The organism is Mucilaginibacter galii, assembly GCF_014635825.1.
In the GTDB taxonomy this organism is placed as follows: Bacteria; Bacteroidota; Bacteroidia; order Sphingobacteriales; family Sphingobacteriaceae; genus Mucilaginibacter; species Mucilaginibacter galii.
In genome coordinates this window covers 115,087-345,772 of sequence record NZ_BMDO01000001.1, presented here as the reverse complement: position 1 = coordinate 345,772, position 230,686 = coordinate 115,087, and the positions used below count along the sequence as shown (strand labels likewise).

At 43.5% G+C, this 230,686-nt stretch carries 186 protein-coding genes (2 of these 186 running past the window's edge); 96 read left to right on the top strand and 90 right to left on the bottom strand.

Annotated elements, in window-relative coordinates; all coding sequences use genetic code 11:
• From IEV61_RS01500 to IEV61_RS01480, 5 genes are all read left to right on the top strand, one after another.
• On the top strand, nucleotides 1-322 hold the 3' end of the coding sequence (locus IEV61_RS01500; protein ID WP_188413128.1) for a TPM domain-containing protein. 767 nt of this gene lie to the left of the window's left edge; 322 of the gene's 1,089 nt are visible here — the last part of the coding sequence; the start codon falls outside the window, past its left edge; its stop codon occupies nucleotides 320-322.
• 269 nt (nucleotides 323-591) lie between these two features.
• Nucleotides 592-972 (top strand): methionine-R-sulfoxide reductase, encoded by a 381-nt coding sequence (locus tag IEV61_RS01495; protein ID WP_188413126.1) that lies wholly within the window; start codon nucleotides 592-594, stop codon nucleotides 970-972.
• Nucleotides 973-1,452: 480 nt separating this feature from the next.
• A complete protein-coding gene (locus tag IEV61_RS01490) occupies nucleotides 1,453-2,424 on the top strand; it encodes a ribonucleoside-diphosphate reductase small subunit (protein WP_188413124.1) in 972 nt (323 codons plus the stop codon).
• A 121-nt stretch (nucleotides 2,425-2,545) separates the two neighbouring features.
• Complete coding sequence (locus tag IEV61_RS01485) at nucleotides 2,546-4,924, top strand: ribonucleoside-diphosphate reductase subunit alpha (RefSeq protein WP_188413122.1); 2,379 nt, start codon at nucleotides 2,546-2,548, stop codon at nucleotides 4,922-4,924.
• A gap of 72 nt (nucleotides 4,925-4,996) precedes the next feature.
• Complete coding sequence (locus IEV61_RS01480) at nucleotides 4,997-5,206, top strand: cysteine-rich CWC family protein (RefSeq protein ID WP_188413119.1); 210 nt, start codon at nucleotides 4,997-4,999, stop codon at nucleotides 5,204-5,206.
• Nucleotides 5,207-5,454: 248 nt separating this feature from the next.
• Here IEV61_RS01480 and IEV61_RS01475 read toward each other — a convergent pair whose 3' ends face one another.
• From IEV61_RS01475 to IEV61_RS01430, 10 genes are all read right to left on the bottom strand, one after another.
• Nucleotides 5,455-6,054 carry a YdeI/OmpD-associated family protein gene (locus IEV61_RS01475; protein WP_188413117.1) on the bottom strand — a complete coding sequence of 200 codons (600 nt, stop codon included), beginning with the start codon at nucleotides 6,052-6,054 and terminating at the stop codon, nucleotides 5,455-5,457.
• An 854-nt stretch (nucleotides 6,055-6,908) separates the two neighbouring features.
• A complete protein-coding gene (gene rodA / locus IEV61_RS01470; protein WP_188413115.1) occupies nucleotides 6,909-8,171 on the bottom strand; it encodes a rod shape-determining protein RodA in 1,263 nt (420 codons plus the stop codon).
• Nucleotides 8,164-10,182, bottom strand: coding sequence for a penicillin-binding protein 2 (gene mrdA / locus IEV61_RS01465; protein WP_188413113.1), 2,019 nt, complete (start codon nucleotides 10,180-10,182; stop codon nucleotides 8,164-8,166). Before mrdA ends, rodA begins: the two co-directional genes overlap by 8 nt.
• The gene (locus IEV61_RS01460; protein ID WP_188413111.1) at nucleotides 10,183-10,698 is read right to left on the bottom strand and encodes a rod shape-determining protein MreD; all 516 of its coding nucleotides are present in this window, start codon (nucleotides 10,696-10,698) and stop codon (nucleotides 10,183-10,185) included.
• Nucleotides 10,691-11,527, bottom strand: coding sequence for a rod shape-determining protein MreC (mreC, locus tag IEV61_RS01455; RefSeq protein WP_188413108.1), 837 nt, complete (start codon nucleotides 11,525-11,527; stop codon nucleotides 10,691-10,693). The genes IEV61_RS01460 and mreC overlap by 8 nt, the downstream gene beginning before the upstream one ends.
• Before the next feature lie 100 nt (nucleotides 11,528-11,627).
• Entirely contained in the window at nucleotides 11,628-12,650 is a 1,023-nt protein-coding gene (locus tag IEV61_RS01450) for a rod shape-determining protein (RefSeq protein ID WP_188413107.1), read from the bottom strand.
• 153 nt (nucleotides 12,651-12,803) lie between these two features.
• On the bottom strand, nucleotides 12,804-14,345 hold the full coding sequence (gene purH, locus IEV61_RS01445; RefSeq protein WP_188413105.1) for a bifunctional phosphoribosylaminoimidazolecarboxamide formyltransferase/IMP cyclohydrolase: 1,542 nt from the start codon (nucleotides 14,343-14,345) through the stop codon (nucleotides 12,804-12,806).
• A 160-nt stretch (nucleotides 14,346-14,505) separates the two neighbouring features.
• Nucleotides 14,506-15,396, bottom strand: coding sequence for a hypothetical protein (locus IEV61_RS01440; RefSeq protein WP_188413103.1), 891 nt, complete (start codon nucleotides 15,394-15,396; stop codon nucleotides 14,506-14,508).
• 31 nt (nucleotides 15,397-15,427) lie between these two features.
• Complete coding sequence (gene purN / locus IEV61_RS01435) at nucleotides 15,428-16,006, bottom strand: phosphoribosylglycinamide formyltransferase (protein ID WP_188413101.1); 579 nt, start codon at nucleotides 16,004-16,006, stop codon at nucleotides 15,428-15,430.
• Nucleotides 16,007-16,062: 56 nt separating this feature from the next.
• On the bottom strand, nucleotides 16,063-16,572 hold the full coding sequence (locus tag IEV61_RS01430; RefSeq protein WP_188413099.1) for a hypothetical protein: 510 nt from the start codon (nucleotides 16,570-16,572) through the stop codon (nucleotides 16,063-16,065).
• A gap of 183 nt (nucleotides 16,573-16,755) precedes the next feature.
• On the opposite strand from IEV61_RS01430, the gene yiaK reads away from it, so the two are divergent.
• A complete protein-coding gene (yiaK, locus tag IEV61_RS01425; protein WP_188413097.1) occupies nucleotides 16,756-17,745 on the top strand; it encodes a 3-dehydro-L-gulonate 2-dehydrogenase in 990 nt (329 codons plus the stop codon).
• Nucleotides 17,746-17,872: 127 nt separating this feature from the next.
• Here the strand turns inward: yiaK and IEV61_RS01420 are convergent, their stop codons facing one another.
• Together IEV61_RS01420 and panB are read right to left on the bottom strand one after the other, a co-directional pair.
• Nucleotides 17,873-18,631 (bottom strand): RluA family pseudouridine synthase, encoded by a 759-nt coding sequence (locus IEV61_RS01420; protein ID WP_188413095.1) that lies wholly within the window; start codon nucleotides 18,629-18,631, stop codon nucleotides 17,873-17,875.
• A gap of 137 nt (nucleotides 18,632-18,768) precedes the next feature.
• A complete protein-coding gene (gene panB, locus IEV61_RS01415) occupies nucleotides 18,769-19,584 on the bottom strand; it encodes a 3-methyl-2-oxobutanoate hydroxymethyltransferase (protein ID WP_188413093.1) in 816 nt (271 codons plus the stop codon).
• A gap of 232 nt (nucleotides 19,585-19,816) precedes the next feature.
• Between panB and carA the strand changes: the two genes are divergently transcribed.
• The 3 genes from carA to IEV61_RS01400 all read left to right on the top strand — a co-directional run bounded on the left by carA (nucleotide 19,817) and on the right by IEV61_RS01400 (nucleotide 21,933).
• Nucleotides 19,817-20,917 (top strand): glutamine-hydrolyzing carbamoyl-phosphate synthase small subunit, encoded by a 1,101-nt coding sequence (gene carA, locus IEV61_RS01410; protein WP_188413091.1) that lies wholly within the window; start codon nucleotides 19,817-19,819, stop codon nucleotides 20,915-20,917.
• A gap of 254 nt (nucleotides 20,918-21,171) precedes the next feature.
• Nucleotides 21,172-21,588: a hypothetical protein gene (locus IEV61_RS01405; RefSeq protein WP_188413089.1), complete on the top strand. Its 417-nt coding sequence runs from the start codon at nucleotides 21,172-21,174 to the stop codon at nucleotides 21,586-21,588.
• A 129-nt stretch (nucleotides 21,589-21,717) separates the two neighbouring features.
• A complete protein-coding gene (locus IEV61_RS01400; RefSeq protein WP_188413087.1) occupies nucleotides 21,718-21,933 on the top strand; it encodes a hypervirulence associated TUDOR domain-containing protein in 216 nt (71 codons plus the stop codon).
• An 82-nt stretch (nucleotides 21,934-22,015) separates the two neighbouring features.
• Here IEV61_RS01400 and IEV61_RS01395 read toward each other — a convergent pair whose 3' ends face one another.
• Nucleotides 22,016-22,348: a hypothetical protein gene (locus IEV61_RS01395; RefSeq protein WP_188413086.1), complete on the bottom strand. Its 333-nt coding sequence runs from the start codon at nucleotides 22,346-22,348 to the stop codon at nucleotides 22,016-22,018.
• A 184-nt stretch (nucleotides 22,349-22,532) separates the two neighbouring features.
• Between IEV61_RS01395 and IEV61_RS01390 the strand changes: the two genes are divergently transcribed.
• From IEV61_RS01390 to IEV61_RS01370, 5 genes are all read left to right on the top strand, one after another.
• The gene (locus IEV61_RS01390; RefSeq protein WP_188413083.1) at nucleotides 22,533-23,201 is read left to right on the top strand and encodes an SH3 domain-containing protein; all 669 of its coding nucleotides are present in this window, start codon (nucleotides 22,533-22,535) and stop codon (nucleotides 23,199-23,201) included.
• A gap of 63 nt (nucleotides 23,202-23,264) precedes the next feature.
• Nucleotides 23,265-24,008 (top strand): 3-oxoacyl-[acyl-carrier-protein] reductase, encoded by a 744-nt coding sequence (gene fabG, locus IEV61_RS01385; protein ID WP_188413081.1) that lies wholly within the window; start codon nucleotides 23,265-23,267, stop codon nucleotides 24,006-24,008.
• A gap of 53 nt (nucleotides 24,009-24,061) precedes the next feature.
• A complete protein-coding gene (locus tag IEV61_RS01380; RefSeq protein ID WP_188413079.1) occupies nucleotides 24,062-24,316 on the top strand; it encodes a DUF3253 domain-containing protein in 255 nt (84 codons plus the stop codon).
• A 43-nt stretch (nucleotides 24,317-24,359) separates the two neighbouring features.
• Nucleotides 24,360-26,492: a vWA domain-containing protein gene (locus tag IEV61_RS01375; protein ID WP_188413077.1), complete on the top strand. Its 2,133-nt coding sequence runs from the start codon at nucleotides 24,360-24,362 to the stop codon at nucleotides 26,490-26,492.
• Complete coding sequence (locus IEV61_RS01370; protein WP_188413075.1) at nucleotides 26,492-27,082, top strand: trimeric intracellular cation channel family protein; 591 nt, start codon at nucleotides 26,492-26,494, stop codon at nucleotides 27,080-27,082. Before IEV61_RS01375 ends, IEV61_RS01370 begins: the two co-directional genes overlap by 1 nt.
• A gap of 70 nt (nucleotides 27,083-27,152) precedes the next feature.
• On the opposite strand, the gene dacB is transcribed toward IEV61_RS01370, so the two are convergent.
• Nucleotides 27,153-28,565, bottom strand: coding sequence for a D-alanyl-D-alanine carboxypeptidase/D-alanyl-D-alanine endopeptidase (gene dacB, locus IEV61_RS01365; protein WP_229746997.1), 1,413 nt, complete (start codon nucleotides 28,563-28,565; stop codon nucleotides 27,153-27,155).
• Nucleotides 28,537-30,015, bottom strand: a complete 1,479-nt coding sequence (locus IEV61_RS01360) for an APC family permease (RefSeq protein ID WP_188413073.1) — start codon at nucleotides 30,013-30,015, stop codon at nucleotides 28,537-28,539. Before IEV61_RS01360 ends, dacB begins: the two co-directional genes overlap by 29 nt.
• 554 nt (nucleotides 30,016-30,569) lie before the next feature.
• On the opposite strand from IEV61_RS01360, the gene IEV61_RS01355 reads away from it, so the two are divergent.
• The 3 genes from IEV61_RS01355 (at nucleotide 30,570) to IEV61_RS01345 (ending at nucleotide 34,005) form a co-directional block, all read left to right on the top strand.
• Nucleotides 30,570-32,099 carry an amino acid permease gene (locus tag IEV61_RS01355; RefSeq protein ID WP_188413071.1) on the top strand — a complete coding sequence of 510 codons (1,530 nt, stop codon included), beginning with the start codon at nucleotides 30,570-30,572 and terminating at the stop codon, nucleotides 32,097-32,099.
• Nucleotides 32,100-32,238: 139 nt separating this feature from the next.
• Complete coding sequence (locus IEV61_RS01350; RefSeq protein WP_188413069.1) at nucleotides 32,239-33,426, top strand: MFS transporter; 1,188 nt, start codon at nucleotides 32,239-32,241, stop codon at nucleotides 33,424-33,426.
• A gap of 3 nt (nucleotides 33,427-33,429) precedes the next feature.
• Entirely contained in the window at nucleotides 33,430-34,005 is a 576-nt protein-coding gene (locus IEV61_RS01345; RefSeq protein WP_188413067.1) for a MarC family protein, read from the top strand.
• Nucleotides 34,006-34,030: 25 nt separating this feature from the next.
• Here the strand turns inward: IEV61_RS01345 and IEV61_RS01340 are convergent, their stop codons facing one another.
• The 4 genes from IEV61_RS01340 to guaA are packed head-to-tail and all read right to left on the bottom strand — an operon-like array spanning nucleotide 34,031 to nucleotide 38,402.
• Nucleotides 34,031-34,423 carry a VanZ family protein gene (locus IEV61_RS01340; protein ID WP_188413065.1) on the bottom strand — a complete coding sequence of 131 codons (393 nt, stop codon included), beginning with the start codon at nucleotides 34,421-34,423 and terminating at the stop codon, nucleotides 34,031-34,033.
• 28 nt (nucleotides 34,424-34,451) lie between these two features.
• Complete coding sequence (locus IEV61_RS01335) at nucleotides 34,452-35,648, bottom strand: RsmB/NOP family class I SAM-dependent RNA methyltransferase (protein WP_188413063.1); 1,197 nt, start codon at nucleotides 35,646-35,648, stop codon at nucleotides 34,452-34,454.
• Nucleotides 35,645-36,916, bottom strand: a complete 1,272-nt coding sequence (locus tag IEV61_RS01330) for an ABC transporter substrate-binding protein (protein ID WP_188413061.1) — start codon at nucleotides 36,914-36,916, stop codon at nucleotides 35,645-35,647. The genes IEV61_RS01335 and IEV61_RS01330 overlap by 4 nt, the downstream gene beginning before the upstream one ends.
• Nucleotides 36,873-38,402, bottom strand: coding sequence for a glutamine-hydrolyzing GMP synthase (gene guaA / locus IEV61_RS01325; RefSeq protein WP_188413059.1), 1,530 nt, complete (start codon nucleotides 38,400-38,402; stop codon nucleotides 36,873-36,875). The genes IEV61_RS01330 and guaA overlap by 44 nt, the downstream gene beginning before the upstream one ends.
• A gap of 93 nt (nucleotides 38,403-38,495) precedes the next feature.
• On the opposite strand from guaA, the gene IEV61_RS01320 reads away from it, so the two are divergent.
• Nucleotides 38,496-39,101 (top strand): tetratricopeptide repeat protein, encoded by a 606-nt coding sequence (locus IEV61_RS01320; protein WP_188413056.1) that lies wholly within the window; start codon nucleotides 38,496-38,498, stop codon nucleotides 39,099-39,101.
• Between the two features lie 4 nt (nucleotides 39,102-39,105).
• Here the strand turns inward: IEV61_RS01320 and IEV61_RS01315 are convergent, their stop codons facing one another.
• On the bottom strand, nucleotides 39,106-40,059 hold the full coding sequence (locus IEV61_RS01315) for an MBL fold metallo-hydrolase (protein ID WP_188413054.1): 954 nt from the start codon (nucleotides 40,057-40,059) through the stop codon (nucleotides 39,106-39,108).
• An 87-nt stretch (nucleotides 40,060-40,146) separates the two neighbouring features.
• Here IEV61_RS01315 and IEV61_RS01310 point away from each other — a divergent pair, with 87 nt between their 5' ends.
• Nucleotides 40,147-40,443, top strand: coding sequence for a hypothetical protein (locus IEV61_RS01310; RefSeq protein WP_188413052.1), 297 nt, complete (start codon nucleotides 40,147-40,149; stop codon nucleotides 40,441-40,443).
• Here the strand turns inward: IEV61_RS01310 and IEV61_RS01305 are convergent.
• From IEV61_RS01305 to IEV61_RS01215, 19 genes are all read right to left on the bottom strand, one after another.
• Nucleotides 40,424-41,296: a hypothetical protein gene (locus IEV61_RS01305; protein WP_188413051.1), complete on the bottom strand. Its 873-nt coding sequence runs from the start codon at nucleotides 41,294-41,296 to the stop codon at nucleotides 40,424-40,426. The two genes, IEV61_RS01310 and IEV61_RS01305, sit on opposite strands and share 20 nt — an antisense overlap.
• A 28-nt stretch (nucleotides 41,297-41,324) precedes the next feature.
• Complete coding sequence (locus IEV61_RS01300; protein WP_188413049.1) at nucleotides 41,325-42,419, bottom strand: AI-2E family transporter; 1,095 nt, start codon at nucleotides 42,417-42,419, stop codon at nucleotides 41,325-41,327.
• A gap of 350 nt (nucleotides 42,420-42,769) precedes the next feature.
• Nucleotides 42,770-43,288, bottom strand: a complete 519-nt coding sequence (locus IEV61_RS01295; RefSeq protein WP_188413047.1) for a DUF2911 domain-containing protein — start codon at nucleotides 43,286-43,288, stop codon at nucleotides 42,770-42,772.
• Nucleotides 43,289-43,326: 38 nt separating this feature from the next.
• Nucleotides 43,327-45,402, bottom strand: coding sequence for a M48 family metallopeptidase (locus IEV61_RS01290; RefSeq protein ID WP_188413045.1), 2,076 nt, complete (start codon nucleotides 45,400-45,402; stop codon nucleotides 43,327-43,329).
• A gap of 40 nt (nucleotides 45,403-45,442) precedes the next feature.
• Complete coding sequence (locus tag IEV61_RS01285) at nucleotides 45,443-46,423, bottom strand: Gfo/Idh/MocA family protein (protein WP_188413043.1); 981 nt, start codon at nucleotides 46,421-46,423, stop codon at nucleotides 45,443-45,445.
• Nucleotides 46,423-47,421: an L-glyceraldehyde 3-phosphate reductase gene (gene mgrA, locus IEV61_RS01280; protein WP_188413041.1), complete on the bottom strand. Its 999-nt coding sequence runs from the start codon at nucleotides 47,419-47,421 to the stop codon at nucleotides 46,423-46,425. The genes IEV61_RS01285 and mgrA overlap by 1 nt, the downstream gene beginning before the upstream one ends.
• A 101-nt stretch (nucleotides 47,422-47,522) precedes the next feature.
• The gene (locus IEV61_RS01275; RefSeq protein WP_188413039.1) at nucleotides 47,523-48,821 is read right to left on the bottom strand and encodes a bifunctional folylpolyglutamate synthase/dihydrofolate synthase; all 1,299 of its coding nucleotides are present in this window, start codon (nucleotides 48,819-48,821) and stop codon (nucleotides 47,523-47,525) included.
• 208 nt (nucleotides 48,822-49,029) lie between these two features.
• Nucleotides 49,030-49,848 (bottom strand): energy transducer TonB, encoded by an 819-nt coding sequence (locus IEV61_RS01270; protein ID WP_188413037.1) that lies wholly within the window; start codon nucleotides 49,846-49,848, stop codon nucleotides 49,030-49,032.
• Between the two features lie 6 nt (nucleotides 49,849-49,854).
• A complete protein-coding gene (locus tag IEV61_RS01265; protein WP_188413036.1) occupies nucleotides 49,855-50,253 on the bottom strand; it encodes an ExbD/TolR family protein in 399 nt (132 codons plus the stop codon).
• On the bottom strand, nucleotides 50,253-50,969 hold the full coding sequence (locus IEV61_RS01260) for a MotA/TolQ/ExbB proton channel family protein (RefSeq protein ID WP_373867812.1): 717 nt from the start codon (nucleotides 50,967-50,969) through the stop codon (nucleotides 50,253-50,255). The genes IEV61_RS01265 and IEV61_RS01260 overlap by 1 nt, the downstream gene beginning before the upstream one ends.
• Nucleotides 50,966-52,297, bottom strand: coding sequence for an SPOR domain-containing protein (locus tag IEV61_RS01255; RefSeq protein ID WP_188413035.1), 1,332 nt, complete (start codon nucleotides 52,295-52,297; stop codon nucleotides 50,966-50,968). Before IEV61_RS01255 ends, IEV61_RS01260 begins: the two co-directional genes overlap by 4 nt.
• A gap of 43 nt (nucleotides 52,298-52,340) precedes the next feature.
• Entirely contained in the window at nucleotides 52,341-54,155 is a 1,815-nt protein-coding gene (locus IEV61_RS01250; RefSeq protein ID WP_188413034.1) for a TonB-dependent receptor, read from the bottom strand.
• Between the two features lie 20 nt (nucleotides 54,156-54,175).
• On the bottom strand, nucleotides 54,176-57,250 hold the full coding sequence (locus IEV61_RS01245; protein WP_188413033.1) for a tetratricopeptide repeat protein: 3,075 nt from the start codon (nucleotides 57,248-57,250) through the stop codon (nucleotides 54,176-54,178).
• Between the two features lie 182 nt (nucleotides 57,251-57,432).
• A complete protein-coding gene (locus IEV61_RS01240) occupies nucleotides 57,433-57,795 on the bottom strand; it encodes a response regulator (protein ID WP_229746996.1) in 363 nt (120 codons plus the stop codon).
• 458 nt (nucleotides 57,796-58,253) lie between these two features.
• The gene (locus tag IEV61_RS01235) at nucleotides 58,254-58,655 is read right to left on the bottom strand and encodes an RNA recognition motif domain-containing protein (RefSeq protein WP_188413032.1); all 402 of its coding nucleotides are present in this window, start codon (nucleotides 58,653-58,655) and stop codon (nucleotides 58,254-58,256) included.
• 81 nt (nucleotides 58,656-58,736) lie between these two features.
• Nucleotides 58,737-59,303, bottom strand: coding sequence for an L-threonylcarbamoyladenylate synthase (locus IEV61_RS01230; protein ID WP_188413030.1), 567 nt, complete (start codon nucleotides 59,301-59,303; stop codon nucleotides 58,737-58,739).
• A complete protein-coding gene (locus IEV61_RS01225; RefSeq protein WP_188413029.1) occupies nucleotides 59,296-60,423 on the bottom strand; it encodes a glycosyltransferase family 4 protein in 1,128 nt (375 codons plus the stop codon). Before IEV61_RS01225 ends, IEV61_RS01230 begins: the two co-directional genes overlap by 8 nt.
• Nucleotides 60,424-60,452: 29 nt before the next feature.
• Complete coding sequence (locus IEV61_RS01220) at nucleotides 60,453-60,845, bottom strand: four helix bundle protein (protein WP_188413028.1); 393 nt, start codon at nucleotides 60,843-60,845, stop codon at nucleotides 60,453-60,455.
• Nucleotides 60,846-60,892: 47 nt separating this feature from the next.
• Nucleotides 60,893-61,711, bottom strand: a complete 819-nt coding sequence (locus IEV61_RS01215; RefSeq protein ID WP_188413027.1) for a 2,3,4,5-tetrahydropyridine-2,6-dicarboxylate N-succinyltransferase — start codon at nucleotides 61,709-61,711, stop codon at nucleotides 60,893-60,895.
• A 90-nt stretch (nucleotides 61,712-61,801) separates the two neighbouring features.
• On the opposite strand from IEV61_RS01215, the gene IEV61_RS01210 reads away from it, so the two are divergent.
• From IEV61_RS01210 to IEV61_RS01200, 3 genes are read left to right on the top strand one after another with little or no spacing between them, the layout of a single operon-like run.
• Nucleotides 61,802-62,254 (top strand): hypothetical protein, encoded by a 453-nt coding sequence (locus IEV61_RS01210; RefSeq protein WP_188413026.1) that lies wholly within the window; start codon nucleotides 61,802-61,804, stop codon nucleotides 62,252-62,254.
• 46 nt (nucleotides 62,255-62,300) lie between these two features.
• Nucleotides 62,301-62,750 (top strand): RNA-binding S4 domain-containing protein, encoded by a 450-nt coding sequence (locus tag IEV61_RS01205; protein WP_188413024.1) that lies wholly within the window; start codon nucleotides 62,301-62,303, stop codon nucleotides 62,748-62,750.
• Entirely contained in the window at nucleotides 62,747-63,025 is a 279-nt protein-coding gene (locus tag IEV61_RS01200) for an Rdx family protein (protein WP_188413023.1), read from the top strand. The genes IEV61_RS01205 and IEV61_RS01200 overlap by 4 nt, the downstream gene beginning before the upstream one ends.
• Before the next feature lie 114 nt (nucleotides 63,026-63,139).
• On the opposite strand, the gene IEV61_RS01195 is transcribed toward IEV61_RS01200, so the two are convergent.
• Nucleotides 63,140-63,613, bottom strand: a complete 474-nt coding sequence (locus IEV61_RS01195) for a nucleoside deaminase (RefSeq protein ID WP_188413022.1) — start codon at nucleotides 63,611-63,613, stop codon at nucleotides 63,140-63,142.
• A gap of 149 nt (nucleotides 63,614-63,762) precedes the next feature.
• Entirely contained in the window at nucleotides 63,763-64,377 is a 615-nt protein-coding gene (locus tag IEV61_RS01190; protein WP_188413021.1) for an OmpH/Skp family outer membrane protein, read from the bottom strand.
• A gap of 152 nt (nucleotides 64,378-64,529) precedes the next feature.
• On the opposite strand from IEV61_RS01190, the gene gyrB reads away from it, so the two are divergent.
• From gyrB to IEV61_RS01160, 6 genes are all read left to right on the top strand, one after another.
• Nucleotides 64,530-66,488 carry a DNA topoisomerase (ATP-hydrolyzing) subunit B gene (gyrB, locus tag IEV61_RS01185; RefSeq protein ID WP_188413020.1) on the top strand — a complete coding sequence of 653 codons (1,959 nt, stop codon included), beginning with the start codon at nucleotides 64,530-64,532 and terminating at the stop codon, nucleotides 66,486-66,488.
• 390 nt (nucleotides 66,489-66,878) lie between these two features.
• Complete coding sequence (locus IEV61_RS01180; protein WP_188413018.1) at nucleotides 66,879-68,639, top strand: family 43 glycosylhydrolase; 1,761 nt, start codon at nucleotides 66,879-66,881, stop codon at nucleotides 68,637-68,639.
• A gap of 47 nt (nucleotides 68,640-68,686) precedes the next feature.
• A complete protein-coding gene (locus IEV61_RS01175; RefSeq protein ID WP_188413016.1) occupies nucleotides 68,687-70,747 on the top strand; it encodes an NPCBM/NEW2 domain-containing protein in 2,061 nt (686 codons plus the stop codon).
• Between the two features lie 23 nt (nucleotides 70,748-70,770).
• Complete coding sequence (locus IEV61_RS01170) at nucleotides 70,771-72,144, top strand: glycoside hydrolase family 43 protein (protein WP_188413014.1); 1,374 nt, start codon at nucleotides 70,771-70,773, stop codon at nucleotides 72,142-72,144.
• 62 nt (nucleotides 72,145-72,206) lie between these two features.
• Nucleotides 72,207-74,147: a glycoside hydrolase family 97 protein gene (locus tag IEV61_RS01165; protein ID WP_229746995.1), complete on the top strand. Its 1,941-nt coding sequence runs from the start codon at nucleotides 72,207-72,209 to the stop codon at nucleotides 74,145-74,147.
• Between the two features lie 23 nt (nucleotides 74,148-74,170).
• Nucleotides 74,171-76,780 (top strand): glycoside hydrolase family 31 protein, encoded by a 2,610-nt coding sequence (locus tag IEV61_RS01160; protein WP_188413012.1) that lies wholly within the window; start codon nucleotides 74,171-74,173, stop codon nucleotides 76,778-76,780.
• 335 nt (nucleotides 76,781-77,115) lie between these two features.
• Here IEV61_RS01160 and IEV61_RS01155 read toward each other — a convergent pair whose 3' ends face one another.
• On the bottom strand, nucleotides 77,116-78,021 hold the full coding sequence (locus tag IEV61_RS01155) for a poly(ethylene terephthalate) hydrolase family protein (protein ID WP_188413010.1): 906 nt from the start codon (nucleotides 78,019-78,021) through the stop codon (nucleotides 77,116-77,118).
• A 392-nt stretch (nucleotides 78,022-78,413) separates the two neighbouring features.
• On the opposite strand from IEV61_RS01155, the gene IEV61_RS01150 reads away from it, so the two are divergent.
• The 13 genes from IEV61_RS01150 to IEV61_RS01090 all read left to right on the top strand — a co-directional run bounded on the left by IEV61_RS01150 (nucleotide 78,414) and on the right by IEV61_RS01090 (nucleotide 101,258).
• On the top strand, nucleotides 78,414-82,451 hold the full coding sequence (locus IEV61_RS01150) for a hybrid sensor histidine kinase/response regulator transcription factor (RefSeq protein WP_188413008.1): 4,038 nt from the start codon (nucleotides 78,414-78,416) through the stop codon (nucleotides 82,449-82,451).
• A gap of 342 nt (nucleotides 82,452-82,793) precedes the next feature.
• Entirely contained in the window at nucleotides 82,794-83,999 is a 1,206-nt protein-coding gene (locus IEV61_RS01145) for a glycoside hydrolase family 88 protein (RefSeq protein WP_188413006.1), read from the top strand.
• Between the two features lie 11 nt (nucleotides 84,000-84,010).
• Nucleotides 84,011-85,243, top strand: a complete 1,233-nt coding sequence (locus IEV61_RS01140) for a DUF2264 domain-containing protein (RefSeq protein ID WP_188413004.1) — start codon at nucleotides 84,011-84,013, stop codon at nucleotides 85,241-85,243.
• An 8-nt stretch (nucleotides 85,244-85,251) separates the two neighbouring features.
• The gene (locus IEV61_RS01135) at nucleotides 85,252-86,364 is read left to right on the top strand and encodes a glycoside hydrolase family 43 protein (RefSeq protein WP_188413003.1); all 1,113 of its coding nucleotides are present in this window, start codon (nucleotides 85,252-85,254) and stop codon (nucleotides 86,362-86,364) included.
• A complete protein-coding gene (locus IEV61_RS01130; protein WP_188413001.1) occupies nucleotides 86,361-88,217 on the top strand; it encodes a glycoside hydrolase family 2 protein in 1,857 nt (618 codons plus the stop codon). Before IEV61_RS01135 ends, IEV61_RS01130 begins: the two co-directional genes overlap by 4 nt.
• 7 nt (nucleotides 88,218-88,224) lie before the next feature.
• On the top strand, nucleotides 88,225-90,054 hold the full coding sequence (locus IEV61_RS01125; protein WP_188413000.1) for a glycoside hydrolase family 35 protein: 1,830 nt from the start codon (nucleotides 88,225-88,227) through the stop codon (nucleotides 90,052-90,054).
• Between the two features lie 59 nt (nucleotides 90,055-90,113).
• A complete protein-coding gene (locus IEV61_RS01120; RefSeq protein WP_188412998.1) occupies nucleotides 90,114-90,953 on the top strand; it encodes a glycoside hydrolase family 16 protein in 840 nt (279 codons plus the stop codon).
• Between the two features lie 393 nt (nucleotides 90,954-91,346).
• Complete coding sequence (locus IEV61_RS01115) at nucleotides 91,347-94,364, top strand: SusC/RagA family TonB-linked outer membrane protein (protein WP_188412996.1); 3,018 nt, start codon at nucleotides 91,347-91,349, stop codon at nucleotides 94,362-94,364.
• Between the two features lie 11 nt (nucleotides 94,365-94,375).
• Complete coding sequence (locus IEV61_RS01110) at nucleotides 94,376-96,001, top strand: RagB/SusD family nutrient uptake outer membrane protein (protein WP_188412994.1); 1,626 nt, start codon at nucleotides 94,376-94,378, stop codon at nucleotides 95,999-96,001.
• Nucleotides 96,002-96,233: 232 nt separating this feature from the next.
• Nucleotides 96,234-96,455 carry a RagB/SusD family nutrient uptake outer membrane protein gene (locus IEV61_RS01105; protein ID WP_188412992.1) on the top strand — a complete coding sequence of 74 codons (222 nt, stop codon included), beginning with the start codon at nucleotides 96,234-96,236 and terminating at the stop codon, nucleotides 96,453-96,455.
• Between the two features lie 173 nt (nucleotides 96,456-96,628).
• Nucleotides 96,629-98,740, top strand: coding sequence for a DUF2264 domain-containing protein (locus IEV61_RS01100; protein WP_188412990.1), 2,112 nt, complete (start codon nucleotides 96,629-96,631; stop codon nucleotides 98,738-98,740).
• Between the two features lie 147 nt (nucleotides 98,741-98,887).
• Nucleotides 98,888-100,135, top strand: a complete 1,248-nt coding sequence (locus IEV61_RS01095; RefSeq protein WP_188412988.1) for a glycoside hydrolase family 28 protein — start codon at nucleotides 98,888-98,890, stop codon at nucleotides 100,133-100,135.
• Between the two features lie 478 nt (nucleotides 100,136-100,613).
• The gene (locus tag IEV61_RS01090; RefSeq protein ID WP_188412986.1) at nucleotides 100,614-101,258 is read left to right on the top strand and encodes a redoxin domain-containing protein; all 645 of its coding nucleotides are present in this window, start codon (nucleotides 100,614-100,616) and stop codon (nucleotides 101,256-101,258) included.
• 119 nt (nucleotides 101,259-101,377) lie between these two features.
• Here the strand turns inward: IEV61_RS01090 and bglX are convergent, their stop codons facing one another.
• From bglX to IEV61_RS01050, 8 genes are all read right to left on the bottom strand, one after another.
• A complete protein-coding gene (bglX, locus tag IEV61_RS01085; RefSeq protein ID WP_188412984.1) occupies nucleotides 101,378-103,678 on the bottom strand; it encodes a beta-glucosidase BglX in 2,301 nt (766 codons plus the stop codon).
• Between the two features lie 12 nt (nucleotides 103,679-103,690).
• Nucleotides 103,691-104,350 (bottom strand): GDSL-type esterase/lipase family protein, encoded by a 660-nt coding sequence (locus IEV61_RS01080; protein ID WP_229746994.1) that lies wholly within the window; start codon nucleotides 104,348-104,350, stop codon nucleotides 103,691-103,693.
• Nucleotides 104,350-106,074, bottom strand: coding sequence for a family 43 glycosylhydrolase (locus tag IEV61_RS01075; protein WP_188412981.1), 1,725 nt, complete (start codon nucleotides 106,072-106,074; stop codon nucleotides 104,350-104,352). The genes IEV61_RS01080 and IEV61_RS01075 overlap by 1 nt, the downstream gene beginning before the upstream one ends.
• Before the next feature lies 1 nt (nucleotide 106,075).
• Nucleotides 106,076-107,434, bottom strand: a complete 1,359-nt coding sequence (locus IEV61_RS01070; RefSeq protein WP_188412980.1) for a glucoamylase family protein — start codon at nucleotides 107,432-107,434, stop codon at nucleotides 106,076-106,078.
• Between the two features lie 116 nt (nucleotides 107,435-107,550).
• On the bottom strand, nucleotides 107,551-109,092 hold the full coding sequence (locus IEV61_RS01065; RefSeq protein WP_188412978.1) for a RagB/SusD family nutrient uptake outer membrane protein: 1,542 nt from the start codon (nucleotides 109,090-109,092) through the stop codon (nucleotides 107,551-107,553).
• A gap of 13 nt (nucleotides 109,093-109,105) precedes the next feature.
• Nucleotides 109,106-112,111, bottom strand: a complete 3,006-nt coding sequence (locus tag IEV61_RS01060) for a SusC/RagA family TonB-linked outer membrane protein (RefSeq protein ID WP_188412976.1) — start codon at nucleotides 112,109-112,111, stop codon at nucleotides 109,106-109,108.
• A 273-nt stretch (nucleotides 112,112-112,384) separates the two neighbouring features.
• Nucleotides 112,385-115,264: a ligand-binding sensor domain-containing protein gene (locus IEV61_RS01055; RefSeq protein WP_188412974.1), complete on the bottom strand. Its 2,880-nt coding sequence runs from the start codon at nucleotides 115,262-115,264 to the stop codon at nucleotides 112,385-112,387.
• Nucleotides 115,265-115,288: 24 nt separating this feature from the next.
• Nucleotides 115,289-116,125, bottom strand: coding sequence for a glycerophosphodiester phosphodiesterase family protein (locus IEV61_RS01050; RefSeq protein WP_188412972.1), 837 nt, complete (start codon nucleotides 116,123-116,125; stop codon nucleotides 115,289-115,291).
• A 335-nt stretch (nucleotides 116,126-116,460) separates the two neighbouring features.
• Between IEV61_RS01050 and IEV61_RS01045 the strand changes: the two genes are divergently transcribed.
• The 17 genes from IEV61_RS01045 to IEV61_RS00965 all read left to right on the top strand — a co-directional run bounded on the left by IEV61_RS01045 (nucleotide 116,461) and on the right by IEV61_RS00965 (nucleotide 145,966).
• On the top strand, nucleotides 116,461-117,618 hold the full coding sequence (locus tag IEV61_RS01045; RefSeq protein ID WP_188412970.1) for a hypothetical protein: 1,158 nt from the start codon (nucleotides 116,461-116,463) through the stop codon (nucleotides 117,616-117,618).
• 312 nt (nucleotides 117,619-117,930) lie between these two features.
• Nucleotides 117,931-121,125: a SusC/RagA family TonB-linked outer membrane protein gene (locus IEV61_RS01040; RefSeq protein ID WP_188412968.1), complete on the top strand. Its 3,195-nt coding sequence runs from the start codon at nucleotides 117,931-117,933 to the stop codon at nucleotides 121,123-121,125.
• 13 nt (nucleotides 121,126-121,138) lie between these two features.
• A complete protein-coding gene (locus IEV61_RS01035; RefSeq protein WP_188412966.1) occupies nucleotides 121,139-122,761 on the top strand; it encodes a RagB/SusD family nutrient uptake outer membrane protein in 1,623 nt (540 codons plus the stop codon).
• 14 nt (nucleotides 122,762-122,775) lie between these two features.
• Entirely contained in the window at nucleotides 122,776-124,038 is a 1,263-nt protein-coding gene (locus IEV61_RS01030) for an IPT/TIG domain-containing protein (protein ID WP_188412964.1), read from the top strand.
• 188 nt (nucleotides 124,039-124,226) lie between these two features.
• Complete coding sequence (locus IEV61_RS01025) at nucleotides 124,227-125,036, top strand: AraC family transcriptional regulator (protein ID WP_229746993.1); 810 nt, start codon at nucleotides 124,227-124,229, stop codon at nucleotides 125,034-125,036.
• Nucleotides 125,037-125,231: 195 nt separating this feature from the next.
• A complete protein-coding gene (locus IEV61_RS01020) occupies nucleotides 125,232-127,064 on the top strand; it encodes a sodium:solute symporter family protein (RefSeq protein WP_188412962.1) in 1,833 nt (610 codons plus the stop codon).
• Between the two features lie 8 nt (nucleotides 127,065-127,072).
• Nucleotides 127,073-128,260: a glycoside hydrolase family 130 protein gene (locus tag IEV61_RS01015; protein WP_188412960.1), complete on the top strand. Its 1,188-nt coding sequence runs from the start codon at nucleotides 127,073-127,075 to the stop codon at nucleotides 128,258-128,260.
• 6 nt (nucleotides 128,261-128,266) lie between these two features.
• Nucleotides 128,267-129,481, top strand: a complete 1,215-nt coding sequence (locus IEV61_RS01010) for an AGE family epimerase/isomerase (protein ID WP_188412958.1) — start codon at nucleotides 128,267-128,269, stop codon at nucleotides 129,479-129,481.
• Nucleotides 129,482-129,493: 12 nt separating this feature from the next.
• Entirely contained in the window at nucleotides 129,494-131,269 is a 1,776-nt protein-coding gene (locus IEV61_RS01005) for an alpha-L-arabinofuranosidase family protein (RefSeq protein WP_188412956.1), read from the top strand.
• Between the two features lie 8 nt (nucleotides 131,270-131,277).
• On the top strand, nucleotides 131,278-132,546 hold the full coding sequence (locus IEV61_RS01000; RefSeq protein WP_188412953.1) for a glycoside hydrolase family 27 protein: 1,269 nt from the start codon (nucleotides 131,278-131,280) through the stop codon (nucleotides 132,544-132,546).
• A 192-nt stretch (nucleotides 132,547-132,738) separates the two neighbouring features.
• Entirely contained in the window at nucleotides 132,739-133,872 is a 1,134-nt protein-coding gene (locus IEV61_RS00995) for a glycoside hydrolase family 26 protein (RefSeq protein ID WP_188412951.1), read from the top strand.
• Nucleotides 133,873-133,907: 35 nt separating this feature from the next.
• The gene (locus IEV61_RS00990) at nucleotides 133,908-134,945 is read left to right on the top strand and encodes an SGNH/GDSL hydrolase family protein (RefSeq protein ID WP_229746992.1); all 1,038 of its coding nucleotides are present in this window, start codon (nucleotides 133,908-133,910) and stop codon (nucleotides 134,943-134,945) included.
• A gap of 50 nt (nucleotides 134,946-134,995) precedes the next feature.
• On the top strand, nucleotides 134,996-137,278 hold the full coding sequence (locus IEV61_RS00985; RefSeq protein ID WP_188412950.1) for a glycoside hydrolase family 3 N-terminal domain-containing protein: 2,283 nt from the start codon (nucleotides 134,996-134,998) through the stop codon (nucleotides 137,276-137,278).
• Nucleotides 137,279-137,579: 301 nt separating this feature from the next.
• Nucleotides 137,580-138,335, top strand: a complete 756-nt coding sequence (locus IEV61_RS00980; RefSeq protein WP_229746991.1) for a 7-carboxy-7-deazaguanine synthase QueE — start codon at nucleotides 137,580-137,582, stop codon at nucleotides 138,333-138,335.
• Nucleotides 138,336-138,515: 180 nt separating this feature from the next.
• The gene (locus tag IEV61_RS00975; protein ID WP_188412947.1) at nucleotides 138,516-144,293 is read left to right on the top strand and encodes an alpha-2-macroglobulin family protein; all 5,778 of its coding nucleotides are present in this window, start codon (nucleotides 138,516-138,518) and stop codon (nucleotides 144,291-144,293) included.
• A 96-nt stretch (nucleotides 144,294-144,389) separates the two neighbouring features.
• Nucleotides 144,390-145,391 carry a bestrophin family protein gene (locus tag IEV61_RS00970; protein ID WP_188412946.1) on the top strand — a complete coding sequence of 334 codons (1,002 nt, stop codon included), beginning with the start codon at nucleotides 144,390-144,392 and terminating at the stop codon, nucleotides 145,389-145,391.
• Nucleotides 145,392-145,516: 125 nt separating this feature from the next.
• A complete protein-coding gene (locus IEV61_RS00965; protein ID WP_188412944.1) occupies nucleotides 145,517-145,966 on the top strand; it encodes a KTSC domain-containing protein in 450 nt (149 codons plus the stop codon).
• A gap of 227 nt (nucleotides 145,967-146,193) precedes the next feature.
• On the opposite strand, the gene IEV61_RS00960 is transcribed toward IEV61_RS00965, so the two are convergent.
• The 4 genes from IEV61_RS00960 to IEV61_RS00945 form a co-directional block, all read right to left on the bottom strand.
• Entirely contained in the window at nucleotides 146,194-146,781 is a 588-nt protein-coding gene (locus tag IEV61_RS00960) for a hypothetical protein (RefSeq protein WP_188412943.1), read from the bottom strand.
• A gap of 168 nt (nucleotides 146,782-146,949) precedes the next feature.
• A complete protein-coding gene (locus tag IEV61_RS00955; RefSeq protein WP_188412942.1) occupies nucleotides 146,950-147,588 on the bottom strand; it encodes a uridine kinase family protein in 639 nt (212 codons plus the stop codon).
• Nucleotides 147,581-148,486 carry a LysM peptidoglycan-binding domain-containing protein gene (locus IEV61_RS00950; protein ID WP_188412941.1) on the bottom strand — a complete coding sequence of 302 codons (906 nt, stop codon included), beginning with the start codon at nucleotides 148,484-148,486 and terminating at the stop codon, nucleotides 147,581-147,583. Before IEV61_RS00950 ends, IEV61_RS00955 begins: the two co-directional genes overlap by 8 nt.
• 15 nt (nucleotides 148,487-148,501) lie before the next feature.
• A complete protein-coding gene (locus tag IEV61_RS00945; protein ID WP_188412940.1) occupies nucleotides 148,502-149,260 on the bottom strand; it encodes a DUF4905 domain-containing protein in 759 nt (252 codons plus the stop codon).
• A 105-nt stretch (nucleotides 149,261-149,365) separates the two neighbouring features.
• Between IEV61_RS00945 and IEV61_RS00940 the strand changes: the two genes are divergently transcribed.
• On the top strand, nucleotides 149,366-149,845 hold the full coding sequence (locus IEV61_RS00940; RefSeq protein ID WP_188412939.1) for a Dps family protein: 480 nt from the start codon (nucleotides 149,366-149,368) through the stop codon (nucleotides 149,843-149,845).
• Between the two features lie 76 nt (nucleotides 149,846-149,921).
• Here IEV61_RS00940 and IEV61_RS00935 read toward each other — a convergent pair whose 3' ends face one another.
• Nucleotides 149,922-151,388, bottom strand: a complete 1,467-nt coding sequence (locus tag IEV61_RS00935; RefSeq protein WP_188412938.1) for an OmpP1/FadL family transporter — start codon at nucleotides 151,386-151,388, stop codon at nucleotides 149,922-149,924.
• 21 nt (nucleotides 151,389-151,409) lie between these two features.
• Entirely contained in the window at nucleotides 151,410-152,336 is a 927-nt protein-coding gene (locus IEV61_RS00930) for a hypothetical protein (RefSeq protein ID WP_188412937.1), read from the bottom strand.
• A gap of 107 nt (nucleotides 152,337-152,443) precedes the next feature.
• Between IEV61_RS00930 and proS the strand changes: the two genes are divergently transcribed.
• The 5 genes from proS to IEV61_RS00905 all read left to right on the top strand — a co-directional run bounded on the left by proS (nucleotide 152,444) and on the right by IEV61_RS00905 (nucleotide 157,092).
• Nucleotides 152,444-153,916 (top strand): proline--tRNA ligase, encoded by a 1,473-nt coding sequence (gene proS, locus IEV61_RS00925; protein ID WP_188412935.1) that lies wholly within the window; start codon nucleotides 152,444-152,446, stop codon nucleotides 153,914-153,916.
• A gap of 86 nt (nucleotides 153,917-154,002) precedes the next feature.
• A complete protein-coding gene (locus IEV61_RS00920) occupies nucleotides 154,003-155,142 on the top strand; it encodes a cystathionine gamma-synthase (protein WP_188412934.1) in 1,140 nt (379 codons plus the stop codon).
• 68 nt (nucleotides 155,143-155,210) lie between these two features.
• Complete coding sequence (locus IEV61_RS00915; protein ID WP_188412933.1) at nucleotides 155,211-155,735, top strand: hypothetical protein; 525 nt, start codon at nucleotides 155,211-155,213, stop codon at nucleotides 155,733-155,735.
• 58 nt (nucleotides 155,736-155,793) lie between these two features.
• Nucleotides 155,794-156,657, top strand: a complete 864-nt coding sequence (locus tag IEV61_RS00910; RefSeq protein WP_188412932.1) for a TIGR02757 family protein — start codon at nucleotides 155,794-155,796, stop codon at nucleotides 156,655-156,657.
• Between the two features lie 54 nt (nucleotides 156,658-156,711).
• Nucleotides 156,712-157,092, top strand: coding sequence for a DUF5655 domain-containing protein (locus IEV61_RS00905; RefSeq protein ID WP_188412931.1), 381 nt, complete (start codon nucleotides 156,712-156,714; stop codon nucleotides 157,090-157,092).
• Between the two features lie 12 nt (nucleotides 157,093-157,104).
• On the opposite strand, the gene IEV61_RS00900 is transcribed toward IEV61_RS00905, so the two are convergent.
• A complete protein-coding gene (locus IEV61_RS00900) occupies nucleotides 157,105-157,707 on the bottom strand; it encodes a CDP-alcohol phosphatidyltransferase family protein (RefSeq protein WP_188412930.1) in 603 nt (200 codons plus the stop codon).
• Nucleotides 157,708-157,793: 86 nt separating this feature from the next.
• On the opposite strand from IEV61_RS00900, the gene IEV61_RS00895 reads away from it, so the two are divergent.
• The gene (locus tag IEV61_RS00895) at nucleotides 157,794-158,750 is read left to right on the top strand and encodes a hypothetical protein (protein ID WP_188412928.1); all 957 of its coding nucleotides are present in this window, start codon (nucleotides 157,794-157,796) and stop codon (nucleotides 158,748-158,750) included.
• On the opposite strand, the gene IEV61_RS00890 is transcribed toward IEV61_RS00895, so the two are convergent.
• The 4 genes from IEV61_RS00890 to IEV61_RS00875 all read right to left on the bottom strand — a co-directional run bounded on the left by IEV61_RS00890 (nucleotide 158,743) and on the right by IEV61_RS00875 (nucleotide 161,386).
• A complete protein-coding gene (locus tag IEV61_RS00890) occupies nucleotides 158,743-159,351 on the bottom strand; it encodes a DUF1349 domain-containing protein (protein ID WP_229746990.1) in 609 nt (202 codons plus the stop codon). The two genes, IEV61_RS00895 and IEV61_RS00890, sit on opposite strands and share 8 nt — an antisense overlap.
• A 149-nt stretch (nucleotides 159,352-159,500) precedes the next feature.
• Complete coding sequence (locus tag IEV61_RS00885) at nucleotides 159,501-160,559, bottom strand: nucleoid-associated protein (protein ID WP_188412926.1); 1,059 nt, start codon at nucleotides 160,557-160,559, stop codon at nucleotides 159,501-159,503.
• Nucleotides 160,560-160,619: 60 nt separating this feature from the next.
• Nucleotides 160,620-160,982 carry a hypothetical protein gene (locus IEV61_RS00880; RefSeq protein ID WP_188412925.1) on the bottom strand — a complete coding sequence of 121 codons (363 nt, stop codon included), beginning with the start codon at nucleotides 160,980-160,982 and terminating at the stop codon, nucleotides 160,620-160,622.
• 71 nt (nucleotides 160,983-161,053) lie between these two features.
• Nucleotides 161,054-161,386, bottom strand: coding sequence for a hypothetical protein (locus IEV61_RS00875; RefSeq protein WP_188412924.1), 333 nt, complete (start codon nucleotides 161,384-161,386; stop codon nucleotides 161,054-161,056).
• A gap of 187 nt (nucleotides 161,387-161,573) precedes the next feature.
• Here IEV61_RS00875 and IEV61_RS00870 point away from each other — a divergent pair, with 187 nt between their 5' ends.
• From IEV61_RS00870 to IEV61_RS00860, 3 genes are all read left to right on the top strand, one after another.
• The gene (locus IEV61_RS00870) at nucleotides 161,574-162,146 is read left to right on the top strand and encodes a CAP domain-containing protein (protein WP_229746989.1); all 573 of its coding nucleotides are present in this window, start codon (nucleotides 161,574-161,576) and stop codon (nucleotides 162,144-162,146) included.
• Nucleotides 162,147-162,318: 172 nt separating this feature from the next.
• On the top strand, nucleotides 162,319-163,464 hold the full coding sequence (locus IEV61_RS00865; protein ID WP_229746988.1) for a zinc-dependent alcohol dehydrogenase: 1,146 nt from the start codon (nucleotides 162,319-162,321) through the stop codon (nucleotides 163,462-163,464).
• Between the two features lie 16 nt (nucleotides 163,465-163,480).
• Complete coding sequence (locus IEV61_RS00860; protein WP_188412917.1) at nucleotides 163,481-163,966, top strand: hypothetical protein; 486 nt, start codon at nucleotides 163,481-163,483, stop codon at nucleotides 163,964-163,966.
• A gap of 55 nt (nucleotides 163,967-164,021) precedes the next feature.
• On the opposite strand, the gene IEV61_RS00855 is transcribed toward IEV61_RS00860, so the two are convergent.
• A complete protein-coding gene (locus IEV61_RS00855) occupies nucleotides 164,022-164,912 on the bottom strand; it encodes an AraC family transcriptional regulator (protein WP_188412915.1) in 891 nt (296 codons plus the stop codon).
• Between the two features lie 183 nt (nucleotides 164,913-165,095).
• Between IEV61_RS00855 and IEV61_RS00850 the strand changes: the two genes are divergently transcribed.
• Nucleotides 165,096-167,582, top strand: a complete 2,487-nt coding sequence (locus IEV61_RS00850; protein ID WP_188412913.1) for a glycoside hydrolase family 95 protein — start codon at nucleotides 165,096-165,098, stop codon at nucleotides 167,580-167,582.
• A gap of 78 nt (nucleotides 167,583-167,660) precedes the next feature.
• Here the strand turns inward: IEV61_RS00850 and IEV61_RS00845 are convergent, their stop codons facing one another.
• The 3 genes from IEV61_RS00845 to mnmE form a co-directional block, all read right to left on the bottom strand.
• Nucleotides 167,661-169,208 (bottom strand): carbon-nitrogen hydrolase family protein, encoded by a 1,548-nt coding sequence (locus IEV61_RS00845; RefSeq protein ID WP_188412911.1) that lies wholly within the window; start codon nucleotides 169,206-169,208, stop codon nucleotides 167,661-167,663.
• A gap of 132 nt (nucleotides 169,209-169,340) precedes the next feature.
• Nucleotides 169,341-169,475 (bottom strand): hypothetical protein, encoded by a 135-nt coding sequence (locus tag IEV61_RS20660; protein ID WP_262890581.1) that lies wholly within the window; start codon nucleotides 169,473-169,475, stop codon nucleotides 169,341-169,343.
• Nucleotides 169,476-169,680: 205 nt separating this feature from the next.
• Nucleotides 169,681-171,060: a tRNA uridine-5-carboxymethylaminomethyl(34) synthesis GTPase MnmE gene (mnmE, locus tag IEV61_RS00840; RefSeq protein ID WP_188412909.1), complete on the bottom strand. Its 1,380-nt coding sequence runs from the start codon at nucleotides 171,058-171,060 to the stop codon at nucleotides 169,681-169,683.
• A gap of 147 nt (nucleotides 171,061-171,207) precedes the next feature.
• Between mnmE and IEV61_RS00835 the strand changes: the two genes are divergently transcribed.
• Nucleotides 171,208-171,711 (top strand): DUF4385 domain-containing protein, encoded by a 504-nt coding sequence (locus tag IEV61_RS00835; protein ID WP_188412908.1) that lies wholly within the window; start codon nucleotides 171,208-171,210, stop codon nucleotides 171,709-171,711.
• Here the strand turns inward: IEV61_RS00835 and IEV61_RS00830 are convergent, their stop codons facing one another.
• On the bottom strand, nucleotides 171,712-172,356 hold the full coding sequence (locus IEV61_RS00830) for an HAD family hydrolase (protein ID WP_188412907.1): 645 nt from the start codon (nucleotides 172,354-172,356) through the stop codon (nucleotides 171,712-171,714).
• Nucleotides 172,357-172,519: 163 nt separating this feature from the next.
• On the opposite strand from IEV61_RS00830, the gene IEV61_RS00825 reads away from it, so the two are divergent.
• A complete protein-coding gene (locus tag IEV61_RS00825) occupies nucleotides 172,520-173,773 on the top strand; it encodes a metallophosphoesterase (RefSeq protein ID WP_188412906.1) in 1,254 nt (417 codons plus the stop codon).
• A gap of 293 nt (nucleotides 173,774-174,066) precedes the next feature.
• On the opposite strand, the gene IEV61_RS00820 is transcribed toward IEV61_RS00825, so the two are convergent.
• From IEV61_RS00820 to spt, 10 genes are all read right to left on the bottom strand, one after another.
• Nucleotides 174,067-174,867, bottom strand: coding sequence for a hypothetical protein (locus tag IEV61_RS00820; protein ID WP_188412905.1), 801 nt, complete (start codon nucleotides 174,865-174,867; stop codon nucleotides 174,067-174,069).
• A gap of 112 nt (nucleotides 174,868-174,979) precedes the next feature.
• Complete coding sequence (locus IEV61_RS00815) at nucleotides 174,980-175,918, bottom strand: phosphatase PAP2 family protein (RefSeq protein WP_188412904.1); 939 nt, start codon at nucleotides 175,916-175,918, stop codon at nucleotides 174,980-174,982.
• Complete coding sequence (locus IEV61_RS00810; protein WP_188412903.1) at nucleotides 175,919-176,539, bottom strand: sterol desaturase family protein; 621 nt, start codon at nucleotides 176,537-176,539, stop codon at nucleotides 175,919-175,921.
• A gap of 6 nt (nucleotides 176,540-176,545) precedes the next feature.
• Nucleotides 176,546-177,127, bottom strand: a complete 582-nt coding sequence (locus IEV61_RS00805; protein ID WP_188412901.1) for a DUF4833 domain-containing protein — start codon at nucleotides 177,125-177,127, stop codon at nucleotides 176,546-176,548.
• Between the two features lie 13 nt (nucleotides 177,128-177,140).
• A complete protein-coding gene (locus IEV61_RS00800) occupies nucleotides 177,141-177,857 on the bottom strand; it encodes a CDP-alcohol phosphatidyltransferase family protein (RefSeq protein ID WP_188412899.1) in 717 nt (238 codons plus the stop codon).
• Nucleotides 177,858-177,890: 33 nt separating this feature from the next.
• Nucleotides 177,891-180,449 (bottom strand): DUF5686 and carboxypeptidase-like regulatory domain-containing protein, encoded by a 2,559-nt coding sequence (locus IEV61_RS00795; RefSeq protein WP_188412897.1) that lies wholly within the window; start codon nucleotides 180,447-180,449, stop codon nucleotides 177,891-177,893.
• 466 nt (nucleotides 180,450-180,915) lie between these two features.
• Nucleotides 180,916-182,238 (bottom strand): inositol-3-phosphate synthase, encoded by a 1,323-nt coding sequence (locus tag IEV61_RS00790; RefSeq protein WP_188412895.1) that lies wholly within the window; start codon nucleotides 182,236-182,238, stop codon nucleotides 180,916-180,918.
• Between the two features lie 238 nt (nucleotides 182,239-182,476).
• Nucleotides 182,477-183,460 (bottom strand): NAD-dependent epimerase/dehydratase family protein, encoded by a 984-nt coding sequence (locus tag IEV61_RS00785; RefSeq protein ID WP_188412893.1) that lies wholly within the window; start codon nucleotides 183,458-183,460, stop codon nucleotides 182,477-182,479.
• Nucleotides 183,457-184,572 carry a GNAT family N-acetyltransferase gene (locus IEV61_RS00780; RefSeq protein WP_188412891.1) on the bottom strand — a complete coding sequence of 372 codons (1,116 nt, stop codon included), beginning with the start codon at nucleotides 184,570-184,572 and terminating at the stop codon, nucleotides 183,457-183,459. The genes IEV61_RS00785 and IEV61_RS00780 overlap by 4 nt, the downstream gene beginning before the upstream one ends.
• Entirely contained in the window at nucleotides 184,569-185,774 is a 1,206-nt protein-coding gene (gene spt / locus IEV61_RS00775) for a serine palmitoyltransferase (protein WP_188412889.1), read from the bottom strand. Before spt ends, IEV61_RS00780 begins: the two co-directional genes overlap by 4 nt.
• Before the next feature lie 368 nt (nucleotides 185,775-186,142).
• Here spt and IEV61_RS00770 point away from each other — a divergent pair, with 368 nt between their 5' ends.
• The 5 genes from IEV61_RS00770 (at nucleotide 186,143) to IEV61_RS00750 (ending at nucleotide 193,978) form a co-directional block, all read left to right on the top strand.
• A complete protein-coding gene (locus tag IEV61_RS00770) occupies nucleotides 186,143-187,606 on the top strand; it encodes a TolC family protein (RefSeq protein WP_188412887.1) in 1,464 nt (487 codons plus the stop codon).
• Nucleotides 187,607-187,620: 14 nt separating this feature from the next.
• Nucleotides 187,621-188,808, top strand: coding sequence for an efflux RND transporter periplasmic adaptor subunit (locus tag IEV61_RS00765; RefSeq protein WP_188412885.1), 1,188 nt, complete (start codon nucleotides 187,621-187,623; stop codon nucleotides 188,806-188,808).
• A 111-nt stretch (nucleotides 188,809-188,919) separates the two neighbouring features.
• Nucleotides 188,920-192,120, top strand: a complete 3,201-nt coding sequence (locus tag IEV61_RS00760; protein WP_188412883.1) for an efflux RND transporter permease subunit — start codon at nucleotides 188,920-188,922, stop codon at nucleotides 192,118-192,120.
• A 465-nt stretch (nucleotides 192,121-192,585) separates the two neighbouring features.
• The gene (locus IEV61_RS00755; RefSeq protein WP_188412881.1) at nucleotides 192,586-193,179 is read left to right on the top strand and encodes an outer membrane beta-barrel protein; all 594 of its coding nucleotides are present in this window, start codon (nucleotides 192,586-192,588) and stop codon (nucleotides 193,177-193,179) included.
• Nucleotides 193,180-193,417: 238 nt separating this feature from the next.
• Nucleotides 193,418-193,978, top strand: a complete 561-nt coding sequence (locus tag IEV61_RS00750; RefSeq protein WP_188412879.1) for an outer membrane beta-barrel protein — start codon at nucleotides 193,418-193,420, stop codon at nucleotides 193,976-193,978.
• A gap of 157 nt (nucleotides 193,979-194,135) precedes the next feature.
• Here IEV61_RS00750 and IEV61_RS00745 read toward each other — a convergent pair whose 3' ends face one another.
• Nucleotides 194,136-195,329 (bottom strand): pyridoxal phosphate-dependent aminotransferase, encoded by a 1,194-nt coding sequence (locus IEV61_RS00745; protein WP_188412877.1) that lies wholly within the window; start codon nucleotides 195,327-195,329, stop codon nucleotides 194,136-194,138.
• Between the two features lie 51 nt (nucleotides 195,330-195,380).
• Here IEV61_RS00745 and IEV61_RS00740 point away from each other — a divergent pair, with 51 nt between their 5' ends.
• The 4 genes from IEV61_RS00740 to IEV61_RS00725 are packed head-to-tail and all read left to right on the top strand — an operon-like array spanning nucleotide 195,381 to nucleotide 198,718.
• Nucleotides 195,381-196,391 carry a cation diffusion facilitator family transporter gene (locus IEV61_RS00740; RefSeq protein WP_188412875.1) on the top strand — a complete coding sequence of 337 codons (1,011 nt, stop codon included), beginning with the start codon at nucleotides 195,381-195,383 and terminating at the stop codon, nucleotides 196,389-196,391.
• A 1-nt stretch (nucleotide 196,392) separates the two neighbouring features.
• Nucleotides 196,393-196,830, top strand: coding sequence for an NUDIX domain-containing protein (locus IEV61_RS00735; RefSeq protein WP_188412873.1), 438 nt, complete (start codon nucleotides 196,393-196,395; stop codon nucleotides 196,828-196,830).
• The gene (gene bioA, locus IEV61_RS00730; protein WP_188412872.1) at nucleotides 196,827-198,092 is read left to right on the top strand and encodes an adenosylmethionine--8-amino-7-oxononanoate transaminase; all 1,266 of its coding nucleotides are present in this window, start codon (nucleotides 196,827-196,829) and stop codon (nucleotides 198,090-198,092) included. Before IEV61_RS00735 ends, bioA begins: the two co-directional genes overlap by 4 nt.
• 8 nt (nucleotides 198,093-198,100) lie before the next feature.
• Nucleotides 198,101-198,718 carry a hypothetical protein gene (locus tag IEV61_RS00725; protein WP_188412870.1) on the top strand — a complete coding sequence of 206 codons (618 nt, stop codon included), beginning with the start codon at nucleotides 198,101-198,103 and terminating at the stop codon, nucleotides 198,716-198,718.
• 161 nt (nucleotides 198,719-198,879) lie between these two features.
• Here IEV61_RS00725 and IEV61_RS00720 read toward each other — a convergent pair whose 3' ends face one another.
• The 3 genes from IEV61_RS00720 to IEV61_RS00710 form a co-directional block, all read right to left on the bottom strand.
• Nucleotides 198,880-199,518 carry a DUF4412 domain-containing protein gene (locus IEV61_RS00720; RefSeq protein ID WP_188412868.1) on the bottom strand — a complete coding sequence of 213 codons (639 nt, stop codon included), beginning with the start codon at nucleotides 199,516-199,518 and terminating at the stop codon, nucleotides 198,880-198,882.
• Between the two features lie 45 nt (nucleotides 199,519-199,563).
• Nucleotides 199,564-201,678, bottom strand: a complete 2,115-nt coding sequence (locus IEV61_RS00715) for a ComEC/Rec2 family competence protein (RefSeq protein WP_188412866.1) — start codon at nucleotides 201,676-201,678, stop codon at nucleotides 199,564-199,566.
• Nucleotides 201,679-201,804: 126 nt separating this feature from the next.
• Nucleotides 201,805-202,140, bottom strand: a complete 336-nt coding sequence (locus IEV61_RS00710; RefSeq protein ID WP_188412864.1) for a MerR family transcriptional regulator — start codon at nucleotides 202,138-202,140, stop codon at nucleotides 201,805-201,807.
• 126 nt (nucleotides 202,141-202,266) lie between these two features.
• Here IEV61_RS00710 and IEV61_RS00705 point away from each other — a divergent pair, with 126 nt between their 5' ends.
• From IEV61_RS00705 to IEV61_RS00695, 3 genes are all read left to right on the top strand, one after another.
• A complete protein-coding gene (locus IEV61_RS00705; protein ID WP_188412862.1) occupies nucleotides 202,267-203,259 on the top strand; it encodes a D-alanine--D-alanine ligase in 993 nt (330 codons plus the stop codon).
• Between the two features lie 96 nt (nucleotides 203,260-203,355).
• Nucleotides 203,356-204,003, top strand: a complete 648-nt coding sequence (locus IEV61_RS00700) for an ABC transporter ATP-binding protein (RefSeq protein ID WP_188412861.1) — start codon at nucleotides 203,356-203,358, stop codon at nucleotides 204,001-204,003.
• Complete coding sequence (locus IEV61_RS00695) at nucleotides 203,987-205,096, top strand: hypothetical protein (RefSeq protein ID WP_188412858.1); 1,110 nt, start codon at nucleotides 203,987-203,989, stop codon at nucleotides 205,094-205,096. The genes IEV61_RS00700 and IEV61_RS00695 overlap by 17 nt, the downstream gene beginning before the upstream one ends.
• A 71-nt stretch (nucleotides 205,097-205,167) precedes the next feature.
• Here IEV61_RS00695 and IEV61_RS00690 read toward each other — a convergent pair whose 3' ends face one another.
• Complete coding sequence (locus IEV61_RS00690; protein ID WP_188412856.1) at nucleotides 205,168-205,578, bottom strand: acyl-CoA thioesterase; 411 nt, start codon at nucleotides 205,576-205,578, stop codon at nucleotides 205,168-205,170.
• Nucleotides 205,579-205,751: 173 nt separating this feature from the next.
• On the opposite strand from IEV61_RS00690, the gene rpsO reads away from it, so the two are divergent.
• From rpsO to IEV61_RS00660, 6 genes are all read left to right on the top strand, one after another.
• The gene (rpsO, locus tag IEV61_RS00685) at nucleotides 205,752-206,030 is read left to right on the top strand and encodes a 30S ribosomal protein S15 (protein ID WP_188412854.1); all 279 of its coding nucleotides are present in this window, start codon (nucleotides 205,752-205,754) and stop codon (nucleotides 206,028-206,030) included.
• Nucleotides 206,031-206,148: 118 nt separating this feature from the next.
• Nucleotides 206,149-208,287: a polyribonucleotide nucleotidyltransferase gene (pnp, locus tag IEV61_RS00680; RefSeq protein ID WP_188414383.1), complete on the top strand. Its 2,139-nt coding sequence runs from the start codon at nucleotides 206,149-206,151 to the stop codon at nucleotides 208,285-208,287.
• Between the two features lie 177 nt (nucleotides 208,288-208,464).
• Nucleotides 208,465-208,740 (top strand): hypothetical protein, encoded by a 276-nt coding sequence (locus IEV61_RS00675; protein ID WP_188412853.1) that lies wholly within the window; start codon nucleotides 208,465-208,467, stop codon nucleotides 208,738-208,740.
• 71 nt (nucleotides 208,741-208,811) lie between these two features.
• Nucleotides 208,812-209,462, top strand: a complete 651-nt coding sequence (gene rpe / locus IEV61_RS00670; RefSeq protein ID WP_188414381.1) for a ribulose-phosphate 3-epimerase — start codon at nucleotides 208,812-208,814, stop codon at nucleotides 209,460-209,462.
• A gap of 146 nt (nucleotides 209,463-209,608) precedes the next feature.
• On the top strand, nucleotides 209,609-210,676 hold the full coding sequence (gene serC, locus IEV61_RS00665) for a 3-phosphoserine/phosphohydroxythreonine transaminase (RefSeq protein WP_188412851.1): 1,068 nt from the start codon (nucleotides 209,609-209,611) through the stop codon (nucleotides 210,674-210,676).
• Nucleotides 210,677-210,765: 89 nt separating this feature from the next.
• On the top strand, nucleotides 210,766-211,719 hold the full coding sequence (locus IEV61_RS00660) for a D-2-hydroxyacid dehydrogenase (protein ID WP_188412849.1): 954 nt from the start codon (nucleotides 210,766-210,768) through the stop codon (nucleotides 211,717-211,719).
• Nucleotides 211,720-211,794: 75 nt separating this feature from the next.
• Here IEV61_RS00660 and IEV61_RS00655 read toward each other — a convergent pair whose 3' ends face one another.
• The 4 genes from IEV61_RS00655 to IEV61_RS00640 all read right to left on the bottom strand — a co-directional run bounded on the left by IEV61_RS00655 (nucleotide 211,795) and on the right by IEV61_RS00640 (nucleotide 217,014).
• The gene (locus IEV61_RS00655; protein ID WP_188412848.1) at nucleotides 211,795-212,565 is read right to left on the bottom strand and encodes a hypothetical protein; all 771 of its coding nucleotides are present in this window, start codon (nucleotides 212,563-212,565) and stop codon (nucleotides 211,795-211,797) included.
• Between the two features lie 58 nt (nucleotides 212,566-212,623).
• Nucleotides 212,624-214,018, bottom strand: a complete 1,395-nt coding sequence (locus tag IEV61_RS00650) for an MBL fold metallo-hydrolase (RefSeq protein WP_188412847.1) — start codon at nucleotides 214,016-214,018, stop codon at nucleotides 212,624-212,626.
• Nucleotides 214,019-214,110: 92 nt separating this feature from the next.
• Nucleotides 214,111-215,946, bottom strand: a complete 1,836-nt coding sequence (locus IEV61_RS00645; RefSeq protein WP_188412846.1) for an ABC transporter ATP-binding protein — start codon at nucleotides 215,944-215,946, stop codon at nucleotides 214,111-214,113.
• Nucleotides 215,947-216,237: 291 nt separating this feature from the next.
• On the bottom strand, nucleotides 216,238-217,014 hold the full coding sequence (locus IEV61_RS00640; RefSeq protein ID WP_188412845.1) for an SAM hydrolase/SAM-dependent halogenase family protein: 777 nt from the start codon (nucleotides 217,012-217,014) through the stop codon (nucleotides 216,238-216,240).
• A gap of 103 nt (nucleotides 217,015-217,117) precedes the next feature.
• Here IEV61_RS00640 and IEV61_RS00635 point away from each other — a divergent pair, with 103 nt between their 5' ends.
• The 4 genes from IEV61_RS00635 (at nucleotide 217,118) to IEV61_RS00620 (ending at nucleotide 220,512) form a co-directional block, all read left to right on the top strand.
• Nucleotides 217,118-218,080, top strand: coding sequence for a PhoH family protein (locus tag IEV61_RS00635; RefSeq protein ID WP_188412844.1), 963 nt, complete (start codon nucleotides 217,118-217,120; stop codon nucleotides 218,078-218,080).
• Between the two features lie 110 nt (nucleotides 218,081-218,190).
• The gene (locus IEV61_RS00630; protein ID WP_188412842.1) at nucleotides 218,191-219,135 is read left to right on the top strand and encodes a phosphoribosylaminoimidazolesuccinocarboxamide synthase; all 945 of its coding nucleotides are present in this window, start codon (nucleotides 218,191-218,193) and stop codon (nucleotides 219,133-219,135) included.
• A 51-nt stretch (nucleotides 219,136-219,186) separates the two neighbouring features.
• Nucleotides 219,187-219,564, top strand: a complete 378-nt coding sequence (locus IEV61_RS00625) for an STAS domain-containing protein (protein WP_188412840.1) — start codon at nucleotides 219,187-219,189, stop codon at nucleotides 219,562-219,564.
• Between the two features lie 21 nt (nucleotides 219,565-219,585).
• On the top strand, nucleotides 219,586-220,512 hold the full coding sequence (locus tag IEV61_RS00620; RefSeq protein ID WP_188412838.1) for a ribonuclease Z: 927 nt from the start codon (nucleotides 219,586-219,588) through the stop codon (nucleotides 220,510-220,512).
• Between the two features lie 345 nt (nucleotides 220,513-220,857).
• On the opposite strand, the gene IEV61_RS00615 is transcribed toward IEV61_RS00620, so the two are convergent.
• Together IEV61_RS00615 and IEV61_RS00610 are read right to left on the bottom strand one after the other, a co-directional pair.
• Nucleotides 220,858-221,859 (bottom strand): MlaD family protein, encoded by a 1,002-nt coding sequence (locus IEV61_RS00615; protein ID WP_229746987.1) that lies wholly within the window; start codon nucleotides 221,857-221,859, stop codon nucleotides 220,858-220,860.
• On the bottom strand, nucleotides 221,834-222,694 hold the full coding sequence (locus IEV61_RS00610; RefSeq protein ID WP_188412834.1) for an N-acetylmuramoyl-L-alanine amidase family protein: 861 nt from the start codon (nucleotides 222,692-222,694) through the stop codon (nucleotides 221,834-221,836). Before IEV61_RS00610 ends, IEV61_RS00615 begins: the two co-directional genes overlap by 26 nt.
• A gap of 85 nt (nucleotides 222,695-222,779) precedes the next feature.
• Here IEV61_RS00610 and IEV61_RS00605 point away from each other — a divergent pair, with 85 nt between their 5' ends.
• The 3 genes from IEV61_RS00605 to IEV61_RS00595 all read left to right on the top strand — a co-directional run bounded on the left by IEV61_RS00605 (nucleotide 222,780) and on the right by IEV61_RS00595 (nucleotide 228,590).
• Nucleotides 222,780-225,452: a putative LPS assembly protein LptD gene (locus tag IEV61_RS00605; RefSeq protein ID WP_229746986.1), complete on the top strand. Its 2,673-nt coding sequence runs from the start codon at nucleotides 222,780-222,782 to the stop codon at nucleotides 225,450-225,452.
• Nucleotides 225,452-226,693 carry a competence/damage-inducible protein A gene (locus IEV61_RS00600; RefSeq protein WP_188412830.1) on the top strand — a complete coding sequence of 414 codons (1,242 nt, stop codon included), beginning with the start codon at nucleotides 225,452-225,454 and terminating at the stop codon, nucleotides 226,691-226,693. The genes IEV61_RS00605 and IEV61_RS00600 overlap by 1 nt, the downstream gene beginning before the upstream one ends.
• Nucleotides 226,694-227,255: 562 nt before the next feature.
• Complete coding sequence (locus IEV61_RS00595) at nucleotides 227,256-228,590, top strand: dihydrolipoamide acetyltransferase family protein (protein WP_188412828.1); 1,335 nt, start codon at nucleotides 227,256-227,258, stop codon at nucleotides 228,588-228,590.
• 136 nt (nucleotides 228,591-228,726) lie between these two features.
• On the opposite strand, the gene IEV61_RS00590 is transcribed toward IEV61_RS00595, so the two are convergent.
• From IEV61_RS00590 to IEV61_RS00580, 3 genes are all read right to left on the bottom strand, one after another.
• Nucleotides 228,727-229,437 (bottom strand): siderophore-interacting protein, encoded by a 711-nt coding sequence (locus tag IEV61_RS00590; RefSeq protein WP_188412826.1) that lies wholly within the window; start codon nucleotides 229,435-229,437, stop codon nucleotides 228,727-228,729.
• Between the two features lie 77 nt (nucleotides 229,438-229,514).
• Entirely contained in the window at nucleotides 229,515-230,369 is an 855-nt protein-coding gene (locus IEV61_RS00585; RefSeq protein ID WP_188412824.1) for a helix-turn-helix domain-containing protein, read from the bottom strand.
• 75 nt (nucleotides 230,370-230,444) lie between these two features.
• Nucleotides 230,445-230,686, bottom strand: the 3' portion of a protein-coding gene (locus IEV61_RS00580) for an arginine decarboxylase (RefSeq protein WP_188412821.1). The gene runs 1,153 nt beyond the window's last position; the window shows 242 of its 1,395 coding nt (coding positions 1,154-1,395); its start codon lies beyond the right edge, outside the window; it ends in the stop codon at nucleotides 230,445-230,447.

Below are 230,686 nucleotides of genomic sequence, written 5' to 3'. Positions count from 1 at the left end.
AGGCTCTAACCTGGGCAGTTTTGCAGCAGGCGCGGCTACCGGTTATGCCGTGCGCAGCATTCAGGATAATATGAACGACGACGATGATGATCGCCATCGTCACCACAACAACAACGACGATTATGACCGTAACAACGTGGTAAGCGATTCAGACAACGACAGCGACAATACCGATTACTCGGTAAACGACGAAGATCGCGACTCATCTAACTGGGGCGACTACGGCAGCAGTTCCGACTCGTCAGACAGCGATTCATCTGATAACGACAGTTCATCCGACAGCGGTTTCGACGGCGACAGGGGTGCAACGTCAGACTGGTAGTTTAACAAAGTTGACAATCACCATTTACATTTCTCCCAATATAGGCCGGCGCAATTTGCCCGGCCTATTCTGTTTTATGTAAAAGGTTAAAAATTTGTATAAATATGAGGTTTTATAAAAAAATCCGGAGGTTTAATACAGAATTATAAGGCTGGTTTTCTGCGTCAGAATAGCGTAAACAAGCCGCGTTGGAAAACTATTGTGCCCGAAATTGATTATATTTATACATCGGTGAAATCACAATGTCATCGATTTAATCATAAATACTAATGGAAGAAAAGAAATATAATACCCTAACTCCGGCCGAAGAATACGTGATCTTGCACAAAGGCACCGAGCGACCTTTTACCGGCGAACTGCTGAACAATAAGGCGCAAGGCTTGTACGTTTGCCGCCGCTGCGACGCCCCGCTTTACAGCAGCGAAACCAAGTTTGAATCGTTTTGCGGATGGCCCAGTTTTGACGATGAAATACCTGGTGCGGTGACCAAAGAAACCGATGCCGACGGGCGTAGAACTGAGATTCTTTGCTCTAATTGCGGTGCCCACCTGGGTCACGTTTTTACCGGCGAAAGGTTTACCGCCAAGAACACCCGTCACTGTGTAAACTCCGTTTCTATGAAGTTTGTACCTTTAGACGAGGTGAAATAACATCCAAAAGTTATTAACATTTAAGCCCGTTTTTGCGGGCTTTTTTTGTGGTTTAGTTTTCAGCCTTTTACGTTTTTAGGACATAGGTTTGGTAGCGGATGAGTTGCCGTGTAAACATCGGCGCAATAACAACATGACATTCTGATGTTGTGGATATGTTGTTCACAATCAACCGGATAAAATAGAATATAAATTTAGCAGACACCTTGGCAGGGCGTGTCTGTGGATAACTTTAAGGGCGTGTGGAGAACGTTTATAAACTAATACCGGCTATGTGATGTACATTTGTTTATAAGCCAGGTGGCCCTAACGCCGGGCTTGTAAAAAGGCAGTTTAATGATCTGTTAAACCTGCCGCGATAAGTGAGTTAATACAAAAATAGAAAGCCAATATCATGCAGCAAGTAACAAGCTCATTCACAGTGAGCCGGGAGCTTGTCGGCTAAAGTAGGCACGAAAAGACAAAGGAATTAAAAAGCATATGAGTCAGGAAAACGAAGTATTACTAAGAGAGAACAAAGACCGGTTTGTTATCCTGCCGATCAACTATCCCGCTATTTGGGAGATGTACAAAAAGCACGAAGCCAGTTTTTGGACCGCCGAAGAAATTGACCTGAGCGACGACCAAAAGCACTGGGATAATTTGAACGACGGTGAGCGTCACTTTGTATCGCACGTGTTAGCATTTTTTGCCGCCAGCGATGGTATAGTGAACGAAAACCTGGCTGTAAACTTTATGAGCGAGGTGCAGGTACCAGAGGCGCGTTGTTTCTATGGGTTCCAGATCATGATGGAAAACATCCACTCTGAAACTTATGCTTTGCTGATAGATTCTTACATTAAAGATCCTGTTGAAAAAGACCGCTTGTTTCATGCCATTGATACGGTACCTTGTGTGGGTAAAAAAGCGCAATGGGCTTTAAAGTGGATCAATAACGGAACCTTTGCCCAGCGCTTGGTAGCTTTTGCAGCCGTAGAAGGTATTTTCTTTTCCGGCAGCTTCTGCTCTATCTTCTGGTTGAAGAAACGTGGCTTAATGCCGGGCTTAACGTTCAGTAACGAACTGATCTCGCGCGATGAGGGCTTGCATTGCGAGTTTGCCTGCTTGTTATACTCTATGTTAGAGAACAAGTTGAGCAAAGAAGAAGCTACCGGAATAATTACCGAAGCTGTAGAAATAGAGAAAGAATTTATTACCGATGCCTTACCGGTAAGATTGATTGGCATGAATGCCGAACTGATGAGCCAGTACATCGAATTCGTAGCCGACCGCTGGTTACAGGAACTGGGTTACGATAAGGTATACAATGCCACTAATCCGTTCGATTTTATGGAAATGATTTCGCTGCAAGGCAAAACCAACTTCTTTGAAAAACGCGTAGGCGACTACCAGAAGAGCGGTGTACTAAATGCACAACCAAGTCAGGCATTTACCTTAGACGACGACTTTTAGAACCCCTCCCAACCCTCCCCTAAGGAGAGGGCTAAAAAGGAGCAGGTACAGAATATATTCAATAGATTAAGACACAATTAAAAAATCTCTCCCCTTTGGGGGAGTTAGAAGGGGGTTTATAATGTTTGTAATAAAAAGAGACGGCAGAACAGAGTCGGTAAAGTTCGACAAAATTACCGCGCGCATTGAAAAACTGTGCTACAGCCTCAACCCACACTTAGTGGACCCGGTAGATGTAGCCCGTAAAGTAATTGAAGGTTTATACGATGGGGTTACCACTTCGGAGTTAGATAACCTAGCCGCCGAAACAGCAGCGTCGTTAACCACTAAGCATCCCGATTATGCCTTGCTGGCATCGCGTATAGCGGTATCAAATCTGCATAAAAATACCATCAAGTCGTTTAGTGAAACGATGCGTAAACTGCATAATTACCGCGATCCTAAAACAGGCAAAAACGCTTCTTTACTGGCAGATGATGTGTGGGATGTTATTGAAGCTAATGCCGATGTATTAGACAGCAGCATTATTTACGACCGCGATTTTGGTTTCGATTACTTCGGTTTTAAAACCCTTGAAAAATCGTACCTGTTAAAATTAGATGGCCGCATAGCCGAACGCCCGCAGCATTTGTTTATGCGTGTGTCGGTAGGTATCCATAAGGCCGATATTGAAAGCGCTATCAAAACCTATCACTTAATGAGCGAGCGTTGGTTTACACACGCTACGCCAACTTTGTTTAATGCCGGTACGCCTAAACCGCAAATGTCGTCATGCTTTTTGTTGACCATGAAGGATGACAGCATTGAAGGTATTTACGATACACTGAAGCAAACTGCCCAAATTTCGCAAAGTGCCGGTGGTATTGGTTTAAGCATTCACAACGTACGTGCAACAGGTTCTTACATTAGTGGCACCAACGGTACCAGCAACGGTATCATCCCTATGCTACGTGTGTTTAACGATACAGCCCGTTATGTAGACCAGGGTGGTGGTAAACGTAAAGGTGCCTTTGCTATTTATTTAGAGCCTTGGCATGCCGATGTTTATGAGTTTTTAGACCTGCGTAAAAACCATGGTAAAGAAGAAATGCGTGCCCGCGATTTGTTCTACGCCCTGTGGATCTGCGATTTGTTTATGAAACGTGTAGAAGCTAACGAAGAGTGGAGCTTATTCTGTCCGCACGAAGCACCAGGCCTGGCCGATTGCTTTGGTGAAGAATTCGAAGCCCTATACACTAAATACGAGCAAGAAGGCCGTGCCCGCCGCAAGGTAAAAGCACAAGAGCTTTGGTACGCTATCCTGGATTCGCAGGTAGAAACCGGTACACCATACCTGTTGTATAAAGATGCTGCCAACAGCAAATCTAATCAGCAAAACCTGGGTACCATTAAGAGTTCAAACCTGTGTACCGAAATTATGGAGTACACCTCGGCCGATGAGGTTGCGGTTTGTAACTTGGCTTCGTTAGCATTGCCACGCTTTGTGATCAACGGTCAATTTGATCACCAGAAACTATACGAGGTAACTTACCAGGCCACGTTAAACCTGAATAAGATCATCGATAACAATTACTACCCGGTTAAAGAAGCTGAATATTCTAACCTGCGTCATCGCCCTATTGGTTTAGGTGTGCAAGGTTTGGCAGATGCTTTTATTTGCCTGCGCATGCCGTTTGAAAGTGACGAAGCCAAGCAACTGAACAAAGACATCTTCGAGACTATTTACTTTGCCTCGATGACGGCTTCTAAAGATTTGGCTATAAAAGATGGCCCTTATTCAACCTTCCAGGGTTCTCCTTTATCGCAGGGTAAGTTCCAGTTCGACCTTTGGAATGTTAAGCCGGAAAGCGGCCGTTGGGATTGGGAAAACCTGCGTTTAGATGTGATGAACCATGGTGTGCGTAACTCACTGTTAGTAGCGCCGATGCCTACGGCTTCAACTTCGCAAATATTAGGTAACAATGAGTGTTTCGAACCTTATACCTCTAACATCTATACCCGTCGTGTATTAAGCGGTGAGTTTGTGATTGTGAACAAACACCTACTGCGCGATTTAGTAGACCGCGGTTTATGGAACGGTAATATCAAAAACCAGATTATTACGGCCAATGGTTCTATCCAGGACATTGCTGAAATACCTGCCGATTTGAAAGAACTGTACAAAACCGTATGGGAAATCAAAATGCGTAATATCATTGATATGGCGGCCGATCGTGGCGCATATATTTGCCAGTCGCAATCGTTAAACCTGTTCATCAATGCACCAAATGCTTCGAAATTAACCTCGATGCACTTCTACGCCTGGAAAAAGGGCTTGAAAACCGGTATGTATTACCTGCGTACACAAGCTGCTTCACAAGCAGTTAAGTTTACGGTAGAAAATCAAGGCGGTAAAAACATGGATCCGGTTGTACCGGCCCAGGTTGCTACCATTGCCGATGATGTACCAGCCGGACCATCTTGCTCTATGGACGAAGGTTGCGTAACCTGCTCTGCATAAGGTATCACCGTACACATAAATAAATGACTAAGCCCTGAAGTAAGTTACTTCAGGGCTTTTTATCTTTGCACCATGCCGGTTACCTATCAAAAGCACGAAATCATCCATTGCGAACGCTGTCGCACGGCTTTTGAATGCAAGGCAAACTCCTACACCAAATGCCAGTGCACCACTGTGCAACTCACCATAAACGAGGTACAATACGTAGCCGAATCTTACGACGGATGCCTCTGCGTAAACTGCCTGCGCGATTTGCAAAAAGAATATCAGGAAAGCTTATAAAGCAATAACTATTGTCTATAATATTGAAACTGTCAGTCTGAGCTTGTCGAAGACTTAGCAAAGTGTACAAGTCTTCGATAAGCTCAGACTGACATGAAGAATATAAAAATATTATGTAACTGCAGGTCGAAAACAAATAGTGTCATTGCGAGCGATAGCGTGGCAACCGCACGCGTTTATACTTGCCTATGCGCGGTTGACAAGTCGTTATCAATCCTTGCAGCTACATAATATATTATTTAACAATCTTACTGATGCTTCCAATGCCTCGACCTTCCCTGGCTCAGCCACTCCATAGCAGTTAGCATACGCTTTTGGCGGGTACCTTCGGTTTTAGCATCGGTTATCCATTCTATATATTCTTTTTTATGCGAGTTACTAAACGCGTTAAACTGGATTTCGGCTTGCGGATGCTCTTTTAAGAGCTTGGCAAAATAGTCGGGGACTACTAATGGCGGCTTAATCGTGCTTTTAGGCTTTACTATTTTTATACCCTGCTTATTCAGTTCAACTGCTTCGCGAATGTATTGCATCAGGATCTCATCAGCAGGCAGATCGACCAAACTGGTAATACGGCGAAAATGCCCCATACTATCGCTCTTTTCTAATAGGTTGTCAGGGTCGAAGAGGAGCGCGCCCTTCCACAAGCCGAAAGTACAATGCTGCTTGAATGCGGCCATTTGGCAAACCGGTCCTTTAAGATCAAAAAAAGGCATGCTCCACTTCATGGTTTCCTGAATTTCAGGAATGGTATCGTGTATCAACTGCCGCAGGTGAATGAGGATGGGCTGGGCAAAATCGGCCGCTTTAGCAATGTATTCGTCCTGGCGTGGGTCGTAGGTTTCCATGGTTTAAGGTATAATTGGAACCACAAGTTAGGAAATGGAATCAGAATTGTCAAGCGCTAACAGGGGACAAGTTTGCGTTAGCGATTGCAGCGGATACCGGCCAGGTGGCTAAGGCTTGTGCAGTATGAGCGGAAAGCACGGCCCGCAGGGAACGCCTTAATAGAGAATCAAGCTTAAGAACGCTTGAATAAGATAGTAGATCTTAATTATACATGCTATAAGCGTGCGGAATCGAATTAAATTTAATATGTTGTAATTATTCCTCGTTCATTATTGATTAAAAAAAGCTTTTTGCCAGTTTTTAGAACGTACATTGAAATGAAACCGGGACTAAAACTTGTTACTTTATAAGCAGCAGAACTAATATTAAGTAGGCTATCTTTTTTATTAAAAGACCATTCGAAAGTGTTTCTTCCATCAATATAGAAGAAAAGGTTACCTCTATTATTTATTGATCCAAAATATAGTTTGTATGTACCGGCTTTAGCAAACGCATAATTATTCGACGAAGAATGCAGTTTGCCGGCAGAATCAATTTCCCCGATTGTCCAATAGCTACGATGACTATTACCCGTCAAAACTGACTCGAGCTTATTCGAATTGCTACATCCTAACAAAAATAAAGATACTATTACAATTGACACAATACTTCTCATCACAAATCATTCAGGATAGTTAAATGAACTCTGTATTCGGTTAAAATCGAACTCGTCAAAATATTTTTAAAGTGTTATGAAATTAGCGAACTGTTTTAATTACTAAAAGCTGTCTGAACCGAAATAAAAGAAATAAAAATCTTTAGAATTGATTTGGTCACGATTTAGATGTCAGTCCCAAAGCTCTAATAACCAACACTACAACACGTGCCCCAACCTATTCGAATCCAACTTAATCAAGATAAATAGCAATATCGTAAAGCTCCATAATGAAGATCCTCCATAACTGATAAATGGCAGAGGGATGCCTATAACGGGCACCAGGCCAATGGTCATGCCGATGTTGATGATGACATGGAAAAAGATGATGGACGCCACACCATAGCCGTAAACACGCGAGAATGGCGACCGCTGTCGTTCGGCCATGATGATGATGCGCAGGAGCAGGAACATGAACAGGCCAATTACAACAATGGAACCGGCAAAGCCCCATTCTTCACCTACAGTACAAAAAATAAAGTCGGTACTTTGAGCGGGTACGAAAGCGTACTTAGTTTGCGTACCCTGCAAGTAGCCTTTACCCCAAAGCTTCCCCGAGCCTATAGCTATTTTAGATTGGTTAACGTTATACCCGGCGCCACGCAAATCGGTTTTAATGCCCAGCAGCTCATCTATACGCGATTTTTGGTGCGGCTGCAGTACATTGTTGTACAAAAAGTTTACGCTGAAAATAAAGGCAATAGAAATGATGAGTCCACCGGCCAGGGCAACAAGCCCCTCGCGCCGCAGGCGAAGCAAAAATGCCGCAGCTACAGACAGTATGATCAAAATGCCAATAAGATATAGTTGATTAAACAACAGCGACAACACGAACAAAGCAATGAGCAACCCCGCAATGATCAAGAAATAGGGCGACAAACCCTCGCGGTATAGGACGAATATCAGCGAGCAAAATACCAGTGTTGAACCCGTATCGGGCTGTAGCATAATGAGCAGCATGGGCAGGGCAATGATGCCTGCCGCCATGAGAAATGATTTAAACTCGGTAATACGCACGTTTACCCCGCTGAGGTAGCGGGCCAGCAGCAAACAGGTACTAAACTTGGCAAACTCCGAGGGCTGCAACCTGAACGATCCCAAGGGTATCCAGGCCTGGTTACCGCCTACATTTTTACCAACAACCAAAACCACCATGAGCAATAACACGGTTGTAACGTATACCACAGGGGCCAGTCCGCTGATAAAGCGGCTGTCTAACAGTAAAATAACGCTGCCTAATACCACAGCCGAAATAATGAAAATAAACTGCTTGCCGTAATTGGTATCCAGATCGATAAGACTGGGATGCGTTTCGTCGAAAACTGCCGCATGAATGTTGAACCAGCCAATGGTACACAGGGCCAGGTAGATGAGCACGGTTAGCCAGTCTACATTAAAAAAAAAGCTGCGTTGGTTATTCATCTTCTTTACGCTTAGGCTGGTAGGCTAATAATTTGCTGGTACTATCAGTGGCTTTCTTCTTACCGGCCGATTTTAGTTCAATTCGTTTAGCGGTATCGCTTTTAAGTTTCTTGATGCTGTCTTTTCTTATGCTATCGCGGCGAAGACTGTCTTTGTGAGACAGCTTTCTAACTGGTGGCTTCCAGCCCGGTGGCGGTGGTAGCAGGTTGGCGTTAATAATATAATTTACTTCTGCTTTAGGCTTGGTAATAGTGCCGCGCAAATAAGTTTCTACCAGGTAGCTGGCAATTGGTGCTGCCCACGATGAACCGTAACCGCCGTTCTCTACAATTACGGCTATGGCAATCTTAGGATTATTGCGGGGGGCAAAGGCCACAAACACGGAGTGATTTTTACCGTGGTTATTTTGCACCGTACCTGTTTTACCACACATGGTAATGCCGGGTATACGCGCTTGTACTGCCGTGCCATGGTCTACCACATCCTGCATACCATCAATAACGGGTTGAAAATATACGGTATCAATACCTACGTTAATTTTGGTGGTGTACTCTGTTTTGGTAATCTTTTTATCGCCTATGGCTTTAATTAAATGGGGTTTATAGTAAAAGCCACGGTTGGCGATAGTAGCTTCGATATTAGCCAGTTGCAGGGGGGTAGACTGTAGCTCGCCCTGGCCGATAGCTAACGAGATAATAGAACTCGACCGCCAGCGCTTGTTACCAAATGCCTTGTCGTAAAATTCGGGTTTTGGTACGTAGCCTTTACGTTCGTAAGGCAATTCAACATCCAGCTTGGTGCCAAAGCCAAATTTATTAACCTTCTCTTTCCAGTCTACCAAAGTAGTCCTGATGTTTTTAGGGCCTTTGGCGTTCATCAGTTTATCAAACACATAGCAGAAATACGTATTGCATGATTGTGCAATGGCTTTACGCAAATCTGTAACACCATCAAAGTGTTCGCACTTTACACGGCGGTTACCGGCTTGGTAAAAATGCGGACAAAAGAAGGTAGTTTGCGGTGTAATGATGCCTTCTTGCAGGGCAATCAATCCATCCAACGGTTTGAATGAGGAACCGGGAGGATAGCCTGCCTGGATAGGACGGTCTAACAGCGGTTTATAGGGGTCTTTAGCCAGCTTGGCATAATTGTTACCACGCTGGCGGCCGGCCATTAAGTTAGGGTCGTAACTGGGGCTGCTCACAAATGCCAATATCTCGCCTGTTGCCGGTTCAATGGCTACAATACTGCCAATCTTGTTGGTCATCAGTTTTTCGCCCAATTTTTGCAGACGAATGTCCAGCGAGGAGATCAGGCGCTCACCGGCGACAGCCGCGGTATCAAATGCACCGTTGGCAAAGCTGCCTTTTTGCGTGTTGCGCGAATCTACCATGAGTGTTTTAATACCCCGCTGTCCGCGTAAAACGCTTTCGAAAGATTTTTCTACACCCGATATGCCAATATAATCGCCGGGACGGTAGTAGCCGCCCGATTTTTGAATGGCAGCGTCGTTTGCCTCACCAATGTAGCCCAAAAAGTGAGCTGCAGTAGAGTCGGGGTAGGTACGAATGGTGCGGGGCTGGGCAAAGAAACCCTTAAATTCATCCTGCATCCGTTCCTGCAAGGGGGCATACTGCTGCACGGAGATCTGCTTTTCTAAGATCGAGGCGCGGTAGGGCGAATATTTACGGGCCTTGTCCAGTCTTTTATCAAAGCCTGCTTTGTCAATACCTATCAGCCGGCAAAACTCCAGAGTATCAAAGGGCTGAACCTCTTTCGGGGTTACCATAATATCGTATACCTGCAGGTTTTGAACTAATGGCTTTTCGTTACGGTCTAAAATAACACCGCGGGCGGGGAAGTCGATAATTTTACGCTGCACATTGTATTTGGCCAGCATGGCGTAACGGTCGTCAACTATTTGGATATAGAATAACCGGGCAAGTAAAATAACGGCTATGGTAATGAAGATGCCGGTAATAACGTAGCGCCGCTCAAAGTAATTGTTCATTTAGCGTTCTTTCCTTCTGTAAAATAAGAAGCTTGATATTAATATCAAAAATAGTGTAAAAACTGCACTTGATAGAAAACGCAATAAGGTGTATTGTATTTCATCTAACCTGAAAACCTCAAGGTTGAACAAGAAGAAATGATGTACAACAATAAGCAGGGCCGAGTACGTAAAAAACCACCGGAAACCCATATTGCCCAGCGTAGGTTCGGGCTCGTTATCAAAGCCGTCTTTTTGTACGGTTACGCTGATGAATAGTACGCGTACCAGGGCCAGTACCACACACGAGGCTGCATGCAGGCCCGGCGTATCGTTAAACATATCAATAGTTAAGCCCAGCAAGAACGACAGCAGGAACAGCAGCAGGTTAGGCGTTTCAAAAGGGAGCAATAAAATGAACAGGATATACAGGTAAGGCACCGACAGGTTGTACAGGCTAATGTTTTTTAACAGGAAAACCTGCAAAAGCACCAGCACTACAAAGCGTATCAGGTTAACTATGATTACTCTACTCATCTTGCTTTTTCTGGGCGTCTAACGTCTGGCGTTCTAAATAAAGTTTATTGTTTACTACGTAAACGTATTGCAGTTTGGCAAAATCTACCGAAAAGTTTACTTCCATGTTCAAAAAGAAACCACCGCCTTTAGCATGCAGGTTACTTACCTTACCCAAAGGTATACCGGCAGGGTAAAGCGACGAGTAGGTAGAGGTAACCACCCATTGACCTATGCGCGGCTTAACGTGGTTGGGTATATCCATTAACAAACCTACGTGCGGGTTAAGGTCGGCACCCCACATCAAACTTCCAATATCTTTGGTATCGGCCAGCATGGCGCTCACCTTGGCGTCTTTATGCAGCAGCGACTGTACCAACGATAAATGTTCTTCGGTATACACTACTTTACCCACCACACCAGTGTTGCAAATTACACCCATACCTTTTTTAATGCCGTCTTTACTGCCTTTTAGTATCGTAATGTAATTGTTGCGCTTGTTCACCGAGTTGTCTATCACCTTGGCTTCGGTATACGTGTACTGCTGCTTGTAAACACTATCGATAACGGTGTGCGTGGCAACCGTATCAGCATAGTAAGAGGATTGCAACTGGCTGTGCAAACGGGCGTTTTCGGCCGCTAAACTATCGTTCACATCTTTTAGCGAAAGGTAGCTGTTCAGCTCGTTTACACGGGCATAAAGCGTGCCGGTAACCTGGTTGGTGGTGTTCAGGTAAGTAGCCCGCTGAAACGAATTATACTTCACGTAAATGATCAGCGCCGAGATCTCGAAAATTAAAAACAGGAAAAATGCGTTATACTTACTGATGAAAATCAAAAGGTTACGCATGGGGTAGTGAGTGGGTTAAGTAGTGAGTGGTTGAGTAGTTGATTGGTTAGCTAAATATTAAACAACTACTTAACTACTCACCATTCAACTACTCACCAAACTATTGCATTAAAAATTTATAATTACCAATATTCTTGAGGGCGGTACCGGTACCGCGTACAACCGCACGAAGAGGGTCTTCGGCTACGTGTACAGGGAGTTTGGTTTTGGCAGCCACACGCTTATCTAAACCGCGCAATAAGGCGCCACCGCCGGTTAAGTAAATACCTGTTTGGTAAATATCGGCCGATAGCTCTGGTGGAGTGATCTCCAGTGCTTTCAAGATAGCTTCCTCAATTTTAGAGATAGATTTATCGAGGCAATGTGCAATTTCAGTATAAGATACGGTGATCTGCTTAGGTACACCGGTCATCAGGTCGCGGCCCTGTACGGCAAAATCAGCCGGTGGATCGGCCAGTTCGGGCAGTGCGGCACCAACTTCTATCTTGATCTTTTCGGCAGTACGATCACCAATCATGATGTTATGCTGACGGCGGATGTACTGAACAATATCAGAGTCGAAGTTATCTCCGGCTACGCGGATAGACTGGTCGCATACGATACCCGATAAGGCAATAACCGCGATTTCGGTAGTGCCACCACCAATATCAATGATCATGTTACCCATAGGCTCTTCTACGTCGATACCAATACCCACCGCAGCCGCCATTGGCTCATGAATTAAATAAACCTCTTTAGCGCCTGCAATTTCGGCCGATTGGTGTACGGCACGTTTTTCTACCTCGGTAATACCCGATGGAATACAGATCACCATACGTAACGACGGGAAGAACCAGCCTTTACCTTTGTTGATCATCTTGATCATACCGCGTATCATATGCTCGGCAGCATCAAAATCGGCAATTACGCCGTCTTTTAGCGGGCGTACCGTACGTATATTATCATGGGTTTTACCTTCCATTTGCATAGCCTGGCGGCCAATAGCTATAACTTTATTGGTCTTTCGATCAAAAGCTACAATGGAGGGTTCATCAACCACCACCTTATCGTTATGTATTATCAGGGTATTTGCAGTTCCTAAATCAATAGCAACTTCTTGTGTAAAAAAATTAAATAAACCCATTGAATGTTTGTGTCAAATAATCAGTAAAGATTATAAAAAATATCTGTAAGTTATTAATAACCGTTTGCATTTCAAAGCACCCCTCTAAATCTCCCCAAAGGGGAGACTTTTTTGAAATTACCTCCCTCTCCCTTGGAGAGGGCCAGGGAGAGGTTAGTGTTTAAAGTGCCTAACTCCCGTTGTTACCATGGCTATGCCTCTTTCGTTAGCCATGTTTATAGAGTCCTGGTCTTTTATAGATCCTCCCGGTTGCAATACCGCTGTAATACCTGCTTCGGCCGCTATCTCCACACAATCGGGGAAGGGGAAGAAAGCATCCGAAGTCATTACCGCGCCGTTCAGGTCAAAGCCAAAGCTGTTAGCTTTTTCAATGGCCTGGCGTAAAGCATCAACCCTTGAGGTTTGACCAACACCGCTGGCCAGCAACTGGTTGTTCTTAGCCAAAACCACGGTGTTAGATTTGGTATGTTTCACTATTTTGTTGGCAAAGAACAAATCTTTCAACTCCTGCTCGGTTGGTTGCTTTTCGGTAACGGTTGTCATTTTCTCCGGGCCTTCAATTACCAGGTCTTTATCTTGTTCAATTACGCCGTTCAGCAAAGTTTTAAACTGCTTAACGCCTAACTCAACCCGCTGGCGGATGAGTATAATACGGTTCTTTTTGCTTTTTAGTATTTCAACGGCCTCATCGGTATAGGCCGGGGCTATCAGTACTTCATAAAATAGCTTACTTATTTCTTCGGCCGTTTCGGCGTTTACTTCATCATTGGCAATAATAACACCGCCAAAGGCCGATACCGGGTCGCAGGCCAAAGCATCTATCCAGGCCTCTTTAATAAAAGAGCGGGTGGCAATACCGCAAGCGTTAGTGTGCTTTAAAATAGCTACGGTAGGGTCGGTAAACTCGTCAATAAGCGAAACGGCTGCGTCAACATCTACCAGGTTGTTGTACGATAGCTCTTTGCCATGCAATTTGGTAAACATAGCGTTCAGGTCGCCATAAAAAGTACCTTGCTGATGCGGGTTTTCGCCGTAACGCAGCGTTTGGCTGGTTTGTATGCTTTGCTTGAAAACCGGCAGTGACTGGCTTTCATCGTCTTGTGCTATGTTAAAATACTGGAAGATAGCGCTATCGTAGTGCGATGATATATTGAATGCTTTTTGAGCAAAATTGCGGCGTTGTGCAAAGGTGGTTTCGCCGTTTTGTGTTCTTAAAATTTCTTCAAGTCCCTGGTAATCGTCTTTTGAGGCTACGATCACCACATCTTTAAAGTTTTTGGCTGCCGCGCGGATGAGCGAGATACCGCCGATGTCTATCTTCTCAATAACATCGGGCTGATCGGCACCGGAGCGTACCGTTTCTTCGAACGGGTAAAGGTCAACAATAACTAAATCTATCTGCGGAATTTCGTATTGGGCCAATTGCTGCTCATCGCTTTCAAAACCGCGACGGGCAAGTATACCGCCAAATACTTTTGGGTGAAGCGTTTTTACACGGCCACCCAAAATAGAAGGATATGAGGTCAAATCTTCAACGGCTACTACATCGGCACCCAGGCTGCGAATAAAAGTTTCGGTACCACCGGTTGAATAAATGGTTACTCCTAAACGTTTTAATTCGTTTATAACAGGCTCTAAATGATCTTTGTAGAAAACAGAAATTAAAGCGTTTTTAATTTGAACAGACTGGCTCATGCAATACTTCTTTTTTGAGCCGCAAAGGTAGTGTTTTAGTTGATTAGTAAGTAGTGAATTGTGCGTAGTTTAATGTGTATTTTGAGGATGTTTTCAAGCTGAATAAGTTGGATGGTAATGACCGTTGTAATCTGTGTTATTCATCTCAAAAGTTTTGATTTTAACTAACTGAATCTTTTTTACCAGGCAAAAAATACAGAATCAGCGGAAATACCAGAAACGTAATCCAAATAGCAAAGCTTTTAGGAAAGAACTGATAATGGTAGTTAACCGCAAACACTGTTACTGAGAATATTACAGCGGCAATTGAATGTGCTATTTGTACCTGATCACCTGAATAGCGTTCTATATGGTCATTCTTTAGTTCGTGCAGTTCATCAAAGTACTTCTTATTAAAAAAAGTACCCTTTCCGGGTAAGAAGTCGAACAGCATCAAAATATTTTGAGCAATGTAGATGCTGCAAGTGCCTAATAAAAAGTATTGCAGGCCAATGTAGACTCTGCCAAGCCAGTCGGATGTTGTTTCGATGGATGGATTTTGATATACCCTGTAAAGGTAATCGATAGCCAATATCATTGAAATTATCGAGCTCCATATGCTTAACCTGAGGCGGCTACTGCGCGATAATGTTTGGTAAGTAAAAGCATGGTAAAAGGTATACAGCGTATACAGGAAAGGTATCACTAAAAGTATTTCGAAAAAGATATTTCTAATTGCCGACAGATCGGAGTCGTAGAACCAGTATACAATTGCTACCGATTGTAACAGCGTTATCCCTTCGGTTAGTTTAGCCGTTACTTTGTCTTTATAAGCTACGCAAGCTATGACTATTAGAAAGCCAAGGAAGAAGTATGGCCATTGCGCAATGTGTCGGTCTATATTATAATCCCTTTCACGCTTGCCGGGCAAAAAAGTAGAAAAACTTAATACAAAGGCACCAGCAACAGAATACAGTACCGTTTTCCAGTCAGTGCAAATTCTCCTGAATTCATAAATAGCGCCCCCAATTAATGCAATAACACTAAGCGAAATGAGGCCACTGCCAAACATAAGGTACGTTTATTTTAGTTACGATAACCTCTTATTTTCTTACCTTTTTTAGCAACCCCTCAATCACCTTTGGAAGATGCTGATGCTCCAGTTGCTGGCCTTTTAGTTTGATGCTGTCGAGCGTATCGCCGGGTTCAATTTTAAATTTAGCCTGGTGAATGGTTTCGCCCTCGTCAAAATGTTCGTTCACAAAATGGATGGTGATGCCGCTTTCGGTTTCGCCATTGGCCAATACGGCCTTGTGCACATTATCGCCGTACATACCTTTGCCGCCATATTTAGGCAATAGGGCGGGGTGTATGTTGATGATCTGATTTGGAAAAGCCTTCAGCAACGATGCCGGAACCAGCCATAAAAAACCGGCCAGCACAACTAAGTCTACCTCCATGCTTTTAAGCAGTTTAACTACATCATCGGTTTGGTAAAACTCGTTGCGGGTAAATACGTGCGAGGGTATCTCGAAATTATCGGCCCGTTGCAGTACGTATGACTGTGGGTTGTTGGTGAGTATCAGCACCACTTCGCCCTGGTCATGATGTTTAAAATACTCTAATATCTTTTGAGCATTAGAACCCGATCCTGAAGCAAAAATGGCAATCCTGGTTTTCAAAGCAGTATATTGATGGTTAACGGTGGTAAATATAGCATTTTATGTAAATGCACCTATTAATGTATAAACGCATAGCGGGTAATACGGCGGCGCAGTACGGTGGTAGGCACCCTACGCAAAGTATCGGTCACTACAGACTGTAATACCAGCGAGTTTTGGCCCAGGTTTAAAATTTGTGCATGTGCAAACGGTCTTGAACTCGTCCCGGCCAAAGAATCTTTCAATAAAATATTTGACCTGAGCAGCAGCGAATCCTGGGTGGTTACTTGCCAGGTGCCTTGTACACTTTGAGTAGTGCAACTATAGTTGGTGTAAGTGCAGTTACCATTGCTGTTAAAGTTGAAAACCTGGTTTTTTGGACATTCGCGGTTCAGTGTATCGGTACGTTTAAGGGTGTCGCCGTGGTATAAACTTAGCTGCTGCGATGCCAGCTGCCACTCGCGGGCTGTCAAAAATACATTAACGTACGCGCCCTGATCTTCTTTTTTGCAGGAGCTGATGAGCCAGCCGCCCAGCATGAAAGCCAGTATAATAAGTACAGGTAATTTGTTACGAAAGTTATGCACGTGGCAAAAATACAAAATCTGTTAAACTACTTGCTTAACCCGATGCGATTATAACGCAGCTTATTATACCGTATTGTGTAAGTTGGCGGCGTAGTTAATTAACTTAGAGAAATACTGTGGTGGTTTAGCAAACCATATGTTAACCTTGCTGTAATTTATAAGTTAGTTTTTAACAAATACCTGATGAGAATACCTTTTGAAACATTGCAGGCAGAATTTGAACGGATACTGCTCGACCTCAATTTTACAGCTCACAAGGCCGCACAAATAGCCACCATATTTGCAGAAAATAGCCGCGATGGGGTGTACACCCACGGTTTAAACCGTTTCCCGGTTTTTGTGCAGTATGTAAAAGAGGGGCTGGTAAACCCTGATGCCGAACCAACGCCACAGGAAGGCCTGGGTTTGTTGGAACGATACGATGGCAACCTGGGGCCGGGCATGCTTAATGCCCGCTTTTGCATGGACAGGGCCATTGCCTTAGCCAATGAGCATGGCATGGGCTGCGTGGCCATACGCAACACCAACCACTGGATGCGTGGCGGCACCTATGGCTGGCAGGCAACCGATGCCGGTTGCATTGGCATTTGCTTTACCAACACCATAGCCAACGTACCACCCTGGGGTGGGGTAGACCCTCGTTTGGGGAATAACCCACTCATCATAGCTGTTCCGCGAAAAGAGGGTCATGTGGTGCTGGATATGGCGGTGTCGCAATACTCCTTTGGTAAGTTGCAGCAATACCGCGATGCAGGAGATGAACTGCCTTTGCCGGGCGGTTATAACAAGGCAGGGGAGTTGACCACCAATGCCGGGGAGATCATGGAATCGTGGCGTTTGCTGCCGATAGGTTTTTGGAAGGGCTCGGGCCTGTCGCTCATGCTCGATCTGCTGGTAACGATACTGAGCCAGGGGCGTTCTACTGCCGAGATTACGAAGGGTAAAGCGGAGTATGGGGTATCGCAAGTGTTCATTGCCATCAAACCTAACAATGGTACCCAATCGGCAGACCTCATAGAACAGATCATCGCCTACACTAAAACCAGTGGTTTGGAAAATCCTGACAACGCCATCCGTTACCCCGGTGAGAGTACTTTGAAAACGCGTGAGCGAAATTTAAAAGAAGGCATCCCGGTGGATGAAAAAATATGGGAAAAGGTGAAAACTTTGTGACGTGCAGAACTTGAAAATTTGCAGAACTGAAAATGTATAAAAATGAAGTTTTTTGTATTTTTTTGAAGAAAAGGCAGAGTTACTTGAACAATAGTGAGTAGTTAAATGCACTTAATCTGCACATCTGCTACTCTCCCTTCAGTACCACTTCGTCGTCCTTGTCCTGAATCAAGTGAGCGAACTTTTCCCAGAAGCCATCCTTCGGCAGGGGGGCTTTAATGTCTATGGGTTCCTTTTTTACCGGGTGCATAAACTGTAGGCGGCGGGCATGCAGGCAAATGCTTTTTCTAAGGCTGCCGCGGGGGTAGCCATACTTGTTATCGCCTACAATGGGGCTATTCAGGGTAGAAAGCTGCACCCGTATTTGGTGTGGGCGGCCGGTTATTGGGTTAACCTGAATTAGGTAATACCCCTCCAGTTCGCCAACCATACGGTAATGCAACTCCGACCGCAAACTGCCCTGCACTTCATGTCCATGTGCTGTTGTAACGTTCTTTTTAGGGTTTTTAATAAGCCAGTGCACCAGATTGCCATACGGCGGGTTAGGGCGGTTACGCACTACGGCATAGTAGGTTTTACGCATTTCACGCGTTTTAAACATCTCGTTTACACGCTCCAAAGCTTTGCTGGTTTTGGCAAAAAGGATTACACCGCTTACCGGCCGGTCTAACCGGTGAACCACGCCTAAAAAGGCACCGTTAGGCTTATTATACTTCTTGGCAATGTAATTCTTCACCTTTTCATCCAGCGGAATATCGCCTGTGTCGTCTACCTGTACAATATCGCCGGCGCGTTTATTAATGGCAATCAGGTGATTGTCTTCATACAGAACGTCGTTGTCCGTAATTTCGGCGTTAGGGTTATTAGGTACAGGTTTATTAGCCATGTGGTTTTAGTAAAGAAGTCGGAATAATCCGTTAGTCAGTAAGAATTATATAGTTTGTTAATGCTTTAGTTTGATGAAGAATTGTAAGCCGATACTGTTAACTCTTGGCTCTTGATTCTTGTATCTTGGTTCTATTCTTAATACTGCTCTCTCTCGTTCGGGAAGTCTTTAGCTTTTACATCGCCCACATAGCCCTTAATAGCATCATTCATAACATCATACAAACTGGCGTATTGGCGTAAAAAGCGCGGACGAAAGCCTTTATTAATACCCAACATATCGTGTATCACCAATACCTGTCCATCGCAATGCTGACCTGCGCCAATGCCAATAGTAGGTATTTGCAAGCTCGCACTAACTTCTTGCGCCAGGGCAGCAGGTATTTTCTCCAGTACTACTGCAAAGCAGCCTAATTCCTGCAGTTTTAAGGCATCCTCACGTAATTTTTGTGCCTCGGCTTCCTTCTTGGCGCGCACAGTGTAAGTGCCAAATTTGTAAATGGACTGCGGCGTCAGGCCTAAGTGCCCCATTACCGGTATACCAGCTGTTAATATACGACTCACCGATTCGGCAATCTCAATACCACCTTCAAGCTTAACTGCATGAGCACCAGATTCTTTCATAATACGGATAGCCGAGCTCAGCGCTTCTTTAGAGTTACCCTGGTAAGAACCAAAAGGCAAATCGACTACCACCAAGGCCCGGTTTGCCGCCCGTACTACCGATGAGGCGTGGTAGATCATTTGATCTAAAGTGATAGGCAACGTAGTTTCGTGGCCAGCCATCACATTAGAGGCCGAATCGCCTACTAAAATTACATCAACACCGGCATCGTCCACAATTTTGGCCATCGAAAAATCGTAAGCCGTAAGCATAGCAATTTTTTCGCCATTGACTTTCATGGCTTGAATGCTGTGGGTGGTAACGCGCTTTATTTCTTTATTTACAGACATGTGAGAAAGAATCAAGAGTATGGAGTCAAGAATAAAGATGAAGACTCCATGTGCAAAACTAATAAAAATGTTATCTATATTCTTGACTCTGCACTCTTGACTCTCATATAAAAATAACTTACTTTTGCGGCGTGAATACAGACGCACCATTCATGCTGCTCACCCACTGCTTTCACGGAGCTGTACACCAGGCCAACCGGCTTAATTTTCATCCTTTTAATTTTTTTGTAAAATGACCAACTACACCAAGTTACCGGCAATATTGCTACTGGCCGATGGTACCGTTTTTCATGGTAAAGCTGCCGGAAAAATAGGCACAACTACCGGCGAAATCTGCTTTAACACCGGGATGACAGGCTATCAGGAGATTTTTACCGATCCTTCGTACTTTGGGCAAATTATGGTAACTACCAATGCGCACATTGGCAATTACGGTATCAGCAACGAAGAAACCGAGTCGAACAAGATCCAAATTGCCGGTTTGGTTTGTAAAAATTACAACATTGCTTACAGCCGTAAACAGGCCGATGAAAGCATTCAGGATTATTTTCAGGAGCAAAATATTACCTGTATTTCAGATATTGACACCCGCCAGTTGGTGCGTCACATCCGCGATAAAGGCGCCATGAACGCCATTATTTCTTCGGAGATATTAGATGTGGAAGAACTTAAAGCGCGTTTAGCCTCGGTACCATCCATGGATGGTTTAGAGCTTTCATCTCAGGTATCCACCAACGAAACTTATACTTTTGGTAACGAAGATGCCACTTACCGTGTGGCCGTGTTAGATTTAGGTGTAAAGAAGAACATTCTGCGTAATTTTTCGGAGCGCGATGTGTATGCAAAAGTATACCCGGCTAAAACATCTTTCGAGGAAATGGAAGCTGATTTTAAGCCTAATGGCTACTTCATCTCCAACGGCCCCGGCGATCCATCGGCTATGCCTTACGCCATTGATACTGTAAAAGATATTTTGGAGGCTGATAAGCCTATGTTTGGGATTTGCTTAGGCCACCAGTTGTTGGCTTTGGCTAATGGTATTCCTACCAAGAAAATGTTTAACGGTCACCGCGGCTTAAACCACCCGGTTAAAAATATATTGAAAGACCACTGCGAGGTTACTTCTCAAAACCATGGTTTTGGCGTGGTGCAGGATGCGGTTCGTGCTTCGGAAAAAGTGGAGATCACGCACATTAACCTGAACGACCAATCCATCGAGGGTATTCGTGTGAAAGACAAAAAAGCATTCTCGGTACAGTATCACCCTGAATCATCTCCGGGCCCGCATGATAGCCGTTATTTATTTGATGACTTTGTGGATTTGATGAAATAAGAATCTAAGAGAATTATAGAATAAGCCGGCTCACAGCCGGCTTTCTGCGTTGATGTGTATTATGTTTTAAATAGAATTTGGACAAGGATTGTATTTTGTAAATAAAGCGCAGCCTTTTTAATAAAAATGATGATTTGTTTACCACAATGTGTTGTAATATTAATAACTAAAAAGTAGCTTTACGTTATTAAACCTATACTTAAACTAAGTCATCAAAATTTTGCTGCTTACGCCGTTGCGTAAAACCTTATAAAATGAATAAAATTCTACCTGTTATTGCCATTTTGTTACTGCTTTCAGCCGCTTCTTGCCAGAAGTCGGAGTTGAAGGAGATGGTAAATACTGATAATTTTATCAGCGTTAAGCAGTCGACTATTGCCAGTGTAAATGGTCCTACTATGGCCGCCGTTAACCAAGAGGTTAAGTTTACGGTATCGTGGCCATACGAGGGAAATTGCCAGACTTTTAAAAGTTTCAAGGCCAATACACTGAGTGATACTACGCAGATAAAACTATTTACCGCTACCAATGTAGCTGAAGACTGCAGCGGCAAGGAAGTGCAGCGTTCTTCAGTTTTTAAATTCAAATCGGACAAAGCCGGAATATTTTATCTCAAATTTTTAGGCCCCGATAGCACCCATGCTATTATAGATACCTTAACAGTTAAGTAAGGTTGTAAATAGCGTTACACTTATTCCATCTGTTTCATTACTTCTCTTTCAATCGACTGACTACAACCAGCTTGTTTAATGCTTCTTTATGGCCGATTATTTGTACCAGATCAACCAAACATCATCATTATGAAAAAGGGAGATACCGTACACTGGGAGTGGGGAAAATCGGAAGCTGAAGGTAAAATAGAAAAGAAGCATGAAGATACTACGCAGATCAAGAGCAAAGGCTCTACCATTAAGCGTAAAGCCAGCAAAGACGAGCCTGCTTATGAAATTAAGCAGGAAAACGGCACAAAGGTGCTTAAATCGGAAAGTGAGCTAAAAAAAGGTGGAAAGAAATAGATTGGAGAATCAAGAATACAGAATCAAGAACCACATCGTCTATTGTTGATAATTCTGTATTCTTGACTCTGTATTCTGTAATCTACTCTTTAATATAAACCTCTCCCTTATATGGGTCAATGGTGCTGTGAAAGCTGTAACCGGCTACATGCATAATGTAGTAGGTCATAATATCGCACCAGCAAATTTCGTCGTGGAACATAGGTACCTTAGGGAATTTTCCTTCCTGGCGGCTTTCTTCTTTGTTGTAATTATATTCGCCGTCGTGCTCCTTGATCCATTCCCGGAAACGATCGAACTCGGCAGGCTCTGAAAACACGATCTTGAAATGTGTTTCTTCTTTAACTTCCTTCAGGTCATCATTCATGTAATGATGAAACTTATGGCGGTGACGTATTATTTTGGCTGTGTACATGTGCTGCGTTGATAGTTGTTAGGCTAACAAAAAAACAAAGACGATGTTTAGTCACAATCTTCCAAAATTGGCTTTTAATTCTCATCAGTTAGAGACTTAATTGATTTCTATTTGTGATGGAAACAGTACTAAAATTTAACATTTCTTTAATTACTTCTACGTAGTAAACTATTAATTTGACCACATGAAATATGCGTATCTACTGTTGGTCTTAATTGTATTGAGCGTGGCGACTACTCAAGGTTCTGTAAGGTTCAATAGAGGTGATAAAGTCAATGTTTGGGTTTTGAAAGGTATTAAGCTTTATAAAAGTCCGGATAGTAAAAGCACCATAACATCTACAATTCCTTATGGAGTATCTGTTGAAGTTTTGAGTACCGGAACAGATTCTTTAAAGGCTTGGCAAGGAAAAATAACAAACGATATTACCCCGGTTCCGGTTACTTTAAAAGGGTACTGGTTGAAAGTGAAGTATGGGCAAATAGAAGGTTACGTGTTTGACGGTTACTTATCCAAAATGCCTTGTTTAAAGTTAAATGAAAATGGATCTCCGGAAGAAGTAGATACCTATATTAAGCGAAATTATAAAGGCTACACTAAAAGGATGATAAAAAAAGTGGTTCAAGGGGTAGATTCTGAAGAAACCACTTACTATTATAAAGGTGCAATAATTTTAGAAGAATCATCGGGTGATGGCTGCTGGGATACGAATGTATATTTTAAAGGAATCAGTTATCAGGATGTACAACTTTTTGAAAAGGTCTGCCTCAATGGTGCGGATGCCGCTCAGGATATTAAGATAAAGCGCCTGAAGAATAACATCGTTAAGTTTTCTTTTGCCTCGTGTACATAAGCCTGTTTAACTACTCCCAACAAAATTTATTACCTTCACGCCCTCTAATATTACCTGAAATATATGAAACTGTTAGAAGGAAAAACTGCGCTCATTACCGGAGCAAGTAAAGGTATAGGCCGTACCATAGCCGAAAAATTTGCCGAGCATGGCGCTAATGTGGCGTTCACTTACCTGTCGTCTGTAGAAAAAGGACTGGCGCTGGAGCAGGAACTGCAAAGCTTTGACACGCAGGTAAAAGGCTACCGTTCTGATGCCTCGAAGTTTGACGAAGCCGATAAATTGATCAATGATATTGTGGCTGATTTTGGCAAACTGGATATTGTGGTAAACAATGCCGGTATAACTAAAGACGGCCTGCTGATGCGCATGACCGAAGAGCAATGGGACGAGGTACTGAACGTGAACCTGAAATCGATATTTAACGTTACGAAAGCCGCTTCAAAAATAATGATGAAGGCGCGTCAGGGTGTTTTTATTAACATGAGTTCGGTGGTGGGTATACAGGGTAATGCCGGTCAGGGTAACTATGCGGCCTCTAAAGCCGGTATTATTGGTTTTTCTAAATCAATGGCTAAAGAATTAGGCTCACGTAACATCCGCACCAATGTGGTAGCGCCTGGTTTCATTAAAACTGAAATGACCGAAGTTTTAGATCCTAAAGTAGTAGAAGGCTGGACTGCCGGTATCCCGCTTAAACGCGCAGGCGAAACGATAGAAATTGCTAACACTTGTGTGTTTTTGGCCTCAGATATGGCTGCTTACATCACCGGCCAAGTAATTTCGGTCGACGGTGGAATGGCGTAATTTATAGAGTCAAGAGCCAAGAATTAAGAGCTAAGACTTTGGATGATGATGCAATGAACCATGAACAATCAATCATCAGCCAAACCATAATCGCTATGGCAACTGAGCGCGGGGCAGATAAAACCATTTGTCCGTCGGAAGTAGCCCGGGAAATGTTTCCTGCAAACTGGCGTAAGCATATGGAAGAAGTTAGGCAGGTAGCGATTAATTTGCATCAGCAAGGCAAAGTAAGCATTACCCAAAAAGGTAAGCCGGTAGATATCAACAACATCAAAGGGCCTATCCGTATAAAAATAGTGAGTAGTTGAACGGTTGATTAGTGAGTTGTTGTTTTAAAAGTTAAATTAGGCCGTGCCTTACAGCTATTTCTTATTGAACCACTCACCACTCACCACTCAACTACTCACCTCCTTAACCTGGGGAAGTGTTTCGGGCTGGTGGACGCCTGTTTGCCTGCTGCTTGGTGTTTTGTATGCCTGGCTAATGTACCGCAACCCGGTTAGTATAAGCAGTGGTGGGCGCTGGTTGCTGTCAGGATTGCGTGCACTTGCCGTGTTCTTGATCGCTTTTTTGCTCGTATCTCCGCTAATTAAGTCGGTTACTTACCAACCTCAAAAGCCGCTGGTTTTAATTGCGCAGGATAACTCCTCATCTATTAACACTTTCAAACCAAAATCCTTTAACGTTAGTGAATTCAATATTCAATTAGCAGGCTTAAAAAAGCTTTTAGGTAACGATTATGAAGTACGGGAGTTTAATTTCGACCGTAATTTGCATAACGGCTTATCTACCAGTTACCAGGGAAAGCAAACTAATATAGCAGCAGCTATACATGAGCTTAATGAACGTTTTGTTAATCAAAATGTAGGCGCATTAGTATTGGCTACCGATGGCTTGTATAACCAGGGTGCCGATCCTCAATACGAAACCAGAAACCTCAAAACCAGCATTTATACCATTGCCCTTGGCGATACCGTTCCACGCCGCGACTTACTCATTAGTAACGTTAACTACAACAAAACCGCATTTTTAGGCAACGACTTTATGCTGGAGGTTTTAGCCGAAGCCTACCAGAGTATGGGCGAAACTTTGCGCCTGAGCATTGCGGAAGATGGCCGTACTGTGTTTACGCAAAACATCCCGGTTACGAGCAATGCTTTTCGTGAAGTGGTGCCGGTAAAGCTTAATGCCGATAAAAAGGGCATCCACCAATTTACGGTAAAGCTTGCACCTATAAGCAATGAGCTATCGGTTCAAAATAACGCCGAAATCATTTATATTGAAGTGTTAGATGCCAGGCAAAAAGTTTTACTGGCTTATGCCAGTCCGCACCCCGATATCAGCGTAATTAAACAACTGGTAGAGCGGAACAAGAATTACGAACTTAAGGCAGTGCCTGCGGATAAGTTAACTACTGTGAAGCTGAGTGATTATGGGTTAATCATATTGTACCAGATTACGGCAGGCGATAACCCGGCTTTGAAAACATTTGCCGCGCAAAGTAAAGTACCGCTTTGGTACATAACGGGTGCCCAAACCGATCTGTCGGATTTTAACCAGGAACAAAACACTATTGGTATTATTGCCGGCCGTACCGATGTACAGGAAGAATTCGCTGTACCGGTTGCCGGTTTCTCGCTATTTACCCTGACCGATTCTACGCAAAATAAGATCAACCGCTTTCCGCCTTTGCTGGCGCCGTTTGGTAACTACGGCTCGGCGGCAGGCGCTTCTGTATTGCTTAAACAAAAGATAGGTAGCGTAAATACCACCTTCCCGCTGCTGGCCTTTAACGAAGCTGATGGCCGCCGCACGGCCGTTTTAGCTGGCGAAGGCTTGTGGCGCTGGAACCTGGCCGAGTACCAAGAATTTGGTAGCCACACGGCTATGGAAGAGTTGTTTAGTCAAAGCATTCAATACTTAACCGCCAATGCCAACCGCCAAAGGTTTAGGGTATATGCCGCCAAAAATGTATTTGACGAGGGAGAGAATATACTGCTCAATGCCGAACTATACAATGATGCTTTGCAGCTAATTAACACCCCTGATGTTAATATCACGCTGAAAAACAGCAGTGGCAAGAACTATAGCTATTTGTTTAGCCGGGCGGGGCAAAGTTACCAGTTAAACGCCGGTGTATTGCCTGTAGGTAATTACAGCTATACTGCCAATAGCAAACTGGGTAAACAAACCTTTACCGCCAAAGGGCAGTTTACTATCAAAGCTTTGAACCTCGAAAGCAGGCAAAGTACCGCTAACCATCAATTGCTGTATAACATGGCCAAACAATCTGGCGGTAAAATGCTGCAGCCTGCTCAGCTTAATCAACTGGCCGAATTGATTCGCAAGAACGAAAATATTAAGACCGTAGTGTACGATGATCAGCGTTACAGCGACCTGATTGACAGCAAATGGCTGTTCGTGCTGATATTGGCTTTGCTGAGTACCGAGTGGTTTTTACGTAAGCGGGAAGGAGAGGTGTAATGAGCGTTTCCTTTGTTATTGAGTTGTTGGGTACGGTGGCCTTCACCATATCAGGTGCTTTTTCGGCCATGCAAAAGCGGCTGGATGCCTTTGGGGTTATCGTAATTGCCTTCATTACAGCCATTGGCGGCGGTACCATTCGTGATGTATTAATTGGTTATACACCAGTAAGCTGGATGCGCGATTTGAATGGACCTATCGTAATTACGATTACTGCCGTTTCTGCAATTTTCTTCAAAAAATATCTAAAAAACTTCAAAATTACACTGTTTTTGTTCGATGCTTTAGGACTATTTACGCTGATAGGTATTCAAAAAGGCGTTGACGCCGAGCTGAACAACGGTGTCTGCATCATCTTAGGTACCATCACCGGTTGTTTCGGCGGTGTGCTTCGCGATATACTGCTGAACAATATCCCGCTCATCTTCCGCAAAGAAATTTATGCTACAGCCTGCATCATCGGCGGCGGAATCTACTTTGGATTGAGACATCTCATTGACCCTAACTGGGCGAAAGTAATTGCAATCGCTTTTATCTGCGGTATCAGAATACTGGCGGTAAAATATGATTTGAAGTTGCCGGTTTGGTAAGGAGCAGAGAGTAAGGTGCGAAGAGTGGGGTATTTCCGCTCCTCAAAACCCCGATCCCCGCACCTTAAGATTACTTCAACTCATCCAAAACCTTAAACAACTTCTGCCTTACCGTGGTGGTTGATCCATTATAATTGTTAATGATAGCCGAAAAGCACAACCTGCGCCCGCCATGTGTTTGATAACCAGCGTAGGCTACCACATCGGCAATGGTGCCGCTTTTCATGTGCATGTTGTTGTAAAGAGGAAGGCTATCGTAAAAAGAAGAAAACCAAGGCTGTGCTACCGCCGTTTGCAGGATTTGGGCTACACTGTGGGTAGTTACCCTGTCTTCGGGCGAAAGGCCACTGCCGTCATATATATTGAGTGACAGTGCGTCAATACCGCGTACCTTCCAGAAGTTTTGAAGCACCTGTACTCCGCTTTTGGTAGATACTGTTTTATCCATTTTTACGGTCAGCATTTTGAGCATTTGTTCGGCATAAAGGTTAATGCTTTCTTTATTTAACCAGTACACAATCTTGCTCAACTCTGGTGAGTATACTGTGGTTAATGTTTTGTTGATAGTGGGTATTTGCGTGCCTTTGGCCGTTAGCGTAATTACAGATTCAGGCTCGCCGCTCACTTTGATATTTAAGCGCTTCAAAGTGTCGGTCAACCGGAAAGCGGCATCATAAGCAGGATCGGGCATGGCTACGCTGATGCTTTTCTTAGCCTTATCAATGGCATAGGCGCCACGAATATACATGGACTTATTGCCAACCGGCAGGTAAGCGTAAGAATGATCGCCCGAACCCGGGCCTGAAGTCAATACTTCGCTTTTAAAGTCGAAGTAAGGCATGGCCGGTACCGTGCGTAATACTGTTACCGGGCTGCCAACCGTACCTGTGGTGTATTTAATGTCAAATGTGTTTTCACGCCAGCATAAGCCTGAGGCACCGGCACCGTAGTAGTTGCCCAAATCCTGCCATATCCAGCCATCGGGAACGGCCTGGGTATCAAAAATGGAATCATCGCCAATAATGCGGCCGTTTATTTGTTTAATGCCTGCCTGTTGCAGGGCGGTTACCATTTGGTTGAGAACAGCGTTTTCTTTGGTGGTTTCCCAGCGCCAGCTCCCAAGAGTGGGGTCGCCGCCGCCTTTAATGATTACATCACCAGTGAGTATGCCATTGGCATCAATAGTACCTGTGTATCCTAATTTGGTTTCAAATTTATAGTCGGCCCCTAACAGGTTAAATGCTGTTATAGAAGTAACCGTTTTTAGCGTAGAGGCAGGCGCCAGGCCTTTATCGCCGTTGGCGGTATAGATAACCTTGCCCGTTGCCGCATCCAATACCGTTAACGATAGGGTGGCATACCGGCATTGGCTGTCTTGCTGTAATTTGTTAAAAGCGATTTGCAGGCTCTTTTCTAAAGTTTGCGCCTGGCTGTAAACGTTTAAAAGTAGAAAGCTAACTATCAATAAGTACCGTATCCTCATGCTTAACGTTGCGTTGCGAAATATAATAAATAGGAATGCCGATAAGTACAATAATAAGGCCAGGCCAAGTGTATTGCGGTTTATATATAATTAACAGCGTGCAAAATGTTAAGCCCATCAATACATAGATAGCAGGCAATACCGGGTAACCAAATGCTTTGTAAGGACGCTGTGCATCGGGGCGTTTTACCCTTAAAATGTAGATACCCACAATGGTAAGCACATAAAAAATAACCACCACAAAAGAGATCATATCCAGCAAGTCGCCGTAGCGGCCGCTAAGGCAAAGTATGCTGGCTACTAAACATTGTATCCATAAACCAAACTCCGGAACCGCATTTTTATTTAAGGTACCGGTCTTTTTAAAAAACAAGCCGTCTTTAGCCATGGTATGATAAACCCTCGCGCCAGCTAAAATTAAGCCGTTGTTACAGCCAAAAGTTGAGATCATGATCATCAGCGCAATAATTATGGTACCGGCATTACCAAAAATAGCGTTTGAGGCAGCTACGGCAACCCTGTCTTTTTCGGCCGATGCAATTTCTTGTAAAGGCAGTACAGCTGTATACATTACGTTGGCTGATACGTAGATCAGTGTAACGATGAGCGTACCTAAAAACAAGCTCAACCCAATATTGCGCTGTGGGTTTTTCATTTCGCCGGCAATGAAGGTTACATTATTCCATGCATCGCTGCTGAATATAGATCCTACCATAGAAGCAGCAATGGCACCCAAAGCGGCAGCCATGGTTAAGGACGTAATGCTGCCATCTTTACCTAAGCCGTGCATATCCCAGGCGTTGGTCCAGTTGGCATGCCATACATTACCATTTAGCATGATAAAGCCAAAGGTTATTAAACCAAACAAGCTCAATAATTTAGTAATGGTAAGCGTTGTCGTAATTATTTTTCCGCCTTTAACCCCTTTGGTATTTATATAAGTTAGCAGCACGATCACAACAATAGAAACCAGTTGGGCCGCACTTAGCGTAAATACATAACTGCCTATCGGAGCCTTTAATAAAATGGTGTCCTCACTAACCAGGTAGGCATACTTTGCTGTAAAGCTTATTGATGCTAAAAACGCTGCTGTAAACTTTGAAAAAGCCACGCCCACCGCAGCAATAGTACCTGTTTGAATAACAGCAAAAAAGCTCCAGCCGTACAAGAAAGCTATGAGTTTATTATAGGCTTCCTTCAAGTAAACGTACTGTCCGCCTGCTTTAGGAAACATGGCGCTCAACTCACCGTAACTAACAGCGGCCGTTAAGGTCATAAAGCCGGTAATAACCCATACGGCAATAAGCCAGCCAGCCGAGCCCACATTACGGATGATATCGGCACTTACAATAAATATTCCGGAGCCGATCATGGAGCCGGCTACCAGCATGGTGCCATCTAACAGGCCAAGTTCGCTTTTTAATTTAGGTGGAGTAGAGGTTGGTTCCATCAATGGTTAAAGGATTAAAGTCCTAAATCTATTTAAAAATGTTGGGATTTTGCTGATGGTGATTTGAAAAAGGGTTTGTAAGTACGTTTTAAACCTTGTTTTGTGCTGATGATTGGCCATCGTATGCTATGGCCGCGGATGCCTTTGTTCTTTTTTGATAAAAAAAGTGACAAAAAATCAATTCACCTACGCTATGCTTCTTTGCTGTATAGATAAATTGGGACCATCCATTAATATTTTATTAAGCTGTGTCTATTGTTTCGTCAGTTATTGTACCGCATTTAAATCATGAAGTGCATACTAATCAACAAATTCAGGACAAAATTAAGATACAATCGAGCATCAGATACTTAGTTGCGCCAGATAAAATGGTTTAACGTGTTAAAGAGGTGCTTTAAAGGGCCTCTTTTGGGTTAAAATGTACGACAAATTAGCTTATAAATCAGCTAATTATTAACATCGGCTTATTGTTACTCGCCGAACTTTACATTTTCAATAAAAATAAGTACGTTTGGAGGTAAACATGATTAAATCTATACAACTGATCAAAGAACATGAGTTTATTTATTAAGAAGTCCATTCAGTCGTTGCTTGCTGCATCGGCCGAGTCGGATAAGAGTTTAAAACGCACCTTAGGCCCAACGGCATTAGTGGCTTTAGGTATAGGTGCTATTATTGGTGCGGGCTTATTTGTTCGTACGGCTGCTGCTGCTGGTGGTAACGCCGGTCCTGCGGTAACTATCTCGTTTATAATTGCTGCCATAGGTTGTGCTTTAGCCGGCTTATGCTATGCAGAGTTTGCCAGTATGATACCTATTGCAGGTAGCGCTTACACTTATTCTTATGCCACCATGGGCGAATTTATTGCCTGGATCATAGGTTGGGATTTGGTATTGGAGTATGCATTGGGCGCGGCTACGGTAGCCATTGGCTGGTCGCAATATTTGAATGACCTGCTTCATACGTTTTTTGGCATAGGAATACCCTATGAATGGAGCCATTCGCCCTTTCAATCGGCAGATGGCGTGCACGGTATAGTTAACTTACCTGCTATCCTGATCATCTTTTTACTCACCATGCTTTTAATACGCGGCACGGCAGAGTCGGCTGCGGTTAATAATGTTATTGTGTTTGTTAAAGTGGCTATTGTATTATTGATCATTGGCTTTGGCTGGCAGTTCATTAATCCTGCTTTACATACACCTTACATGATCCCAGAAAACGCCGGAACTATCAAACTGAGTACTGGCGTTCTGCACGATTATGCGGCCACCGGTAATCACGGCTGGTTTGGGGTCTTGCGTGGGGCAAGTATCGTATTCTTTGCATTTATTGGTTTTGATGCTGTATCTACAGCAGCACAAGAAGCTAAGAATCCACAAAAAGATATGCCATTGGGTATCTTAATTTCGTTGGTAATTTGTACTGCATTATACATTTTGTTCTCACACGTGTTAACAGGTATAGCCTCTTACAAAGAGTTTTTAACCCAAGGCAGCGAGGCTTCGGTTTCTTACGCTATACGTCATCATATGCCGGGTTTTGAGTGGTTAGCCAAGTTGGTAACTGTAGCTATTTTAGCAGGTTTCTCTTCGGTAATATTAGTGATGCTGATGGGCCAAACTCGCGTGTTCTATACCATGAGCACCGATGGTTTAGTGCCTCCTGTATTTTCGAAATTACACCCTGTACACCGCACACCTTACAAATCTCAATGGTTGTTCTTCATCTTCGTTTCTATATTTGCCGGCTTTGTGCCCGATAGTATTGTGGGCGATATGGTGAGTATTGGTACCCTGTTTGCATTTGTGCTGGTATGTTTGGGCATCTTTATTCTGCGCAGAACCGACCCTGATATTAACCGTCCGTTTAAAACGCCGTTGTATCAGATAGTTTGCCCGTTAGGTGCTTTAGTTTGCCTGGGTATGATTGCCAGCGAAGGCTGGGAAAACTGGGCACGTTTAATTGTTTGGTTAATTATTGGCTTTGTCATCTACTTTGGTTATGGCATTAAGCATTCTAAAGTGCGTTTGGGTTTAGACAAAACGCCATTGGATCCGCCAAATCCTAAATATGTTGACTAAGTAACATTCACATGATAATAAAAAGGTTCTGCATTACGTGCAGAACCTTTTTTGCTTTTAATCCTTTGTACTCCATACCAACAAAGTTGCGGCCTGGATGAAAGGGGACAAGAATTTATGGGTACTGGTTTTTATATGCGTGATCAACTCCATGGGTTTCGGCATTATTGTACCCCTGCTCTATTCGTATGGTAAAAAGTTTGGTTTGAATGAGCAAACCATTGGTATACTTACCGCCTCCTTTTCTGTCGCTCAGTTTTTTGCCACACCGCTGTTAGGTGCCTTGTCAGACAAATGGGGACGCAAACCTCTTTTAGCTATCAGCTTGTTTGGTACTTGTGCTTCGTTTTTACTTTTTGCCACTGCTCAAAGTCTTGTCATCCTCTTCGCCGCCCGAGTTTTGGATGGCATAACAGGCGGTAATATTTCGGTAGCGCAAGCTATGATCTCTGATAGTTCCACTTCCGAAGACCGCGCTAAAAAGTTTGGAATACTAAGCTCGGCTTTTGGGTTTGGCTTTGTTTTGGGGCCTGCGCTGGGCGGCTTATTAAGTAAAATGGGTATGCAGGTGCCGTTTTATTTTGCTGCCGGCATTGCGCTCATAGGCGCCTTATGCGCTACCTTTATTTTGAAAGAGACGAAGGACAAAAAAGAGTCAGGAGTCAAGAGTACAGCGTCAAGAAAAGAAAGTAATAGACAACAGGCAACAGACAACAGGCAACAGAAAAATGATAAGTTTAATTTTGTATCGCTCGTTACGGCGTTAAAAAGGCCGGTTATTGGTACGGCAGTTTTTGTAGGCTTTTTGCTTACCATGGGGCAGTTCATCATGATTATTGGTTTCCAAACCTTTTCGGTAGATAAACTGAAAATTAGTCCAACGCAGATAGGTTTATTATATGCTGGCTTTGGTGTTACAGGGATATTGATGCAGTTGGGTGTGCCGTTTATTACTAAGTTTATTTCATCAAAAGCTGTTATACTTTCACTTTCTACGGTGGTATGTTTGGCTGCTATGACGGCCACTGGTTTTACAAAGGCGCTGCTTCCCTTTGCGGCTTGCGTATTTGTTTATGGTTTATTTAACGGATTGCGTAATCCCATGCTCAACGCTATTATAGCCGATAAGAACGATGATGAGGAGCAAGGTGAGATATTAGGCGTAAATCAGTCTTATGCTTCGTTAGGGCAAACTTTAGGGCCGGTTGCTGCAGGGTTAATCACTGCTGTATCGGTGCATGCGGTATTCTTTTTATCGGCGTTTTTTATTTTGCTGGGCTTTTTGCTTACCTTTCGCTTAAAAGCTAAAGAAAAGCAAAATTCCTAACCTATGCTTAATACTTTCGACCCCCGGCAAATCTTGTCGGTAACCATGATCCTTTTTGCCATTATCGATATTTTGGGTACTATACCCATTATTATTGATCTAAGGCAACGTGCCGGGCATATTGAATCGGAAAAGGCATCGTTTACGGTACTGGTACTCATGATCGTGTTCCTGTTCGTGGGCGAAGAGTTGCTGAAAGTTATAGGGTTGGATATTTCCTCTTTTGCTATTGCCGGTTCGCTGGTGATTTTCATCATCGCTATGGAAATGATTTTGGGTATCAAGTTTTTTAAAGAAGACGATATTCCCAGCACGGTTTCCATTGTGCCGCTGGCATTTCCGCTTATAGCCGGTGCAGGTACTATGACTACCTTATTATCCCTGAAATCTCAATATGCTACGGCTAATATTATAGTAGGTATCGTGCTTAATACCATTATTGTTTACGTAGTACTTAAAAACGTAAAACTGTTAGAACAGCTACTGGGTAAAACCGGCCTGGGCGTATTACGTAAAGCCTTTGGGGTAATTTTACTGGCAATTGCCATTAAACTCTTTAGAAGTAATAGCGGGTTGTAAGTGTTCACAATAGAATTTAAGCAAACTATTTTTGTGAGACTTGATCAGGCAAGGGTGGAAAAAGCTTAAACACACCCAAAACTACACCATAAATTATAGCGCCTCCTACCACAGACGCGATAATATCTTTATGATCAAACGTGCGGCTTGGTATAAACAACTGTACAATTTCGTAGATGATCAGTCCTGCAACAAACGAGCAGGTTGCTCTGAACAAAACAGCTTTGTCGTTAACTTCTTTAATAAGCGTATAGAGCAGCACCAATATCATGGGCGCAAGCAGGTTAGGGAACCAATCGGCAAGGGTGTAAGTGTCAATGTGGTTCTTTAGCCAGTATGGACGTAGCGTAGTTTCTCCATAAATGGTAAAAATAACGGTTGCCGCCAGCAGCATGCAAAGTGTGAAACGCCTTATCATGCAGCTAATATAGGTTTTGTTGACTTATTTATTCTGGCAAAAGTACACCGGTTGGTGCGGGTGGGTTTGCGCTTAGCCGGGCTACAAACATGGTATCGGCTTTACGCTCATAACCTTTAAGCACCTGCATCTCTTCTAGCTGCAAACCTAACTCCGTTACCATAAAGTTTACGTTGTCCTCATTTTCGGCCTTAAATGCCGAGCAGGTTATATAAATTAATGGTTTGCCGGGTTTCAGATATTTAACTACGTTACGTATAATACTTTGCTGCAGACGCTGAAAAAATTCGATGCGGTGCCCGTTAAATTGCGAAATGAGTTCGGGCGTGCGGCCCCAGGTACCCGAGCCGGTGCAGGGCGCATCTAAGATAATGCCATCGAAGGCATAGTCATGCATAATGAAATCTGGATTTTGGGTGAGGTCGAGAATCTTTTTTTGATATTTTAGTAGGCCTACTTGTCTGAAACGTTCATCCAGGTTAGCCAGAATATTTTCGCGGATATCAGATACGACCAATTTCAAGTTGGGTTCTTGCTCGTGAAGCAGTAAAGATTTACCGCCCGATGCAGCGCAGGCATCCCACCAGTTTTCCCATTTTTGCGGCCTGAAATATTGTGCCGTTTGTTGCGAAGAATAATCCTGCACTTCAAACCAATGCTGGTTGGCAAATAAGGTTTCAAGCTTGGTTCCGTTGGGCAGGCTTAGGCAATTAGCGCCTTCATCTTTAAAGCTCACATCGGCTTGGCTAAGAACAGTTTTTACCTGTTGCTCAAAGCCTTTACGCACCCGGATAAAAAGATCGGGCTGGATGAAGAATGACTTTAAAAATTCCTGTTTATTGATGGAGCCGGAGAGCTGGGCATGCTGCGGATAAACATCAGTAAGTTCAAAATCCGGGTAGGTTGATTTAACCATTTCCAGCTTATCATCAACATTAAAGCCCACGCAGGCCGCCCACTCGGGTTTAAAGTGTTGTAAAAAAGAATTGGTTTGTGCGTTACATAAAAACTCGGCAACCATGAGGCGATCTTCGGCAGGTGCATTAGGCAATGCACCACCCAGCCTGAAATAATTGTAAACCAACCTACTGGCTACCCGGCGGTCGGTAGAACCCATTTGCTTGTTTTGCCTGAAAAAGCCAGGTAAAAATTTGCTCAATTGTACATCGGCCGGAAACTCGGCCAATATGCGTTGAAAAGTTTTGAGCTGGTTAAGGGCTTTCATTGTACCTGTTTTAACTCAAAATTAGTGTATTTAAAAACATTAACATGAGTATTAATCCAACCTAAGCCAGGTTTTTTAACAAAGTGGAAGCTATTATGCAGGGCGTTAAAATCATGGCTGTCTAGATGAGTAAGCTGGTTGCCATCCTGCGCTAACAGGCTGCCAAAGTATAAACCTTCATCAAAGCCTTTATAGGCATATTGGGTAGGTTCGCTTTTAAAATACTTACGGTAATTTTTAATAAAGTTAACGGTAGCAGAGGCACGGTAGTTAACCTTATCGGCAGAGGTTATGTGAGCTTTAATGCGTTGTAATATGTCGAACTTTAAAAATGTTAGCTTGTCCCAGTTAGGGTGCCCGATGGTAGTAACCGGGTAATGGCGCGAAAGGGTATCTAAAGAGCGTAAAGTAACCGATAAATAGCTTTGGTTTACGGCAGGCACTATAAAGACATTTTCTGTCTTGTTATCCAACTGTGGCAAGAGCGCCGTTAAACTGCCGTGCGAAACCGTAAAGTAAACCACCTGTATCTTGCGTTTGCCAAGACTGTCTATAGCTCTTTTGAAGGGCACAATAAACTTATTGTCGACACTAAAACCCGAACGCAAAATAAACACCTTTTTAGGTTTTAGCTGGTTGGCTATAAACTGAGCGGCTCCCGCTGCGTGATAGTCGAGCGGCGGATTGATGGTAATTAAATTAGAACTGCCAAAATCGGCAGGAGAGGCGGGCGACAACGGCGATAATAATGGCCTGCGCAAAGTTGCCGGTTTACCAATAAATGATTTTATGCCTTCGGGAAATACGGGGCCAACAATTAAATTACTGTTATTTACCGATGGATTTAAAGAAAGGCTATGGGTATAACCGGGTTCATCCTTAGTATCAAAAACCTGCAGTTTATAGTTGTAACCCAAACCGGTTAGCGAGTCGAGCGCGAGCTTAAACCCCTGGTAATAATCAATAGCGATGTTAGCTTTTTTCAGATCGGCTGCTGAGTAACCTTTTACCGAGCCCACATTGTCGAGGCTGAAAGGTAGCAGCAGGGCAATGGTAGAAGTTTTTGAAACCGGCGCTTTAACTACCGGTTTATTTGCATCGGTAGCGGGCTTATTCGTTTCATTAGCGGTATTGGCTACCGGCTTTTGCGGGCCTGTTCTCCCAACAGGCTGTACCTTGGGCGAGCAGGCGCTGATCAGTATCAGCGCCAGCAGCCAAAGTTGTTTATTCCCACTCAATGGTAGCCGGTGGTTTTGAACTAATGTCATATACTACCCGGTTTATTCCTTTTACGTTGTTAATGATCTCGTTTGATATTTTGGCAAGCAATTCATAAGGCAAATGGCACCAGTCGGCGGTCATTCCGTCTAATGATTCTACAGCGCGCAAGCATACTACGTTTTCGTAAGTACGCTCATCGCCCATTACACCTACCGATTGTACCGGCAAATAAATAGCCCCGGCTTGCCAAACTTTATCGTAAACACCAGCCTGGCGTAAATTGTTGATATAAATCGCATCGGCCTGTTGTAATATGGCTACTTTCTCAGGTGTAACATCTCCTAATATCCTGATAGCCAAGCCCGGACCCGGAAATGGGTGACGGCCTAAAATGTTAGGATCGATGCCTAAAGTTTTACCTACACGGCGAACCTCGTCTTTAAATAAAGTATTCAGAGGTTCTACCACTTTGAGCTTCATGAAATCGGGCAAACCGCCTACGTTATGGTGCGACTTGATGGTAGCCGAAGGGCCGTTTACCGATACCGACTCAATAACGTCAGGGTATATAGTACCCTGTCCCAGCCACTTTACATCCTGTACTTCGTGGGCTGCATCGTCAAACACTTCGATGAATACGCGGCCAATAGCTTTGCGTTTCTTTTCAGGGTCGCTCAAGCCGCTCAGGGCATCGTAAAAACGTTGCTTGGCATCAATGCCGCGCACGTTTAAGCCCATGCCTTCGTACGACTGTAAGACCGATTCAAACTCGTCTTTACGCAGCAGGCCGTTATCTACAAAAATGCAGTACAGGTTTTTGCCAATAGCCTGGTGAAGCAATACGGCAGCAACCGATGAATCTACACCACCCGAAAGACCTAAAACTACTTTATCATCACCCAGTTTTTCTTTTAGGGCAGCAATGGTAGTTTCAACGAACGACTCTGAGGTCCAGTCTTGTTTACAGCCGCAAATATCAACCAAAAAGTTTTGCAGCAATTGCTTGCCATCTAAACTATGGGTAACCTCGGGGTGAAACTGTATGGCGTAAGTAGGGGTGTCTTTAATTTGATAAGCCGCTACCTTAACGGTATCTGTGCTGGCTATAATTTCAAAATTATCGGCAATACTGGCAATGGTATCGCCGTGCGACATCCATACCTGTGAATTGGAAGGGATATCTTTAAACAGCGGGTTGGCTTCATTAATATATTGCAGGTTGGCACGGCCATACTCGCGCGTGCTCGATGGCAATACCTCGCCTCCATTATGCTGCGCTAAGTATTGCGCACCATAGCATACACCTAAAATTGGCATTTTGCCATGGTAGGGTGCAAAATCAAATTGTGGTGCGTTTTCCTGGCGTACCGAATACGGGCTACCCGACAGGATAATACCTTTAACGGTGCTGTCTACTTCAGGAAAATGATTGAAAGGATGGATTTCGCAGTAAATGTTAAGCTCTCTTACACGACGGGCTATGAGCTGGGTAAACTGTGAGCCGAAATCAAGGATCAGAATTTTTTCAGGCATGGGCAAAGATAGTTTTTTGAGCCCATATGTAAGTTAACAGTTTTAATATTGTTATTTAACACTGCCTTTAAGCTGGTTATAATATATTTGTTAATGCACAAACTACTTAAATCGTTCATTTTTGGCGCACTTGTTTTAACCGTAAGTGTAAACGCCAAAGCGCAAGCCGATGGTGAGCTTTCTAAGCAATACACCGAATTTAAGATCTTGAATTCCACCAAGAGCAATGCATCGGCCATTGAGTTGGGCAAGCAATTATTGCCGCAGGCAGATAAACTGCCAGACAACAGCCGCGTAATTTTTTATAACATGCTGGCTAAGGCTTACGAGGAAGAAAAGCAGCCCGATATGGCGCAACCACTATATGAAAAAGTTATTGTGATGCAGCCCGATTACTATGTTGCGCATTTAGCGCTCGGGCACATATACATGCAGAAAGCTAATCAGGAAGGCACATTGGTGAACGCTTCTAAAGGCGATAAAGCAGCTTACCAAAAGCACTTAGCTGCGTATACTGCATTGATAAAAACGGCCATACCTCACTTAGAAAAGGTACAGGCCTGCGATCCGTATGACGATAACCTTAATTTGATCAAGAAGCTTTACACCAGCATTAACAATGCTGCAGCCATTTCAACTCTTGATGCCCGTGTTAAAGCCATGAGCGGCAAGTGTGTGGATATTTTGATGGATAAGTAAAGGGTTAAAAAGCTAAAGGTTTACCCTGTTCAGGATAGATCAAATGCAGCCCCATAATATTAGCCGCTTTAAGTTGCTGCTTAATGGTGTTGATGTGGCTTTGCGGAGGTTTAACGTGCGTAACTATCACATTCAATCCCTTGATGGAGGCAGGGCCGGTTAATTGAGCTAATACTTTCATCTCTTTCATTAGCCAATTGGGGGTAAGATGGCCAAACAGTGTTTTATCGGGCTGCTCGTTAGGGAAGGATACCTCGATCATTAATGCCTTTAATTTTCCTGATTTTACAATTGGCGCTATTGCCCGCCATAAGGCTTGCAGGTTAGTGCTTTTCTCTATCTCGTCGGGCCCGGTATCACCCAGGTAAAGCAGGTAACTACCACCATTGTTAACCAAAAAAGCCGTGCTTTGCAGGTTAGAATGGCTTAACGGAAAGGTCTGCACTTTTAAGGCAGTACCCGCAACCTCTACTTCCTTATCCGGAGTTAATACTTCATAATGGTATTTGTTCAATTGCGGCTTTTCGCCCTCGTTAGCAAAGTTGGCCCAGCTTTTCCAGGTAAAGTAATTGTTCTTAAATACCTCTATGCAATCGGCATTAGCGTAAATGGTTTTGGCCGTATCGTCGGGCGAGTTAATGATCAGGCCGCTCAGGTGGTCGAGGTGAGAGTGGGAGATGAAGTAGGCCTTAATATACTGTTTTAATACCTGTTCGGCCGGTAGGTTAAATACCTTACGGTCAATAGCTTTTTGAATGCCTGCATGCAGCGTACCTGCATCTAAACATATAAAATTATGGGTATTATAAGGCGCCACCATGTAAGCCGACAGATTGCTTTCATCTATACCTCCTTTAACACCTAAAGGCACTACACTAAAAGAAGCCGTTTGGCCAAACGACATTAAACTCAGTAAGAGTAAAAAAGGAAGAAGGGCAGCTTTATAAGAATAATACATAGGTGGCGTTTAATATTGCAAAGTTATGTATTAGGCCGTTAAATGCAGCTTTGGCATTTATACGCTTAACCGTAATTTAGCACCCTTATGAAAACAAGTAAGATCATAGCCAAATTGCTGGTGAGGCTGGTATTTATATTAATATTGGTTGCGGCAGTGTGGATAACACAAAATAACGATAAACTAAAAGGCTTAGGTTATATTAAACTCAACACCTGGACGCTTATTTACCCGGTATTATTGATAGTTGGTTTTATAGGATTGTTGATTACCGCCGCAGTGAAAAAATATAACAGTATGGATATAAACCTGCTGTTAATAGTGAATACGGTAATGCTATTGATTTATGCGATGGCTGTTTTTTTTAGGATTGCTTATCATTGATGCGAGTGCGCTTTGCTTTCTGATTAGCCCTGCCCCTGTAAACCCGGAGTAAGTGATCTATCTTAGACCGATTGAGCGTAAAACCATCCAACGTGAACCGGCATAAGCCTCCAGGGAAATAGTAGTTTAAATAAATGCTTCGTATCCGGCCAGAGGTAGACATGGTTGTCCTCTCATCCCTGATCTGCGACCATGGGTAAAAAGGCGTTTCTGCATTGCTCATACCCTCGTTGCTGATTGTGATTTGCGGCTTACCGTTGTATGCATCTCTTATGGTGATATAAAATAGACCGATACCTACAACCATAAGAAATGCGCCCCATATACGAACATAAGTACCTACATCAGGTATACTCATCATGAGTACACCCACTCCCAAAATAGGGACGTAAAACAATAACGTCAAATATTTTTTTGTTTTGGAGTAGTACACAACCGTCTCAGGCGGAACCTGCGGGTCATCGCTGAATACATCGGGGTGTTTAAATTTTTCCTGCAGGCTTTTCCACTTTTCTTTATCGGCTTGCGATACACCTATATCAAAAAATACCGGGCTCCCATCTTCTTTCATTAAGCCCGAGTTACGTGCACGCTCTTTAAGTTCATGAACGTTGCGCACGTTTTCGAAAGCCCATATACGCCATTTAGCACTTTTTTTACTATAACACATCAGTGCCATTACGGGGCCTGCAACCATCACCAGCGGAAAGTAGAGTATTAGCGAAAAGACAATAAAGCCTGTAAAACCAACGGCAATACTTAATATAAATATCAGAATGCTGGGCAGCACAACATCTTTGCGCCCTTTTTGAATGGCTTGCTCTACCGATACCGTTTCAAAAGTAAAGCTCATAGCTTAAAGTGATTAAGAAGTTTAATAACTATTCCGTCTTCATTTCCTTTTCAGCCTCTTTCTTGTATTCATAATCGCCGCCTAATAGGTAGCCCCATGGTTTGAGATCTTTAATATTATCAAAGATGATCTTGAAAATAGCGATGACAGGGATAGAAAGAAACATGCCCGATAACCCCCAAAGCATTTCGCCTACAATGATACCTATAAAGGTGATCAACGCATTCAGGCGGACTTTAGAGCCTACTACCATCGGCAGTATAACATTGGCATCTATAGCATGAATAATAATGACTACCACAGCTACGATAACAGCTTTACTGATAGCTCCTGTTGCAAAGGTGATTAAGGCACTCAGCAGCAATGCCGAAAATATGCCTACATAAGGTATAATGTTGAATAACCCGGTGATAATGCCTAAAAGGATTGCGTACTTGACCCCAATTATCCAAAAAGCTATACAAGCTACTACGGCTACGATGAGCATCTCAAGTAACAATCCTAAAATGTACTGGCGTAAAATGCTCTGGATGTTTTCGGCAATGGTGTTTACGGTTGCAGCGGCTTCCTCATCAAACACATAGATAACGAAACGGAATAGTAAGCGCCTGTAAAACAGAATCAGAAATGTAAAAATGAGGATAAAAACATAGAACAGCAGCAATGATGAAACTGCGCCGAACGTGGTGCCAAATATGCTGGTGCCTGATGCTACCAGTTTATCGGTAGTATCGTTTACATAAACCATTTGCTTTTCGGCATTGATATGGAACGTGTGCTGTATCCAAACCTGCATATCGGCGAATGATTTAGCTACCTGTGCTTTGAGCATAGGCCAGTCATTAGCCAAGTTTGATATTTGGGTACCAATGAGGTAAACAATGCCGCCTATAAAAGTTACCATGAGTAAAATAGCCAGGAAACTGGCCATACTGCGGGGCATTTTAAATTTACGCTCAAAAAAGTTACATAATGGCAGGAGCAATATGGCGAATAAGAAGCCGAACATCAGCGGATCCAGAAGTTCTTTGCCAAGGATAATTAAAAACCCCAGTGCCATCATACCTATGAGTACAAGAGCAAATTTAGCGTAAAAAGGGAGGTGGGTACTTTTTAGAATCATATCGTTTGAGTATCGGGTAAATTATGCTGATTAACAGGGAGTAGCTGGTAATGTTTGAAACGGTTTAAACTACCTTATAGCTAAAAATAGTATTCTATAATCTTGTTCAATGAGTTAGGGTTCTGAAGCGGGTGAGGTACAGAGAAAGCAAATCTTTCACACCATTCAATTTAACGTTTACTTTACTTTACTTTACTTGATCATAAACAGGTTAACCAAAGTAAAAGGGGCTATTGGGTAAGATGAAATGAAGCCTAAGGGGAGGTGCTATGTCTGAAAATTCATCGAGTAAAACATAAAAGCCCCCGGAAAGTAAACTTCCGGGGGCTTTTATGTTTGTTTGGGGTTACCTACCTTACGGTGAAGGCAACCAGTTTGTCGCCCCAGGCAAAGCTTACTTTGCCGGCCGGGTCAACCATAAATTTCATTTGCTCTACAAATGCAGGCGCTTTATCGGTTTTAACGGTTACTCGCAAAACGTCATCAGCCTCTACATATTTAGTACCCCATGAGGTAATATCTTTGTTAAACATCAAAACCCATTCTTTTTCACCGGGAATGGTGTACAGTGCATACTTACCGGCAGCCAAAGCCTTACCTTCAACTTTTACATCTTTACTGAAAGTAATGGTGGTTACATTGTTAGCTCCGGTGCGCCACCATTTGCCATAAGGGGCAATATCGGTACCAATGGTACGACCTTTAACCGAAGGCTGGCTGTAGGCCACTTCAATAGCAACTCCTTTTTTAGTGGTTGTCCTCACCGTATCGGGCGGACTCAACGGTGCCTTTTTAGGGGTTTGTGCCGAGGCCGAAAACGCGGTGATCATAAAACCTGCAATAAGGCTTAATTTCAATAGTTTCTTCATTGTTTTTCTTGATATGTTAGTGTTAAATTGAATTTGATTTATGCTGCCTGCTTCAAAAGTTTGAGCTTAAAGTTAAGCAGGCTGTTTTTTAATTCATAAAACCGCTGAACGGTAATGTTCACATATGCCACAGTTGCTTTATTAAATAGAACGAGGTTCTCGTTATCATAGTGTTGCCCGTCGAAGTATTTTAGGTCATTGGGCATATACTGATCCAGTATTTCTTTTTGTTCGGGTGTAATGCTGGCCTTGTAATCATCATCGGCTGTTATTTCCTGCAAACGGTTTTTGAGTTCTTTTTCGGTAAGATAAACTTTGGCCAAGGTATCATTAATCTGTTCAAACTGCATATTACTGTATACCGGATTTATTTCTTCCACCAGTTTTTCATAAAGCACATAGGCATCTGTGGTGGTTTTTTGATGAGCTATCAGTGCCTGGTACTTTTCTTCCAGTAGTTGCCGGTTTTGCTCTTGTGCCAAGTTGTAGAAAGAGGTGTAAATAGTTTGGTCGAGCCCGACAAGCTGTTTTTCGGCTTCATTTTTTTCTGCGGTAATCTGGTCAATAATATCCTGCGCCCGGGCATTATAGTACTTCTTACCTTTATAATCGAAGGTTTTAATGTCTTTATTACTTATGGCATAGGTTAACAGGTTAATGTCTTGCTGCATTCCCTTAATTTGTTTAGGCAAATTGCAGTTGTCATCGCTAAATAGTTTGTTTATGTCATGAGGTGTTGTTTGCAAGCCTTTTACCTGGGGTTCAAACGCTGTAATGGCAATATCCCTGCTATCATAGTACTCTTTAAAATAAGGATCGTAAGAATTTGAGCGCAGGTCGGTTTCATACAGCGAGATAAAATGTTCGGTATCAATTATCTCAAATTCATCGCTCTCTTTAAATTGTGTGTACAGTTGGCTGGTCATCTGCTTTTGCAAAGCTTCAGCATTAGTAAATATTTCCCAGGCAGCAAGCTCAACAGAAGGCGTATCAACACCAATGTTTGTTAAATAATGCTCTCGTTCATTACTGGTAGGATGCGAGGCCCATTGATTGTTGACGGATACCTGGGTGTTATTTAAAACTGCCATATGGCGGTCTATAACGGGCAAACCGGCCGCATCAGTTGGTAAACGGTGGTTAAGGGCAAACCGGCGCAATACTTCCCGGTGCTGGGTGTAAAAATTTTCGGCGCGTTGCCTGGCTGCTATCTTTTCGTTCCAGTAATTTAATAAATCATCATAACAAATTTGGCCAACCTCAATTCGCCTTAATGAGTTGATAGACTGGTTGGAGCCGGTTACATAAGCGGCTATGGCATCGGCCTGAAATTCCATCTCACGCGAGAGGCTCATGTGGCTTTTATTAATGAGCACATAAACCTGCCTTAAAATGTATTGTATGCCTTTAATTACATGAATATTGATGAACGCCGTAAACCGGAATATAGATGCAGCGTTGCTCCAGTAACCCAGCGTGGCCTCATAGCCCGCATTATCGTACAGCAGATTGTGTATAACCTTGTTTAAGTTATAAACGTAGCTGCCAAACTTCATGCTGCGCTGCGAAAAGTGGCCAAACTCATGTGCCAGCACGGCTTTAAATTCTGATTGGTTAAGCGAATTAACCAGTCCCAGGCCGATCTTGAGGTTTTTAGGTATAGGCAAAAACATGCTCCAAAAGCTGGAATCAAAAAACACACCGGCGTTCACCTCATGTGTTAAATACACATGTTTAGGAAAAGGAACGCCAACCTCTTGGGTTACTTTTCTAATAAAGGTGAACAATTCGGGCTGGTTGGCGGCTGTAATTTCAATGGTGTCGGAGTTGTCGGCCGGGATTGATTTTGCAAATAAAAACTTAATGAGAAAATAGATCAGCAGCACGCCCGATGCTATGAGGGCAACTGCTAAACCCAAAGTTAAAGTATTAAAATGCAGTACAACTACTAAGAAGTAAGCTAAAAAGAAAAAAGCGCAGGCAAGAGCTACGGTAACTAAAAATAGCACCAGGTAGGTGACAAAAAAAAGTGCAATAGAACCCAGCATACCCCATACCTGCTTTTTAAACTTTTTTGATGGCTTAATAACGCTCCTGTCTGCGTTTTGGGGCATTGGTGGATAGGCTATCAGCATATCGGGCATTGTGATTATGTCAGGCTATTTTGGTTGAAAATGCATCGATGATCTTCATCAGCGTAACTGCCTCTTCAATAGTACAAGGGTTGGGTTCTTCGTTGTTTAAGTAACCAACCATGCTGTTAATCATCGGCAGCTGAATGTTCTCGGGTTGTTCAAAGTCAAGTATTTGCTCGCCATCTTTATTTTTTAAAGTTACCGAGTTGCCAAACACCGCAAAGCTGATGCTGCCTTCGCTGCCAATCATTTCGCAGCGGTCAATATTCTCAGTTTCGGCCACGTTAAAACACCAGGAGCCGTTTACCACTACGTTGCTTTTAAATAGAATAGAGCCTGATATATGGTCGTCGGCCTCGTTAGCCCGTGCCTGGTTTAACCCGAAGCCCTGGTAGTGCACAGGTTCGCCAAAAAAGTATAACATTAAATCGAGCTGGTGAGGAGCAAGGTCATGAAAGTAGCCACCACCCGATAACTCCGGCTGCGTGCGCCAGTTTGGCGATCCTTTAGTTACCAGCGCGGGTTTGCGGCTTTGCCATAACCGGAGCTGTACCGTGCGTACATCGCCTATCGCATACTGCTCCAGCAATGCTTTAATCTTTAAAAATATGGGTAAACGGCGGCGATAGTGAGCCACTATTAACCTGCCATTATAATGTTGTACAGCATCGGCCAGTTGCTGGGCCTGTTTAGCGTTTAAGGTAACAGGTTTTTCTACATAGACCGGGTAGCCTTTCTGCAAAGCCGCTATGGCGTAATCGAGGTGTGATGACGGGGGAGTAGCCACGTAAATGGCATTAACTTCCTCATCGTTCAGCAGCTCATTAGCATCACTATACCACTTACTTACCTGGTGCCGGGCGGCATAATCGGCAGCCTTATCGGCATCGCGGCGCATTACGGCTACCAGTTTGCTGCTGGGTACTTTATTAAAAGCCGGGCCGCTTTTTTTTTCGGTTACGTCGCCGCAGCCAATAATGCCCCAGTTTATGGTTTCCATCAGGGTTTGTTTTGTAGTATGGTTTCTATGTGGTTGAGTTCTTCGGTGGTAAAGTTGGTATTGTCCAGGCATTTGAGCGAATCAGCCAATTGCTCGGGCTTACTTGCACCTATGAGTACCGTAGTAACCCTTTTATCTTTCATTAACCAGGCCAGTGCCATTTGTGCCAGCGTTTGGTTGCGCTGCAAGGCTAACTGGTTAAGCTGCTTAATCTGTTCAATTCTTTCGGGTGTAATTTGGTTGGTTTGCAAGTGTCCGCTTTGTTTGGCCGCCCTTGAATCTTGAGGTACGCCGTTCAAGTATTTATTGGTGAGCACGCCCTGCGCCAACGGCGAAAAAGGAATGCAGCCAACACCTTCTTCTTCTAAAACATCCAGCAAACCGCCCTCTACCCAGCGTTCGAACATAGAGTATTTAGGCTGATGGATAAGGCAAGGGGTACCCAGTTGTTTAAGTATGGCAATGGCCTGTTTGGCTTCTTCGGCCTTATAATTGGATATACCTACGTACAATGCTTTTCCCTGGCGAACGATATGGTCCAAAGCTCCCATAGTTTCCTCAAGCGGTGTTTCAGGGTCGGGGCGATGGTGATAAAAGATATCTACGTAATCGAGCTTCATACGCTTAAGGCTTTGATCAAGGCTCGATACCAGGTATTTTTTTGATCCCCAGTTGCCGTAAGGCCCGGGCCACATATCGTAACCAGCCTTGCTGGATATAATGAGCTCATCGCGATAGCTGCGGAAATCTTTGTCGAGTAAATAACCAAAGTTCTCTTCGGCCGAACCATAGGGCGGACCGTAGTTGTTAGCCAGATCAAAATGCGTAATGCCGCTATCAAAAGCCAAATGTAAAATCTTACGGTAGTTTTCAAAAACATCAACCCCGCCGAAATTATGCCATAGTCCTAACGATAAAGCAGGCAATTGAATACCGCTTTTGCCACAGCGGCGGTAGGGCATTTTTTCGTAACGGTTAGCCGAAGCGATGTAGGTCATAAATTTTAGAGTAAAGAATACAGCGTCAAGAACATAGATTAAGCACTACGATCATCGACCTTGTAAATTTATTAATTTACCTACACCATGGAAATGAAATGTTAAACTATTTCGGCCACTACAAATGTGCTGCCGCCGGCAAAAACCAGGTCGTTGAGACCAGCATGTTGTTGAGCCGCCTGCAAGGCTGCTTTTACTGAAGAATAAGTTTGCCCGTGTAAATTTAAAGCAGCGGCTTGTTGCTGTAAAGCTTCGGCCTCTAATCCGCGCGGAATATCGGGTTTGCAAAAATAGTAGGTAGCATCTTTAGGCAGCATGCTCAATACTTTAGTAATATCTTTATCGTTGACCATGCCTACCACAAAGTGCAAATGCTCGTAGGTAACAGCTGCAATATTTTGTAATACCTCGGCTATACCATCGGGGTTATGCCCGGTATCGCATATAGTAAGCGGATGGGTGCTCAACGTTTGCCAGCGACCGGCCAACCCGGTAAGCAGTTGAACCTCTGTTAATGCCTGAGCTATATGTTCATCGGAAATAACAAAACCTTGCGATCGTAATTCTTCGACAGCAGACAGCACCGTTTTTACATTCTTAAGCTGGTAAGTTCCGGTAAGATCGAGTTGAAGATGGAGCGGGGTGAGGGGATTAGCATTATCAGAAAGGGTAGCAGTAATTGGCAACAGTTGAGCAGCGTTAAGTTCATCTGCTTTGATATTCCATTTTTGAGAGGCAAATATGAGTGCTGCGTTTTCCTTTTCGGCTTTATTCAAAAATACCTGTGCCACCCCGTGTTGATACTCACCAATTAATACCGGGACATGAGGTTTAATGATGCCTGCCTTTTCGCCCGCAATTTCTGTCAGAGTGTTTCCTAACAGATTCATGTGGTCCCACCCAATATTGGTGATGATGGACAGTAACGGTGTGATGATATTGGTAGAATCTAAGCGGCCACCCAGGCCTACCTCGATAATGGCAATGTCTACCTTGTGGCGTGCAAAAGCATCAAAGGCCATGGCTACCGTCATTTCAAAAAAAGAAGGTTCAATGGTTTCAAAGTCGGCCTGGTGGTTAGCCACAAAATTTACTACTTCCTGCTCACTAATCATTTGTCCGTTAATGCGGATGCGTTCCCTGAAATCTTTTAGGTGAGGAGAGGTATACAAGCCCGTTTTATAACCCGCCGTTTGCAGCACCGCCGCCAGCATATGCGAGGTAGAGCCTTTACCATTTGTGCCACCTACATGAATGCTTTTAAACTTATGTTGAGGATTATCAAGCACTTCGCAAAGGGCAATAGTATTGGTTAAATCCTTTTTAAAAGCTGATGCACCTATACGCGTGAACATGGGTAGCTGTGTATAGAGATAGTCGAGGGTTTGCTGGTAGTTCATTGTTGAAGTCGATGGTTGATAGACCATAGTCCATGGTTGTTCAATGCGTCATTGCGAGGTACGAAGCAATCGCTACACGACAGGTAAAGCGCAATTGTTCTACGTAGAGATTGCTTCGTACCTCGCAATGACGGTATAATGGAAAGCCAAAGCTATTGACTTAAAATGTAAAAATGGGGAATTAATGAAAACAGACAGTCTGCAGAACCTACTGTATCTTAAACACAAATACCACCGTGCCCTTTTGCAGGTCGGCGCTTTCAAGTTGGTTTAATTTGGCTCTTTTAACAGCGGCTTCACATTTATCGAGCAAAGATTGATCGGAAATGGTAGTACCGCGTCCACCGGCTGTTGCACGTACAATGTTTCCGTCTTTATCAACCACAATGTCAACAACTATCTTACCCGTTTGGCGGGTGTCGTTATCCATACTCGGGCGACTAACAAAGCTGCGCTGCGGCATGTTTTGCAAACTGCCGCCGGTGCCAGATCCTGTACCGGTGTAGTCATTGGTTAGCGTGCTGCCCGTAGGCTTGCCCTGGTTACCGGGTTTGTTTCCGGTACCATCGCCCTCGCCGGTACCATTGTTAGTTTTGCCTTTGTATAAGGCGTTTTGGTTAACAACTTCTTTAGGTGGTTCTTTGGTTGGCTTTTGCTGGGTAGCAACCGTTTGCGACGGCTTTTTGTCGTTGCTAATCTCAGGCGCATCTTCCGTATTTTGCGTAACCACCTGCTTGCTGCTATTGTCCGTAGGTGTTACCTGCTCGGTTGGCGGGGTAGGCGTAACTTTATCGGGCTTGGTTTGATTAGCATTTTCGGCTACCGAGGGTTCTTCGGTGCTCATGTAATCATCGCCCATGCCTTCTTCAACCGTACCGTAATTTACTAAAATACCACCGGTACCATCCTCTTCTTTTGGGGGCTGATGAAAGACAATAAAATAGCTCAAGCCAATAAGCAACGCCATAATAATGCCGGTTGCTAAAAAGGCTTTAGGGTAATTATTATCTTCCTGACGGTAATCCATAGCGTATTACTTAGGCTCGGTGGCCAGCACCAGTTTAATGTTCAGTTTTTGTGCAATATCCATGATCTGTACCACATCCTGTATAGCCACCGTACGGTCTACGTGCAGTACAATAGTCAGTTCGCTGGCTATGTTCTTGTAACCTGCTAACGTGGCTTTCAGCGCATCAATAGGTACTTCTTTCTTTTCTACATAATAACGCAGATCTTGCGTAACCGATACGGTTATGGTTTTTTTTGATACCGCCTGACCTGATGAAGATTTAGGCAGCATCAGCTTGATCACATTTGGATTAGTTACTGTAGACGCAATAAGAAAGAACAGCAGCAAAAAGAACATGATATCATTCATGGCCGAGGTGTGTACCTCTGCAGATGCACGGCTATTTCTTTTTTTAAGGTTCATTATTTGCTTGGTTCTTCTAACAGGTCAATAAACTCAATAGCATCGGTTTCCAGTTTCAGGATCACCTTATCTACCATCATGTTTAAAACATGGTAGCAGACATAAGCTACGATACCCACAAATAAACCGGCGGCCGAGGTTACCATTTTTACATATAAACCTCCTGATATAACGCCCATACTGATGTTATCCGTCTTAGAGATATCGTAAAAAATTTTGATTACCCCGGCAATGGTACCTAAGAAACCAAACATGGGAGCAATACCTGCTACGATACCCAGGATGCCGATATTCTTTTCAAGTTTAGATACTTCGATCTTACCAATATTCTCAATAGCGCCTTCAATATCTTTAATAGGACGGCCAATGCGCAGTAAGCCTTTTTGCAGCATACGGCCCAGCGGACTGTTACTGTTACGGGCAACCGCAATAGCCGAATCCAGTTTGCCGGCGGTAATACTGCTGCGAATCTGGCTCATTAAATTAGATTCATCTTTGGCTGCTTTGCGGATAGTGAAAAAGCGTTCGAAAAAGATCACTAATCCTAAAATAGCGAGTATGGCAATAGGTATCATTACCCAACCACCTTTAATTAACAGGTCGCCAAAGCGCAGGTCATCAACGGGAGCGGCAGGTGTGGTAACCGGCTGCATGGCTTGGTTTACAGTATCAGCAACCTTCAGCGCTGTGTCTTGTAACAGCATTAATAACATCATTTCTTATTAGTTCTTAAAGTTTCAACATACAGATCGCTGCTTCTGAGGTGTTTCAGTTTCACGAGTCTTACTTTTGCGGCCTGGCCTTCGGCGTAGGTTTTGAAAAAGCCTAAGGTAACTTTTACGTATTTACTTAGGCTTACATTTTTTAAAATAGCAGCAGGTACACCTATAGCTTTATAACGTGTTACCACTTGTTTGGCGGCCTCTTCGCTACTAAAGGCACCGCTCATGAGCATAAATTTATAATTATTGCTATTAACCAGCACCGGCGATGTAGCCGCAGGAGTTTCTACCTCAGGAGCAAACTCGGTTGAGGCAGGCATTGGCTTATTGCCCGCGGTAATTACCGATTCGGCTTTAGCCTTGGGCTTAGCTGTAGTGTCTCTGATTATTGGCTTAGTAGTAGGTGGTGCTTTAACTACTTGTGAATCTATGCTTGGCGCCGGTGTTGTCACCTTTGCAACAGTGGCCGGTTTCTCCGGCTTTGCAGTACGCTGATTAAAATACAAGAAAATTGCAATAGCAGCTGCGGCTGCCAAAACTCCATAGAACCAGGGCTTTTGGTAAAAAGGTTTAGCCGGTTCATCTGCTACAGGTTCGGTTGGCGGTACCTCTATTTGTTGCGGCGCTAATACTGGTGCGCTTGCAGCAACGGTTGTTGGCGTAGGTAAAGCTTCTGGCTTTTGATGTTGCCTTAATAAAGGAGAACTTGCTGTAAGTGGTACTGGTTCGTGTGATGGTTTTTGTACCGGTTCGTCTTTTTCAACAGATAATACAGGTAGGTTAACCGGCTCGTTAGTAACGGGCTGCTCTTCTGGTGCTTGAACAGGATCAGCAGATTCTGCCAAGGGCTGTGCAGTTGCAGGTAGTGCTGTAGGTTCTTCTTCAGTAATTATTAGTTCCTGTACAGGTGGTATAAGTTCGGATTTTATGCTCACCGGTACAAAGCCAAAGGCGGCTGAGGGGGTATCTCCGGTTATAGCCGGACGAAAGCTTAACGTTTCCTCTTCTTTAGAAAGCCAGCCTAATTTGCCCAGCATTACCTCGCCAATTTCGGCCTGCTGCAAAATATTTTGCAGGTATTTATCCATAAAGTATTTGGCCGAACTGGCCGATACTTTGCTCCGGGATGTTAAGTACTGCAAAAGCGAATCATCTTCAACCGCCTGCTGTTTAAACTCTGTTTGGAAATACGGTGGGTATAGTTTACCCTCATCGGCATTATAATAGCCTCTTTTACGAACCTGTTTAAACACCCCAATTTTGGGGATGCTTATGTTACCATGCTCGTTAAGCAACTCCGTAATATAAACCGACAAATCCATTTCTTTCTAACCAGGGAATTTAGATACAGTACAGCAAATATAATTAAAAAGTGAAGCCCACACCTCCAAATATATTAAAACCGTAGTTAGGGTAATATAAGTAGGTTTGGTACTTGGTGCTTAAAATATTATTAGCCTGCACAAATACCGAAATTTTCTTGGTGGCTTTGTAACTCAAGCCGCCGTTTAAATCGGCAAATGATTTAAGTGTTACTACCTGGTTGGCGGCTATGCGGTCTTTAGTGCTTCCGCGTAATAACAGGGCGCCGTTAATTTCAAACTTATTGCTGATGTGGATAACGGTTCCGGCGGTTAGTTTAAACTTAGGCAGGTTCCAGGCTTCGGTTTCGCTGGCTAATTTATAATCCCTGAATTCAACACGGCCAAAAATGTTCAAGTCGTCTGAAGCTTTATAGTCCAGTTCGCCATTGAAACCGCTGATACGTGCACGACCGGAATCATAGATAACGTTGAAACGGTTATTGCCGGCTGGTATAAGTTGCGGCGTAGTTACCGGTTGAACGTTGCTCACAAATAAAGGTAGATCAGATACACTGTTGCGGAATATAGATGCCTTGAAACCTAAACCGGCAACAATGCGTCCCTTTAAGCCAATGGTAATATCCAGTTTATCAACCGAATTAGTAATGTTGATGTTTTGACCAATAAAAGGGTTGATCTCTGAAAGGCTGCGCAACGAAGTGCGGTTAACATCACCTTTAGCTTCGGCAAACAGGCGTACATACTCGGGCACTATCTGGTATTCGAGTTTAACAGCCGGGAAAATGAAGAACCTTGAGGAGAAGCCAAACTCCTTGGCAATGTTTACTCCTGCATCTATCTTGTAATTATCGCCCTGAAACTTTAAATAAGGATTTAGACGTAGAAAACTATTGTTTAATGAGTAAGATACATCTTTTTGCGAAGCAACATCTAAAGATGCACCTAAACCTGCATAAAACTGGTTAATGGTTTGGTTTAAGTAACCTGATACCACTACGTTATTTTCACGGGCCTCGTATGCATTGCTGAACAGGTAGCCGTTGGCTTTAAGCGCATAGGTGAACACACGGTCGGTATCCTGATGGTTACGGGCCAGTTCGCCCTCGGCGCTTATGGTATTGAAATGCTGTTTTGCCGGGTCTACAGAACTTCTAACAACCGAGTTATCGTAACCGTAGAAGTAATTGTTGCGGCGCTCATAGTTAACGCGGCCGGTAAGCGTATTTACCTCACCAATAGATTTGCCAAACACGCCAGCCTCGGTACGGCTTTCGTTTTGCTTGGCCAGATCGCTGCCTTTCTGGCTAAAGTGCTTAAAGAAAGCTCCGGTTTGGAGGGCTTCGTCCTTGCCGTTGTTAATGTAGGCTTCGCCAAATAAAGTGCTTAAGCTACCAAAGCCTGCACGTACGAAATTATTAGCCGGGATAGAATCGCGCTCTATAGGCATTTTCATGGCTTCTAACTGCCTTATTTCGCTGTTACGTTCCAGGCGTTTATCAAGTAGGGACGAGTAGGTTAGCGGCGCTTTGAAGGGCTGCGTTTCTTCTAAATTGGGGTTGCGGCGTATTTTTACAGCATCGGCCAGTACAGGCTTATACACTGTAGTAACCACAATTTCTTCTGACAGGCTGCCATTATTTGGAGCATTGTTAGTTGCAGGGCTGGCTTGTCCGCCTTTTTTAGTAGTGTCTTGCTTTACCTTGGCCGCGGCATCGCCCAGCTTTTTAGCGGCAGGCTTACTTACGGGTGCTTTGGTGATGGGCTTCTTAGCCGACTTTTTTACCTGGGCCTGGGCAGGCGCCGCACCAAACGCCAGGATGATTATAGAAAGTATATAGAAATATCTGATTTTCATGAGTACTGTTTTGGTGGTGCTTATTTATCCTGTTTGTTGGGCTCGGTACCGGCAGCAGGTGTAGTGCCGCTTGCTTCGTTCAATTTCTGAAGTTTGGCCTTAGCGTCGGGCAAGATATCATCATCGCCTTTATAATTTTCAATTACACTTTGCAGGGTAGCCTTGGCCTGGAACGGATCTTTAAGCGCCGCATAATTATCGGCTAATAAAACGTAGGCTTTGGTTAACCAATAATCGTAATTGCCATACTTGCTGGTAATTTCGAAACATGTTTTTTGAGAAGCTTTGTAATTGCCTTTTTGATATTCAATTTGCGCAATGTGGTACTTGGCTTCGGCAGCTGCAACCGTTTTGGTGTTGTTAACCGTATAGTTAAACTCTTTAATTGCGGCATCGGTATCGCCTTTTTGCAGGTAAGCGTTACCGGCATACAAGCCTGTTTTAAATTTATCCTCTTCAGATGATTTTTCGTTTTCGCGCACCAATTGCACATAATGCAGGGCATCATCAGGCATTTCCATTTCGCTGTAGCATAACAATAAATTGTTAATGGCGAAGTTGTAATCGGCTTTGTACTCGGAGTTGGTTTCCAATCGTTTCAGGAATACCACTGCTTCGTTATAACGTTTTTGCGCCATGTAAAGCTTAGACATGCTAATAAGCGACTTCTCGGTGTAAGCGCTGGTCCAGTCGTTCAGTATCACATTATAATCGGCTACGGCTTCAGTTGGGCGGTTGAGGTTAACCAAACTTTGGGCGCGTATAAAGCGCATTTGCTTATCGTAGATAGGGCGGGTAGCCTTATCATAATAAGCACCAACGGCAGCTACGGTACCGGTCCAATCACCTTTTAAGTACAGATTATTAGCCGCGGTAGCCATAATGCTTTCCTTTTCGGCCGCGCTATAATTGCCAATAGGGGTGGTAGCGGCATAGCTAATGAATGTTTGCGCGTCGCCTTTATCAGTGTAGATCTTTTCTATCTGCTTCAAAGCTTGTTTAGCTTCCTCAGAAGATGGATAGGTTTGTACCACTTTCTTAAACGATTCTACCGCCTGGTCGTCCTGGTTGTTGTTATAATCTATCAAGCCCATGGTTACCAGCGCACGCGGAATGTAGCTGCTGCGCGGATATTTATCAATCATGGCTTGCAAGTCGGTCTTGGCGCGGTCACCATCATTCTTTAAAAAGTAGGTGTAGGCAATTTCGAAAGCGGCATCATCTGCAAAATCCGAATTAGGGTAGCGGGTCAAAACATCATTCAATGTACTGATCTTAGCATCAGGGGAGTTTTGCAACCCTTGGATCATACCACGTTGGAACAGGGCATAATCCTGGCTTTTGCTGCCGCTGGCCATTAACCGGTCGTAATAGCTTAAAGCCTGACCATAACTCTTTAATACAAAATAACTATCGGCCAAACGGGCAACGGCATCGTTAATGGTGTTTTTATCAGATGGTTGACCGGCTAAAAAGCGTTCAAAATAGGTTGCAGCTTTTTTATACTGCTCGCCGCCAAATGCTGCATAACCCAAACCGTAATTGGCATAGTTATAAACGCCCGATTGCTTGGCCTCGGGGTTAGCCAAAAACTCCTCGAACTGCTCAACCGATTCGGCATATTTGCGTACTTCGTACATAGATTCGGCCAGCCAGTAGGTGGTTAGAGCCGTAATTTTCTCATCGCGCGGGTGTTTCAACGAGCGTAAGAATATACCGATCGCATTTTCAAAAGCACGTTCGTTGTAGAACTCCAATCCGCGGTAATAAGTAACCTTTTGGTAAGCCTCTGCCGCGTTGGGTGATGATTCTACAATAGGCTCTAAAATTTCAACAGCCTCTTTATAATTTTTGGAGTTAAGCAAAGCCTCGCCTAATAATATCTTTACCTCATCGGTACGTTTAGAGCGGGGGTAATTGCGCAGATACTGGCGCGTAGCCTCCAATGCCTGGTTGTTAAAGTCTAACTCGTAAGAGAGTTTGGCGTATTCAAACAAGGCATCTTCCTGCAATTGCTTATCAAAATCAAGGCGTGATGCAACCTGAAAGGCATTGCGGGCCGCCTGTTTGTTGTTATTCTTTAAAAAGATGGTACCCAAGGTATAGTTACCGTTCTGGCTGTATACATCAGTTTTGTCAATCAGCTTTTCCAGTTCCTTGGTAGCTTTAGCATCATCGCCGGTTTTGTAATAAGCATAACCAATTTGGTAGCTATCCTGCGTGTTTTGCGTTTTTCCAAGATCGCGGTTTTGGAAGCGGCTGTAATACTGTACTGCAGAAGGATAGTTTCCTTTGGCAAAATATGAGGCACCCACAATCCGCAACATTTCGGTTTCGTGCTGTTGCTGGGTTGTATTTAAAACGGGTATAGCGTAGCTTATCACATCATCATACCGCTGATCTAAAAAGTAAACCGCAGTGATGTAATAAGGATAGCTGTTTTCGTATTTGCGCGAATTTTTGAGCTTCTCAAAATTGAGAAGCGCCACATGGTAATCTTTGTTAAGATAAGCTATGTAGGCGTAGTAGTAGGTGGCATCTTCAGTAAACGGCGATTTTTTATCCTTTACTTCACTAAATAACTCTTGGGCGTATTTATAATCGTTCAGCTCAAAATAGGCATATCCCTTACGAAACTTATATTCGGTATACTCTTTACCATTGAGTTCTTTAGCGTCAATTTTGTTGAACCACAAGATGGCATCCCCGTACTTTTGCTGTTTAGAGTAAGATTTACCAATTTGAAAATAAGCCAGTTTAGACAGTGCATTTTCAGGGTGTTCTTTGATGAAATGTTGAAAGAGGCTTAAAGCATCATCATTGCCTAATTCGAGCGCGCAAAGGGCTTCGTAATATTTAGCATTTTCTTTAAGCAACGATACTTCTGACTCGAACTGCGGCTGATTGGTGGTCTTTAAACGTGATTGTTCAATAAGCCTGAACTGTTCGGCGGCGGCTACGTACTGGCCACCGTTAAGCAGTGTAGTAGCCGTTTGATAAGTGCGATATATTTGAAAAGAGGCGTTTTGCTGCGCCTTTACAGAGAGCGTGCCGAGCAACAATGCACACGCAGCAATGGGTTTGAGTTTAATCATAGAATGCTGTTACAAAAACAAAATTATGGCTCAAGGCACGCCATAAGCGTATGCCTCTTCGCATATTTTTAACGAAAGTAACTAATACATGGTATACTTGGGTAAACTTTGTATAACAAACAGTTTAAACCCAGCCCATTAATTTTTGAGGAGGAAATACGGAAGAAGGTAACTGTTAGCTTTTACGCAGCAAACTGGCGTTGAATTTTATTAAGCAGTATGTTTATATCGAAAGGTTTAGCCAAAAAATCGTCGGGCGCGCAATCTTGCTTAAGCACATCAGAAATGGTATGGCTGGCCGATATCATAATTACAGGAATGCTGTGCGTTTTAATGTTTAACTTAACGTTTTTACACAGATCACGACCATCTAAACCATTCAGCATAATGTCCATTAAAATAAGATCGGGTAAGCTGTTGTTCAGGCATTCAAATAACTGGTGACCATCTGAAAGTGTATCAACCTGATAGCCAGAATCCTCTAATATAAATTGAAGTACTTCAAGTATATCCTTATCATCATCTACCGCCAGTATCTTTCTCATGATCGTATGTATCGTTGTTGTAATATGTATAAAGCAGTAAGATCAAGTAAAATTACGCGTATGTAAATTTTAAGTAACTGCAACTGTAGCTGCAGTTGCAATTTGCAAGCCAAAGTTATGTGTATATGCTTTGTTGAAGCACAGGGTATTCAATATCATGGCGTATAGTGGTATATTGAGGCTTTGTTTATTTTTTTAATAGTTCAAATTAATTTTATTATCAATTAAGATAAAAGGTTTAATAGTATGCTTTTTATTGTAAAAATTTACACGAACAATTTTTTTAACACTGCCAAATTAGTTGTTCACAAAAACATTAAGCTTCGATTAAAAAATTAAATTCATAGTTCTAAATGCCATATCATGGCCTTTATTTCAGACAGTGTATTGTTTTTTATGAGTTATTACATTATTATGTATTCACTGTAAACAACAAAGCCGGCATTAGCCGGCTTTGTTTAGTCTTTCTTTTCTCTGTCTGGTCCGCGGTTATAACCCCTGTCCTGGCGGTTATGGTCTTTATTATAAGCATTGGTGCGATTACCGCCATAGCCACTGCGCTGTGCGCCTCCACCGCGCGATGGGTTGCGGCTATAGCCACCAGTACTTGTTTTGGGTTTATCCTGTGCCTGGCTTACTGCCAGTTGTTTGTTATAGGTCAGCTGCATCTTATCAAGATGGCTTATAGCGTTAAGCGCTTCCTCATCATTGGGCATCTCTATAAAAGCAAACCCTTTACTGCGACCGGTTTGACGATCGGTTACCAGGTTAATAGTCGAAATTTCTCCGTAAGTGATAAACAAGGTTGCAATGCCCATTTCATCATACTCGGTTGGGAGATTAGCAACAAAAATTTTCATATCGTAAATATTGGATATAATGCAAGTTTAGTAATTATGCAGCATAAGATTAAATAATAACATAACGCTTATTTGTAGCAGTTATTTTCTGATAAACTCAAACATTCCGCTTGGGTCTATACGCATAATAGTCGACGGCTTTTTTACCGACAAGTCGTGCTGATCAATGTTAACCACATAGTCAACGCCATCAATAATCTCGGGTGCAATTTGGGCAAAGTTTTGAGGCGATGGTTGACCGCTGATATTGGCCGATGTTGAAACCAGCGGCTTGCGCAAGCGCTGAATGAGCTGCTGGCAAAAGGGGTGCTTGCTTACGCGCACGCCTACGCTGCCATCTTCGCCTATAAGTGCAGGCGATATGTTTTTGGCGCCGGGCATTACCAGCGTTAAAGGGTTCTCTGCAAACTCAATCAAATCGTATGCTACGGCCGGTACTTCGCGAATATAGCTCTCCAATTTATTCTCCGTATCGAGCAAAATGATCATACTCTTTTCGGCGGCGCGCTGTTTTAGGGCATATATCTTTTGTATGGCTTCGGTATTAGTAGCATCGCAGCCTATGCCCCAAATGGTATCGGTAGGGTATAAAATGATACCGCCTTGTTGTATTATTTCAAAAGCTTTTTTTACCTCGTCTCTAAGCATGGTTAAGTGTGTTTTGATAAAGCTGCATTAATTGACCGGCCAGTTTTTCATCATCGAAGTTGCGGGCATAGTCAAAACCTTTAGCTATCATTTGCTGGCGTACTGCCGGGCTATTCCATATACGGTTAATATGTTTGGCCAGTTCTTGTTCATCGTCCGGATCGGTATACAGGCTGTCGGGGCCGCCTGCCTCTTCCAGGCAAGATCCTTTAGCGGCAATAACCGGCACTCCCGAATTAATGGCCTCCAGTACCGGAATGCCAAAACCTTCATAACGCGACGGATAGACGAACAATGTTGCCATTTGATACAACGCCGGCAATTCGTCAAAACTTACATCGTGCAAAAAAATAACTCTTTGCGTTAAGTTATTTGCATTGATGAATGCTTTTACCTTATCCAGATACTCTGTGGGCTTGCCCACCACTATAAGCGGAACACTGCCTTTAGTATGTAATAGCGATTTAGCTAATAGAAGCAAGTTTTTACGTTCTTCAATGGTGCCTACCGTTAGCACATATCTTTTAGGAAGATCATATTTTTTTTTGACCAGTTTGCGCTGTGCATCGCTTTGGTGAAGTTTAATGGCCGGGTCGCATCCCTGGTATAGTACTTCAATTTTCGAACTGTCTACCTTTAAAAGTTCAATCAGGTCTTGCTTGGTTTTGTGGCTAATGGCAATAATATGATCGGCTGCTTTACAGGCATATTGCAATTTGGTTTTGTAAATAGCCCGGTTTATAAAGCCGAAGTACTGCGGAAACCGCATAAAAATAAGGTCGTGCACGGTAAGTACACATTTGATGTTACTTTGCCTGATGCCGAACGGTAATTCGTGGCTTAAGCCGTGATATAACTGCACACCATCTGCCTGCAAATCCTTCACAATACCTTTGCTGCGCCACCAGGAAGATAACAACTTACTTTTTGGGCTAAAGATATGCGTATGCGGTATTTTTTTTAAGAAGGCGTAATGGCGGTTTTCTTTAACCTGGGGGGTATATAACCTGTACTCATGCCCGGGATAGTAAGATGCCACAGCTTTAATTAACCACCGGCTGTAGTTACCCAACCCGGTATTATTTAAAAAAGCTCGCTTGGCATCGTAACCGATGGTCATTTGGTTATGGTGGGTGTTAAGTTGTTCAGTTATCGAGTTATTAGGTTATTGTGTTGTTGGGCAGCTTTGGCTCTTTTTAAGTAAGCTATATATCCATTCAATAACTTTAGACAATTCTCATGTTGAACTCTGAAAAGTTGCAAGTTAATTTCATCAATATAACGGCAATCGAAAGCACATATCATATGGTCGAGAGTTTCAAATAAAGAGCCTCTTGCAGTTCGGCAAAATTGGATATTTTCCTGGTAATGAAAACGGCCAAAGCCCTCGGCGATGTTAGCAGTGACAGAACGCGAGGAACGCAGAATCTGATCAATTAAGCTATATTTCTCTTCTTTCGGGAATTTGGAGGTATGTTCAAGAACAAGATTTCTTAAAATTCTTGCACTCTTCCAAACCTCCAAATCCTCAAATGAGTTCATACTAATAACCTAATAACCTAATAACCTAATAACCTAATAACCTAATACTAAACCGCTACGTTATTCTCACGCAGGGCATCGTTTAGCGAAGTCTTTTTATCAGTTGATGCTTTCCGTTTGCCTATAATAAGCGCACATGGAACCTGATATTCACCTGCGGGAAATTTTTTGGTATAAGAACCCGGAATTACTACCGAGCGGGCAGGAACACGTCCTTTGTATTCAACAGGGGTTTCGCCGGTTACGTCAATAATTTTGGTAGAAGCGGTAAGCACCACGTTAGCGCCTAACACAGCTTCGCTTTCTACATGCACGCCTTCTACAACGATAGCGCGTGAACCTAAAAAGCAGTTATCTTCAATAATTACCGGTGCAGCTTGTACGGGTTCTAATACGCCACCAATACCTACACCGCCGCTTAAGTGACAGTGTTTACCTATTTGCGCACAAGAACCTACGGTAGCCCAGGTATCAACCATGGTGCCTTCATCTACATAAGCGCCAATGTTAACATACGATGGCATTAAAATTACACCTTTGGCAATGTGAGCGCCATAGCGGGCTATAGCATGCGGTACCACACGAACACCTGTTTTTTTATAATCGGTCTTCAGCTTCATTTTATCATGAAACACGAAGGGACCAACCTTGATCTCTTCCATCTGGCGGATAGGGAAGTACAGGATTACGGCTTTCTTAATCCAATCATTAACGTGCCAGCGGTTCGATATTAGTTCGGCAACGCGCAGTTCGCCTTTGTCCAGGCGTTCAATTACGGTTTCTACCGCGTCAATATATTCGTTTAGGTTAAGCAATCCCCGGTCTTCCCAGGCATCCTCGATCATTTTTTTTAATGTAGCAGCCATGTATAAACTTTTCGCAAAGAAAGGGATTTTTGAGGATATTTGGCAAAGGTTGATTACATAAGCGGAAGGATTAAACTTGAAAGTAATTAAATGCAATATTTAAAGGCAAAGTACCTGTTTTTATTAAGCGGTATCATTTCTTTCGTAGTTGGAGTTATTTATTACCATGACACCTTAGATATGAATTTACACGATACCTATTTTGTTGCAGTGCTGCCACTGCTCTCATGTTATCCTGCAATTTACATGTTGATGGTTGCAATGGTATATTTCATGTTTAGTAGGTATTTTAAACCATTGAATGAGCGTGCAGGCACCGTTCATTTTTTAGTGACAGCATTAAGTGCTATATCAATGTGGCAAATATTTAATACATTTTTTCAGCCGAAAAGATACTATGCTTTTAATGGTCCAAGTTATTTTATAACTGCCGAAAACATGCTCCTTGTTGCATTTTTCTTTTTCCTGGTAGCGCAATTGCTGTTTGTAATAAACATAATCAGAACTGTAATAATGTTTAGGTCTACTAACCCTGAGTTATAATGAAAAGTAAACCTAATAGCTATTGTAGTGTTAACTTTGCATAATTATGCCCGAAAAAGAAAAACTCCGAATAGATAAATACCTGTGGTCTATCCGCATATTTAAAACACGTACCCTGGCTGCCGATGCCTGTAAGGCCGGCCGTATAAAGTTGAACGGTACAAATATTAAACCCTCGCACGAGGTTAGAGTAGGGGAAGTTTACAATGTTTCTAAAGGACTGGAACGTAAAGTGGTTAAAGTGACCGGCTTGCTGGAGAGCCGTACCGATGCCAAGACTGCGGCCTACTTTTATGAAGACATTACGCCCGAGGAGCAAACTACAGCTTACCGGTCGGCGTTTCATGCGCCCGTATTAAGCCGCGATAGGGGAGCAGGCCGCCCTACAAAGCGCGACCGCCGTGAGATTGACGATTTGCAGGGTGGTTTTTTTACAACACCGCAGCCTCCTGAAGGTGGAACAGAAGATGGAAGTGCCGATAAAGACAACGAATGAAACCTACCATCAGCATAGAATATTGCCCTAAATGCGGTTGGATGCTGCGTGCAGCTTACATGGCGCAAGAATTACTTACGACCTTTACCGATGATGTGCACGGTGTGTTATTGCAACCCAGCGAAGTAAGCGGGAGTTATATTATTTATAAAGATGGTAAAGAAATATTTAACCGCAAAACCGCAGGCCGATTCCCCGAAATCAAGGAGTTAAAACAATTGGTAAGGGATGTGGTAGCGCCGGAGAAAAGTTTGGGACACTCGGATAATAAATAGAAAAATATCATCTCGAACGATAGTGGGAAATTCTGTTTGAATGATAGTTTACCACTGTCTGCTCAAACAGGATTTCTCATTAATACTCGAAATGAACGGGTACGATTAACAATTTTAATAATGCGTCTTCCCTTCGTGTTCTTCCCAGGCTCTGAATGCACCCAACGCTTCATCGCGCAGTAACTCTACCACGGGTAGCCTGCGCTCTTCGATAGGGAGTGCGATCTCATCATATATAAAATGATCGTCAAACCCAATGGCAGCGGCATCGGCCTTGGTATTAGCGTAGTAAAGCTTGTCTAACCGTGCCCAGTAAATGGCGCCCAGGCACATAGGGCAGGGTTCGCAGCTGGTGTAAATAACACAGCCTTCCAGGCAGTAAGTATTTAATGCTGCACAAGCTAAACGTATAGCCGATACCTCGGCATGAGCAGTAGGGTCGTTAGTGGGTACTACCTTGTTGGCGCTGGCGGCAATTACTTCGCCATCCTTAACAATCACAGCCCCAAAAGGTCCGCCTAAACCTTCGGCCACGTTTTTTTCTGATAGCGCAATAGCCATGCGCATAAATTTCTCGTGAATGTCCATATAACAGCCCCTCCCAACCCTCCCCGGGAGGGAGGGCTTTTGTAAATATTAAATTAGTCGTTAAAAAATAATGCCCACTTAATTTAAAAGCGGGCATTAACGTATGCTTTAAGCTCCCTCCCTCCCGGGGAGGGTTGGGGAGGGGCTTCTTATTTCTTATCCTTAGCGTAAGCCTCGTTTAATTTCTTAACCACATCGCTGGTAATATCCAAGCTGGCATCGCCGTATAAAATACCGCTGTTACCTTTTTGGTAGGTCATTACCATTTTGTAACCTTTATCTTTAGCGTATACCTTCAAGAACTCAGCTACTTTTTCGTACAATTTAGCTTGCTCGCTGGCTTGCTCTTGTTGTACTTGTGCACCTGCATTTTGCTGGTAAGCTTGTAATTCCTGGTTTTTACGTTGCAGGCGTTGTTCGGTAGCCTGGCGCTGATCGGCAGCCATAGTAGGCTGAGCCTTTTGATATTCTGCTACTTCGCGCTGAAAAGCTTGTCCGCGGCTTACCAGGTCGGCTTGGGCATCTTTGCCTTTCTTTTCCAGGCGGGCGCTCATGTCTTTAAAGTAACTGTACTTGGTCAATAACGAATCGGAGTTTACAAAAACAATTTCTTCTGCCTTAACACCTGTAGCGGGCGTTGTGGTGGTGGCGGCTGTAGCCGGAGCTGCTTTGTCGTCTGTTTTGTTTTGGTTGCAGGCGGCTAAGCTTCCTGCCAGCAATAATGTTAAAGTAATTTTCGATATCATCGAAGCCGGGGTTTTCATCTTACTAATTTTTAAAAAATTTCACAAATATATAATTTCATTACCAGTATCCTAATGTTTTTGATGACGTGTTAGTGACGGGGCAATTTTTCAACACCACTGGCTATATGCGTAATTATGCGTATATTTGTTAGTTATTTTTAAAGTTAAACATGAGCGAAGAAAATCAGGATAGATCAAATTATTCAGCAGATAATATTCAGGTCCTGGAAGGCTTGGAAGCAGTACGCAAAAGACCTTCCATGTATATTGGCGATACCGGCGTTAAAGGGTTACACCACCTGGTATACGAAGTAGTTGATAACTCTATTGACGAAGCCATGGCCGGCTACTGTGATACCATTAAGGTAATTATTCACGAAGGCAATTCAATTACGGTTGAAGATAATGGCCGTGGTATTCCTACAGGCATCAACACTAAAGAAAATAAATCGGCCCTTGAAATTGTTATGACCGTGCTACACGCCGGTGGTAAGTTTGATAAAGATACCTATAAGGTATCTGGTGGTTTACACGGTGTGGGTGTGAGTTGCGTTAACGCATTATCTACCCATTTAGTAACGCTGGTACACCGCGAGGGTAAAGTATTTACCCAAGAGTACGAGCGTGGCAAGCCAATGTTCGAGGTAAAAGCCATTGGCGAATCTGACCGTACGGGAACCATACAATGGTTCCAGCCCGATCCCGAAATTTTTACCCAAACACTCGAATATAAATATGAAACCCTGGCCTCCCGTTTACGTGAGCTGGCTTATTTAAATAAAGGTATACGCTTAACCTTAACCGATGAACGGGTTACCGAAGAAGATGGTACCCATGCCACCGAAGAGTTTTACTCTGAAGGCGGTTTAAAAGAGTTTGTTAAGTTTTTAGATGGTACCCGTGCGCCAATCATCCCCGAGCCCATTTATGTAGAGGGTATAAAACAAGGTATCCCTGTTGAACTTGCCCTGCAATACAACGAAACTTATAGCGAGAATGTATTCTCGTATGTTAATAATATTAACACCATCGAAGGTGGTACACACGTAGCCGGTTTCCGTATGGGTTTAACCCGTACGCTGAAAGCTTACGCTGATAAGTCGGGTTTATTGAAGAACGTGAAGATCGATATTACCGGTGATGACTTCCGTGAGGGGTTAACTGCTATTATATCGGTAAAAGTAGCCGAGCCCCAGTTTGAGGGACAAACCAAATCTAAACTGGGTAACAGCGAGGTAAGTGGTGCGGTAAACGTTGCCGTAGGCGAAATTTTAGGCATCTATTTGGAAGAAAACCCTAAAGAGGCCCGGTTGATCGTTAACAAGGTAATCTTAGCGGCTACCGCCCGTGCGGCTGCCCGCAAGGCACGCGAAATGGTACAGCGTAAGAGCGTAATGAGCGGTTCGGGCTTGCCCGGTAAACTGGCCGATTGCGCTAACAGCGATCCGTCAGTTTGCGAGCTCTACTTAGTAGAGGGCGACTCGGCGGGTGGTACAGCCAAGCAAGGCCGTGCACGCGAGTTTCAGGCTATATTGCCGTTAAGGGGTAAAATCCTGAACGTGGAAAAAGCTATGGAGCACAAGATCTACGAAAATGAGGAGATCAAGAATATGTTTACGGCCCTGGGCGTAAGCATAGGTACCCCGGAGGATGATAAGGCACTCAACATTACCAAGCTCCGTTACCACAAAATTGTGATCATGACGGATGCGGACGTGGATGGATCGCACATTACTACGCTAATTCTTACTTTCTTTTTCCGTTATATGCGTGCATTGGTTGAAAATGGCTATGTATACATTGCATCACCTCCATTGTACCTGGTTAAAAAAGGTAAAGAGTTTGAATACTGCTGGACCGACGAACAACGCATTGCTGCCGTAAACCGCATTAAAGGTAACGGTAAAGAGGATAGCGTACACGTACAACGTTACAAAGGTTTAGGTGAAATGAACGATGTGCAGTTATGGGACACCACCATGAACCCTGCCACCCGTACCCTGCGCCGCGCAACCATTGAAAACGCTGCCGAGTGCGATCATACCTTCAGCATGCTGATGGGCGATGAAGTTGCCCCACGCCGTGAGTTTATCGAAAAGAATGCAAAATATGCACGTATCGATGCTTAAGCATTAATGGTAATCATAAATATTAAAGAGGCCGTCTCCAAAAGAGATGGCCTTTTTTGTTAAGGTTATGGCCGTAATTAATGCGTTAGGAACGTCGGTACATTAAATTGGCTTAATTAAGCAAGAATAGTAGCCAGGCTTGCTCATCAATTAAACTTCTTTGCCATTTGTTTGCACATATGTGTCATGTAAAAGGTATGGTGAACACTAATTTGCACCACTGTATAACCAATTAGCGGCTACTAAAATTATTCATTGTATTGCCCGCAACTGATTAAAATTTGGATGTATCTTAGGAAAGATGTTTAACTGCCACGGTGCATTGTTATCCGTGCAACACCATACTCTTAAGAAGATAACATTCGATAAAATAATAGATAGACATAACCAATGTATAAGAAGATTATTACAGCGTTACAGCTGCTTGTGCCCATAGCCATTCCCTCCTTGCTCAAAGCACAAAACCCCATTATACAAACCATTTACACCGCCGACCCGGCGCCCATGGTATATAAAGATACCTTGTTTTTGTATACCGGGCACGACGAGGATAAGTCAACCTGGTTTATGATGAACGATTGGCATGCGTATTCTACCACCGATATGGTGAACTGGACTGACCGCGGTGTTGCCTTATCGCTTAAAAACTTTAGCTGGGCCTCTAAAGATGCCTGGGCCGGGCAATGCATTCCCAGGAACGGTAAGTTTTATTGGTACGTGCCGGTAAATGCCAAAAATGGTGGAATGTCCATTGGAGTGGCCGTTTCTGATAGTCCCACAGGGCCATTCAAAGATGTGTTGGATAAGCCCATGATCTCGGGCGGTTGGGGTTATATTGATCCATCGGTGTTTATTGATGATGACGGACAGGCTTACTTATACTGGGGCAATCCGCACCTATATTATGTAAAGCTCAATAAAGATATGGTTTCTTATGATCAGTCTGTCGGCATTGTCAAAGTTCCGCTTACTGATGAAAGCTTTAAACTGCGTATTCATAACGCTAAAAACACCTTTACATGGGCACAATCAATCGACGGGTTAGAGTCGCACAGCGTAAAAAATGCAGCCGACAATAAATATTACTGGTATGTAAGCGCTACCGATAAAGTTACCCATCAAAAGGTAATTGGTGTTGCCATGGGCGATAGGGCAATAGGCCCTTTTAAAGATGTGCTGGGCAAACCTTTAATTACGCAAAGTATAGAAGGCGAACACGCCAATCCAACGGTAATTATTGACGAAGACAAGCAGGCATGGCTTACCTGGGGCAATTCTAAAATTTACGGCGTAAAGCTAAATAAAGACATGATGTCTTACGACCAGGCTGCGGGTATTAACTCCATACCGGCCGGCAAACAAAAGTGGTTTGCCGATAAAATTAAAGGTACCGTAAATAGTACCGAAAAACGATTTACCACCTACGAAGAAGGACCTTGGTTGTACAAACGTAATAAGCTGTACTATCTTTTGTACCCCGCAGGCGGAGTGCCCGAGCACTTAGCCTATTCTACTGCGCCAACGGCTACCGGCCCATGGACTTACCGCGATACCATTATGGATGTAATAGGTAAGGGCGGCGCGTTTACCAATCACCCCGGTTTGGTAGATTATAAAGGCAAATCTTACCTGTTTTACCACAACGGTGCTTTACCGGGTGGCGGTGGCTTTGACCGCTCTGTGTGTATAGAAGAGTTGAAATTTAATGCCGACGGAACCATCCCAACCATTAAACCTACGGTAACCGGTATTAAAAGGGCCGTTCGTAATATAAACCCATATGTAAGGGTTGAAGCCGAAACTATTGCCTGGGAAGAAGGTGTGGAAATTAGCTCCGACAGTAAAGCAGGCATCTACGTAACCGACATTGATAATGGCGATTATATAAGGGTAAGAAGTGTGGACTTTGGCAAGGGAGCCAAATCTTTTCAGGCCAATGTATCGGCTTTAACCGGTGGAAGTATGGAAATTAGGTTAGATAAACCCGATGGACCCTTGCTTGGCACCTGCGAAATTAAACCGGGCACGAGTGATTGGCATACGGTTGCTACCAATGTTACCCATGCTCAGGGCGTACACGATATTTACCTGATGTTTAAAGGCACCAACGGGCATTTGTTCAACTTTAACTGGTGGAAATTTACTAAGTAAGTGTTGTGCTTTTTATTAAACTAATCAATATTCATCTAAACAAGCAAATGCAATTCTTAAAATATATTACACCCTTAAAAAGCAGCTACAAGCTTTTGGCTGTTGCGATCTTGTTAACGCTATTGGGCGCTCACCCATTGCAAGCCCAAACCACCACCTGGCTTGATGAACTGGATTTGAGTGCAGCCACGCAAGGTTATGGGGTGCCTGCCAAAAATAAAACGGTTGATGGTAAGTCGCTTACCATTGCCGGCAAAACGTTTGAAAGGGGTTTTGGTACCCATGCCGAAAGTTCGTTATTTATTCAACTAAGCGGTAAGGCCACCAGGTTTGTAGCACAAGTGGGTATGGACGATGAAATTAAAGGTCAGCAGCCTGCATCAGAGTTTGTGGTTTATGGCGATGGTAAAAAGCTTTGGTCGAGCGGTGTGATGCGTTTGGGCGATAGTGCCCGGTCATGCTCCGTTCCACTTACCGGGGTGCAAAAAATGGAACTGGTGGTAACCGATGGCGGCAATGGCAATTACTATGACCATGCCGATTGGGCGAATGCCCGCATAGAAAGCACAGGTGCGGCTAAATTTGCAACCCTCAACCTTATTTCAAAGGTGCCCTATATTTTAACACCGGCGGCACCCGCAACTCCCCGTATAAACGGTGCAAGCGTATTTGGCGTTCGCCCCGGCTCGCCGTTCTTATTCATGGTAGCGGCTACCGGCAACAGGCCCATGGCTTTTGCCGCAAGCGGTTTGCCGGCAGGCTTAAAAATAGATACTAAAACCGGCATCATTACCGGTAAGGTAACCAAGCCCGGAACTTACACGGTTACGTTAATGGCAAATAATGCTAAAGGTAAGGCTACCAAAAAGTTTCGTATTATATGCGGCGACAAAATTGCCCTAACCCCACCCATGGGCTGGAACAGCTGGAACTGCTTTGCGGGTGAGGTATCGGCCGAAAAGGTAGAGCGTGCCGCCGCCGCCATGGTAAAAAGTGGTTTGGTTAATCATGGGTGGAACTACATCAACGTTGATGATTTCTGGCAAAACCACCGCGATTCTAAGGACCCTTCACTGCGTGGCAAATTTAGGGACGAGGCTGGTAATATCATTCCTAACGTGAGGTTTGGCAATATGAAAGCATTGGCCGATCATGTGCATAACATGGGTTTAAAAATAGGCTTATACTCCAGTCCGGGCCCGTGGACCTGCGGGGGCTGCGCCGGTAGTTACGGTTACGAAAAGCAGGATGCACAAAGCTATGGCCAATGGGGTTTCGATTATTTAAAATATGACTGGTGCAGCTATGGCAATGTGATAGACGGGCTACCCGAAAATGATCCGTATAAAGTATCATCGCTTTCTTACAAGGGTGGCAACGTATTAAATACTGCTGTTAAACCTTTTGATTTGATGGGCAAATTGTTGCGCGAGCAACCGCGCGATATTGTGTTTAGCCTGTGCCAGTACGGCATGTCTGACGTTTGGAAATGGGGCAATTCGGTAAACGGAACCTCATGGCGTACCACTAATGATATTACCGATACCTGGGTAAGTGTAAAAGGTATTGCCCTGGCGCAAGATAAAGCGGCCCCGTATGCAAAACCTGGTAATTGGAGCGATCCCGATATGCTGGTAATAGGCACCGTAGGCTGGGGAAACCCACATCCCAGTAAATTGAAGCCCGATGAGCAGTACCTGCACGTAAGCTTGTGGAGCCTTTTTGCTGCACCGCTTTTAATTGGCTGCGATATGGAAAAATTAGATGCCTTTACCCTAAACCTGCTCACTAATGATGAAGTAATAGCCGTAAACCAGGATCCTTTAGGTAAGCAAGGCACCTGCCTGCAAACCATTGGCGATCTTCGCATCTACGTTAAACAAATGGAAGATGGCAGCCGCGCAGTTGGTTTCTGCAACTTTGGTATGCAGGAAGTAAATATGGCTTATCAGGATTTTGGCAAACTGGGCATTAAAGGCAAGCAACAAGTACGCGACTTATGGCGACAAAAGCAAGTAGGTACCATAGCATCTGCCGGTAGCAAGCTGGCCGTAAAAGTGCCGGCACATGGCGTGTTGTTATACAAGTTTACCCCGGTGAAGCGATAATTGAACTCCCTAAATTTTAGCCAATGAAAAAACTACAACATATATTTTCCCTGTCTTTGGTATTAGCAGCTTTGGTTTGCAAAGGCCAAAACCCTATTATTCAAACCAAATTTACTGCCGACCCGGCGCCGTTGGTGTACCACGATACCGTGTTTCTTTACACCAGCCACGATGAAGACGATGCTCCTCCCGGGCAGGGTAAATTCCTAATGCGTAACTGGCTGTGCTATACCTCTACCGATATGGTGAACTGGACCGATCATGGCGAAGTGGCCTCACTCAAAAACTTTAAATGGGCCGATAAAGCTATTACCGGATGGGGTGGTTTTGACAACGGAGCCTGGGCGCCGCAGGTAATTGAGCGTAACGGTAAGTTTTACATGTACTGCCCGGTGCAGGGGCGGGGCATAGGCGTGCTCGTGGCCGATCATCCTTACGGGCCTTTTAAAGACCCTATTGGCAGTCCGCTTATTGGTGCCAAGTATGACAGTATAGATCCAACAGTGTTTATAGACGACGATGGGCAGGCTTACCTGTACTGGGGTAACCCAAACCTGTGGTACGCCAAATTGAATAAAGACATGATCTCTTTAGCCGGAGAAATTACTAAAGACAGTTCGATAGCCAAACATACCGGGCAGCCCGATCCTTTTCATTACCAGGAAGGCCCTTGGGCTTATAAACGCAATGGTCATTATTACATGGCTTATGCTTCCACTTGCTGTCCCGAAGGTATTGGTTACGCCATGAGCAAAAGTCCCTTGGGCCCTTGGGAATATAAAGGCTACATTATGAAGCCTAACAAGCTTTCTACCGGTAACCACCCGGGTATTATTGATTACAAGGGCAAGTCATATGTTTTCGGATTCAATTACCGCCTAAACTTTATGCAGACGGATAAGCACCATGAAAGGCGCTCCGTTTGCGTTGCCGAAATTACATACAATGCCGACGGCACCATTGCAGAGCAACCCTGGTGGCAGGAGGAAGGTGTAACGCAAAGCGGACTGCTAAATCCATTTAAGCGCAACGAAGCTGAAACTATAGCTTGGGCAAAGGGTGTGAAAACAGAAAGAGACAGCCTGAAAGGTATGTATGTTGCTGCGGTAGGTAACAATGCTTATATTAAAGTGCGTGGCGTTCAATTCAACAAAACCGCAAAATCTTTTGAAGTAACCACGGCGGCGGCATCGGCAGGCGGAACCATTAAAATTCATGCAGATAGTTTGGAAGGCAAGCTTTTAGGCAATTGCCCTGTTAGCTCAACCGGCAGCTTAAAAAAGTGGATCACTAAATCATATAAAGTTCAGCCGGTAAAAGGAGTACATGATATTTACTTTGTGTTTAAAGGGGCAGAGGGGCAACTGTTCAATATAGATTGGTGGAGGTTTAAATAGATTAATGAATGAATTTAGTTAATGTTTATTCATTACCCGGCAGAATATTATTAGGTTAGCGTATGAAGTTTTATACTAAAGCGATTGGATTATTATTGGCATTTGCGGCTGGCCAAATGTGGGCGCAGGCACAAGTATTAACCGTACAATCTCCCAACAAAAAAATTAAGGTTCAGCTTTTTAACCGCCAGCAAACCAAAAGTGGTGAGTGGTATTTGAGTACAGCTTATTTAGCCGAAAAAAAGGAAACAACAGCCATACCGGAAATAGACTTAGGGCTGGTAAGAAGCGATCAGGATTTTTCTAAAGCGCTGAAGTTAGTTAAGATAGGGCAAGCAAAGCTGATTAACGAAACGTATAGCGTTTTGCATGGCAAAAAGCTGGCCTGTCAAAACGCTGCCAATGAGGTTAAGGTTACTCTCGAAAATGCAACTAAAGCTAAGATCAACATCATTATCAGGGCTTATAACGATGGGCTTACTTTCAGGTATGAATTCCCTGAAACTAAAGGCAGTTTTCAGGTTACGGATGAATTAACTTCTTATACCATCCCGCGCGAAACCAAACGCTGGATGGAGAAATGGAACCCTGCCAACGAAGGTCTTTACACCGCCATGAGTGCCGATAAGGTACAAAAGCAGGAATGGGGCTACCCGGCGCTTTTCCAAACCGGCGATGCTTCGTGCTGGTATCTGCTCCACGAAGCCGATTTAAACGAAACTTACTGCGGTACCAAACTGAGTAATGTAAAAGATAGTACCCACTATAAACTAACCTTCCCTAACCAGGGGGATGGAAGGGGACAGGGTTCATCTATACCCACCATAACCTTACCTTGGAAATCGCCCTGGCGGGTTATTATCATGGGGGGGCTGCAGGATATTGTAGCGTCCACGCTGGTTGATGATGTATCGGCGCCCTCGGTAGTAAAAAACACCGATTGGATCAAGCCCGGTGTAGTATCGTGGAACTACTGGTCAAGCAACCATGGCACCAGGGATTTCAAAACCGTGAAAGCGTTTGCCGATCTGGCTGTCGAAATGAACTGGTCCTACACCTTGCTCGACTGGGAGTGGGACACCATGACCAACGGTGGTAATGTGGAAGATGCCGCTAAATACATATTATCTAAAGGCATAAAACCGCTGATATGGTATAATTCGGGTGGTAACCATACCTGGGTTTCGGCCACGCCTAAAGATCGTATGCTTACGCACGAAAACCGGGTAGCTGAGTTTACAAAACTCAAAAAAATGGGTTTTGTAGGCGTGAAAATAGATTTTTTCGAAAGCGAGAAGCAAGACATGATCAGGTACTATCTCGATATATTGAAAGATGCCGCCGACTATCAAATGATGGTATATTTTCACGGTTGTTTGGTGCCCCGCGGATGGTCAAGAACCTACCCACATTTAATGACCTACGAAGCTGTTAGAGGTGCAGAGTGGTATAATAACGTCCCTGAGTTTACAATGACAGCGCCCGAGCATAACACCATCTTGCCTTTCACACGCAACGTGGTTGGCCCTATGGATTACACACCCGTAACGTTTACCAATTCGCAGTATCCGCACAGTACCTCATACGGCCATGAATTAGCATTAAGTGTGCTCTTTGAATCGGGCTTGCAGCACATGGCCGACCGCCCCGAGGGTTACCTTACCTTGCCCGATACGGTAAAAGCTTTTCTTAAAACCGTACCCAATGCTTGGAATGAAACCAGACTGGTTGACGGCTACCCGGGCAAGACTGTAACCATGGCTCGTCGCAAAGGTGCTGCCTGGTATGTAGCCGGCATCAATGCCGAGAACAAGGAGTCGGCACAGAAAGTACAACTGTCATTTTTGCAAACCGGCATCACTTATCGCTGCACCTTAATTGCCGACGGCGATCACGACAAAGCTTTCCAAACCGCATCCCGAATTGTCAATAATGCCGACGTGCTCCCTGTCAAAATGCTTAGGCGGGGAGGCTTTGTGGCGGTGTTTACCCCCAATCAATAAATACCTAATTATATGGTGAAAATATGAAGTTTCTTGTAATTTTTTGTGTAATTCTGATGCCTGCAAGCGCCTTTTGCCAGGTATATCAAAAGCATTCCGTTCAAACCGACCGGATTTCCATTACGCTTTCAGATGGCGTTCTTGACCTCATTCCCTTATCCGAAAAGGCCATCCGCGTTCAATTACATAAAGGCGGACTCAAAGAAACCCAGGAACTGGTACTTGTTAATAAGCTTCCTGTTCCAAAGTTTAGGGTTACTGTAACACCTTCGCAGCTAAAGGTAAGTATGCAGGCAATAAGCGTAACTTTTGTTAAAAAAAGTGCCACAATAACCTTTGCCGATGCTGATGGAAAGGTATTTTTACAGGAAAAAGCAGGCAGTCGCCGGCTTAACCCTGATAGTATTTTGGGCGAGAAGTGCTTTATTGCAGAGCAAAGCTTCATTTCTGCACCAGGCGAGTCGTTATTTGGGTTGGGGCAGTTCCAGGATGGTAACTTCGACCTCAAAAACGTGAGTCGTAAGCTAACGCAGGTGAACACACAAATTGCTATACCTTTTCTTTATTCAAGTAATAATTACGGCATATTGTGGCACCAGTACGGGTTAACTTATTATAATCCGTCAGATAATGCGGTTAAATTGTTAAAAAGGGACACTACTGCCGGAGGTAAAGCGGAGGCAGAAGTTACCACGACAGCAGGTACGCAAAAAGTATCGCAGCAACAAGCTGTATATCAGGGTAATTTCAAGGTTGAAAAGGATGGAAGATATTCTTTACTGCTCGATTTAGGCGATATGGACAACCGCCACCTGGTCATTATTGATGGTATTACTCAAATAGATCAGTCGAATTTATGGCTGCCCCCTACGGTGGGTAAGCTGGTGAATCTAAAAGCTGGAACCCACTCAGTTCAAGTTCTTTGCAAAGCCACTAATACGCCTAAACTTACCTGGAAACCAGCCGATGATGTGACGACGTTTCGTTCTCCTCAAGCGAAAGCTTTAGATTATGTGGTATTCAGAGGCAACAATGCAGACGAGGTCATTCAAAATTACCGAAGTCTTTCTGGCCAGGTACCTATGTTACCGTTATGGGCATATGGGTTCTGGCAATGCCGAGAACGCTATACATCTGGCAATCATTTGGTTGAAACCGTAAAAGAGTTCAGAAAAAGAAATTTGCCTATGGACGTCATCGTTCAGGATTGGCAGTACTGGGGTAAATATGGCTGGGGAGTGCCGAAGTTCGACGAAACCAATTACCCCGATCCAAAAGGGTTCATTAATCAACTGCACACTTTGAATGCACGTTTTTCGGTTTCTGTGTGGGAGAATTTGGATAAGAAGTCGGATGTGGCTAAGGATTATATTGCGAAGAATCTTTATATCCCGAATAGTCCCTGGATTGATATTTTCAATCCCGAAACACAGAAAACGCATTGGAATGCGCTCAATAAAAATCTTTTTGCCAATGGGGTAGACTCTTGGTGGATGGATGCTACCGAACCTGAAAATGATGCTTTAACAGGTAAGCAAACCTACCTGGGTTTGGGTAACTTTTACAGGTTAACCTACCCGTTATTTGTGAGTAAGGCGGTTTACGAAGGGCAACGCCAAACAGATCCTCAAAAGCGCGTGGCTATCCTGACCCGGTCGGCATTTGCTGGTCAGCAGCGGTATGGCACCATCAATTGGTCGGGCGATATTGGCGGAACCTGGGACACATACAAGCGGCAGATAGTTGCCGGGTTAAATTATAGCATGACAGGTATGCCTTATTGGACAACCGATATTGGCGGCTTTTTTCGCCCCGGCCGCTCGCAGTATACCGATGAAAAATATAAGGAATTGTTAACGCGCTGGTTTCAATGGGGAACGTTTAACACTATCTTCCGGATACATGGCTACCAATCAGAAACAGAGCCCTGGAAATATGGTGAAACGGTTGAAAGCAACATGCGTAAAATGCTGAACCTGCGTTACCAACTCATGCCTTATATTTATTCATTGGCCTGGCAGGTTTCCAGTAAAAGCTCAACCATGATGCGTCCGCTGGTAATGGATTTCGCTGCCGATAAACAGGCGGTGCAGCAGCCTTATGAGTATATGTTTGGCAAATCCATACTGGTAGCACCTATTACCGAAGCAGGTGTAAAAGAAAAAGATGTTTATTTACCCAAAGCAAGTGCCTGGTACGATTGGTGGACCGGTCAACGGTACAGGGGAGGACAATCTATCAAAGCTGATGCATCGCTCGACAAAATACCATTATTTGTAAAAGCAGGAGCTATCATTCCGGTTGGCCAAACCATGCAATACACCGCACAAAAGCGTGCCGATACGCTGGAAATACGCATTTACAGCGGAGCCAACGGAAGTTTTGCATTATACGAGGATGAAGGCGACAACTATAACTATGAACAAGGTAAGTACAGCACACTTCAATTTTCGTATAACGATGCTTTAAAAACCCTCACTATCGGCGCCCCAACAGGAAAATCTTTTCCGGGAAGGCTCAGCACAAGAACGTTTTACATAACGTTTCTCAATGGTCAAACTTCGCCGAATGCGAAAGATGGAAATAAAATGGAAGTCAAATACAGCGGCAAACCGTTGGTTAAAAAGCTGTAATAGTTAACGAGTGCTACTTTGTGGCGCTAAGCTTTATAAATACGTGGTAGAGCTTACATAATAACGTACCTAAAGCGCAGTGTTATGGTATACCAATTTGGGGAATACTCAATAGTCAGTACAATGCATCATGGCGCCCGGGATAGAAAATTGGTTTACATACGTAAACCGGGCCTACAATGCTTTGCCGAAGGAATAGCAAAGTAGTAGATCAATAATGTACGATGAAATGAAAAGCCTCCATATAGTAATTTATGGAGGCTTTCTCGTTATTAATACAATAAGTTAACTGAAATTCGAAGGTTTAAGCAGTTTTTGAAACACGTTCGCGGTAATCAAGGCATTTTCTTTTTCTCAACAGTCCACTTAGAGTCGTTTGCTAAGCCCGGCGGATTACCTGTAAATAATTTACCCGCTTGTTTGTCGCCTTTTAACTGCCATTCATACCAAGCCGTAGCAACCTTACCAAACTCTCCGCCGTGAGGCATACCATAAGTACCGCCATGGCCAACATCCAGGTTGGCTACAAATACAGGTACGTTGTTGATTAGTCTGTAATCATCCATGCCGTTTTTGTAGGCAATATCTTTTTCTCCACCCAAAATATACAGGGTAGGTGTGTGCAGTTTGGTTAATTGGTCTTTAGTAAGTGCAGGCATACCCGGCATTGCAGTTCCTGGATTTATAAAGATACCGCTATTGCAAACCACTGTAGTAGTTACCCGTGGATCGGGTGCTGTTTCCAGCGTTTGCAGCCCCCCGCACGACATTCCACTTACCGCTATTTTCGAAACGTCTATTTTACCATACAAAGAACTTTTAGAATCGCTGTTTTGGGCAATGGCCCAGTTAATAGCATCGGTCATTTGTGACGATGTAGAACGGCCGCTGCCTTTTTCGCCTTCTTGCGGCATTGGGCCTATAGCAACTACAAGAAAACCGTGTGATGCAACTTCTGATAAAAAATTGACATGTTCCCACGGAGAGTTTGCACAAGCACCATTACCCCATGCAATGATGGGCAACTTGTTTTTAGAACCAAAAGGTGTTAGATCTTTAGGCCTAAAGATAGTATGTGTAGGCAATGAACTTTCCTGAAGCATGGCGGCTTTATACCTGCCCGTTCCGCCGTCCTCAATAACTCTTGATATAACCTTGGATACATGAGAGGTTTCTTGCGCAATAACGATGTTGTTAAAACTCGCTAACAGCAAGCAAACTATTACAAATTGTTTTTTCATTGAGGTGATACTAAGGTGTCTTGGTTAAATGCAGCATCAGAAATGACGCTAATGAGGAAAGCATCATTTAACTTACATATTGATTTATTAACATTGGTTTATTACTATCAAAGTTATGTTGTGCAGAAGGGTTAAATTCTTCGGTTTGTATAATTTAGTAGCAGGTTTGTTCAAATTGGTTTACATGTAACGCTATACTTAAAGTAGTTAAACCTTAGAAATTTATAGGTAATTGATTTAAATTTTACAAATAACAAAATACCATGGCATGTCAAAGTCTTAATAAATCATTTGGTTAATTGTTTATTTGATATTTTTATAGATAGCCGTAAAATCATATATTAAAAGCTTTAAATTTGAGATGCCTTTTTTGAACCGCTTGCCTTGATTTTATGAATTACATACTTTACAAAAAGTATACATTCTTTTTCTTTTTATTACTTAGTTTCAGCCTTCAGGTTGCTGGCAAGGAGCCTGTCCGCTGTTTAGGTATCGAAAAGGGATTATCAAATAATTCAGTCACCAGCATATTTAAAGATTATTACGGCTACATGTGGATTGGTACCTACGATGGGCTAAACCGTTACGATGGGCAAAAATTCAAGATTTTCCGTAACACCTGGGGCGACTCTACTTCCATAGGGAACAACTATATTACTTCTATTACTGGTAACGCTCGCGAGCTGGTTGTAGGCACACAAAAAGGGTTATTTACCTATAACTATAGATCTGCTAAGTTTTTACCCTTAAAATATGCAAACCTGCAAATGCAGGGGCAAAAGCCGGTTATCACTAATATTAACGTGCTGTTAAGTGGTACGGGGGGCGAAGTTTATGTGGGGGCTAACAAGGTTGGCTTGCTTTTATATCGTGCGCCAAACAAAGTTTGCAATAAAGTTGGAGGCATTAAAGGAGATAATTACACCGTTCAGGCTTTAGCGTTTAATGGTCAAAACGAGCTTTTTACCGTAGTAGCCAATAACGGTTTGTTTAAATTAAACAAGAAAGCCAATAAACTGGAACTTGTAAACGCTACTTTGAGTTCGGCCACCTGTATGCTGTTTGATAAAAGTAATGATAAACTCTGGATAGGTACAGAGAATGGTCTTTATTATTATGACCAGGAAGAAGGCGAGTTGCATGCTTACTCTTCGGTCAAACTTTCGAGCAACAACATAACAAATCTCAATTATGATGTGCAGGGAAACCTGTGGGTAAGTACCAACGGTGGTGGCATAAATATTCTGAATGTTAAGAAAAATTCGATAGTATATTTAGCACCAGGTAAAGAGTTGGGAACGCTTCGCAGTGGGGCAATAAGTGAAGTGTACATTGATAATGAGTCGAGGAAATGGATAGCCACGCTGCGCGGTGGCGTAAATATTATTGAGGCCCAAAATGGTAATTTTAAAAACTATAGTCACGATCCTTTTAACCAAAACAGTGTGGTTAATAACTTCATTCTATCGTTTTGTGAAGATGAGCACCGCAATATTTGGATAGGTACTGATGGCGGAGGGATAAGTTACTGGGACAGAAATAATAATCATTATCAGCATTTTGTCCACAACGCCAATCCATCAAGCTTGCAAAGCAATTTTGTGGTAAGTATTTTAAAAGATTACACTAATAAAATATGGGTGGCCAGTTTTAGTGGTGGTATAGATGCCTACGACCCTCGTACCAAATCTTTTGTTCACTACATCTGTAAAGACCTTTCAAATAATAAGGTAGAGCGGAATTTCTGGAAGCTGTTTGAAGATTCTAAACACAATTTGTGGGCCAGTGCAACACGCGGTGGTGCCCTTTACCGGTATGACCGGGAAAAGGACAGCTTTGTTGTTTACGATAAAACGCTGATTGATATACACGTGCTATTTGAAGATGCGTCAGGAACGCTTTGGGCCGGCGATTATACCGATCTGATTAAAATTAACCCGGTAAACAGAACAACTCTACGTTATAATGTTGGTTATGCGCTGCGAACTGTTGCACAAAGAGACCTCAACCGTTTATGGATTGGTACCGAGGGCGGGGGCTTGCTCCAGTTTGACTTGCGAACGCATAAGTTTTTACGCTATACCCAAAAAGATGGCTTAGCTGGAAACTCTATTTTAAATGCTTTAGTTGCCAACAACGGTGATCTTTGGTGCAGTACCTACAACGGGCTTTCTAAATTTGATATCAGGCACAGCGTTTTTGTGAACTACAATTCGTCAGATGGCTTGCAAAGTAATCAGTTTAGCTATAATGCAGCGCTAAAACTAAAATCGGGCGAATTGCTTTTTGGCGGTATTGCCGGCTTCAATCTCTTTAATCCTGACAGTATCAAATCTGTTGCCCACAACCCCAAGCTACGCATAAACGATGTAAGAATTAATAACGTTGCAGTAGAAGGAAATAGTGGCCTTACGGATGGCAATCCCATAATACGTTTGCACGAAATAAAAGTGCCCTATAATGAAGCTACTATAGCCATTGATTACACAGCACTCGAATACTCGTTACCTGATAAAATAAGTTATGCCTATTACCTCGAAGGTTGGGACCACGGCTGGAATACCGTAGGTAAGCTGCAAACCGCTTATTATACACGGTTGAATGAGGGAAGCTATCGTTTACACATTAAAGCTACCGATACCCAAGGTAATTGGTATGCCGGGCAATTAACTATTTCCATTATCGTTTTGCCGCCCTGGTACCGTACCTGGTGGGCTTTTATGCTCTACATTGGGGTAAGTGGCGCTTTAATATATTGGTTTTGGCTATACCGTAGCAGGCAGCAACAATTAAAATACGAAGTTCAAATCGCCAATTTAAATATGGAGCGAGAAAAAGAACTGAACGAGAAGAAACTCTCTTTTTTTACCAATGTCTCTCATGAATTCCGTACACCACTTACGCTTATTATTAATCCCATAAAAGATTTATTGAGCCAAAGAACGGGTAATAACGATGAGCTGAATGTGATTTATCGCAACGCCCGCCGTTTGCTAGGTTTGGTAGATCATTTGCTGCTGTTCCGCAAAACAGAATCAGAAAATGCAAAGCTAAGTGTGTCCAGGCTTAACTTTGTAGCTATATGTAATGATGTGTTCATGTGTTTTACGCACCAGGCTAAAATTAAACACCTGAACTACATTCTCGATAGTTCAGCACAAATAATGGAAGTTTTTGCAGACCGCGAAAAGATAGAGATAGCTCTGTTCAACCTTATTTCCAATGCTATTAAATTTACGCCCGACGGCGGTACTATTCTGGTTAAGGTAAGTGAAGACGAACACCAGGTGTTTTTCGAAATAGCTGATTCGGGCATCGGCATCAATCCCGAGGTTGGCGAAATGCTGTTTGATAAATTTTTCCGCATAAAGGATAAGCACTTTTCAAAAAGCGGCTTTGGGATAGGCTTGTACCTGGTAAAGAATTTTATTGACAATCATGGTGGAAAGATTAGGTATGCATCTAACCAAACCGGAGGTACAACCTTTATCATGAGCTTGCTCAAAGGCACCATACATTTCTCGGCCGAGCAAATTAATGAAATAAGTATTTGTCCAACCCATATTAACGATTTGATAGATCATGATAATAAGGAGGCCATTCCCGAAGATGACAATACCAACCTCGAACTCTTAATATCTGATAAGCAAACCATTCTCATTATTGATGATAATGACCAGATACGCACTTACATTAAAAAGCTGCTTGTTCCTGAGTACCGCGTTATAGAAGCCGAAGACGGGCAAACCGGCCTTGATCTCATCAAAAGGAACATGCCCGATATGGTAGTCAGCGATATAACCATGGGTGAGTTAAGCGGTATAGAGCTTTGTAAAATGCTTAAGGATGATAACGCGACCAATCATATCCCAATCATATTATTAACCGGGAACGCCACGCCCGAGCTTATGCTAAAAAGTATAAACGAGGGTGCGGCCGATTTTATAAGTAAGCCTTTTGAAAAAGATGTGCTGCTTGCGAAGGTTAAAAGCGTTTTGCGAAGCAAAAAGGAATTGCAAAATTATTTTTACCAGGAAATTACTGCCAAAAACGCAATTAAGAATGTATCCGAAGAACACAAGGACTTTCTCTACAAATGCATTAGTCTGATCGAAACTCATTTGACCGATCCTCAGTTTGACGTGGAGACCTTGGCCCGGTTAATGAAAATAAGTTACCCAACACTTTTTAAACGTATAAAAACAACCACTGGTAAATCCATTAATAATTTTATACGCTTTGTTCGCTTGCGTAAGGCAGCCGAGTTATTAATACGGACCAACTGTAATGTTAACGAAGCCGCTTTCCAGGTAGGTATTAACGATCTCAAATATTTTCGCGAACAGTTTCACAAACAGTTTAATTTAAATCCTTCGGAATTTGTGAAAAAACATCGCTCTAATTTTCAAATTACATATCACGTAGAATAAAATACGGTTCTTTTTTTATTGCTGAAAATTATGCTTTAAAGGCTTTTTAAACTAAGTAATTTGCTTTAATTGGTATTTTACCCCCTAAAATTTACTATTTAATCCCCCAGCCGGTTATGTAATTTCGCCTTATTTCGTAACTGATGTAAGCACTCAATTATATTAAATTTTACTTTGATTTAAGTTTAAATACTTGTAGAGGTGTTGCCAGGAAACTCTCTGTTTATTGTGGCTTTTTTCTTCAAATGAAAAGTTGAAAAGAAACCTATGGTTAAATGGCTATTTTAGCGAGCAACAAATTAAGCTTAGATTTATATAAATCCTACATAATAAAAAAGAAGAATGCGTATATTAAAGACTGTAACCTTAGGCATAGCCGCTATAATTTCGCTTACCAATGTTTATGCACAAAAGAAAGCTGTTTATGTAAAAGATAAAGCTTTTGCTAAAACCATACCTGCTCAGTTTTCTATGGCCGCTAAGCAATATGAGCTGTTAGCCAGCAAGCTTAAAGGGGACAAATTTCCAAAAACCTATTATGCTGCAAAAGATAGTTTAGAAACCAGTGGCTCTGGCTGGTGGTGTAGCGGATTTTATCCCGGAACATTGCTCTACCTGTACAAGCCAACTAAAGATCAGGCCTTACTCACCGAGGCTAACCGCATGCTCAAGTTGCTCGAAAAGGAACAATACAATAAAACCACTCACGATTTAGGCTTTATGATGTATTGCAGTTTCGGAAATGGGCTGCAAATTGCACCGAAGCCTGAATATAAGCAAATCCTTATCAATAGCGCCAAATCGTTGGCCAGTCGTTTTGATCCTAAAGTAGGTTGTATCAAATCATGGGATTCAAAAAAGCCTGAATATTTAGTGATTATAGATAATATGATGAATTTGGAATTACTGTTTTGGGCTACCCGCGCAACCGGCGATTCCAGCTTTTACAAGATTGCGGTAACGCATGCCAATACCACCATGGCCAACCATTTTAGGGCCGATTACAGTTCTTACCACGTAATTAACTACAACCCCGAAACCGGTGCGGTGCAGCAAAAGCGCACAGCACAGGGCTATGCGGATGAGTCGGCCTGGGCGCGCGGACAAGCGTGGGGACTGTATGGCTACACAGTAATGTACCGCGAAACTAAGGATAAAAAGTACCTGGCGCAGGCCAATCACATTGCCCAATTTATTTTAAACAACCCTAATCTGCCGAAAGATAAGATTCCTTACTGGGATTTTAACGCGCCCAATATTCCAAATGCGCTGCGCGATGCTTCTGCAGGCGCTGTAATGGCATCGGCATTTTTAGAGTTGTGCAAATATAACAACGCAGCAATGGGTCGCACTTACTTCAACACCGCCCAAACCATGCTTAAGAGTTTATCAAATGCTCCATACAAAGCTCCGGCAGGTACCAATGGAGGCTTTATATTACAACATAGCGTTGGCCACATCCCTCAAAAAACTGAGGTTGATGTACCGTTAACCTATGCTGATTACTATTTTGTTGAAGCGCTTGAACGCTATCAAAACTTAAAGTAGAAAGAAAATACATGTTTCGAAAGAAAATCGCATTGCTGCTTATTCTGCTGACCATAGCCTATGCCGGCTTTAGCCAGCGAACGGATAAACGGAGCACCAGAGAAGTTTGGATAAACTATATGGACCTTATTGCCCGTCCGGTTATCTCAAACATGGCCGAGGGGAAGCTGAAAGCCAACATGCCGGTAAAGTTTTCTGATCATGTAGACAATCGCGAATCGAGGGCTAAGGTGGCTTATCTCGAGGCTTTTGGTCGCACGCTATCGGGAATTGCACCATGGCTGCAACTCGAAGGTGGAACTGAGCAAGAAATAAAGCTGCGCAATCAGTACCGTAAATGGGTATTGGCCGGGATAGCTAACGCCGTAAATCCGCAATCGGCAGATTATTTGGAATGGCGGGGGGGTCAGCCTTTGGTAGATGCTTCCTTTTTAGCTATAGGCCTTATTAGGGCACCTTGGATTTGGGAACATTTAGATGCTGCTGTTAAGGATCAGGTAGTGGCTGCGCTCATGTTAACCCGGCCAACTATTCCGGTATACAGTAACTGGATATTATTCACAGCAGCCATAGAGGCCTTTTTTGATAAATATGACCTCGGCTATGATCCGGTAAGGATAGAATATGCAGTAAGAGAGTTTACGCAACACTGGTACGTAGGTGATGGCTTGTATGCAGATGGCATGAGCTTTCACCTTGATTATTACAACAGCATTGTAATCCAGCCTTATTTGAGTGATATCTTGGAGGTAATGGTCAACAAGCAGAAGCGCTACCAATCAGAAAGTAACCAGGTAAAGCAAATAGGGCAGCGTTATGCACAAATTTTGGAGCGCTCGGTAAATACCGACGGTAGCTACCCTGCCTTTGGTAGATCAATAGTTTACCGCGGAGGAGTTTTTCATCATTTAGCTAACATGGCGCTTAAAAAGCAGTTACCCGTTTCCATTTCGTCGGCGCAGGTAAGGGAAGCCTTAACGGCAGTGATCAGGAAAACCATAGACGCACCGCAAACTTTTACAGCAACCGGCTGGCTAAATATAGGATTATATGGTAACCAGCCAGGCTTGGCTGAAGGTTATATAACTACGGGTAGTTCTTACTTGTGCAGTACTATATTTCTTCCGCTTGGTTTGCCAGACACGGATGAGTTTTGGACCTCGACTCCCGCACCGTGGACAGCAGTTAAAATTTGGAGTGGCCAGGACGTACCGGCCGACCATGCATTAGAAATAAAAAAGTAAAACGATACATGAAGTTGTTCAACAAAGTAAAATATCTCATTTGTTCTTTACTGCTATCAGTACTAACGGTTCATGCCCAGCGCAGTAGCTTTACTCCTGGCGAGATATGGCCCGATGATAAAGGTGTGCATATTAATGCGCATGGTGGCGGGATACTTTATCAAAAGGGTAAATATTATTGGTTCGGTGAACATAAAGTTGCAGGAGGCGCAGGTAATAAAGCCATGGTAGGCGTACATTGTTACTCTTCTAAAGATCTCTACAATTGGAAAGATGAAGGCATTGCTTTAAAGGTATCTGAAGATACTATAAGCGATATTGCCAAGGGCTGTATTTTAGAACGCCCCAAAGTGGTTTACAACAAAAAGACTAAAAAATATGTAATGTGGTTTCACCTTGAGCTACGGGGACAGAGTTACAAGGCTGCACGGGCGGGTGTGGCCACCAGTAACAATGTGAACGGCCCTTATACATTTATAAAAAGCTACAGGCCTAATGCGGGCATTATGCCATTTTACCCTACAGGAACACCTGAAGAGGAAAAAGTAAATTGTGTTAATCCTAAGGGTAGGAGTGAAGGCTTCTTTTGCCGTGATCTTCCCGGCGGCCAAATGGCCCGCGATATGACAGTTTTTGTAGATGATGATGGAAAAGCATACCATATCTTCTCTTCAGAAGAAAACGCCACCCTACATGTAGCCGAATTAACAGATGATTATACCGGCCACACGGGTAAATTTTCGCGAGTTTACCCGGGTAAGTCTACGGAGGCACCAGCGGTGTTTAAACGCAATGGTGTTTATTACATGATAGGCTCTGGTACTACCGGCTGGGCACCCAACCCGGCTCGCTGGTTTTCTGCAACATCAATATACGGTCCGTGGACTTACCATGGCAACCCCTGCATAGGCGAAAAGGCCGAAATAACTTTTGGTGGTCAAAGCACACATGTGCTGCCTGTACAGGGTAAAAAGGATGCCTTCATTTTTATTGCCGATAAGTGGACACCAAAAGATGCTATAGATGGCCGGTACCTGTGGCTGCCTATCAAATTTAATGGTAATAATATGGAAATTAGCTGGAAGGAAAAGTGGGATTTAACAACGTTTGACGCTAAATGAGAAAATTAATATTAACAGCGGCGCTGTTAACTGCCGGATTTTGTGCCGTGGCACAAAACAACCTGATCACTAATATTAAAGCCCGTAAAACCATAAGTTTAAACGGAACGTGGCAATATATTGTAGATCCGTACGAAACTGGTTTTTATGATTATCGCTACAAAGAACTGCGCGAAGACCAACCCGATGCCTACTGGAATACAGATGTGCAGAAAGACCGTAGCGAGAAGAAAGAGCATGGTTATACCGATAAACTAACTCTGCAGGTACCTGGTGATTGGAACCATCAAAAGCCCGAATTTGTATATTATGAGGGTACAATATGGTATAAGAAATCGTTCGATTACGCTAAATCATCAGGGAACAGCAAATACTTCCTATACTTTGGTGCCGTAAATTACCGGGCCGATATTTATCTGAATGGTAAGAAATTAGGTATGCATAAAGGGGGATTTACTCCTTTCAATTTTGAGATACCTGAATCCCTGCTTAAACCTACCGGCAATTTTTTAGTAGTGAAGGTAGATAATAAACGCGGTGCTGATGAAGTACCTACACTTAATACTGACTGGTGGAATTACGGCGGTATAACCCGCGATGTGAAGCTGGTAGAAATGCCTCAAACTTTCATTCAGGATTATGTAATTCAACTTAGAAAAGCCCATGCGGGTATGGCAGGCAGCAAAACACCATTGGCCGAAGGCTGGGTTAAGCTGAATCATCAACCCGCTGCTAATGAAAGCATAACCATTGAAATTCCTGAGCTTAAGATAAAAAAGCAGATAACGGCTACAGACCAGCTTACAAAACTGGTTGTTAGCCTGCCAAAAGTACAATTATGGTCGCCGTCGCAGCCCAAATTGTATAAGGTATTGGTAAGCACTACTGCCGATAAGGTTGAAGATAAGATAGGCTTCCGTACCATTGAGGCTCAAGGCAAACAAGTATTGTTAAATGGCAAGCCATTGTTCATGCGTGGAATAAGCATTCATGGTGAGATACCGCAGGATGTGCGCCGTGCCTATAGTGAAGCCGATGCCCGGCAATTGTTGGGGCAGGCCCGCGATTTGGGGTGCAACATGGTACGTTTGGCTCACTACCCGCACGATGAAACCATGACCCGCCTGGCCGATTCGCTTGGCATAGTGGTATGGTCTGAAATACCGGTTTACTGGACCATTAACTTTGGCAGTGCCGAGGTGTTGGAAAAAGCCAAAGCCCAATTGAATGAAATGATTACGCGCGATCATAACCGGGCAAGCGTAATTATCTGGTCGGTTGGTAACGAAACGCCGGTTAGTGCGGTTCGCACCAATTTTATGAAGAGCCTGATTACCGCTGCACGCGAAATGGATAATACGCGCATGATATCCGCCGCCTTAGAAGTAAACTACAACTCTGGCAAGAACCTAAACATAGTTGATGACCCCTTGGGTGAGTTTGTAGACCTTGTGGCCTTTAACGAGTATTTAGGGTGGTACGGCGGACTGCCGGATAAGTGCCGGACCACTAACTGGGCTACCAGCTACAATAAACCTTTATTCATTAGTGAAATGGGGGCCGGGGCTAAAGAAGGCTTTCATGCCGACTCGCTTACCCGCTTTAGCGAAGAATACCAAGCCTGGTTTTACCGTGAGCAAATAGCCATGCTTAAGCGTATGCCCGATAATTACGTAGGCATATCACCATGGGTACTGGCCGATTTTCGCTCGCCAAAGCGCAATAACCCGGTATACCAGGAAGGTTGGAACCGTAAAGGTTTATATGATGATAAAGGAAATAAAAAACAAGCATTCTACTTATTGAAAGCCTACTACGCTGAGATGGAGAAAAAGTATCCGCAGCAAAAATAATATACATATGATCTTAAAAAAATTAGCATTTGCTGCACTTGCTCTGTTTAGCATTAGCACAGTAAATGGCCAGCAGGCCAAACATACGTTTACCCTGGGCGATACAGCTTTTATGCTCGATGGAAAACCTTTCCAAATGATAAGTGGCGAGATGCACTATCCGCGGGTACCTCGTGAAGCCTGGCGCGCCCGTATGAAAATGGCGAAAGCCATGGGCTTAAATACCATTGGTACCTACGTGTTCTGGAATTTACACGAACCTCAGAAAAATAAGTTCGATTTTACCGGCAACAACGACGTTGTGGAATTTGTGAAGGCCGCACGTGAAGAGGGTTTATGGGTGGTGTTACGCCCCAGTCCGTACGTATGTGCCGAGTGGGAATTTGGTGGTTACCCGTACTGGCTCCAAAACGAAAAAGGCTTAGTAGTACGCAGTAAGGAAGCCCAATACCTGAAAGAATATGAAACCTATATTAAAGAAGTAGGTAAACGCCTGGCCCCATTACAGGTAAATCATGGCGGTAACATACTCATGGTACAAATTGAGAATGAGTACGGGTCTTACGGCAGTGATAAAGAATACTTAGCCATAAATCAGAAAATGTTTAAAGAAGCCGGTTTTGACGGCTTGTTGTACACCTGCGATCCGGCTGCCGATGCCGAAAACGGGCACTTGGATGGTTTGATGCCCGCTATTAACGGTTTAGATAATCCGGCTAAGGTTAAAGCATTGGTTAACCGCTTACACAATGGCAAAGGGCCTTATTATATTGCCGAATGGTATCCGGCCTGGTTCGACTGGTGGGGTACGCCGCATCATACCGTACCTGCCGAAGCGTACGCCGGGCGTTTAGATTCAGTATTGGCCGCGGGGATATCTATCAATATGTATATGTTTCATGGCGGTACCACACGTGGTTTTATGAATGGTGCTAATTATAAAGATACCAGCCCTTACGAGCCGCAAACCAGCAGTTACGATTATGATGCTCCCTTGGATGAGGCTGGTAACGCAACGCCTAAATTTATAAAATTTCGCCAGGTAATTGAAAAGCATCTGCCAAAAGGTTATGTTTTGCCTGCGGTGCCGGCGGCAAAGCCTTCCATCAAGCTTAGTCCAATAGTAGTAAGTCAAACAGCTGTTTTATTGAATAACCTGCCGACAGCTGTTACAAACGCTAAACCACTTACTTTTGAAGATTTGAAGTTGGATTACGGTTACGTATTATACAGCACGGTGGTTAACGGAGGTAAAAAAGCGCTATTGAAATTAAAAGAATTGCGCGACTACGCCGTGGTTATGGTGAACGGAAAAACAGTTGGAACACTTGACCGCCGTATAACTCGTGATAGTATTCTCCTTAACCTGCCCGCAGGTAAAGTAAAGCTTGATATCCTGGTGGAGAATATGGGACGTATTAACTTCGGAAAATATTTACTGGAGAACAAAAAGGGTATAACCCAAAAGGTTTTGCTGAGCGGTGAGGAAGTTAAGGGTTGGAAAATGTATACCTTCCCAATGACTAATCCTGGTAATTTCCGCTTTGCTAAAAGTGTACAGGCATCCAAATCACCAATAATTAAAAAAGGAACCTTTACGGTAGCTAAACCTGGCGATACTTATCTCGACATGAGCAAATGGGGAAAAGGAGTGGTTTGGGTAAACGGTCATAACATGGGCAAATACTGGAGCATTGGCCCTCAGCAAACTGTATACGTTCCTAAAGAATGGCTAAAAAAGGGTCTTAACAGTGTAGTGGTTTTTGACATGCTTACTTACGATATAAAACAACTTGCTACAACGGGTACACCTGTATTGAACGTTTTGAAGAAATAAGTTCATTGATCGTTGGTTTATTATCAATTGCAATTTACCTGAGTTAATAAGTAAATGTTATGAAATTACTGGCAACTTGTTTATTTATCCTTCCCTTGTTGTGGCTTAAAATTCCCAAAAATAAGGTAGCTAAAGACGATTATAAGCTTGTTTGGAGCGATGAATTTGATAAAGACGGAATCCCCAATGCAGCTAACTGGAAATTTGAAACCGGCTTTGTGCGCAATCATGAGGAGCAATGGTACAGCACGAAAAATGCCTATTGCAAAGGTGGAAAGCTATTTATTGTAGCAAAAACCGATACCACGGCAAATCCTTTATACGATCCGGCTTCTACCGATTGGAAAAAATCGCGTGCAAAATTGGGTTATACTTCGGCGAGCATCAATACCAACGGCATGCATCAATGGCAATACGGGCGTTTTGAAATGCGCGCCCGTTTTGATACCGATGCTGGTTTATGGCCGGCGTTTTGGACCCTTGGAACTAAAGGGGAGTGGCCTTCGTGCGGCGAAATAGATATTATGGAATACTATAGGGGCAAACTGCTGGCTAATATTGCCTGCGGAACTTCGGCGAGGTACAAAGCCAAATGGTTTAGTAACAGCAAGCCTCTTGAGGAATTGGGTGGTAAAGATTGGTCAAGTAAGTTTCACGTCTGGAGAATGGACTGGGATGAGCAGACCATTAGCTTGTATGTAGATGATCAATTGCTCAATTCGGTTAAACTAAGTGAACTGGATAATTCTGTAAAAGATCCGGCCAATCCATTTAAACAGCCTCATTATATTTTGCTTGATCTTGCCATTGGCGGTGATAACGGGGGCAACCCTAAAAACACACAGTTCCCAAAAACTTTTGAGATTGACTACGTGCGTGTATATCAAAAAAATAAATAGCAACAAATTGGAATCATAACGCAGTCAAATTAATCCTTATGTGGATGAAGTTGATGATTTTTATATAAGCAATCTAGGGTAGGTGTATAGTAATACCGTACAAAGACATAGTTTTTTGTACGGTATTTTTGTTACAATATTATCTCGCCGGCGAAAATTGTTTTACTATAAAAGAGTTCTTTTGAGCTTTCAAGCCGCTTTTTTTATAAAATGCCCCCTTTAATTTATGATTTTGTCCCCCTATATCATACCTTTAAAACTGCTTACTTAGCAATATAATCCTTACACAGGCCAATAAACCAATACTTATTTTTTTAACGCTTTTTTCCAGGTTATATTACCGTGCGATACTGTTGCATAACCACCAATTTATTTTCTAAAAAATCAGCATTTATGAGAAAAACCCAAACTAATTATTTGTGGCTTACATTTTTTGTATGCCTATTAACATTAACTTTTCAACATGTCTCTGCGCAAACCGCCTATGTGGTTTCTGGACGCGTGCTCGATAGTAAAAGCATACCGCTTACGGGTGCAACTATTAAAGTGGAAGGTAGCCAACAAGGTACCGTAGCCGACCCCAATGGTAATTTTAAACTGGAACTTAAGGCTCCGTCTACACTGGTCATATCTTTTACAGGTATGGTTACTAAAACCGTACAAGTAAGCGCAACAAATAATCAGGTAGAAATTACGCTTGCCGATGGTGGCAAGCAGCTAACCGATGTGGTTGTGGTAGGTTATGGTACCCAACGACGGTCAGATGTAACCGGCTCGGTGGCATCAGTGCCTAAATCACGCCTATCGCAGTTACCGGTTACAAATGTGCTGCAAGCGCTGGAAGGTGCTGTTGCCGGCGTAAACATTACCACGGTATCATCTGTACCTGGCGCTCAGCCTTCATCTTCGGTACGGGGTCAAAATTCAATAGGCGCAAGCACCGACCCATTTATTGTGGTAGACGGTATTCCGCTGAGCAAAAGCGGAGGTTCGCTAAATGATATCAACCCGAATGACATTGCTTCTATGGAAATATTAAAAGATGCATCGGCAGTGGCAGTTTACGGTAGTAACGGTTCAAACGGTGTTATTTTGATCACCACAAAACGCGGATCGAGCGGTAAACCGGTTATCAGGTATAACGGTTACGGTGGTCTCGAAAATTATGCTCACGTTCTTCAACCACGCGATCCTGTATCATTTACCCAAAAATACATTGACTTTTTAAAACAAAATAACCTTACTCAGCAATTTACTGAGCCCGTTTATAACAACGGCGAGCGTGCTAATTATGCCGCAGGCAGAAGCGTTAACTGGCTCGACGAAGTTAGCCAGCAAGGCGTAATGCAAGATCATAATTTAACTGTTCAGGGTGGTAGTCCCGACGTTAAGTATTACGTCTCAGGAGATTTCTTAAAACAAAAGGGTATTTTGAAAGGATACCAATATCAACGTGTAACTTTTCGTTCAAATCTTGATATCAACGTAACAGACTTTTTAACGGTTGGAACTTCAGCTTTCTTCACCAACAATAACTACGACGGAGGACGTGTTAACCTATTGTTTGCTACAGCCATGAGTCCTTATGGTAATATTTACAATACTGATGGTACTTACAATATTTATCCACAAGCGCCCGAACAACTGTATACCAACCCCTTCTTAGGTTTAACTACAGATGTAATTAACCGTAGTGTTAACGTTGTGGGTAACGGTTATGCCGATGTGAAATTTGATAAATTGGTTAAAGGTTTAAGATATCGTCTTAACGTAGGCTATAACTATTTGCCTACCCGTTATAACAGCTACAGTGGTCGTTTAGCTAACACCCCTTTGGGTTCGGCTTCGGCAACATCAACCGAAACTACCGGTTATACCATTGATAACTTGTTATACTATACTCGCGACTTAGGTAAGCACCGTATAGATTTTACAGGTTTGTACGGCTCTCAGCGTACCAAATATTTCAGCCAGACATCTGGCGCTACCGGTTTTGTTAATGATGCCTTATCGTTTTACAACATAGGTGCAGGCGCTACGCAAACAGCAGGTTCAAATGCCAATCGCAGAGCTTTAAATTATTACATGGCGCGTGCGGTTTATTCATATGATCAGCGTTATGTAGCAACCTTAACCTTCCGTCGCGATGGTTCTTCTGTTTTTGGTGCTAACACCAGCAAATACGGTTCTTTCCCGTCGGCTGCAGTAGCGTGGAACATCAGTAACGAAAACTTTATGAAAAGCGTTAAATGGGTAAATACCCTTAAGCTACGCGGATCTTATGGCAAGGCCGGTAATGAAGCTATTGGCATTTATAGAACTATTACCACCGATAACAGCGTACGCTTTCCATTTAACGGTACCAGCCTTATTGGTTTGCAAGCCGGTAACTTGGGTAACGGTAATTTGATATGGGAAAGCACAACATCAGCAAACCTTGGTGTCGACTTCTCTTTGGTGAATAGCCGCATTAACGGTACTATAGATCTGTATCATAGCAACGTAAGCGATTTGTTGTTGAACAGAGCTTTACCAACCATAACCGGATATAACCAAGTGTCAGACAACCTGGGCAAAACACGTAATCAAGGTATTGAATTAACTTTGAATACCCGTAACATACAAACCAAATTGTTTAGCTGGGAAAGTAATATCAACTTTACCCGCAACAAAAACAAAATTGTCGACCTTTACGGCGACGGACAAAGCGATATAGTTAATCGTTTATTTATAGGTCAGCCGGTTGGTGTTATTTATGATTATCAAATGACCGGTGTATGGCAAACCGGCGAAGATGTATCCAGGCAAGACCCCACAGCTAAACCAGGCGATTTAAAGTTTGCCGATATAAACGGCGACGGGCGCATTACACCAGACGACCGTACCATTTTAGGCCAAACTTCACCAAAGTGGACTGGTGGTATATCTAATACTTTCAGGTATCAGGGATTAAGCTTAACGGTGTTTATCCAAACCGCACAAGGCATGTTGCGTAACAATACAGACTTTAACTATGCCGATGAGGCCGGCCGTCGTAACACGCCAGCCGAAATAGGCTACTGGACGCCAACTAACGGCAGCCAGGAGTTTCAGTCATTGTCGTATACCAACACACGTGGTTATGGTTATGCGCGTAATGCCAGCTATACCCGCTTAAAAGATATTACCTTAAGCTATACAGTCCCTCAAAGGTTTGTAGACAAATTAGGCCTTTCTACTTTAAGTATATATGCCAGCGGCCGTAACCTGCACACCTGGACCAACTGGATAGGATGGGATCCGGAACAGAGTTATTACACCCGTGGTGTAACCGATTCAAATAATAACCAAAGTGCATTTTCTGCAGGTTTCAACAATAACTATCCGGTAACACGTACCATAGTTTTAGGATTAAATGTTTCATTAAAATAATTAAGCAGAACATGAAAAGATTTTCTATCATATTAGGAGCGCTATCTGTATTTATCATAGGTGCGTCTTCCTGCAAAAAAAGTTTTTTGGATGAGAAGCCATATTCTTCTTATTCGCCACTCACCGTAACCGATTCTTTAGGCTTTGAGGCATCGTTAATTGGCTTATATCAATATCAAACTGGTACGCTAACATGGTCGAGCGATCAGGGATGGCCCAGCGTTTGGCAGGTGGGCACTGATGTGGCCAATGCCACCGCGCAGCAGCAAGGTATTGAAGTGCCATACTATAATTATGCACAGCTTACTTCTACAGACCGTGCTGCATCTATTACCTGGAGCAGGTATTATGCACTTATTAACAATGCCAACATAATTCTTGATGGATTAAAGTCGGCAACAGGTATTGGTCCTGTCGGTAAGCGTTTGGTAGAGGCAGAGGCTAAATTTTTTAGAGGATATGCTTACAACACCCTGGCTACGCTTTATGGCCGTGTACCCATTATCTTGACCAGTGTAACCGGCCCAAAGCTTGATTTTACCCGTGCTACGCTCGACGAAGTAAACAATCAGATTGTAAGTGACCTAACATTTTCGGCGGCTAATTTGCCTGATTTGATTGCTGGTAATGGCAGAGTAAATTCTGTAAACAAGCCGGTTAGCCGTGCAAACCGTTACATGGCTATGCAGTTACTTGCCGAAGTGTATCTGCGTTCAGGAAAAAATGATTTAGCCGAGCAGCAGGCGCAGGCCGTAATCAACAGTAGTAAGTTTAACCTTATCCGCTCGCGCTATGGGGTTAGATCATCCGGTGCAGGCGATTATTATTCGGATATGTTCGTATACGGTAATCAAAGGCGTTATCAGGGTAATAGTGAAGCCATCTGGGTGTTGGAGCAAGAAAATCCAACGTTGGTACCCGGCGGTAATGTTGACAATGCTCAGCAACGCCGCGTGTTTACCCCAGCTTATTATGCAATACCCGGTATGCTGCCGGTAGATTCATTAGGCGGACGTGGAGTAGGCAGGCTGCGCCTGAGCAACTGGGTATTGTATCAACTATATAAAGGTAACGACATCCGTAATTCTCAGTACAGCATTAAACGTCGTTACTATTACAACGACCCTGCACCTGCCTATGCTTCATTATATGGCAAGCAAGTTCCGTTTGCCGGTGCCGATACACTTTTCCGTATATGTCCTGCAACACTTAAATGGGGAGCCTTCGATCCAAATGATACATTTGGTTACGCAATGATCAAAGATTTCATCATGATGCGATTAGGCGAAACCTACCTTTTACTGGCCGAGGCACAGTTTAAGCAAGGCAAAATTGCCGACGCTGTAAATTCTATTAATGTATTGCGTACCCGCGCAAATGCTCCTCAGGCCACAGCGGCCGATATGTCGCTCAACCTTATATTAGATGAACGTGCAAGAGAACTCATTGCCGAAGAAAACAGGCGTATGACCTTGATGCGTACCGGTACATTGGTTACACGCTCCCTGGCCTTAAACGGCAACGATCCGCAAAAGCCAACAACCGGGCTTACAAGTACCCATCTGCTTTTACCTATTCCGTTAAGCGAAATACAGGTAAATAAAGATGCCAAGCTTGAACAAAACCCAGGCTACTAATCATAACTTCCGGCGATAAGCAAAACTTATCGCCGGTTTTTTTTAGACATGATTTTCAACAGTCATGTTCTGAAGCTCTTTCTATCAGACAATCGTCTGGACAACTTATTAGATATTATCAAATTAATTATATCTATCTCAGTTGAGAAGATGGATAACATGAGTTTTACTGTTGAATAAATGTTACGGATTCTTTTAAGACAGGCACGACAACAGACGTTGGAAAATAGCTATGACACTTTATAATGGTGGTCCTAACGGTTTTAACAGAGTAATGCACCCTATTCGGGTGGGTAGTACAGGTTCATTATCTACAGGAGTTGGTTTAACGTTCACTTATCAAATTGAGAACAATATTCGCCAGCACGTATTCAGGCCGGAGATGTATCTGTTGCCGCTTATGGATGAAGAGATCAGAAAAATGCCGTCGATGATTCAAAACCCGGGATGGTGATTTTTAGTTAAAGATGATCGAAAAGATCATGGTGTGTTAATTGGAAAGGTGATAGCTTAACGCTGTCACTTTTTCGTTAAGACAGTTTTTTAATTATTTTATACACAATGAATTAAAGTATGCCCAATTTATTGGTACTTAGATTTCCTTTTATTTACTTATAAAGAACTGAGATGAAATGTATATATAGTATCTGTTTGCTGTTGTCGATGTTTTGCGTACAAACAACATTTGGGCAAACGCAAAGCTTTAATCTTAGCGCTTCGGTTGCTGGTGCCACGGGTGTAGGTCTGCAGGCTTCGAAAAAGGCTGTAAACAGTAACCGAACTTTCAAGATCAAGGCTCCTGACAGGCAACTGAGCCCGTTAACCGGAATGACCAGGAAGCATTGGAAAGATGCCGGTATTTACTTGCTCGAAGGCGCCTTTCGTCATGTTAAAACCCTTGACGACCCCATGAGCTTTACCAAGCAGCCAGGTAAAAGCTACCCGCGCGACGGTAAGCCTAATGCAACCGAAAAAATGGAGGGGCTATGCCGTACCATGTTTATAGCCGGCCCGCTTTTAAAAGAACAGCCTGATTTAACTATCAATGGTATTCCGTTGGGCAAATATTACCGCCACCAAATAGCCTTAATGCTCGATTCGCAGAGCATCACCTACATTGAGCCTCGTACTAAAAACGGCGGACCAAGCCAAAAGCTGGTAGAATTTGGCGGTTTGGCTGCATCGCTGCTGGTAGCACCGGAAATCTTCTGGGCGCCACTTTCGCCCGAGGTGAAGGCTAAACTTTATGCCACCATGATGAGCTACGGCGATGGCCCAACTATTGGCATGAACTGGCGCTACTTCAACATTATGATCCTTAGTTTTTATAAAAGCCAGGGATACAAGGTTAACGAGCCATTGCTTAAAGACTTGCTTGAAAAATCTTTGGCACAATATGATGGTCAAGGCTGGTATAACGACAGTCCGTACTATGATTATTACAGTATGTGGGCGTTCCAGATGTATGGAAAAATATGGTCTGAATTTTTTGGAAAGAAATACTATCCCGAATATGCAGCTCATTTAGAAAAGAACTTTGACGATCTTCAGGATAATTATCCTTACCTTTTTTCGAGGAAAGGGGAGATGATCATGTGGGGACGCAGCATATCTTACCGCATGGGGGCAGCTGTGCCCTTCCCGTTAATGGGATTTAAAACCAACCCCAACATCAATTATGGCTGGATGCGACGCATTGCATCGGGCACCATGCTACAGTTTTTGCAGAACCCCGATTTTTTAAACGATGATGACGTTCCTGCGCTGGGCTTTTATGGAGCTTTTGAACCCGCCGTACAAACTTACAGCTGTCGTGGTAGCGTGTTTTGGTTAGGTAAATTATTTTTGGGATTACTGGTTCCTGCCGATAGTCCGTTTTGGACGGCTAAAGAAAATGAAGGAGCCTGGAAAAGTCAGTTACAGGCTGGAAAAGTGTACAACAAGTTTACAAAAAAATCCAATATCCTGGTAACCGATTACCCTAACATCGGCGCCTCCGAAGTTAGGGCTTGGTGCAACAGTAAAACGGTTGGTGTTTATCAGGGAACCGAAAACTACACGCGGCTTTCTTATAACAGCACCTTCCCCTGGCAGGCCGATGGGCAGAACGGCGAAGTAGCCATGGGTTACGTTTTCAAAACCGACAAGGGCAGTTGGGAAGCCATGCGCATGTTTGCCTTTAAAGGTTATGAAAACGGCGTGTATTATCGTGATGGTGTTTTTGCATCTAACGATCAGGTGAAACTTAACCTGGCCGAGATCACGCTTCCAAACGGCATATTAAGAGTTGATAGGAATGTGAGCTCTGAAACTGCAACCATCAGGTTAGGTCATTATGCACTACCGGCAATTAAAGGGAATATCAAAAGAGAAAGCCGTCGTATTAAAGGCCACCAGGTAGAAATTATAGATAATGGCGTTTATCAGCTTGCGCTGGTTACTCTGCGGGGCTGGGACAAAACGGAGGTAATTAATGCTAAAGGTTTAAATCCGGTTGCTCAAAATAGTAGTATTATTGATGTAGAAGACCATTTTGTACCCGGCAATGCAGATGATTTGTATATCACCCTAATGCTGTGGAAAAAGTCGGGGCAAAAATGGTTGGATACCGAGTTGCTGCCTGTTAAGGAGATAAATTTTACTCCCGATAAAGGCATTGTAAACGTGTCATTTTACAAAGGTGGGCCAAAGGTAATTGACTTTAATAGAATTAAGATAGCTCCCGAAGCGGCGAAGTAATTGCGCTGCGTTGTTGCAGATGAGCTTCTTTAAGGTGTAGAAAATAAAGTACAGGACTATGCAGGATGCAGCTTAAACTCAACCTGTATATATTTGGCTTTTTGCGGGCTCAGTCCCGCGCCTTCATACAACCAATAAAAACTAATAATGAAGAAACTTCTTTTTTTGTTAGGCTTAGCCGTGCTTTCGGTGACCGCCCGGGCTCAGGATTTTAATATCACCAAATTTGGTGTAAGTGCCGATAGTACCAAGCTAAATACTAAAGCCATACAACGTGCTATTGATAAAGCTTATGCAAGCGGCGGAGGTACAGTTGTTATACCCAAGGGCGTATACTTGAGCGGCGCGTTGTTCTTTAAGCCTAAAACCAAACTGCGTTTGTTGGAAGGTGCTAAACTCAAAGGTTCTGATAACATTGCCGATTATCCCTTAGGGCCATCGCGTATGGAAGGCAAAAAGCTGGATTATTACGCAGCGTTAGTTAACGCTTACAAGGTCGACGGCTTTACCATAACCGGTCCCGGCATAATAGATGGTAACGGCGCTAAATTCTGGAAGTATTTTTGGGATCACCGCGATTCTATGCGTAAAGCCGGTAAAGAATCTACCAATCTTGAAGTTCACCGCCCGCGTTTGCTTTTTATATGGGGCTGCAACAACGTGACTATTCAAAATGTAAAATTGCATAATTCAGGCTTTTGGACCACCCACCTGTATCAATGCAATAATGTACTCATTGAGGGTTGTGATATCCGGTCACCGTTTAAACCTGTACCGGCACCCAGTACCGATGGGGTAGATATTGATGTTTGTAAAAAAGTAACCATCCGCAATTGCTATGTTTCGGTTAACGATGATGCTATTTGCATTAAAGGCGGAAAGGGGCCAGATGCGCACAAACTTCCCGAGAACGGTATTGTAGAAGACGTATTGGTGGAAAATTGTACCATTGGTTCGGCACATGCCACGTTAACTCTTGGCAGCGAGTGTATTCACGCCCGTAACATTACCATGAGAAACTGCAAGGTAGATAACAACACGCCGCTGTTGAAATTCAAAATGCGCCCGGATACTTACCAGATTTTCGAAAACGTTACGGTAGAGAACATTACCGGTAAATGCGGAACTATTTTAGAAATGGCACCCTGGAAGCAATTTTTTGATTTAGGCGGCAGTGTTGAAAAACCGTTTGGTACTATTCGTAACATCACCTTATCTAACATCAAGGTAGATTGCCAGCGCTTTGCCACTTTAGAAGGAAATCCTATGGACAAAGTATCGGGTATAGTTTTCAAGAATATCGAAGCCACGTCAAAAAATCCGTTGGTAAATAAATATACAGATGTGAAAGCCGAGAATGTAACCGTGAATGGCGTACCCTTGGTAATAAAGTAAGCGATACAGTTAAATACACAAAAACCTTCAAGAGGGGCAAGGCGTTTAACGTTCTTGCCCTTTTTTATTTGGTAGTATGCCCTGCTTTACTCAGTAAATGTTTTGAAAAAATTATCCTAAAATTGTTTCAATATAAAATTTTAATTTCTACTTTTGAATGTCTACCAAAACGGTAGATTATTACATGAAGCAACAACAAGCCCATATAGCTTTTCGTTCGCCGTCGCTAATGCCGGTGCTGTATTGTTGTTGTTAACTTTTTAGAATCCTCCCAGGTTTTCAAGTCTGCCTCCATTCCGGTAGCAGCACACCATCCGGTTTATTTAAAAAGAAGTTATGTATCACCATTTTATAATCGCCTTTGTTGGCAAATATTTCCATACTTATTATTCATCGGCTTATGGCTTGAGTTATTGTTGTAGTTAAACAGGATTTCCATTCTCTTTTAACTCAATTAACAACTTTTAAACTCAATACCATGTCAACTACTGCATTAAAATTCCCTGCTTTCGATCTGCTTGAAACAACGCCTGAATTAGAATATACTCCTCAAGCCTACGAAAAGTTGAAACCCGTAACGTTGGGCCATACAATTCAAGAATTACTTCAACACCAAACCCAGCAAGCTATAAATGTGCTGTCGGGGGTTTATGGGTTTAACCAGGGTGGGGCATCGGCTCCATATTTGAATAAGATACTGGTAGTTTACTTTTACTCCAGCCAGTGGGGCAATTTAGCTTTAGAGCATTTAAAGCAATTGAACGCCATCAGGAACGAAGTAAAATACCACGATGGAAATCTCATTGTAATTGATAGCGATGGCCCTGATAGTATGCTACAACAACTGTTGTGGAACAATAACCTGTCGTTACCATTATATGCCGATCCTGACCATCAAATAGCCAAGTTGTTCGGCGTTTATGCGGAGAATAGCCCTGCCTGGAACCGTTATGCCGGGATTGATGAAAATGTGCCTTTACCCGCAGCCTTCGTGGTAGATCATTTCCTGAAAGTGGTTTTCGATCACAGTAATGAAGATATCAGCAGCAATTTGCAAGCTAATGAGATTGTGGCCGCCGTGTATCAATCAAACCATTACCAAGCCGGCAGAAAATCTGCCTAAGCTACGTGGGATAAGACAAGAACAGCACCGGTTAATCATTAACCGGCGCTGTTTGTTATAGCTAACTCTCTAAACAAGTTTTGATCAAAGGCCTCCCAATAATAAGGCTTCCTTGAAATTTACTTCAATAATTTAAACATGCTCTCCTTGCAGTCGCGCGAGTTGGGGCCAATGAAAACTTTAAAGTCACCTGGTTCGGCTACAGATTTCAAGGCCGAATTATAAAATTTAAGGTCGCTTTCTTTAATGGTGAAAACAACTTCTTTGCTTTCGCCTGGTTTAAGGCTAATTTTTTGGAAACCTTTTAACTCTTTAACCGGGCGGGTGCTGCTGCCAACCATATCACGGGTATAAAACTGTACGGCTTCTTTACCTTCTACGCTGCCGGTATTGGTTACCGTTACCCTGGCGGTGATAGATTGACCCGGTTTAAAGGTGGTAGCGCTTAATTTGATATCGCTGTAGCTAAAGCTGGTATAGCTTAACCCAAAACCGAAGGGATACAACGGATCGTTGCTTACATCAAGGTAACCTGAACGGAATTTGGTGAACCAGCCGCCATTAGCCAGCGGGCGGCCTGTGTTTTTATGGCTGTAGTAGATTGGTACTTGCCCCACATTTTGCGGGAAACTCATGGATAGTTTGCCTGATGGATTTACATCACCAAATAACACATCAGCAATAGCATAAGCAGCCTGGCTACCGCCAAACCAAACGTTAAGGATAGCCGGTACGTTTTCGCTTTCCCACTTAATAGCCAGTGGTCGACCAGTAAATAGTACCAACACTACGGGTTTGCCTGTTTTTAACAAGGCGGCTAACAACCTTTTTTGCACTTCCGGAATTTCGATGTTAGTACGGCTTGAGCTTTCGCCGCTCATTTCCGAGCTTTCGCCAAGGGCGGCAATAACCACATCTGCTTTTTCCGCTGTTTTTACAGCCTCTTTAATAACTTCTTCTTCCGGGCGGTTATCGCGCGGAATTTCCCGGCCAAACACGGTGGCATTCTTTTGAAGGGTTGCATCGCTCGTTAAATTTGAACCAAAGCTGTGGGTAATGTTCACCTTGTCGCCTGCCACTTTCTTCAGGCCTTCTAATAAAGATGGCGTTGTGGCCAGGTCGGCATTTACTGCCCAGGTGCCCGGCATGTTAGCCCTGCTATCGGCCAGCGGACCAATTACAGCGATGGTACCATTTCTTTTCAAAGGCAAGGTCTTGTTGTCGTTTTTCAGTAACACAAAGGTTTGCGCAGCCGTTTGGCGGCTGAACTGCAGGTTTGCGGGAGTTAATATTTCTGTTTTAGCACGTTCCTCACTGCAATAGCGGTATGGGTCTTCAAACAAACCTAATTTATACTTAGCTTCTAAAATTAAGCGGCAGGCGTTGTTAATTTGGGTCAGGGTAACCTTACCTTCTTGTATTGATTTCTTTAAAGTTTTCAGGTAGCCCTCGCTTACCATGTCCATATCCGTACCCGCGCTTAAAGATTTTCCTGATACTTCTTGCAAGTCGCCTAAGCCGTGTTCGATGAGCTCGCTTACGCCGGTATAGTCAGACACCACAAAGCCGGTAAAGCCCCATTGCTTTCGCAATAGATCGTTCAATAGCCATTTATTGGCTGTGGCCGGTACGCCATTAATGTCGTTAAACGAAGCCATTACACTGCCCGCACCGGCATCAATAGCTGCCTTGTAAGGCGGCAGGTAGTCGTTATACATACGGTCAAGGCTCATATCGGTTGTATTATAATCGCGGCCCGACTCAGCAGCGCCATACAGGGCAAAGTGTTTAACGCATGCCATAATGGTGTTAGCTTTCTTCAAATCATCGCCCTGGTAGCCTTTTACCATTACCCGGGCAATTTGCGAACCCAGGTAAGTGTCTTCGCCACTGCTTTCGGCCACGCGGCCCCAGCGGGCGTCGCGCGATATATCTACCATGGGCGAAAAGGTCCAGTTGATACCATCGGCACTGGCTTCAACGGCGGCCATGCGTGCTGTGCGTTGTATAAGATCCAAATCCCAGCTCGAAGCTAAGGCTAACGGAATAGGAAAACTGGTTTTATAGCCGTGTATTACATCCTGCCCAAAAATAAGCGGAATATGTAACCTGCTCTTGTTAACCGCAATTTCCTGCGCTTTGCGTATACGCGCTGGGGTAGTTAAACTAAAAATGCCGCCTATTTGTCCGTTACCAATTTTGCTTTCTACATCGGTACTTACGGCAGTACCGGTGGTTGCCTCGCCGCCGGTAACCAGATTAAGCTGGCCAATTTTTTCATCAACGGTCATTTTGGCCATTAACTGGCTAACAAACGTTTTCATCTTTGCACTTTCGGTGGATGCTGGCTTTGGTTTTTGTGCTTGGACAGAGGCCGCACAAAAAGCCATAATACACCATATAGAGGTCGCTTTTTTCATATGCTATGTAACTTATTTCTTTATTAGGTATGGGGTGAGTAATTTGATCCAGATATCATAACCTGCCGGTTTCATGTGCAGCATATCGGGCATGAAGAGTTCGGGGCGCAGGGTGCCGTCTTTATTCAGCATTTTAGTGTCGACATCAACAAACTGTGTGGCTTTGTAATGGCTCATATATTCTTTAATGAGGGCATTGGCATGTATCACCGTTTGTGCAAACTTTAGCCGCGATGGGCTCTGTTTCATCGAGATGTAAATGAGCGGCACATTGGGCTGGTTATTGCGGATGCCCGTGAACAAGGTAGCAAAGCGGTTTAGTGTTTCAATAGCGCTTGCACCGGAGGCAATGTCGTTCTCGCCACTGTAGATCGCCACTTGGCGTGCATCATAAGGGAACACAATGTCTTTAATATAATAGTTGGCATCAACCAGTGTACTGCCACCAAAGCCACGGTTAATGGCGCCGTAATTTTTGTACACGGTTTCTAAGTCATTCCACCGGGTAAAAGATGAACTGCCAATGAACAATATGCCGCCTTTGGCAGGAGCATTAAGACTATCCTTCTTTTTAAAATTCTGTATTTCGTCCCAAAAGGGCGGTTTTTGCTGACCCAAGGCCAGCATGCTGTAACCAGTAAAGAATAAGACGATGAGTATTTTCAATTTCATTATAATGCTTTTTTAGGTGCTGTGGGCCGGCTTACGCCATTCTCGTTAAATGCTTCAACCGTAAAATAATAAGTTTGATCAATGTTCAGGCTTTTTAATTCCAGTGTATTTTTATCATAGACCAGCCACGAGCTGTAAAGCTTACCGGGTGCAATGCCCCATTTTATGTTGTAGCCCTGGCTGCCTTTAACGGCTTTCCATCTCAACGTAGCATCGCGGCGATCTGTATCACGTGTCACCTGAAAATTGGCGGGTGTACCGGGTAACGAGCCAGCAGCCTTACCAAATACCCGGAAACCTGAGATAGCCAAGTGATCGGTTGGTACTTTAACGTTGTTGTAACGAATGTACCTTACTGTAGCTGCGGTTTCGAGTGCCACATAATCATTAGGGTTATCTGTAAAGCTGTCTTTTTTATCAACAAGTGTGGTCCAGGTTTTACCATCTAAACTGCCTTCAACGCTGTAGCGGTGATGCAGCCCGGGTACACGACCATACAGATCGGCCTTGTAATCGCTGTAATTAATTTGCACAGCGTAAACAGTAGCCGGTTTTTGCATATCAACCTGCAGCCACTGCTTGTCGTCGTTTTGCGAGGCTATCCAAAAAGTCTTAACATTTTCATCCAACGCCTTATCTGCCGAAAATTCTGCAGCCAGGGCAGAAGAGGCGGTAACCTGCTTTTTGTACGATAGTAGCATCCAGCCTGTAAACTCACCTTTTTTCAACGGTATAGCAGGGGCATAATGCGGATAATCGCCGTACGAAGTGTTGGTATACATTAAGCCATCTGCATCAAAACCGGCAGGGAATGCGCACAGTCGGCGTTCCCAGTTTACATTAACGGACACCGCCATAGAAGCATAATGCCAGTACTGGTTACCCGGCCCCAACACGGTGCTGCCATGTCCTGCTCCATTTATAAAGCCACCCGGTTTGTAGGATACAGGGTTGTTTGGCGCGTAGGTGTATGGCCCCAGCGGATCATCGCTCATGTAAACACCATCGCCGTACACGTTAAACTCTGTACCCGGCGCAGCGTATTGCATGTAATATTTGTTGTTATGCTTGGTGAGCCAGGCACCTTCCATGTAACCTTTTAGTTTGGTATTGGAGTGGTTTTCACCAAAACGTTCCCAACCATGTTTTTCACCATCGAGTTTAAACAGTTCTGCCGTCTTACCAACAGGTTTAAAATTTTTGGTACGATCGAGTTCTTTACCCCGGATAGGGAAGAGGTTTGATGAACCCCAAAACATATAGGCCTTGCCATCATCGTCTATGAACAAATCAGGATCCTGCAAATCATTCAGGATAAAAGGCGTAGGTTTCCAGTCGCCTTTTTTAGGGTTATCGGTATACAGAATACTCATAGAGCCCGAGGGGTCTCCGGCTACGTATAAAACCGAATCTTTATAATTATGGGCAGCCGGTGCATTGCAACCCTGGAAATACCATTTTTCGGGAGTGATAAAATCCCAGTTGGTCATATCGGTAGAATGCCAGTAACCCATTGAGCGGGTCACAAACATATAGTATTCGCCCTTGAAAGTCACCACCGCAGGGTCGGCACCTGAGCGGTACGACAAACCTTCGTTAGCGTTATAAATAGCATAGGTATAATCCAGGTTGATAGGATTACAATAGGTTTTATTCTGATTAACCTGCGCAAAAGCCGATGCCCCCAGCAGCAGGCTCATAAATAATGGAAACCCTTTGCGCATATTATTTGAGGTAAGGCGATTTAAAATCCAATTTTTTTAACCCGGCTTTAACTTCGGGGCTGCTCATGAATAGCTTCCATAACAAACCCGAGCGGCCATTCTCTATCATGACCACTATAGGCCCCTGATCAATGCCCAAATAACGCTTAGGATACCAATTAGCGGTTTCGCTGAAAGCATCATAGAATCCATACTTGCCCCAAACCTTATCGCCCAAGTCCTCATATAAGTGACGGATCATTTTCATGCTTTCCTTTGGTGTGTATGGGTAAGAAGCAAGCGCTGCGGTTGGGCTTATTACCCCCAGATCGTTAGAAGGGCTATGGCCCGAATAACCATCTACAGAATAACTGGCCGTTAATCCCCAGCAATTATCGCCGTAACCTTTGTAATGTTTAGGGTTGTCGATGCAATAAGCGTGATTGATAAGGGCGTGGTTACGCACCTCGTTCCAGTAATTAGCATACCTATCAGTTAATCCCTTAGGACTTAATCCCAGATAAGAGTATTGTGACCAAAACAAGCCACCCACGCCGTTTTGCGTGCCATTATGTTTTAGTTTGATAGGAAAGCCATAGATGTTTGCGTTGGTATTAATACCGCCGCTACGAGCCCAGCCCTCGTGATATACCGCTGCCGGGATACCATGGGTTGGTGATGCAGCCGCCATAATGTAGGTAATTAAACACTCGTTATAACCCTCGAGCGGGAAGTTCATCTTCCAGCCTACATTGGGGCTCCAATGCCAGTACAATACGTTTTTACCGCCGTTGCGGTACCAATCCCACTCAATACCTTTATAAAGCCTGTCTATTTGAGCAGCCAGTTTGCGCTCGGCTTTATTGCCGTTGGCAAAATATTGTCTAACACAAATAAGGCCTTGTGCCAGGTATGCTGTTTCAACCAAATCGCCGCCATCATCGTTATTGCCAAAGGGTTTTACTTTGCCGGTTTCGCCGTACATCCAGTGTGGCCATGCGCCATGAAAGCGGTCGGCTTTCTCCAAAAAGTTGACACCTTTTTGCAAGCGCTCAAACCCTTGTTTTCGGGTAATATAGTGGCGGTCTATGCCGGCAATGATCGCCATAACACCAAAACCTGTAGCGCCGGTGGCAACTACGTTTTTATCGTTTAGCAGGTAGTCGCCATCAACATGGTAACGTTCCCGGGCTAACCCCGAATTCGGCTCGGCACCATCCCAAAAGTACTGGAAGGTTTGCTTTTCAACCAGATTTAAAAGTTGGTTATCGGTAAAGCCTTTTTTAATAGATATAGAGTTACCAGCTATTTGTGCGAATGAAACATCGCTGCAAAACAGTAAAAGTAGAAGGGGGAATAAATAGATAGATGTGTGTTTCATGAAGTTAAAGCTACAGAAACCAAAGCTATGGAGAAGCTGAAGTAGTTTAGAGAATAGACAACATTGTATAAGCATGGAGCAGAATAGATGCTGCTCCATGCTTTTAGTGGGATTAATTAATAACCCGGATTTTGTTTAAGGTTGCCACCGCTTAAGTCAATTTGCTGTTGTGGTATAGGGAACAGGGCACGTGTTGCATTCCATGTTTTGCCATCGGCAGCAAAAGCTGCAGCTGCACGGCCTGGCTGTACTGCATCTTGGCGTACGAGGTCAAAAAAGCGGTCTTGTTCCATTGCCATTTCAACACGGCGCTCATGCCAAATTTGTTGCAGGGTTGGTATGCCTGCTATTGGTGTTACCTTGGCACGTGTACGCAAAGCATTAATATCTGCAGTCGCTAAACCGGCTTGTCCGCTTTGCAAGGCTGCTTCGGCATGTATCAATAACACCTCGGCATACCTGATGATCATCACGTGCTTAGGCAAACGATCATTGTTACCGCAATTAGGCTCGGCGGTGCGGCTGTAATAAGCTTTGTAGTTGTACCGGGAGTTTTCAACCGAATCTTTTGTTGGGATGCGGAAACCATCGAACAATATGGTACCCACCGAATTGGCACCATTTGATGGATTTACGGTGATGATGGTTGCATTTTTACGCACATCGCCGGCTTCATACTCGTTAACCAGGCTTAGTGATGGGTTATTGAAACCGTAACCACGATCTACCCAGCCATTCTTTCCACCTGCACGCGGTCCTTGTGCTACAGTAAAACGGTCAATAGAAGAGTTACAAGCCAGGTTTTGACCTGCCTGAATTTCAAAAATTGATTCGCGGCTATTATTGTTTGCCTGGCGAAACAATGTAGTAAAATCGGGCAGCAGGCTATAAGTACCACTGCTGATAACTAATTGTGACATAGCCAGCGCATTTTGATAATCTTTATTGTAAAGGTAAACTTTAGCTAAAAGTGCTTGTGCTGCACCTTTACTGGCCCGGCCTACATCGGCGCTAGTGTTTGTAATAACCGGTAAGTTGGTTGCAGCAAAGTTCAGATCATCAATAATGAACTGATAGATAGCCTGTGATGTTGCACGGGTAGAAAACTCAGGTGCATTTGCTTCACTTGCTGCCGGTACACGGTTCAAAAGCGGTACACCACCAAATATACGTACCAGGTTAAAGTAAAACATACCGCGTAAAAAGCGTGCTTCGCCCAGTAATTTGTTTTTGGTAGCGGCATCAAATTGTGCATTTTGCAGCTGAGCCAGCGCTTGGTTAGTACGAGCTATTGCCTGGTAATAACCTTTCCAAATGTTGTTAACTACGGGATTGTTACCGTTAGCCTGCAAAATATCAATGGCATTTGCATCTCCATAATCTGACGGGGCACTGCCTTTATCAGCATCGTCTGATGCAATGTCGCCAAGGATGGTGTACTGAAATCCGCGTACGTCGTTGCCGAAGGCATCACCTGCAAAAAATATGTTGTAAATGCCGCCTACTAAGTTGGCCGCAACATTAGGGTCTGTAATAAACTGGGCTTCGGTAATTTCGCCCTGTGGGTTTACGTTAAGGGAGTCTTTGCAAGAGTACCCGGTGCCCAGTAATATGGCCGTAAGGGTTGCAATAGCAGTATTTTTATATATTGTTTTCATTGATGGTTAGAGATTAAAATTCAACATTAAGACCTACTGCAAATGTGCGGGTTGTTGGATAGCCGTTTAAATCTACACCTGATGACAAGATGCTCGATGGCAATAGCTCTGGTGTGAAACCGCTGTAGCGCTTAGCTGTGAACAAATTTTGTGATGTTGCATAAACTCTGATCTTATTGATCTTCATGCGCTTCAATAGCTCGGCAGGCAAGGTATATCCTAACGTTAAGTTGTTTAAGCGTAAAAATGCGCCCGACTCAATAAAGTAGGTTGATGCAGGCAGATTTTGTGCGATAACTTGCGGATCAATATTAGATGCGTTGGCAGGCGTCCAGCGATTGGTTACGTAATCGGCTTGCACGTTATCGCTTCCGTTTGCACGGAAAGCTTTACGGCCATTGTAAATTTTGTTACCCCAGTTGCCATAAAAATCGGTGCTGAAGTCCCAGCTTCCGTAATCTAAGCCAATGTTAAAACCACCATAATATTTTGGTTGGTACGAGCCTGAAAAAGTACGGTCATCTGCGCTTATAACGCCATCGCCATTTACGTCGGCAAACATCATACCGCCAATAGTTTTGTTATAGCCATTAAGGTTATAGGTAGGTGCCGCATTAATTTGGGCCTGGTTTTGAAAAATGCCGGTTTGCTGTAATACATAGTAACTGGCTATCGGTTGCCCATTATCGGTACGGGTGATGTTGCCCTGGTTGCCAATGCCACCGCCTAATAGAGCCTGACCGCCATTTAAACCAATAACAGTATTTTTGTTGTAGCTAATATTGCCACCAACCGAGTAACCAAATTTGCCAACTTTGTCGCTCCATTTGGCTGAGAATTCTACACCTTTATTTTGATAAGATGCTGCGTTAGTTACATAGATACCATCAGGATCGCCCAGGAAGGCAGGCAATGTTACTTGAGTTAGCGCATCACGTACCTTTTTGTTATAGTAGTCAATTTCACCGGTTAATTTGTTGTTGAATAAACCGTATTCCAAACCGAAATCATATTGTTCGGTTCTTTCCCACTTCAAGTTAGGATCTTTAATGTCCTGTACGGCAGTACCCAGGTTTAAACTATTATTGAAGAAGTATGGCAGGTTGGGGGTTGCAGTTACAACGAATAAGCCCTGATCAATATTATCGTTACCTAACAGGCCCCAGCTGGCGCGCAGTTTTAAGTTGCTGATGATCTTACTATTTTTCAGGAAGCTTTCTTGTGAAATGACCCAGCCTGCGCCTACTGTAGGAAAGTAGCCAAATTTCTCGCGGAACCTTGAGCTGCCATCGGCACGGATAGAGGCGCTGAACAAGTAGCGGCCATCGTAGTTATAATTAACACGACCTACGTAAGAAATACGTTTGAATAACGTACCGCCGTTAAAATATTCGGCACCTACTTCGGGGTTACCTGTATTTAAATACCAGGTATCTTCACTTTCTGGCACACCGCGGCGGCGGCCATTAAAAAAGTCAGATTTGCTGTACTCTTGAATATACCCACCCAAAAGTGTTAAGCTATGCTTGTTAAACGTTTGCTGGTAGGTAACTGTATTATCCCAGATGGTAGTAAAAAACTGATCATTTTGTACAAACAATGAACTGAATGGGTTAAACTGCTGACCACCGGCTACATTGAATGTGCTTTGATCGGCGTTAAACTGGTAGCTGTAATTGCGTTGTTTGTTCCAGTAGGCATCAGTATTTAACGCCGTACGGAAGGTTAACGATTTAATAGGCTTATATTCCAAGTAAAAGTTACCCTGTACACGGTTGTTAACGGTTTGATTATTGGTTTTATTTAAGCCTAATAATGGGTTACCTAGGTTACCCCAAAGGCTGGTATTACCGTAAAGGCCATTGTCATCAATAGCCGGAATAACCGGTGCAGCTCTGTAAACGTTGCTGTAAACACCGTCAAGAGGAACCGGACGTTCTTTACTCCGCGTTAAAGATAATTGCGTACCAAAGGTCAGGTTATCTGCTATTTTGGTTTCGATGTTTGAACGGAAGGTATAACGGTCAAAATCATTTGTTTTTACTAAACCTTCGTCTTTAAAAATTCCTCCGCTAAAAAAGTACGTGGTTTTTTCGTTACCACCGGCAACAGAAAGGTTGTGACTCATTTGCAGGCCTTTTTTCAATACGGCATCATACCAGTCGGTTGTACCGGGGGTGGTGAGTGGCGCAGCATCAGACGTTAAAATACTTGGATTAGCATCTTTCAAATAATCAATATATTGTTGCCTGTTAGCCATCTGCACTTTGTTAGATAGCTGACGGAAACCTGCGTTAGCATCATAACGCACTACGGCCGGTCCGTTTTTGCCTTTACGTGTAGTAATAATCACTACACCGTTTGCACCACGTACGCCGTATATAGCTGCCGATGCATCTTTGAGTACATCAATGCTGATGATATCGTTGTTATTAATGTTACGAATATCGTCGGTTAATACACCATCAACCACATAAAGTGGGTTGGCACCACCAAGTACCGAACCTGTACCACGTATACGTAACTGAGGTTGTGAATTGGGCTGCCCCGAACCAATTACCTGCACGCCCGATACCTTACCTTGCAATGCTTGAGTTGGCGTTTGTACGGGCTGCTTACTTAATTCGGCACCGCTTACATTACCAACTGAGCCGGTAACATCGCGGCGGCGCTGACTGCCATATCCTACTACCACTACTTTTTCTAATGATTTTGCAGATGCAGTAGATAAAGAAATGTCAATGGTTGTGCGGCTGTTAATATTTTCTTGCAGCGTGGTGTAACCAATATAAGAAAATACCAGTATACCATTTGCCGGGGCACTTATGGTATAGTTGCCCTCTCCATCAGTTTGAGCGGCAATGTTACCGCCATTCAATTTTACGGTTACGCCTGGAAGCGGTTGCTTGTCGGTGGCATCTACCACCTTACCTTTTACTGTAGTGTTTTGTGCAAATGAGGCAAATGCAGAAAAACATAACAAGGCAAGGACAAAAATCCTTGTAAAAGTTTTTTTCATACGTTTATATTTATAAAGTTAATTGGTGGGCAACAGGGGATAATTGCCGGGACGAAATTGAGGTTGTTTTTCTGCGCAGGCAAAAAAAATAACTCTACAACAATACATCACATCAAAAATAACGTTGCAATGAATTTTAGAGAAAGTTACTCTGAGGCGCTAATAAACACTTTTTGAGTTAAATAAAGGGCGAATTTTAGTTTGATAGTGTTGGAAATACACTTTTAAAAAGGCTGGCCTTTTATGTACGCTATGAGAGGTAATGATGTAGTGTTAAAGCTCAATGAGAAACTCAACAAGGTTCTTATCATGTGGTATATTGAGCTTTTTACGCAGGCGGTAACGCCTTATTTCTACACCACGTAGAGTAATGTTTAGTAATGACGACAGTTCCTTACTACTCATATTCATTCGCAAATAAGCACAAAGTTTGAGATCATTTGGAACAAGTTCGGGGTGCTGAGCTTTTAGTTTTTTAAAGAAATTCTCGTGTGCTTCGTTAAAACTCTTTTCAAAAAGGTTCCAATCCCGCTCATCATTCATACCCTCGGTTATCACTTTTTGTACTTTGCTAATTTGATCAGCAGGTAGTTTTTTGCCGTTCTCATCTTTGATCTTTAGCAGTTCATCGCTCAGCTTTTGAAGCAACTCGTTCTTATAAGCCAAGGTCAGCGCAGAATTTGAGAGTTCGCGGTTCTTAGCATCTAATTCAGCTTGCAGCTTTTCTGTCTGTAATAATGCAATTTGTTTTTCGCTGGCTTCGGCTTCTTTCTTTAAGAGTTCTTCCTGCTTTAGTTTTAGTCGGTCAGCAATTATCTGATGATCAATTTTCAACTTTTGCTCATAGAGTATTTTGCCTATATAAAGAACAACAGCTGCCAGTACCATATAAAGTACCCAGGCCCATTTGCTGGCATACCATGGCGGTAATATCTCGAAGTTAAAAATGGTGATCGCCGTCACTGATGAATTATCAATTTTGGCACGTACTTTAAACTGGTAAGATCCGGAGGAAAGGTTGGTAAAATCTTTTTGGGTAGCCATGCTCCAGTCAGACCATTGCTTTGAATAGCCCTCCAAATAATATTGAAACCTAATTTGCGACTGCCTGTAATAAGGTAACGCATAAGATATGCGAATGCTATTGCGGCTGTTAGGGATCTGCAACTCTTGGGTGCCACTGCCGTTTTCGCTTATGGTGATATATTTATCGGTAATATCGTCTATTCTACGGATGAGTACTTGAGGCAGTTTATGCTTAACGCTGTTTTGTGGATTTTCCGCGGTGTCATAAATTACGAATCCATCATCAATGCTAATAAGGTAGATGGAGTTACTAATGCGGCTTATATTTTCATAATATTGCACCATACGGCCGTCTAACATGCTGAAACGTGCATAATTTACAGGCAGTTGGCCGGGTTGTGAAAAGTTGACCAGTGCAACCTTCCCATGGTTAATGAACCAATACGTGTGGTTGCCTGCATTAATGATCTTATTTGAAGTTGCGAACGAACCCAACTTCTTATTTAATACCTCGTATTTGGTAAAGCGGTTGCTCAATTCATCGTAAGTGTAAAAGCCAGAGTCTGATGAGAAAACTATTTTGTTTTCGAGGTTGAATACGTTGATATTGTAATTGCCGGGCAAGCCATTCTTTTCGTCAAATGATTTTTTTGCGGTTACATGTGTAAAATCAGCACTTAGTGTGAGTTTGTTTAGGCCTTTATAAGCGTGGCTAACCCATATATCTCCTTTGCTGTCCTGCTCAATATGCCGCGATGGTTCGGTAAAGCCTGCAATACGTGTAAATTCTTTCCAGTTACCGCTGGCATCTTTATCAAACAGAGCCAAGCCGTTATATGTTCCTTGAATGAGGTATTGAGGGGCAGAGTTAAGCGGCTTTATGGTCCAGCCGCCGTTTAAGGTTGAAATTTTCTCGATGTGATCGTCCGTTACCCTAAAAGTGCCGTTGTTGTGACCGCATAGCAACTGGTTGTTTACCAATGATAGATCCCAAACCTGACCCTGTGAGTTCGGGATCATTTGAAAATTAAAAGCATTATTACCATCAAACCACTTGCTGTAGAACAAACCCTGGTTGGTACCTAAATAGATATTGCCGTTGTGAATAATGCTGGAATATACGGTGCCGAATTTGCCTGTTTTATCAAAATAGAAGTATAGCGGGGAGTTGAGCTCTATTCGGTCGATGCCGTTATCAAGGCCAGCCCACAGATTTTCGTTATTATCGGCATACAAGCTCAGTACGGTGTTGTTTTGTAAACCGCTGGTCTTATTAATTTGCTGAATAACTTTCCCCTCTTCGTCAATAATCACAAGCCCGTTTAAAATAGTACCATAGGCATAATACTTGTTCAACACTCGCACGCCGTTATTAAGCTGGTAAGTTTTTAAAAAGGCATTGGCCGGGGTATTGAAAGGCGTAAAGGTGCTGCCGTTATAAGTATAAAGACCATCTTTCATTGTACCTATCAATAACTCATTGTCTTTGTACGGCAAGATGGAGAGAATACCGTGTATTTTGTCACTACCGGGTAAGGCAACTAATTTTTCGCCAATTAGTTCGTAAAGCCCTGTATTGAGCACTTCTGCAAAAAAACGTTTGCCGCATTTATGCAGGAATAAGTAGGATGAACCCGACCTGACCGCAGTAATTTTACCATTTTGATAGATGTAAATAGTAGAAAACGACTGAAAGATAACGCGGTTACCGTCGATATAGATCTTCCAAATTTCGTCCGTCAATGCATATTTAGCTGGTATGAGCGAGGTAAGCGAGGTGAATTTAAGTTTGTTATTTTGATAAGCCCAGTATCCAAACTCACCAAAGCTACCGGTATAAATGCGGCCGTTGTTGTCGGCAGCCACAGAACGTACAATTTGCCGGTGAGGCATGGTGTACTGCTGCCAATAACGGCCATCGTAAACCAACAAGCCTTCGGCATTGCCATAATACATAATGCCATTTTTGTCCTGCGTAACCGACCAGTTTTGATTGCCCGACCCATAGGTGGATTTAGGATAGTTTTGGATATAAGGTACTCCAAGGCTTTTAATTTCGCTGGCCTGCAAAAGAAAGCTGCCATAAAAAGTAATAAGAGCGAGTAAGTATAATATCCGTTTTAACATAAGTAGGGAAAGCTGGCAGAGCGCCTATTGCTTCAGTAAATCGGTTAAAAAGTTAGGATAATCGGTTATAATACCATCAACATTTAAATCTTTCACTTGCTTCATCTCCTTAAGCTCATTAACCGTCCAGGGAGTAATGAGCATATTTTGCGAATGGTAGGTATCCACCATTTGTGCTGTAACCATACCGTAATGAGGGTTATAAAAATCAGGATTGAAACCCAAATCGGCCAGGTTTTTCTTCATGCTCACCTTAGCATCGCCGGTTAAAAAGCCCAGCGTTACTTTAGGGTATTTTTGATGCAATACTTTTAAAGGCCGTATATCAAAAGATTGTATAATAAGCCTCGAGCCCAGTTTATGGGGTTTTAAGACAGACATCAGCTTATCAACCAATACTTCGGGAGCAGGCTGCTCAAAACCATCAGTTTGCGGGTTAGATTTAATTTCAATTAGATAGTTAACCGCTTTAACCTTATGAGTTTTAGTGTGGTTTTCAACCGAATCAATTAACTCGGTAAGCAGGGGAGCATAGCACTCCATTTGTTGCTGTTGCGGAAAAGCGGCATACTTCTTTTTACCGATGACAAATTTACGGATATCGGCATAGTTCATTTGGTAAAAGGTATACTTTTTACGGTCAGCAGGGGCAATTTCGCTGCCATCAGGCATCAGGGTGTAATCGGGGTTAAAGGATTCGTCGTGATAAACAAGTACCTGCCCGTCTTTAGTGATGTGAATATCCATTTCAATGGTATTACAGCCCATTTCAATGGCTTTGGTCATAGCCTGTATGGTGTTTTCGGGCATTAAGCCCCGGGTTCCCCGGTGACCTATTTTATAAAACGGAGCTTTTTTCATCAGGGTATTTCCCGGCAAGTTAAACGAAAGAAGGATTGCCAATCCCATAAAAATACACATTTCCGTTAACAGGACTTTCAGCTTATATACCACCATACAAAGCAGGTAACTTATCGGTTTATTTTTTAAATGATCGAAGCGAGATCGCGCAGCAAAAGTACTCAACCTATTTCATATGGCGTAGCTTAATTGTATGTGGCTTATTTTCAATAATATCCTAAAATAATTGCGTTAATAAATCGTTAATTAATTGTATCTTTAAAGTAACCAATTATAAGCCAATGCAAAGGCTGCTTATTTTACTTACAACCCTTATTTTAACCTGTGCATGCAATATGGTACACGGTCAAGGGAAGGTTGTGCCTGTAAAATTTGAGCTCTATAATGATGTATTTGAGTCTACCGCCGATGCTTCTGTACAGGTTTCGTTAGATACAACTCTATCCAAACAAAGCATTCTCACATTCTATAACCAACTCGAGCATAGCAATTACCAGCCGCTGCTGAGCGCATTGCAGGCCTATAAAGAAAAACATCAGTTGAACGACTGGCTCTACTACCAGTTAGTACGCCGGGCAGCCCAGCAAATTAGCGCCAAAACCAATAACTACCCCCGTTACACGCTGTATAAATGGTTTTTGCTCACCAAATCGGGGTATGATGCACGGCTGGCTTTGGCCAATAATAAGCTCATTTTCTATGTATATAATGATGAGGATATCAGCGATATTCCGTTTTTTATGGTAGAGGGTAAGAAATATATGTGCCTTAACTATCATGATTATCCCAATACCAATTTAAACCATGAACCGCCTTTGCCCGTAAATATCCCTGTTTCAGGTGCTACAAAGGCTTTTTCTTACGAGGTTACGCGCATGCCGGAGTTCAAACCCGATAGCTATGTGGCTAAAAATCTGGCGTTTGTGTACAACCATAAAACCTACAACTTTAAGGTGAAGCTAAGTAAGGATGTAGATACGCTGTTCACCAATTACCCAGTGGTTGACTATAAATCGTACTTTAATATACCGCTTACCCGCGAAACTTACAGCTCGCTTATACCCCTGTTGCGTAATAATTTAAAGGGAATGGATCAGAAAAAGGGGGTAGATTACCTCATGCGCTTTACCCGCTATGCGTTTTTGTATGAGGACGATGAGTTGAACTTTGGTCGCGAAAAGCGCCTCTCGCCCGAGGAAACGCTGTTTTCGAGGTATAGCGATTGTGACGACCGAGCCGGTTTGTTCTTTTACCTGGTGAAAGAAATTTACGACCTGCCCATGATTGCCCTACTTTTTCCAACTCATATTACCGTGGGTGTGCAGTTTGATAAACCCGAGCGCGACGCCATAATTTATAAAGGTAAGGCCTACTCAGTTTGCGAACCCACTTTGCAACCCGAAGACCTGCGTATTGGTCAGCTTTCTTCTAAGTTGAAGAATTTGCCTTACGAGGTGGTTTACCAGTATCAGCCGGCTCAAATAATTAGATAAAGTTGCGCTAAAACTTCATATAACTTCAAATTTCTTCATTAAAATACTTTTGCTAAAAAAGGTAGTTTACACCTTTGGATTTTTGACGAAGCGGTATATTTTTTACTTCCTTCGAGAAGTCAAATTGAAAGCACCGACATCTAAAAGACTCGGGTCTTCTTTATAAGATTTGCGAAATGTTAACGGGCCTGCCTGAGTAATGTTCCCCACTCTCTAATGCTCAGATAAATTTACATTATATATTGACAAAATAGTATTATATCCTAAAAGCTATTATTCAATAGATTTGGTTCAATCAATTATAATAATCTTATGGGAAAAATTTTACGAATAGCCTTGCTGTTTGTATTCACTGTGCTATACGCTAATGTGTGGGCACAGGGTACAGAAACAACAGTAACAGGCACAGTCTCAGACAAACAAGGCAACACCCTCCCGGGTGTAACCGTTACGGTTAAAGATGCCAGAATATCAACCCAAACCAATGTAGACGGTAAGTACTCGGTACGTGTGCCGGCTACAGCCAAAGTGCTGGTGTTTTCCTTCATCGGTATGACAACCCAGGAAGTTAACATCGATGGCCGCACCGTGGTTAATCTTACTTTTGAATCATCATCAACAGCGCTTGCTGATGTGGTTAAGATTGGTTTTGGTTCTCAAAAACGCCGCGACGTTAACGGTGCTATATCATCGGTTACGGCGGCACAAATTGCCGATATTCCGCAGCCCAGCATTGATCAAATGCTGCAAGGTAAGGCGGCCGGTGTTACGGTTACACAAAACTCGGGTGGTCCGGGTAGTTCAACATCGGTACATATACGTGGTATTACAGCCTTTGGCGCAAGTGAGCCTTTATATGTAATTGATGGTGTGGAAAGACAAGGAAATGCACCTACAGCATTACTAACCCGCCCGGGTGGTGGACAGGAAGAAACTTCGGTAAGTCCGTTATCTTCTATCAACCCTAACGATATCGAATCGGTTGATATATTGAAAGATGCTTCTGCAACAGCTATTTATGGTAGCCGTGGCGCTAATGGTGTGGTAATTATTACTACTAAACGTGGTAAAAATGGCACAGCCCGTGTTAATTATGATGGCTTTGTAGGTGTACAGCAACAAGGTAAGTTTTTAGATGTAATGGACCTTCCGCAATATGCAGCTTTGCAAAACAGGCTTGCGGTTGCATTTGGTATACAGCCACGCGGTGAGTTTGCCGACCCAAGTATTTTAGGGCCGGGTACCAACTGGCAGGATGCAATTTTCCGCAGAGCGGTAATGCACAGTCATAATATTGCAGTATCGGGTGCTAACAACGGTACCGATTATTATGTATCAGGCGGATATTTCAAACAAGATGGTACCATTTTAGGCAGCGATTTCAACCGTTACACTTTCAGGGCCAGCATTAATTCCCAGGCTAAAAGCTGGCTTAAGTTTGGTTCGAGCTTTGGTGCAACCCGCAGTAACCAAAATGTTGGCTTAGGCAGTAATACCGGTATTGTTTACAATGCCTTATTAGCCTCGCCAGACCAAGCTGTTTACAATGCCGATGGCTCTTATGCAGGTCCGCAGGAATCGGCTAACGGTACCCGTTTAGGCGGTGTTAACCCGGTTCAGCAGGCTTTAAGCATTAGCAATACGCTAAATCAAAACAACATTAACGGAAGTTTAAACGCCGAGATCAACATCTTTAAAGATCTGAGCTTAAGATCTGAAGTTAGCGGCGATTTTAACTGGACCAACGGACAAACCTTCAACCCGTCTTACAGCTACGGTGCGGCAGGTAGCCAAAACCCTATCCGTAACGATAACGCCAGCCTAACCCGCCTAATTACCAACAGCACCTACTGGAGTTGGAAAGAATACTTTAACTACGGCCATGTATGGGGTAAACATAACCTTACCGCACTGGCCGGCCGCGAGGTATGGCAATCTTCATACGATAATGTTACCCTTGCGGGCTCGGGCTTTGTAGCCGGTAACGATGTGCGTACCATTAACCTGGCCAACACGCTGGCATCAAGCATCCCCGAAGAAAAAGCATCGCAGGTAATGGAATCATACCTTGCCCGTGTTATTTACACTTATAATAACAAGTACAGTATTACAGCCAACATCCGTAGCGATAAAAGCTCCAACTTTGCCCCGGGCAAACAAACCGGTTACTTTCCGGGTGTGTCAGTTTCATGGCGTTTGAGCGATGAGTCGTTCATGTCGGGTATTAAAAGCTTTGCCGATAATATTAAGATCAGGGCCGGTTACGGTGCCGTGGGTAACTCCAACGTGCCTAACTACGTTTACGGTGCCTCTTTACGTTCTACAGCCACTGCGTTTGGTACAGGTTTTATTATCCGTAACGTAGCCAACCCTAATTTAACCTGGCAATCGGCCTTGCAAAAAAACATCGGTATTGATTTTAGCTTGCTGAATAACCGTATTGATGGTGCTATTGATGCTTACGACAAAACCTCTAAAAAATTCCTGTTCCTGCAGCCGCTTCCTTACTTTTTGTTAGGTGGTCCTAATGAGTATGGCGATAACCCGGCCGGTATTAGTCCGCCGTATATCAACGCCGGTGAGATACAAAACAAGGGTATTGAGCTATCTGTAAACAGCCGTAACATTGTTGGTAAAAACTTTAAGTGGAGCACCAATTTCAATATTTCGCACTATCAAAACAAGGTGCGTTCATTAAACGGCGCCCCCGAAATTAACCAGTCTATCACAACCAGCTTTATTAGCTTAGCGGCTACTAAAACGGTGGTTGGCTTACCGGTAGGAGAGTTTTATGGTTTTAAGGTAAAAGGTGTAATTAAAAACCAGCAAGATCTGCAATATGCCGCAACCCATCCGCAAAACGTAACCGGTACCACACCACAAGTGGTAACCAACGACCCTGCACAGTCAAACTCTATATACCTGGGCGATTTGCAGTACCAGGATGTGAACGGCGATGGTAAAATAGATGTAAACGACCGTGCGCCCCTGGGTAACCCTAACCCTAAATTTACTTACGGCTTAACCAATACGTTCAACTACAAAGATTTCGATCTATCGGTATTCCTTTACGGTTCGTACGGTGGTAAGATTTTGAACGTGCTGAGCTATCAAACAGCAGGACTATCGGGCTTGTATACTAACCAGTTAGCGTCATCATCCAACTACTGGACGCCACAAAACGCCAACTCAGATATCCCTGCGCCACGTGGTGGTATTGCCAACCCTAACCTGGTTATGAGCGACAGGTTTTTAGAAAGCGCTTCGTACCTGCGTATACAAAATGTAAGGTTGGGTTACAACCTGCCGGCACGCTATGCCAAATATGTAAAGCTTACCAACCTTAAGGTTTATGTAAGTGCACAAAACCTGTATGTATTTACCAATTATTCAGGTTTAGACCCAGAGGTGGGTTCGTTTAACCAAAATCCTACCATCATGAACGTAGATTTAGGCCGGTACCCTGTTCCGCGTACCATCACCTTTGGACTTAATGCACAGTTTTAAAATTTGAATAACCATGAAAAAACATATAAAATATATATTGAGTATGGCAGCTGTTGCAGGAATGACGACAACGAGCTGCAAAAAAGACTTTTTTAACCGCCCGCCCGAATCAGGTATCACCGTAGGTAACTATTACCAAAATGCTGACCAGGTTAAGGCAAGTACCAACGGTTTGTACGGCTCACCATGGTTTGGCTGGAACAATAAGGTAGGCTGGGCAATTACAGAGCTGGCCAGCGGTAACGGTCGTTCTTATTCGGATGATGTGGTAGCTTTTGGTAATTTTTCGGTATCTAACACCAATCCCGAAATTGGTGCCGCCTGGAACTCGCCCTTTACCGTTATAGCACAGTGCAACGGTTTAATTACTAACCTGCCAACAGCTGTACCGGCCTCGGTACCATCAACGGTGGTAAACAACGCCCTGGGCGAAGCGCATTTGCTGCGTGCTGCGGCTTATTTCTACTTAGTAAGGGTATTTGGTAACGTGCCTATTATTGAAGATCCGCTGCAGTACGTAGATAAGTTTCAAACGGTAAATACCAACCCGGTAACCGATGTGTACAAGTTTATGGTAAGAGACCTGCAATTTGCAGAGGCCAATTGCTCGCCCAATGTTGCAGGCACCGGCCATGGCTCAAGTGGTTCGGCATCGGCATTGCTGGCCAAGGTATACTTGTACATTCAAGATTATGCCAACGCCCGCAAACAAGCCGAAAAAGTGATGAGCAGCGGTGAATTTACCTTATTGCCAAACTATGGCGACCTGTTTTTAACCGCCAACAATAACAACAAAGAGTCTATACTGGCCATGCAGTGGATACACAATGGAGGTTACGATTTTGGTAACTCTATACAAGGGTCGTGGGCATATAGCAGCGCTATTACTAAAACCGGCGACGGTTACGGCGTGCTGGCACCAACCTTTGACTTGCAGGATGCCTTTAGTGCAGCTAATGATAACATACGCCGCAAAGCATCTATAATGCTTCCCGGCGATACTTACCCCGAACTAAACCAGGCCGGGGGCGGTTACACTTTGCCGCTTAACGCCAGTTCGCAGGGTACGCATGCGCAGGCTAAAAAGTATGTGGTAGGTTCACCTGCCGATAATGGTGGCAAGAGTGCCGCACAGGCATCGGGCAATAACACTTACATTATGCGTTATGCCGATGTATTGCTTATTGAGGCCGAAGCTATTTTAGGCCAGTCTGCCAACCCGGGTACAGGCAAGGGTATTCCGTTAACTGCAACCACCACAGATGCCACCGCCTTAGGTGCACTTAACCAGGTGAGAAGAAGAGCAGGGCTGCCCAACCTTACCTCACTTACTTACAGACAATTGTTAGCCGAAAGGCGCCTGGAGTTTGCCCTGGAGCAAGATTACTGGTTTGACCTGGCCCGCATGGACGGCTTTAACGCGTCAACCCACCCAACAGCAACGGCCATTATTAAAGCGCAAGACAGGGGTACTTCGTCAGAAGGCTCGGAAGCCGCCGGTTACAAAGATTATGTGAGATACCTCAACGGTTATTTTACACCAACCGATGCGCGTTTCCTGTTCCCGGTACCTATAGGCGAGTCAACCTCCGATCCTAATTTACTTGCGCCACCTGTTCCATACATTTTCAAATAAGAAATTATCCAGATATGAAAAAGATTAATCATTTAACAAGTTACCTGTTGCTGGCTGTGCTGGTAATAGGTGCCTTATCATCCTGCAGAAAAGACACCAACGGGGATATTGAGGGCGGTAAAGGTGCACCTGCCATAAGCAGTATACGCACGGTGAGCAAATCAAAGGTAGATTCATCGTTAACCAATACCTACACCACTTACGATAATACAGGGAAACCAACCACGGTTACGGTACCCAACTACAACGCGCAAATATCGGCGTTCGATTCAACCACCACTACCGGTAATTTGGGTAACCTGTATGCCATCAGGGGTTCAAACCTGGCCAGCACTACCAAGATCGAGATCAATGGTGTGAATGTGATCTTTAACAGGGCACTTAGTTCTGATGAAGGTGTTATATTCAGCGTGCCGCAAAACGTACCAACCATACAGCCGCAGGCCAATAAACTGGTGCTTACTACCTTAAACGGTACAGTTTCTTATGATTTTACCGTATTGCCTCCGCCGCCAACCATTTCAACGTTGTCTAATTACAACTTTTCGGCCAACAGTCAAATTACCTTAAAAGGAATTGGCTTCAGTTCGGTGTCGGCTGTAAAATTAAGGGCTACCAACGAGGTGGTTACCATTATATCAAAGGTTGATACGCAATTGGTTATCAGAATGCCGGCCTCTACTGCAAACCGTTCGTCCCTGGTTTACACTTATACATCAGGTCCTAATACGGGCGCACAGGCTGGGTCAAGACAAGAATTTATTAATATTGATAAAGCCTACAAGGTATTTGCCAATAATGATTTTCAAAACGGATGGACCGATGCTTCATGGACAGGCCCTTCCGGCCGTTCAACAGCAACTTCAAAATCGGGTACAGCCTCTATAGTAGCTACTTACCCGGCAGGAGCCTGGCAGGTTGAAGGTTGGGCTAACTGGAACACCGGGATGGCTTACGATCCGGCTTACAAATTTTTAACCTTTTGGGTTAAGGGTGGCACGGTTGACCATGAGCTGGTTTTAGTGGGCGACCAAATGGCCGGTGGCTACGGGCAAGTGCAAAACGCAAATGCTTATGCCGCACAAAAGATCAAAGTTCCGGCTAAGGTTTGGACCTATTTTAAAATTCCTTTGGCAGCGCCGTCATCAACAGATGTTAACTCGTTAAACTTTTGGAAAAATGGTACTACCGCTAAGCAACTGGGCTTCTTTTTACAAGGCCAAACAGGCGACGTGAACGAAACCTATTACTTTGACGAAGTGATGTTTGTAAAATAAATCTTTGAATCAGAATAACACCACCCGGACCGTGCAAATGGTCCGGGTATTTTTTTAAGCTGCATTTATACTTTTAATGTTAAATAAGTACTATTTTGCTTATGCCAATTGCCTTGATGATGAATACGAATGTGATGCACGAAATCACTCCCCTAACTTCGGGAGATTGTTTTACTATTTTTTCGCGAATGAAGCAGAAATTCGATTTTCCGCTTCATTATCATGCCGAATACGAGTTGAACCTGATTTTGAACGCACCGGGTGCCAAGCGCATTGTTGGCGGCCACATGGAAGTAATTGACGAATTGGAACTGATATTGGTTGGGCCAAACGTATATCATGCCTGGGTAACGCACCAGTGCGAAAGCGAATCTATTACCGAAATTACCATACAGTTTCATAATGATCTGTTCGACGATAAATTTTTGAACCGCAACCAGTTAGGCTTTGTGAAAAATATGCTCGATTGTTCGCAGCGCGGTGTGCAATTCTCTAAAGAAACCATCCTGGCATTAAAGGACCGCATTATGTTCCTGAACCGTAAAACAGGCTTCGATTCGGTGCTCGAACTCATGTCTATCCTGCACGATCTGTCTAAATCGCGCAATATGAAAACCCTGTCCGATCCTTTGTTCGGTAACGAAAAGCATACCTATAACAGTCGTCGTATTGAAAAGGTATATGAGTTTATGTATGCCAATTACAGCCAAAACATTACCCTGGCCGAGGTAGCCAAAATAGCCAACATGCCCGAAACCTCTTTTAGCAGGTTCATAAAAAAGCGCACCAATAAAACCTTTATTGATAGCCTGAACGAAATAAGGCTGGGCCATGCTTCCCGCATGCTGATAGATACTACCTATTCGGTGGCCGAAATTGCCTATAAATGCGGCTTTAATAACTTATCAAACTTTAACCGCCTGTTTAAACGCAAAAAGCTCTGTATCCCCAAAGAGTTTCGTGAATCTTACACCGCAGGCAACCGTGTATTTATATAGCGATACTAAAGCTTCAATTTTTTGGTGTGGTTATATAAATACGTTTAAATGTTAAAATAGTATTATTTGCTCTGTAAGCGTAAAAGTATATTTGAATAACCAAATTATAGGCGTTTCTGCACAATTTAAACTCAAATTTTTGAGGGTTTAAAAGGCGTGAGTCTAAAGCCAGTTATGCCCTCTTACAAAGTATAGATGAAGTTATCCCTCATAGATGTTGCCATCATTATATTATACCTGCTAACTACAGTTTTTATAGGCTTTTGGTATAAGAACAAAGCCCGCGAAAACAAGGAGAGTTATATGATGGGCGGCAAAACCTTGCCCTGGTATATGCTGGGCCTGAGCGATGCTTCGGACATGTTCGACATTAGCGGTACCATGTGGATGGTAAGCCTGTGCTTTACCTACGGCATGAAAAGCATTTGGATACCCTGGCTGTGGCCGGTGTTTAACCAGGTGTTTTTAATGATGTACCTGTCGCGCTGGCTGCGCCGCTCTAACGCCACCACCGGTGCCGAATGGCTGGAATCACGTTTTGGAAAAACCGGCAAAAGCGTGGGTAACTCTCACAAGATCGTTATTGTGTTTGCGCTGCTAAGTTGCCTGGGCTTTTTAGCCTATGGTTTTATTGGCCTGGGTAAATTCATCGAAATATTTGTACCCTGGGATTTTGTTCAACCTTATATCCCGTTCAAGATAGCGCCCGAATACGTGCCGCATATTTATGGTATCATCTTTACCCTATTTGCCATGTTTTATTCCATACTGGGTGGTATGCACAGCATTGTGGTTGGCGATGTGATCAAATACATCATTATGACCATTGCCTGCATTTGGGTGGCCATTATTGCTTACATGCGCCTCAGCACAGGAACCTTAAATGTGCCCGGCGGGTGGTACAACCCTTTCTTCGGCACTCACCTCAACCTCGACTGGACCAAGATCATCCCCGAAGTGAACCGCAAGATCAAGAGCGATGGCTACTCGCTGTTCGCTGTGTTTTTTATGATGATGACCTTTAAAGGGTTTTTTGCCGCGCTGGCCGGCCCTGCGCCGAGCTACGATATGCAAAAGATCCTGGCCACCCGTTCACCCGAGGAAGCCAGTAAAATGAGCGGTTTCGTATCGCTCATCTTGCTGCCTATCCGCTATGCCTTGGTGATTGGCTTAACCGTGTTGGGCCTGCTCTACTTTCACCAAATGAACTTAAAGGGCACTACAGGGGAGATAGATTTTGAGCGCATACTGCCCGTGGTAATTAATAACTTTTTACCGGTTGGTCTGGTGGGTTTACTGCTTACCGGTTTGCTGGGTGCCTTTATGGGTACGTTCAGCGGTACGCTGAATGCAGCGCAAGCTTATATAGTAAACGATATCTACCTCAAATACGTGAACCCCGATGCCTCTACCAAAAAGGTTATTTATATGAATTACCTGGTGGGTATTCTGGTGGTGACTCTCGGCGTTATACTTGGCTTTTTTGTACGCGATGTAAGCCAGGTTTTAAACTGGATAGTATCGGCGCTTTATGGTGGTTACATTGCCTCTAACGTTTTAAAGTGGCATTGGTGGCGCTTTAATGCCAACGGCTTTTTCTGGGGAATGCTTTCGGGCATCGTCACCGCCATGGTGTTATCCAAACTCGTGGCCGATGATATGCTGCTGTATTATTTCCCGGTGCTGTTCGCTGTTTCGCTGGCGGGTTCAATTATCGGGGCTTATGCCGCGCCGCCTACCGATATGGAGGTGCTTAAATCATTTTACAGTAATGTACGTCCCTGGGGTTTTTGGGAACCCGTTAAAGCAGAGGTTATGGCACAGGATCCTTCTTTCGTGCCAAACAAAAATTTTAAACTGAATATGTTCAACGTAGTGCTGGGCACGGTGGCGCAGTTGTGCCTTACCATTTTACCCATGTACCTCATACTCATGCAACGCCTGCCATTAGCTGCCACGGTAACGTTGCTCGTCATTATCATACTGATCCTGAAAAGAACGTGGTGGAACAAATTAAATGACTATTGATTAATTATATGATACAGGATTTCGACTCAAAACTAACCCGGCTTCAAGATAAATATGCGCAATTGCTCAGCAGGCCCAATACGCCTCTGGCAGATAGCAATGGCGTATACCAGCGTTATCAATACCCTGTATTAACCGCTGCACACGCACCCCTAAACTGGCGTTACGATTTTAACCCCCAAACCAATCCGTTTTTGATGGAACGCATAGGGGTTAACGCCGTATTTAATGCCGGTGCCATTAAATGGAATAACAAATATCTAATGGTAGCCAGGGTAGAGGGGCACGACCGTAAATCGTTTTTTGCCGTGGCCGAAAGTCCCAACGGTATTGACAATTTTGCCTTTTGGCCTTACCCCATAGAGATGCCCGAAACGGATAGCCCCGATGTGAACATATACGATATGCGTTTGACCCAGCATGAAGACGGCTGGATATACGGCCTGTTTTGTACCGAAAGGCGCGACCCATCGGCACCAGCGCATGATCAGTCTATGGCCATTGCCGCCTGCGGTATAGCACGCACGCACGATTTGGTAAGCTGGGAGCGACTACCTGACCTCATCACCAAATCGGCCCAGCAGCGTAACGTGGTATTACATCCTGAGTTTGTAGATGGCAAATATGCCTTATACACCCGTCCTCAAGATAGCTTTATTAACGCGGGTACCGGTGGTGGCATTGGCTTGGGCTTGTGCGCTGATATGGCCAACCCGGTTATTGACCATGAGGTGATCATCGACAATAAAAATTACCATACCGTATACGAAGCTAAAAACGGACAAGGACCTGCACCTATTAAAACCGATCAAGGTTGGCTGCACCTTGCCCATGGCGTACGCAATACGGCCGCCGGCCTACGCTACGTGCTTTATATGTTCATGACCGATGCGAACGATATTACCAAAGTAACCCACAAACCGGGCGGCTATTTCCTGGCCCCCGAGGGCGATGAGCGTATAGGCGATGTATCTAACGTGGTGTTTTGCAACGGTTGGGTAAAGGATGATGATGGCAAAGTATTTATTTACTACGCATCGTCAGATACGCGGATGCATGTGGCCACTACCACGGTAGACCAACTGGTGGATTATGTGATGAACACGCCGGCGGATGAATTTCGTTCGGCGGCATCGGTTAAGGCTATTTACAAACTGGTAGATCATAACCAGCAGGCAGGGGTTGCTGTAAAGTAAAAAGTGATGGAACAAGTATCGGTGCAAGCTATCTCCCCAACGCTTCAGGCCTACAAAACTGAAATGACGCTGGAACTGCAAAATATCCTGTCGTACTGGATGCAGTATACACCTGATAAGGTGAATGGCGGTTATTATGGAAAGATAGACCACGAGAATATGGTTTACGCCGATGCACCAAAGGGTTCGGTATTGCATGCGCGGATACTCTGGGCCTTTTCATCAGCATATAATCTTGAACCGCATGCCGGTTACTTACAGCATGCCGAACGCGCTTATCAATACCTCGTCGAAAAGTTTATAGACCCAATTAACGGCGGTGTTTACTGGACGGTAGATCACCAGGGGCAGCCCTTAGATACCAAGAAACAGGTATATGCCAACGCCTTTGTTATTTATGCACTGTCTGAATATCATATGGCTTCAGGTAATACTGATGCTAAGGAGCTGGCCACTAAGTTGTACCATCTCTTGGTCCAAAAAAGTTATGATCAGCAACAAACCGGCTACCTCGAAGCCTTTACCTGCAAGTGGCAGCCTATTGCCGATCTGCGCCTGAGCGCCAAAGACGCCAACGAAAAAAAGACCATGAATACGCACCTCCACGTGTTGGAGGCATATGCCAATTTATACAAGATATGGCCCGATGCAGGCTTAAAACAGCAGATAACTACATTATTATATAACTTCCTGGATCATATTATTGATTTGGAAACCGGTCACCTTATCCTGTTTTTTGATGAGGAGTGGAACCGCCGGTCGGATATAATTTCTTACGGGCACGATATCGAAGCGGCCTGGCTATTGCTCGAGGCTGCAGAGATCATTGATGATAAAAACCTCATCAGGCAGTTAAAGCTTGTAGCCGTTAAAATGGCAGATGCCGTTTTAGAAGGTCTTGATGAAGATTTTGGTTTATGGTATGAATACGAGCCCGGCAATGATCACCTCATCCGCGAAAAGCACTGGTGGGTGCAGGCCGAAGCTATGATGGGCTTTTTTAATGCCTGGCAAATTACAAACGATGAGCATTACCTCAGGCTATCTGTTAACAACTGGGGCTTTGTAAAGCAGCATATTTTAGATAAAGTACGGGGCGAATGGGTTTGGGGTATTACTGCCAATGGGAGCCTCATGCCCGGCGAAGATAAGGCAGGTATTTGGAAATGCCCGTACCATAACAGCCGGGCTTGTATAGAGATCATTAAGCGTATTGTTTAAACCAATTAAACTATGAGAAAACTTATACAAACCGGTGCGCTTGCTTTAATGGGTAGCATGTTGCTGCTGCAAGCCTGTAAAAAGGATAAGCCGGGCAGCAGTGGGGGCGGTAACGACCCGGCACCCACGGCCGATACCGGCACCGGAACCGCGTTTACCACTAAAGCAACCGACCCTTCCACCGCAAGCACCGTAGGTTTTTTTATGGATAGCTGGCAGGGCAAAACTTTTACAACTGCTACCAGTACCACGCTGGCCGGTAAACCGGGTACCGGGGATGTAGGAACCGTTGTAACCGTAGACCTTAACCAGGTAACCACCAAAGTGCCGCAATACATGTATGGTAATAATATGAACGCCTATATGGGGCAGCTTACTGATGCTACCATGTTGAACCACATTACCAACTTAAACCCCGGTATTTTACGTGCACCCGGCGGCAGTTTATCTGACATTTATTTTTGGAACGCTGCCGATGGCAAAGCCCCGGCTGATGCACCCACACAGTTGACCGATTACCAGGGTACCGTTAGCAATGCCGGTTTCTGGTATGGCAAGAATACCGGCAGCTGGACCTGCAGCCTGGATAATTATTATGCCATGCTGGGCAAAACCAACAGCACGGCTATACTCACCGTAAATTATGGCTACGCCCGTTACGGTACAGGCCCAAACCCGGTACAAACCGCCGCACATTTAGCGGCCGATTGGGTACGGTACGATAGAGGCCGCACCAAGTACTGGGAAGTGGGTAACGAAAACTATGGTAACTGGGAAGCTGGCTATAATATTGATCAAAGCAAGAATAAAGACGGTCAGCCTAAGTACTTAACCGGCGATTTGTATGGTCAGCATTTTAAGGTATTTGCCGATTCGATGCGTAAGGCTGCCGCCGATGTAGGGGCTATCATTGAAATTGGTGCCGTAATGGCTGATGCCGAATACAGCACCAACCCAACCATCATCAAAAACTGGAACAGGCAGGTCTTGTCGAAAGCCGGCAACTCACCCGATTTTTATATCGTGCATAGCTATTACACCCCTTATAATACCAATGCATCGCCCGAAATTATTTTGCCAACTGCTGTTACCGAAAGCAAAGCCATTGCCGATTATATAAAGGCAAGTGCAACCGCCGCCGGTGTAACGCAAAAACCTATTGCCTTAACCGAGTGGAATATTAACTCCATAGGTTCGCGGCAAATGGTATCAAACATTGCGGGTTTACATGCGGTAATGGTATTGGGCGAAGTGATCAAAAACGGTTTCGGCATGGCTTCCCGCTGGGATATGGCCAATTCATGGGATGCCGGTAACGACCATGGCTTGTTAAACAACCCGTTTGCCACTCCCGAGCCCAACGCAGCACCTTGGAACCCAAGACCTGCTTTCTTTTACCTGTACTATTTCCAAAAATACTTTGGCGACCGCATGGTGCCCACCCTTACCCAGGGCAATGCAGATGTATTGAGCTATGGTTCTACCTTTAACTCTGGGCAGGCAGGTGTAATACTGGTCAATAAAGGTACCTCGGCACAAACGGTAGCTGTTAAAGTAAACAACTATGATATTGGCAATAATTACTACTATTATACGCTTAACGGCGGTGCCGATAATGGTAGCTTTTCGGCACAGGTCATGGTAAACGGCCAAGGTCCGGCATCGGGCGGTACAGGTGGCCCGGTAAATTACACGGGTATAGTGCCGTATTCGGCAGCGGTTACGGGCGGTATCAGGGTTACTGTTCCTGCTTATGGTGCCGTATTTATGGTAGTCGCTAAAAAATAGAACATCTTATGAAAATGAAAAAAATACGCACAAAAATTATACTAACGGCTTTATTAAGCGTTTTAACGGGCGCTATTGCACTGGCACAAGACGAAGCCCCGGTAAAGGTTGAAAAAAAGAATACCGTACAAAAAGTGACCAACCTGGCACCCACGCCGCCCATGGGTTGGAACAGTTGGAATACGTTTCAAGCTAAAATTGACGAAAAATTGCTGCGCGATATGGTAGATACCTACGTGGCAACAGGCATGCGCGATGCCGGTTACAAATACTTTGTGCTCGATGATGGCTGGATGGCCATGGAGCGTGACAAGAACGGAAGCCTTGTAGCCGACCCCAAAAAATTTCCGAGTGGGATGAAATCCCTGGCCGATTATGTGCACAGCAAAGGATTAAAGTTTGGTATTTACAATTGCGCCGGCGACAAAACCTGCGGCGGTTACCCCGGCACCCGCGGGCATGAATATGAAGACGCCCGCCTTTATGCATCGTGGGGTGTGGATTTTTTAAAGTACGACTGGTGTAATACAGATAGCCTGAACGCCCGCGAAGCTTACATTACCATGGCCCGTGCGCTGCAAGCCACTGGTCGCCCTATTTTATTTAGCCTGTGCGAATGGGGCAACCACCAGCCATGGCTTTGGGCCGATGGTGTAGGGGAGATGTACCGTGCCACCGGCGATATTACCGCCAACTTTGATAAAGACAAACACATGGGCACCTGGACAGCGCTGAGTGTAATGACTATTGTTGACAAGATGCCGGCAATACGCCAGTATAACGGCCCCAACCACTGGAACGATGCCGATATGCTGGAAGTAGGCAACGGTATGAGTTACGCAGAAGACAAGGCGCATTTTTCTATCTGGTGTATGTTGTCGGCTCCGCTAATGGCCGGTAACGACCTGCGTAAAATGTCGGCTCAAACCAAAGAAATTTTGACTAATAAGGAAGCCATTGCCATAAATCAGGATGCTATGGGCGTATCGGCCTACCGCAGTTCGGCTACCGATAGCCTGGAGGTTTGGGTAAAGCCATTAAGCAACAACAATTGGGCGGTATGCTTTCTTAACCGTGCCGGCCATGCGCAAAATGTAAACTACGCCTGGGCCGAACATGCTTTGCAGGACGCGCAGAGTAAACAAAGTGCAGACTTTACAAAAACCACCTACAAACTGCGCGATGTTTGGGCCAAAAAAGATGCCGGTACCACTAAAAAAGCTTTTAAGCAAAGCATTGCGGCGCATGATGCGGTGATGTTTATGCTGACCAAGTAAATATGAACGGTTTAATGGAGCGCCAAAACACGACTAAAATAAAAAACTGTCATCTCGAACGATAGTGAGAGATCCTGTTCGCATAGACTGGCTTGCTGCCGGCTGCATTAAACATGATTTCTCGTTATCACTCGAAATGACAAGTATGGTTAGCATAATTCATTAGAACGCAAAGCCAATATAGAATACAAAATGAAAAGTATACTTACTAAGCTTACCATAGCACTCGCCGCCCTTTGTCAAGGCGCACAGGCACAACAGCTCTATCCGCCCTGCGATCGTAAAGCCACTGTCGAAACCCATTTTCTGTTCAGCAGCATGCAGCGTTTACAGGGAGCCGGAGCACTATTTGGGCACCATGATGCCACGGCTTATGGCGTAGGGTGGAAGTTTGATAAAGACCGTTCTGATGTAAAAAGCGTGACAGGTTCTTACCCGGCCATTTACGGCTGGGACCTGGCCCGAATGGAACACGGCAGTGCGAACGACATTAACGGCATTCCTTTTAAATTGCAACGCAAACTCATTAAACAAGCGTATAACCGTGGGGGTATCAACACTTTTTGCTGGCATATGGATAATCCTTTCAATGGTAAAACCGCATGGGATACCACTCATAACTCGGCAAAAGAAATTTTGCCTGGCGGCAGCGCACATCAAACTTACGTTACCTATCTTGACCGCGTTGCTAAATATATCCGTACCTTAAAGGGGAGCGAGGGGGAGGCTATTCCCTTGTTGTTCCGCCCATTTCATGAACTAACAGGCAACTGGTTTTGGTGGTGCCGCAATGCCTGCACGCCCGAAGAGTTTAAAACGTTGTGGCGTTTCACCATCGATTATCTGCGCAACGAGAAAGATCTGCATAACCTGCTCATTGTATACTCGGTAGCCGACTTTGATACTAAAGAAGACTTCTTGCTGCGTTACCCCGGCGATGCTTATACCGATTTTTTAGGCTTTGATAATTATTGCACCAAAAGTGTGCCCGACTATCAGCAAAAGTTAGGCAGGCGTTTGGCCCTACAACAGCAAATTGCCGATGAGCATCACAAACTAAGCTGCCTGGCCGAAACTGGCTACGAGCAAATACCCATGGCCAACTGGTGGACCACCGTTTTACAACCCGAACTGCAAAAGAACAACCGTACCTCGTACGTGTTAGCCTGGCGCAACGGCCGCACCGACCATTATTACACACCTTACCCCGGGCAGGTAAGCGAGCAGGATTTTATAAAGTTTTTTAACAGCCAGGGCAATATCTTCCAAAACCGTTTAACGCCGTTGGCGGTGTATGGTAAGTATATAATACAAGGCACAAAATAGTTTTGATGATGAAGTTTATCTATAGTTTATGTATCATGGCTCTGCTTTTTTCGGCAAAGCTGATGGCCGCGCCCCTGAAATTCTATAAGGCCGATAACCCGTATTTTAACTACGTAGGACGCATAGATTTCAAGGTGAAAACCAAGCCCCGCTTTTGGGCGCCCGGTGTGTACGTGCAAGCCCGTTTCAGCGGCACGTCTTTATCTGTCGATTTGAATGACGAGGTGCTTTGGGGCAAAAATCATAATTACATTGAGGTAGCTATTGATAACCGCGCACCTGTGCGCTTGCAAACCACCGGTAAAACCAACCGTATACAACTGGCTAAAAACTTACCTAACGGCATACACACCGTTACCATTTGCAAAAATACCGAAACCAGCATTGGCTACCTCGAATTTGTGGGCCTAACCTGCGGCAGGCTGTTGCCCTGGGTAGAAAAAACCAAGCATAAAATTGAATTTATAGGTAACTCTATTACCTGCGGTGCCAGCGCAGATCAGTCGGCAGTGCCTTGCGGTAAAGGCGTTTGGCAAGATCAGCATAATGCTTATTTAGCTTATGGTCCGCGCACGGCCCGTTTGTTAAATGCGCAATGGCACTTATCTTCTTATTCGGGTATCGGGTTGATTCACAGTTGCTGCGACATTAAGTTTGCCATGCCCGATATTTACGAGCGCCTCAATTTTTTGCAAGATTCACTTAAATGGAATTTCAGCAAATACACCCCCGATGTGGTAACCGTATGCCTTGGCCAGAATGATGGCATACAGGATTCTACCAAGTTTTGCACCGCTTATGTTGACTTTGTTAAAACCATACGCGGGCATTATCCTAAGGCCAGTATTGTAATGCTTACCAGTCCTATGGGCGATGAAAAGTTGACGGCAGTACTCAAAAACTACATTAACAGCGTAGAAACTAACCTGCATGCACAGGGCGACGAACAAATAAGCCACTACTTTTTCAAAAAGCAATACACCGGTGGCTGCGATTATCACCCCAGTGTAGAAGAACACGGCATGATAGCCAAAGAACTGACGGCCTACCTTAAGCAATTGAAAGGCTGGTAGGTTATCATCATTGAATTTATAACTGATTAATATAAAGATCGCTCCCCGATATGAAAATACGCATAACCGCATTAGTGCTCGGCATCTCGTTAAATGCGCTTGCCCAGCAGGCACCCAATAAGGCTGCCATTGATGCAAAAGTGAACAAGCTGCTGGCCGGTATGACGCTTGAAGAAAAAGTAGGGCAAATGACCCAGGTTACGCTGGATGCCGTTATCACCACCGATGATAAAAAGGTAACCACCGAACCGCACACCATCAGCGATGCCAAGCTCCGTGAAGCTATCCTGAAATATCATGTAGGTTCTATCCTCAATACCAGCGGCCGTCCTTACAGTCGCGAGGAATGGCATACCTTCATCAGCACCATTCAAAACATGGCGGCAAAAGACAGGTTAAAGATTCCAGTAATTTATGGAATCGATGCTATCCACGGGATGAATTATACCATAGGAGGTACCCTGTTCCCACAGGAAATTGCTTTAGCAGCCACTTTTAACCCCGACCTGGCTTACAAAACAGGAGAGATCACGGCCTACGAAACCCGCGCCAGCTATATCCCGTGGAACTTTTCGCCGGTGTTAGATCTGGGTAAATCGCCGTTATGGCCACGCATTTATGAAACCTTTGGCGAAGACCCTTTTGTAGCTAAAACCATGGGTGCAGCCATGATCAACGGTTACCAGGGCACCAACGTGGGCGATAGATACCGCGTGGCTGCCTGTATGAAACATTATTTAGGCTACAGCTACCCGCTGAGCGGTAAAGACCGTACCCCCGCCTGGATCCCCGACCGCTACATGCGCGAGTACTTTTTACCCTCGTTCCGCGATGCGGTAAAGGCAGGTGCCCGTACGGTGATGATCAATTCGGCCGAGATCAATGGCGTGCCGGTGCACAGCAGCAAATACCTGCTTACCGATGTACTGCGCAAAGAATTAGGCTTTACCGGCATTGCAGTAACCGACTGGCAGGATATTAAATACCTGCATGACCGTCACCATATCGCCGCCACTCAAAAAGAAGCGGTGCAAATAGCGGTAAATGCCGGTATTGATATGAGCATGGTGCCTTACGATTATACGTTTTACACCTATTTAATTCAATTGGTTAAAGAAGGCGCCGTGCCCATGTCGCGCATTAACGAGTCGGTAAAACGCATTTTGACCGTGAAATATGAACTGGACCTGTTTGAGCACCCGGTAGGCAACACGGCCGATTATCCTAAATTTGGTTCTGATGAATTTAAACAAGCCAGCCTGCAAGCCGCCCGCGAAGCCATCACTTTGCTGAAGAATAACAACCAAACCTTACCGCTCAAAAAAGGAATGAAAGTGCTGGTCACCGGCCCGACGGCAAATACCATGCGCTCTTTAAACGGGGGCTGGAGCTATACCTGGCAGGGCGAAAAAAATGATGAGTACGCCGCAGGCAAAAACACCATCTTAGAAGCTATTCAACGGAAAATAGGTAAGGATAACGTAGTATACGAAGCCGGATCGACTTATGATGCCTTACAAAATGCCGACGATGCTGCCAAAGCCGCCAAAAACTGTGATGCCATCGTGCTTTGCCTGGGCGAACTGTCTTACACCGAAAATCCCGGTAATATTGATGACCTGAATCTGCCACAAGCCCAACTGCAGTTGGCGCAGGATTTGGCCAAAACAGGCAAACCTATTATACTGGTATTGGCCGAAGGTCGCCCACGTATTGTGACCGATGCCGACAAGTTATCTTCAGCTACCGTAATGACCTATCTGAGCGGCAACGAAGGGGGTGATGCCTTAGCCGATGTATTATTTGGCGATGCCAATCCATCTGGAAAATTACCTATTACTTACCCGCGTTATGCCAACGCGTTGGTAAATTACTACCGCAAAGCAACCGAGAATGGTAATAGTGATGATACGCATGGCTATAACCCTTTATACGAATTTGGACATGGTTTAAGCTACACTACGTTTAGTTACGGAGGTCTTAAAATCAGCAAGCCAACATTAACCGATGCTCAGGCGCTCACTATCAGCGTTAACGTAAAAAATACCGGTGGGGGAGAAGGTAAGGAAGCCGTGCTGCTTTACATCAGCGACAGCTATGCCAGCATTACACCCGATACCAAGCGCTTACGTGGCTTCTCAAAAATTAATCTTAAACCGGGCGAAAGCAGGCTGGTAAGCTTCACCATCAAAGCGTCTGATCTGGCCTTTGTGAATGACCAAAGCAAACTGGTAACCGAACCGGGTGAGTTTAAAATACAGATAGGCGACCAGGTGAAGACGTTTAATTATACCAACGCGGCGTTTAAAAATACCAGTACGGGTAAGTTATAATAACATGTCAACAATTAGAGGTTGATAAATACAAATGTCATTGCGAGCGCCAGTGTGGCAATCTCTAGCGACAGGTGACTAAGCGCTCAGAGATTGCCACGTCGCTGCCGCTCCTCGCAATGACAGGGTGTTTATAAGCAGCTTCTAAAACCGCCCTCCGCAAAAGCGGAGGGCGGTTTGATTTCCGTCTAACTCACCTCAAAGTCAATAAAAGTTCGCAAATGAGAATATCAATACAGATTGTGTTATTTTTGCAAATTCAATAATACATGGCGGCAAGTATGGTGTCGCTTTTGCGTTCATGATCAAACTCGCTAAACTCAATAACAGGCCCGAAATATTTCACTCTATACAGGGCGAAGGTAAAAACCTGGGTAAGCCCTCCGTTTTTATCCGCCTCTCGTTATGCAACCTGTATTGCAAATGGTGCGATACCGATTACACCTGGAATTGGGTGGGTACCAACTATGTGCATAATAACAGCGTAAGGCCGGGTTATCAAAAGTTTGATAAGGATGAAATGATAGCCCTGTTAACCGATGAGGAGATCTTGGATACCCTCAGCGATTTCAACTGCGACAATATAGTGATCACTGGCGGCGAGCCCCTGATCCAGCAAAAATCCATTATCCCTATGCTGACGCTGATGCACGAGCGTAACCCCGACTTTCATATTGAGTACGAAACCAACGGAACCTTTGTACCGATGTCGGAGTTAGATGCGCTATCTCACCAGTATAACGTATCTATCAAACTGTCCAACTCGGGCGTAGCGTATGAAGATCGTATATGCCCCGAAGCCATCAGCTATTTTGCTAACTCTCCCAAATCTAACTTTAAGTTTGTGGTAGATACCGAAAGCGATCTGCAGGAAGTGCAGGACATCATCGATCAATATCACATCAGCAATAAAGTAGTTTACCTTATGCCGCAAGGTTCATCGATAGACAGCCTGAGGCAAAAGCAACAATGGATAGTTGAAGTATGCAAGCAATACAACTACAACTACTCCGACCGCCTGCATATCTATATCTGGGGCGATAAAAGGGGTGTGTAATAGTTTACAGAAAGTTTAACCTCTTTGCCTGCGTTTTCTGGCAGCTTCTTTCTCTTATGCTATCCTCATCACCGGGGCTTTCCGGCAACCTCCTCAAACTGTACTTTCAAATCACAAAAATTTTCGCAAAGTTTATGGAATCTTTTAGGCAACTGCATCCTTGCACTAAAAGTATCAACCATGAAAGCCTTTTCCCTTATTGTACTTGCCTTTTTTTGTACCGTAGTATGCCGTGCACAAAAGCCGCTGACTAACAGCAGGCAAAGCAGTTATTACACTTACTTGTATAAAATCAAAGATGCCGACCTGCTGAAACGCTACCAGCAGCCCGATACCGACCCGAAGGACACAGAATTGAAGCTTCCTGTAGATTCTTTTAAAACCGGCAAGTATTGGGAAAATAAACTGCCGGCAGGCAACTACTATAAGGTTTATGCCGAAAAGAACCGGCTTGTATATAAGCTTATTGAAAATCATTCGGCATTTCTGCGGGTACTGGCAAACACTACTGATCTTCGATTTGCCCTGACGGACAAAACAGGTAACACCATAACGGGCGCCCTGGTAACTGTAAACAATAAGCCCGTTAGCTATGACATTAAAGCTCAGGTATATCATCTTCCTCACCCCGGTAAACATGCCTTGTTAATTGCCAGGTATGCAGGCGTAAGCAATTTTTATAAGTTGGGAGAAGAAAAGGATGAGGTACATCATAATTACCTGCAGAGGTTATGGCAGAAAATAGCAGGTTGGTTTAAAAAAGATCGTCGCAATACTTACAAGCCGGGTAAGCCTAATCTGTATAACAGTTTTATGCTTACCAATAAGCCAAAGTATAAACCGCGCGATACGGTTAAGTTTAAAGCGTTTATTTTACAGGAAAAGTCTAAAGAACCAGTATCTGATCAAAAGTTGCTGGTACGTTTAAGCCGGAATTATTACAGTGATGATGACAGTAAGATTATAGGCCATGTGAACAGCTATCGTCCGGGTGGCTTTGAAGGTAATTTTGTACTGGCCGATAGTCTTGACCTGAGGCTTGATAATAACTATGTGCTAACCCTCGAAAATCCGTCAACTGCCAACTATAATGCTGATGACCATACCGAGGAGCAGAACCGCGAGTTTAACCGCAAGAACAAGTTGGCACGGGTAAATTTCAAATATGAAGAGTACGAGCTTAAGTCTACCCAATTTGCTATGCGGACCGATAAAAAGGAGCACGGACCAGGCAACCTGCTGGCCATCTACCTTAAAGCAACTGATGAAAATAGTTTGCCCGTACCTGATGGCCGCGTAAACCTCGTGCTCACTACCAACGATTTTCAATCCTCAAAATTAGCGAAGGTATTTGTACCCGATACGCTTTGGCAGCACAGGGTAACGCTGGAACCCGTGGGCGAGACCAAAGTGCTTTTACCCGATTCTATATTTCCTAAAGCAGATATCAACTATGAAATTAACGCCAACTTTTTAAACAGCAACAATGAAAGCCAATCGGCCGGTCAAAATATTAAATATACTTACGAACGGTACCACATTAAACTTGATATAGAAAAAGACAGCCTCATAGCCAAAGCATACGAGTGGGGTAAAGAAGTGAAAATTTCGGCACTGATCAGCGCTACGAATGATGACGATGATACCTTATCGAACGTTAAAGTGATGCTGCCTGCACGGTTAAAAATAAACCCTTATGCAAATGAATATGCAGCCGAAACAGACAGTGCGTATAATTCCATTGAGCTTAATGATTTGCAGGCCAACATCACCTTATCAGGCTACCGCACAGCCGATTCTGCCTTTGTGCAGGTGGCTAACCCGCGCCGCATCCCATTTTGGTATAGCTTATACGATGGTAAAAATATAGTGGATGCCGGCTTTGCCGATACGCTTAATTACCGGCGAAAACATACAGGCAGTAACAATCTAACTTTTGTATGTAATTACGTATGGGCAGGTAAGATGCGTTCCTCAAATTATACGCTTGTATATCAGGATAAACTATTAAATATTGATGTGCAACAACCCTTATCAGTATACCCCGGGCAGCAGGTTACCACCCAAATTGAAGTTAAAGATGCCAAAGGTAAACCTGTTGCCAACACCGATGTTACGGCGTGGTCGGTAACACGCAAATTTACCAACTATAACCTGCCCAATGTACCTTACATGGGTAAAGCGCGGTCTTACATGCGTTTCAAAGATAATCTGCCGGTTGACGAATTGAACGATGGCAACATTAAACTGAATTGGGACCGCTGGAGCCGTGAAATAGGGCTCGATAGTATTACTTATTTCAGGTTTACCCATCCGCGTAACGTTTACCAAATAGCCGAGCCTGCTCCTGATCAAGTAACACAAATTGCACCTTTCGTAACAGATAGCGGCAATATAGCACCGGTGCATATACTGTATATTGATGAGCGCCCTGTATATTTTAGCCAGGCACAGCAGTTACAGCAATACAGTTTTAGAGTTAACCCGGGCAGGCACAGCCTGCGTTTTCGTACGCAAAAGGAAAGTATATCGGTCGATACTGTGATGGTGGAAAAAGGGAAGAAGTTGATCATCAGTTTCAATAGTAACACCTCAACCGATAAAAACATTCATGTGCTGCCCATGCCCGATACTTTGGCGGATGATGAAGCCGGTATGCTGAATAAGTACATGATACAAGTGGCCGATAATTTTACGTGGCAAATGGCGCAGCTAAAGAATGATAATAACGTCATTTTGTTAAACCCGGTGCCGCGAAACTATTACAACGCGCGGTCAATTTTGGCCGGTCCGCTCATGGGAGGCGTAGCGCAATTCAATATCTATGGCAATAATCCGCTAAGCTTTGCAACCGAGCCCAACTACACGTACCTGTTTGAGCCGGGTTTGTTAAAGCAAACCAGTATTAAAACAAAATACCCGTTCAGCACCAACCTTAGCCGCGGCGAGGGCGCAACTAACTATAAACAGTATGTATTAACCGCCAAGGGGATGGACAGCTTATGGCACGACTATTTGGATAACCGCAGCCAAAAAGAGCAGTTATTCATGAACACCGATGAGCTGGCACGTGCCGAAGGGCGATTGAATATAAAGATCAATCCTAAAAAAGATGAACCGCTGTTTATCAGGAATGTGATCATTTACAGCTATTCAAATCCCGATTTCATCAGGGTGCTGCGTGGTACCGAAACTAATTTGGGTAGTTTAAATGCCGGTAAATACCGCCTGTTCTTTTTGCTCAAAGGAGACAGGTATGCCGTGGAAGAAAATATTGATATTAAACCTTACGGCGATAATTATTACGCATTCACGCTGCGGCCTAAACAGGCCGATTCGGTGAGTAAGCGCATCAGCGAAATTATTACCAGCCGGCCTGATGCCAGTACGGCTAACGACAGGAAGATCAATAATGATGCGCTTAAACTCAAAGAAACGTTCAACGAAAAATATATAGCGCCCAAAAGCTTTACCTACACCATGACAGGGCAGGTAACAGATGACACCAAGGAAAGCCTGATTGGCGTAACCGTAAAAGTGAAAGGTACGCCGCATGGGGTAACCACCGATGTTAAAGGCAACTTTACCATCAAAGTACCCGCAAGCGGTAAATTGGTATTCGCGTATATAGGTTATGAAACCAAAGAAACCGGTATCGTCCCGGGGCAGTTTGTAACCGTTCAAATGAAAGCTAGCCAGGCAATGTTACAGGAGGTTGTAGTGGTGGGCTATGGCACTGAAATGAAGAGGTCGCTTAGTGGTGCTGTTGCCGGTCTTTCTGTAACAAGCTATTCCACCGCATCAATTCAAATCAGAGGTAACGGTTCCATAAATGGCAAAGACCCGCTGTATATTGTTGATGGCGTGCCGGTAAACAGTATTGCGGGTATCAGCCCCGATATGATCGGCGAAATGAGCGTGTTAAAAGATGCTGCCGCCACTGCCCTTTACGGTGCAAGGGCCGCTAATGGTGTAGTGATCATTAATACCAAAAAGAAAGGAGCTAAAGCCGATGGTACCGATGTTGCCGCGCAGGGCCAGCAAACCATGCGTAAAAACTTTGCCGATTATGCTTACTGGCAGCCCCGGCTTACCACCAATGCCGAGGGTAAGGCCAGCTTTACCTCGATGTTCCCCGATGATATTACCAACTGGCGCACTTTTGTAATTGCCATTAACGGTAACCGGCAAACTGGTATAGCCGAAAGCCAGATCAAAGCATTTAAATCCTTAAGCGCCAATTTTATCTCTCCGCAGTTTGCTGTGAAAGGCGATGAACTGAGCGCCATAGGCAAGGTGATGAATTATAATACCGAGGGAGTGAAACTTATCCGCAGCTTTAAATACAATGGGAAGGAAATAAAGAGCGACCTATTAAACATTACTTCTTCAAAAATAGACACCCTGAAAATAACCGCCGCAGGTGCCGACAGCCTTACTTTTGAATACAGTATTAAACGCGACAACGGCTACTTTGACGGCGAACTGCGCAAAATACCGCTGATAGAAGCCGGCGTAATAGAAACCAAAGGCAACTTTGCGGCACTGGATCAAGATACTACCGTCAACATGAAGTTCGACCCGGCTTTAGGTCCCGTAACTTTCAAGGCCGAAGCCTCGCTGTTGCCGGTGCTGATTGAAGAAACTGAGCGCCTGCGCAACTACCGCTACTTATGCAACGAGCAACTGGCTTCTAAGCTGAAAGGTTTATTAATGCAGGAGCGTATTAAAGGATATTTAAAAGAAGAGTTCAAATACAAAAAGAATATTGAAGACCTCATTAAAAAGCTAAGTGATAACGCCCAAACCACCGGCTTATGGTCTTGGTGGAAAACCGGCGATGAAGAACTTTGGATAAGCTTACACGCCATAGAGGCCCTTACCGAAGCGCAACGCCTTGGGTATTATGTAAATCTTGATAAGCCCAAGCTAACCAGCTACCTCGTTTACCAACTGGAAGGCTATAATCACACAGATAAGATACAGGCGTTGCAGATCCTCAAAAAGCTGGATGCCAAGGTAGATTATGAGCGGTACACCGCCGCTATGCAAAAAGAAATGGCTGCCCGCAAATTCGTAAGCCGTTATGACCGTTATCGCTTTCTACTTTTGCAGCAACAGGTGGGTTTACCGGTAAAGATAGATACACTGATGGCCAGCCACAAAACCACCATGTTTGGCAACCTGTATTGGGGCGATGATAGTTACCGCTTTTTTGATAACTCCATACAGCTAAGTTTGCTGGCCTATCAGTTGTTTGCCAATGAGGGTAAGCATCCGCAGGTACTTTCCAAGATCAGGGGGTTCCTGCTCGAACAGCGTAAAAATAATGAGTGGCGCAACACTTACGAGTCGGCCCTTATACTCGAAGCCTTGCTGCCAGGCTTGTTACAAGGTGGAAAGCAGGTTAAACCTGCGGCACTGACGTTGACGGGTGGCATCAATCAACCGGTGAAGCAATTTCCTTATACTGTCAGCTTTAATGGCACCAATTTAGGCATTAGCAAAACAGGTACGTTGCCGGTTTATGTTACCGCTTATCAGCAGTTTTTCAATCACGATCCGCAAAAGGTAAGTAAAGATTTTACGGTAGATACCCGCTTCGAGATCAATAACCGTGCGGTAACCAAGCTAAAGGGCGGTGAGCAGGTGCAGCTTAAAGCCGAGGTAAGCGTTAGGGCCGATGCTGATTTTGTAATGATAGAGATCCCTATTCCGGCCGGTTGCAGCTACCAGAGCAAAGAGCAGGCCTGGGGTGGCAACGAGGTTCACCGCGAATACTTTAAAGAGAAAGTAAGCATCTTTTGCCGTAAGCTTAAACAGGGTAAATACACTTACACCATTAACCTGATGCCGCGCTATAACGGTACCTATACAATTAACCCGGCTAAGGCCGAAATGATGTATTTCCCGGTATTTTATGGCAGGGAAAGTATGAAAAAGGTAGCGGTGGAATAATGGCTTTACATACAGCAAAGTAAAGCACATTTTAATACAGCATTATCTTATCATTCCGGGATATTTATGTGGCTTTTAAATATTACATTTAGTGCTATGTACACCCGCCGTAATATTAAGAGCAGTATTATATTAAGATTTGCCTGGAAGAATCTTATTCTGTTTACCCTTTACGCTTCGCTGGTGGTGTTGGCTTATGTGCTATTAAGGCGTTATGATATCTATATTGGTATTCCGTTTTTGCCGGTGAGTACTACGGGTATTGCGGTTGCTTTTTACCTCGGCTTTAAAAACAACCAAAGTTATGACCGTTTTTGGGAAGCCCGTAAAGCCTGGGGTGGTATTACCAATTACAGCAGGGTATGGGGGAGCCAGGTGATTTCATACATCAACAGCCAGCCTGATAAAGCCGGTACCGACGCTGAAATAGCCAAAAAGTTGATCTACAGGCAAATTGCCTGGATAAATGCCTTGCGCATACAGTTGCGAAAGACTACCATATACGATCGGAAGAATATTAGCTATGTTCCGGTGTTTGATTTAGGGGCCGATAATAAATCTCTCGATGCTATATCTGGTTTTTTGTCAGAGGCAGAGTATAACGAAGTATTGGCCAAAGCCAACGCGGCTACCCAATTGTTCAGGCTACAGGGTATGCATTTAACCCAACTGGTAACTAACGGTACCCTGTCCGAACGGCGGCAAATAGATATGATGCGGACTATTGAGCAGCTATACAATTTTCAGGGCGTTTGCGAGCGCATTAAGAACACGCCTTTTCCGCGACAGTATGCTTACATGAGTACCATATTCGTTTGGATCTTCTTACTGATATTGCCTTTTGGCTTGGTGGAGCAGTTTAGTGGTTCTAAAACGGCTCATATGATCTGGCTGGCAGTTCCGTTTAATGTTTTGATCTCCTGGTTTTTCTCTACCATGGAAATTGTGGGCGATAACAGCGAAGATCCCTTCGAAAACTATGTGAACGATGTACCCATGACCGCTATAAGCCGCAACATAGAGATAGACCTGCGCGAAATGCTGGGTGAAACCAACCTGCCGCCACGCATACAACCGGTTAACGATGTATTGCTTTAAATAACTTAGCAGCAGTAGCTTTTGCGGGGTAAAAAGTGTACCTTTGCGGCATTATTCTCCTTGGTTTGGATGCCTGACTTTTATAAGGCTATTCAGTTCATCGACAGTAAAATAAGAATACAAACATGAAAAAAATTGTCGATTACAGGAAGTTATTGAACGTAACTAAAGACGCCGAACTACAGGAATTAAAATCGGTTTACCGCGGGTTGATGAAAACCTGGCACCCCGATAAGCATGCCGAAACGCCTGAAAGCCGCCAGGAGGCCGAAGAAAAAAGCAAGACTATTATTGAAGCTTACCACTTTTTAGTAAGCATAGCCCCCGAAACACGTAACCAAAGCCTGGCCGAATATACGACCACCATTACCACTGCAGGTATTCAGGATTTTGAGTACAAGCAATCGGTATTGAAAGTGAGCTTTGCCGATGGTAACGAATACGAATACTTCGATGTGCCGAAAGCCGTTTACGTAAAATTCATTAACGCCGATTCGCCGGGAAGATTTGCCCGCCGCCATATCTTCAGCAGCTACGTATACCGCAGTATGAGCAGGTTGGTTGCTACGGCGTAATTAAAGAAAAAATTTCTGATATTATATAACCCGGTTACATTTAGATGTTACCGGGTTTTTTTGTACGTTTCACTTTCAATCTACAAGGAAAAATCTCTCTATTACAACACTGGATTTTTATGAGGAAATATGAAGTTTTTTGAAGTTTTCTGCTAATTATCTGAAATATTATGAATGCAAAAAGTCCCGTATTAAACGGGACTTTTTGCATTCATAACGCCATTAATTTAGCTGTTATCCGGGCTGTTACTGCCGTAGTCTGGCGTGCCTTTATCATCTTCGGGTTTGTAGTAGGCGGTGCCCGGTGTATCCGAATCGTCCTGACCTACCTTTTGCTGATCGCCGTCGGCATCAGAAGTTCCTTCCTGTATTTTGCCGTTGTCTTCCTCTACGCCGCCTACTTTTTGCTGATCTGGTGCCTCGCGGTATCCTGGCACTTCTTCTTTTCCTTCGTTCATATCGGGTTCTCCTAATTGATCTTTTGGTTTAAAATTTTGATTTTCAGGGTGTTCCTGTAGGGGTTCAGTGCGTTTAAAATAATCGTTACTGTAACCCGCATTGCGCGACGGATTAGCCAAATCATCGCCCGAACGGGTTTCACTGATCTCGCCAAATGCTTGTCCGCCCATGCCATGGCTTTCATAACCGGGCTTATCGGGGTTGGCATCTTCACCGCCAAATATTTTGCGTTTTAAATCGCTTTCGTCAAGGTTATCGTCATCATCCTTTACCTCGTAACCGCCTGCTGGTGCATTGGCAGGTTGCTCGGCCGAATGAGGGTAATCTTTGGTTGGTTCATCATCGTAGGGTACCATAGGTGTTGTATTTTGATGTATATATGAATAAGGTTTCAACCGCTGATTTGTTTTTTATAAGGAATTATATGTTGGCTTAGTTAACTTGGTTGACTGTAAAAGAAAGTAGCGTTATTAACAAGAAAGGCGCCTTATAGGGGCGCCTCTTTGTATTTGTTTATTTAATTACTATTCGTTAAAAAGCTTATGCCTAAGCTGTTCCGAAATTTCGTCGGTAATGCGGATAATGTCATCGGCTACCTGGGTGTTATTGATCACGATCTTATCACAGCTTTCGCGGTAGGGCAGGAGGTACTCTTTGTAAGCAGGTACTACGTGGTGGTGCCATTTGTACATCACATCATCGTTAGAGTAACCGCGTTCTTCCAGATCACGTTTTAATCGGCGTTTCAAAGCTACGTCCTCATCAGTTTCCAGGAATATTTTAAGATCAAGCTTCTCGGCAATATCTTTAAAATGCAAAATAAATAAACCCTCCACAATTAAAATAGGTGCGGGCTTTATTTCCAGCGTTTTGGGTACGGCGTTTGGGTTGTTAAAGGTGTATTCCTGCTTATGAATGGTTTGGTAATTCATCAGGCTTAAAATATCCTGATGAAAGTGCTCACGGTCAATAGTACGGGGAAGGTCAAAGTTATAATGTTTATTTTCCTCGGCAGTCATGGTATGGGCCACCGGGATGTAATAATCATCCTGCGATACCAAACACACCTCATCGGCCGAAAAATGCTCCAAAAAACATTTCAAAAAAAAAGTTTTGCCCGAGCCGCTGCCGCCGGCAATACCAATAATATATGGCTTATTCATTAGAAGGAGTTCCGTAGCTTATATTTACCTGAAAGCGTTTATCAAGTGCGCCCAAAGCATCGGCGGCACTTTTGGTGAGTACTACAATTACATCTCTGGTGGCGGCGTTTTCGGTAAAGCTGCCCACTACCTTGGCAAAGGTGGTGCGGTTGGTCATGGGGTTTGTAATTTTTAATACCGTACCTATGGGTGCAGTGCGATGCAGTACCAGTTTCTTATTCGGGTCGAGGCCCAAACCAGTATCGTCCATATAGGTGGCTACGCCTCTTTCGTTACGCTCTGTAATACCGTAGCGGTTGGCGGGCAAACGTCTTTCGGCGGTATTGGCAGCGCTATCTGTTTGTGCAACCAATGCCGAATCGCGCTTGGCGGCCGGTACACCTGTGCTTTGTTGTACAACAGCAGGTGGTGGCGTAGGCGGAGCTACCGTTGCAGCAACCGATCTGATCTTTAAGATCTGGCCGGGAGTAAGGTTGTTAGATTTTAAATTGTTCTGGCTAATAATATCTTCAACCTTGATGTTAAACCGGCGCGAAATGGCATAGAGCGTTTCGCCGGCCGACACTTTGTATTCGGTTACGGCATCATTACTGGCTACCTCTGTTGCAGGCGTTGTGCTAGCAATCGGTGTTGAACTTACAAAAGGAAGCTCGGTAGGCACCTTAATAACCTGACCTACACGCAACGAGGCATTGCCATTGAACTGAATTATAGCTGCTGGCTTAATATTGTAACGGCGACCTACAGAATAGTAGTTGTCTTTAGGTTCTAACTTATGTAATATTACTTTTTTGCCGTCTTGGTTCTCGACACCTACAGAGTCGAGCAGCGGACTGGCCATTAAGCAGGCAGAAGAAAAGGAGAATATGCCTGCCAGGAAGAAAATCTTTAATGTCATGTTTAAACTTTTCAGCTATAAATTTAATACCGTTATCTCTACCTTATCTTTTAAATAGATAAGCTGGTTACGGTATAAAACAAACGCCTCGGGCTGCAATTTTTGTATGTTGGTATTTAATATATCTTCAAAAATTAATTGGTTGTTATTGAAGATGTACAAGTACTGCCTTAGCTGCCCTGCCCAAAGCGCGTGCAAAGATACAATTCTGTAGTTATTGTATTCTACATAATGCACATTGTTGTGGTAAGGCTCTACCGGGAGTTTAGGCAAATCAGTAGGAAGCGGCGTACTCTGCGGAACAATGATATGATTATCGGGTGTAACATCAATTACCGGGTTGTAGCTTCGTAGCTGTGCACCGGTGGTAATATCGGCCAGTTTATACTGCGGTGGCTGCATACGGCTGTCAAATACTATGGGGCCGTTTACGGTAAGCTGGTCAAACGAGTAATTAAAGTTGTGCCAAAGTAACTGACCGGTCACTGCATTTACGGCTGCCAGGCCCTTGTGGGCAGGGCTTGAAGCCGCCTGGTAATAGTGCAACAGCAAAACCTCATTATAAGCGGTTTCAATACCTGTCAACCAGGTTTCGTCTACGGTATAGTTCTTAAAATAAGTTTTACCGCTCACTAAACTAATGGAGGCAAAGCTTACTTTACGATCCTCAGTTTGGCGTATCTCGGCAAACAGGGTATGGCTAATATGATCTACCTCCATACGCCATATTTGGCCTTCAAAATGTTCGGCCACCAGCAGCTTCAACTCAGTCATGCTTAAAAGTAAGGTTTTTATTTAAATCAGGTCAAATTGTTGGCTTTTTTCAAACACTTACATTAGGTATGTGTTGAACCCATACATTAATTACAATTCATTACCATGGATGCTAAAGAAATAAGCCTTAACGAAAAGGAAGTAAAACCGGTTGTTGACCATTTAAATGAGCTTTTAGCCAACTACCATATCCACTATCAAAAAATTAGAGGATGCCACTGGAACGTAAAAGGGCATAACTTTTTTACGTTGCACGTTAAGTTCGAAGAAATGTACACCAATGCCGTACAAACTATTGACGATTTGGCCGAGCGTATCTTAACCTTAGGCAAGCCACCATACAGCACTTTTGGCGATTATATTAAGGTATCTAAAATTAAAGAAGTAAATACCATTGGCCAAACAGCCGATTTTTTAGTGAAAGCTTTAATTGAAGATATGGCTACCCTTATTGAGATGGAGCGCGCTATCTTAGAGCTTACTGCCGAAGTTGGCGATGATGGTACTAACGATTTAGTGAACAGCTTTATGCAATACAAAGAGAAAAATACCTGGATGCTGCGTTCGTTTGTTAACGAAGACTAATTCGGTTTAGTTATTATCAATAAAAAAGCTCTGCTATTAATTAGCAGAGCTTTTTTATTATCGGTTTTATGTGTTGTTAGAACCTTAAACCAAGTGTTACAAACACATTATTGTTAGTGTTTTTTATGCTGGCCAACGGGCTTAATTCTCCAATTTCGTAAGGATATTGACCATATTTAGCTTGTACATGCATGTAAGTGGCATCAATGTAGTAGTTAGCAAACCGATAGCCAACACCACCACTGATGGTTTTTGTATTGGCATCGCTGTCGGCATTGCGCACAGGCGATCCTAAAATGCCATAACCGCCACGCAACATAAAGTTAGGGGTTAAACGTGCTTCAGCACCAAAACGAGCGTTTACAGCACCTTTATAAAAGCTTTTGATATCGGCATTGTCTCCGCTAAAGTCAAAGTCATAATCAGAGCTTTGGCTTAATTTGGTAGATGCATAATCAACATACTCTATATCGCCGGTAATAAAACCTAATTTTCCTGCGAAAACTGAGATACCACCAGCCACCTTGTAAGGAGTACGAAGGCGATAGGTTAACGGGTAGTTACTGCCGTCAGATTGTGTTCTTTCGTTGCTGTATTTGGTAGCCAAACCTTCCGAACTGCTGTCATCAATGGTATACCAGGTTGGCGTAGTAAAGGTAGCACCCACACGCACCATTTCTACCGGCTTGTAAATAACACCTAAACGACCGTTAAAGCCGTTGCCGCGGGTTGCCTGATCGAGGGTGTAGGTAGAAACAAAATCCTTGTTCACACCAATGTATTGATAATTATCTTCAACAAAGTTCGAAGTAGAATTATAACGTAGGCTGGTAATGCCAAAGCCAGCACCAATATAGAACTTGTTGCTGTAATTTGCACCAAAGGAAAAGTTAAGGTCAGACTGTCCGCCCGTGCTTACAATATTTTTAGATTGTGTACCCTCTAAAGTTGTGGTAGCTTCGTAACGTCCATTAGTCAAGTATATCAGCTTCTGTGCTTCTGCCCAGCCCTCTAAATACCCGCCCAAAGAAAATCCGTCATCCAAAGCCTTATTTCCTAAAACTGCATAATAATCAGCAATAGAACTTGACGGGTTAACACCGCCGTAAGAAGTATTCTGGTAAAAATTATTGGTACGGCTGTAGTTAGCTCCAAAGTTAACACTCAGCCATCCTTTGCTTTTGTCTTCGCCGGGCGCTTTGTTTAGTTTGCCATAGAACACAACAGAAGCGTTGTTAAAATTACCATCGTTACGGCTGGAATTGGTGCCTTGCCCCAGGTAAACCGAATTGGTTTTATTCATGTTGAACTCGGGCGTAATACTTAACTCCGATTTGGTGAAAAAACCCAGGCCGGCAGGGTTACCGCCAATAGAGGTTAGATCGCCACCGACCGAAACGTTGGCATTACCCAAAGCTTTGATACGCGACGTTGAGCCGGGCTGTGTGCCCGAAAACCGTATAGCATCGGCCGAGTATTGAGCAGAGGCATGCTGTGTAATGGCTACTATAGCCATTGCAAGGAGTAGATATTTGATTTTCATGAGTATATGTGCAATAAGAAATTAAGGTCTTCCCGGACGGCCACCACCACGGCTACCGCCACCACCGCCTCCGCCACCACTATTTGAGCTGCCGGCCGAACTGCTTTGCGATCCTCTGTCAAATACAGGCTGTGGAGCAGGCCTGCTGGCTTCTGAACGTGTTGGTCTGTAAGAAGGCTGGCCATTGGTAGCACCACCACGCGTTGGGCGGCCTCCATAACTATTTCCATTTCCATTCACACTGCCTATTGAAACTGGCCTGCGCCCCGGATAGCTCATTGCATTAGGATAATTACCATTATAACCCACCGGGCGTGCAGATGAAGAACGGCCACCTATTGTTGAATTTGGAAAGCCTGCGCCACGATAAGGTCTTGCCCTCGAAACATTATTATTGGCCGATACTACACCCCAATAACCGCCGCCATAACCGTAACCGGTACCCCAGTAGGAGTAAGGAGAATAGTAACCGCCTAAACCATAGCCGTAACCACCACCATAACCATATCCCCACGGATTGCCGTAGCCTCCGTAGCCATAACCGCCGTAACCAAAGCCTAAGCCAATGTTCCAGCCGCCGCCATAGCCATAACCTAAACCACCGTATCCTAAGCCTGCGCCGTAACCGCCGTAGGCATAAGGGTTATTGTAGCCATAATAGTAATCGTCATAATAATCGAACGGGGAGTTGTACCCGAAACGGTTAATGCGCGATGCATAGCTGTCGTAATAGTAATAATCTTCGTCGTCACCTTCGTCTCCGTCGGTGTTAATGTATCGTTCCTGGTTAACCTGCTGGCGGTAAACGGGAGCGTCGCCGGCTTCAGCCTTGGTAAAGTAAACATCATCGTCAGCAGTTTGAGTTGATGCTAATTTATTAGTGGTTGAGCAGGAAGCCAGTGCCAGGGCACCTAAAAGAACGATCGAGTGTAAAATGTTCCTTTTCATATTGTTGGTTGTTATATTAAAGTTGAAGCTTATTAACGTTTAAATTTCTAAATTTGACGGCAATAATACACATTTCAATAGTCAAAATCTATTCCACAAAAGTTAATATGAGCAAGGGGATTATTAGTAAAGACGAAGATTACTCGCAATGGTTTAATGACCTTGTAATAAAAGCTGATCTTGCCGAATATGCACCGGTAAGAGGCTGCATGATCATTAAGCCCTACGGCTATTCCATCTGGGAAAAAATGCAGGCAGCGCTTGATAAAATGTTTAAAGATACCGGCCACAGCAATGCCTATTTTCCGCTGTTCATCCCCAAATCTTTCTTCTCAAAAGAAGCCAGCCACGTGGATGGTTTTGCTAAAGAATGTGCGGTTGTAACACACTATCGCTTAAAAAACGATGGCGAGGGTAATATTATTGTAGATGAAGATGCTAAATTGGAAGAGGAATTAATCGTTCGTCCAACTTCAGAAACCATCATCTGGCATACCTATAAAGGATGGATACAATCCTACCGCGATTTGCCACTGCTCATTAACCAGTGGGCTAACGTTGTACGCTGGGAAATGCGCACCCGTTTATTTTTACGTACCACCGAATTTTTATGGCAAGAGGGCCATACCGCCCACGCTACTGCCCAGGAAGCTGTAGCCGAAACAGAACAAATGTTAGAGGTTTATGCCGATTTTGTAGAAAACTGGATGGGCGTACCCGTAGTAAAAGGACGTAAAACCGCTAACGAGCGCTTTGCCGGAGCATTAGATACTTACTGCATTGAGGCTTTGATGCAAGATGGTAAAGCCTTACAAGCAGGAACTTCGCACTTTTTAGGGCAAAACTTTGCCAAAGCATTTGACGTAAAGTTTACTACCAAAGAAGGAACGTTAGAGCATGTTTGGGCTACCTCTTGGGGAGTATCTACCCGTTTAATGGGCGCGTTGATTATGACGCACTCAGATGATGCCGGTTTGGTATTGCCACCAAAACTTGCTCCTATACAAGTAGTGGCCGTGCCTATTTACAAGCACGATGAGGAACTGGAAAACATACGCACTTACATTAAAGGCTTAAGCGCCGAATTGCGCGCTAAGGGGATCTCTATTAAATTTGACGACCGCGATACCCAGCGCCCGGGCTTTAAGTTTGCCGAGTACGAACTCAAAGGCGTGCCCCTGCGTATTGCCATTGGCAGCCGAGACATGCAAAACGGCACCGTAGAACTTGCCCGCCGCGATACCCGTACCAAAGAAACCGTAACGCAGGATGGCCTGGCTAACCACATTGAGCAATTGCTGGAAGATATACAGACTAATATTTACCAAAAAGCGTTTAAGTTCCGTGAAGAGAACACCACAGAAGTAGATACCTACGATGAGTTTAAACGCCTGCTCGATGAAAAACCAGGTTTCCTATCGGCCCACTGGGACGGAACACCTGAAACTGAGCAACGCATAAAAGACGAAACCAAAGCTACCATCCGTTGCATACCATTAAACAACAAGCAGGAAGAAGGTAAATGTATCTTAACAGGTAATCCGTCTACACAGCGGGTTTTGTTTGCGAGAGCGTATTAAACCCCGCCTAAATCCTCCCCAAAGGGGAGGACTTTAATAAATAAACTAAAATAAGCCCTCTCCTTTGGAGAGGGTTGGGAGAGGTCATGAAATTCGGAACTAAAGCAATACATGCAGGGCAGCACCCTGATCCAAGTACAGGCGCAGTAATGACGCCTATATATCAAACATCAACCTACGCACAAAAAGCCCCGGGTGATAATCAGGGCTATGAATACTCGCGAGGTACCAACCCTACGCGCAAGTCACTGGAAGACTGTTTGGCAGCGCTGGAAAATGCGCAGTACGGATTGGCTTTTTCGAGTGGTATGGGCGCTACCGATGCCGTGATGAAATTGCTGCAACCCGGCGATGAGGTAATTACCGGTAACGATCTGTATGGTGGTTCGTACCGTATTTTTACCAAGATATTTACTAATTATGGTATTACCTTCCATTTTTTAGACCTGAGCGATCCTACCATTATTGAGGAATACGTAAACGGCAATACTAAAATGGTTTGGATAGAAACACCAACCAACCCTACCATGCAGGTGGTTGATATTGAGGCGGTAGCTGCTATCACCAAAAAGCATGAGTTAACCTTGGTTGTAGATAATACCTTTGCTTCGCCTTACCTGCAAAACCCAATAGACCTGGGTGCCGATATTGTAATGCACTCGGTAACCAAATACATAGGCGGACACTCTGATTTGGTAATGGGTGCCCTGATGATGAACGATGAGGACTTGTATAAACGTCTTTGGTTCATTTATAACGCGTGTGGAGCTACACCGGGGCCAATGGATAGCTTTTTAGCCTTGCGCGGTATCAAGACACTGCATCTGCGCATGAAAGCCCATTGCGAGAACGGCCGTGCCGTAGCTGAGTTTTTAAAAGATCATCCGAAGGTTGAAAAAATATACTGGCCTGGTTTTACCGATCATCCTAATCACCATATTGCTGCTAAACAAATGCGCGATTTTGGCGGCATGATCTCCATTGTATTAAAAGATGCCGGCTTAGACGAAACCTTCCGCATTGCTTCAAATTTTAAAGTATTTACCCTGGCCGAATCTTTAGGAGGCGTGGAATCTTTAATAAATCACCCTGCTACCATGACCCATGGTTCCATCCCAAAAGAAATAAGAGAAAAAGTGGGTGTGGTAGATAACCTGCTGCGCATTAGCGTAGGAGTAGAGGATATTGAAGATTTGCTGGAAGATTTAAAAAATGCTTTGTCTTAGTCTAATATTATAAAAATCCACTTACAAAGCACTTGCCACCTGGTGAGTGCTTTTTTTAATTTAAACTTATGTTAACCAGTATTTTCATTTTTTTAATTTCTTTTCTCCATCCAACTGAAAGTCAGCAATCAGCGACTCAAAAGTACGATATGGTTGACAATAAGAGTATCCAGATAAAAAATGGAGGTAACGCAGCTTATGCTCTTGGTTCCGCAGCGCAATTACAAAAGGCGTTCGGCAAAACAAAAATCTCAAAGCAGAATGATGAAATGTTGGGTGGGTACGACTACATTCATAAATACAAGGGCCTTATAGTAAATTTTAATGAAAAGGAGTTTGAAGACGTTACGGTAACCGGTTCGCAATACCAGGTTTATTTAAATGGCCAAGTATTTAAGATAGGCGACAACGATACCAAGGTTAAGAAAGTTTTTCCTTTAGCTTATGCCGAGCGAAGTACCCAACCAGACCACACAAGAATACTTAGAATTCAAATAAGCCATAACAAGGTAATGACCGATGCTGCTGTAGTTATTACGCTGAATGCCAAAGCCGCAATAACCGAAATTTGGATAGGTAACGACAATAGCTAAATTTTTGTATTGTAACAGCGGCTGCTATTATCTTGACGCCGCTTTCTTTAATCGCTCTATGGTTACCGATATCAAATCTTTTCTCGACGCTAAAGTAGCCCAGTATAACCGTCCTGAATTTATTCAGAACGACCCCATTGTTATACCGCACCAGTTTACACGGAAGCAGGATATAGAGATCATGGGCTTTTGGGCCGCCACGCTGGCTTGGGGGCAGCGGGTAACCATCATTCGTAAATGCCGCGAACTTATTGCCTTGATGGATGGTGCCCCTTACGATTTCATTATCAACCACCAGGAACCTGACCTGAAGAAGCTACTAAGCTTCAAGCACCGTACTTTTAACGATACTGATACGCTGTATTTTATCACGTTCTTTAGGCAGCATTATGAAAGGTATGATAGTTTGGAGGATGCATTTTTGCCCAAACTCCTTCCAACTCTCCCCAAAGGGGAGGGCTTAGAAAAAAGTAACAAGGCAATTAAAGTCCTCCCCTTAGGGGAGGATTTAGTTGGGGTTACTTCCTTTTTAAATCATTTCCGTTCATACTTCTTTTCCCTGCCCGATTTTCCGCATCGTACCAAAAAACATGTGTCCTCGCCTTCGCAAAAGTCTACCTGCAAGCGGCTGAATATGTTTTTGCGATGGATGGTGCGCAAGGATGATACTGGCGTTGATTTCGGCATTTGGAACCGGATTAGTCCGGCACAATTAATTTGCCCTTGCGACCTGCATGTAGATAGGGTAGCCCGTAAACTCAAACTCATTACCCGCAAACAAACCGATTGGCAAACCGCCCTCGAACTCACCGAACACTTACGCCAGTTTGACCCGTTAGACCCGGTGAAATATGATTTCGCCCTTTTTGGGTTAGGTATTGAAGAGCGTTGGGGTATTGATAATATCTTGGCTGACTTGTAAATTACGGTTAAGTGAATTGATACTTTTGGTTACCTTCGGATTAACAACGGTTGTATGCAATACTCGGCTAACCCTGCAGATGATATAGGAATAAAAGCTTTCCTGAACGGCAAGTCAGCTTATACCTTGGCCTTGTTTCATCATTTCATTGAGGAATATCAAACGATAGGCAACGTAGTACCGCACCCGACCAAAACCATGATAGCACTTGGTAACCCCGATAAGCGCATTGCATGGGTTACGCAATTAGGTAAAAATTTCATCCACATCGTATTTCCATTCAAACAACTGTATCCCGATAATTTATGCTTCAAGAAAATGGCACAAGTGCCGGGTAGCAACCAATTCAATCACCACTTCAGGATGTGCTATGTTGAGGATGTAAACGAGGAGGTGTTAGCTTTTATGAAATTAGCTTATTACGGTGAGCAATAATGAGATGCCAAATTACCCGTTAAACAATTTATGCCTTTTAATAGCTTTATTGCGCCTAATGAGGTAAGCATGGTAAACCGTAGGAATGTCATTGGTCCACTGGCGAATAAGCAGCAGCATCAGAATGATCTCCAATCGGGTTACTATACCCATATAAAAGCAAATTTGGAACATCACTGGAGCATCGCCAGTTGCAATTACCTGTATTAGCGTTGCCAGTAAAACCAGCGTCCAAAGTTTAGAAGCGATAGCATGGGTGGCTACCTCCTTTTTAAATTTCACGTAACTAAGGCCGTAACATAAGGCTTCTGCAAAAACAAGCAGCAGTATTTGCACCCAATTACGGTGAAAAAATAGCGGGTAAATAATATAGCTTGCGGCTACAATAGCCACCCAAAACACCTGATCTACCCCCGAATCCAACCTTCGTAACCTTGGTGTAGAAATACCCAGGCGCCTTGCTATTATGCCATCAAAAATATCGGCCACCAGCCCGGTTACCATCATGGATATGATGCAAGCTATATGCCCATTTGGCTTTGTGAGCGCAAGGACTACTATGGCCAAGGCAAATACAAGCCGAAGATATATGAGCAAAATGGGGATTCTTTTCATGCCGTTGGAAACTTATGATTTGCTTTCTTGAAAACTTGAAATGCCGACTTATAATGTTGATATTTATTGTAATAATCTTAAACCCAATGTCATCATTGAAATCAATTTTAATCTTATTATTTTCAATAGCAGTTTTTAAAGCTGACGCCACCACATGGAATGAGCCATGGATGGATAAGGTCATTAGTCAGGCAGATTGCTTTGTATTGGCCAGGGTAAAATCAGTGGATGCCGACAAAGGCATTACGATCAATGTTATAAAAACCATAGGAGGTGAAAAAGTAAGTGGCGACATCAAAGTGTCGGGTTTTTATCTACTGCACTTGTGCAGCACATCGGCAGGTGAGGGGCCTGAATTTCATTTTAAGGGAATTGATAGCTGCTACTTCTTTTTGAAGAAGAATAAAGGAGAACAGTATGCTATTGCCACGCCAACTACCGGTTTTGCCTGGGTTAAAAACGGCATTGTGGCAGGTACCTACCGTCATAGCTATCATCAGGCGCGTACAACTGCCAATGTCTACGAGCCCACTATGCAAGCCATTTTTAATAATTATCATAACTTACCCTACGATACCAAGTATATAAATGATTTTGTTACCAAGAACCTGGCAACAAAGCCGGCCGGACCAACACCTGATGAAATGCAGAACTTCTACAACCAGCATATTGCTTTAGAATGCATTTATCATTTACGTTTAAAGGGCTATGAAAAACAGCTGGCCGTGTTCGTTAAAGCAAATTACAGTTTTCATGCGCAGGCATCTGCTGCAAGGGCTTTAATTGCGTATAACACATCACAAAGTAAGAGCGAATTAATGGGCCTTGTTGCTGATAAAGAAACAAGTGATTTTATTAAGGTTATAGCCCTTTGGACCTTGGAAAGCTACAAGCCGGTTGAACTTAAAACACAGCTTGTAGCCTTGAGTAAAAAAGCATCGACCGAAGAGAATGGCTTTGGTGGCGATATTATGGATTCGCGGGTATGCACGCACATGCCTACTGTTAAAGAAGCCATTGACACCTTGATAAAAACTATTTAACAGCCTTAACCATAAAGTTTTCAAACACCACCGGAAAGCTTTTTTTGCCCGGTGCTGCGGCTACTACGCCAATTTGTGCTTTTACGTTAGGTGGAAAGTAGGCAAGGCGCAGCATTTTGAAAGCCTTGTTGTCAAACGAGTATTCTACCTGTACGTAATCGCCCTTACGCAGTAGTTTAAGCCATATAGACTTAGGGCTGTCGTTACGCGGCACTACCGACCAGTCCGATACTTCGCGGGTAACCACGGCGCTCACATTTTGTACGCCATCTACATATTCAATACCGGTCTTTATCCAGTTTTTGTTATCAATCCGCACCATTAGGCCGGCTTGGTGAAACAGTTCCTGGTAACTGCCGGTCACCTTAACGGTAGCTTCAAAATTACCGGTAGCTTCCTGGTAATAAAACGGTCCCGAATCGCGGATAAAGCCGTAGTGTGTTACGCGCCAGTAATCGGTGCCGGGGTCAACGGTCACTGTTAGTTTATCGGCGTTTCCCGCCCACTTTTTAGGTTGATTTAGCCAGTGCATAGGTTTGGTTTGCGCCTGTATGGCAAAGGTAATGCAGAATAAGCTTAAGCTTAAAAGAAGTTTTTTCATGGTTAGGCAGTTAATTTGTTTGATAAGCAATATTAGCAAACCATGGCTTCATAACCTAATCACATCATGGTTAAGCTTACTTGCAAGCAGTAAGTAAGCTTAAATCTTAAACAAGGTGTGGCTATATTTTTTGTAATAATAGGAGAAGCCTATTCCTCTTGCTTAAAATATACCTTGTAGTAATTCATCGCTTTGGCATCGTCAAAGCCCTTTTCAATAAGGTCTTTGTCGCCATGAATATAAATGTGGAAGTTCTTATCAAGCTTTAAAACGCTTTTGTAAACCCTTGCTTGCTTTTTTACAGCATTGTCTGATATTTCAAACGTGTCGGGAATCTTGGTTTCAAACTCCTGCTCGTACTGGTTTTTGTATGTTTTGAAAGATTCAATGGCTTCGTCATTACCCAACACTTCGCCCGTAAACTCGTCAAGTTCAAACGTGTCTTTCTCCTTAAAATACTTCATCGACCGATTGAGCAGGTCAATTTTATCGGCTTTGCTCATCTCAAACTCACCGTCGAGCTTTTGGGTTACAAAGTTCTTGTAAATGCTGAGGGTATTATTGGTTTGATTAAAGTTATCGTTTCGGATCTTAAGTTTCAAGAACTCATCTTTCCAGTAAACCGCTTCGTTATTGCTGCCGTTGGTTTTGTCGAGCACTACTACCTTGTAGCCGTCTTCCTTACTGGTGTTAAATATGAGGCAGCCTTTATCTAATTTGTTAATGTTAATGGCGTTTTCCTCATAGTCCATGCCAAAACCGCCTTCCTGCGGGTATACCTTCAAGAAAGTTTCTTTAGTTTCCGATTTGAAAATGCCCACCGCATTTACCTGCTCGCCTTCCAGTTGTACTCCGTTAAAGTAACCAATATAAACCTCACCGGCTTTGATCTTGGGGTGGCCCGATACGCTGTATAAATGCTTGGCTATCTTCTGAGAAATCTCTTGAAACTTAGTATCATCATTAAAAACAGTGGTGCAGTAATGATAGATCTCGTTCAGGTCCAAATCATCACCCGGGTGCATCAGGTGGTAAACTTCGTTGGTTTTCTCGAATGGTGCCAGGAAGTATTGCATCAGCAAACGCGGAATAATTTCGTCCTTGAGCGTAAGCGGTTCATCAGAAAGTGCGTAGCGTTCATCCTGCAAAGGATTACCCACATGGTGAACCGATATTGTTTGAAGGGAGGCCTCGAAGTAACTTACCATAATTTGAGGCGGCAAATAAACAAATATTTTATGGTAACCGGCAGGCCAAAACTGCTTTATTTAGCCGACCTGCTGCTGGTGTTGTAAGCCTTGCTCGCGCAGTTCGTTCAGTTGTATTTCGTAAGCGCGCATGCGGGCATGTAAAATATCTACTTCGGTGCGTAGCATTTGTATTTCGGTAATTAGTTTGGGGCCTTCGGCTTTGGTGGTTTTTTTTTCGCCGCTGCCCAAAATAAGCCACTCGGGAGAGTATTTAAGCTGAAAGCAAAGTTTACGAATGAGGTAATAGCTAATTTCCTGCTTGCGGTTAATTACCTTGCTAATAAAACCCTGGTCAACCTCGATGGCCTTGGCAAGGCCCAGTTGTCCGCCATGTTCTTTAACAATAACCTTAAGTCGTTTTATTACGGCGTCGTCAGACATAAAAAATGCTTTTCATGCAATAATAAAAGTATTATTCGCAAAAAAAGCATTACCTCTTAAATATCCAAAAATTAGCAGTGTTCGTTCAGCTTCATCATTACGTAATCTAAACCCTGATTATACTTTCTGATGCAAATAGTTTCATTTCTGAAATTATAAACCAGTTCTTCCAACGTTAAACTAAGTTTTTCCTGATGTATACTTGGAACATTAGGTAATTTAGTATGAATGGCGTTGAATTTGTGTTGTGTTGACTTATGAAGCAGCAACGGTACCACGTTTTTATTTTGCTTCATGATATTTTGCACCTTGTTGCTTTGCATGCTCAGGTAAACAGTGATCATAGTAACGCCAACCATGCCGGCGGCAAAAAACGTAATGATGATATTATTGACAGTAAACATGGGCTAATATGAATGGGCTATAATGTTAATGTACTGCTTTGAACGATAAAAATACAATTAAGGTTACATGATATTATATATTTTTCAAAATATTTATTAACCGAATAATAGATAGCTGGGAATGGATAAAAGATTTTATTCTCAGGTAATTAAACCAAGAAGATGTGGCCTTATCAAACAGATAGATATGAATAAGCTAAAATTAAAAATAATTACAGCTGTGATCGCAGCTTCTGCACTTGTAGCCGGTTACACGCCACATATTATCAAGAGCAATAATTTTGAAGAAGAATTTTTGAGCCGTATAAATGAAGTTAGGCAAAAGGGCTGCAAATGCGGTAATATGTACATGCCGCCCGCACCTCCGCTGGTTTGGAACGATGACTTAGCCGATGCCGCAAAAGACCATGCCCGCGACATGAGCAAGCGCCAATATTTTAGCCATACCAGTAAAGATGGGCGCACGATAAGAGACCGCATTATGGCTGCGGGCTACACATACGATGGCTATAAGAGCTTTGCCATTGGCGAAAACATAGCACAGGGGCAAGAGACCATTGCAGAGGTAAGCAAAGGCTGGTTTGAAAGCCCCGGCCATTGCAAAAATTTGATGAACCCGGGTTTTAAAGAGATAGGCGTGGCCGAGCATAATCGTTTTTGGGTACAGGATTTTGGCGGACGCATTGCATTTTCTCCGCAGGAACAAAAAATGATCAAGAGCGGCAAACTCATCATCAGGCGCCGGACTGCCGAGGAATGATTAATACATTGGCCTCCTGTATCAATATGCGTTGTTCCGTAATTCTAATCAATGTTTTCATCATTGTTTAGCACTAATTTGTTTAATTAAACTAAACAATTATTTTCTTATTAGGTTATTAGTTTAATAAAAGATTAAACTACCTCCTAAAAGAAAAGAATATATGTTAGCAATGAATTACCGCGGTCCCCGCCGGGTGCGTGTGAGCGAAAAGCCAATGCCCGAAATACTGCATCCTAAAGATTGCGTAGTGCGTGTTACACGTTCCTGTATTTGCGGCTCTGATATCCATTTATACAATGGTTTGGTGCCCGATACGAGGGTGGGCTCTACCTTTGGGCACGAGTTTATTGGCGTGGTTGAAGAAATTGGCCCCGATGTACACAAATTAAAAGTGGGCGATAATGTAATCGTTCCCTTCAACATTGCCTGCGGCGAATGCGCTTTTTGCAAACAGGAACTTTATGGTAACTGCCACGAATCTAACTCGCAGGCTACGGCTGTTGGCGGTATTTTTGGGTACTCGCACACCGCAGGAGGTTACGATGGTGGCCAGGCCGAATATGCCCGTGTACCATACGCAGATGTTGGCCCCACCGTTATTCCTGAATGGATGGACCATGACGATGCCGTATTATTAACCGATGTGGTACCCACCGGTTACCAGGCTGCCGAAATGGGCGGTATTAAAACCGGCGATACAGTGGTTATATTCGGTGCAGGTCCCGTAGGCATTATGGCTGCTAAATGCGCCTGGCTATTTGGAGCTGGCCGGGTAATTATCATTGATAAGTTGGACTACCGCCTCGAATTTGCCAAAGAGTATGCCCAATGTGAGGCTTATAACTACGAAGACATGGGTGACCCCGTGCTTTTCCTCAAAAAAACAACCGACTGGTTTGGTGCCGATGTTTGTATTGATGCTGTAGGTGCCGATGCTACAGGTAGCGCACTGCAAACTATAACCGGTAAAAAACTGATGTTACAGGCCGGAGCAGCTACAGCGTTGCACTGGGCCATCAACTCAGTTAAAAAAGGAGGCATCGTATCCATTGTAGGAGTGTATGGACCCACTGACAACCTGGTGCCTATAGGCAACGTACTTAACAAAGGGTTAACAGTAAGGGCTAACCAGGCTTCGGTTAAGCGTTTGTTGCCGAGGCTTATTGAGCATGTAAAAGAGGGAAGGCTAAATCCGAAAGGATTAATTACTCACCGCGTGCCTTTAGAAGAGGTGGCCGATGCGTATCATATTTTCACCTCAAAATTAGATAATTGCCTTAAGCCGGTTTTAATACCGTCAACGGCTAAAAAGTAAATCAGGAGAAATTATTATGGAAAATATAGCAGATCAATATAAGCACATTAAAGGCTGGGGGGTAGATGCCGACCCTACCAATGAGCCCACTCATCCCATGAAAAAGTACACTGGCGATGATCATAACCGCATTAACTGGCAGCGCCCGGCTTTGCAGCAGTATACGGTTGAAATCTTAAAATCTAACGAGCGCCCTACGCTCAGCGCGGTTAACGGTACTTCGGTTCCGCCATCGGGTTTAAGCGGTGTGTTGCGTAGGTATGCTTTTAAGTTCAGCGAGTCGAGTTACGGGCATTGGCTGCCTCTATTATTGGCCGACCGCATTAACGTGGTTGAGGGTATAATTGACGATATTAAAGAAGGCCACTTCCCTAACATCCCGGCCGAAAGAGGAATTGCCGCCGATTGGAAATATAACCGAAAAGCGCTTATTCAAAAAACGGTTGCCATGGCTGCGGTAAGTTTTATACTGTTTACCGCATTGCGGAGCAAAAGGAAATAAACAAAGAGGGCTGGTTTAATACCGGCCCTTTTAAGTTATTACCTGCCCTACAATGTTAAACCGCTATTTTAGGATTTACCTTGCGGGTGTAATGTTCTTTATAAAGTTGTGGTGTGTACGCGGTTATTGCTTTAAAGCATTTATGAAAACAGGAGAAGTTATTAAACCCCGATTCGAAGCATATTTGTTTAATACTTTGATTATTATCTAACAGTAGTTTACAGGCATAACCCACCCTGATCTCTATTAGGAACTGGTTATAAGTTTTACCCGATTTTGCACGGAAATAGCGGCAAAACGAGCTGGGTATCAAGCCTGCAATCAGGGCAATTTGCTTAAGCTCTATTTTTTTCCTGAAATTTTTGAGCGTATAGTTATAAATAAGATTTAGTCGCTGGCTTTCCTGATCATGCTCATGATACCTGAAACCAAGCGAAGACAACAACTCCAGGTTATCATTATCGGCAATGGCCGCCATGCATTCAATTAGTTTGGTAACCCGTGCAATGCCTTGCACCTCGTGTATTTGGTCTATAAGCGCACCTAAGTACAGCGAATGTTCTTTAGGAATTAGGACGCCTCTTTTGGCAAAATCTAAAAGCTGCCTGATGGGTTTACATTCGGGTATGTGCAAAAAAGCCTCGCCCAAAAAGTTCTCCTGAAAATGCACTACTGTAGAAAAGCTCACGCCCGAATGATCGTCGACCAAAAATTCCTCATCAAACATCCAGTAATGAGGCAAATTACTGCCTAATAATACAATATCCCCGGGGTTAAATTTCTTAATGGTATCACCAATAAACTGAGTGCCGCTACCTTTGTGAAAGTGTATCAACTCAATTTCGGGATGATAATGCCACCTGCTATTAATGTTTGGAACCAGATCTTGCCGCACGCTGAAAGAGCATATCGGTTCGTGGGTTATTTTTAATAGTTGCGGTTTCATTGCGGGTAATTTACGCTGATAAAAGTAAATGTAGCAATCTGTGCTAATATAACTTACGACTATGCTAATAATCTTCAAAAGTTGTGTAGCATATTATCTTTCTTTGAATAACCAATTACAAAATGTTATCTCTTAAATGTGTAAAATCATGTAAGGATGGCTCTAAATGCTCATCATAAACTTATGTTAAAAAAATTACTCTTGTTTCCGCTCGCCCTGCTATCTCTTGCGGCAATGGCACAACCTGTTCAAAAATTATGGTATAAAACGCCTGCAAAGGTTTGGACGGCTGCGTTGCCCGTTGGTAACGGCCGTTTAGGTGCTATGATTTTTGGCGGAGTAAACGAGGAGTTGCTACAACTTAATGAAGGCACGCTGTGGTCGGGCGGCCCTGTTAGAACCAACGTTAACCCCAATGCTTACAGTAACCTGCTGCTGGCACGTAAAGCCCTTTTTGAAGAAGAAGATTACAGTAAAGCCAACGAATATGCGAAAGGTATGCAAGGATACTACTCCGAGTCATATTTCCCGCTCGGCGACCTCAAGATCAGTCAGAAGTTTAAAGATGCACAACCATCTGCTTACTACCGCGATCTTAATATACAAGATGCCGTAGCTACCACGCGTTTTACTATTGATGGTGTTACTTATACTCGCCAGGTTATCAGTTCGGCGCCAGACCAGGTAATTGTAGTACGCTTAACCGCTGATAAACCAGGGCAATTAAGTTTAAAGCTCAAAACCCAAAATCCGTACAAGTATACTAACGTTGTGATAAGCAATAGCGAAATTGCTATGAAAGGCAAAGCGCCGTCGCACATTGACCCTAATTATGTACGTACGGCTAACGGGCCCATTACAGAGGCTGATACGGCAGGCTGCCGCGGAATGCGTTACCAGCTACGCCTTAAAGCGGTTAATACCGGTGGAACTGTGACAGCCGATACCAGCGGCGTAAATATTGCTAATGCTACGGAGGTTATGATCTATCTTTCGGCAGCTACCAGCTTTAATGGTTTTGATAAGTGCCCCGATTCGCAAGGGAAGGATGAAAATAAGATAGCATCAGATTATTTGAACGCCGCCATCAAAAAAAGCTGGCCGGTATTGTACAAGTCACATGTTGCCGATTTTCACCATTACTTTGACCGTGTAAAATTTAACTTGGCTGTTCCGGCTGATAATACCGTTGCCGGTTTGCCCATGAATGAAAGGCTGATCAGTTATGCAGAGGGTGCTAAAGATCCTCAGCTCGAAACCCTTTACTTTCAATACGGGCGTTACCTGCTCGTCTCATGTTCGCGGCCCGAAGGAGGCGGCGTAAACTCAAATTTACAAGGTATTTGGAACAAAGAGATACGACCCCCTTGGAGTTCAAATTACACAACCAATATTAATGCACAAATGAATTATTGGCCTGCCGAGGTTACCAATCTTTCCGAACTGCATTTGCCATTCATCAGGTTTATTAAAAATGCCGCCGTGACCGGTAAAACAACGGCCGCACAATTTTACCATACCGGTGGCTGGGCCGTACACCATAACAGTGATATTTGGGCTTTATCAAACCCGGTGGGCGATATTGGTAATGGTGACCCTATGTGGGCTAACTGGACTATGGGATCGCCATGGTTATCCCAGCACTTGTGGTGGCATTACGAATTTACGCATGATAAAAAGTTTTTGAAAGAAACCGCTTATCCGCTTATGAAAGGCGCTGCTGAATTTTGTATCGACTTTTTGGTAGAGGATAAAAACGGTTACCTGGTAACTGCACCTTCATTATCGCCCGAGAATGCCTTTATTGATGATAAGGGTAAAAAAGGGGTAGTTTCTATAGCGACTACCATGGATATGGAGATCATCTGGGATTTGTTTACCAATTTGATTGATGCTTCTAAGGAGCTAAACGAGGATACTGCCTTCCGTAATCTTATTATTGCCAAACGCGCCAAGCTTTTCCCGCTGCATATAGGCAAAAAAGGCAACCTGCAGGAGTGGTATAAAGATTGGGAGGATGTAGATCCGCATCACCGCCATGTATCGCACTTGTTTGGTTTATACCCGGGCCGCGAGATATCGCCTATTACTACACCAGCGTTTGCCGCAGCATCTAAAAAAACGTTAGAAATGCGTGGTGATGCAGGTACAGGATGGAGCCTGGCCTGGAAAATTAATTTTTGGGCGCGTTTGTTAGATGGTAACCACGCCTATAAAATGCTACGTGATATTTTACACCTCACCGGCGAAGCGGGCACTAAGTATGCCAACGGTGGCGGCTCTTACGTAAACTTGTTTGATGCGCACCCACCGTTCCAGATAGATGGTAACTTTGGAAGTTTATCGGGTATGTCCGAAATGCTGTTGCAAAGCCATTTGGGCGATATTAGTCTGTTGCCTGCACTGCCCGATGCCTGGTCCGAAGGCTCAATAAGTGGTCTTAAAGCGAGAGGTAATTTTGAGATAGGCATGAAATGGAAAAACAAAAAGTTACAAACTGCTACCCTAAAATCAATAGCTGGAGGAACTTGTGTTTTACGCACCGTTGATCCTGTTAAGATAGCAGGCGTTAAAATTTCATCTAAAAAAACACAGAACGGCTATATCAGCACTTTTACTACACAAAAAGGTAAAACTTACACGGTAAGTGCATTACAGTACCTAAAATAAAGCTTGCATACAGAAAACCCCTGGTAAAAGAATTTATCAGGGGTTTTATAATTTTGCTGTGTTACAGAGAGCGCTTAATTATTTCTTGCTCTTGTTTACAATCTTGTAAACGTCTAACCTACGGTCTTTTAAATTTCTTACGGCGCCAAAACTGTGCAGCTCTTTCAATAAGTCAACATCCACATCGGCAATTAAAGTAGTTTCGGTATTAGGTGTCGCCTCTGCTTTAATGCCATTACTTGGAAAAGAGAAGTCGGAAGGGGTAAATACTGCCGATTGAGCATACTGTATATCCATGTTGTGTACCTTCGGCAAATTACCTACGCTGCCGGCAATGGCCACATAACATTCGTTCTCAATAGCCCTGGCCTGGGCACAACTGCGCACGCGGGTGTAGCCATTTTGCGTATCGGTCATAAAAGGTACAAAAAGTATTTGCATTCCCTGGTCGGCTAAGAGCCTCGGTAGTTCAGGAAACTCCACGTCATAACAAATCAAGATACCTATTTTACCGCAATCGGTATCGTAAGTGGTAATTATATCGCCGCCAACCATACCCCAGGCGCTGCTCTCGGCAGGAGTGAGGTGAATTTTGCGGTACATTTCGTAAGAGCCATCTCTACGGCAAAGGAAGCCTACATTCTGCAAGATGCCATCTTCGAGGTAAGGCATGCTGCCGGTAATAATGTTGATGTTGTAGCTAATGGCGTATGAAATAAACCTGTCTCTCAAAGGAATGGTAAAATCGGCAATTTTACGCATAGCATCGGCACCACTCAAATGATTGTAGGCCGTCATCAAGGGAGCATTAAACAGTTCAGGGAATAAGATAAAATCGCTTTGATAATCGCTCACTACATCCACAAAAAATTCAATTTGCTCACACAGCGATTCCATATCCGGAAACGGCCTCATTTGCCATTGCACCAAGCCTAACCTAATGATAGATTTTTTAGAATTAATGTGTTGGGCTTCTTCGTTATAATAGATATTATTCCATTCCAGCAACGATGCATATTCCAGCGATTGCGTGTCGCCGGGGAGGTATCCTTTCAAGATCTTACGCACGTGAAAATCATTGGCCAGTTGAAAAGATAGGGTAGGGTCATGAATTTCCTTACCTTTTACTTTCAACAAGTACTCTTTGGGTGTAAGTTTATCTGCATACTCCTTGTACTTAGGTATGCGTCCGCCGGCAATAATGGCGCGCAGATTATGCCTTTCGCAAATTTCCTTGCGGGCATCATAAAGCCTTCGGCCTATTCGCATTCCCCTAAAATCGGGGTGCACAAAAAAATCTATACCATAAAGTACATCGCCATCAGGGTTATGTGTGCCGAAGGTATAATTACCCGTTATTTGTGCATACGTATGGTTATCCCCAAATTTGCTGTAATCAACAATTAACGAAAGCGCGCAACCCGCAATTGCACCGTTGACCAATATACATATTTGCCCTTCAGGAAAGATCTCTACCAGTTTGCCAATATGCATTTCGCCCCAAAAAGAAGCACCTTCCCATTCTGAATAAGCTTCAACCATAGAGGCTTTAAGGCCCAGGTAATCGTCTTTGGTTAGGGTTCGCAGTTCTATCTTAAAATCTTCGCTCTTATTTTCTTTTTCCATGTTGTGATTAATATTTTGTGGCAAACCGAGATGTTTGCCCCGACTATTATGCAATAGTCAATATAACGCACAAGAACGCTAATGCCAGCTTAAAGCGACATTAGCGTTTCTTGTAATTACAATAAATTATAATTATTTCTTTTTGCTACCGGCACCCGAATCGGTGGTGGAAGTAGATTTTTTACCCGACTGGTAATCAGAAGATGACTTTTTGCCTTCGGCGCTTGGCGCTTTCTTTACATTTTTGCTGCCTTTATCTTTACTCATGATGTAGTGCTTTTTAGTTAGATGTTAGTTTAACAATAAACTACTAAAAACAGTTGTCCATAGTAATGTATCACCAATTATATAAAGGTAACACAAAAGCGTGTAAGCAGTTTCAATTCAAGATTTAAAACTGTAATTCTTATTTAAGTGCTTACAGTGAAGCATCGGTTGATGCTTATACTTTTAGGCGCCCGTACTTAGATGATTACTTGCCGATACAGAACTTAGAAAATATATTATCCAGCAAGTCATCCGTGGTAACGGCACCGGTAATTTCGCCTAAGTAGTGCAGGGCCTGCTTTATGTCCATGGCTAAAAAGTCGGAGGTTACCTGGTGATCGATGCCTTGCAGGGTTTTGATGAGGGCTTGCTCTGTTTTTTGGAGAGCTTCGAGGTGGCGTATATTGGTGACCAGTGTTTCGTTGCCGTTCAGCTTGCCCTGTATGGTTTGGTCGTAAATTAACTGTTTTAGCTCATCTATATGCAGCTTTTCCTTAGCCGATATGGCAATAAGGGTGCTGCCTTCGGGTAAATGGGGCTTAAATTTTTCCAGGTAGCCGGGCGACAAATCTATTTTATTAGCCACGATGAGCGCCGGTATGCCGGGCTTATACAGGTCATTGATGTCTTGCTGTAATTCGTCAGGATGAATAGTTTCGGCATCGAACACGTATAGCAGCAAGGCCGACTGGCTGATTTTCTCCATCGTTTTCTGAACACCAATTTGTTCAATAGCATCGGTAGCTTCGCGAATGCCGGCAGTGTCTATCAACCGGAAATTGATACCGTTAATATTCAAAGTCTCCTCAATGGTATCGCGCGTGGTACCGGCTATGTGGCTCACAATAGCGCGGTCTTCATTTAGCAAGGCATTCAGCAGGGTAGATTTACCCGCATTTGGTCGGCCTGCAATAACGGTATTAATGCCTTGTTTAACGGCGTTACCCAGCTCAAACGACTGAATGAGTTTGCCTATAACACGGGTTAGGTCATGAATGAGCTGCTTTAATTGTCCGCGGTTGGCAAATTCCACATCTTCTTCTGCAAAATCAAGTTCCAGTTCTATCATCGATGCAAAGTGCACCAGTTGCTCGCGCAGGGTTTGCAGTTCGGTGCTGTAACCCCCGCGTAGTTGCTGCAAGGCCACCTGTTGCGACGCCTTAGAGTCGGAAGCGATCAGATCGGCCACGGCTTCGGCTTGAGATAGATCGAACTGACCGTTTAAGAACGCCCGTAAGGTAAACTCGCCCGGTTTGGCTGAGCGTGCCCCATGGCGTATGAGTAATTTTATGATGGACTGGATAATGTAATTGGAACCATGACAGGATATTTCCACCACGTTTTCGCGGGTATAGGAGCGGGGGGCTATGAACAGCGAAGCCAAAACTTCGTCTAAAACCAGGTCACCGTCGGTTATGGTGCCGAAGTGTATAGTATGCGATGGCTGCTTGGTAAGATTTTTACCTTTAAAAACACTGTTGGCTATGGCAAGCGCATCAGGGCCCGAAAGGCGGATAACGCCAATGGCACCCGTTCCGTTAGGTGTAGCCAGGGCTACAATGGTATCTTGAGTTAATAAATTCATGGAATTGCAATTGCAAAAATGCTGAATATTAAGCTCATTTGTGTTGAATAGCCGTAAATTTTACAACCCCGGGCACTATGCTAACGCAATAGTGAACAGAAGAACGCCTGCAACTAAACAACTTTTGGTTAACGAGCTTAATTAGCTATGCCATTAAAGCCGTTCGACTACACACTTGCTTTCGATAAAATTAATTTTAGGGAGCAACCTCATCTCTACCTTATTGGCAAAGGTGAGCAGGGCGTATTACTGGTAGAACCCTACAAAAGCGAAATTTTGCCACACTGGCGTTTCAAAGATCCGGAAATAGCGCTCACTTCGGCTAAACACATTTATCGGCAATTCTTAGACTATAAAGCAGCCAATGATTTTATAGGAATGGATATGGCGCGTAAATTCTTGCAAATGGGTTACACCCGTTCAAGGCGTTATGCTAACCATAAGAGTGGTAAGAAATACAAGGGGCCGGTACCCGATGATAAAAAAGGACAAAGTGGCGCTCATGGCCGTGAACAGCTGCCACAGGTTATTGATGAAGTTAAGGCAGCATCAGCCCGAGTATTCTATGATTATTGGCAAAAAACAAAAAACGACGCCGATTATCAGCAAATGATAAAAGAACATCGTTTAAAATATGAAGTCGATCAGTAATTACATGATGGTTTTCAGGTCGCTTAACTGGTTAATGGTAGCTATGGGCTTACCGTTTACCTCGCCAAAACCGTAAGCGGCAAATATCATGGGTACACCAGCTTTGGTGGCGCTATCATAATCGCCTTGTGTATCGCCAACGTATACAGGCTTGGTCAGTTCAAAGTCGTGCACCACATCTATAATGTTCTGAAACTTGGGCTGGCTTTTAGTACCGTAACATTGGTGACCCATAAACGTTTCGTTAAGATCGTTCAGGTTCAGGAAAGTTTCAATATAACCGCACTGGCAATTGCTTACCACGAATAGCTTGTACTTCGTTTTAAGGTACCTAAGTGTAGGCACCAAGCCAGGGTATAATTCGCCGCCCTCGGTGTTTAAGATATTTAATTCGTAGCGTGCACTCAGGGCTTTAAATTCGTTCCTCTTTTCTTCGCTCAGGTAAGGCGCCAGCTTTTCAAAAATAGCATCATAGGCCATGCCGGCTATAGAACTTACAATTTCGGGAGTAACATCGTCTTTTACAAACGGAAGCTCTTCTTTAGCCCGTTGCCATGCTTTGGCTACGTTAACGGTCGAATCCCAAAGGGTGCCGTCGAGGTCGAATATTATGCTGTCGTACTTGTCTTTCAAATCGGTGCTCATGTCGCAAAAGTAATATTTTGAGTAAGGGCAGGGTCAATTAATTTTTAAAGCTTACACATACGCAACAATAGCCCGCTGCCATTGTTGAAATAGGCTAACAAATAACACAAGGCGTATACGCTTACGTCGTATATTCACCGCCTACACACACTAATATAACCACATGCGCCACGGCATTCTGCAATTTACACTTATCCTCGCAGGTATTAGCCTGCTGTTAGACCTGTATGTTCACCAGGGTTTACGCAGCTTAATGCCGCGGCTTGCCAAAAATACCAGGCGTATTGTGCTGGCCAGCTACTGGATCATATCAATAGGCGTTACTTTATTATTAATGCTTAGTTTAAAAAGCAGCAGTAAGCCACCCGGCATGACCACCTATCACCAATGGCTGCTCAGTATCTTTATCACACTATTGATCACCAAGGTGTTTTTTGTGCTGGTATTATTTGCCGGAGATATTTACCGCCTGGTAGCCGGACTTATTAACGCCGGGCGTAAAACACCGGTTAATGGCAAGCGCTATGTACCTGCCCGCAGGCGTTTTGTAAGCGAGACCGCGGTGTTGGTAGCAGCTATTCCGTTCACGTCGTTCTTATACGCTATGTTCAAGGGTAAGTATGATTATAAGGTACACCGCCATACGCTGTATTTTGATGATCTGCCCGAAGCCTTCGATGGTTTTACCATTACGCAAATCTCGGATGTGCACTCCGGAAGTTTTGATAATGCAGAGGCTGTGCAGCGGGGCATTGATCTGGCTAAAGCCCAAAAATCTGACCTGTTCGTTTTTACCGGCGACCTGGTAAATAACGTAGCTTCGGAGATAGAGCCTTACATAGGTCATTTTAGCCAGTTGAAAGCACCTTACGGGCAGTTCTCTGTTTTAGGAAATCATGATTACGGCGACTACGTGCAGTGGCGCAGCGATGCAGATAAAGCCGCTAACCTCGAAAAACTTAAAGCTCATCATAAAACTCTGGGCTATAAACTTTTACTTGATGAAAATGTAAGGTTGGAAAAGGATGGGCAAAAAATTGTCCTAATTGGTGTACAAAACTGGGGGAGAGGTTTTATCCAGATAGGAGATTTAGACCGCGCTATGCAAGGTGTAGCTCCCGATGAATTTAAAATACTCCTGTCTCACGATCCTACGCATTGGGAGGAAAAGGTACGCCACCATCCTTCGTTAGTACATTTAACGTTATCGGGTCATACCCATGGTGCCCAGTTTGGTGTCGAAACAGATAAGTTCAGGTGGAGCCCGGTCAAATACCGTTACCTCGACTGGGCGGGTTTACTGGTCGAAAACAAGCGTCAACTATATGTAAACCGTGGTTTTGGCTTCCTGGCCTTTTCGGGTAGGTTAGGGATATGGCCAGAGATTACGGTGATTGAATTAAAGAGGAGGAGTTAGAGCTTAATTCTGTATTGCTGCAAATTACGAAAGCATGTTTTCAGCGTTGTTACTGCCTTGCTAAGGCACTTGTCATCTCGAACGATAGTGAGAGATCCTGTTCGAAATTGCAAAGCGAGTTATAAGCATGTCCAACAGGGCTTCTCCTTACCACTCGAAATGACGTTGTAATAATTCAAAGAGGATAATAAGCATCTCGAATATGATTTCTTGTTTTCACTCGAAATGACATTTGTATAAACTAAAACGGTGCTACCAAATGGCAGCACCGTTTTATAACTGGTAATTATATCTTATATAGATGCAGTTTTTAAGCTGTCTGGAGCGGTAGTGGTATTTGACGGGGTTTCCCAGTAGATAACAGGTTTTGCTGTTTTGATGGGTTCAGCACGTTTGTTTAAGGCTAATACCTTCTTTTTGCCTTGTTGCTTTTTCGCCAGTTTAGCCATCAGCGCTAACTTTTGCTGGCGGGCTGCATAGGCTAACTCTTCTTTCTTTATGCTTTCATCTAACCCTTGAAATACATTTTCGCTTGGTGGAACCTGAATGTAGGTGTATAAACGGGTATAACTTGTTTTCACCAACGAATCTTGTTCGATAAGGTTATTTCTCCAGGCTAAACGGTGAGCTTCTTTCAGATCTTTTTTAGCCAGGTTATAGTCCTTGATATCCATTTTAATGGCAGCTAAATCGGTTAGCGTATTCACAATACCCGGGATAGACTTTTGCCTGCGCGAAAGTGTGTTAGCTTGTAATATAAACCACTTGGCTTGTGCAAACTTGCGTTGGGTACGGTAAGCCTTAGAAAGGTTACTGTAGCTGTTTACCATACCTGTGGTATCGTTTTGTTTGTAATACAGGTGCATAGCCAGCATGGTATAATTAATAGCATTTTCCGGATTTATGCGTTTGGTATATGCATTAGTAATATTGGCCGGGTTTAAATAATAACCTGCCATTTGCGTGTAGATAGACGCTTTTACGGTATCGTTAGTAGTGATTTGTAACTGCTGTTTTAAACTATCTAACGGGTTGGCCATGGCGGCAACGCTAAAGAGTAATATATATAAAGAAAGTAATAGGTTTTTTTTCATAACAAGCATATTTACTATGTGTACTAAAGTAAATACAAATAGTATGCCTGATTAATGTTGTGCCCTGATAATGACCCTAATGTGGAAAAGTAGGGGCTAATGTGAAGAACCTTTACCCAATTACGGCTTCGTAGCGGTCTAGCCACCCGCGTACGGTTTTAGATTTGGCAACCAATAGGTTAAATAGTCCTATACCCAAGGCAGCGGTTAATATGCCTGCCATTACATCTAAGGTATAATGATGGCTGGTGTATACGGCGGCAAACCAAATACCTACGGTAACGGTACCGAAAAATAAGTTAGCCCAGCCCAGCCGGTTTTTAATACCGTAATACATTACAATAAGCGGATAGCTTGAGTGCAGCGACGGCATAGCCGCAAACACATTAGAGCCTTTGGCATATATAGATTTGAAAAGGTTAATATGAAAATAGGCGTCAAACTTAGCCAAACCTGCCGTATTGCCTGCTGTTGCCCTGTAAAATTGGAAGCCATGATATTGTACATACCAGGGCGGTGCAGCAGGATAGCTGTAATAAACCACAAAGCCTAATAAATTTACCACCACAAAGGTTAGCGAAAAATAAAGGAACTGGCGTTTACGCGTAAAAAACAGGTAGGCTGCAAAGCCCAGCGGCACAGGTATCCAACAGAGGTAAAATACCCCGGTAAGGAGGTGTAAGAAGGTATGGCCGTGAATGCGCCAGTATTCGTTAGGCGTAATAATATGCCCGGCTTCATTGATGCCGAAAAAGCGCTTTTCAAGATTATACAACCCTGCTATATGAACCTCATTGTATTGGTAATTGGGAAAAGCCTTCATGTAATCGAAAATGATCCAATAAACAATGAAGATAGAAAACCCTAATATAAATTTACGGGTGCCGGTGGTGGCAAAGTACAGCACAAAAAAGATAGCGATCAAAAACAGCTGATCGGTTTTGAAACCAACCAGCAATGTTGATACTGCTAAATACAAGGCAGATACCAGTACAACAGCCAGGAAGTTTTTGAGTGTAACTGTTGTGCCTCCGTTTAGGGCAAGGCTCATCTATTTTTTAACAAAATCTGACCGGAACACCTTATCCCAAATAGGAGAGCTTACACCGTAACCTTTAGACGGGTCTTGGTAATGATGCAACATGTGGTGCTGCTTAATGCGTTTCCACATACCACCCTTAAAGTTAAAGTGGTGAATGGCATAATGCGATATATCGTACACCAAATAACCAATTAAAAAGCCGGGGAAGAATGAAAAAATATAAGTAGGCGGCAACAACCAGTTAAACAACAGATATAAGCCCAAAGCCATAGGTATACTAGCCGATGGCGGCATTACCAAACGCTTGGCATCGCTGGGATAATCGTGGTGTACACCGTGGAATATGAAGTGTATACGCAAAGCCCACTCGGCCTTAGGCACAAAGTGAAATACAAAGCGGTGAAGCACGTATTCGGCAAAAGTCCAGAAAGCCAGCCCGCCTATAAATAGGGCAAAAAAGCCGGGAATGGTTACGGTGCTATGTGCAAATGCCATGTAGCATAAATAGCCTATAACCGGAATGTATACGTAAAGGGGTACGGTCCAGTGTACCTTTGATAAAGCTTCTAATAAGTCGCTTTTAAACATCCTTACAGACTCACTCGAATTGGAAACATAATTCTTTTTCATCACACATCAGGGTTTAAAACGTTCGGTAACTTCTTTCCCGTTGGCAGGGTCGGTTCCCTTAAATTCCACATACCGCACATTGGGAACCCAAAAAGATCCTCCTTCAATTTTAACAAAAATACGGTTAACTATGAATTGCCTCTGTGAAATTGTTGCGAAGATATGATATTTTCCGTCAGTACCCTTCATCAGCGTAAGCGGAAATTTTTTGTATGACACAAACCTGATATCATATTTGCCGTTGCCCAATGGTTTTGAGTTAACACCATAAGCAAATTTGCGCTGAATATAATTGAGGTCTTCGTGCTTACCGCCTTCGGTATAACGTATCCAATAGGGGTGCACGGGTTCATCTTCGTCGGGCAAACCGTTGCTGCCCAGTTTTATTTCATAAACAATAGTGTTGGCATTGGCCGACCGTTGAACGTAAAACAAGCGGCTAACGCTGGTTGGTATGGCAGAGTAGGGGTTTCCGGGTAAGTTATATAAATTTTTGGTGGTGTCGTTAGCTAAAGATCTGGCTGTTGCCTTATCGGCATTAAGCGTAAATAGTGTAACAATTAAAAAATAGAATAATCTCAATCTCATACAGGAATAAAACTTAATTTTTGGCGCCGTCTAATGCTTTTTTAGCATCCATTAGTCGCCTGAAGGCTGTTAAGTTGGTAAGCACAGCCAGTATAGTAATAGGGAAGGTGAAGATAGACATGGTTTCGAACACATGGTATTTTATACCCGGTATAAACAGCTTATAGTCGCCGCCAATGTACTGGGCGCTTATACCGCAAGCCAGGGCACAAACGCCTATGGTTACCACGCGCTCGGGGCGCTGCATTAAACCACCTTTAATTTCTACACCCAAACCTTCGGCACGTGCACGTACATAACTCACCATCATAGAGCCAATAAGCGCCACAAAGGCAAATATAGAGCTCAGGAAATAATGCTGCGCCACCAGGTAATAGCATATTCCTAAAAACATGATCAGCTCGCTGTAACGGTCGAGCACAGAATCGAACAAAGCACCGAAAACTGATTTCATGTTACCCAAGCGTGCCACTTGCCCGTCGAGCATATCAAACAAACCGGCAAAAAGAATTAAGCCACCGGCCCAGCCCACTTCCGAAAAATCGTCGCGGGCACCTTCCTCGGCACCGAAAATAAAAATGGCTGCTACGCCAATATTCAGGATAAAGCCTATTAAAGTTACGGCATTAGGAGTAAGCCCTATCTTGATCAAAACCTTTACAAAAGGGTCGATAACACGGTAGATGCCTAATTGCATTTGTGTACGCAAAGTAGTAGTTTGCTGTGCCATTTTATGTTTGCCGAATTTTTTGTGCTAAAATAATTAAAAAATGAATTGGAAGCGGACCCGTATACCCCAGTTTGCTATGTTGGGGTGATCGAGATAGTTGAAACGCCTAACGGCATCTACCCGCAAAACTTTGAATATGTTTTCGATACCCACGCTACCCTCTACGTAAGGTTTGCTCCCCAAAGCGTAGGTGATGGGCGCTCCGGCACCGTCTTTAGGAAACTCGTACAATGATGGATGAGTGGTTGGGTCGTTCTCGCTGCGAACACCACCCCATAATGATTTAAGCGAAGCCACCTCGCGCCATTTCAGTTTCTTTAACAGCGGTACCCGGTTAAACAGTAAACCGTGGAAATGCTGATCAATGTTTACGCTGGCATAATGATCGCTCACAAACTCCAAAAAGTTCATGAGGTTGTAAGAGATAGGATCATAGGCAAAAGTTTGATTTGCGCGGTGTATAGTAAGCAGCGGATAAGGCACCTGGCCAAACGTATTTCCACCTTCGAGCCAAACATCAGCCTCGCCCAATTTTTTCATATACACGTGCTTATATATGTTGAGCGATACGCTGTTGTAATTGTACTGCCCTTGCAGTACATCCTTAAAGCCATGATTGTAATTAAGCGTAAATACTGGGTATTTATTGGTGAACTGCTTGCGGTAAACCTTGCCTTGGTAAAATTCTTCGTGCGGTGCATAACGCAATTGTACGCTGGCTTCGGTAGAAGTAAGATCTTGGGCCGATGTGCGTACGCCACCGTTGAGGTTATTAAAGTATAATGAACCGGCAGGGGTTTGCGTAAGCTTGCGCAAGCCAAGGGTATAAGAAAAACGACTGGCGTACTCGCGGGTATAGCTTACGCGGTAATCATCGTTATACAGGTACTTGTCATTGTTACCACGTTTGAAAGATAACAGGAAGTTGTCTTCGCGCAAGAACAATAACTCTTGTCCCGGTATCCGGGTATCGCGTTGAAAGCTTGCCCTGATATAGTTTTGCGGAAACTTATAAACGGAGTTTTTATTGAAGGAATAGATACCGCTTAAAAAGAACTTGGTCTTCTCGTCTTTAAAACCGTAAGCTACATAGGTTTCGAGCAATACACGCTTGCTGAAATCAATATTGGTACGTCCGCCAAAGCGCAGCCTGAAACCTTCTACCGGGTTAAAGCTGTAAAATGCATTGGCCGGGCCAATATCAACAGGGCCAACCTGCTTATAACCAAAGCCTATCAGGTTAACAATATCAACCGTGCGCTTAAAAGACTTCATGCGGCCTATACTGTCAATATTGTCGTATACTTTCGATTCAGCCGTGCTTAACGTGTCCTGGCGGTTTTTACTCCAAAAATCGGCACTGCGGTGCTTAACTTCATCCGAGGTAATTTCTTGTTGACCTTCATACGTCGTATCAGGACGTGGAACATTAAACTTATAATCCTTAAAGCTGATGCTCCGCTGCCCGAAAAGTCCTCCCTTGCCCGATTTAGATGCGCCAAAATCGGCCGTGGTGGTGGTTTTGCTTAATATGTATCGTCCCTCGGCATTCTTGAAAAATTCGAGGTTGATGTGCATTTCCTTCACCCAATTGAGGTTGATCTTGCGGTTCAGCGTCAAATCGGCCTTTTGAACGGCGTAATTGCCGTCAAGAGTAATGAAGATGCTGCCCTCGTATAAAATATCGTTAGTGTTGCGGGGGGTAAAGCTCAATTCTACCAGCTTGGTGCCGTCAACTATCACAGTATCGGTAATGAAGAATTTGTATTGAGCAGGGGCGTTATCTGATATAGGGCTTAAGAACTCATTGGTCACCAGTACAGCGCTGTTCTTATAAATATCAACATCCTGGTAAAGGTGTTTAAAATAAACGCCAACCCCTTCGCTGCTTAGTACGCTGCCGTAGTTTACGCCTTTTTCGCCTATAACCTTGGTTTTTTTACGTTCAGGATTTTTGCTGTAATAGTAATCGTACACACGCTCGTTCAGGTAAATGGGCAGCAAATTTTTGCCCGGAGCGGTGGTAGTATCACGGTTATCCAACAGAAACTTATACTTGCGGAAAAACTTCCTGTCGCTAAAATTTTCCGAAACGTTGATGAACGAAAAGTTCATACGCTCGTATGCCTGGTACTCCAGGTAATTATAGGCTTCGGGACGATTCTTGTCTTTATGAGCAATTACCTGTCTGATGAGTTCAACGGCAGGGTTATCTTTATTGGTGTATTTTTTTCGCTTGGCCGAATTGATGGTCACCGCCTCAAGCTCGCGGTTATCTGGTGTTAAACTCACGTTCACTACCTGCTCTTTGCCGGGCGTAATAATGATCGTGGTAGTTTTGTACCCAATGAACGATACCTGTATTTTATTATAGGCAAGGTTAGCGGTAGTAAGCACGTATATGCCCGAGTTATTGGTACTGGCGCCAATGGTAGTACCTGCAAAGCCAACGGTAACATAAGCCAGTGGCTGTTTATTGCGCGCATCCGTAACGGTACCGGTAACTACAGTTTTTTGAGCAAAGGCTGTAAGTGTACCTAATAAGATCAGGATGAAAATATTGATCGTTTTTATAAAAACTTTATAACGCATTTATCAAAATAATAGGGACTACTAACTTATAACCGATAACATTAATTAGATGAGTTTATTACCAGCCTATTATTCCGGTACCCCAATAAACTATCCTACAGACGATATTATTTAAGATATGTTACGTAGTAAACCAATTATTAGGTTTGCCCTGCCGCAAAAATACTTATTTAACCGGCATCATTTGTTTAAAAAGCGTAAAAATTAATCGTTTGATTAATTTTTTGAAAGCACAAACTTTGTTGATAGTGATTAGGTACAAATGATGACGACTCAAAATTGGTTTAATTCACTTTAAATTGTTCTGTTAAGAGCGTACTTTGTCTTCAATGTACGCCTACTTATTGCTCAACTAACTTTTTGATGAAAAATGAAGTTTTCTCGTAACAATCTCTATTTAACTGAATTAATTTGAATAAAAAAGCCTCCCATTTTTCAATGGGAGGCTACCTAATTATTTATTCAATTACATGGCATCAACCACATCCTGGTAGTAATCCAGGCCCAGGTGGGTGATCAGATCTTCGCCCATCATGTGGCGCAGGGTGTTTTGCAATTTGGTTAATTGCTTGAAAATATCATGCTCTGCAGGTAGGCCCGGTGCAGTTTGTGGCGATTTTAAGTAGAATGATAACCACTCTTGAATACCGCTCATGCCGGCACGTTTTGCTAAATCGCTGAACAATGCTAAATCTAAAGCAACCGGTGCAGCCAAGATAGAATCACGGCACAGGAAGTTGATCTTGATTTGCATTTTGTAACCTAACCAGCCAAAAATGTCGATGTTATCCCAGCTTTCTTTGCTATCACCGTGTGGAGGGTAGTAGTTAATACGTACTTTGTGGTACATATCGCCATACAAATCGGGGTTAGCTTCTGGTTGGAAAATTTCTTCCAGTACGCTTAATTTAGATACTTCTTTAGTTTTAAAGTTATCCGGATCGTCTAATACATAGCCATCGCGATTACCCAAAATATTGGTAGAAAACCAGCCGTTTACACCTAATGCACGGGCAGCTAAACCTGGAGCAACAATGGTTTTCATCAAAGTTTGACCAGTTTTAAAGTCTTTACCAGCAATTGGGGTTTCGGTGTATTTAGCTAACTCAACCATGGCAGGAATATCTACCGTTAAGTTAGGGGCACCATTTACAAACGGAATCCCTAATTTTAAAGCTGCGTAAGCATAAAGCATGCTGGGTGCAATCAGCTTATCATCAGCCGCTAAACCTGCTTCAAAGGCTACAATGTTTTGGTGAACTTCAGACTCTTCAAAATAAATTTCTGTAGAACCACACCAAAGAACCACAATACGGTCCAAACCGTTCTTCTCCTGGAAGTTTTTAATATCTTCCATCAGTTCGTTAGCCATTTCTAAACGGGTACCGGTTTTAACGTGTGTGCCGTCCAGGTTTTTAGCGTAATTTTTATCAAACGCGGCTTTCATTGGTACAATAGACTCCAGTTCTGACTTAACGGACTCTAACAAGCCCTTTTCCAATACTGCAGCATTTACTGCAGCTTCAAAAACGTTATCAGAATATACATCCCAACCGCCAAAAACGATGTCGTTTAAATCGGCCAGGGGTACAAATTCTTTAATTTTAGGGTAACGGTTTTCAGTTCTTTTTCCTAAGCGGATATTGCCCATTTGAGTAAGGGCGCCAATTGGTTTTGACAAACCTTTGTTCACTGCCTCAACTCCGGCAATAAGTGTGGTAGCTACCGCACCTAAACCCGGAATAAGTATGCCAAGCTTGCCGTTAGCAGGTTTAACGTTGTTTTCCATTTTTATTGATTTTTATTTATTAAAGTGACCGTAGCCATTAATTGTATTTACTGGAAATTGTATTTTTTATATTTCCAAATAATATGTCTATTTTATTTACTTAAACGTTTTCGTAAATAGGGTATAAGTTTGTTATCGATTAATTTAAAGATAATAAACTTGAGGTAATTTCTTCTTAACTCACTTATTTTGTATTGTAAGTGAGTTGTGTTTTATTTATAACCTACTTTAAAAAAGGTTAAAGCCATCCATTTGATTTATACCAGGTTAAAGTTTCTTCAAGACCGGTATTTAAATCATATTTAGGATGAAAATCCAATTCTCGTTGAGCCTTATCAATACTGCATATCCAATTTACGGCAGTAAGTTCGTTCAGCTTTTCAATATTAAGCGCCGATGGTTTTTTAGTGATCTTACTCACACCTTCGGCAATACCTGCCACAATTTTAATAATAGGTAAGGGCAAATGTATTTTAAATGTTTTAACGCCCAGTAAGCGCTTTGTAATATTTGCTAATTGATACCGGTCGTACCGCTTACCGTCTGACAGTAAGTAGGCCGATTGATTTCCCTTTGTTAGCGCTAAAATACAGGCCTGCGCTAAATCTTTAACATATATAAAACTCAGGTATTGATCAATTTTGCCGATGTAGGGCTCAAACTTATTAGCAAATTGCTTTAATACAATCAGAATATCCTTATCGCGCGGGCCATAAACAGCAGTTGGTCTTAAGATAACATAGTTTAACGAAGTGAACTTCTTTAACTCTTCCTCGGCGCGCTTTTTACTGTGGCCGTATGCGGTAACCGGTGCCTGCACACTTGCTTCGGTTAATAAGCCATCTACATTGGCAAACGGGCCAACAGCAGCCAGGCTGCTAATAAAAACAAACTTTTTTATCCTTCCCGATGCTAACGCAGCCTTGGCCAGGTTAACAGTATAATCAGTATTAATGGCGTCGTACTCGGCCTTTGAATTGGCTTTAGTAACGCCTGCGGCATGTATTATATAGTCGTATTGGTTCTCCAGTATTTCGGCAGTTAAGGCCTCCACGCTGTTGAAATTGGTATAAGCGTATTGTACTTTTAAATCTTTTAAGTGATCTACCTTACTGCTTTTACGCACGGCGGCAAACACTTCAAGGTTATTATTAAGGGCAGCTTCTATTAAATGAAAACCCACAAAACCACTTGCACCGGTAATTAATACCCGTTCACTCATATTGCTTTTTCGTAGATGCGGTACTTTTTGTAAGGTTCGCCGTTAATGGCTTTTATGGCATTATTTACCAAATCATTGTGTTCCAAAGTCCACGATGCTTCCGCGTATTTTAAGTTCTTACGACGATATTCTTTGATGATAGTACCGTATAAACAGGCCTCAATACCTTGCTTACGGTAACCTTCTACAACGCCCAAAATCATAATGCGGATACCCTGAATCTTCTTTTTACCTAAAAGAATTTTAAATATACCGGTGGGCAGTAAGCGGCCTCTTCTAACTTTAATGAGTATCTCATTCAGGTTAGGAATAGCTAAGCCTACACCCACAATTTTACCTTCCTGTTCCGCTATGATACAAAAATCAGGATCGAGCAGCATTTTTAAATCTTTAGCCAGGTAGTCAAACTCCGCTTTACTCATCGGAACTGATAGCGTGTTTTGTTCCCAGGCCGAGTTGTAAACCGCAGCAATAGCATCAGCCTCTTCCTGAAACTTTTTCATGTTGATCTTGCGGATCACAATGTTATTACGTTTAAGGCGGGTTTGCAAGACTTCTAACAGGCGTAACGATTTATCATCATAACCTTCGGCACCAAAGCTAAAAGCAATCAAGTCAACCTTTTTAGCTAAACCGGCTTTTTCAATAAGGTCGGCATAATAAGGTGCATTGTAGGTCATCATCACCATAGGCGGCGAATCAAAACCTTCAATCAGTAAACCGCAGGTTTCATTGGTCGAAAAATTGACCGGGCCAATTAACGTGCTTACCTTTTTATCTAATAACCATTTAGTAGCTTTTTCAAAAAGCGCTAATGCTACATCAACATCATTTACGCAGTCAAAAAAACCAAAAAAGCCATCATTGGCCTTATTAAATTCGTTATGCGTGTTATTTAATATAGCGGCAATGCGGCCTACAACTTTATTGCCTTCATATGCTAAGAAGCATTGCAGGCTGTTATGTTCATGAAATGGGTGGGTGGTGAGCAGGTCGCGCTGGGCGATGAAAAGTTCCGGAACGTAATTGGAGTCGCCGGCATACAAATCATGCGGGAAATCGATAAAGGCGGCAAGTTCTTTTTTAGAACTTACCGCAACAATGTTTATCATATTTTTTCTTTAACGGTGGTAACGCCCACCTCTTTAAATACTTTGCCAATTTTATCAACAGCCTCATCAATTTGCTCAAATGTATGAGTAGCCATTAATGAAAAGCGGAGTAGAGATGAATCTGATGGTACAGCAGGCGACACCACAGGGTTAACAAATACACCCGCATCTTGCAGATATTTAGTAACCATAAACGTTTTGGCGTTATCGCGTATATATATAGGTAATATAGGGCTTTCGGTTGGGCCTAAGTCAAAACCTTCGTCAAGCAATAATTTCATGGCATAATTGGTATTATCCCATAATTTTTGGATGCGCTCAGGTTCTGATTCAATAATATCCAACGCAGCAATTACGCTGGCTACAGAGGCTGGCGTCATACTTGCGCTAAACATCAGTGAACGGGCGCGGTGTTTTAAGTAGTCTATAGTTTCAGCATCTGCAGCAACAAAGCCACCTAATGATGCGAACGACTTGCTGAAAGTACCGCCAATGATGTCCACATCATCGGTCATGTCAAAATGCGAAGCTGTACCGGCACCGTTATGGCCAATTACACCCAAACTATGAGCATCATCAACCATAATATTTGCACCATATTGGTCGGCAATGGCAGCAAGTTCAGGCAGTTTAACAATATCGCCTTCCATGCTAAATACGCCATCAACGGCTATTAATTTAACAGACTCTTCAGGAAGCATGGCAAGTTTTCTTGCCAGATCCTGCATATCGTTGTGAGCGTATTTAATTACTTTTGAAAAAGACAACCGGCAGCCGTCAATAATAGAGGCGTGGTCATATTCATCTAATATTAAATAATCGTTACGGCCGGTAAGGCATGACAATACACCCAAGTTAACCTGAAAACCTGTACTAAATAATACAGCAGCCTCCTTGCCAACATAATTGGCTAATCTTTTCTCTAACTCAATGTGTATGTCGAGCGTGCCGTTCAGAAACCTTGAACCAGCACAACCTGTACCATATTTATTTGTTGCTTTGTTAGAAGCTTCTTTAATTTTTGGATGGTTGGTTAAGCCTAAATAAGAGTTCGAACCAAACATCAGCACCCGCTGGCCATCAATAATTACTTCAGTATCCTGGCCTGATGAAATCGGTCTGAAAAACGGGTATAGCCCCATTTTCCTGATATCATTGGCATCAGTAAACTGAGCAATCTTCTCATGTAATTTTTTGCGCATGTATTAACCCTGCTTAAATTTTTTGTAAAAATACCAATCAAAAAGCTTAAAACTTATACTTGATATGTAAAATTTTCAAATAGTACAGTTTAACTCAATATTAACTTAAAATGATAATTAGGTTTAACGACGTACTATCTATCAGGCAAAGTAATCAAAAATTTTTAGAATACTGTATCATAGAAATTTAAAATGTTTTAAAATTTACACTTTTCTCTCTAAAAGGTGGATTTGCCTAATTAATGTAAAAATTTTATGGGCTTTGGCTACTTGGGTATAAAAAGTGCAATTTTGCTCCACATCTATTTCTATATACAAAAACTTATGCCTGTCACTTGCGTTCTGTAGGTGCACAGGAATGTTGCTTTATGAAAAATAAATTACTTTATTCTACCATACTGTTTTTATTGGTTATGCCCGCTATGGTTTTTGCACAAAGCAGGCCCGATACAGTTTCAACTACATTAACACTGCAGCAGTGTATTGATTTTGCATTACGTAGCCAGCCCGCTATACGGCAGGCCAACCTTGACGAAAGCATTAACGAGCGCGATATTCGAATAAGCCTGGCCGCGTGGCTTCCTCAAATTAATTCGTCGGGCAGCTATCAGCGCTACCTGCAGCGTACTACCATTGGCGCAGGTACCGGAACAAGCGCAGGCACCGGTACAGGTGGAACGGGAACAGGTACTGGAACTGGCGGGACAGGCACAGGTGGTACTGGAACTGGAACTGGTACAGGTGGTACCGGAACAGGTACAGGAGGCACCACCGGCGGAACACAGCAAGCCAACTTAGCACTGGCCGATAACGTATCATCAATAGGTGTGCAAGCAAGCCAGGTATTATATAATAATGATGTATGGCAGGCTTCAAAGGCGCAGAAGTATTCACGCCAGTATTACAAGCAAAACACGCAGAGTACTAAAATTGATGTGGTAGCCAATGTAAGCAAGGCTTTTTATGATGTATTGCTTTCGCAGCGCCAGCTTGATATTATTAATGAAGACATTGGCCGCCTTCAACGCAATCTTCGCGATGCTAACTCTCGTTATCAGGCCGGTGTTACAGATAAGATAGATGCCAAACAGGCTACCATTGGCTTAAATAATTCATTGGCCAGCCGCAAGCAATTGCAGGAAGCTGTGAACAGCCGCATAGCTTACCTCAAACAGTTGATGGGATATGTGCCGCAAAGGCCATTAGCGCTTACCTATGATTCGTTGCGTTTACAGCGCGAAATTGCTGCCGATACTAATCAGGTACTTAATGTAAATAAGCGCATTGAATATAGCTTACTTCAAACTCAAAAAAGCTTACAGAATATTAATGTGAGTTATTATCGTTACGGTTTCCTGCCCTCGCTGTCTGCGGTAGGTTCTTATAATATGTTATATTTTAATGATAAGTTTTCAAGTCTTTACAGCAACGCCTACCCAACATCTTTTGTGGGTTTAAGTCTTGCACTACCTATATTTCAGGGCGGTAGGCGATTAAATAATTTAAGCAAGGCACGCCTGCAGGTAGAAAGGGTAGACCTCGACCTTGAAAATACACGTAATTCTATTAACACCGAATATGTACAAGCTTTGGCCGGTTATAAAAGCAATTTTAGTAATTACCGGTTCCTGGGTGAGAACGTTGATTTGGCCCGCGATGTATATAAGGTAGTAAGCCTGCAATATAGAGAGGGTATTAAAACATACCTCGACCTTATTGTGGCGCAAACCGACCTGCGTACCGCCGAACTTAATTACTACAATGCACTGTTCCAGGTTTTATCCAGTAAAATTGATTTACAACGGGCGTTGGGCACCCTGCCGGTTCAATAAATATTTAACACATTATGAAAGCAATATATACCCTCTCGGCCTTACCATTAGCTTTATTACTTTGGACGGGTTGTAAGAATAAAGACAACAAGGATGCTGCCTCGGCCGCACCGCCACCAACACCGGTTAGCGTTGCCGAAGCTAAAATTGTAAATGCTACCTATTACGACCAATACCAGGCTAACGTAGTTGCCTTGAGCAGCGTTGAACTGCGTGCGCAGGTAGCCGGTTTTATTACCGGTATCTTCTTTAAAGAAGGTGAAGTAGTGCCTAAGGGTAAGCTGCTTTACGAAATAGACAGGCGTACCTTTGAAGCTGCATTGCAGCAAGCCCGTGCCACTTTAGCCAGTGCACAGGCAAACTTGGTACGTGCGCAAAAAGATGCCGAACGTTATAGCTTCCTGTTAAAGCAGGATGCGGTAGCCCGTCAAACCTATGATCAGGCTGTTGCTACGCTGGCTACTGCACAGGCTCAGGTACAATCGGGTAGGGCAGGGGTAACTACTGCACAAACTAACCTTTCTTATTCACAAATCAGGGCACCTTTTACTGGGCGTATTGGTATATCGCAGGTGCGTTTAGGCGCACAGGTAACGCCAGGTACAACTTTGCTCAATACCATATCGAGCGAAAATCCTATTGGTGCCGATATTACCATTAATGAGCAAACCGTTGACCGCTTTTACGATTTGCAAAAGAACACGACTGATACTACTTTCCGCCTGAAACTAAGCAGCGGTAGCATGTACAATCAGGTGGGCCGAATTTATGCCATTGACCGTGGGGTAAACAGCCTCACCGGTACAGTTAAGGTACGCGTGAAATTTGCCAACCCGCAAGATAGTTTGCGCGATGGTATGAGTGCAGTATTGAATGTGCTTAATAATGAATCGGGCAAGAGAGTGCAAATACCATTTAAAGCTGTTACCGAGCAAATGGGTGAATATTTTGTGTTCTTAGCCCAAGATACTATTGCAAAACAGCAGAAAATAACTTTAGGTCCGCGTATTAACGACCAAGTGGTTGTAATGAAAGGACTTGAACAAGGGCAAAAAGTTATAACAGATGGTTTCCAACGTTTGCGCGATGGTGGTAAAATTACTTTAGGTGCACCACAAGCAACGGCAGGTGCCGGAGGCGCTGGTGCGCAAGGTGGAGGAGCAAACTCGGGTAAAGGCGGTGCCGAAAAACCAAAGCAGTAGCCCCCTCTAATTCTCCCCCGGGAGGGGAGACTTTAAAGTAAATGATATTCCAAAGCCCTCCCTCCCGGGGAGGGTTTGGGAGGGGCTTCCTCGAATAAAATATAAAGAATAATGATCGCAGATGTATTTATAAGACGACCGGTTACGGCCATAGTTATCTCGCTGGTAATTGTGATCGTGGGTATCTTGGCCATAATGAGTTTACCTATTGGGCAGTACCCGGATATTACACCGCCTACTGTACAGGTAACAGGTACCTACACCGGCGCCGATGCCTTAACGGTAGAACAAACGGTAGCCACCCCCGTAGAGGTGCAGGTGAACGGTACTCCCGGCATGACGTACCTTCAAAGTAACAGTACCGGTAATGGTCAAATGAGCATGACGGTTAACTTTGAGGTAGGAACTGATATTAACATTGCTGCGCTTGACGTACAAAACCGTGTAAGTATTGCACAGCCCACTTTACCGCAGGAGGTTCAACGTTTGGGTTTAACGGTTCGTAAGCGTAACCCTAGTATTTTAATGCTGGTTGCCATGTACTCGCCTAAAGGCACGCATGACGTTACCTATATAGATAACTATACCAACGTATTTGTGCGCGATGCCTTGTTACGTACTAAAGGTGTGGGTGACGTATTTACCCGTGCCGATGATTTCAGTATGCGTATTTGGCTGAAGCCTGATAAACTGGCCTCGTACGGTATGACGGCTGCCGATGTAACCGGCGCCCTGCAAGAACAAAACGTGCAGGTTGCCGCAGGTACCGTGGGTGCTCCACCGCAATTAAACGGGCAAACCTTTGAGTACACTGTACTCACCAAGGGCCGTTTAGTTAAGCCAGAAGAATTTGAGAACATTATTGTTCGTACACAGCCTAATACAGGAGCATTGGTACACTTAAAAGATGTAGCCCGTGTACAGTTAGGTAAATTCAATTATACCGGTAACTCCTTTGTTGATGGTAAGCGTGCCTCATATCTACTGGTTTACCAGGCGCCGAACAGTAACTCACTCGAGACCGCCGAAGGCGTTTACGCTACCATGGAAACTTTAAAGAAGACTTTCCCTGCGGATGTAAGCTATGTGGTGCCGTTTGAATCGGTAACAGTGGTAAAGGTATCCGTTGAAGAAGTAATCCATACATTATTAGAAGCCTTAGCGCTGGTCGTAATTGTGGTATTCCTGTTCCTGCAAAGCTGGCGGGCCACTTTAATTCCGGTACTAGCCATCCCGGTATCTATTATAGGTACGTTTATTTTCTTTATACCACTCCACTTTACCATTAACACATTAACGTTGTTCGGTTTCGTACTAGCTATCGGTATTGTGGTGGATGATGCCATTGTGGTGGTTGAGGCTGTACAGCATTACATGGACGAAGAAGACATGTCGCCCCGCGAAGCCACGGAACATGCCATGAAAGATATATCGGCCCCGGTAATAGCCATTGCCTTGATTTTGGCGGCGGTGTTTGTACCGGTAGGCTTTGTTCCGGGTATTGTGGGCAGGCTATACCAACAATTTGCGATTACGATTGCGATCTCGGTACTGATCTCGGCTTTTGTGGCCTTGTCGTTAACGCCTGCATTGTGTACCATCTTACTGAAGCCGCATAAAATTGATGAGAACTCTAAAGGTTGGTTAGATCGCTTTTTCTTTAAATTCAATAATTGGTTTGGGCGCGTAAGTCATCGCTATACCAACGGCGTTGATAAAAGTATTAAAGCCTCAAAGCTGGTTATTATTTTACTGGTATGTGTTATAATAGGGACCATCCTCTTATTTAAAGGTAAACCTTCGGGTTTCTTACCTATTGAAGATGAGGGTCGTATTTATGTGACCTACGATCTGCCCGAAGGTTCATCAACCGAGCGTACTGTAAATATGCTTAACAGGATGATGCATACCTTGGATAGCGTACCGGGCATTGGGCATTACGCAGCTTTAGGTGGTTTGAATGCGGTAAACTTTGCCAGTAAATCTAACAGTGCTACTATATTCGTTCAGTTAAAACCGTGGGACGAACGTAAAGGCGATGGTGAAAATGCAGCCGGTATTGTGGCTACATTACAGCAACGTTTGGCCAAATATAAAGAGGCGAGCGTGGTGGTTATCCAGCCGCCTGCCATTCCGGGTTTAGGTAACACAGCAGGTTTCTCGTTCATTTTGGAAGAGAAACAGGCCGGCGGAGATATAAAGAATTTTGAAAAGACGATGCAGGGCTTCATTGCAGCCTTAGGGAAACGTAAAGAGATTGCCCGTTCGTTCTCCTTCTTTACGGCTCGTACGCCGGCATACCAGTTAACGGTAGACCGCGAGAAAGCCAAACGTTTGGGTATTCAGATATCAGATATCAATAACGCCATACAAACTTATTTGGGTAGTGCCTACATCAACGATTTTACCATTTACGGGCGTAACTTCAGGGTGGTGGCCCAGGCTGACACCGCATACAGAACAAGCATACAAAACCTCGGTCAGTACTTTGTTCGTAACTCAAGCGGTTCAATGGTACCTTTAAGTACCTTAACATCTTACAAGGTAATAGAGAATGCTCCATTGATATCGCACTATAACTTGTTCCGCTCGGCAGAAATTAACGGTAGTCCGGCGCCGGGTTACAGTAGTGGTGATGCTATCACAGCCTTGCAGGAAACAGCTGCACAATACTTACCTGAAGGTTATGGTTACGAGTTTTCGGGCCTAAGCCGCGAGGAGTTGTTGTCAGGTTCAAAAACGGTTTATATTTTCGCTCTGTCCATCGGGTTTGTATTCTTGTTCCTGGCAGCATTATATGAAAGCTGGTCAGTTCCTTTCTCTGTGTTATTAGCGGTACCGTTGGGTGCATTCGGTGCTATATTATTCCTTACCTTTTTACCAAGCTTAAACAATAACGTATATGCTCAAATTGGTTTGATCACGCTCATAGGGCTTTCGGCCAAAAATGCGATCCTTATCGTAGAGTTCGCCAAGGAGCGGGTAGATGCCGGGCATGAACTTGAACAGGCCGTGTTAGAAGCTGTAAGACTGCGTCTACGACCTATTATCATGACCTCATTGGCATTCATATTGGGTGTAGTGCCTTTGTTGTTTGCTGCAGGAGCAGGTGCTGAGGCACGTAAAACTATTGGTTGGACAGTATTTGGCGGTATGTTGGCCGCAACTTCTCTGGCTATATTTATTGTTCCCGTATTATACTATATCATTACCAAGTTTGCTTACGGTAAAAAGCTTGCCGAAATGCAAAAGAACCCGGGTCACAATGCCGCTGTTCCTGATATGAAACAATTACCTCCGCACGAAGAATAGCTATTTAGCTAAATACTATATCATAAGCAAAGCAGCGTCGATTGATACTCTAATTTAAGGTGTATCAGTCGACGCTGCTTTTGCATTTTATGAAAGACTTTTACTGGCGATTACTCTTAGCTTTACTGTCATCACTTGTCCTTGTACAATAACAAATTTGTTGCTGTTCCAAAACAAATACACCTCGTTCATACCTTCTCATCACCCCGTGCGTTATTGTCCTATGATTTTAACATTAAGATGATGATTAGTTAAAATAGAACGAATCAAATACAAAAACAGCATTGAATATCAATCATATGCTTAAAAGGTGTAAAGTGAGCTAATTCTTAAAGTTGCCCGTTTAACCCATGCTTCACTTAGGGTTTGTGCTATAATTAGAAGCAGTGGCAAAGTATTTGTTAAGAGCACTGTGTACAATTTTGTACATGACTTAAGGTAATTCACAAGTTTAAAAAAACAAAAATGAAAAATTTAACAAAAACAATAGCAGCCGCTTCAATTGCAGTTGCATCTTTATTCTCAGCTAACGTAGTTAAAGCTCAATCAGCAACTCCTGCTAATGCCTGGAGATTCGGTATCGGTATTGAAGGTATGGCGCCAACCGGTAATCTGCACAACATTTCTAATGCAGGTTTAGGTGGTACCGCCCGTTTACAATATGGTATCAACAATAACTTAGCCCTTACAATAACTTCAGGTTATTACAACTTCTTCGGAAAAGAAAATACTTATGAAATCCCGAGTGGTACAACCGTAACCCGCGTTACTCAAAAAAATGTTGACTTTGGTATTGTACCAGTTAAAGCTGGTTTAAAAGCTTACATAGGTGATGGTTTTTATGTTGCTGGCGAAGTTGGTGCCGGATTTGAAACTAAAGATGCCTACAGAGGCCGTACAGGAGATTATAACGAGAAAGCTACTAAGCTGATCTTAGCTCCGGGTGTAGGTTACTCATGGAGTAACGTTGACTTGGGCGTACGTTATGAAAACTTCTCAGGTAACAATAACAACTACGGTATGGTTGCAGCACGTTTAGCTTACGGTTTTAAACTGTAATTAAATAAGTATTCAACTATAACAACGGCCATATGCATTAGCATATGGCCGTTGTTTGTTTATAACCATTAGTTAAATACCGATTCAGGCATCAGTTGTTAATATATCCATACTTTATTGATAATATTCTAATTTATAGTTACAATCATAGTATTTTCTTTAATAAAAATAAATATTTTATGTAAATGTTAATTATAACTATTATATTCGTAAGAATTAAAAATTATCACATACGGCAATGAAAAACACTTTACGTATCCTCCTCCTGATCGCGACCGTTTTTAGCGTAAGCACCGTTAAAGCTCAGTTGCTTGGTAATAACGAACGTTATAGCCAGTACGTGTATCACGTCAATGTAGGTGTTGAAGGTTTGTACAATATCAACCCAGGTAGTAAAACCTACAACCCTGGGTTTGGTGTTTCTGCAAAGTTTCAGTATGATATTACCCAAAACTTAGGCTTAACTTTCGGTGTTGGTTACAGTGTATTAACTGCAGATAACAGCCGCGTGTTTGGCACTAACCCTGATCTACGTCCCGACCTTAAAATGGTTCCTGTAAAATTAGGTGCTAAAGCCTACTTCTTGCCGGAGTTTTATTTAGGTGGCGAGGTTGGTTTAGTTTATGCCGACCCGTATATCGACAGTAAATCACAATCACATTTAGGTAAAACGCTTGCTCCATCAATCGGGTACGAAACTAATCACCTCGATGTATCTTTTCGTTACGAAAACATCAGTCATCACAACGCATATGTAAGCTTTATTGCACTACGGGCTGCTTACTCGTTTAACCTCTAAAAGGAGTTTTTATAAAAAGACAACCCTCACAAATTATAATGTAAGCGTTAAAGCAGTTGCTGCTTTAACGCTTTTTTTGTTAATGATGTATTGCAGAGCCATAAAAAAGAAGGCCCGTTCAATTGAACGGGCCTTCTTTTTTAAATATTGGGGTATGTTACTGTAATTGCCCTAATGCATTCTTGATACGTTTAACCGCCTCAATCAATTTATCTTCGGCAGCTGCGTAAGAGATACGGATAGACTTTGGATCGCCAAATGAATCGCCGCCCACAACAGCTACATGAGCCTCTTCTAAAAGGTAGATACTTAATTCGTCAGCATCGTTAATTACCTTGCCATTGAAAGATTTACCGAAAAAGCTGGTTACGTTAGGGAAGAAATAGAAGGCACCTTCAGGCAGGTTTACTTTCAATCCTTCAATATCTTGCAGCAAACCGTAAACAAGGTCGCGGCGTTTTTTAAATTCCGTACGCATTTGCAATACCGAATCTAAACCACCCATATAAGCAGCCGTACCGGCACGCTGGGTAATAGAGCAAGTGCCCGAAGTAATTTGTCCCTGCATTTTATCAAAGGCTGTAGCCAGTTCTTTGCTCGATGCTGTGTAGCCAATGCGCCAGCCGGTCATAGCGTAAGCTTTTGAGAAACCATTGATGATGATCACGCGGTCTTTAATGGCAGAAAACTGAGCAATAGACTCATGGGCATCTACATAATTAATGTGCTCATAAATTTCATCCGATAAAATATATACATGCGGATGACGTTCAAAAACCTCAGCTAAGGCGGCAAGTTCTGCTTTGCTGTACAAGCTACCTGTTGGGTTTGACGGCGACGAGAACATGAACAGCTTAGTATTAGGCGTAATAGCCTCTTCTAATTGTTGAGCCGATATTTTAAAGTTGCTTTCTACCGTGGTATCAATAAATACACTTTTACCTTCGGCTAGTTTTACTACTTCAGAGTAAGATACCCAGTAAGGTGTAGGAATAATAACTTCTTCGCCGGGGTTAACCAAACACAAAACAGCGTTGGCAATGGCCTGCTTGGCACCGGTAGATACCACAATGTCGGTAAAATCGTAATCTAAGTTGTTTTCAGTTTTTAACTTATGAACAATGGCTTTACGCAGTTCAGGGTAACCTGCTACTGGGGTATAGTAGGTAAAGTTATCGTCCATGGCCTGCTTGGCAGCTTGCTTAATGTGCTCAGGGGTATGAAAATCGGGTTCGCCAAAGCTTAGGCTAATCACATCAACACCTTTTGCGGCCAGCTCGCGGCCCATTTTTGCCATTTTAATGGTCTGAGATTCAGAAAGATTGTTAATCCTGTTACTGAGTGCGTTCATAGTTAAAAACTGATTTGTGGCAAATATAGAAAATTACTTTACCCGTATTTAATGAGCTTATCATTAAATTTGCCCAGAAATACTACTGTGAACGAAAAACGGAATATTATAATTGTAGCGCTGGTGGTGAGTGTGGTGTTGATGCTGGCAAAGTTCAGCGCCTACTTTATAACTTCATCAAACTTTGTGCTTACCGATGCTGCCGAAAGCATTGTAAACGTGGTGGCCAGTTCATTCGCGCTATTCAGCATTTACATAGCCTCGCAGCCGCGCGATGAAAACCATCCTTACGGGCATGGTAAAATTGAATTCTTCTCCGTTTTTTTGGAAGGTGCACTCATTTCAATAGCCGGGATCGGTATCTTGTTTAAAGCCGGATATAGTTTGATCAATCCGCAACCCGTACATGATTTGCTGGTGGGTGCTATTATTATAGGGGTAACCGGCGCCATTAACGGCGGCTTGGGTTACTACATGATAAATAAGGGGAAAACGCTTAAATCTTTAACACTTGATGCCGACGGGCGCCACTTACTGACCGATATGGTAACCAGTGGCGGATTGGTAGTGGGTTTATTGCTCATTTACTTTACCCATTATTTATGGCTGGATAGCGTATTGTCTATCCTAGTAGGCATTTATATATGCTACAGCGGCTATCGGCTGGTGCGTAAATCGGTTGCCGGTTTAATGGACGAGACAGACTTTGCCGTAGTAGAGCACATTATTGAAGTGCTTAACGATCAGCGCAAGCCTGAGTGGATAGATATACATAACCTTCGTGCTCAAAAGTATGGTCATGAGCTACACCTGGATTGCCATATGACGCTGCCAAACTATTTTGATTTGAATAGGGTGCATCAGGAAGTAACACTGGTAGACAAATTGATCAATGAAAAGGCAGGTGTGCCAACTGAACTGTTTATACATACCGACCCATGCCTGCCCGAGTGTTGCCATTATTGCAGCATGCCCAACTGCCCTATACGGTCGGAGCCCAAGCGGGTGGATATAGAGTGGACCATGGAAAACATTATCCGGAACAAAAAACATTACGAATAATATGTATTTCAACGTACGTGTTTATGGCTTGCTCATTAATGAGCATAATCAGATCTTGCTGGCCGACGAAGAAATAAAAGGTCACCAATTTACCAAGTTTCCGGGCGGAGGTCTGGAGTTTGGCGAGGGTTTGAAAGATGCCTTGAAGCGAGAGTTTATAGAAGAGTGCTACACGGAGGTAGAAGTATTGGAGCATTTTTATACTACTGATTTTTTTGTGAAGTCAGCTTTTAACGATTCGCAGATCATCAGTATATATTACAAGGTTAAGCCTCTCACTGAGCTAAACATCGCTGTAAAAACATCGCTGTTCGACTTTTCTAATACAACTGACGAATTGCTGGCTTTTCGCTGGAAAAGCCTCGATGAACTGCAGCCCGAAGATGTAACCTTCCCGATAGACCAGTACGTGATAGAATTATTGAAGAAACAGGCATGACATTAAGTGAACGCGATTTAAAAGTAATATGGCACCCATATACCCAAATGCAAACCGCAGCCGCACCTGTGGGCATTGTAAGGGGCGAGGGAGCCTGTGTATACGACGAGGATGGCAAGTGTTATATTGATGCCATATCATCGTGGTGGGTGAATATACATGGGCACGCACACCCGTACATAGCTGCCAAGGTTGCCGAGCAGTTAAAAACCTTAGAGCACGTAATATTTGCTGGTTTTACACACGAGCCGGCTGTTGAACTGGCCGAACGGTTATTGGCCCTGCTACCTTCAAATCAGGCCAAAGTGTTTTATTCTGATAATGGTTCAACGGCGGTAGAGGTAGCCCTTAAAATGTGCCTGCAATACTGGTACAATAAGGGTGAACAACGCACCAAGATATTAGCTTTCAAAAACGCTTATCACGGCGATACCTTTGGCGCTATGGCGGTAAGTGGCAGAAGCGCTTTTACCAATGCCTTCGAAAAGTTGTTGTTCGATGTAGAATTTATTGACTTACCTACGGCAGACAACATTTCTGAACTCCGCTCCAAGATCTCCGCACTTAGCTCCCAATTAGCTTGTTTCATAGTAGAACCGCTGGTACAGGGATCGGCAGGGATGATCATGTATGAGGCCGCTTACCTGGATGATTTGATGCAGCACTGCCGCGAGGAGGGAATTTTTACCATAGCCGATGAGGTATTCACCGGTTTTGGCCGCACGGGTAAAAACTTTGCCAGTGATCATTTGCAGCATCAGCCGGATATTATGTGTTTTTCCAAAGGCTTGACCGGTGGAACCATGGCCTTGGGTGTTACCACTTGCACGCAATATATTTATGATGCTTTTCTATCAGATGATAGGTTAAAAACCTTGTTTCACGGGCATTCGTTTACAGCTAACCCTATTGCCTGCGCCGCCGCCCTCGCGAGTATGGATCTGTTTACTCAACCTGAAACGGTACAAAACATACAGCGAATTGTTGACCATCACCGAGAGTTTGCAATGAAACTTCAAGGACATCCACGTATAAAAGAAGTTAGGCAAACCGGAACCATTATAGCTATTGAGTGGGAGACAGGAAACGATACCTCGTATTTCAGTAACCTGCGTGATAGCCTGTATCAATACTTTTTAAGTGCGGGCATTATATTGAGGCCTTTAGGTAACATCGTTTACATTTTACCCCCGTATTGCATAACCAATGAGCAACTCGGTTATATTTACAGCACCATTCAGCAAGCGCTGGACACTATATAATACGCCTTATGGAACTTAAAAATTTATTCTCTACTATAGTCAGTAATGAAGAGTTGCACGCCCGCTGGCTAAATACGCTCTCGCTGATGGAAAATACAGGTGCCCGTAAAATATCGGCCAGCGAAGATCCGGCTACCGTGACTTACATTATCTTGAAACATGCGGCAGAAGAGCATCGTCATGCCTTTTATCTTAAAAAGCAGATAGAGAAGATAGAAGGAGCTATTTTACCTACTTATGCACCTGCCTATTTATTAGCTGCTACCCACAGCAAGCGGTATTTAAACCAGTTAGATATTGATGTTTGCCGCTATCTGAAAACCGAAAGGAATTTGACCGGTAAAGAACTGCGCTTTGCCGCTTACCTGCTGGTAACTTATGCTATTGAAGTACGGGCCGATGAACTTTACCCGGTTTACCAGGAAGTACTCACCGAAGCTAATAGCAAGGTGAATGTGAAGTCTATTATTTTAGAAGAGGAGGGGCACCTTGAAGAAATGATTAACCAACTGCAACACTTCTCGGCCGACTGGCAATTACACGCCGACAAAGCCGTAGCCATTGAAACCCGTTTGTTTGAGAACTGGGTAAGTAAGGTGCAGGCAGAGATTGAAACGGCTGCGTAAGCGAACACTATCAAGAAGCTAAATGCGAACTTGTCAGTCTGAGCTTATCGAAGAATATGCGCTTTGAAAAGTATTCGACAAGCTCAGGCTGACACAAGGTAAAACAGAAAAGGTCTTATCCATATGGATAAGACCTTTTCTGTTTATGTAAGAAGCAGTAACTATCTGCCGCCGCTCATAGCGCTTAATTCTGTCAAGGTCATTTTATCGTAACCGGCTGGGATACCAAATGTACCTGCAGGCACTTTAACATCTGAAATAGCTTTTAAGGTGTTAGTTACATTGCGGCCCATTTGGCTAATGGTAAATTGTACGGGGAAACCACCAACTTTAGCATATAATGTACTAAAAGCACTGGCAGGTGCGCTAATATCTGTAGTTACCCAGGCATCAAAAGAAGTGTTGCTTTTGGTATCTTTAGCTACTACTTTTTTGCAATTGAAACCTGCTATTTGCTTGGTTTCAGTAGTTGGCGTAAAAGTAAAGCTTGGCATTTTTGATAAGGCATCTTCTAACTCACCCGGAGTAGCAATGGCTGCTTTTTTCATGTTAGCTACCGGTACGTCTACCAAAACGGCTAAGTAATCTTCTTTAAAGCTTAACACTTTAATATTGGCAGGGCCTTGTTGCATAACAGTTACCGAAGAATCGCCTTTAAACATAACTTTAGCTTCAACAGATTGACCGTTTACACTGGCTTCGTAAGTGGCGGTTCCTTCTGTGTACTTTTTTTGTGCGCTGGCTGTTAAGGCAGTTGCGGTTAGGGCAAGGCCCATGGCAGCAGTAAATAGTTTATTCATGATTTTAAGTATGTACGGTGATTTTAATTTAAAGTTATTGATTTATTATTTAGATACAAGGATAAATGATTTGTTACGCTTTAATATATTTATTTTCAAATGCAGGCTATCGGCCTCATAATCAATATTATTAATGCGTTGGTTTGAATTGTTGGCATCAACTACAAGGTGTTTAACAGCATAATTCTTTAATATAAAGGCAAGTTTACTATGCGGATTGTGTGTGAAAAAAAGATAATCAACCTGTATTTTTTGAGGTAAGACAATGTTTTGCAGCGATGGATTAAACAGTACAACACTTTTATCTAAAAACCGGATCAGATTAAGCTGTTTCTTAAAATAAGATGTTTGTAAGTTTTGCTGCGGATTACAGATGATAACACTATCGGCACTCAAACTATCTAGGCAGGGCTGTATGCTGTATTTATAATTTTTGTCAGCAGGCAGTAGATCTGTTACTACTACGGCCCGGTGCCCTGTTTGGAACAGGACGGCCGAGTTTTTCCTAACGTTAAAGAATACTGTATGGTTGGTTGATTGCTGACCAATAGCTTTCCAACTCAGGCTACAACAAAGCACTAACACAAATGCCAGCGTTAAATGCAATTGCCATGCTTTTTTGTAGGCGAGGAAATAAACCGCAGCTATGATAATGAGATAGAGTAAAAGGTGTTCCGTAGTACTGATCCAGATTTTGCTGATGCTGGCATAAGGTAAATGCTCAATAAATACCAGCGCTTTATTCATCAGTAGAATAAGATGTTCTAAAACATACGCTAATAACTTACTTAGTGGAGCCAAGGTTGTGACAAGAGTACTCAACAGGAAGGTCATGCCAACAATTACAATAACTTCGGCAGGCACAATGATGAGCAAGTTGCTTACCAAAAAGTAAACCGGGAACTGGTGGAAATAGTAAGCACTAAGCGGAAAAGTGATGAGTTGTGCCGCTATGGATAACGAACAAAGTTTCCACAACTTATCGGCCCATTTATTTTTAAACTCAAATTGCTCATATAGAATAGGCTGTAAAGCTATCAACCCAAATACGGCCAGGTAAGAAAGTTGAAAACCAACATCGGTTATGAGTAGCGGATTATACAGCAGCAGTGCAAACGCCGAAACTGCCAGCACATTTAAATAATGTACCGGCCTGCCACTGGCTTTACTAATGATCACCATACTCAGCATCACCGCCGCCCGGCATACCGCGGGCGAAAGCCCTGTTAATATTGCATACGCCCAGATCAATAGCAGCGATAACACTGCATTAAGTATACGTCCATTGCGATTTCGTCTTAAAGGTTTGAGCATCCATGCCATCACGACGAACAAAATGGCCACATGCGCACCCGAAACCGACAGCACGTGTATGGTGCCAGTTTTAGAATAAGCCTGTAAAATGTCGCTGCTTAAATCGGCCTTGTAACCCAGTAGCAGGGTAGAGGCAATGGCTGCAGCCTCGGTATTGGTAATGTATAGTTTAATAGCATCAACCATGCGTTGCCTTAAGGTAAGCGACCATGCAATAATAGGGTTACCTTCATTACTCCGCATCAACCTAACTTCTTGCCGGTTTAAAAAGCTTTGGTGGTAAATGTTTTGGTGCGCCAGGTATTTTTTATAGTTAAACTCGGCAGGGTTAAAAGGGATATCGACCGGTTTGTATGTTGCAGGAACGAGCAGCAGGTCGCCGTAAGAAACGGCGTGGCTGTTGCTATCGGTTACCAGTGTAATTAACAACTTGCCCGAAGCTCCCTCGTTCAGCTTCGGCTTAACCGCATAGTTTACCTGCGCTGTAAATCGAGTATAAATTCCTTTCTGTGTTGGTTCGGTAATTACTTTAACAATGAGGTAGTCGGCTTTAAGTTTTGAAAAATGATCGGCGTTTGGCAGTTCGTTGTTCAATTGGGCGCATAACCAGCCACTGCAAAGCAGGATGATGTGCATCAGCGCACCGCCAAGCCAGGAATAGCGCTGAACGTTGAATTTATTGTAGCAGATGTTTAAGACAATAAAGCTAACCCCCGCAATAAGAAACAGAAATGAAATATAGGTGGATAGTCCGGCTTCGGCTAGGTGCAAATTTAATACAACGCCTGCTATGAAAGGCATGAGCCAAAACAGGAAAGGTATTTCGCCTTTATGGGCACGAAGCATAAGGTTTGTTTAATATTCAGGCTAATTTCTCGTCCGTTATGTCGAAGCAAGTTTGGCGTGACGGATATTAGCGTTTAGCTGCCCTAAAATACAATTATCTTGCAGGAAAATAGCGGAAAGAAATAATTACAACTGATCACGAACTTCGAGCAGAAATTTTTTGAGGTTTTCGAGCGAGTTGAGGATGTTTTGCTGATCCTTGGTTTCGCTCATGTTATTTTTCAGGTGGTCTTTAGCACCCTGAATGGTATAGCCTTTATCGCGTATTAAATGAAAGATGATCTTGAGGTTTTCGATATCCTCGTTGGTGAAATAACGATTGCCTTTTTTGTTTTTCTTTGGCTGTAGTACATCAAACTCTTTTTCGTAATACCTGATCAACGAGTGGTTAACCCCAAACATGGTCGTAACCTCGCCCATGGTATGGTACATCTTGCTAATGTCGCGTTCTTTATAAGGCATATGCAAATATATAGAAAAAACCCCTCCCAAACCCTCCTCAAAGGGGAGGGCTCAAAAACTTCTGCATTTTTTTAAAAGTCTCCCCCTTTGGGGGAGATTTAGAGGGGGTTTCCTATATTTGGCATCATGAGCAAAAAGAACATTGCCCTTTTGGCTGGCGGTTACACCGGCGAATATGAAGTATCTATCAATAGCGCTAAAAATATTGCTGCTAACCTCGACGCGGAAAAATATAACGTATACACCATACTCATTACCCGTAATCGCTGGTTTTACCAGACCGATGGTGAGTTGATAGACATAGATAAGAACGACTTTAGCCTAACGCTCAACGGAGAAAAAATAAAATTTGATAACGTATTTATTACGGTGCACGGTACCCCCGGCGAAGATGGTAAGATACAAGGCTATTTGGACATGATGGGCCTGCCTTATAATACCTGCGATGCCACTACATCGGCCATTACCATGAACAAGGCTTATACCAAGGTATTGGTGCACACTATCGTGAATTTGAATACCGCCAAGTCGGTTAAGCTATTTCAGCATGATATGCATGAGGTTGGTATTATTGCCGCCACCCTAAAATTCCCGCTATTTGTAAAACCTAATAACGGTGGCAGCAGCGTAGGTATGAGTAAGGTGCACAGTGTGGCCGAACTGCCTGCCGCACTTGAAAAGGCATTTAAAGAAGATGATCAAATACTGGTTGAAGAATTTATAAAAGGCCGCGAGTTTAGCCGGGGCATAGCTCGTTTGCATGGTAAACTGGTGGTGCTACCCGCTACAGAGATCATCAGCTCTAAAGAATTTTTTGATTACGAAGCTAAATATACACCGGGCGTAAGCCAGGAAATTACCCCTGCCGACTTAACCGACGAGCAGAATAAAATAATTGCCAACATCCTGAAAGAAGTTTACGTGCGCTTAAATTGTCGTGGCATGGTACGTATAGATTTTATTTTGCAAGAAAACACCGGCGACTTCTACTTTATCGAGGTGAATACCACACCCGGACAATCGGCCAACAGCCTTATTCCCCAACAAGTACGCGCCGCCGGAATGGACCTTACTGCTTTCTATGGCGATATTGTAGAAAGTAGTACGAGCAGTTTGTAATTGTTGCCCTGAAAGAAAAGACCAATGCTTGTTTGAGACTTTGCTAAGCGGCGTATACATCAATAAGCTTAGCCTAAGCATACCTATCAAAAGATCATGCTTCATATTGTTAACTTTAAAAAATCATACGGTAACCAACCGGCGCTAAGTATTCCTGATTTTGCAATTCATGCCGGCATCTACTGGATAAAGGGTGTAAATGGATCGGGCAAGAGCACGTTGTTAAAATCAATAGCGGGTATACTTGCCTTCAATGGCGATATTTTATTGAACGATGTCAGTATTAAGAAAAAACCCGTTGAGTACCGTAAGCTGGTCAATTTTGCCGAAGCCGAGCCGTTGTTTCCGGAGTTTTTAACCGGACGTGAACTAATAGATCTGTTCGCAACCGCCAAAGACGCACCTGCAGGGCAGGAACTTCCTTACCTGGAAAGTATGGGTATGGCGGGGTACGTACACAAACCGGTTGGTACCTATTCCAGCGGGATGCTTAAAAAAATATCTTTACTGTTAGCCTTTTTGGGCAAACCGCAATTCATATTGCTGGATGAACCTCTGATCACAATAGATACCGCCGCTTTGGAAGTGCTTTACGGGTGGATAACCGAGCATCGCCAGCAGTATGGCACCAGCTTCTTGCTTTCATCTCACCAGGTGCTGAATGCCGATATTATGCCTGCACGTATTTTACAGATAGAAAATCAAACCATAAGTACGGCCCTAACAGATGAAGCAGCCGCTTAACAATGTTTTAAGCCGGATATTTGTGCGGGGCTTTTATCAAGCTCATGCAGGTTTGTTTTTGTTTTTTTTCTTGGTCATGATAGGCTCGGTAGATCCGGGAGAACTGTTCATGTATCATAAAATCTTAATGCTGGCATTTATAAGCAGTCCGCTGATGTTATTGGTTGTATTTGTCGCCTGGTTCTTATACAATTTAAAATGTCTGCATTATGTAATAGGGCAAATTAGCGCACCGCCGCAGCACTTTATGTTTTACAGCATGGGTTCTTTCAATCGTAAAATTCAGCTAAAAAGCTGGTTTTTGGTGCAATTAATCTTGTTGCTGCCAATAATAGTATACGGGTTAGTTGCAGTGGGCGTAGGCCTTAAATACCATTACTATTTAACACCTGCAATTATTGTTATTTATCTATTACTACTGGCCGCAGTAAGTGCAAGATTGTATGTATTATTACTTGACAGGTTGGTAGATAGCGGCAACCCATCATGGTTATTACAATGGATTGGTAATTGGAGAAAACCGTATTTTAGCCTGTTTATTTACCATGTGTTAAACCGGCTCAAAGTTGCTTACGCCATTACCAAAGGGTTAACATGGCTTATAGTTATCAGTATTTTTTCCTTGTTTAATGATGTAAAGACCGATGCCCGTGTAGCAGGTATGGCCGTTTTGGCTATTGCCGTTGCTCATGCCGTACTGGTTTTTGAAGGGCAAAGGTTTGAGCAAGCGTACCTAAGCTTTGCCCGTAATTTTCCATACACACATATAAAGCGGTATTGCTACTTTGTGTGCACTTATTTAATGTTGCTATTACCCGAAGGTTTATGGCTGCTTAACAGGTTTAATTTTGTGTTAGCAATTCAATTACTGCTCATGGCATTGAGTATGTTATTACTATTTCACACGCTTATATACTACATAGGTTTAAGCATGAGTAAATACCTGCAATGTGTAATGGGTTTGTTCATGCTCTTGTTTTGGGTGATGATGTATAAGTTAATGCCAGTGGTTATTACCGGTAATATATTGGTTTCTTACCTGCTGGTTATCAGGTACTATTACAGGGATATGCCGGTGGTAGCTGAGAAGTAATAAAAAGCTACGCTGTTGTTCGGTACCTGGTAAGAATGCAGGTATTGATGCATATAAGTCTTTTTGCCAGGCTAAATTTTATAATGTTCTACTATATCATCCGGTATCTTCGCTCCGCGGCCGGTTTTCATATCAATCATTACATAGTCAAAATAACCATCGCAGCAAATCTTTTTGGTGGCTTTATTAGTGAGTATAAAAGTTACCCGGCAGCCTTTATCGTCAATGCTTTCAATGCCGGTGCGTACCAAAAAGTAATCGCCCATGGTTAAGGCACGTTTATAATCTACATGTGCGGTGCGCACCACCCAGCCAAAGCCACGTTCCATAAACTTTTCCATGGCCATACCGTAGCAGGTGTCCATTTGTTCGTAACGGGCTGCCAGCACGTAATCAAAATACCGGCTGTTATGCACATGCTGAAACATGTCTATATCATCGGGCCTAACGCGGTGCTCGGTTTCAAAGGTGCTGTATGTCATTTTTAGTTGAAAGTTATAAGTTGAAAGTCAAAAGTAGTAGATTGTGTTTGCAAAATAAGTATTTAGCAGAGTGGTGTGCTGGCAATAACATTCAACTTTGAACATTCAACTTTAAACGTTACATTTGCACCTAATTAACAAAAATTACTTAACGCTTTAATATTATTCACGTAATGTATTTAAGTTCAGAGTGGAAATCAGAAATTTTCACAACACACGGTGGCGAAGCCACTAACACAGGTTCGGCCGAAGGTCAGGTTGCTTTATTCACAAAACGTATTGCACATTTAACCGGTCACTTAAAAAAGAACAAAAAAGACTTCGCTACTCAATTGTCTTTACAGAAATTGGTAGGTAAACGTCGTGCTTTGTTGGCTTACCTGTACAAAAAAGACATTCAAAGATACCGTGCTATCATCAAGGCTTTAGAGCTAAGGGATATTATCAAATAGTACTTACAGTCTTTCAAAAAAGCTGTCCGTTAGCGGATGGCTTTTTTACTTTTACAACAGCAAACAATTAAAAAGCGGTGCGCTCTAAAAGATGAAAAGCGCATCATACGAAAACAAGATGAGTTACAATGCAATTAAAAAGGTAATCGATTTAGGTGACGGCCGCACCATTGAGATCGAAACCGGAAAACTGGCCAAACAAGCCGATGGTTCGGTAGTTATAAAAATGGGTGATACCATGTTATTGGCTACCGTAGTTTCTTCTAAAGAAGCTAAAGAAGGTATCGACTTTTTACCGTTATCGGTAGACTACCAAGAGAAATATGCGGCTACAGGTCGTATTCCGGGTGGTTTTTTACGCCGTGAGGCACGTTTATCAGATTATGAGGTATTGATCTCGCGTTTGGTTGACCGCGCCCTGCGTCCATTATTCCCTGAAGATTATCATGCTGATACACAGGTAATGATCTCTTTAATATCGGCAGATAAAGACATTATGCCAGATTGCTTAGCTGGTTTGGCAGCATCAGCAGCATTATCAGTTTCCGATATTCCTTTTAACGGTCCAATTTCGGAAGTACGTGTTGCTAAAGTTGATGGTGAGTTGGTTATTAACCCAACTTTAAGCCAATTACAGCGCGCTACATTAGAGTTTATCGTAGCCGGTTCTGAGCATGATATTAACATGGTGGAAGGTGAAGCTCATGAAATTCAGGAAGCTGAATTAGTAGAGGCTATCAAATTTGCACACACTGCTATCAAAATTCAATGTTTAGCTCAAAAAGAGTTGACTATTGAAGTTGGCAAAACTGAAAAACGTACCTACAGCCACGAGCACAGCAACGAGGACTTGAAAAAAGCCATCTACGCTGCTACTTATGAGCAGGTATATGCTATTGCTGGTTCAGCTTCGGCTAAAGATGAGCGTTCAGTTAAGTTTAAAGAAGTTCGTGATGCTTACATCGCTACTTTAGGCGAAATCGACGATATCACTAAATCATTAGCCAAAAAATATTACCACGATGTGGAGTACGATGCTATCCGCAACCTGGTTTTAGATGAAGGTAAACGTTTAGATGGTCGTCAAACTACACAGATCCGTCCTATCTGGAGTGAAGTTGGTTACTTGCCATCTGCACACGGTAGCGCGGTATTTACCCGAGGCGAAACTCAGGCCTTAACCACCGTTACTTTAGGTGCTAAGGATGATGAGCAAATGATTGATGGCGCGTTCATTAACGGTTACCAAAAATTCTTGTTGCACTATAATTTCCCTGGTTTCTCAACTGGTGAAGTTCGTCCTAACCGTGGCGCTGGCCGTCGCGAAATTGGTCATGGTAACCTGGCTATGCGCTCATTAAAACGCGTATTGCCTGCCGAAGATGAAAATCCTTACACTATCCGTATCGTTTCTGATATTTTGGAATCAAACGGTTCATCGTCAATGGCTACAGTTTGTGCCGGTACATTGGCTTTGATGGATGCCGGTATTAAAATTACCGAGCCTGTTTCAGGTATTGCCATGGGTTTGATCACTAACGAAATGGGTACTAAATACGCTATCCTATCTGACATTTTAGGTGATGAAGATCACTTAGGTGATATGGACTTTAAGGTAACCGGTACTAAAAATGGTATTGTTGCCTGCCAAATGGATTTGAAGATCAACGGTTTATCTTACGAAGTTTTAACTAACGCGTTAGATCAGGCTAAAGAAGGTCGTTTACATATCCTGGGCGAAATGGCTAAAACCATTGCTCAGCCTCGTGAGGATTACAAACCGTTTGCGCCACGTATCGTTACCCTTAAAATCGACAAAGAATTTATTGGTGCAGTTATCGGGCCCGGTGGTAAGATCATCCAGGAAATGCAACGTGAAACCGGTGCAAACATCAATATCGAAGAGGTTAACAACATGGGTATCGTGCAAATCTTTGGCGATAACAAAGAAGCCATTGATTTAGCCGTAGGCCGTATCCGTGCTATTGCCATGAGACCAGAGGTTGGCGAAACTTACGAAGGTAAAGTTCGTTCAATTATGCCATTTGGTGCCTTTGTTGAAATTATGCCGGGTAAAGATGGTTTACTGCACATTTCTGAAATTGATCACCGCCGTATAGAAACTATGGATGGCGTGCTAGAAGTAGGTGAAATTGTAAAAGTAAAACTGTTAGACATCGACAAACAAGGTAAACTGAAACTTTCGCGCAAGGCTTTACTGCCACGCCCCGAAAGAACAGAGCAGCCTAAAGGATAATAAAAACCGCTTTTAAAGCGTTTAAACCACATACTCAATGATTTTTATCGGTGGGTATGTGGTTTTTTCGTTTGTTTTTTTGTTTCTTTGCAAAACCCCTAAGTCATTAGTTAAGCTATTGGAGCAAAAATGCGTTCGTTTAATTGCCGAAACATCTAAAGTCCGATCCTTTTGAAAATGACATCTACCACCAATGATGATCCTTTAGATTTTTTGAGCAACAATATACAGAGTACCACAACCGGTTCAAAAACCGATTTGATACAACTGTTGCTCTATGAAATTATAAGGGTTAAAGATTTAATAAAGTACTATGATGGTATTCCCAATGGCGCCGGCCAGTTGGGTGCATCTATCCTGAATGAGCTGGTATCTGAAGCTTACCAATCCCTGGTGAATTATGATATCGTACTGATGCGTAAATATTACGACCTGTTGCAAAACTGCGACTAAGCCACTTATTGCCTTTTCATTTTCCGTTTTTCCTTTACTTACTCTTTGTGGTTATGCCTATATTTGGCGGTATGAAGCATTTAATTGCACCCTCCATTTTAGCGGCTGATTTTGCCAATTTACAGCGCGATATTGAAATGCTGAATCAAAGCGAGGCCGACTGGATCCACGTGGATATTATGGACGGCCTGTTTGTACCCAACATCTCCTTTGGTTTCCCTGTTGTTGAAGCCGTAAATAAATATGCCACAAAACCTCTGGATGTACATTTAATGATTACCGACCCGGACAGGTACCTGAAAAACTTTGCCGATGCCGGGGCTGCCCATATCACCGTACACTATGAAGCCTGTACGCATCTGCACCGAACTATACAAGCAATTAAAGAATTAGGCTGTAAAGCAGGTGTGGCCTTGAACCCGCATACACCTGTAGCTTTGTTGGAAGATATTATTGCCGATGTTGACTTGGTGCTAATTATGTCGGTTAACCCGGGTTTTGGCGGACAAAAGTTCATTCAGAATACTTATAAAAAGATTGAACAGCTTAAAACTTTAAGTGCATCTCAAAACCCTGATCTGTTTATTGAGGTTGATGGAGGCGTAAACATTGGCAATACACCTCAATTGATACAAGCCGGCGCTAATGCACTTGTGGCAGGTAATTTTGTATTTTCTTCGGGCAACCCGTTAGCAACTATAAAAGAGTTGAAGCAAATATAATTTTAGAAAGCAGGCCTTTAATTGCTTTTCCACATCAAAAAATCATTATTCACAAAATAATATTTAACTACCAATTTAATAGGGTAATTATTTAACTTCGGCCGCAACTAAGAACTGGTATAAGTTCTTGGTAAATTAATAAAGCTATGAAACATAATTTCGGTGCCGGACCTGGCATCCTTCCTCATGAAGTCTTAAAACAGGCTGCTCAGGCAGTAGTTGATTTTAATGGTATTGGTTTGTCTATCCTCGAAATATCGCACCGTTCGGCCGAGTTTGAGGCAGTGTTAGATGAAGCTGTTAAATTAGTTAAGGAACTGTTAGAAGTACCCGAAGGCTATTCTGTATTATTTTTACAAGGCGGTGCCAGCCAGCAATTTGCTATGGTGCCTTATAACTTACTGCCCGAAGGTGGTAAAGCTGCTTATTTAGAAACAGGTGTTTGGGCCAATAAAGCCGCCAAAGAAGCTAAGTATTTTGGTAACCTGGAAGTGGTAGCTACCTCGAAAGAAAGTAACTTTAACTATATTCCTAAAGATTACACCGTACCTGCCGACGCAGCTTACTTTCACATTACCTCCAATAATACTATTTACGGCACCCAGTTGCAAAACATCAAACCATCTCCGGTGCCTATGGTAGCCGATATGTCTTCAGATATTTTTAGCCGTAAGATCAATGTTGCTGATTTTGGCTTGATCTACGCCGGTGCTCAAAAGAATATGGGCCCAGCCGGTACCACGCTGGTTATTGTGAAAGACGAGATACTGGGCAAGCTTGACCGTAAGATTCCGGCTATGTTCAACTATCAAACCCTGATAGAAGGTGGTTCTATGTACAATACGCCGCCTGTGTTTGCCATATATGTATCTATGTTAACCCTGGGCTGGTTAAAAGCCAAAGGTGGTGTAGCCGCTATGCAAAAAGAGAATGATGCTAAAGCTGCCCAGCTTTATAGAGAAATAGACCGCAACCCGTTGTTTAAAGGCGTAGCCGCCATGGAAGATCGTTCTAAAATGAATGTTTGCTTCGTGGTAGAAAATCCTGAGCACGAAAAGCCCTTCCTGAAGCTTTGCGATGACAAAGGTATAGTAGGTATAAAAGGCCACCGCAGCGTGGGTGGTTTCCGTGCATCTATTTACAATGCATTGCCAACCACCAGTATTCACGTGCTGATTGATGCCATGCAGGAATTTGCTGAGAAAAATAAATAATAGGAGCGGGGATAGAAGTTGCGAAGAACGAGGTACATACCCTGATCTCTTACTTCGCTCCCCGCACCACAAACCTCAAAACCCTTGAAATGATAAAATTACTAGCTAACGATGGTATTGACCCGGTAGGCAAGCAATTGCTTGAAGAAGCCGGCTTTACTGTTGATACCACTTTTATACCACAGGACGAATTGCCTGTAAAACTACAAGCCTACGATGCCATTACGGTACGTAGTGCAACCAAAGTGCGCCAAGCGCTTATTGATGCCTGCCCCAACCTAAAGCTAATTGGCCGTGGTGGAGTAGGTGTAGATAATATTGATGTAGAATATGCACAATCAAAAGGCATTGCAGTACATAATACACCTGCCGCATCATCAGCATCTGTGGCCGAACTGGTATTTGGTCATTTGTTTACCGGCGTACGCTTTTTACAGGATGCTAACCGCAAAATGCCGGTTGAAGGTGCTACAAAGTTTAACGATCTTAAAAAAGCTTATGCCAAAGGTATTGAGTTACGCGGCAAAACAATAGGTATTTTAGGCTTTGGCCGTATAGGCCGCGAAACTGCTAAAATTGCCTACGGTTTAGGGATGGAAGTTTTGGCTTTCGACCTTTATCCGTCAGTAAACGAAATAGAACTGGCGTTAGGCGGCGGCGTAAAAGCTACTGTGCCTGTTAAATATGCCAGCAAAGAAGAGGTAATTGCCCAAAGCGATTTCATTTCGTTGCACGTGCCGTTTAGCGAAGAGCCTGTACTTGGTGCTAAAGAGTTTGCCGCCATGAAAAAAGGAGCCGGCCTGGTAAACTGTTCGCGCGGTGGTACGGTAGATGAGTTGGCTTTGGTTGAAGCTTTAAACAGCGGTCAGTTGGCTTTCGCCGGGTTGGATGTATTCGACAATGAGCCTACGCCACGTGCCGAGCTGTTACAGCATCCCAAAATCTCATTAACCCCGCATATCGGTGCTTCAACCAACGAAGCTCAGGAGCGCATAGGGGTAGAGCTTGCAACGTTGATTATCAACTATTTCAAACAGTTATAAGAAGCTGAAGTTGCGAAAATGTAAAAGGTCTTGATTTTTAAAATCAAGACCTTTTTTATGTCAGAATAAAAGAAATTATAGATTGAAAGAGCCACTTAACCGTACCTTATCCGTCGAATTTTTATCGTTGGTTAATATTACATCAAATGTGCCTTTGGTGGTGGCTTTGGTAGATGCAACACTAAATGTATTAAAGTTAATATATCCCGAAACCGTACCTGTATAGGAGGTTCCATCGGCTAAAGATAATTGCGCAGTAGTTATATCGGTAACACCGGCCGACGCCGAGAATGCAACCAGGTTGATGATGATCCCGTTATCACTGGTTATGGGCGAGCCGGTAACGCTCGAAAGAGGAAAGCCTAACGAAGATGCGGATATAGCCGTAGTTAAATAAGTAGATGAATTACTTAATGTGTAAGTGGCACCTTTTAAAGTGAAAACAATAGTACCCATTGCGCCGATAGGTACTCCTCCATCGCCGTTGCTGTTAACGGTTCCCGGTGTGGTGGTTCCTGTGCCCGGAGTAGTTGTTCCAGTTCCGGGAGTCGTTGTGCCCGTTCCCGGTGTTGTAGTCCCTGTTCCCGGAGTAGTGGTTCCTGTTCCGGGAGTAGTCGTGCCGGTACCCGGTGTTGTAGTGCCTGTTCCTGGATTGGTACCGGTACCAGGTGTTGTTGTACCTGTTCCGGGCGTGGTGGTGCCCGTTCCTGTAATTGGTGTGGTGGATACTTTAATAACGGTTGGATCTGCCTTTTTTTCGCATGCCGTTAAGGAAAGTAAAGCAGCAGCGAAAAGCATCGCCGCCAAAAGTACCGTAATCGGTTTATCTGTAAAGTAAGTGGTCATTGTGATAAGGATCGATTAATCATCAATACATACCAAATATGACCAAATAATTTGAGACTTACAATATATGGGTAATGCCCTTTTCAGGCATAACTACTTCATAGCCATCTTGCTCAAGGGATTGGGCCATGGCCTGCATACTTTCCAGTTCTCCATGTACCAGGAATACTTGTTTTAACCTATCGGCCGATTGTTGCTTTACTGTATTCACCAGATCATCATGATCGCCGTGGGCGCTAAATAAATCGGTCTTTTTGATGGTGGCATAAACCGATAATTCCCGGTCTTTAATATGCACAATAGGATCGCCGCGAAGTAAGCGGTAACCCAGTGTGCCTTTAGCGCAATAGCCAATGAAAAGGATGGTGCAGTAATAGTTTTGAATGTTATTATACAAGTGATCCTGTATGCGTCCGCCCTCCAGCATGCCAGCCGAAGAGATAATGATACAAGGTTCAAAGTAGTTGGCTATCTGGTGGCTTTCCCGTAAATTTTCAACGTAATGCAGGTTCTCAAACTCAAATTCATCGCCCTGCACCCGGTAAAAATCCTGTGCTTCCTCATTTAGTAAAGCATGATGCTTACGAAATATATTAGTAGATGCATTGGCCATAGGGCTATCCACAAAAACTTTCACTGGTGGTAGCAGACCACTGCTAAAAATTTTATTTAAAGAATATACCAACGCCTGCGTACGGCCAATGCTAAAAGCAGGGATAATCAATCGGCCCGATTCTTTGATACATGCTTTCTCAATGGTGTCTACCAATACCTCTTCCACCGTTTTATCCTTGGTATGAAAGCGGCCGCCGTAGGTAGATTCAGTTACCAAGTAGTCTACCGGTGGTAAGGGCTGCGGATCATCAAGCACCGGGTAATTCTTGCGTCCAATATCGCCGGTAAAGGCTATGGTTTTTTCTTCGCCGTTATCGTTTATGGTAAGTATTGCTGCGGCAGCGCCTAATAGGTGGCCAACGGGGATAAAGTTCAATTGTACATCACCATTGAGGCGGAATGGTTTATTGAAGCCAATGGTTACAAAGCGGTCTACCGTATCCATTACATGCTTTTGCAGGTACAAAGGCTGCGGCCGCGCACCATGGTGCCTACCCCGGCGATGCTTGCCGGCTTTATGCTGCTTATGCAAAAAGATACTTACCGAATCCATTAGTAATAATTCGGTCAGCTGTGCGGTAGGAGGGGTGCAAAGTATTTGCCCGTCAAAACCCATACGTACCAGCGTAGGCAAATTGCCCGAATGGTCGATATGAGCATGGGTTAATATTACCACATCAATTTCTGCCGGGTTAAAAGGGAAATCTTCGTTAGCTTGTACGTTGCGGTCTTTTTCGTAATCCAGTCCGCAATCTATCAATATTTTATATTGGTTAACCTCCAGCAAATGCATGCTGCCGGTAACCTGACGGGCTGCCCCGTGTATGGTTAATTTCATTTTTAGTTCATTCTTAGTGGTTCATTGTTAATAGCTATGCTCTGGTGGTATCAATACCACAAACAATCAATTATAAACCATGAACCGAGTGCTTAAGTACTGGTATCAAACTGTAACTGGCTCAGGTAGCGGTACAAGCCCTGATCTTGTGCCATGAGTTCATCATGCGTTCCGTTTTCAATAATACGGCCTTTTTCTAACACTACAATTTTATCTGCTTCGCGGATGGTAGAGAGGCGGTGGGCGATAATGATAGAAGTACGACCTTTCATCAACTCTTCCAAAGCCTCCTGTACTAAACGCTCAGACTCTGAATCGAGCGATGAGGTAGCCTCGTCCAGGATGAGTATTGATGGATTTTTAAGCAATGCGCGCGCTATGGCAATACGCTGGCGCTGTCCACCTGATAATTTAACGCCGCGTTCGCCTACAACGGTATCATAACCTTCGGGGAAGCCTTCAATAAACTGGTGGGCGTTAGCACGTTTAGCAGCCTGCATCACCTCCTCTTCTGTGGCATGACGTTTACCGTAGGCAATGTTTTCGTGAATAGTACCACCAAACAGTAATACATCCTGTGGTACAATGGCTACCTGGTTGCGGATGTCGGTAAGGGCGTACTCTGAGGCTGGTTTACCATCAAACAACATGATTCCGCTTTGCGGGTGATAAAACTGCAGGATCAAGGCTGCCATGGTAGATTTACCCGAGCCGCTTGGGCCTACAATAGCCACCCGCTGACCGGCTTGTGCGTGCAAGGTTACGTCTTTTAAAACTTCAATTTCAGGCCGCGACGGGTAATGAAAGTTGATGTTGCTGAAGATTAAATCGCCGCGGATTTGTTGTTTGACGACATTGTCCTCTTCATGGATAGAAACGTCTTCACCATCTTCGCCTAATATCTCTAACACACGCTCACTGGCGCCAATAGCCTTTTGCATATTGGCATACAGGTCGGGCAAACTGCCCATAGCTGCGCTGATGAAGGCGGCATACACAATAAATGTAGTAAGCTTACCAAAGGTTAGGCCATTATCATGGATAGATACCAGGTAAGAGCCATACCATATCTCGCAAAAAATAGTACCAAATAAGCAAAATACAATAAATGCACCGAACAGTCCCCGATATTTGGCACCCTTAACTGCCAACGTAACTACTTCGTTCAAGTTTTTACTGTAACGGCCCGCTTCAAAGGCTTCATTCACAAAGGCTTTAACGTTGGCTATACCCTGGAGTGTTTCCTCAACAATGGTATTAGATTCGGCCAGTTTATCTTGTGCCTGACGTGATAGGTTACGGATAAATTTACCGAAGAATATGGCAATAAGGATCAAAAACGGCAGTACCAACAGTAGCGCCAGCGTAAGTTTGATGGATGATATAGCCAATAAAATAATACCACCTACCAAAATGATAATTTGCCTTATCATTTCGGCAAATGTGGTGGTCAATGTATCTTGTATCTGCGACAGATCCGCCGAAATACGGCTGTTTAACTCTCCAACCCTGCGGTTAGAAAAGAAGTTCATAGGGAGAGTAACCAACTTGAAATAAGTGTCGCGACGAATGTCGGCCAACGATTTTTCGGCCACCTGCACAAACCAGGTAATACGGAAATAGGATACAAAACCCTGTATAAAGAGCACTACAATGGCAATTTCGCCTATAACACGCAAACTGGCCGGCATGAAGCTAAAGTGCTGTTTACCTTGAGCTGCATCTATAAGTGCCCCAAAAAAACCCGGGAAAGCCAGGCCGGTTAAGCTCGAAATGATCAGGAAAGCCAGTCCGCCGAAAAACTTGGCACGGTAGGGTTTAATGTAGCCTATGAGCCTGCTTATTTTTTGCAGACTTTGTTTATTGATCTTTGCTTTAGGTAATTCTTTCTCTGCAGCGGTACCACTGTTCAGACTTGATCTTCCCATAAAAATACTTTCTTCCTCAACTAATTTAACGGGTAAAAATACGGTTTAAACCTGTGTTTTAAGGTAAAGCTTGGTAAAATTGACTTTATAATGAGAACATGGGTTTTCACCTCAATAAACTTCGTTTTTTAGTTTAATAAGTATGAAAAAATACAGATTTCTTCAGTTAACTACGCTTGTTAAAACAGTGGTGAGATGCGCTAAAAAAAATCTATTAACAACTTGTCTAAAGCGACCTCGATATGATAAATTCTGCAAAAGCTAAAATTCATTAATACTCAAGCCGCCGAATTATTGAAAATCGATAATCACGCTATCACCCAGGTTCAGACCCAGCAAGCCGCTGGCGTTGCCTTTGTTAATGGCAATTTCGAGGTGATCGCTGATGCCGAATAGGCAAAGTTTTTCGCCTTCAGGTACTTCGTTATAGTGCCAGCTGAGGTGGGTAATGGTTTCGTTGCGTTTAAAGTAAAGTACAAAGCGGCGGCCTTCCTGTACGCGGTTAAAAAAGTCTTTGGTAATGTTGGTGATCACGTTTTGGAACGAATCGATGTAGATGACCATACCACGTATTTGGTTGCGTTCTACCGCAGGCTGCAGGGTCATTTTTTTCTCGATGCTTTCTACCGGGATGCCTATATCCTTGAGAGATTTTCCATCGGCCAGGTAACAGGCGGCTTTGGCCAGGATATCGGCCAGAGGGAAGTGCAAGAACTTCAGGTCCTGCAAAATGTCTATCTCTACAATCTCTTCAGGATCTTCCTCAAAAATAAGCGAGAAAATGCCATTATCGGTACCTACAAAGTAATGGTTATGGTAACGGATGGCTAAAAACTTGGTATCGTCGCTGTAAACAGTGTCAATACCCAGCAGGTGCACCGTTTCTTCGGGAAAATAGTAGAAGCTGTTCTTCAAAATAAAGGCTGCCTGTTGTATATTGAAGGCAGCCACGGTATGCGTAATGTCAACCATATTCACTGTAGGCAATATCCTCAGGATGCTGCCTTTAAGGGCCGCCTGATAAATATCTTTATCGCCCAGATCAGTTGTTAAAGTTATTATTGACATTCGTATTTGAATATTTATTGCTAATCTTGTAAAAGCATTACCAAGGTGCAAATATTCAAAAATTTAGCCATTAAAAAATCAGCAACTATAAAATCATTTTCTGTTGAACGAACTTAAAATATCAATTGAACACATTAACCCCGCTGTATTATGGGGGCCTAATAATGATCATTTTGAGATCATTAAGAAGCAATACCCTAAGCTTAAATTAGTTGCCCGAGGCTCCGAATTAAAAGTTTTGGGCGATGAGCAGGAACTGGCTTTATTTAACGAAAAGTTTGGTCAGCTTTTGCAGCTCGTTGAAAAGAACGATAACCTGAACATAACCGACCTGGAGCGTATTTTAGGTGCCAAACATGTTGAGCCTAAACCGACCGACGGACAAGCTGAAAAGCCCGGAAGTCTGGACGAGGTGATCGTATTTGGCCACAACGGTATTATGGTGAAGGCCCGCACGGTTAACCAGCGCCGTATGGTTGATGCCATTGTGAAGAACGACATTATGTTTGCCATTGGCCCTGCCGGTACGGGTAAAACCTACACCGCGGTTGCTTTGGCTGTACGTGCATTAAAAAATAAAGAAATTAAACGTATCATCCTTACCCGCCCGGCCGTTGAGGCAGGGGAGAACCTTGGCTTTTTGCCCGGCGACCTAAAGGAAAAGATAGACCCATACCTGCGCCCGCTCTATGATGCGCTTGATGATATGATACCGCCCGAAAAGTTAAAAACTTATTTGGAGAACCGTACCATAGAAATTGCGCCCTTAGCGTTTATGCGTGGCCGTACTTTGGATAATTGCTTTGTAATATTGGATGAGGCGCAAAACGCTACCGATATGCAGCTCAAAATGTTCTTGACCCGTATGGGGCCAACCGCCAAGTTTATTGTAACGGGCGATGTAACCCAAATAGATTTGCCTAAAAAACAGCAATCGGGTTTACATACCGCCCTGCGCATTTTACCCGATATTAAAGGCATCGAAATTATTTACCTGAGCGGCGAAGATGTGGTACGCCACAAACTGGTACGCCGCATATTGGAAGCTTACGGGGATATACAGTAGTTAGAGAAGCCCCTCCCAACCCTCCCCGGGAGGGAGGGCTTTAAAGATGTAATTAATTTTAACTCCCTCCCTTCCGGGGAGGGCTGGGGAGGGGCTTTGATGCTTGTTTAATGAACGCTATAAACCAAACCAATTTTAACTTTCCGGGTCAAACGGCTTTTTACAAAGGCAAGGTACGTGATGTGTACACTATTGATGATCGCTTGCTGGTGATGGTAGTTACCGACCGTATTTCGGCTTTTGACGTGGTGTTGCCCGAGCCTATCCCTTACAAGGGGCAGGTTTTAAATCAAATTGCAGCACACTTTTTACAAGCCACGGCCGATATCGTACCCAACTGGGTAATAGCCGTGCCCGATCCAAGTGTGACCATCGGCAAAATGTGTGAACCCTTTAAAGTGGAAATGGTAATACGCGGCTATTTGGCCGGCCATGCCGCACGCGAATACGCTGCCGGTAAGCGCCAGGTTTGCGGTGTTAACCTGCCCGAAGGTTTACAAGAGAACGATAAACTGCCCGAACCTATCATCACCCCAACTACCAAAGCATCGGTAGGGCATGATGAAGATATATCGCGCGAAGATATTTTGGCCAGGGGCATTGTGAGCGAGGAAGATTACTTGCAACTGGAACAATACACCCATGCGCTGTTTGCCAGTGGTACTGAAATTGCCGATGCGCAAGGATTAATTTTGGTAGATACCAAGTATGAGTTTGGTAAAGCTAACGGACAAATTTTTTTAATTGACGAGATTCACACGCCCGATTCATCGCGGTACTTTTACAGTGAAGGTTATGCAGAGCGCCAGCAAAAAGGCGAGCCGCAAAAGCAGCTGTCTAAAGAGTTTGTGCGCAAATGGTTGATCGAAAATGGCTTTCAGGGTAAGGATGGGCAGCAGGTTCCGGAGATGACACCTGAAATTGTGCAATCTATATCCGAAAGGTATATTGAGCTTTTTGAGCAAATAACCGGCAAGGCATTTGAGAAAAGCAACAACCAGGAGGTGTTAAACCGCGTAGAGAGCGCTGTGAAGCAGGCCCTGCCAGTGTTGTGATTTTATTAATAAACAAATTAGTTATATCTTTAGCCCTATAATTATTTTAACATGAAATTCTCTGTTGATAAACATGAAAAATATGTTTTGATTAAGCTGAACGAATCAAAACTGAATTCATTGATTACGCCTCAACTAAAATCTGAGTTGATCCTGATTAATACTGAGGGTCAGCGTAACATTATATTAGATCTCTGTCAGGTTAAATTTGCCGATTCATCGGGCTTAAGCAGCTTGTTAGTTGGTCACCGTTTATGCAAAAATGCCGAGGGTAGTTTTATATTAGCCTGCCTTAATGATGCCGTTTCACGTTTGATAAGCATCTCGCAATTAGATAACGTTTTAACCATCGTTCCAACTACCGAAGAAGCTATTGACCATATTTTTATGGAAGAGATAGAAAAAGAATTGAAAAGAGAAGCAAAATAACATTTACGTGGTTTACCTATTATGAAATTTGAGGTAACCATACTTGGAAGCAGTTCAGCAACACCCATATTTAATAGAAATCCTACAGCGCAGGTGCTTAATATCAATGAGCACCTGTACCTGGTAGACTGCGGCGAAGGTACTCAGGTTCAAATGCTGAAGTACGAAATTAAGTCCAGCAAAATAGATCATATCTTTATTAGCCATCTGCATGGCGACCATTACCTCGGCCTTATAGGATTAATTTCTTCTATGCACCTTAACGGGCGCACCAAGCCCTTAAAATTGTTTGGCCCGGCACCACTGTTAGAGATTATCAATATTCAGTTTAAATATTCTGATACCACCCTGCATTACGATCTGCAGTTTATACCCACCAACCCCGATGAGCCTGCGGTGATCTACGAAAACCAGGATGTTATTGTTGAAACCATTCCACTCGATCATCGCATTGCAACCACCGGTTTCTTATTCAGGCAAAAAAAGCGTTTACGTAAGATTATTAAAGAAAAAGCAGAAGCGCTAAACATTCCAATTGAGCATTACCCCTTATTAAAAAAAGGTGCGCCGTTTACAGCCGCCGATGGTAAGGTCTACAAAAACACCGACCTCACCGTTGATTCTGACAGGCCCAAATGCTACGTTTTTTGCTCAGATACCATTTATAACGAAAGGTATTTTGAACAAATTGCCAATGCCGACCTGCTTTACCACGAGGCTACGTTTTTGCATAACTTACTTGACAGGGCCAATAAAACCCACCATACCACCGCATGGCAGGCAGGGCAGGTAGCACTACAAACCCAAGCCAAAAGCTTGTTAATAGGCCATTTCTCTGCCCGCTACAAAAGCCTCAACGAACTGCTTGATGAAGCCCGCGGCGTTTTCCAAAACACTGAATTAGCTATAGAAGGTAATACCTATACTATAGGTGATGATATGGTGTAAGGTTACTCAAATAAATTTAATCAATTTTGTTGCCTGTTCAGGCGTCCACGCCTGAATGCTCTTGATGCAAGCGTCCACGCTTGCGAAATAAAGTACGTGGCTTAAGTAAGCGTGGACGCTTACACTAAAATGCGTTCAGGCGTGGACGCCTGAACGGACAAAGCTGAATAACTTATGATGTCGTTTGCGAGCGACAGCGTGTCAATGTCGTTTGTGCCGGTCGCCTTGCGATTTCCACGTCACTAACGTTCCTTGCAATGACATGAATGTTATAAGAAAAAATCTTTCACAAAAAAGCCCCGATACAACTTCGTACGGGGGCTTTCCTTTTATGCTAAAATCTGCTTAATCTGCTTTGCGGCCAAACACCGAGAAACTTACGTAGCGTTTTGGATGTGCTTTAAGGTCGATGAACAGGTTGTTCAAGTTAGCCGATGCCGAGTTGAGGTTGTTGTACATCGAGTTATCATTCAATAATAAGCCTAAAGAACCTTGTCCGCTATTAATTTTGGCAACTGTGGCCTGTAAGTCACCCATTGCTTTGTTGGCATTATCAAGCGTACCTTTTATATTAGAGTTAGCCAAGTCGGTGCTCAGGCGCTCAAAGTTAGCAGTGGTAGTATTTAAACGACCGGTGCTGGCACGCAGGCTCACCGTAAGTGCTTCGGCGTTGCTCATAATAGCATTTATATGGCCCGATTGTGCACCCACCAAGCGGTCTATTTTTTTAGTAGTACCCTCTAAAGTTTGTAACGAGTTGGCTATGCTTAAAAAGCTGCGGTCAACATTACGCTGAAACTCAGGATTTAAAATCTTATTAATGGCCGCTAAGCTTGAATCTACCTTTTCCATCAAAATTTCGGCTTTACGCTGTACCGGTTGCAGGCTTTGTGCCAAACTACCCTGAATATCGGCACGTAAGGTATCTTTGTTTTCGGCCAGCTCGCGGCTGTTGCCTAATTCAAATATAATGGCCTTGCTTCCCAAAAGATCGGTACTCTCAAGCCTTGCCAGTGTATTGGCAGGAATGGGATACTTAGGATCAACCTTAAACTCAACTACGGTGAAGCCGCTTTCGGTTTGCAGTGTCATGTTAGATACATGGCCTATCTGGAAACCGTTGACCAATATAGGTTTGGATAGGGTTAAACCCTCCACATTGCGGTAGATAGCGTAAAATTTATTGGAGCTCGAAAATACATCGTTGCCTTTAAGGTAGCTGAATCCTAATATTAATATGGCCAGTCCAACTACGGTTAGTATTCCAATTTTGGTTTCGTTAGATATTTTCAAGGTTATGTAATTTAGTTGTTTTTTTATGTTACTGGGCTGTTTGCTCCAGTTCATGCTTATATTGTTTTATTGCTCTTACAATTGAATTTACGATTTCGGCTTGTCCGGCATCCGAGTTTAAATAATCTTCCTCTTCAGGGTTATCAATAAAGCCAGTTTCTACCAGTATGGAGGGCATAGCTGTGTTTGCTAAAACTTCTACACCCTGTTCAATTACGCCCAATGTACGTCGGCCGTCGGTATCTACAAATTCATTATTCACTAAACTTGCAAGACGTATACTTTGTTTACGAAATTTATCGCGAAAGGCATTTAAAATCATGGCTTGTGCCGGATCGGGTGTTTTCTCCTTCCTGCTCGAATAAGTTGCTTCAATTTCAGCGTACTCATTTTCACGAATAGCAGCCACTTGTTCGTTTGAACGTCCTATCCTGTTTACCAGCAACAGAACGCCTCTGCCTGTATGATTTGGCACCGATACCGATCGGCCGTTAACTACTCTTCTTACATTAGGTAAGGCATTGCAATGCAGAGAGATGTAAATGTTAGCCTTGTTTTCATTAGCCATATCTGCCCGCAACCCGTTCTGTACATAAATGTCTGAAGTGCGGGTCATAAGCACATTAACATCTTTCAATTCTTTTTGTACAGCCTGTTGCAATTTTAAGGCCAAAGCCAGCGTTACATTCTTTTCCATAGAATAGGCACCCGATGCGCCCCCGGCTCTACCGCCGTGGCCGGCATCTATTACAATGGTTTTAAGCTTAAAACCGGTAGAAACTGCTGTGTCTATGCTATCTGTGTTGTGAGAAGCGTAAGTAAACTGGGTAGAGCAAGTAAGTAATGCCAATAAACCGTAAATGTATGTTTTGAAAGCTTTATTTTTCATTATTTTTGAACGCCGTTAACTATATCTGCAAAAATACTATTCATATTCAATTTTGAAATTTATCAGGTTCTTTTTTCTATTTGCCTTGGTTTTAATAGTTAGCGCTATAGCTTTTGCAAACAAGCGCAGCTACGTAAAGCCATTGCAGGCGGCCGATACTCTTATCAAACTCGATTCGGTTAAAGATAGGAGATTGCTAAGACGTACACAACGTAACACGGCAACTAAAAAAGGTGCCACTGCCGATACTACCAAAAAAGTAACCCGCACAGATACGACTAAAAAAAATGCCGGAGGTTTACAATCGGAAGTAAAAGCTGTTGCCGATGATTCTACTTATACTGATGCTGATAAGAAAATTACCTACCTTTTTGGTAATGCCCGGGTAACTTACGAAGATTTTTCGCTGGATGCCGACTATATAAGGATAGATGAAAAGAACCACCTCATTTTTGCCAGCGGCCGTATAGATCCTAAAACACGCCGCTATAGCAACCGCCCCATTGCCAAAAATAAAGATGACGCTCCCTTAACGGCCGACTCTATTTTGTACGATTATAAAACCAAGCGGGCGCTATCTTACAATACCTCAACCGAGCAGGAGGGCAATTTTATTACCGGTGGCGAGGCCAAAAAGCTGAACGAAACCGAGGTTGCCTACCATAACATCTTATTTAGTACCTGTTCGCTTCCGTACCCCGATACCCACTTTGGTATTGTGATTACCAAGGGTATAGGTGAAAAGAACCGCATTATCTCCGGCCCCGCTTATTTAGAAATTGCCGGGGTACCACTGCCGCTGGCCATACCTTTCGGGTTTTTCCCCAAGCCCGACAGCCGTGCATCAGGTGTGATTTTGCCTTCGTTTGGTGAGGATAGCCGCCTGGGTTTCTTCCTGCGTAATTTTGGTTATTACAAAGCCTTCAGCGATTATCTCGATTTAACCACCATGGCTACGGTGTACTCCAAAGGCTCATTTGAAATTGGTACCACGGCGCGTTATTTGAAGCGCTACACCTACCAGGGTACGCTGGCCCTCAACTTTGGTTCGCACAATTACGGCGTATCGGGCGATCCTTTTACCAAAGATTTTAACATTCAGTGGTCGCATTCGCAAGACGCCAATGCACACCCGGGTAGTACGTTCAGCGCCTCGGTAAACGCCGCTACTTCGTCGTTTTATGCCAATAATCCGGCCACCACGGGTTATAATATACAGCAACTTACCCAAAATAACCTGCGTTCGAGTATCTCGTACAGCCGCAACTGGGCGGGTACGCCATTCAGTTTCACGGCAAACCTGGGGCATAGCCAGGATATTACGCGCAAAACGGTTTCTTTAGAGTTGCCTACCTTTAACTTTAACATGACCTCCATTAGTCCTTTCGATTCTAAAGACAGGGTAGGAGAGCAAAAATGGTATCAGCGTTTAACCGTAAGTTATACCTTACAAGGTACTAATAAAATAAATGATGTGCCCGAGTCGCAGTTGTTTTCCAAAGAAACATTGACCAGGCGTTTACAGAACGGGTTTCAGCACAATATTCCTATCGGGTTAAATTTGAACGTGTTTAAATTCTTCCAGTTTAATACCAGTGCCAACTATACCGAGCGTTGGTATTTTCAAAGCATCCGCAAACGGTATCCACGCGGTACCATCAGCTCGGGCGAAATTCCTATTGTAGATACGGTGCAAGGCTTTACCCGCGCCGGCGAATATTCATTGAACGGCGGCTTTTCTACCAAGGTGTATAACCAGTTAACCTTTAAAAAAGGAAACTTAATGGCTATACGCCACGTAATGACACCTAACGTAAGCTTTAATTACCGCCCCGATTTTGGTGCACCGGGCTATGGCTATTACCGCCGTGCTGTGAGTGATGCCGTGCCGCCTTACCCCGTATCATCAACCTATTACTCTATTTTTGAAAGTTCGGTTTATGGCGGACCAAGCCGCGGTAAGTTTGCCGGTATAAGTTTATCGGTTGATAATACCATTGAAGCTAAAATGAAAGCCCGCAGCACTGATACCTCCGGAGCGCCACGTAAGGTCAGCATTTTACAGGGTTTGAGTTTCAGCACGGCTTACAACTTCGCGGTCGATTCGTTCCGTTTGTCGCCCGTAGGGTTCAACGCCCACTCAGCTATTTTTAACCAAAAAGTTTCTCTTAGTTTGAATGGAACGCTCGACCCTTACAAAGCGCAGCTGCGCGACTCTATCAGCAACGGAACACTGGTAAGATACGCACGCCGGTTAGACCAATATGCGTTCCCAACGTTAACCAACATGTCGTTCTCCATGAGTTTTAGCTTAAACTCTATGACCAGCAAGAAAACGCCGTCGACCCAAAATACATTGGGAAACATGACGCCTAACCAGTACGACAGGCTGAGTCTCATTAATAACGATCCTAACCAGTATGTTGATTTTAACGTGCCTTACAACTTAAGCGTTAACTTTAACTTCAACTATAATAACGTTATTACCAGCAAAACTACTTCCAGTACGGTAAGCGCCAGCGGCGATGTTAACATATCGCCTAAATGGAAGGTACAGTACACCACCAATTATGATGTGAAGGCGGCAAAGCTGGGTATTACGCAGTTTTCTATCTACCGCGATCTGCACTGCTGGGATCTTTCATTTCAGTGGACGCCATTCGGTATCTACAAGTCTTTCAGTGTTGATTTGCGGGTAAAAGCATCAATTTTGCAGGATCTGAAACTATCTAAGCGGAAAGATTATTATAACAATTAATGTTGGCAGAAATTATAACCATTGGCGATGAGATCCTCATTGGCCAGATCGTAGATACCAATTCGGCCTGGATGGCCCGCGAACTTAACGCCATCGGGATACGCATTAAGCAAATATCGTCGGTTAGCGACGACCGCGAGCATATTTTAAAAGCCCTGGCCGAAGCTAAACAACGTGCCGATATTATCCTGATAACCGGCGGACTGGGCCCCACCAAAGACGATATTACCAAGAAAACCCTGGCCGATTACTTTGGCGTTGGCTTTGTTGAAAACCAGGAAGCGTTGGATAACGTAACCCGTATTTTTGCCAAGTACAACCGCCCGCTGCTGGAGGTTAACCGCCAGCAGGCCCAGGTACCTGCCAACTGCGAAGTGCTCAATAACCAAAACGGTACAGCGCCCGGCATGTGGTTTAACCATGAGGGAAAGATTTATGTATCTATGCCCGGCGTACCGCACGAGATGATGTATATGGTAGAGCAGCAGGTAATTCCTAAGCTGAAAGCTACGTTTAAGCTTCCCGTTATCATCCATAAAACATTGCTTACGGTAGGAGAGGGCGAATCATTCTTAGCCGAGCGGATAGCCGATATTGAAGATAGTTTACCTCCTTACATCAAGTTAGCTTATCTTCCTAAATTAGGTCAGGTACGCCTGCGCCTGAGTGGCTATGCTGATGATGAAACTACGTTACAAGCAGAGATCGATGAATTTGCCACGCAATTAACCCAGCGCCTGGGCAGCATCATCGCTGCTGAAGAAGATATTGCCCTCGAGAAAGCCATTATGAACAAGCTGGAGCAAAGCGGCGAAACGTTGTCGTTAGCGGAGAGCTGTACAGGTGGTTACCTGGCACATTTGTTTACGCAACATGCGGGCTCATCCGCAGTATTTTTGGGTGGGGCGGTATCTTACGCTTACAGTTTAAAAGAAAGTATGCTGAGTGTTGCCCATGATACCTTGACGAAATACGGCGCCGTGAGCGAAGAAACCGCTACCGAAATGGTACAGGGTGCATTACTGAATTTCAAGTCGACCTATGCCATTGCCATAACCGGTATTGCCGGCCCGGGTGGTGGTACTGATGACAAACCTGTGGGTACAGTTTGGATAGGGGTAGCAGGGAAAGGTAAAATGGTGGTTAAGAAATTTACTTTTGGTAATAAGCGCCAGCAGAATATTGAACGTTCGGCTATTACTGCGCTTGGGATGTTGAATACGTTAATTTCTGCTGAGTAGTGTTTCTTGTTTATTATAAATCTATCGCTGTCATTTCGAACGATAGTGAGAAATCCTGTTCGAGCGGTAAGATCTCTGCGTTTTAAACTCTGGTTAGTGCTGATGAACAACCTTCGTCTCGCTCATCGCCGCGAGAGGCTACTTCTTTTGTCTTAGCCACAAAAGAAGCAAAAAGGCCAAGCCAGCACAATCCCTGCCTTTGCCCTCAAGGCCAACTCCCGGCCGGGTGCGCTGGCATTCCCGCGCTTTTTTTTAAAAAAATATCTGCAGGGTTGCCGAAAAATGCTACTCCTTTTAATAGGCCTTAAAATTCCCTCCTTAGGGAGGGCAGGGAGGGGTTTCTCGAAGCGTTTCCACGCGAATGGAAAGGGGTTCTCAAAGTGTTGACATTGCAAGAGAATTTGAAGGCTCTCACCAGTTCTATTTCTCCTGCCTCAATCTTTTTAACCGCCGTACAACCAACAATTACCACGCTAACAATTAACGCCAACACTTTTACCGAATATGAATACTTCTTGCAGATAAATAAGTAATTTTGGGGCTTCAACTGTATATATTCGATATGGCTAAATACCAACTGCTGCTACCTAAAATGGGCGAAAGTGTTGCGGAAGCAACAGTGATCAGCTGGCTTAAAAACCCGGGTGATAAGATCGATGCTGACGATGCGGTAGTAGAAATTGCCACTGATAAGGTAGACTCTGATGTACCATCGCCGGTTAGCGGTGTGCTGGTGGAGCAGTTATTTAAAAAAGATGAGGTGGTACAGGTTGGTAGCCCTATTGCTATCATTGAAACCAACGAGGCAGAAGAGGAGCCCGTAGTAGTGCAAGAGCCTGTTATGGATCTGGAGCACGTACCTGAGCCCGAAACACCTGTTGATTTACCGGGGTTAGATCAGCTGCCAAAAGCGGAAACTCCTGTTGCCAAACCTGTAGTACAATCAAGCACGGTTCGTTTTTACTCGCCGCTGGTGCGTAACATAGCCAACCAGGAAGGCATCAACCAGGCCGAACTGGATGCCATACCCGGCACCGGTGCCGAAGGCCGGGTAACTAAGGATGATATGCTAGGTTATTTAGCTAACCGCAATGGTATGCAGCCTCAGCACCCAGCACCTGCAGCTACCCCGCAATCTCAAACCCTGCACCCCGCAACTCAGTACTCCGCACCCCGCTCTCTATCAGGTGGTGATGAAATTATTGAGATGGACCGTATGCGCCGTTTGATTTCCGACCATATGGTAATGAGCACGCATACCTCGGCACACGTAACATCGTTTGTAGAAGCTGATGTAACTAACCTGGTTTACTGGCGCGAAAAGGTAAAAAGCAAGTTCGAGGGTAAAGAAGGAGAAAAGATCACCTTTACGCCTATATTTATAGAGGCCGTGGCTAAAGCCATTGCCGATTTTCCGATGATCAATGTATCGGTTAACGGTACGCAAATTATTAAGAAGAAAGATATTAACATAGGTATGGCTACGGCTCTGCCTAACGGCAATTTAATAGTGCCGGTTATTCGCCGTGCCGATACGCTGAACCTCGTTGGTTTGGTAAAAGCCGTGAACGATTTAGCCGGCCGTGCCCGCAACAATAAACTAAAACCCGATGATGCTGCCGACGGCACTTTTACCGTAACCAACATTGGTATGTTCGGCAATATTATGGGTACACCTATCATTAACCAGCCACAGGTAGCTATTTTAGCTATAGGTACTATCAAGAAGAAACCTGCTGTGTTGGAAACGCCTACAGGCGATGTAATTGCCATTCGTCATATGATGTACCTGTCATTATCATACGATCACCGTGTGGTTGATGGTTCTTTGGGCGGATCATTTGTGAAGCGTGTGGCCGATTACCTGGAAAACTGGGATTTGAACCGCGAGGTGTAAGACGCTTGCACAGGTGTTTAAAACACCTGTACCTGATTTATCAGCCAACTATTTTAAAACTAACAATCCTTTACGTTATGCTTAAACTTAAAGGATTGCTGGTTTTAGCGTATATGAATTATAAAATGCTGTATAGTTAATTCCAAAAGCCGTGGCATTGCATTTGGTTTTTACTGTAGCCTTGTTTCCTTAAAAGTTTCCGCAATTCGGCAACCATAGTGCTGTTACCCACAATATAAAAGAAGGTATTTTGCAAGGCAAACGTTTGTTGTAGCAGCCACTCGGTAAGGCCATGGTGACCGTAAATATCTGAACGTGGAATGGGTTGCAACGGCGACTTAAAGTATTCTTTAAATAAATTCCTGTTTTGTTCGTTACCTATAACTACAGCGCCTGTAAACCGCGTTTGCGGCATGGTAAGCTGTTGCATAGCTAACAAGTGGCCCAGGCTGCTTTCATCGCCCAGGCAAATTACTGATGCTGTTGGCGTTGGTGCCTGGCGTGTGCTGTTGGTGCCTATGTAAGTTACGTTATCGCCTTTAGTTAATTGCTGCGCCCAAAGGCTTCCAGGGCCATTGTGTCCGGCATCAATGTACAAGGTACAAGTTTGTGTCTCAGCGTCCCAACCCGATGGGGTATAGTCGCGGTAGGTAAGGTCGGCTACCTTGCATTTCATGTAGGGTACCTCGTTCCAATCGTCCATTGAGGTTTGAGGGAGGTGCAGGTCAATTTCTATAAGAGTAGATGGTTCCCACTTTCTGACCTCAAGCACACGGCCTGTTTTTGAAATGCGGGTATCTAAAAATTCGGCAGCTTTTTTTTTGAATTGAAATGTAAAATTACTCATGGCAGTGATGATTTATCAATGCAAAGAAAGTAGCAATACGTTAGCTATGAAATGGATGCGATAGGGTAGAGATTGGATTATTTGCGGTAAGTGCTGCGAAATGCTAAAGGAGTACTCCCTGTATTGTTCTTAAACAATCTTGAGAAATAAGTATGATCATCGTAACCTAACTCATGGGCTACCTGCTTGGCAGTTGCCTCGCTGTAATACAGCAAGCGCCGGGCTTCCAGCATAACCTCATGGGTAATCCAATACGATACCGAAAAGCCGGTTACTTTCTTCAACGCCTCGTTAAGGTAAGATTCGGAAATATTGAGCATGGATGCATAAGCAGACGGACTCTTTTCTGTTTTATAGTGCTTGCCAATGAGTTGTTTGAAGTCGTGTGCAATTTGTGCGGGGCGGGTATGCTTTTGGCCCGGCTTATCCATGCTTACGTAACCACAGGCTACAGTAGCAATAAAACTGTTAAGTAACGACCGTAGGATATCAACATAGAAAGCACTATCGGTATTATTCGCAAAATGATGATGCAAAAGCTTGATCAACGAGCAGCAATGAGCCAACTTTTCGATGTTCAATTGATACGGCTGCTGCAATAGCAACTGATTCTCGAATACCAGCCTGAACTCCTGCGGCACCAGCGAAGTTTCTACCGCTATAAACCAGCCTTGTGGGTTAGTAGTGCCCAAACTATGATGAACCTGGCCGGGCGATATGTAAAATAACGAATGGGCATCAATAACAATCTCCGTAAAATCGACCATCATATTACAAGTCCCTTTTTCCATCAGGAAGAAAATATAATGATCGTCGCGGTGTGCACCCAGTGCATTAAACTTTTGCGACATTTCCCCATCTTCACCGGCATACTTTATTACTAAACCAGTGTTTGCCCTGTCTGCCAGTTTATGAATAGGAATATCTTTCATGCAATATGGTGGCGTAGGTTGCTTGCAGGCTAAGGTAAAACAAAAAAGCCCTCGTTAAAGAGGGCCGTTTTGCTTTTAGGCAGTGTAACCTAATATTTTTAGAACTTGTTTACTGTTTTGCTCTTCGCCAAACACCTCGAAGTTAAATGTTTCATCGCGATTGCGGCGTACCAGCACGTGTTTGGGTGATGGCAGCAGGCAGTGATGTATACCTCCGTAACCGCTCAGTACCTCCTGGTAAGCACCGGTATGGAAAAAGCCCAGGTATTGCACCTTACGGGTTTTAGGCATATACACGCTATTCATGTGTGCCTCTT

Coding starts and splice junctions, on each gene's coding strand:
- IEV61_RS01495 (WP_188413126.1), top strand. CDS start 592: ATGGAAGAAAAGAAATATAATACCCTAACTCCGGCCGAAGAATACGTG.
- IEV61_RS01490 (WP_188413124.1), top strand. CDS start 1,453: ATGAGTCAGGAAAACGAAGTATTACTAAGAGAGAACAAAGACCGGTTT.
- IEV61_RS01485 (WP_188413122.1), top strand. CDS start 2,546: ATGTTTGTAATAAAAAGAGACGGCAGAACAGAGTCGGTAAAGTTCGAC.
- IEV61_RS01480 (WP_188413119.1), top strand. CDS start 4,997: ATGCCGGTTACCTATCAAAAGCACGAAATCATCCATTGCGAACGCTGT.
- IEV61_RS01475 (WP_188413117.1), bottom strand. CDS start 6,054: ATGGAAACCTACGACCCACGCCAGGACGAATACATTGCTAAAGCGGCC.
- rodA (WP_188413115.1), bottom strand. CDS start 8,171: ATGAATAACCAACGCAGCTTTTTTTTTAATGTAGACTGGCTAACCGTG.
- mrdA (WP_188413113.1), bottom strand. CDS start 10,182: ATGAACAATTACTTTGAGCGGCGCTACGTTATTACCGGCATCTTCATT.
- IEV61_RS01460 (WP_188413111.1), bottom strand. CDS start 10,698: ATGAGTAGAGTAATCATAGTTAACCTGATACGCTTTGTAGTGCTGGTG.
- mreC (WP_188413108.1), bottom strand. CDS start 11,527: ATGCGTAACCTTTTGATTTTCATCAGTAAGTATAACGCATTTTTCCTG.
- IEV61_RS01450 (WP_188413107.1), bottom strand. CDS start 12,650: ATGGGTTTATTTAATTTTTTTACACAAGAAGTTGCTATTGATTTAGGA.
- purH (WP_188413105.1), bottom strand. CDS start 14,345: ATGAGCCAGTCTGTTCAAATTAAAAACGCTTTAATTTCTGTTTTCTAC.
- IEV61_RS01440 (WP_188413103.1), bottom strand. CDS start 15,396: ATGTTTGGCAGTGGCCTCATTTCGCTTAGTGTTATTGCATTAATTGGG.
- yiaK (WP_188413097.1), top strand. CDS start 16,756: ATGAGAATACCTTTTGAAACATTGCAGGCAGAATTTGAACGGATACTG.
- IEV61_RS01420 (WP_188413095.1), bottom strand. CDS start 18,631: ATGGCTAATAAACCTGTACCTAATAACCCTAACGCCGAAATTACGGAC.
- panB (WP_188413093.1), bottom strand. CDS start 19,584: ATGTCTGTAAATAAAGAAATAAAGCGCGTTACCACCCACAGCATTCAA.
- carA (WP_188413091.1), top strand. CDS start 19,817: ATGACCAACTACACCAAGTTACCGGCAATATTGCTACTGGCCGATGGT.
- IEV61_RS01405 (WP_188413089.1), top strand. CDS start 21,172: ATGAATAAAATTCTACCTGTTATTGCCATTTTGTTACTGCTTTCAGCC.
- IEV61_RS01400 (WP_188413087.1), top strand. CDS start 21,718: ATGAAAAAGGGAGATACCGTACACTGGGAGTGGGGAAAATCGGAAGCT.
- IEV61_RS01395 (WP_188413086.1), bottom strand. CDS start 22,348: ATGTACACAGCCAAAATAATACGTCACCGCCATAAGTTTCATCATTAC.
- IEV61_RS01390 (WP_188413083.1), top strand. CDS start 22,533: ATGAAATATGCGTATCTACTGTTGGTCTTAATTGTATTGAGCGTGGCG.
- fabG (WP_188413081.1), top strand. CDS start 23,265: ATGAAACTGTTAGAAGGAAAAACTGCGCTCATTACCGGAGCAAGTAAA.
- IEV61_RS01380 (WP_188413079.1), top strand. CDS start 24,062: ATGAACCATGAACAATCAATCATCAGCCAAACCATAATCGCTATGGCA.
- IEV61_RS01370 (WP_188413075.1), top strand. CDS start 26,492: ATGAGCGTTTCCTTTGTTATTGAGTTGTTGGGTACGGTGGCCTTCACC.
- dacB (WP_229746997.1), bottom strand. CDS start 28,565: ATGAGGATACGGTACTTATTGATAGTTAGCTTTCTACTTTTAAACGTT.
- IEV61_RS01360 (WP_188413073.1), bottom strand. CDS start 30,015: ATGGAACCAACCTCTACTCCACCTAAATTAAAAAGCGAACTTGGCCTG.
- IEV61_RS01355 (WP_188413071.1), top strand. CDS start 30,570: ATGAGTTTATTTATTAAGAAGTCCATTCAGTCGTTGCTTGCTGCATCG.
- IEV61_RS01345 (WP_188413067.1), top strand. CDS start 33,430: ATGCTTAATACTTTCGACCCCCGGCAAATCTTGTCGGTAACCATGATC.
- IEV61_RS01340 (WP_188413065.1), bottom strand. CDS start 34,423: ATGATAAGGCGTTTCACACTTTGCATGCTGCTGGCGGCAACCGTTATT.
- IEV61_RS01335 (WP_188413063.1), bottom strand. CDS start 35,648: ATGAAAGCCCTTAACCAGCTCAAAACTTTTCAACGCATATTGGCCGAG.
- IEV61_RS01330 (WP_188413061.1), bottom strand. CDS start 36,916: ATGACATTAGTTCAAAACCACCGGCTACCATTGAGTGGGAATAAACAA.
- guaA (WP_188413059.1), bottom strand. CDS start 38,402: ATGCCTGAAAAAATTCTGATCCTTGATTTCGGCTCACAGTTTACCCAG.
- IEV61_RS01320 (WP_188413056.1), top strand. CDS start 38,496: ATGCACAAACTACTTAAATCGTTCATTTTTGGCGCACTTGTTTTAACC.
- IEV61_RS01315 (WP_188413054.1), bottom strand. CDS start 40,059: ATGTATTATTCTTATAAAGCTGCCCTTCTTCCTTTTTTACTCTTACTG.
- IEV61_RS01310 (WP_188413052.1), top strand. CDS start 40,147: ATGAAAACAAGTAAGATCATAGCCAAATTGCTGGTGAGGCTGGTATTT.
- IEV61_RS01305 (WP_188413051.1), bottom strand. CDS start 41,296: ATGAGCTTTACTTTTGAAACGGTATCGGTAGAGCAAGCCATTCAAAAA.
- IEV61_RS01300 (WP_188413049.1), bottom strand. CDS start 42,419: ATGATTCTAAAAAGTACCCACCTCCCTTTTTACGCTAAATTTGCTCTT.
- IEV61_RS01295 (WP_188413047.1), bottom strand. CDS start 43,288: ATGAAGAAACTATTGAAATTAAGCCTTATTGCAGGTTTTATGATCACC.
- IEV61_RS01290 (WP_188413045.1), bottom strand. CDS start 45,402: ATGCCCCAAAACGCAGACAGGAGCGTTATTAAGCCATCAAAAAAGTTT.
- IEV61_RS01285 (WP_188413043.1), bottom strand. CDS start 46,423: ATGGAAACCATAAACTGGGGCATTATTGGCTGCGGCGACGTAACCGAA.
- mgrA (WP_188413041.1), bottom strand. CDS start 47,421: ATGACCTACATCGCTTCGGCTAACCGTTACGAAAAAATGCCCTACCGC.
- IEV61_RS01275 (WP_188413039.1), bottom strand. CDS start 48,821: ATGAACTACCAGCAAACCCTCGACTATCTCTATACACAGCTACCCATG.
- IEV61_RS01270 (WP_188413037.1), bottom strand. CDS start 49,848: ATGGATTACCGTCAGGAAGATAATAATTACCCTAAAGCCTTTTTAGCA.
- IEV61_RS01265 (WP_188413036.1), bottom strand. CDS start 50,253: ATGAACCTTAAAAAAAGAAATAGCCGTGCATCTGCAGAGGTACACACC.
- IEV61_RS01260 (WP_373867812.1), bottom strand. CDS start 50,969: ATGATGTTATTAATGCTGTTACAAGACACAGCGCTGAAGGTTGCTGAT.
- IEV61_RS01255 (WP_188413035.1), bottom strand. CDS start 52,297: ATGGATTTGTCGGTTTATATTACGGAGTTGCTTAACGAGCATGGTAAC.
- IEV61_RS01250 (WP_188413034.1), bottom strand. CDS start 54,155: ATGAAAATCAGATATTTCTATATACTTTCTATAATCATCCTGGCGTTT.
- IEV61_RS01245 (WP_188413033.1), bottom strand. CDS start 57,250: ATGATTAAACTCAAACCCATTGCTGCGTGTGCATTGTTGCTCGGCACG.
- IEV61_RS01240 (WP_229746996.1), bottom strand. CDS start 57,795: ATGAGAAAGATACTGGCGGTAGATGATGATAAGGATATACTTGAAGTA.
- IEV61_RS01235 (WP_188413032.1), bottom strand. CDS start 58,655: ATGAAAATTTTTGTTGCTAATCTCCCAACCGAGTATGATGAAATGGGC.
- IEV61_RS01230 (WP_188413030.1), bottom strand. CDS start 59,303: ATGCTTAGAGACGAGGTAAAAAAAGCTTTTGAAATAATACAACAAGGC.
- IEV61_RS01225 (WP_188413029.1), bottom strand. CDS start 60,423: ATGACCATCGGTTACGATGCCAAGCGAGCTTTTTTAAATAATACCGGG.
- IEV61_RS01220 (WP_188413028.1), bottom strand. CDS start 60,845: ATGAACTCATTTGAGGATTTGGAGGTTTGGAAGAGTGCAAGAATTTTA.
- IEV61_RS01215 (WP_188413027.1), bottom strand. CDS start 61,711: ATGGCTGCTACATTAAAAAAAATGATCGAGGATGCCTGGGAAGACCGG.
- IEV61_RS01210 (WP_188413026.1), top strand. CDS start 61,802: ATGCAATATTTAAAGGCAAAGTACCTGTTTTTATTAAGCGGTATCATT.
- IEV61_RS01205 (WP_188413024.1), top strand. CDS start 62,301: ATGCCCGAAAAAGAAAAACTCCGAATAGATAAATACCTGTGGTCTATC.
- IEV61_RS01200 (WP_188413023.1), top strand. CDS start 62,747: ATGAAACCTACCATCAGCATAGAATATTGCCCTAAATGCGGTTGGATG.
- IEV61_RS01195 (WP_188413022.1), bottom strand. CDS start 63,613: ATGGACATTCACGAGAAATTTATGCGCATGGCTATTGCGCTATCAGAA.
- IEV61_RS01190 (WP_188413021.1), bottom strand. CDS start 64,377: ATGAAAACCCCGGCTTCGATGATATCGAAAATTACTTTAACATTATTG.
- gyrB (WP_188413020.1), top strand. CDS start 64,530: ATGAGCGAAGAAAATCAGGATAGATCAAATTATTCAGCAGATAATATT.
- IEV61_RS01180 (WP_188413018.1), top strand. CDS start 66,879: ATGTATAAGAAGATTATTACAGCGTTACAGCTGCTTGTGCCCATAGCC.
- IEV61_RS01175 (WP_188413016.1), top strand. CDS start 68,687: ATGCAATTCTTAAAATATATTACACCCTTAAAAAGCAGCTACAAGCTT.
- IEV61_RS01170 (WP_188413014.1), top strand. CDS start 70,771: ATGAAAAAACTACAACATATATTTTCCCTGTCTTTGGTATTAGCAGCT.
- IEV61_RS01165 (WP_229746995.1), top strand. CDS start 72,207: ATGAAGTTTTATACTAAAGCGATTGGATTATTATTGGCATTTGCGGCT.
- IEV61_RS01160 (WP_188413012.1), top strand. CDS start 74,171: ATGAAGTTTCTTGTAATTTTTTGTGTAATTCTGATGCCTGCAAGCGCC.
- IEV61_RS01155 (WP_188413010.1), bottom strand. CDS start 78,021: ATGAAAAAACAATTTGTAATAGTTTGCTTGCTGTTAGCGAGTTTTAAC.
- IEV61_RS01150 (WP_188413008.1), top strand. CDS start 78,414: ATGAATTACATACTTTACAAAAAGTATACATTCTTTTTCTTTTTATTA.
- IEV61_RS01145 (WP_188413006.1), top strand. CDS start 82,794: ATGCGTATATTAAAGACTGTAACCTTAGGCATAGCCGCTATAATTTCG.
- IEV61_RS01140 (WP_188413004.1), top strand. CDS start 84,011: ATGTTTCGAAAGAAAATCGCATTGCTGCTTATTCTGCTGACCATAGCC.
- IEV61_RS01135 (WP_188413003.1), top strand. CDS start 85,252: ATGAAGTTGTTCAACAAAGTAAAATATCTCATTTGTTCTTTACTGCTA.
- IEV61_RS01130 (WP_188413001.1), top strand. CDS start 86,361: ATGAGAAAATTAATATTAACAGCGGCGCTGTTAACTGCCGGATTTTGT.
- IEV61_RS01125 (WP_188413000.1), top strand. CDS start 88,225: ATGATCTTAAAAAAATTAGCATTTGCTGCACTTGCTCTGTTTAGCATT.
- IEV61_RS01120 (WP_188412998.1), top strand. CDS start 90,114: ATGAAATTACTGGCAACTTGTTTATTTATCCTTCCCTTGTTGTGGCTT.
- IEV61_RS01115 (WP_188412996.1), top strand. CDS start 91,347: ATGAGAAAAACCCAAACTAATTATTTGTGGCTTACATTTTTTGTATGC.
- IEV61_RS01110 (WP_188412994.1), top strand. CDS start 94,376: ATGAAAAGATTTTCTATCATATTAGGAGCGCTATCTGTATTTATCATA.
- IEV61_RS01105 (WP_188412992.1), top strand. CDS start 96,234: ATGACACTTTATAATGGTGGTCCTAACGGTTTTAACAGAGTAATGCAC.
- IEV61_RS01100 (WP_188412990.1), top strand. CDS start 96,629: ATGAAATGTATATATAGTATCTGTTTGCTGTTGTCGATGTTTTGCGTA.
- IEV61_RS01095 (WP_188412988.1), top strand. CDS start 98,888: ATGAAGAAACTTCTTTTTTTGTTAGGCTTAGCCGTGCTTTCGGTGACC.
- IEV61_RS01090 (WP_188412986.1), top strand. CDS start 100,614: ATGTCAACTACTGCATTAAAATTCCCTGCTTTCGATCTGCTTGAAACA.
- bglX (WP_188412984.1), bottom strand. CDS start 103,678: ATGAAAAAAGCGACCTCTATATGGTGTATTATGGCTTTTTGTGCGGCC.
- IEV61_RS01080 (WP_229746994.1), bottom strand. CDS start 104,350: ATGAAATTGAAAATACTCATCGTCTTATTCTTTACTGGTTACAGCATG.
- IEV61_RS01075 (WP_188412981.1), bottom strand. CDS start 106,074: ATGCGCAAAGGGTTTCCATTATTTATGAGCCTGCTGCTGGGGGCATCG.
- IEV61_RS01070 (WP_188412980.1), bottom strand. CDS start 107,434: ATGAAACACACATCTATCTATTTATTCCCCCTTCTACTTTTACTGTTT.
- IEV61_RS01065 (WP_188412978.1), bottom strand. CDS start 109,092: ATGAAAACAATATATAAAAATACTGCTATTGCAACCCTTACGGCCATA.
- IEV61_RS01060 (WP_188412976.1), bottom strand. CDS start 112,111: ATGAAAAAAACTTTTACAAGGATTTTTGTCCTTGCCTTGTTATGTTTT.
- IEV61_RS01055 (WP_188412974.1), bottom strand. CDS start 115,264: ATGTTAAAACGGATATTATACTTACTCGCTCTTATTACTTTTTATGGC.
- IEV61_RS01050 (WP_188412972.1), bottom strand. CDS start 116,125: ATGAAAAAAGCTCCGTTTTATAAAATAGGTCACCGGGGAACCCGGGGC.
- IEV61_RS01045 (WP_188412970.1), top strand. CDS start 116,461: ATGGTACACGGTCAAGGGAAGGTTGTGCCTGTAAAATTTGAGCTCTAT.
- IEV61_RS01040 (WP_188412968.1), top strand. CDS start 117,931: ATGGGAAAAATTTTACGAATAGCCTTGCTGTTTGTATTCACTGTGCTA.
- IEV61_RS01035 (WP_188412966.1), top strand. CDS start 121,139: ATGAAAAAACATATAAAATATATATTGAGTATGGCAGCTGTTGCAGGA.
- IEV61_RS01030 (WP_188412964.1), top strand. CDS start 122,776: ATGAAAAAGATTAATCATTTAACAAGTTACCTGTTGCTGGCTGTGCTG.
- IEV61_RS01025 (WP_229746993.1), top strand. CDS start 124,227: ATGAAGCAGAAATTCGATTTTCCGCTTCATTATCATGCCGAATACGAG.
- IEV61_RS01020 (WP_188412962.1), top strand. CDS start 125,232: ATGAAGTTATCCCTCATAGATGTTGCCATCATTATATTATACCTGCTA.
- IEV61_RS01015 (WP_188412960.1), top strand. CDS start 127,073: ATGATACAGGATTTCGACTCAAAACTAACCCGGCTTCAAGATAAATAT.
- IEV61_RS01010 (WP_188412958.1), top strand. CDS start 128,267: ATGGAACAAGTATCGGTGCAAGCTATCTCCCCAACGCTTCAGGCCTAC.
- IEV61_RS01005 (WP_188412956.1), top strand. CDS start 129,494: ATGAGAAAACTTATACAAACCGGTGCGCTTGCTTTAATGGGTAGCATG.
- IEV61_RS01000 (WP_188412953.1), top strand. CDS start 131,278: ATGAAAATGAAAAAAATACGCACAAAAATTATACTAACGGCTTTATTA.
- IEV61_RS00995 (WP_188412951.1), top strand. CDS start 132,739: ATGAAAAGTATACTTACTAAGCTTACCATAGCACTCGCCGCCCTTTGT.
- IEV61_RS00990 (WP_229746992.1), top strand. CDS start 133,908: ATGGCTCTGCTTTTTTCGGCAAAGCTGATGGCCGCGCCCCTGAAATTC.
- IEV61_RS00985 (WP_188412950.1), top strand. CDS start 134,996: ATGAAAATACGCATAACCGCATTAGTGCTCGGCATCTCGTTAAATGCG.
- IEV61_RS00980 (WP_229746991.1), top strand. CDS start 137,580: ATGATCAAACTCGCTAAACTCAATAACAGGCCCGAAATATTTCACTCT.
- IEV61_RS00975 (WP_188412947.1), top strand. CDS start 138,516: ATGAAAGCCTTTTCCCTTATTGTACTTGCCTTTTTTTGTACCGTAGTA.
- IEV61_RS00970 (WP_188412946.1), top strand. CDS start 144,390: ATGTACACCCGCCGTAATATTAAGAGCAGTATTATATTAAGATTTGCC.
- IEV61_RS00965 (WP_188412944.1), top strand. CDS start 145,517: ATGAAAAAAATTGTCGATTACAGGAAGTTATTGAACGTAACTAAAGAC.
- IEV61_RS00960 (WP_188412943.1), bottom strand. CDS start 146,781: ATGGTACCCTACGATGATGAACCAACCAAAGATTACCCTCATTCGGCC.
- IEV61_RS00955 (WP_188412942.1), bottom strand. CDS start 147,588: ATGAATAAGCCATATATTATTGGTATTGCCGGCGGCAGCGGCTCGGGC.
- IEV61_RS00950 (WP_188412941.1), bottom strand. CDS start 148,486: ATGACATTAAAGATTTTCTTCCTGGCAGGCATATTCTCCTTTTCTTCT.
- IEV61_RS00945 (WP_188412940.1), bottom strand. CDS start 149,260: ATGACTGAGTTGAAGCTGCTGGTGGCCGAACATTTTGAAGGCCAAATA.
- IEV61_RS00940 (WP_188412939.1), top strand. CDS start 149,366: ATGGATGCTAAAGAAATAAGCCTTAACGAAAAGGAAGTAAAACCGGTT.
- IEV61_RS00935 (WP_188412938.1), bottom strand. CDS start 151,388: ATGAAAATCAAATATCTACTCCTTGCAATGGCTATAGTAGCCATTACA.
- IEV61_RS00930 (WP_188412937.1), bottom strand. CDS start 152,336: ATGAAAAGGAACATTTTACACTCGATCGTTCTTTTAGGTGCCCTGGCA.
- proS (WP_188412935.1), top strand. CDS start 152,444: ATGAGCAAGGGGATTATTAGTAAAGACGAAGATTACTCGCAATGGTTT.
- IEV61_RS00920 (WP_188412934.1), top strand. CDS start 154,003: ATGAAATTCGGAACTAAAGCAATACATGCAGGGCAGCACCCTGATCCA.
- IEV61_RS00915 (WP_188412933.1), top strand. CDS start 155,211: ATGTTAACCAGTATTTTCATTTTTTTAATTTCTTTTCTCCATCCAACT.
- IEV61_RS00910 (WP_188412932.1), top strand. CDS start 155,794: ATGGTTACCGATATCAAATCTTTTCTCGACGCTAAAGTAGCCCAGTAT.
- IEV61_RS00905 (WP_188412931.1), top strand. CDS start 156,712: ATGCAATACTCGGCTAACCCTGCAGATGATATAGGAATAAAAGCTTTC.
- IEV61_RS00900 (WP_188412930.1), bottom strand. CDS start 157,707: ATGAAAAGAATCCCCATTTTGCTCATATATCTTCGGCTTGTATTTGCC.
- IEV61_RS00895 (WP_188412928.1), top strand. CDS start 157,794: ATGTCATCATTGAAATCAATTTTAATCTTATTATTTTCAATAGCAGTT.
- IEV61_RS00890 (WP_229746990.1), bottom strand. CDS start 159,351: ATGAAAAAACTTCTTTTAAGCTTAAGCTTATTCTGCATTACCTTTGCC.
- IEV61_RS00885 (WP_188412926.1), bottom strand. CDS start 160,559: ATGGTAAGTTACTTCGAGGCCTCCCTTCAAACAATATCGGTTCACCAT.
- IEV61_RS00880 (WP_188412925.1), bottom strand. CDS start 160,982: ATGTCTGACGACGCCGTAATAAAACGACTTAAGGTTATTGTTAAAGAA.
- IEV61_RS00875 (WP_188412924.1), bottom strand. CDS start 161,386: ATGTTTACTGTCAATAATATCATCATTACGTTTTTTGCCGCCGGCATG.
- IEV61_RS00870 (WP_229746989.1), top strand. CDS start 161,574: ATGAATAAGCTAAAATTAAAAATAATTACAGCTGTGATCGCAGCTTCT.
- IEV61_RS00865 (WP_229746988.1), top strand. CDS start 162,319: ATGAATTACCGCGGTCCCCGCCGGGTGCGTGTGAGCGAAAAGCCAATG.
- IEV61_RS00860 (WP_188412917.1), top strand. CDS start 163,481: ATGGAAAATATAGCAGATCAATATAAGCACATTAAAGGCTGGGGGGTA.
- IEV61_RS00855 (WP_188412915.1), bottom strand. CDS start 164,912: ATGAAACCGCAACTATTAAAAATAACCCACGAACCGATATGCTCTTTC.
- IEV61_RS00850 (WP_188412913.1), top strand. CDS start 165,096: ATGTTAAAAAAATTACTCTTGTTTCCGCTCGCCCTGCTATCTCTTGCG.
- IEV61_RS00845 (WP_188412911.1), bottom strand. CDS start 169,208: ATGGAAAAAGAAAATAAGAGCGAAGATTTTAAGATAGAACTGCGAACC.
- IEV61_RS20660 (WP_262890581.1), bottom strand. CDS start 169,475: ATGAGTAAAGATAAAGGCAGCAAAAATGTAAAGAAAGCGCCAAGCGCC.
- mnmE (WP_188412909.1), bottom strand. CDS start 171,060: ATGAATTTATTAACTCAAGATACCATTGTAGCCCTGGCTACACCTAAC.
- IEV61_RS00835 (WP_188412908.1), top strand. CDS start 171,208: ATGCCATTAAAGCCGTTCGACTACACACTTGCTTTCGATAAAATTAAT.
- IEV61_RS00830 (WP_188412907.1), bottom strand. CDS start 172,356: ATGAGCACCGATTTGAAAGACAAGTACGACAGCATAATATTCGACCTC.
- IEV61_RS00825 (WP_188412906.1), top strand. CDS start 172,520: ATGCGCCACGGCATTCTGCAATTTACACTTATCCTCGCAGGTATTAGC.
- IEV61_RS00820 (WP_188412905.1), bottom strand. CDS start 174,867: ATGAAAAAAAACCTATTACTTTCTTTATATATATTACTCTTTAGCGTT.
- IEV61_RS00815 (WP_188412904.1), bottom strand. CDS start 175,918: ATGAGCCTTGCCCTAAACGGAGGCACAACAGTTACACTCAAAAACTTC.
- IEV61_RS00810 (WP_188412903.1), bottom strand. CDS start 176,539: ATGAAAAAGAATTATGTTTCCAATTCGAGTGAGTCTGTAAGGATGTTT.
- IEV61_RS00805 (WP_188412901.1), bottom strand. CDS start 177,127: ATGAGATTGAGATTATTCTATTTTTTAATTGTTACACTATTTACGCTT.
- IEV61_RS00800 (WP_188412899.1), bottom strand. CDS start 177,857: ATGGCACAGCAAACTACTACTTTGCGTACACAAATGCAATTAGGCATC.
- IEV61_RS00795 (WP_188412897.1), bottom strand. CDS start 180,449: ATGCGTTATAAAGTTTTTATAAAAACGATCAATATTTTCATCCTGATC.
- IEV61_RS00790 (WP_188412895.1), bottom strand. CDS start 182,238: ATGGAAAACAACGTTAAACCTGCTAACGGCAAGCTTGGCATACTTATT.
- IEV61_RS00785 (WP_188412893.1), bottom strand. CDS start 183,460: ATGAGTGAACGGGTATTAATTACCGGTGCAAGTGGTTTTGTGGGTTTT.
- IEV61_RS00780 (WP_188412891.1), bottom strand. CDS start 184,572: ATGATAAACATTGTTGCGGTAAGTTCTAAAAAAGAACTTGCCGCCTTT.
- spt (WP_188412889.1), bottom strand. CDS start 185,774: ATGCGCAAAAAATTACATGAGAAGATTGCTCAGTTTACTGATGCCAAT.
- IEV61_RS00770 (WP_188412887.1), top strand. CDS start 186,143: ATGAAAAATAAATTACTTTATTCTACCATACTGTTTTTATTGGTTATG.
- IEV61_RS00765 (WP_188412885.1), top strand. CDS start 187,621: ATGAAAGCAATATATACCCTCTCGGCCTTACCATTAGCTTTATTACTT.
- IEV61_RS00760 (WP_188412883.1), top strand. CDS start 188,920: ATGATCGCAGATGTATTTATAAGACGACCGGTTACGGCCATAGTTATC.
- IEV61_RS00755 (WP_188412881.1), top strand. CDS start 192,586: ATGAAAAATTTAACAAAAACAATAGCAGCCGCTTCAATTGCAGTTGCA.
- IEV61_RS00750 (WP_188412879.1), top strand. CDS start 193,418: ATGAAAAACACTTTACGTATCCTCCTCCTGATCGCGACCGTTTTTAGC.
- IEV61_RS00745 (WP_188412877.1), bottom strand. CDS start 195,329: ATGAACGCACTCAGTAACAGGATTAACAATCTTTCTGAATCTCAGACC.
- IEV61_RS00740 (WP_188412875.1), top strand. CDS start 195,381: ATGAGCTTATCATTAAATTTGCCCAGAAATACTACTGTGAACGAAAAA.
- IEV61_RS00735 (WP_188412873.1), top strand. CDS start 196,393: ATGTATTTCAACGTACGTGTTTATGGCTTGCTCATTAATGAGCATAAT.
- bioA (WP_188412872.1), top strand. CDS start 196,827: ATGACATTAAGTGAACGCGATTTAAAAGTAATATGGCACCCATATACC.
- IEV61_RS00725 (WP_188412870.1), top strand. CDS start 198,101: ATGGAACTTAAAAATTTATTCTCTACTATAGTCAGTAATGAAGAGTTG.
- IEV61_RS00720 (WP_188412868.1), bottom strand. CDS start 199,518: ATGAATAAACTATTTACTGCTGCCATGGGCCTTGCCCTAACCGCAACT.
- IEV61_RS00715 (WP_188412866.1), bottom strand. CDS start 201,678: ATGCTTCGTGCCCATAAAGGCGAAATACCTTTCCTGTTTTGGCTCATG.
- IEV61_RS00710 (WP_188412864.1), bottom strand. CDS start 202,140: ATGCCTTATAAAGAACGCGACATTAGCAAGATGTACCATACCATGGGC.
- IEV61_RS00705 (WP_188412862.1), top strand. CDS start 202,267: ATGAGCAAAAAGAACATTGCCCTTTTGGCTGGCGGTTACACCGGCGAA.
- IEV61_RS00700 (WP_188412861.1), top strand. CDS start 203,356: ATGCTTCATATTGTTAACTTTAAAAAATCATACGGTAACCAACCGGCG.
- IEV61_RS00695 (WP_188412858.1), top strand. CDS start 203,987: ATGAAGCAGCCGCTTAACAATGTTTTAAGCCGGATATTTGTGCGGGGC.
- IEV61_RS00690 (WP_188412856.1), bottom strand. CDS start 205,578: ATGACATACAGCACCTTTGAAACCGAGCACCGCGTTAGGCCCGATGAT.
- rpsO (WP_188412854.1), top strand. CDS start 205,752: ATGTATTTAAGTTCAGAGTGGAAATCAGAAATTTTCACAACACACGGT.
- pnp (WP_188414383.1), top strand. CDS start 206,149: ATGAGTTACAATGCAATTAAAAAGGTAATCGATTTAGGTGACGGCCGC.
- IEV61_RS00675 (WP_188412853.1), top strand. CDS start 208,465: ATGACATCTACCACCAATGATGATCCTTTAGATTTTTTGAGCAACAAT.
- rpe (WP_188414381.1), top strand. CDS start 208,812: ATGAAGCATTTAATTGCACCCTCCATTTTAGCGGCTGATTTTGCCAAT.
- serC (WP_188412851.1), top strand. CDS start 209,609: ATGAAACATAATTTCGGTGCCGGACCTGGCATCCTTCCTCATGAAGTC.
- IEV61_RS00660 (WP_188412849.1), top strand. CDS start 210,766: ATGATAAAATTACTAGCTAACGATGGTATTGACCCGGTAGGCAAGCAA.
- IEV61_RS00655 (WP_188412848.1), bottom strand. CDS start 212,565: ATGACCACTTACTTTACAGATAAACCGATTACGGTACTTTTGGCGGCG.
- IEV61_RS00650 (WP_188412847.1), bottom strand. CDS start 214,018: ATGAAATTAACCATACACGGGGCAGCCCGTCAGGTTACCGGCAGCATG.
- IEV61_RS00645 (WP_188412846.1), bottom strand. CDS start 215,946: ATGGGAAGATCAAGTCTGAACAGTGGTACCGCTGCAGAGAAAGAATTA.
- IEV61_RS00640 (WP_188412845.1), bottom strand. CDS start 217,014: ATGTCAATAATAACTTTAACAACTGATCTGGGCGATAAAGATATTTAT.
- IEV61_RS00630 (WP_188412842.1), top strand. CDS start 218,191: ATGAACGCTATAAACCAAACCAATTTTAACTTTCCGGGTCAAACGGCT.
- IEV61_RS00625 (WP_188412840.1), top strand. CDS start 219,187: ATGAAATTCTCTGTTGATAAACATGAAAAATATGTTTTGATTAAGCTG.
- IEV61_RS00620 (WP_188412838.1), top strand. CDS start 219,586: ATGAAATTTGAGGTAACCATACTTGGAAGCAGTTCAGCAACACCCATA.
- IEV61_RS00615 (WP_229746987.1), bottom strand. CDS start 221,859: ATGAACTGGAGCAAACAGCCCAGTAACATAAAAAAACAACTAAATTAC.
- IEV61_RS00610 (WP_188412834.1), bottom strand. CDS start 222,694: ATGAAAAATAAAGCTTTCAAAACATACATTTACGGTTTATTGGCATTA.
- IEV61_RS00600 (WP_188412830.1), top strand. CDS start 225,452: ATGTTGGCAGAAATTATAACCATTGGCGATGAGATCCTCATTGGCCAG.
- IEV61_RS00595 (WP_188412828.1), top strand. CDS start 227,256: ATGGCTAAATACCAACTGCTGCTACCTAAAATGGGCGAAAGTGTTGCG.
- IEV61_RS00590 (WP_188412826.1), bottom strand. CDS start 229,437: ATGAGTAATTTTACATTTCAATTCAAAAAAAAAGCTGCCGAATTTTTA.
- IEV61_RS00585 (WP_188412824.1), bottom strand. CDS start 230,369: ATGAAAGATATTCCTATTCATAAACTGGCAGACAGGGCAAACACTGGT.